Source organism: Pseudomonas sp. KH_027 (genome assembly GCF_057838565.1).
The window spans coordinates 111,992-335,879 of record NZ_CM174470.1 but is presented as its reverse complement, the minus strand read 5'-3'; the positions used below and the strand labels follow the sequence as shown (position 1 = coordinate 335,879).

Annotated in this window: 214 protein-coding genes, 1 other RNA gene and 3 pseudogenes (3 of these 218 running past the window's edge); 102 read left to right on the top strand and 116 right to left on the bottom strand. The window is 63.1% G+C overall.

All coding sequences use genetic code 11. The annotated features are described in order from the left end of the window. The 3 genes from AC3IYG_RS01635 to AC3IYG_RS01625 all read right to left on the bottom strand — a co-directional run. A protein-coding gene (locus tag AC3IYG_RS01635) for an ABC transporter ATP-binding protein (protein ID WP_489311981.1) crosses the window boundary here: on the bottom strand, nt 1–872 show its 5' portion. Its footprint begins 346 nt before the window's first position; the window shows 872 of its 1,218 coding nt (coding positions 1–872); the start codon lies at nt 870–872; its stop codon lies off the left edge, out of view. Further along, a complete protein-coding gene (locus AC3IYG_RS01630; RefSeq protein ID WP_489311980.1) occupies nt 869–1,663 on the bottom strand; it encodes an ABC transporter permease in 795 nt (264 codons plus the stop codon). Before AC3IYG_RS01630 ends, AC3IYG_RS01635 begins: the two co-directional genes overlap by 4 nt. Nucleotides 1,664–1,751: 88 nt before the next feature. Continuing rightward, nucleotides 1,752–3,197 carry a mannose-1-phosphate guanylyltransferase/mannose-6-phosphate isomerase gene (locus tag AC3IYG_RS01625; RefSeq protein WP_489311979.1) on the bottom strand — a complete coding sequence of 482 codons (1,446 nt, stop codon included), beginning with the start codon at nt 3,195–3,197 and terminating at the stop codon, nt 1,752–1,754. Between the two features lie 781 nt (nt 3,198–3,978). Between AC3IYG_RS01625 and rfbB the strand changes: the two genes are divergently transcribed. From rfbB to AC3IYG_RS01595, 6 genes are read left to right on the top strand one after another with little or no spacing between them, the layout of a single operon-like run. Then, complete coding sequence (rfbB, locus tag AC3IYG_RS01620) at nt 3,979–5,043, top strand: dTDP-glucose 4,6-dehydratase (protein WP_489311978.1); 1,065 nt, start codon at nt 3,979–3,981, stop codon at nt 5,041–5,043. Continuing rightward, nucleotides 5,040–5,912: a glucose-1-phosphate thymidylyltransferase RfbA gene (gene rfbA / locus AC3IYG_RS01615; protein WP_489311977.1), complete on the top strand. Its 873-nt coding sequence runs from the start codon at nt 5,040–5,042 to the stop codon at nt 5,910–5,912. The genes rfbB and rfbA overlap by 4 nt, the downstream gene beginning before the upstream one ends. Next, nucleotides 5,909–6,454 carry a dTDP-4-dehydrorhamnose 3,5-epimerase gene (rfbC, locus tag AC3IYG_RS01610; protein ID WP_489311976.1) on the top strand — a complete coding sequence of 182 codons (546 nt, stop codon included), beginning with the start codon at nt 5,909–5,911 and terminating at the stop codon, nt 6,452–6,454. Before rfbA ends, rfbC begins: the two co-directional genes overlap by 4 nt. Then, on the top strand, nt 6,451–7,317 hold the full coding sequence (rfbD, locus tag AC3IYG_RS01605) for a dTDP-4-dehydrorhamnose reductase (RefSeq protein WP_489311975.1): 867 nt from the start codon (nt 6,451–6,453) through the stop codon (nt 7,315–7,317). Before rfbC ends, rfbD begins: the two co-directional genes overlap by 4 nt. A 47-nt stretch (nt 7,318–7,364) precedes the next feature. Beyond that, nucleotides 7,365–9,176, top strand: coding sequence for a sensor histidine kinase (locus AC3IYG_RS01600; RefSeq protein ID WP_489311974.1), 1,812 nt, complete (start codon nt 7,365–7,367; stop codon nt 9,174–9,176). Further along, nucleotides 9,173–10,582, top strand: coding sequence for a sigma-54-dependent transcriptional regulator (locus AC3IYG_RS01595; RefSeq protein WP_489311973.1), 1,410 nt, complete (start codon nt 9,173–9,175; stop codon nt 10,580–10,582). The genes AC3IYG_RS01600 and AC3IYG_RS01595 overlap by 4 nt, the downstream gene beginning before the upstream one ends. Nucleotides 10,583–10,666: 84 nt before the next feature. Here AC3IYG_RS01595 and AC3IYG_RS01590 read toward each other — a convergent pair whose 3' ends face one another. Continuing rightward, on the bottom strand, nt 10,667–11,074 hold the full coding sequence (locus AC3IYG_RS01590) for a DUF5064 family protein (RefSeq protein WP_489311972.1): 408 nt from the start codon (nt 11,072–11,074) through the stop codon (nt 10,667–10,669). Between the two features lie 362 nt (nt 11,075–11,436). On the opposite strand from AC3IYG_RS01590, the gene arcD reads away from it, so the two are divergent. The 4 genes from arcD to arcC all read left to right on the top strand — a co-directional run bounded on the left by arcD (nt 11,437) and on the right by arcC (nt 16,249). Then, nucleotides 11,437–12,864, top strand: a complete 1,428-nt coding sequence (gene arcD / locus AC3IYG_RS01585) for an arginine-ornithine antiporter (RefSeq protein WP_489311971.1) — start codon at nt 11,437–11,439, stop codon at nt 12,862–12,864. Nucleotides 12,865–12,884: 20 nt separating this feature from the next. Then, nucleotides 12,885–14,141, top strand: coding sequence for an arginine deiminase (gene arcA / locus AC3IYG_RS01580; RefSeq protein WP_489311970.1), 1,257 nt, complete (start codon nt 12,885–12,887; stop codon nt 14,139–14,141). A gap of 68 nt (nt 14,142–14,209) precedes the next feature. After that, nucleotides 14,210–15,220 (top strand): ornithine carbamoyltransferase, encoded by a 1,011-nt coding sequence (locus AC3IYG_RS01575; protein WP_489311969.1) that lies wholly within the window; start codon nt 14,210–14,212, stop codon nt 15,218–15,220. A gap of 99 nt (nt 15,221–15,319) precedes the next feature. Continuing rightward, nucleotides 15,320–16,249 carry a carbamate kinase gene (gene arcC / locus AC3IYG_RS01570; RefSeq protein ID WP_489311968.1) on the top strand — a complete coding sequence of 310 codons (930 nt, stop codon included), beginning with the start codon at nt 15,320–15,322 and terminating at the stop codon, nt 16,247–16,249. A 106-nt stretch (nt 16,250–16,355) separates the two neighbouring features. Here the strand turns inward: arcC and argA are convergent, their stop codons facing one another. Together argA and argE (AC3IYG_RS01560) are read right to left on the bottom strand one after the other, a co-directional pair. Continuing rightward, the gene (gene argA / locus AC3IYG_RS01565) at nt 16,356–17,654 is read right to left on the bottom strand and encodes an amino-acid N-acetyltransferase (RefSeq protein ID WP_489311967.1); all 1,299 of its coding nucleotides are present in this window, start codon (nt 17,652–17,654) and stop codon (nt 16,356–16,358) included. Between the two features lie 183 nt (nt 17,655–17,837). Further along, nucleotides 17,838–18,989, bottom strand: coding sequence for an acetylornithine deacetylase (gene argE / locus AC3IYG_RS01560; RefSeq protein ID WP_489311966.1), 1,152 nt, complete (start codon nt 18,987–18,989; stop codon nt 17,838–17,840). 176 nt (nt 18,990–19,165) lie between these two features. On the opposite strand from argE (AC3IYG_RS01560), the gene AC3IYG_RS01555 reads away from it, so the two are divergent. From AC3IYG_RS01555 to AC3IYG_RS01530, 6 genes are all read left to right on the top strand, one after another. Continuing rightward, entirely contained in the window at nt 19,166–20,533 is a 1,368-nt protein-coding gene (locus AC3IYG_RS01555; RefSeq protein WP_489313818.1) for a CYTH domain-containing protein, read from the top strand. Between the two features lie 156 nt (nt 20,534–20,689). Then, nucleotides 20,690–22,474, top strand: a complete 1,785-nt coding sequence (gene tfpB, locus AC3IYG_RS01550) for a type IV pilus assembly ATPase TfpB (RefSeq protein WP_489311965.1) — start codon at nt 20,690–20,692, stop codon at nt 22,472–22,474. A 153-nt stretch (nt 22,475–22,627) separates the two neighbouring features. Further along, nucleotides 22,628–23,548 (top strand): SPFH domain-containing protein, encoded by a 921-nt coding sequence (locus AC3IYG_RS01545; protein WP_489311964.1) that lies wholly within the window; start codon nt 22,628–22,630, stop codon nt 23,546–23,548. 12 nt (nt 23,549–23,560) lie between these two features. After that, a complete protein-coding gene (locus tag AC3IYG_RS01540; RefSeq protein WP_489311963.1) occupies nt 23,561–24,010 on the top strand; it encodes an NfeD family protein in 450 nt (149 codons plus the stop codon). Nucleotides 24,011–24,082: 72 nt separating this feature from the next. Next, complete coding sequence (locus AC3IYG_RS01535) at nt 24,083–24,388, top strand: DUF2388 domain-containing protein (protein WP_489311962.1); 306 nt, start codon at nt 24,083–24,085, stop codon at nt 24,386–24,388. A 221-nt stretch (nt 24,389–24,609) separates the two neighbouring features. After that, complete coding sequence (locus tag AC3IYG_RS01530) at nt 24,610–24,834, top strand: hypothetical protein (protein WP_489311961.1); 225 nt, start codon at nt 24,610–24,612, stop codon at nt 24,832–24,834. A 126-nt stretch (nt 24,835–24,960) separates the two neighbouring features. Here the strand turns inward: AC3IYG_RS01530 and gcvP are convergent, their stop codons facing one another. The 10 genes from gcvP to AC3IYG_RS01480 form a co-directional block, all read right to left on the bottom strand. Further along, nucleotides 24,961–27,837 carry an aminomethyl-transferring glycine dehydrogenase gene (gene gcvP / locus AC3IYG_RS01525; protein WP_489311960.1) on the bottom strand — a complete coding sequence of 959 codons (2,877 nt, stop codon included), beginning with the start codon at nt 27,835–27,837 and terminating at the stop codon, nt 24,961–24,963. 75 nt (nt 27,838–27,912) lie between these two features. Next, a complete protein-coding gene (gene gcvH, locus AC3IYG_RS01520; protein WP_489311959.1) occupies nt 27,913–28,302 on the bottom strand; it encodes a glycine cleavage system protein GcvH in 390 nt (129 codons plus the stop codon). A 150-nt stretch (nt 28,303–28,452) separates the two neighbouring features. Next, nucleotides 28,453–29,535 (bottom strand): glycine cleavage system aminomethyltransferase GcvT, encoded by a 1,083-nt coding sequence (gcvT, locus tag AC3IYG_RS01515; RefSeq protein WP_489311958.1) that lies wholly within the window; start codon nt 29,533–29,535, stop codon nt 28,453–28,455. Between the two features lie 182 nt (nt 29,536–29,717). After that, nucleotides 29,718–31,337, bottom strand: a complete 1,620-nt coding sequence (locus AC3IYG_RS01510; protein ID WP_489311957.1) for an ABC transporter permease — start codon at nt 31,335–31,337, stop codon at nt 29,718–29,720. A gap of 94 nt (nt 31,338–31,431) precedes the next feature. Further along, a complete protein-coding gene (locus AC3IYG_RS01505; RefSeq protein ID WP_489311956.1) occupies nt 31,432–32,430 on the bottom strand; it encodes an extracellular solute-binding protein in 999 nt (332 codons plus the stop codon). Nucleotides 32,431–32,625: 195 nt separating this feature from the next. Further along, nucleotides 32,626–33,849, bottom strand: coding sequence for a 2-octaprenyl-3-methyl-6-methoxy-1,4-benzoquinol hydroxylase (locus AC3IYG_RS01500; protein ID WP_489311955.1), 1,224 nt, complete (start codon nt 33,847–33,849; stop codon nt 32,626–32,628). Between the two features lie 10 nt (nt 33,850–33,859). After that, nucleotides 33,860–34,342: a DUF4442 domain-containing protein gene (locus AC3IYG_RS01495; RefSeq protein WP_489311954.1), complete on the bottom strand. Its 483-nt coding sequence runs from the start codon at nt 34,340–34,342 to the stop codon at nt 33,860–33,862. Between the two features lie 9 nt (nt 34,343–34,351). Then, complete coding sequence (ubiH, locus tag AC3IYG_RS01490; protein ID WP_489311953.1) at nt 34,352–35,536, bottom strand: 2-octaprenyl-6-methoxyphenyl hydroxylase; 1,185 nt, start codon at nt 35,534–35,536, stop codon at nt 34,352–34,354. A gap of 4 nt (nt 35,537–35,540) precedes the next feature. Beyond that, nucleotides 35,541–36,875, bottom strand: coding sequence for a Xaa-Pro aminopeptidase (gene pepP, locus AC3IYG_RS01485; protein WP_489311952.1), 1,335 nt, complete (start codon nt 36,873–36,875; stop codon nt 35,541–35,543). A gap of 23 nt (nt 36,876–36,898) precedes the next feature. Continuing rightward, nucleotides 36,899–37,456: a YecA/YgfB family protein gene (locus AC3IYG_RS01480; protein WP_489311951.1), complete on the bottom strand. Its 558-nt coding sequence runs from the start codon at nt 37,454–37,456 to the stop codon at nt 36,899–36,901. Nucleotides 37,457–37,613: 157 nt separating this feature from the next. Between AC3IYG_RS01480 and AC3IYG_RS01475 the strand changes: the two genes are divergently transcribed. The 4 genes from AC3IYG_RS01475 to AC3IYG_RS01460 all read left to right on the top strand — a co-directional run bounded on the left by AC3IYG_RS01475 (nt 37,614) and on the right by AC3IYG_RS01460 (nt 39,094). Further along, a complete protein-coding gene (locus AC3IYG_RS01475; RefSeq protein WP_489311950.1) occupies nt 37,614–37,820 on the top strand; it encodes a TIGR02449 family protein in 207 nt (68 codons plus the stop codon). Beyond that, nucleotides 37,820–38,131, top strand: a complete 312-nt coding sequence (locus AC3IYG_RS01470; RefSeq protein ID WP_489311949.1) for a cell division protein ZapA — start codon at nt 37,820–37,822, stop codon at nt 38,129–38,131. Before AC3IYG_RS01475 ends, AC3IYG_RS01470 begins: the two co-directional genes overlap by 1 nt. A gap of 33 nt (nt 38,132–38,164) precedes the next feature. Beyond that, nucleotides 38,165–38,343, top strand: a non-coding RNA gene (gene ssrS, locus AC3IYG_RS01465) — 6S RNA. 94 nt (nt 38,344–38,437) lie between these two features. Continuing rightward, nucleotides 38,438–39,094, top strand: a complete 657-nt coding sequence (locus AC3IYG_RS01460; protein WP_489311948.1) for a 5-formyltetrahydrofolate cyclo-ligase — start codon at nt 38,438–38,440, stop codon at nt 39,092–39,094. Here AC3IYG_RS01460 and AC3IYG_RS01455 read toward each other — a convergent pair. Next, the gene (locus AC3IYG_RS01455) at nt 39,091–39,222 is read right to left on the bottom strand and encodes a hypothetical protein (RefSeq protein WP_256657860.1); all 132 of its coding nucleotides are present in this window, start codon (nt 39,220–39,222) and stop codon (nt 39,091–39,093) included. The genes AC3IYG_RS01460 and AC3IYG_RS01455 overlap by 4 nt on opposite strands. A 201-nt stretch (nt 39,223–39,423) precedes the next feature. On the opposite strand from AC3IYG_RS01455, the gene AC3IYG_RS01450 reads away from it, so the two are divergent. Beyond that, nucleotides 39,424–39,873, top strand: a complete 450-nt coding sequence (locus AC3IYG_RS01450; protein ID WP_489311947.1) for an EVE domain-containing protein — start codon at nt 39,424–39,426, stop codon at nt 39,871–39,873. Nucleotides 39,874–40,171: 298 nt separating this feature from the next. Here AC3IYG_RS01450 and AC3IYG_RS01445 read toward each other — a convergent pair whose 3' ends face one another. Beyond that, nucleotides 40,172–40,579 carry a flagellar basal body-associated protein FliL gene (locus AC3IYG_RS01445; RefSeq protein WP_489311946.1) on the bottom strand — a complete coding sequence of 136 codons (408 nt, stop codon included), beginning with the start codon at nt 40,577–40,579 and terminating at the stop codon, nt 40,172–40,174. A gap of 160 nt (nt 40,580–40,739) precedes the next feature. On the opposite strand from AC3IYG_RS01445, the gene AC3IYG_RS01440 reads away from it, so the two are divergent. Beyond that, entirely contained in the window at nt 40,740–41,717 is a 978-nt protein-coding gene (locus AC3IYG_RS01440; protein WP_489311945.1) for an NADPH:quinone oxidoreductase family protein, read from the top strand. Nucleotides 41,718–41,858: 141 nt separating this feature from the next. On the opposite strand, the gene AC3IYG_RS01435 is transcribed toward AC3IYG_RS01440, so the two are convergent. The 5 genes from AC3IYG_RS01435 to AC3IYG_RS01415 all read right to left on the bottom strand — a co-directional run bounded on the left by AC3IYG_RS01435 (nt 41,859) and on the right by AC3IYG_RS01415 (nt 47,098). Further along, nucleotides 41,859–42,827: a CDP-6-deoxy-delta-3,4-glucoseen reductase gene (locus tag AC3IYG_RS01435; RefSeq protein WP_489311944.1), complete on the bottom strand. Its 969-nt coding sequence runs from the start codon at nt 42,825–42,827 to the stop codon at nt 41,859–41,861. After that, nucleotides 42,827–44,293 (bottom strand): 4-hydroxy-3-polyprenylbenzoate decarboxylase, encoded by a 1,467-nt coding sequence (gene ubiD / locus AC3IYG_RS01430; protein WP_489311943.1) that lies wholly within the window; start codon nt 44,291–44,293, stop codon nt 42,827–42,829. Before ubiD ends, AC3IYG_RS01435 begins: the two co-directional genes overlap by 1 nt. A gap of 132 nt (nt 44,294–44,425) precedes the next feature. Then, the gene (gene rho, locus AC3IYG_RS01425) at nt 44,426–45,685 is read right to left on the bottom strand and encodes a transcription termination factor Rho (protein WP_489311942.1); all 1,260 of its coding nucleotides are present in this window, start codon (nt 45,683–45,685) and stop codon (nt 44,426–44,428) included. Nucleotides 45,686–45,949: 264 nt separating this feature from the next. After that, nucleotides 45,950–46,276, bottom strand: a complete 327-nt coding sequence (gene trxA, locus AC3IYG_RS01420; protein WP_489311941.1) for a thioredoxin TrxA — start codon at nt 46,274–46,276, stop codon at nt 45,950–45,952. 117 nt (nt 46,277–46,393) lie between these two features. Next, on the bottom strand, nt 46,394–47,098 hold the full coding sequence (locus AC3IYG_RS01415) for a FadR/GntR family transcriptional regulator (RefSeq protein ID WP_489311940.1): 705 nt from the start codon (nt 47,096–47,098) through the stop codon (nt 46,394–46,396). A gap of 285 nt (nt 47,099–47,383) precedes the next feature. Here AC3IYG_RS01415 and AC3IYG_RS01410 point away from each other — a divergent pair, with 285 nt between their 5' ends. From AC3IYG_RS01410 to ppx, 6 genes are all read left to right on the top strand, one after another. After that, on the top strand, nt 47,384–48,169 hold the full coding sequence (locus AC3IYG_RS01410) for a transporter substrate-binding domain-containing protein (RefSeq protein ID WP_489311939.1): 786 nt from the start codon (nt 47,384–47,386) through the stop codon (nt 48,167–48,169). Nucleotides 48,170–48,196: 27 nt separating this feature from the next. Next, nucleotides 48,197–48,865: an amino acid ABC transporter permease gene (locus AC3IYG_RS01405; RefSeq protein ID WP_489311938.1), complete on the top strand. Its 669-nt coding sequence runs from the start codon at nt 48,197–48,199 to the stop codon at nt 48,863–48,865. Continuing rightward, nucleotides 48,862–49,512 (top strand): amino acid ABC transporter permease, encoded by a 651-nt coding sequence (locus tag AC3IYG_RS01400; RefSeq protein WP_489313997.1) that lies wholly within the window; start codon nt 48,862–48,864, stop codon nt 49,510–49,512. The genes AC3IYG_RS01405 and AC3IYG_RS01400 overlap by 4 nt, the downstream gene beginning before the upstream one ends. Next, nucleotides 49,499–50,230: an amino acid ABC transporter ATP-binding protein gene (locus AC3IYG_RS01395; protein WP_489311937.1), complete on the top strand. Its 732-nt coding sequence runs from the start codon at nt 49,499–49,501 to the stop codon at nt 50,228–50,230. The genes AC3IYG_RS01400 and AC3IYG_RS01395 overlap by 14 nt, the downstream gene beginning before the upstream one ends. Nucleotides 50,231–50,256: 26 nt before the next feature. Continuing rightward, complete coding sequence (locus AC3IYG_RS01390; RefSeq protein WP_489311936.1) at nt 50,257–50,742, top strand: ureidoglycolate lyase; 486 nt, start codon at nt 50,257–50,259, stop codon at nt 50,740–50,742. A gap of 92 nt (nt 50,743–50,834) precedes the next feature. Then, nucleotides 50,835–52,337, top strand: coding sequence for an exopolyphosphatase (gene ppx, locus AC3IYG_RS01385; protein ID WP_489311935.1), 1,503 nt, complete (start codon nt 50,835–50,837; stop codon nt 52,335–52,337). Here ppx and ppk1 read toward each other — a convergent pair. Then, nucleotides 52,324–54,552, bottom strand: a complete 2,229-nt coding sequence (gene ppk1 / locus AC3IYG_RS01380) for a polyphosphate kinase 1 (protein WP_489311934.1) — start codon at nt 54,550–54,552, stop codon at nt 52,324–52,326. The genes ppx and ppk1 overlap by 14 nt on opposite strands. Nucleotides 54,553–54,571: 19 nt before the next feature. Beyond that, nucleotides 54,572–55,585, bottom strand: a complete 1,014-nt coding sequence (hemB, locus tag AC3IYG_RS01375) for a porphobilinogen synthase (RefSeq protein WP_489311933.1) — start codon at nt 55,583–55,585, stop codon at nt 54,572–54,574. Nucleotides 55,586–55,964: 379 nt separating this feature from the next. On the opposite strand from hemB, the gene AC3IYG_RS01370 reads away from it, so the two are divergent. Next, nucleotides 55,965–56,519, top strand: coding sequence for a DedA family protein (locus AC3IYG_RS01370; RefSeq protein ID WP_489311932.1), 555 nt, complete (start codon nt 55,965–55,967; stop codon nt 56,517–56,519). On the opposite strand, the gene AC3IYG_RS01365 is transcribed toward AC3IYG_RS01370, so the two are convergent. Continuing rightward, nucleotides 56,520–57,758, bottom strand: a complete 1,239-nt coding sequence (locus AC3IYG_RS01365; RefSeq protein WP_489311931.1) for a sterol desaturase family protein — start codon at nt 57,756–57,758, stop codon at nt 56,520–56,522. It abuts the gene before it with no gap. 282 nt (nt 57,759–58,040) lie between these two features. On the opposite strand from AC3IYG_RS01365, the gene elbB reads away from it, so the two are divergent. Both elbB and AC3IYG_RS01355 read left to right on the top strand, forming a co-directional pair. After that, complete coding sequence (elbB, locus tag AC3IYG_RS01360; protein ID WP_489311930.1) at nt 58,041–58,706, top strand: isoprenoid biosynthesis glyoxalase ElbB; 666 nt, start codon at nt 58,041–58,043, stop codon at nt 58,704–58,706. A gap of 158 nt (nt 58,707–58,864) precedes the next feature. Beyond that, a complete protein-coding gene (locus AC3IYG_RS01355) occupies nt 58,865–59,335 on the top strand; it encodes a thioesterase family protein (RefSeq protein ID WP_489311929.1) in 471 nt (156 codons plus the stop codon). A gap of 98 nt (nt 59,336–59,433) precedes the next feature. Here the strand turns inward: AC3IYG_RS01355 and AC3IYG_RS01350 are convergent, their stop codons facing one another. From AC3IYG_RS01350 to AC3IYG_RS01330, 5 genes are all read right to left on the bottom strand, one after another. Next, nucleotides 59,434–59,883 carry a YaiI/YqxD family protein gene (locus tag AC3IYG_RS01350; RefSeq protein WP_489311928.1) on the bottom strand — a complete coding sequence of 150 codons (450 nt, stop codon included), beginning with the start codon at nt 59,881–59,883 and terminating at the stop codon, nt 59,434–59,436. A gap of 66 nt (nt 59,884–59,949) precedes the next feature. Further along, nucleotides 59,950–61,842, bottom strand: coding sequence for an FTR1 family protein (locus AC3IYG_RS01345; RefSeq protein ID WP_489311927.1), 1,893 nt, complete (start codon nt 61,840–61,842; stop codon nt 59,950–59,952). Between the two features lie 290 nt (nt 61,843–62,132). After that, a complete protein-coding gene (locus AC3IYG_RS01340; RefSeq protein ID WP_489311926.1) occupies nt 62,133–62,765 on the bottom strand; it encodes a LysE family transporter in 633 nt (210 codons plus the stop codon). Nucleotides 62,766–62,848: 83 nt separating this feature from the next. Beyond that, nucleotides 62,849–63,601: a TerC family protein gene (locus AC3IYG_RS01335; protein WP_489311925.1), complete on the bottom strand. Its 753-nt coding sequence runs from the start codon at nt 63,599–63,601 to the stop codon at nt 62,849–62,851. Between the two features lie 83 nt (nt 63,602–63,684). Continuing rightward, nucleotides 63,685–65,595: an ATP-binding cassette domain-containing protein gene (locus AC3IYG_RS01330; protein WP_489311924.1), complete on the bottom strand. Its 1,911-nt coding sequence runs from the start codon at nt 65,593–65,595 to the stop codon at nt 63,685–63,687. Between the two features lie 50 nt (nt 65,596–65,645). Here AC3IYG_RS01330 and AC3IYG_RS01325 point away from each other — a divergent pair, with 50 nt between their 5' ends. Beyond that, complete coding sequence (locus tag AC3IYG_RS01325) at nt 65,646–66,110, top strand: TIGR02444 family protein (protein WP_489311923.1); 465 nt, start codon at nt 65,646–65,648, stop codon at nt 66,108–66,110. Here the strand turns inward: AC3IYG_RS01325 and AC3IYG_RS01320 are convergent. Further along, complete coding sequence (locus AC3IYG_RS01320) at nt 66,107–67,168, bottom strand: AlgP family protein (RefSeq protein ID WP_489311922.1); 1,062 nt, start codon at nt 67,166–67,168, stop codon at nt 66,107–66,109. The genes AC3IYG_RS01325 and AC3IYG_RS01320 overlap by 4 nt on opposite strands. Nucleotides 67,169–67,294: 126 nt before the next feature. Here AC3IYG_RS01320 and AC3IYG_RS01315 point away from each other — a divergent pair, with 126 nt between their 5' ends. Next, nucleotides 67,295–67,942 carry an FKBP-type peptidyl-prolyl cis-trans isomerase gene (locus tag AC3IYG_RS01315; protein WP_489311921.1) on the top strand — a complete coding sequence of 216 codons (648 nt, stop codon included), beginning with the start codon at nt 67,295–67,297 and terminating at the stop codon, nt 67,940–67,942. Between the two features lie 22 nt (nt 67,943–67,964). On the opposite strand, the gene rsd is transcribed toward AC3IYG_RS01315, so the two are convergent. The 8 genes from rsd to AC3IYG_RS01275 form a co-directional block, all read right to left on the bottom strand. After that, nucleotides 67,965–68,438, bottom strand: coding sequence for a sigma D regulator (rsd, locus tag AC3IYG_RS01310; protein ID WP_489311920.1), 474 nt, complete (start codon nt 68,436–68,438; stop codon nt 67,965–67,967). A gap of 297 nt (nt 68,439–68,735) precedes the next feature. Continuing rightward, the gene (locus AC3IYG_RS01305) at nt 68,736–69,227 is read right to left on the bottom strand and encodes a disulfide bond formation protein B (protein ID WP_489311919.1); all 492 of its coding nucleotides are present in this window, start codon (nt 69,225–69,227) and stop codon (nt 68,736–68,738) included. Between the two features lie 238 nt (nt 69,228–69,465). Next, nucleotides 69,466–70,707 (bottom strand): heme biosynthesis HemY N-terminal domain-containing protein, encoded by a 1,242-nt coding sequence (locus AC3IYG_RS01300; RefSeq protein ID WP_489311918.1) that lies wholly within the window; start codon nt 70,705–70,707, stop codon nt 69,466–69,468. Beyond that, nucleotides 70,704–71,825, bottom strand: a complete 1,122-nt coding sequence (locus AC3IYG_RS01295; protein ID WP_489311917.1) for a uroporphyrinogen-III C-methyltransferase — start codon at nt 71,823–71,825, stop codon at nt 70,704–70,706. The genes AC3IYG_RS01300 and AC3IYG_RS01295 overlap by 4 nt, the downstream gene beginning before the upstream one ends. A 16-nt stretch (nt 71,826–71,841) precedes the next feature. After that, the gene (locus AC3IYG_RS01290) at nt 71,842–72,606 is read right to left on the bottom strand and encodes a uroporphyrinogen-III synthase (protein WP_489311916.1); all 765 of its coding nucleotides are present in this window, start codon (nt 72,604–72,606) and stop codon (nt 71,842–71,844) included. Further along, complete coding sequence (gene hemC, locus AC3IYG_RS01285; protein WP_489311915.1) at nt 72,603–73,544, bottom strand: hydroxymethylbilane synthase; 942 nt, start codon at nt 73,542–73,544, stop codon at nt 72,603–72,605. Before hemC ends, AC3IYG_RS01290 begins: the two co-directional genes overlap by 4 nt. 107 nt (nt 73,545–73,651) lie before the next feature. After that, entirely contained in the window at nt 73,652–74,398 is a 747-nt protein-coding gene (locus tag AC3IYG_RS01280; protein WP_489311914.1) for a LytR/AlgR family response regulator transcription factor, read from the bottom strand. Beyond that, on the bottom strand, nt 74,395–75,477 hold the full coding sequence (locus AC3IYG_RS01275; protein WP_489311913.1) for a sensor histidine kinase: 1,083 nt from the start codon (nt 75,475–75,477) through the stop codon (nt 74,395–74,397). The genes AC3IYG_RS01280 and AC3IYG_RS01275 overlap by 4 nt, the downstream gene beginning before the upstream one ends. Before the next feature lie 254 nt (nt 75,478–75,731). Here AC3IYG_RS01275 and argH point away from each other — a divergent pair, with 254 nt between their 5' ends. After that, entirely contained in the window at nt 75,732–77,126 is a 1,395-nt protein-coding gene (argH, locus tag AC3IYG_RS01270; RefSeq protein WP_489311912.1) for an argininosuccinate lyase, read from the top strand. 57 nt (nt 77,127–77,183) lie between these two features. Here the strand turns inward: argH and AC3IYG_RS01265 are convergent, their stop codons facing one another. Continuing rightward, nucleotides 77,184–77,843 carry a glutathione S-transferase family protein gene (locus AC3IYG_RS01265; protein ID WP_489311911.1) on the bottom strand — a complete coding sequence of 220 codons (660 nt, stop codon included), beginning with the start codon at nt 77,841–77,843 and terminating at the stop codon, nt 77,184–77,186. Between the two features lie 150 nt (nt 77,844–77,993). On the opposite strand from AC3IYG_RS01265, the gene AC3IYG_RS01260 reads away from it, so the two are divergent. From AC3IYG_RS01260 to AC3IYG_RS01245, 4 genes are all read left to right on the top strand, one after another. Further along, a complete protein-coding gene (locus AC3IYG_RS01260; protein WP_489311910.1) occupies nt 77,994–78,266 on the top strand; it encodes a hypothetical protein in 273 nt (90 codons plus the stop codon). A 59-nt stretch (nt 78,267–78,325) separates the two neighbouring features. After that, nucleotides 78,326–79,150 (top strand): substrate-binding periplasmic protein, encoded by an 825-nt coding sequence (locus AC3IYG_RS01255; RefSeq protein ID WP_489311909.1) that lies wholly within the window; start codon nt 78,326–78,328, stop codon nt 79,148–79,150. A gap of 108 nt (nt 79,151–79,258) precedes the next feature. Next, entirely contained in the window at nt 79,259–79,504 is a 246-nt protein-coding gene (locus AC3IYG_RS01250) for a TIGR02647 family protein (protein WP_489311908.1), read from the top strand. Between the two features lie 164 nt (nt 79,505–79,668). Next, a complete protein-coding gene (locus AC3IYG_RS01245; protein ID WP_489311907.1) occupies nt 79,669–82,518 on the top strand; it encodes a class I adenylate cyclase in 2,850 nt (949 codons plus the stop codon). Nucleotides 82,519–82,544: 26 nt separating this feature from the next. On the opposite strand, the gene rnk is transcribed toward AC3IYG_RS01245, so the two are convergent. The 4 genes from rnk to AC3IYG_RS01225 form a co-directional block, all read right to left on the bottom strand. Then, the gene (gene rnk / locus AC3IYG_RS01240) at nt 82,545–82,949 is read right to left on the bottom strand and encodes a nucleoside diphosphate kinase regulator (RefSeq protein ID WP_489311906.1); all 405 of its coding nucleotides are present in this window, start codon (nt 82,947–82,949) and stop codon (nt 82,545–82,547) included. A 134-nt stretch (nt 82,950–83,083) separates the two neighbouring features. Then, the gene (locus AC3IYG_RS01235) at nt 83,084–83,290 is read right to left on the bottom strand and encodes a DUF1289 domain-containing protein (protein ID WP_489313996.1); all 207 of its coding nucleotides are present in this window, start codon (nt 83,288–83,290) and stop codon (nt 83,084–83,086) included. Between the two features lie 16 nt (nt 83,291–83,306). Then, nucleotides 83,307–83,639 carry an iron donor protein CyaY gene (gene cyaY / locus AC3IYG_RS01230; protein WP_489311905.1) on the bottom strand — a complete coding sequence of 111 codons (333 nt, stop codon included), beginning with the start codon at nt 83,637–83,639 and terminating at the stop codon, nt 83,307–83,309. A 74-nt stretch (nt 83,640–83,713) separates the two neighbouring features. Further along, a complete protein-coding gene (locus AC3IYG_RS01225; RefSeq protein WP_489311904.1) occupies nt 83,714–84,745 on the bottom strand; it encodes an AraC family transcriptional regulator in 1,032 nt (343 codons plus the stop codon). Between the two features lie 265 nt (nt 84,746–85,010). Between AC3IYG_RS01225 and lptM the strand changes: the two genes are divergently transcribed. The 6 genes from lptM (at nt 85,011) to AC3IYG_RS01195 (ending at nt 89,638) form a co-directional block, all read left to right on the top strand. Then, nucleotides 85,011–85,136 (top strand): LPS translocon maturation chaperone LptM, encoded by a 126-nt coding sequence (gene lptM, locus AC3IYG_RS01220; RefSeq protein WP_489311903.1) that lies wholly within the window; start codon nt 85,011–85,013, stop codon nt 85,134–85,136. A gap of 9 nt (nt 85,137–85,145) precedes the next feature. After that, a complete protein-coding gene (gene lysA / locus AC3IYG_RS01215) occupies nt 85,146–86,393 on the top strand; it encodes a diaminopimelate decarboxylase (RefSeq protein WP_489311902.1) in 1,248 nt (415 codons plus the stop codon). A 5-nt stretch (nt 86,394–86,398) separates the two neighbouring features. Next, nucleotides 86,399–87,229 carry a diaminopimelate epimerase gene (dapF, locus tag AC3IYG_RS01210; protein ID WP_489311901.1) on the top strand — a complete coding sequence of 277 codons (831 nt, stop codon included), beginning with the start codon at nt 86,399–86,401 and terminating at the stop codon, nt 87,227–87,229. After that, a complete protein-coding gene (locus AC3IYG_RS01205; protein ID WP_489311900.1) occupies nt 87,226–87,927 on the top strand; it encodes a DUF484 family protein in 702 nt (233 codons plus the stop codon). Before dapF ends, AC3IYG_RS01205 begins: the two co-directional genes overlap by 4 nt. Nucleotides 87,928–88,049: 122 nt before the next feature. Further along, complete coding sequence (gene xerC / locus AC3IYG_RS01200) at nt 88,050–88,946, top strand: tyrosine recombinase XerC (RefSeq protein WP_489311899.1); 897 nt, start codon at nt 88,050–88,052, stop codon at nt 88,944–88,946. Continuing rightward, nucleotides 88,943–89,638: an HAD family hydrolase gene (locus AC3IYG_RS01195; protein WP_489311898.1), complete on the top strand. Its 696-nt coding sequence runs from the start codon at nt 88,943–88,945 to the stop codon at nt 89,636–89,638. Before xerC ends, AC3IYG_RS01195 begins: the two co-directional genes overlap by 4 nt. Nucleotides 89,639–89,898: 260 nt before the next feature. On the opposite strand, the gene sutA is transcribed toward AC3IYG_RS01195, so the two are convergent. The 4 genes from sutA to glnK all read right to left on the bottom strand — a co-directional run bounded on the left by sutA (nt 89,899) and on the right by glnK (nt 92,600). After that, entirely contained in the window at nt 89,899–90,222 is a 324-nt protein-coding gene (sutA, locus tag AC3IYG_RS01190; RefSeq protein WP_489311897.1) for a transcriptional regulator SutA, read from the bottom strand. A 77-nt stretch (nt 90,223–90,299) separates the two neighbouring features. Continuing rightward, a complete protein-coding gene (locus AC3IYG_RS01185) occupies nt 90,300–90,725 on the bottom strand; it encodes a secondary thiamine-phosphate synthase enzyme YjbQ (RefSeq protein WP_489311896.1) in 426 nt (141 codons plus the stop codon). 183 nt (nt 90,726–90,908) lie between these two features. Then, the gene (locus AC3IYG_RS01180; RefSeq protein ID WP_489311895.1) at nt 90,909–92,228 is read right to left on the bottom strand and encodes an ammonium transporter; all 1,320 of its coding nucleotides are present in this window, start codon (nt 92,226–92,228) and stop codon (nt 90,909–90,911) included. 33 nt (nt 92,229–92,261) lie between these two features. Then, the gene (glnK, locus tag AC3IYG_RS01175; protein ID WP_003457590.1) at nt 92,262–92,600 is read right to left on the bottom strand and encodes a P-II family nitrogen regulator; all 339 of its coding nucleotides are present in this window, start codon (nt 92,598–92,600) and stop codon (nt 92,262–92,264) included. 408 nt (nt 92,601–93,008) lie between these two features. On the opposite strand from glnK, the gene AC3IYG_RS01170 reads away from it, so the two are divergent. The 6 genes and pseudogenes from AC3IYG_RS01170 (at nt 93,009) to AC3IYG_RS01145 (ending at nt 99,097) form a co-directional block, all read left to right on the top strand. Further along, nucleotides 93,009–93,269 (top strand): accessory factor UbiK family protein, encoded by a 261-nt coding sequence (locus AC3IYG_RS01170; RefSeq protein ID WP_489313995.1) that lies wholly within the window; start codon nt 93,009–93,011, stop codon nt 93,267–93,269. A 39-nt stretch (nt 93,270–93,308) separates the two neighbouring features. Further along, nucleotides 93,309–94,247: pseudogene (locus AC3IYG_RS01165) on the top strand (YifB family Mg chelatase-like AAA ATPase); the annotation flags it as partial. Between the two features lie 124 nt (nt 94,248–94,371). Then, nucleotides 94,372–95,496 (top strand): nucleoid-associated protein, encoded by a 1,125-nt coding sequence (locus AC3IYG_RS01160; RefSeq protein ID WP_489311894.1) that lies wholly within the window; start codon nt 94,372–94,374, stop codon nt 95,494–95,496. Continuing rightward, nucleotides 95,474–97,003 carry a hypothetical protein gene (locus AC3IYG_RS01155; protein WP_489311893.1) on the top strand — a complete coding sequence of 510 codons (1,530 nt, stop codon included), beginning with the start codon at nt 95,474–95,476 and terminating at the stop codon, nt 97,001–97,003. Before AC3IYG_RS01160 ends, AC3IYG_RS01155 begins: the two co-directional genes overlap by 23 nt. 417 nt (nt 97,004–97,420) lie before the next feature. Further along, on the top strand, nt 97,421–98,383 hold the full coding sequence (locus AC3IYG_RS01150) for an IS30-like element ISPsme1 family transposase (RefSeq protein ID WP_017846754.1): 963 nt from the start codon (nt 97,421–97,423) through the stop codon (nt 98,381–98,383). Nucleotides 98,384–98,473: 90 nt separating this feature from the next. Next, a complete protein-coding gene (locus AC3IYG_RS01145) occupies nt 98,474–99,097 on the top strand; it encodes a YagK/YfjJ domain-containing protein (RefSeq protein ID WP_489311892.1) in 624 nt (207 codons plus the stop codon). Between the two features lie 32 nt (nt 99,098–99,129). On the opposite strand, the gene AC3IYG_RS01140 is transcribed toward AC3IYG_RS01145, so the two are convergent. Next, on the bottom strand, nt 99,130–99,603 hold the full coding sequence (locus tag AC3IYG_RS01140; protein ID WP_489311891.1) for a hypothetical protein: 474 nt from the start codon (nt 99,601–99,603) through the stop codon (nt 99,130–99,132). Then, complete coding sequence (locus AC3IYG_RS01135; protein ID WP_489311890.1) at nt 99,600–99,842, bottom strand: hypothetical protein; 243 nt, start codon at nt 99,840–99,842, stop codon at nt 99,600–99,602. The genes AC3IYG_RS01140 and AC3IYG_RS01135 overlap by 4 nt, the downstream gene beginning before the upstream one ends. A 133-nt stretch (nt 99,843–99,975) precedes the next feature. Here AC3IYG_RS01135 and AC3IYG_RS01130 point away from each other — a divergent pair, with 133 nt between their 5' ends. After that, on the top strand, nt 99,976–100,305 hold the full coding sequence (locus tag AC3IYG_RS01130) for a helix-turn-helix transcriptional regulator (RefSeq protein WP_489311889.1): 330 nt from the start codon (nt 99,976–99,978) through the stop codon (nt 100,303–100,305). Between the two features lie 10 nt (nt 100,306–100,315). Here the strand turns inward: AC3IYG_RS01130 and AC3IYG_RS01125 are convergent, their stop codons facing one another. Genes AC3IYG_RS01125 through AC3IYG_RS01115 form a run of 3 tightly spaced genes read right to left on the bottom strand, consistent with a single transcriptional unit; the run spans nt 100,316 to nt 102,170 of the window. Next, nucleotides 100,316–100,804: a hypothetical protein gene (locus AC3IYG_RS01125; protein WP_489311888.1), complete on the bottom strand. Its 489-nt coding sequence runs from the start codon at nt 100,802–100,804 to the stop codon at nt 100,316–100,318. Nucleotides 100,805–100,863: 59 nt separating this feature from the next. Further along, nucleotides 100,864–101,469 carry a hypothetical protein gene (locus tag AC3IYG_RS01120; RefSeq protein WP_489311887.1) on the bottom strand — a complete coding sequence of 202 codons (606 nt, stop codon included), beginning with the start codon at nt 101,467–101,469 and terminating at the stop codon, nt 100,864–100,866. 8 nt (nt 101,470–101,477) lie between these two features. After that, nucleotides 101,478–102,170, bottom strand: coding sequence for a DUF2971 domain-containing protein (locus AC3IYG_RS01115; RefSeq protein ID WP_489311886.1), 693 nt, complete (start codon nt 102,168–102,170; stop codon nt 101,478–101,480). A gap of 475 nt (nt 102,171–102,645) precedes the next feature. Between AC3IYG_RS01115 and AC3IYG_RS01110 the strand changes: the two genes are divergently transcribed. Next, nucleotides 102,646–103,209, top strand: coding sequence for a recombinase family protein (locus AC3IYG_RS01110; protein WP_489311885.1), 564 nt, complete (start codon nt 102,646–102,648; stop codon nt 103,207–103,209). Between the two features lie 267 nt (nt 103,210–103,476). On the opposite strand, the gene AC3IYG_RS01105 is transcribed toward AC3IYG_RS01110, so the two are convergent. Further along, nucleotides 103,477–105,222: a recombinase family protein gene (locus AC3IYG_RS01105; RefSeq protein WP_489332149.1), complete on the bottom strand. Its 1,746-nt coding sequence runs from the start codon at nt 105,220–105,222 to the stop codon at nt 103,477–103,479. A 43-nt stretch (nt 105,223–105,265) separates the two neighbouring features. On the opposite strand from AC3IYG_RS01105, the pseudogene AC3IYG_RS01100 reads away from it, so the two are divergent. After that, nucleotides 105,266–105,814, top strand: a pseudogene (locus AC3IYG_RS01100) (ATP-binding protein); the annotation flags it as partial. Between the two features lie 25 nt (nt 105,815–105,839). On the opposite strand, the gene AC3IYG_RS01095 reads toward AC3IYG_RS01100, so the two are convergent. Continuing rightward, entirely contained in the window at nt 105,840–106,760 is a 921-nt protein-coding gene (locus AC3IYG_RS01095; RefSeq protein WP_489311883.1) for a LysR substrate-binding domain-containing protein, read from the bottom strand. A 142-nt stretch (nt 106,761–106,902) separates the two neighbouring features. Between AC3IYG_RS01095 and AC3IYG_RS01090 the strand changes: the two genes are divergently transcribed. Beyond that, the gene (locus tag AC3IYG_RS01090) at nt 106,903–108,303 is read left to right on the top strand and encodes a NorM family multidrug efflux MATE transporter (RefSeq protein WP_489311882.1); all 1,401 of its coding nucleotides are present in this window, start codon (nt 106,903–106,905) and stop codon (nt 108,301–108,303) included. Nucleotides 108,304–108,310: 7 nt separating this feature from the next. On the opposite strand, the gene AC3IYG_RS01085 is transcribed toward AC3IYG_RS01090, so the two are convergent. Further along, nucleotides 108,311–109,987: a putative bifunctional diguanylate cyclase/phosphodiesterase gene (locus AC3IYG_RS01085; RefSeq protein ID WP_489311881.1), complete on the bottom strand. Its 1,677-nt coding sequence runs from the start codon at nt 109,985–109,987 to the stop codon at nt 108,311–108,313. Between the two features lie 276 nt (nt 109,988–110,263). Here AC3IYG_RS01085 and rep point away from each other — a divergent pair, with 276 nt between their 5' ends. Together rep and AC3IYG_RS01075 are read left to right on the top strand one after the other, a co-directional pair. Further along, the gene (gene rep, locus AC3IYG_RS01080) at nt 110,264–112,276 is read left to right on the top strand and encodes a DNA helicase Rep (RefSeq protein WP_489311880.1); all 2,013 of its coding nucleotides are present in this window, start codon (nt 110,264–110,266) and stop codon (nt 112,274–112,276) included. A 72-nt stretch (nt 112,277–112,348) separates the two neighbouring features. Then, nucleotides 112,349–112,921 (top strand): xanthine phosphoribosyltransferase, encoded by a 573-nt coding sequence (locus tag AC3IYG_RS01075; RefSeq protein ID WP_489311879.1) that lies wholly within the window; start codon nt 112,349–112,351, stop codon nt 112,919–112,921. Between the two features lie 119 nt (nt 112,922–113,040). Here AC3IYG_RS01075 and AC3IYG_RS01070 read toward each other — a convergent pair. The 6 genes and pseudogenes from AC3IYG_RS01070 to dadA form a co-directional block, all read right to left on the bottom strand. Continuing rightward, nucleotides 113,041–113,226: pseudogene (locus AC3IYG_RS01070) on the bottom strand (hypothetical protein); the annotation flags it as partial. Between the two features lie 68 nt (nt 113,227–113,294). Next, the gene (locus AC3IYG_RS01065) at nt 113,295–113,720 is read right to left on the bottom strand and encodes a c-type cytochrome (protein WP_489311878.1); all 426 of its coding nucleotides are present in this window, start codon (nt 113,718–113,720) and stop codon (nt 113,295–113,297) included. A gap of 150 nt (nt 113,721–113,870) precedes the next feature. Continuing rightward, nucleotides 113,871–114,419 (bottom strand): cupin domain-containing protein, encoded by a 549-nt coding sequence (locus AC3IYG_RS01060; protein ID WP_489311877.1) that lies wholly within the window; start codon nt 114,417–114,419, stop codon nt 113,871–113,873. Between the two features lie 100 nt (nt 114,420–114,519). Further along, nucleotides 114,520–115,593 carry an alanine racemase gene (gene alr, locus AC3IYG_RS01055; RefSeq protein WP_489311876.1) on the bottom strand — a complete coding sequence of 358 codons (1,074 nt, stop codon included), beginning with the start codon at nt 115,591–115,593 and terminating at the stop codon, nt 114,520–114,522. A gap of 84 nt (nt 115,594–115,677) precedes the next feature. Beyond that, entirely contained in the window at nt 115,678–116,031 is a 354-nt protein-coding gene (locus AC3IYG_RS01050; protein ID WP_489311875.1) for a RidA family protein, read from the bottom strand. Beyond that, complete coding sequence (dadA, locus tag AC3IYG_RS01045; RefSeq protein ID WP_489311874.1) at nt 116,006–117,304, bottom strand: D-amino acid dehydrogenase; 1,299 nt, start codon at nt 117,302–117,304, stop codon at nt 116,006–116,008. Before dadA ends, AC3IYG_RS01050 begins: the two co-directional genes overlap by 26 nt. 158 nt (nt 117,305–117,462) lie before the next feature. On the opposite strand from dadA, the gene AC3IYG_RS01040 reads away from it, so the two are divergent. After that, complete coding sequence (locus AC3IYG_RS01040) at nt 117,463–117,951, top strand: Lrp/AsnC ligand binding domain-containing protein (RefSeq protein WP_489311873.1); 489 nt, start codon at nt 117,463–117,465, stop codon at nt 117,949–117,951. Between the two features lie 45 nt (nt 117,952–117,996). Here AC3IYG_RS01040 and AC3IYG_RS01035 read toward each other — a convergent pair whose 3' ends face one another. Then, entirely contained in the window at nt 117,997–118,350 is a 354-nt protein-coding gene (locus AC3IYG_RS01035; protein WP_489311872.1) for a YkgJ family cysteine cluster protein, read from the bottom strand. A gap of 237 nt (nt 118,351–118,587) precedes the next feature. On the opposite strand from AC3IYG_RS01035, the gene AC3IYG_RS01030 reads away from it, so the two are divergent. After that, nucleotides 118,588–119,907: an NAD(P)/FAD-dependent oxidoreductase gene (locus tag AC3IYG_RS01030; RefSeq protein ID WP_489311871.1), complete on the top strand. Its 1,320-nt coding sequence runs from the start codon at nt 118,588–118,590 to the stop codon at nt 119,905–119,907. A 164-nt stretch (nt 119,908–120,071) separates the two neighbouring features. Here AC3IYG_RS01030 and AC3IYG_RS01025 read toward each other — a convergent pair whose 3' ends face one another. Next, a complete protein-coding gene (locus AC3IYG_RS01025; protein WP_489313994.1) occupies nt 120,072–121,226 on the bottom strand; it encodes an MFS transporter in 1,155 nt (384 codons plus the stop codon). Nucleotides 121,227–121,386: 160 nt separating this feature from the next. Continuing rightward, on the bottom strand, nt 121,387–122,880 hold the full coding sequence (locus AC3IYG_RS01020) for an aldehyde dehydrogenase (RefSeq protein ID WP_489311870.1): 1,494 nt from the start codon (nt 122,878–122,880) through the stop codon (nt 121,387–121,389). A 231-nt stretch (nt 122,881–123,111) separates the two neighbouring features. Between AC3IYG_RS01020 and aptA the strand changes: the two genes are divergently transcribed. Then, nucleotides 123,112–124,455, top strand: a complete 1,344-nt coding sequence (gene aptA, locus AC3IYG_RS01015; protein WP_489311869.1) for an omega-aminotransferase AptA — start codon at nt 123,112–123,114, stop codon at nt 124,453–124,455. Nucleotides 124,456–124,477: 22 nt separating this feature from the next. Beyond that, nucleotides 124,478–124,843, top strand: coding sequence for a cupin domain-containing protein (locus AC3IYG_RS01010; RefSeq protein ID WP_489311868.1), 366 nt, complete (start codon nt 124,478–124,480; stop codon nt 124,841–124,843). 285 nt (nt 124,844–125,128) lie between these two features. Here AC3IYG_RS01010 and rpmG read toward each other — a convergent pair whose 3' ends face one another. Then, a complete protein-coding gene (rpmG, locus tag AC3IYG_RS01005) occupies nt 125,129–125,284 on the bottom strand; it encodes a 50S ribosomal protein L33 (protein WP_108095062.1) in 156 nt (51 codons plus the stop codon). Nucleotides 125,285–125,295: 11 nt separating this feature from the next. Further along, nucleotides 125,296–125,532 (bottom strand): 50S ribosomal protein L28, encoded by a 237-nt coding sequence (rpmB, locus tag AC3IYG_RS01000; protein ID WP_084303647.1) that lies wholly within the window; start codon nt 125,530–125,532, stop codon nt 125,296–125,298. A 361-nt stretch (nt 125,533–125,893) separates the two neighbouring features. On the opposite strand from rpmB, the gene AC3IYG_RS00995 reads away from it, so the two are divergent. Next, nucleotides 125,894–127,480, top strand: a complete 1,587-nt coding sequence (locus tag AC3IYG_RS00995) for an ABC transporter substrate-binding protein (RefSeq protein ID WP_489311867.1) — start codon at nt 125,894–125,896, stop codon at nt 127,478–127,480. Nucleotides 127,481–127,550: 70 nt separating this feature from the next. Here the strand turns inward: AC3IYG_RS00995 and radC are convergent, their stop codons facing one another. Next, nucleotides 127,551–128,225 carry a RadC family protein gene (gene radC, locus AC3IYG_RS00990; RefSeq protein WP_489311866.1) on the bottom strand — a complete coding sequence of 225 codons (675 nt, stop codon included), beginning with the start codon at nt 128,223–128,225 and terminating at the stop codon, nt 127,551–127,553. 133 nt (nt 128,226–128,358) lie between these two features. Between radC and coaBC the strand changes: the two genes are divergently transcribed. From coaBC to argB, 4 genes are all read left to right on the top strand, one after another. Then, entirely contained in the window at nt 128,359–129,567 is a 1,209-nt protein-coding gene (gene coaBC / locus AC3IYG_RS00985; RefSeq protein ID WP_489311865.1) for a bifunctional phosphopantothenoylcysteine decarboxylase/phosphopantothenate--cysteine ligase CoaBC, read from the top strand. Between the two features lie 31 nt (nt 129,568–129,598). Next, on the top strand, nt 129,599–130,054 hold the full coding sequence (gene dut / locus AC3IYG_RS00980; protein ID WP_489311864.1) for a dUTP diphosphatase: 456 nt from the start codon (nt 129,599–129,601) through the stop codon (nt 130,052–130,054). 1,257 nt (nt 130,055–131,311) lie between these two features. Then, entirely contained in the window at nt 131,312–132,709 is a 1,398-nt protein-coding gene (gene algC, locus AC3IYG_RS00975) for a phosphomannomutase/phosphoglucomutase (protein WP_489313993.1), read from the top strand. A gap of 52 nt (nt 132,710–132,761) precedes the next feature. Then, nucleotides 132,762–133,670: an acetylglutamate kinase gene (gene argB, locus AC3IYG_RS00970; protein ID WP_489311863.1), complete on the top strand. Its 909-nt coding sequence runs from the start codon at nt 132,762–132,764 to the stop codon at nt 133,668–133,670. Nucleotides 133,671–133,728: 58 nt separating this feature from the next. Here argB and AC3IYG_RS00965 read toward each other — a convergent pair whose 3' ends face one another. After that, nucleotides 133,729–134,322, bottom strand: coding sequence for a DUF4124 domain-containing protein (locus tag AC3IYG_RS00965; RefSeq protein ID WP_489311862.1), 594 nt, complete (start codon nt 134,320–134,322; stop codon nt 133,729–133,731). 34 nt (nt 134,323–134,356) lie between these two features. Continuing rightward, the gene (pyrE, locus tag AC3IYG_RS00960) at nt 134,357–134,998 is read right to left on the bottom strand and encodes an orotate phosphoribosyltransferase (protein ID WP_489311861.1); all 642 of its coding nucleotides are present in this window, start codon (nt 134,996–134,998) and stop codon (nt 134,357–134,359) included. A 93-nt stretch (nt 134,999–135,091) separates the two neighbouring features. Here pyrE and crc point away from each other — a divergent pair, with 93 nt between their 5' ends. After that, nucleotides 135,092–135,871, top strand: coding sequence for a catabolite repression control protein Crc (gene crc / locus AC3IYG_RS00955; protein WP_489311860.1), 780 nt, complete (start codon nt 135,092–135,094; stop codon nt 135,869–135,871). A gap of 58 nt (nt 135,872–135,929) precedes the next feature. Here crc and AC3IYG_RS00950 read toward each other — a convergent pair whose 3' ends face one another. Continuing rightward, a complete protein-coding gene (locus tag AC3IYG_RS00950; RefSeq protein ID WP_489311859.1) occupies nt 135,930–136,298 on the bottom strand; it encodes a DUF4870 domain-containing protein in 369 nt (122 codons plus the stop codon). Nucleotides 136,299–136,323: 25 nt separating this feature from the next. Then, on the bottom strand, nt 136,324–137,046 hold the full coding sequence (gene rph / locus AC3IYG_RS00945; protein WP_489311858.1) for a ribonuclease PH: 723 nt from the start codon (nt 137,044–137,046) through the stop codon (nt 136,324–136,326). 142 nt (nt 137,047–137,188) lie between these two features. Between rph and AC3IYG_RS00940 the strand changes: the two genes are divergently transcribed. From AC3IYG_RS00940 to AC3IYG_RS00915, 6 genes are all read left to right on the top strand, one after another. Further along, nucleotides 137,189–138,052: a YicC/YloC family endoribonuclease gene (locus tag AC3IYG_RS00940; protein WP_489311857.1), complete on the top strand. Its 864-nt coding sequence runs from the start codon at nt 137,189–137,191 to the stop codon at nt 138,050–138,052. A gap of 12 nt (nt 138,053–138,064) precedes the next feature. Beyond that, a complete protein-coding gene (gmk, locus tag AC3IYG_RS00935; protein ID WP_489311856.1) occupies nt 138,065–138,685 on the top strand; it encodes a guanylate kinase in 621 nt (206 codons plus the stop codon). A gap of 122 nt (nt 138,686–138,807) precedes the next feature. Further along, nucleotides 138,808–139,071, top strand: a complete 264-nt coding sequence (gene rpoZ, locus AC3IYG_RS00930; protein ID WP_489311855.1) for a DNA-directed RNA polymerase subunit omega — start codon at nt 138,808–138,810, stop codon at nt 139,069–139,071. A 57-nt stretch (nt 139,072–139,128) separates the two neighbouring features. Beyond that, nucleotides 139,129–141,237, top strand: coding sequence for a bifunctional GTP diphosphokinase/guanosine-3',5'-bis pyrophosphate 3'-pyrophosphohydrolase (gene spoT, locus AC3IYG_RS00925; RefSeq protein ID WP_489311854.1), 2,109 nt, complete (start codon nt 139,129–139,131; stop codon nt 141,235–141,237). Nucleotides 141,238–141,295: 58 nt separating this feature from the next. Beyond that, nucleotides 141,296–141,676 carry a RidA family protein gene (locus AC3IYG_RS00920; RefSeq protein ID WP_119953193.1) on the top strand — a complete coding sequence of 127 codons (381 nt, stop codon included), beginning with the start codon at nt 141,296–141,298 and terminating at the stop codon, nt 141,674–141,676. 62 nt (nt 141,677–141,738) lie between these two features. Continuing rightward, on the top strand, nt 141,739–142,476 hold the full coding sequence (locus AC3IYG_RS00915) for a hypothetical protein (protein ID WP_489311853.1): 738 nt from the start codon (nt 141,739–141,741) through the stop codon (nt 142,474–142,476). Nucleotides 142,477–142,673: 197 nt separating this feature from the next. Here the strand turns inward: AC3IYG_RS00915 and AC3IYG_RS00910 are convergent, their stop codons facing one another. Further along, the gene (locus tag AC3IYG_RS00910; RefSeq protein WP_489311852.1) at nt 142,674–143,537 is read right to left on the bottom strand and encodes an NAD-dependent epimerase/dehydratase family protein; all 864 of its coding nucleotides are present in this window, start codon (nt 143,535–143,537) and stop codon (nt 142,674–142,676) included. Nucleotides 143,538–143,733: 196 nt separating this feature from the next. On the opposite strand from AC3IYG_RS00910, the gene exbB reads away from it, so the two are divergent. The 6 genes from exbB (at nt 143,734) to AC3IYG_RS00880 (ending at nt 150,476) form a co-directional block, all read left to right on the top strand. Then, complete coding sequence (exbB, locus tag AC3IYG_RS00905) at nt 143,734–144,723, top strand: tonB-system energizer ExbB (RefSeq protein WP_489311851.1); 990 nt, start codon at nt 143,734–143,736, stop codon at nt 144,721–144,723. Between the two features lies 1 nt (nt 144,724). Beyond that, nucleotides 144,725–145,150, top strand: coding sequence for a TonB system transport protein ExbD (gene exbD, locus AC3IYG_RS00900; RefSeq protein WP_489311850.1), 426 nt, complete (start codon nt 144,725–144,727; stop codon nt 145,148–145,150). Continuing rightward, entirely contained in the window at nt 145,147–145,875 is a 729-nt protein-coding gene (locus AC3IYG_RS00895) for an energy transducer TonB (protein ID WP_489311849.1), read from the top strand. The genes exbD and AC3IYG_RS00895 overlap by 4 nt, the downstream gene beginning before the upstream one ends. 89 nt (nt 145,876–145,964) lie before the next feature. After that, nucleotides 145,965–146,891, top strand: a complete 927-nt coding sequence (locus AC3IYG_RS00890; RefSeq protein ID WP_489311848.1) for a hydrogen peroxide-inducible genes activator — start codon at nt 145,965–145,967, stop codon at nt 146,889–146,891. Nucleotides 146,892–146,903: 12 nt separating this feature from the next. Next, the gene (gene recG / locus AC3IYG_RS00885; RefSeq protein ID WP_489311847.1) at nt 146,904–148,979 is read left to right on the top strand and encodes an ATP-dependent DNA helicase RecG; all 2,076 of its coding nucleotides are present in this window, start codon (nt 146,904–146,906) and stop codon (nt 148,977–148,979) included. A gap of 90 nt (nt 148,980–149,069) precedes the next feature. Continuing rightward, nucleotides 149,070–150,476: an aminoacyl-tRNA deacylase and HDOD domain-containing protein gene (locus tag AC3IYG_RS00880; RefSeq protein ID WP_489311846.1), complete on the top strand. Its 1,407-nt coding sequence runs from the start codon at nt 149,070–149,072 to the stop codon at nt 150,474–150,476. A 60-nt stretch (nt 150,477–150,536) separates the two neighbouring features. Here AC3IYG_RS00880 and AC3IYG_RS00875 read toward each other — a convergent pair whose 3' ends face one another. The 6 genes from AC3IYG_RS00875 to AC3IYG_RS00850 form a co-directional block, all read right to left on the bottom strand. Continuing rightward, the gene (locus tag AC3IYG_RS00875; RefSeq protein WP_489311845.1) at nt 150,537–151,277 is read right to left on the bottom strand and encodes a hypothetical protein; all 741 of its coding nucleotides are present in this window, start codon (nt 151,275–151,277) and stop codon (nt 150,537–150,539) included. Nucleotides 151,278–151,358: 81 nt separating this feature from the next. After that, the gene (locus tag AC3IYG_RS00870) at nt 151,359–151,751 is read right to left on the bottom strand and encodes a helicase (RefSeq protein WP_489311844.1); all 393 of its coding nucleotides are present in this window, start codon (nt 151,749–151,751) and stop codon (nt 151,359–151,361) included. A 134-nt stretch (nt 151,752–151,885) separates the two neighbouring features. Next, a complete protein-coding gene (locus AC3IYG_RS00865) occupies nt 151,886–152,158 on the bottom strand; it encodes an HU family DNA-binding protein (protein WP_137819069.1) in 273 nt (90 codons plus the stop codon). A gap of 189 nt (nt 152,159–152,347) precedes the next feature. Then, entirely contained in the window at nt 152,348–153,496 is a 1,149-nt protein-coding gene (locus tag AC3IYG_RS00860) for an NAD(P)/FAD-dependent oxidoreductase (RefSeq protein WP_489311843.1), read from the bottom strand. A 181-nt stretch (nt 153,497–153,677) separates the two neighbouring features. Beyond that, nucleotides 153,678–153,845, bottom strand: a complete 168-nt coding sequence (locus AC3IYG_RS00855; protein WP_137819071.1) for a rubredoxin — start codon at nt 153,843–153,845, stop codon at nt 153,678–153,680. Between the two features lie 201 nt (nt 153,846–154,046). Then, nucleotides 154,047–154,214, bottom strand: coding sequence for a rubredoxin (locus tag AC3IYG_RS00850; RefSeq protein ID WP_489311842.1), 168 nt, complete (start codon nt 154,212–154,214; stop codon nt 154,047–154,049). A 198-nt stretch (nt 154,215–154,412) separates the two neighbouring features. Here AC3IYG_RS00850 and AC3IYG_RS00845 point away from each other — a divergent pair, with 198 nt between their 5' ends. Beyond that, nucleotides 154,413–154,967, top strand: a complete 555-nt coding sequence (locus AC3IYG_RS00845) for a chorismate--pyruvate lyase family protein (protein ID WP_489313992.1) — start codon at nt 154,413–154,415, stop codon at nt 154,965–154,967. 28 nt (nt 154,968–154,995) lie between these two features. Beyond that, a complete protein-coding gene (gene ubiA / locus AC3IYG_RS00840) occupies nt 154,996–155,886 on the top strand; it encodes a 4-hydroxybenzoate octaprenyltransferase (RefSeq protein WP_489311841.1) in 891 nt (296 codons plus the stop codon). 50 nt (nt 155,887–155,936) lie between these two features. Here the strand turns inward: ubiA and AC3IYG_RS00835 are convergent, their stop codons facing one another. Further along, entirely contained in the window at nt 155,937–156,311 is a 375-nt protein-coding gene (locus AC3IYG_RS00835) for a COG4315 family predicted lipoprotein (RefSeq protein ID WP_489311840.1), read from the bottom strand. Between the two features lie 270 nt (nt 156,312–156,581). Here AC3IYG_RS00835 and phoB point away from each other — a divergent pair, with 270 nt between their 5' ends. The 3 genes from phoB to AC3IYG_RS00820 all read left to right on the top strand — a co-directional run bounded on the left by phoB (nt 156,582) and on the right by AC3IYG_RS00820 (nt 160,046). Then, nucleotides 156,582–157,271: a phosphate regulon transcriptional regulator PhoB gene (gene phoB / locus AC3IYG_RS00830; RefSeq protein WP_489311839.1), complete on the top strand. Its 690-nt coding sequence runs from the start codon at nt 156,582–156,584 to the stop codon at nt 157,269–157,271. 18 nt (nt 157,272–157,289) lie between these two features. Beyond that, on the top strand, nt 157,290–158,591 hold the full coding sequence (gene phoR, locus AC3IYG_RS00825) for a phosphate regulon sensor histidine kinase PhoR (RefSeq protein WP_489311838.1): 1,302 nt from the start codon (nt 157,290–157,292) through the stop codon (nt 158,589–158,591). A 114-nt stretch (nt 158,592–158,705) separates the two neighbouring features. Further along, nucleotides 158,706–160,046, top strand: coding sequence for a hemolysin family protein (locus tag AC3IYG_RS00820; RefSeq protein ID WP_489311837.1), 1,341 nt, complete (start codon nt 158,706–158,708; stop codon nt 160,044–160,046). On the opposite strand, the gene AC3IYG_RS00815 is transcribed toward AC3IYG_RS00820, so the two are convergent. After that, nucleotides 160,033–160,842, bottom strand: a complete 810-nt coding sequence (locus tag AC3IYG_RS00815) for a helix-turn-helix transcriptional regulator (RefSeq protein WP_489311836.1) — start codon at nt 160,840–160,842, stop codon at nt 160,033–160,035. The two genes, AC3IYG_RS00820 and AC3IYG_RS00815, sit on opposite strands and share 14 nt — an antisense overlap. A gap of 111 nt (nt 160,843–160,953) precedes the next feature. On the opposite strand from AC3IYG_RS00815, the gene AC3IYG_RS00810 reads away from it, so the two are divergent. Genes AC3IYG_RS00810 through AC3IYG_RS00800 form a run of 3 tightly spaced genes read left to right on the top strand, consistent with a single transcriptional unit; the run spans nt 160,954 to nt 164,102 of the window. Continuing rightward, a complete protein-coding gene (locus AC3IYG_RS00810; RefSeq protein ID WP_489311835.1) occupies nt 160,954–162,057 on the top strand; it encodes a polyamine ABC transporter substrate-binding protein in 1,104 nt (367 codons plus the stop codon). Between the two features lie 45 nt (nt 162,058–162,102). After that, nucleotides 162,103–163,236, top strand: coding sequence for a DmpA family aminopeptidase (locus tag AC3IYG_RS00805; RefSeq protein ID WP_489311834.1), 1,134 nt, complete (start codon nt 162,103–162,105; stop codon nt 163,234–163,236). 5 nt (nt 163,237–163,241) lie between these two features. Further along, nucleotides 163,242–164,102: a carbon-nitrogen hydrolase family protein gene (locus AC3IYG_RS00800; RefSeq protein WP_489311833.1), complete on the top strand. Its 861-nt coding sequence runs from the start codon at nt 163,242–163,244 to the stop codon at nt 164,100–164,102. Nucleotides 164,103–164,179: 77 nt separating this feature from the next. Here AC3IYG_RS00800 and AC3IYG_RS00795 read toward each other — a convergent pair whose 3' ends face one another. The 5 genes from AC3IYG_RS00795 to AC3IYG_RS00775 all read right to left on the bottom strand — a co-directional run bounded on the left by AC3IYG_RS00795 (nt 164,180) and on the right by AC3IYG_RS00775 (nt 169,913). Beyond that, nucleotides 164,180–165,016, bottom strand: a complete 837-nt coding sequence (locus AC3IYG_RS00795) for an ABC transporter ATP-binding protein (protein WP_489311832.1) — start codon at nt 165,014–165,016, stop codon at nt 164,180–164,182. Further along, the gene (locus AC3IYG_RS00790) at nt 165,004–165,807 is read right to left on the bottom strand and encodes an ABC transporter permease (protein ID WP_489311831.1); all 804 of its coding nucleotides are present in this window, start codon (nt 165,805–165,807) and stop codon (nt 165,004–165,006) included. The genes AC3IYG_RS00795 and AC3IYG_RS00790 overlap by 13 nt, the downstream gene beginning before the upstream one ends. Nucleotides 165,808–165,818: 11 nt before the next feature. Next, nucleotides 165,819–166,802: an ABC transporter substrate-binding protein gene (locus AC3IYG_RS00785; RefSeq protein ID WP_489311830.1), complete on the bottom strand. Its 984-nt coding sequence runs from the start codon at nt 166,800–166,802 to the stop codon at nt 165,819–165,821. Between the two features lie 136 nt (nt 166,803–166,938). Continuing rightward, nucleotides 166,939–168,321 carry an aspartate aminotransferase family protein gene (locus AC3IYG_RS00780; protein ID WP_489311829.1) on the bottom strand — a complete coding sequence of 461 codons (1,383 nt, stop codon included), beginning with the start codon at nt 168,319–168,321 and terminating at the stop codon, nt 166,939–166,941. A 101-nt stretch (nt 168,322–168,422) separates the two neighbouring features. After that, nucleotides 168,423–169,913 carry an aldehyde dehydrogenase gene (locus AC3IYG_RS00775; protein ID WP_489311828.1) on the bottom strand — a complete coding sequence of 497 codons (1,491 nt, stop codon included), beginning with the start codon at nt 169,911–169,913 and terminating at the stop codon, nt 168,423–168,425. 395 nt (nt 169,914–170,308) lie between these two features. Here AC3IYG_RS00775 and AC3IYG_RS00770 point away from each other — a divergent pair, with 395 nt between their 5' ends. Next, complete coding sequence (locus tag AC3IYG_RS00770; protein ID WP_489311827.1) at nt 170,309–171,226, top strand: LysR family transcriptional regulator; 918 nt, start codon at nt 170,309–170,311, stop codon at nt 171,224–171,226. Nucleotides 171,227–171,418: 192 nt separating this feature from the next. Continuing rightward, a complete protein-coding gene (locus tag AC3IYG_RS00765) occupies nt 171,419–171,712 on the top strand; it encodes a GIY-YIG nuclease family protein (protein WP_489311826.1) in 294 nt (97 codons plus the stop codon). Nucleotides 171,713–172,268: 556 nt separating this feature from the next. Here the strand turns inward: AC3IYG_RS00765 and argE (AC3IYG_RS00760) are convergent. The 14 genes from argE (AC3IYG_RS00760) to recC all read right to left on the bottom strand — a co-directional run bounded on the left by argE (AC3IYG_RS00760) (nt 172,269) and on the right by recC (nt 194,614). Next, nucleotides 172,269–173,426 carry an acetylornithine deacetylase gene (gene argE, locus AC3IYG_RS00760; RefSeq protein ID WP_489311825.1) on the bottom strand — a complete coding sequence of 386 codons (1,158 nt, stop codon included), beginning with the start codon at nt 173,424–173,426 and terminating at the stop codon, nt 172,269–172,271. Between the two features lie 72 nt (nt 173,427–173,498). After that, the gene (locus AC3IYG_RS00755; RefSeq protein WP_489311824.1) at nt 173,499–174,176 is read right to left on the bottom strand and encodes a DUF1028 domain-containing protein; all 678 of its coding nucleotides are present in this window, start codon (nt 174,174–174,176) and stop codon (nt 173,499–173,501) included. Beyond that, a complete protein-coding gene (locus AC3IYG_RS00750; RefSeq protein ID WP_489311823.1) occupies nt 174,173–174,592 on the bottom strand; it encodes a RidA family protein in 420 nt (139 codons plus the stop codon). Before AC3IYG_RS00750 ends, AC3IYG_RS00755 begins: the two co-directional genes overlap by 4 nt. Then, nucleotides 174,592–175,983 (bottom strand): flavin-containing monooxygenase, encoded by a 1,392-nt coding sequence (locus tag AC3IYG_RS00745; protein WP_489311822.1) that lies wholly within the window; start codon nt 175,981–175,983, stop codon nt 174,592–174,594. Before AC3IYG_RS00745 ends, AC3IYG_RS00750 begins: the two co-directional genes overlap by 1 nt. A 287-nt stretch (nt 175,984–176,270) precedes the next feature. Continuing rightward, nucleotides 176,271–177,167, bottom strand: a complete 897-nt coding sequence (locus tag AC3IYG_RS00740; protein WP_489311821.1) for a peptidoglycan DD-metalloendopeptidase family protein — start codon at nt 177,165–177,167, stop codon at nt 176,271–176,273. Between the two features lie 177 nt (nt 177,168–177,344). Beyond that, on the bottom strand, nt 177,345–178,247 hold the full coding sequence (locus AC3IYG_RS00735) for a response regulator (protein WP_489311820.1): 903 nt from the start codon (nt 178,245–178,247) through the stop codon (nt 177,345–177,347). Nucleotides 178,248–178,409: 162 nt separating this feature from the next. Then, entirely contained in the window at nt 178,410–179,150 is a 741-nt protein-coding gene (gene phoU / locus AC3IYG_RS00730) for a phosphate signaling complex protein PhoU (protein ID WP_489311819.1), read from the bottom strand. A gap of 127 nt (nt 179,151–179,277) precedes the next feature. Further along, entirely contained in the window at nt 179,278–180,111 is an 834-nt protein-coding gene (gene pstB, locus AC3IYG_RS00725) for a phosphate ABC transporter ATP-binding protein PstB (protein ID WP_489311818.1), read from the bottom strand. Nucleotides 180,112–180,226: 115 nt separating this feature from the next. Next, the gene (pstA, locus tag AC3IYG_RS00720) at nt 180,227–181,897 is read right to left on the bottom strand and encodes a phosphate ABC transporter permease PstA (protein ID WP_489311817.1); all 1,671 of its coding nucleotides are present in this window, start codon (nt 181,895–181,897) and stop codon (nt 180,227–180,229) included. Between the two features lie 161 nt (nt 181,898–182,058). Continuing rightward, complete coding sequence (locus AC3IYG_RS00715; RefSeq protein WP_489311816.1) at nt 182,059–184,344, bottom strand: ABC transporter permease subunit; 2,286 nt, start codon at nt 184,342–184,344, stop codon at nt 182,059–182,061. Between the two features lie 173 nt (nt 184,345–184,517). Beyond that, entirely contained in the window at nt 184,518–185,483 is a 966-nt protein-coding gene (locus tag AC3IYG_RS00710) for a phosphate ABC transporter substrate-binding protein PstS family protein (protein WP_489311815.1), read from the bottom strand. 145 nt (nt 185,484–185,628) lie between these two features. Continuing rightward, nucleotides 185,629–187,488: an exodeoxyribonuclease V subunit alpha gene (recD, locus tag AC3IYG_RS00705; protein WP_489311814.1), complete on the bottom strand. Its 1,860-nt coding sequence runs from the start codon at nt 187,486–187,488 to the stop codon at nt 185,629–185,631. Further along, nucleotides 187,488–191,240 (bottom strand): UvrD-helicase domain-containing protein, encoded by a 3,753-nt coding sequence (locus tag AC3IYG_RS00700; RefSeq protein WP_489311813.1) that lies wholly within the window; start codon nt 191,238–191,240, stop codon nt 187,488–187,490. The genes recD and AC3IYG_RS00700 overlap by 1 nt, the downstream gene beginning before the upstream one ends. Further along, complete coding sequence (gene recC / locus AC3IYG_RS00695) at nt 191,237–194,614, bottom strand: exodeoxyribonuclease V subunit gamma (RefSeq protein WP_489311812.1); 3,378 nt, start codon at nt 194,612–194,614, stop codon at nt 191,237–191,239. Before recC ends, AC3IYG_RS00700 begins: the two co-directional genes overlap by 4 nt. A gap of 276 nt (nt 194,615–194,890) precedes the next feature. On the opposite strand from recC, the gene AC3IYG_RS00690 reads away from it, so the two are divergent. Together AC3IYG_RS00690 and AC3IYG_RS00685 are read left to right on the top strand one after the other, a co-directional pair. Next, a complete protein-coding gene (locus AC3IYG_RS00690; protein ID WP_489311811.1) occupies nt 194,891–196,549 on the top strand; it encodes a Na/Pi cotransporter family protein in 1,659 nt (552 codons plus the stop codon). 66 nt (nt 196,550–196,615) lie between these two features. Continuing rightward, complete coding sequence (locus tag AC3IYG_RS00685) at nt 196,616–197,650, top strand: AraC family transcriptional regulator (protein ID WP_489311810.1); 1,035 nt, start codon at nt 196,616–196,618, stop codon at nt 197,648–197,650. Between the two features lie 37 nt (nt 197,651–197,687). Here the strand turns inward: AC3IYG_RS00685 and AC3IYG_RS00680 are convergent, their stop codons facing one another. Together AC3IYG_RS00680 and AC3IYG_RS00675 are read right to left on the bottom strand one after the other, a co-directional pair. After that, a complete protein-coding gene (locus tag AC3IYG_RS00680; RefSeq protein WP_489311809.1) occupies nt 197,688–198,635 on the bottom strand; it encodes an SDR family oxidoreductase in 948 nt (315 codons plus the stop codon). Then, a complete protein-coding gene (locus tag AC3IYG_RS00675) occupies nt 198,623–199,549 on the bottom strand; it encodes a bile acid:sodium symporter family protein (RefSeq protein ID WP_489311808.1) in 927 nt (308 codons plus the stop codon). Before AC3IYG_RS00675 ends, AC3IYG_RS00680 begins: the two co-directional genes overlap by 13 nt. A gap of 234 nt (nt 199,550–199,783) precedes the next feature. Here AC3IYG_RS00675 and AC3IYG_RS00670 point away from each other — a divergent pair, with 234 nt between their 5' ends. Next, nucleotides 199,784–200,134: a VOC family protein gene (locus AC3IYG_RS00670; RefSeq protein ID WP_489313991.1), complete on the top strand. Its 351-nt coding sequence runs from the start codon at nt 199,784–199,786 to the stop codon at nt 200,132–200,134. A 103-nt stretch (nt 200,135–200,237) separates the two neighbouring features. Next, complete coding sequence (locus tag AC3IYG_RS00665; RefSeq protein WP_489311807.1) at nt 200,238–201,251, top strand: DUF5924 family protein; 1,014 nt, start codon at nt 200,238–200,240, stop codon at nt 201,249–201,251. A 40-nt stretch (nt 201,252–201,291) separates the two neighbouring features. Here the strand turns inward: AC3IYG_RS00665 and AC3IYG_RS00660 are convergent, their stop codons facing one another. Further along, nucleotides 201,292–202,518: a nucleoside recognition domain-containing protein gene (locus AC3IYG_RS00660; RefSeq protein ID WP_489311806.1), complete on the bottom strand. Its 1,227-nt coding sequence runs from the start codon at nt 202,516–202,518 to the stop codon at nt 201,292–201,294. Nucleotides 202,519–202,819: 301 nt separating this feature from the next. Here AC3IYG_RS00660 and AC3IYG_RS00655 point away from each other — a divergent pair, with 301 nt between their 5' ends. Beyond that, the gene (locus tag AC3IYG_RS00655; RefSeq protein WP_489311805.1) at nt 202,820–203,476 is read left to right on the top strand and encodes a DUF3313 domain-containing protein; all 657 of its coding nucleotides are present in this window, start codon (nt 202,820–202,822) and stop codon (nt 203,474–203,476) included. Between the two features lie 92 nt (nt 203,477–203,568). Here the strand turns inward: AC3IYG_RS00655 and AC3IYG_RS00650 are convergent, their stop codons facing one another. The 3 genes from AC3IYG_RS00650 to AC3IYG_RS00640 form a co-directional block, all read right to left on the bottom strand. Then, on the bottom strand, nt 203,569–203,733 hold the full coding sequence (locus AC3IYG_RS00650; protein WP_489311804.1) for a DUF1328 domain-containing protein: 165 nt from the start codon (nt 203,731–203,733) through the stop codon (nt 203,569–203,571). Nucleotides 203,734–203,869: 136 nt separating this feature from the next. Continuing rightward, a complete protein-coding gene (locus AC3IYG_RS00645) occupies nt 203,870–204,304 on the bottom strand; it encodes a PA2169 family four-helix-bundle protein (RefSeq protein ID WP_489311803.1) in 435 nt (144 codons plus the stop codon). Between the two features lie 72 nt (nt 204,305–204,376). Further along, nucleotides 204,377–205,201 (bottom strand): BON domain-containing protein, encoded by an 825-nt coding sequence (locus AC3IYG_RS00640; protein ID WP_489311802.1) that lies wholly within the window; start codon nt 205,199–205,201, stop codon nt 204,377–204,379. Between the two features lie 231 nt (nt 205,202–205,432). On the opposite strand from AC3IYG_RS00640, the gene algB reads away from it, so the two are divergent. Both algB and AC3IYG_RS00630 read left to right on the top strand, forming a co-directional pair. After that, nucleotides 205,433–206,779: a sigma-54-dependent response regulator transcription factor AlgB gene (gene algB / locus AC3IYG_RS00635; RefSeq protein WP_489311801.1), complete on the top strand. Its 1,347-nt coding sequence runs from the start codon at nt 205,433–205,435 to the stop codon at nt 206,777–206,779. Further along, the gene (locus tag AC3IYG_RS00630) at nt 206,776–208,560 is read left to right on the top strand and encodes a KinB sensor domain-containing domain (RefSeq protein ID WP_489311800.1); all 1,785 of its coding nucleotides are present in this window, start codon (nt 206,776–206,778) and stop codon (nt 208,558–208,560) included. The genes algB and AC3IYG_RS00630 overlap by 4 nt, the downstream gene beginning before the upstream one ends. 25 nt (nt 208,561–208,585) lie before the next feature. Here AC3IYG_RS00630 and AC3IYG_RS00625 read toward each other — a convergent pair whose 3' ends face one another. Together AC3IYG_RS00625 and AC3IYG_RS00620 are read right to left on the bottom strand one after the other, a co-directional pair. Next, a complete protein-coding gene (locus AC3IYG_RS00625; RefSeq protein WP_489311799.1) occupies nt 208,586–208,837 on the bottom strand; it encodes a hypothetical protein in 252 nt (83 codons plus the stop codon). Between the two features lie 234 nt (nt 208,838–209,071). Beyond that, on the bottom strand, nt 209,072–209,857 hold the full coding sequence (locus AC3IYG_RS00620) for an N-acetylmuramoyl-L-alanine amidase (RefSeq protein WP_489311798.1): 786 nt from the start codon (nt 209,855–209,857) through the stop codon (nt 209,072–209,074). A gap of 260 nt (nt 209,858–210,117) precedes the next feature. Here AC3IYG_RS00620 and AC3IYG_RS00615 point away from each other — a divergent pair, with 260 nt between their 5' ends. Beyond that, nucleotides 210,118–211,539: a DASH family cryptochrome gene (locus AC3IYG_RS00615; protein ID WP_489311797.1), complete on the top strand. Its 1,422-nt coding sequence runs from the start codon at nt 210,118–210,120 to the stop codon at nt 211,537–211,539. Nucleotides 211,540–211,576: 37 nt separating this feature from the next. On the opposite strand, the gene AC3IYG_RS00610 is transcribed toward AC3IYG_RS00615, so the two are convergent. The 5 genes from AC3IYG_RS00610 to AC3IYG_RS00590 form a co-directional block, all read right to left on the bottom strand. Beyond that, on the bottom strand, nt 211,577–213,535 hold the full coding sequence (locus AC3IYG_RS00610) for a GGDEF domain-containing protein (protein WP_489311796.1): 1,959 nt from the start codon (nt 213,533–213,535) through the stop codon (nt 211,577–211,579). Then, on the bottom strand, nt 213,528–214,409 hold the full coding sequence (locus AC3IYG_RS00605; RefSeq protein ID WP_489311795.1) for an endonuclease/exonuclease/phosphatase family protein: 882 nt from the start codon (nt 214,407–214,409) through the stop codon (nt 213,528–213,530). Before AC3IYG_RS00605 ends, AC3IYG_RS00610 begins: the two co-directional genes overlap by 8 nt. Nucleotides 214,410–214,415: 6 nt before the next feature. Beyond that, nucleotides 214,416–215,048: a thiol:disulfide interchange protein DsbA/DsbL gene (locus AC3IYG_RS00600; RefSeq protein WP_489311794.1), complete on the bottom strand. Its 633-nt coding sequence runs from the start codon at nt 215,046–215,048 to the stop codon at nt 214,416–214,418. A 174-nt stretch (nt 215,049–215,222) separates the two neighbouring features. Further along, complete coding sequence (locus AC3IYG_RS00595; protein WP_489311793.1) at nt 215,223–215,828, bottom strand: c-type cytochrome; 606 nt, start codon at nt 215,826–215,828, stop codon at nt 215,223–215,225. Between the two features lie 44 nt (nt 215,829–215,872). After that, on the bottom strand, nt 215,873–216,163 hold the full coding sequence (locus AC3IYG_RS00590) for a c-type cytochrome (protein ID WP_489311792.1): 291 nt from the start codon (nt 216,161–216,163) through the stop codon (nt 215,873–215,875). A 195-nt stretch (nt 216,164–216,358) separates the two neighbouring features. On the opposite strand from AC3IYG_RS00590, the gene yihA reads away from it, so the two are divergent. Beyond that, on the top strand, nt 216,359–217,003 hold the full coding sequence (yihA, locus tag AC3IYG_RS00585) for a ribosome biogenesis GTP-binding protein YihA/YsxC (protein WP_489311791.1): 645 nt from the start codon (nt 216,359–216,361) through the stop codon (nt 217,001–217,003). 279 nt (nt 217,004–217,282) lie between these two features. Here yihA and polA read toward each other — a convergent pair whose 3' ends face one another. Next, complete coding sequence (polA, locus tag AC3IYG_RS00580) at nt 217,283–220,135, bottom strand: DNA polymerase I (RefSeq protein ID WP_489311790.1); 2,853 nt, start codon at nt 220,133–220,135, stop codon at nt 217,283–217,285. 74 nt (nt 220,136–220,209) lie between these two features. Here polA and AC3IYG_RS00575 point away from each other — a divergent pair, with 74 nt between their 5' ends. Together AC3IYG_RS00575 and AC3IYG_RS00570 are read left to right on the top strand one after the other, a co-directional pair. After that, entirely contained in the window at nt 220,210–220,494 is a 285-nt protein-coding gene (locus tag AC3IYG_RS00575) for a DUF2782 domain-containing protein (RefSeq protein ID WP_489311789.1), read from the top strand. A 31-nt stretch (nt 220,495–220,525) separates the two neighbouring features. After that, the gene (locus tag AC3IYG_RS00570; protein WP_489311788.1) at nt 220,526–221,476 is read left to right on the top strand and encodes a homoserine kinase; all 951 of its coding nucleotides are present in this window, start codon (nt 220,526–220,528) and stop codon (nt 221,474–221,476) included. A 136-nt stretch (nt 221,477–221,612) separates the two neighbouring features. Here AC3IYG_RS00570 and AC3IYG_RS00565 read toward each other — a convergent pair whose 3' ends face one another. Further along, nucleotides 221,613–222,536, bottom strand: a complete 924-nt coding sequence (locus tag AC3IYG_RS00565) for a zinc ABC transporter substrate-binding protein (protein WP_489311787.1) — start codon at nt 222,534–222,536, stop codon at nt 221,613–221,615. 63 nt (nt 222,537–222,599) lie between these two features. On the opposite strand from AC3IYG_RS00565, the gene zur reads away from it, so the two are divergent. Continuing rightward, nucleotides 222,600–223,085, top strand: coding sequence for a zinc uptake transcriptional repressor Zur (zur, locus tag AC3IYG_RS00560; protein WP_489311786.1), 486 nt, complete (start codon nt 222,600–222,602; stop codon nt 223,083–223,085). Beyond that, a protein-coding gene (gene znuC / locus AC3IYG_RS00555) for a zinc ABC transporter ATP-binding protein ZnuC (protein ID WP_489311785.1) crosses the window boundary here: on the top strand, nt 223,082–223,888 show its 5' portion. 3 nt of this gene lie beyond the right edge of the window; 807 of the gene's 810 nt are visible here — the first part of the coding sequence; the start codon lies at nt 223,082–223,084; its stop codon lies beyond the right edge, outside the window. Before zur ends, znuC begins: the two co-directional genes overlap by 4 nt. Next, a protein-coding gene (znuB, locus tag AC3IYG_RS00550) for a zinc ABC transporter permease subunit ZnuB (RefSeq protein ID WP_489311784.1) crosses the window boundary here: on the top strand, nt 223,884–223,888 show its beginning. The gene runs 784 nt beyond the window's last position; only the first 5 of its 789 coding nucleotides appear in the window; the start codon lies at nt 223,884–223,886; its stop codon lies beyond the right edge, outside the window. The genes znuC and znuB overlap by 8 nt, the downstream gene beginning before the upstream one ends.

The following is a 223,888-nucleotide window of genomic DNA, read 5'->3' as shown; positions in this document are numbered from 1 at the left end:
GTGACCTGCTCACCCACCGACACATATTCGATTGGCTCCCCGCTCACATTGTGCAAGCTGACCGACTCGATGTTCGCCTCACCACTACCGGAGCGGGTCTGCACACTGCCATCTTCAAGTTGCCGGACCTCGACGGTGGCATTTTCCTTTTCAGCGATAATGGCGTTGTAGAAGTCCATGACCTCTTCAGGCCTACCGTCCTTGATGACAGTGCCCTGCTCCAGCAGGATGACGCGCTCGCATAAGGACTGAATCGATGCCCGGTCGTGGGACACGATCAACAACGTGGTGCCCTGGCGCTGAAATTCACGAATACGCTCAAAGCTTTTGTGCTGAAAGTAAACATCACCTACCGAGAGCGCTTCGTCGACAATCAGGATTTCCGGACGGAAAGCCGTAGCGACGGAGAACGCCACGCGCATCTGCATGCCACTGGAATAGGTGCGTACAGGCTCATCGAAGTATTCGCCGATTTCAGCGAAGGTTTCGATGTCACCCATGGCTTGCCCGATTTGCTCGGCACCGAAGCCCATCAACCCGGCGGCGTGATAGACGTTCTGCCGGCCGGTCAATTCCGGATTGAAGCCCATGCCCAGTTCGAGGATCGCGGCGATGCGGCCATTGACCTGCACGCTGCCTTCACTGGGCTGCAAAGTACCGGTGATCATCTTCAACAGGGTGGATTTGCCGGCACCGTTCTGCCCGACGATCCCAATGGCCTCGCCGGGCTGGATCGAGAAGCTGATGTGCTTGAGTACCCAGTGCTCTTCTTTGGGCTTGATCGGCAAGCCAAACCAGCGCCCAACGCGCTGCCACTCCGAGGCGTAGGTACGGTAGGCCTTGCCCAGGTTGTTGACGCTGAGCAGGCTCATAGGGCATCCACCATTTCTGGCGCCGCACGGCGGAATATGAATAGGCCGAGCAGCATCAAGCCAAGCGCTACAGCAGTGATGATGGTCACCTGCTGCAAGTCGGGCGCACGCCCGTAGACCAGGATATCGTGGTAGGCGCTGACGATGGGATACATCGGATTGGCCTCCAAGAGGCCTCTGAGTTCTTCAGGCACGATTCGGATCGGGTAGACGATGGGCGTGAACCAGAACCATACCTGCAAGACGATGGGCACCACCTGGCCAATATCGCGCACGAAGACATTGAGCACGCCGAGGATCAGGCCTATGCCGACCGCCAACGCGACCACCGCCAAGGTGAGCGGGACGAGCCATAACATGTGCAGGTTGGGCGCCTGCCCGAGGAGTGCGAAAACAGCCAGTACAGCGGCAAGCAGCAGGAGGTTATTCAGCAGGCTGGAGCCCACCACGATCGCCGGCAAAGTGATGCGCGGAAAGCGCATTTTCTTCATCAGATTGCCCTGCTCGATGAACAGGGTCAGGCAGCGGCTGATGATCTCGGCAAACAGGCTCCACGCCAGCATGCCGGCCATCATATAGAGTGCGTACGCGTACTTGTTTTCGATGCCTGGCAGTTTGGCCGCCAGTACATTGGAGAGGATCAACGCATAGATAGCCACCTGCGCCAGCGGGTGAATGACCATCCACAAACCGCCAAGGCGACTGCGAGCGAAGCGGGCGATGAATTCATTACGGATGGACGAAACAACAAAGCCCCGGTAACTCCAGAGGCTTTTCAATAATGAATACATGTTAATTCCTGGATCAGACACCAGCGCACAACGGTGAGCTTACTGAAATGACCGGTCTATTTGATATTAGGTTGTATTTTTACCGACGCTACTGACCGACCCGGCCATAAACATCTTCAAAACGTACGATGTCGTCTTCACCCAGATAGTCACCGCACTGCACCTCGATAAGCACCAAGTCGATCACGCCCGGGTTTTCCAGGCGATGCTTGTGCCCAGCCGAGATGAAGGTGGACTCGTTGGTGTTGAGCATGATGCTGCGGGTATCGTTGACGACCCGCGCCATACCGCTGACAACTATCCAGTGCTCGCTACGATGGTGGTGCATCTGCAAGGACAGCGAGGCCTGCGGCTTGACCACAATGCGCTTGATCTTGAAGCGCTCGCCTTCTTCCAAGGTGGTGTAGGTGCCCCATGGCCGATGCACGGTGCGATGAGCCAGGTGGGCGTCATGGCCAGTCTTTTTAAGCTGACTGACGATATGTTTGACGTCCTGTGCGTGATCCTTGTGCGCGACCAGGATGGCATCGGGCGTATCCACCACAATCAGGTTTTCCACCCCGACCAATGCGGTGAGGCGCTCATTGCTTTGAACGTAGTTATTGCTCGCCTGGTACAGCTGCACGTCACCCAGGCAGCGGTTGCCATCGGCATCAGCGCCGGTCAGTTCGCTCACGGCATTCCAGGAGCCGATGTCACTCCAGCAAATATTGCAGGGCACCGTCGCCACTTTTCGTGAGCGCTCCATGAGCGCGTAATCGATGGAAATATCGGGCACCTTGGCGAAGGTAGCCGCATCCAGATTGAGGCAGCGCTGCGTTGCGTTGTCCATCAGATTGCCAATCGCCAGGCAGGCCTCCACGGCCTCGACCACTTCAGGCGCATAGCGCTTCATTTCGTCAATCAGCGTGCCGACCTGGAAACAGAACATGCCCGAGTTCCACAGGTAGTCGCCCGAGGCCAGGTAACCCTGCGCCGTTTCAAGATCGGGTTTTTCGACAAAACCCTTCACGGCAAAACCGCCGCCCAGATTGGCGGCCTGGTCGATCTGGATATAACCAAAGCCCGTTTCCGGAGCCTCTGGCTGTATACCAAAGGTCACCAGCCAACCGTCTGCCGCCAAACGCTGGGCCTGCTCAACGGCGGCGGCAAAAGCCTGTGGTTTTTCAATGAGGTGGTCTGCCGGCAATACCAGCATCAGCGCTTCGTTTCCATGAGTGGCGGCAATTTCCAGGGCCGCAGCGGCGACCGCAGCGGCGGTATTGCGACCGAACGGTTCAAGCACGAAGCTCAGCTTGGGACTTGAGGCCTTGAAACGGTTGTACTCATCGAGGGTTTTGAAAAACAGCTCTCGGTTCGTGACCGTCAAAATCTCGACAACACCTTGCAGATTCAGGGCCCGTTCAAAGGTTTTCTGAATCAGGTTGCCGCCGCCAGGCAGCGCCATGAAGGGTTTCGGGTGGGCCAGGCGAGAAACAGGCCACAAACGACTGCCAGAGCCACCACAGACGATGACCGGAATTGTCTTTAACACTGATGTACTCCATTACGTATGGACTGCGCCGCAAGAGGCGCACTCCAAAAAATCTTCCCAAAATTCATTTTATCGTCAGGCAAGCAACTGCTGTCGTTTTTCAGACGAACAAGCTGCCTTTGTAAATAGACTTGGTGTTCAACAAAGCGTTTAAACCTGGCGCTAGCCGCTAGTGTCATAAGCCCACACACCCCGAGCACATGGTATTTCGAGACGCTGTGGAAAAGCCGTTGGTTGAAGCACTGCAAAATAATTGCCAGATTGGCCTCCGGTGCATCGACTAGGCGTGAGCCCTTGAGTGAGCGTCGCCCTTATTCAACGCCCTGAAGCTCTTCGCCATCACATTTACGTTACATGGCACGGCGCATTAGCGAATCAAACAGGGTGTAAAAAGGCAGAAATGCCAAGCAGATCACCCTTTTTAATGCTACAGCCTGACTATCCCCCGCTCAAGCACCGCACATCCCCCAGCTCGCGGAGCGAGGTGACTAACAGCGCCTACATCACATTCTGGAAGGGGCAAAAAGCAATACCGAGAGCGCCCTGCGACCAGCCATCCGACGCCTGGATGTTTTAGATATCCGCCCGATAGCCTGGGCCACCTGGGCCAGTCGTTGCGCCCTGGTGAGGGGCATTGACATCACCCCCACTTCTGCAGGCTCAACCCTGTGTCGGACAAGACTGCACCACTAAGGTTCACCAACTTGCTTCTACCCCCCACCTTCCGACAAGCTACGCACCTGCGACTGCGTATCCAAACGATGAAAGAAGACCAATCTGCATGCGAATTCTGATAACCGGCGGTGCGGGCTTTATCGGCTCGGCCTTGATCCGCCACCTGCTGCAAAACACCGAGCACAATGTCCTCAATCTGGACAAACTGACTTACGCCGGCAATCTGGAGTCACTGGCGACTGTAGCCGGCAACCCGCGCTACGAGTTCCTCCAGGCCGACATTGCCGATAGCGAGACCGTCGGCGCTGCCCTGCTGCGCTTTCAGCCCGAGGCCATCATGCACCTGGCTGCCGAGTCCCATGTCGATCGCTCCATCGACGGACCGGCCGAGTTTATCCAGACCAACATCGTCGGCACCTACAGCCTGCTGGAAAGCACGCGCAGTTACTGGCAGGGCCTCGACGAACCGCGCAAGGCCGCCTTCCGTTTCCATCACATTTCCACCGACGAGGTGTATGGCGACCTGCACGGTGTCGATGACTTGTTCACCGAAACCACGCCCTACGCACCCAGCTCGCCCTACTCCGCCAGCAAGGCCGCGTCCGACCACCTGGTCCGGGCCTGGCAGCGCACCTATGGCCTGCCGGTGCTGCTGACCAACTGCTCGAACAACTACGGCCCCTACCACTTCCCCGAGAAGTTGATCCCGCTGGTGATCCTCAACGCCCTCGATGGCAAGCCACTGCCGGTCTACGGCGATGGCCTGCAAGTCCGTGACTGGCTGTTCGTCGAGGATCACGCGCGCGCGCTGGTGGAAGTCGTCAGCCGTGGCGTGGTCGGCGAGACCTACAACATCGGCGGTCATAACGAACAGAAGAACATCGACGTGGTGCGCGGCATCTGTGCCCTGCTGGAAGAGTTGGCGCCCGCGAAACCGGCCGGCATCGCACGCTTCGACGAACTGATCAGCTTCGTCAAGGATCGCCCGGGGCACGACCTGCGCTACGCTATCGACGCCAGCAAGATCGAGCGCGAGCTCGGCTGGACCCCGCAAGAAACTTTCGACACCGGCCTGCGCAAGACCGTGCAGTGGTACCTCGACAACCTCGAATGGTGCCGCCGCGTGCAGGATGGCAGCTATCAACGCGAACGACTGGGAGCTTCACTATGAAAGGGATTATCCTCGCCGGCGGCTCCGGCACCCGACTGCATCCGATCACGCTCGGTGTGTCCAAGCAGTTGCTGCCGATCTACGACAAGCCGATGGCCTATTACCCGATCTCAGTGCTGATGCTCGCTGGCATTCGTGAAATCCTGGTGATCTCCACGCCCCATGACCTGCCGCAGTACCGCAACCTGCTGGGCGATGGCAGCCAGTTCGGCGTTGAGTTCAGCTATGCCGAGCAACCCTCTCCGGACGGCCTGGCCCAGGCCTTCCTGATCGGCGAGGAATTCATCGGCAAGGACCCGGTCTGTCTGATCCTCGGCGACAACATCTTCCATGGCCAACACTTCACCGAGATGCTCAAGCGCGCCGGCAACAAGCAGCCCGGTGCGACGGTGTTCGGTTACTGGGTGAACGATCCCGAGCGTTTCGGCGTGATCGAGTTCGATGCGCAGGGCCGCGCCATCTCCATCGAAGAGAAGCCCAAACAGCCAAAATCCAGCTATGCGGTCACCGGTCTGTATTTCTACGACAACGACGTGATCGAGATCGCCAAGGCGGTGAAACCCTCCCCCCGTGGCGAGCTGGAAATCACCGACATCAACAACGCCTACCTGCAACGTGGCGACCTGCGTGTCGAACGCCTGGGCCGCGGCTTCGCCTGGCTGGATACCGGTACCCACGACAGCCTGCTGGAAGCCTCGCAATACGTGCAGACCATCGAGCATCGCCAGGGCCTGAAGGTCGCCTGCCTGGAAGAAATCGCCTTCCAGAACGGCTGGATCGACAAGGCGCAATTGCTCGATCGCGCCCAGGCCTTCGGCAAGACCGGCTATGGCCAGTATCTGTTCAAACTCGCAGGGGAACATGCGTGAAGGTCATCGCCACCGAGCTACCGGAAGTCTTGATCCTCGAACCCAAAGTCTTCGGCGATGAGCGCGGCTTCTTCCTCGAAAGCTTCAACGCCCACACCTTCGCAGAAGCGACCGGGCTCAAGCGTGAATTCGTCCAGGACAACCACTCGCGTTCGCAACGCGGGGTCTTGCGCGGCCTGCATTATCAGCTGCAGCAACCCCAAGGCAAGCTGGTGCGCGTGACGGCCGGCGAAGTGTTCGACGTGGCCGTCGACGTACGCCGCAGTTCGCCGAACTTCGGCCGCTGGGTCGGCGTACACCTGTCCGCCGAGAATAAACGCCAGCTCTGGGTGCCCGAGGGCTTTGCCCACGGTTTCGTGGTACTCAGCGAGTTCGCCGAGTTTCTCTACAAGACCACCGACTACTACGCGCCGGCCCACGAGCGCTGCATCCGCTGGGATGACCCGAGCCTGGCGATCGACTGGCAGCTCGGCGAGCCGCCGCAACTGTCGGCCAAGGACCAGGCTGGCCTGAGCCTCGAACAGGCGGACGTATTCCCGTGAAAATCCTGATTACCGGTCGCAGCGGCCAGGTCGCCCGCGAGCTGCAACTGAGCCTGGCGGGCAGCGCCGACGTGGTTGCGCTTGGCCGCGACCAACTCGACCTGGCCGACCCGGCCCAGATTCGCCAGCAAGTCCGTGCCTTGGCGCCGGACCTGATCATCAATGCCGCCGCCCATACCGCCGTGGACCAGGCGGAAAGCGAGCCCGAGCTGGCTTTCGCGATCAACGCCACCGCACCCGGCGTGCTCGCCGAAGAGGCCGCGGCGCTGAATGTGCCGCTGATCCACTACTCCACCGACTACGTGTTCGATGGCAGCAAGCCGAGCCCGTACAGCGAGGAGGACCAGCCCAACCCGCTCGGCGTCTATGGCCGCAGCAAACTGGCCGGCGAGCAGGCCATCCAGGCGGTCGGCGGCGCGCACCTGATCCTGCGTACCAGCTGGGTCTACTCCCAGCATGGCCGCAACTTCCTGCTGACCATGCAACGCCTGTTGCAGGAGCGCGAGCACCTGCGCGTGGTCGCTGACCAGATCGGCGCCCCGACCTGGGCCGGCAGCATCGCCGCAGCCACCGCCGAGCTTATTCAGCAGTGGCAGAGCGGCACCCGTAACTGGGGTATCTACCACTTCAGCGCCCAGGGCGAGACTTCCTGGTTCGGTTTCACCAACGCCATCGCCGAACGGCTCAAGGCCGAGGGCAAGGCCTGTGCGACGCTGGAGCCGATACCCTCCAGCGCCTACCCGACCCCGGCCCAGCGCCCGCTCAACTCGCGGCTGCACGGCAGCAAACTGTTGCAGGACTGGAAGGTCGCCCTGCCGGACTGGCGCAATGGGCTGGATGACTGCCTGAAACACCCCCGCTGAGCTGACGAGTGCCATAATGCGCCCATCAACAGGCGCATCGGGACACCATGACAGCATCCGCCACCCCCTATCGCCCGCGCTGGCGCAGCCTGGCCCTGCTCGCTTTAGTGCTGGCGCCACTGCTCTGGCCGGTGCAGCGCCTCGCCGAGCGTTACTACACCCAGGCACTGCTGGAGCAGAACCGACAGACACTCGACCTCTATGTCGCCAACCTGCTCGGCACCCTGCGGCGCTTTGAAGTGTTGCCGCCGATCCTCGCCGACCTGCCGCCCTTGCGCGCGCAACTGGCCGAACCGCGCGACCCGGCGCGACTGGTCGCGGCCAACCTGCTACTGGAAAAGGTCCGCGAAGAAACCGGTGCCGACGTCATCTACCTGATGAACCCGCAGGGCATCACCCTCAGCTCGTCCAACTGGAACCAGGCCGACAGCTTCGTCGGCCGTGACTTCACCTTTCGCCCCTACTACCGGGAGGCCCTGCAGGGTCGGCAGGGGCGCTTCTTCGGCCTCGGCACCACCTCCGGCAAACGTGGCTACTTCTACGCCAGCCCGGTGCGCGAGGGCGGCAGGGTAATCGGCATCCTAGTGGTCAAGGTCGATCTGGACGACGCCGAAACGCTCTGGGGCAATACGCCCGAACAGCTGCTGGTCACCGACTCCAATGGCGTGGCCATCATCACCTCGCGCCCCGAGTGGCGCTTCCGTGCCACCCGCCCGCTGGACAACGCCGAACGCGCAGCCATTGCCGCCAATCAGCCCTACCCGACCCAGTCCCCCGACCCCATGCGGCTCGACCAGGGCATCTGGATCACCCAAAGCCGCGAACTGCAGGAAATCGGCTGGACCGTCAGCATCCTCGCCCCGCGCGTCCTGGTCGACCGCCAGGTGCGCACCACCGCCGCCATCGCCGGCGCCACCCTGCTGGTGCTGATCCTGCTGCTCGGCCTGATGATGCAGCGCCGGCGCCATTACCTCGAGCGCATCGCTCTGGATGCCCGTGCCCGGCGCGAACTGGAGATCCGTGTGCTGGACCGCACCCGCGACCTGGAAGCGCTGAACAGCCGTCTGAAGGATGAGGTGCTGGAGCGCGAACATGCCCAGCAGGAACTGCTGCGGGCCCAGGACGAACTGGTGCAGGCCGGCAAGCTGTCCGCCCTCGGCACCATGTCGGCGAGCATCAGCCATGAGCTGAATCAGCCACTGGCGGCCATCCGCAGCTACGCGGAAAACGCCGGGGTGCTGCTCGATCACCAGCGCACCGACGAGGTACGCGGCAACCTCAAACTGATCAGCGAACTGACCGCGCGCATGGCCTCGATCATCGCGCACTTGCGCGCCTTCGCCCGTCGCGATCGGCATGCGCCGGAAAGCGTGGCCCTGCAACCGGCCCTGGACGATGCCCTGGCACTGCTGGCAAAGCGCCGGCGGGCGATGGAGGTGGAGCTGATCCGCGACCTGCCGGATGCCACGCTGTGGGTGCAGGCCGGCGAAACGCGGCTGCGCCAGGTGCTTGGCAATCTGCTGGCGAACGCCCTCGATGCACTCGGCGAAAAAGCCCCGCCGCGGCGCATCTGGCTGAGTGCCGCGCAGACCGCCGACGGCATCCAGCTGAGCCTGCGCGACAACGGCCCGGGCTTCTCCACCGAAGCCTTGAACCGTGCCCGCGAACCGTTTTTCACCACCAAGACCAGTGCCCAAGGCCTCGGCCTGGGCCTGGCGATTTGCGATACCCTGATGCGCGCCCTCGGCGGTGAACTGCTGCTGGCCAACCACCCCGAGGGCGGCGCATTGCTGACCCTGCGCCTGCGTGCCGCCGCACCAGGCGTCAACCTCCAACCCCCCGAGGATCACTCCGCATGAGTACGGACAACGCCATCGACAGCCGCATCCAGGTTCTGCTGATCGACGACGACCCGCACCTGCGCCAGGCGCTCAGCCAGACCCTCGACCTGGCGGGCCTCAAGGTGCTGGCCCTGGGCGATGCACAAGGGCTGGCCAAGCGCATCGGCCACGACTGGCCGGGGGTGGTGGTCAGCGATATCCGCATGCCGGGGCTCGATGGCCTGCAACTGCTGGAACAACTGCACGGGCAAGACGCCGAGTTGCCCGTGCTGCTGATCACCGGCCACGGCGACGTGCCCCTGGCCGTGCAGGCGATGCGCAGCGGGGCTTATGACTTTCTGGAAAAACCCTTTCCCAGCGACGACCTGCTTGATAGCGTGCGCCGCGCCCTGGCGCTGCGCCGCCTGGTACTGGACAACCGCAGCCTGCGCCTGGCCCTCGCCGACCGCCAGGCGTTGAGCGTCCGGCTGCTCGGCCAGTCGCCGGCGATCCTGCGCTTGCGCGAGCAGATCGGCGCCCTCGCGGCGATCAACACCGACGTGCTAATCCTCGGCGAAACCGGTGCCGGCAAGGAAGTGGTCGCCCGTGCGCTGCATGACCTGTCCAACCGCCGCACCGGTCCCTTCGTCGCCATCAACGCCGGCGCGCTGGCCGAGTCGGTGGTGGAAAGCGAGCTGTTCGGCCATGAGCCCGGCGCTTTCACCGGTGCGCAGAAGCGCCGTATCGGCAAGTTCGAATTCGCCAATGGCGGCACGCTGTTCCTCGACGAAATCGAGAGCATGAGCCTGGAGGTGCAGGTCAAGCTGTTGCGCCTGCTGCAGGAGCGGGTGGTCGAGCGCCTCGGCGGCAACCAGCTGATTCCCCTGGATATCCGCGTGATCGCCGCAAGCAAGGAGGATCTGCGTCAAGCGGCCGATCAAGGGCGCTTCCGCGCCGACCTGTATTACCGGTTGAACGTCGCGCCGTTGCGCATCCCACCGCTGCGCGAGCGCGCCGAGGACGCTTTGCTGCTGTTCCAGTACTTCGCCGACGCCGCCAGCGCCCGCCACGGCCTGCCCGCCCACACACTGCAGCCGGGGCAGCATGCCCTGCTGTTGCGCCACAACTGGCCGGGCAATGTGCGCGAGTTGCAGAACACCGCCGAACGTTTCGCACTTGGCCTGGACTTGGGCATCGAGCTGGGTCTGGAGCAGGCACCCGGCCGTCAGCAGACCGATCTGGCGGCCAGCAGCGGCGGTCTGAGCGAACAGGTCGAAGCCTTCGAGCGGGCCTTGATCGCCGCCGAACTGACCCGTCCCCACAACTCGCTGCGCAGCCTGGCCGAAGCGCTGGGCATACCACGCAAAACCCTGCACGACAAACTGCGCAAGCACGGCCTGAACTTCGCCGACGTGGGTGGCAGTGTCACCGATGAGCCGGACTGAGCCCGCCACTCGCGCCGCCAGCCCAGTTCACTGCCACTGCAACCTGCTGGGCAAAAATCGTCAGCAGGCTCTGACCGGCAGCGCTCAAGCGGCGCCCAACGCCGTGTAAAGCGCTTTGTCGGCCTCCGGCATCGGCTCGCCGCACAGGAAACGCTGCAAATTCACCGGCTCGCCAGACCTGGCGCCGAGCTGGGCCCGCAGGTCAGCGAACAGCCGATCGTAATCGCCATGAAAGGTAAAGAGTGGCGCCTGTCGCGGCACCAGTCCGTACTTGCGCAGGCAGCGCCCGGCCTCCTGCAGGAAGTTGTAAGCCACATCGCGATGCAGGCTGAACGTCTCGCGCACCACCCGCCCCGCCACCTCGCCGCCTAACTGGAAATCCACATAAGTCCCGGCTTCGCTGTGGCGCACGCGGTAGTCGAGGCTCAGGCGATAGCCAGGAAAAGCCCCTAGCGGGGCGCGTGTTACTTCGGCATGGCCGGGGGTGAACATGTTGGCCTCCTCTCCGGCGGCTCTAGGCAGAAGGAGCAGATCAACTTCCGCCTAGAGCAAACCAAAATTACCGATAAAGCGTTTATGCCATAAAACCAAAGTGGCCTTTAGCCCTCCAGCCTGAATAAAAACCATTGTCCTGCAGACTCGAGAAACCCACCCAGCAGCTCCAAGATGGTGCAGCCAAGCGCTTTAGGCTGCCCGTTTCGGGCCGCCATCAAGCTATCACGAGGAATGCGTTATCTGGCTCGGGAGTATTTTGAACATGAAAAGTTAGCCGGCTATTGATCCAGGTCATGACTTCCCCCCCAATTAGCCGCGCTTAATGGCTACCACTTCTTCTCCTAGCCTGGAGGCACACAATGTCCGAGCCCGCCAACAAACTCCGCCTCGGTGCGCTGGTCGCGCTGGTGGTCGGTTCAATGATCGGCGGGGGGATTTTCTCCCTGCCGCAAAACATGGCCGCCAGTGCCGATGTCGGCGCCGTGCTGATCGGGTGGGTAATCACCGGTTTCGGGATGCTGACCCTGGCATTCGTGTTCCAAACCCTGGCCAACCGCAAACCCGACCTCGACGGCGGGGTCTACGCCTATGCCAAGGCCGGCTTCGGCGACTACTTGGGTTTTTCCTCGGCCTGGGGTTACTGGATCAGCGCCTGGCTCGGTAACGTCGGCTACTTCGTGCTGTTGTTCAGCACCCTCGGCTACTTCTTCCCCATCTTCGGCGAAGGCAACACCCCGGCCGCCATCATCGGCGCCTCCGTGCTGCTCTGGGCCGTGCACTTCCTGGTGCTGCGCGGCATCAAGGAAGCCGCCTTCATCAACCTGGTGACCACCGTCGCCAAAGTCGTGCCGTTGCTGCTGTTCGTGCTGATCGCGTTCTTCGCCTTCAAGCTGGACATCTTCACCGCAGACATCTGGGGCCTGAAAAACCCCGATCTGGGCAGCGTAATGAACCAGGTGCGCAACATGATGCTGGTCACCGTCTGGGTGTTCATCGGCATCGAAGGCGCGAGCATCTTTTCGGCCCGCGCGGAAAAACGCTCGGACGTCGGCAAGGCGACCATCATCGGCTTCATCACCGTGCTGCTGTTTCTGGTGCTGGTGAATGTGCTGTCGCTGGGCATCATGACCCAGCCCGAATTGGCCAAGCTGCAGAACCCGTCCATGGCCGCCGTGCTGGAGCATGTCGTCGGTCACTGGGGCGCGGTACTGATCAGTGTCGGCCTGATCATTTCCCTGCTCGGTGCACTGCTGTCGTGGGTGCTGCTGTGTGCGGAGATCATGTTCGCCGCCGCCAGCGACCACACCATGCCGGCCTTCCTGCGCAAGGAAAACGCTAACCACGTGCCGGCCAACGCGCTGTGGCTGACCAACGCGATGGTGCAGATCTTCCTGGTCATCACCCTGTTCTCCGCCAGTACCTACCTGTCGCTGATCTACCTCGCCACCTCGATGATTCTGGTGCCCTACCTCTGGTCGGCGGCTTATGCGCTGCTGCTCAGCGTGCGCGGCGAGACCTACGAACAAGCCGCGGGCGAGCGCAACAAGGACCTGATCATCGCCGCCATCGCCGTGATCTATGCCGTCTGGCTGCTGTATGCCGGCGGCGTGAAATACCTGCTGCTGTCCGCGCTGCTCTATGCCCCGGGCGTGATTCTTTTCGCCAAGGCCAAGCGGGAAGTCGGCCAACCGATCTTTACCCAAATCGAGAAAGTGATCTTCGTCGCCGTCGTCATCGGCGCGCTGGTGGCCGCCTACGGCCTCTACGACGGCTTCCTGACACTCTAACTTTTTGAAGGAGAACCGCCATGTCCAACGACAACGTCAAACTCGGGGTCCACTCGGAAGCCGGGAAGCTGCGCAAAGTGATGGTCTGTTCACCGGGCCTGGCCCACCAGCGCCTGACGCCGAGCAATTGTGACGAACTGCTGTTCGACGATGTGATCTGGGTCAGCCAGGCCAAACGCGACCACTTCGACTTCGTCACCAAAATGCGTGAGCGCGGCGTCGAAGTCGTCGAAATGCACAACCTGCTGGCCGAAACCGTACAGAACGCCGACGCCCTGAAGTGGATTCTCGATCGCAAGATCACCGCCGACCAAGTGGGCCTGGGCCTGACCAATGAAGTCCGCTCCTGGCTGGAAAGCCTCGAACCCCGCGCCCAGGCCGAGTTCCTGATCGGTGGCGTAGCGGGTTCCGACCTGCCGGACAGTTTCGGCGGCAAAGCCATCGAAATGTTCCGCAGCTATCTCGGCAGCTCCAGCTTCATCCTGCCGCCACTGCCGAACACCCAGTTCACCCGCGACAACACCTGCTGGATCTACGGCGGCGTGAGCCTCAACCCGATGTACTGGCCGGCTCGCCGCCAGGAAACCCTGCTGGTCAGTGCCATCTACAAATTCCACCCGGACTTCGTCAATGCCGACTTCAAGGTCTGGTATGGCGACCCGGACAAGGACCACGGCGCCGCGTCGCTCGAAGGCGGTGACGTGATGCCCATCGGTAACGGTGTGGTGCTGGTCGGCATGGGCGAGCGCACCTCGCACCAGGCGGTCGGCCAACTGGCGCAATCGCTGTTCGCCAACAACGCGGCGCAACGGGTAGTCGTCGCCGGGCTGCCGAAATCCCGCGCGGCCATGCACCTGGATACCGTATTCAGCTTTTGCGACCGCGATCTGGTGACGGTGTTCGCCGAAGCGGTCGATGCCATCACCCCTTTCAGCATCCGCCCGGACGGCAACCGGCCCGGCGGCCTGGACGTGCGCCGCGAGGAAAAACCCTTCCTCGATGTGGTCGCCGAATCCCTCAAACTGAAAAAACTGCGCGTGGTGCCCACCGGTGGCAACAGCTTCGAGGCCGAACGCGAGCAGTGGGATGACGGCAACAACGTGGTCGCTATCGAGCCCGGCGTAGTGGTCGGTTACGACCGCAACACCTACACCAACACCTTGCTGCGCAAAGCCGGGGTGGAAGTCATCACCATCAGCGCCGGCGAACTCGGTCGCGGCCGTGGCGGCGGTCATTGCATGACCTGCCCGATCATCCGCGACCCGATCGATTACTGATTGATATTTAGCCCACCAATTACCAGGCCCTGTGAAGCCGTAGCGAGCGCCTGGCAAGGAGATTGATCATGGCTTTCAACATGCACAACCGTCACCTGCTCAGCCTGATGCACCACACCACCCGTGAGCTTCACTACCTGCTGGACCTCTCGCGCGACCTGAAGCGCGCCAAGTACACCGGCACCGAGCAGCAACACCTGAAACGCAAGAACATCGCGCTGATCTTCGAAAAAACCTCGACCCGCACCCGCTGCGCCTTCGAAGTCGCCGCCTATGACCAGGGCGCCAGCGTCACCTACATCGACCCGAGCTCCTCGCAGATCGGCCACAAAGAGAGCATGAAAGACACCGCCCGCGTGCTCGGCCGCATGTTCGACGCCATCGAGTACCGCGGCTACGGCCAGGAGATCGTCGAAGAGCTGGCCAAGTTCGCCGGCGTGCCGGTGTTCAACGGCCTGACCGCCGAATTCCACCCGACCCAGATGATTGCCGACGTGTTGACCATGCGTGAACACAGCGACAAGCCGATTCACGACATCAGCTACGCCTACCTCGGCGATGCCCGTTACAACATGGGCAATTCGCTGCTGATGATCGGCGCCAAGCTCGGCATGGACGTGCGCATCGGCGCGCCCAAGGCGCTCTGGCCGACCGAGGAGTTCATTGCCCAGTGCCAAGGTTTCGCCGAGGAAAGCGGCGCGCGCATCACCCTCACCGAAGACCCGCAGGCCGCGGTCAAGGGCGTCGATTTCATCCACACCGACGTCTGGGTGTCCATGGGCGAGCCGGTCGAAGCCTGGGACGAGCGCATCGCCCAACTGCTGCCGTACCAGGTCAATACGCAGATGATGAAAGCCTCCGGCAACCCTCGGGTGAAGTTCATGCATTGCCTGCCGGCGTTCCATAACAGCGAAACCAAGGTCGGCAAGGACATCGCCGAGCGCTACCCGCACCTGGCCAACGGCGTTGAAGTCACCGAGGACGTGTTCGAGTCGCCGGCCAATATCGCCTTCGAGCAAGCGGAAAACCGCATGCACACGATCAAGGCGATCCTGGTCTCGGCGCTCGCGGACATCTGACGGAGCGCGCGTTCCCATGCCCCCGCGTGGGAACACATCCCGTGACGCTCTGCGTCACTGCCATGGACGCCTCTTGCCCCTTAACCAAGGAGAATTGCTATGCGTATCGTCGTCGCATTGGGCGGCAACGCCCTGCTGCGTCGTGGTGAGCCCATGACTGCGGACAACCAACGCGAAAACGTGCGAATCGCCACCGAACAGATCGCCAAGATCGCCGCCGGCAACGAATTGGTGATCGCTCACGGCAACGGCCCGCAAGTCGGCCTGCTGGCCCTGCAGGCCGCGGCCTATACCTCGGTCAACCCCTACCCGCTGGATGTGCTCGGCGCCGAGACCGAAGGCATGATCGGCTACATGATCGAACAGGAGCTGGGCAACCTGCTGCCGTTCGAGGTGCCCTTCGCCACCCTGCTGACCCAGGTGGAGGTGGACAGCAACGACCCGGCCTTCCAGAACCCGACCAAGCCCATCGGCCCGGTGTACTCGAAAGCCGACGCCGAGCGCCTGGCAGCGGAAAAAGGCTGGAGCATCGCCCCCGACGGCGACAAGTTTCGCCGCGTGGTCGCCAGCCCAAGACCCAAGCGCATCTTCGAAATCCGCCCGGTCAAATGGCTGTTGGAGCATGGCACCATCGTCATCTGCGCCGGTGGTGGCGGCATCCCGACACGCTACAACGCCGAGGGTACGCTCGAAGGTGTCGAGGCCGTGATCGACAAGGACCTGTGCTCGGCCTTGCTGGCCGAACAACTGGAGAGCGATTTGCTGGTCATCGCCACCGATGTCAACGCGGCCTTTATCGACTGGGGCAAGCCCAGCCAGAAAGCCATCGCCCAAGCCCACCCGGACGAACTGGAGCGGCTCGGTTTCGCCGCCGGCTCCATGGGCCCGAAAGTCCAGGCGGCCTGCGAGTTCGCGCGTAATACCGGCAAGGTCGCGGTGATCGGTTCGCTGGCGGATATCGAGGCCATCGTCCAGGGCAAGGCCGGCACCCGCATCAGCACCGCCAAACCCGGCCTGAGCTACCGCTAAAACCCAGGGCGTACTCGCGCGGCTGTCCGCCCTCCAGCGGCGGACTGCTCGCTGCGCGCCTGGGCCGCCCTGCGGTCAGCGCCTCACCGGCCACCGAGATCGGGGTTTAAAGCGCCTTCTCGAAGATCTGCGAGTTGCGCTGGTAGTTGTACAGCGAGGCCCGCGCCGCCGGCAGGCGCTCGACGCCGCTGGGCTCGAAGCCGCGCTCGCGGAACCAGTGGGCGGTGCGGGTGGTGAGCACGAACAAGGTCTTCAAGCCCTGCGCCCGCGCGCGTTCCTCGATGCGCTCCAGCAGCTCGTCGCCACGGCCACCATGGCGATAATCCGGATTGACCGCCAGGCAGGCCAGCTCGCCGGAATCCGAGTCGGCGATCTGATAGAGCGCCGCGCAGGCGATGATCAGCCCGTCGCGTTCGACGATGCTGAACTGCTCGATCTCGCGCTCCAGCACTTCCCGCGAGCGGCGCACCAGGATGCCCTGCTCTTCCAGCGGACTGATCAGGTCGATCAGGCCGCCGACATCCTCGATGCTCGCCTCGCGCAATTGCTCGAACTGCTCCTGGTCGACCAGGGTGCCGCCGCCGTCGCGGGTGAACAGCTCGGTGAGTAGCGAACCGTCTTCGCCATAGCTGACGATATGGCTGCGCTTGACCCCGCCACGGCAGGCCTGGGCGGCGGCATCCAGCAATTCCGCCTGGTAACTGTTGCCGAGCCGTTGCAGGTGGTTGGGCACCTGCTGCGGGCGCAGTTCACGCACCAGCTTGCCGCGCTCATCCAGCAGCCCGCGCTCAGCGCCGAACAGGATCAGCTTGTCGGCGCCCAGATCGATCGCCGCGCGCATGGCCACGTCTTCACAGGCGATGTTGAAGATTTCCCCGGTGGGCGAGTAGCCCAGCGGCGAGAGCAGCACAATCGAGCGCTCGTCGAGCAGCCGGCCGATGCCCTTGCGGTCGACCCGGCGGACTTCGCCGGTGTGGTGATAGTCGACACCTTCAAGCACGCCGATCGGCCGCGCGGTGACGAAGTTGCCGCTCGCCACGCGCAGGCGCGAGCCCTGCATCGGCGAGGCGGCCATGTCCATCGACAGGCGTGCTTCGATGGCGATCCGCAGTTGGCCGACGGCGTCGATCACGCACTCCAGGGTCGGCCCGTCGGTGATCCGCAGGTCGCGGTGATAATGCGGCGTCAGCCCACGGGCGGCCAGCCGTGCCTCGATCTGCGGGCGCGAGCCATGGACCAGCACCAGGCGCACGCCGAGGCTGTGCAGCAGCACCAGGTCATGGACGATGTTGCCGAAATTCGGATGCACCACGCCGTCGCCGGGCAGCATGACGACGAAGGTGCAATCGCGGTGGGCATTGATATAGGGCGAAGCGTGGCGCAGCCAATTGACGTATTCCGGCATAGCGTAATGAGCCTTTGATTCGTGAAGAGAAAGCTGGAGCGAGCAACCGCATCTGCGCGCGGCGCAGGTGAAACGTCGGCTTTATCGTCGAAGTTGGGGCTGCAACACGCGCGCTCTCCTTAACGTTCAATCGGTGATCAATCGGCAACGCCGCCCTGGCTGGCGTTGCCGGCATTCGCTTCGCTAGGCCATGGGGCTCAGGCAGTAGTGCTGAATCAACTCACGCAACAGACGTACTGTCGGCTGTAAACGTGACATTTCCAGGAACTCCCCGGGCTGATGGGCGCAGCTGATATCGCCGGGGCCGAGAATCAGAGTCTCGCACCCCAGTTGCTGAAGATAAGGCGCTTCGGTGCCGAATGCCACTGCCTCGGCGCGGTGCCCGGTCAGCCGTTCGGCCACGCGCACCAGTTCGGCGTCGGCGGCCTGTTCGAACGGCGGCACACTGGGAAACAGCGGCGCGAAGTCGATGCTGACCTGATGCTGCGCGGCCAACGGCTGCAACTTCTGGCGGATCGCCGCACGGAGCATTTCCGGGTCCATGCCCGGCAAGGGCCGCAGGTCGAATTCCAGCGAACACTGGCCGCAGATTCGGTTGGGATTGTCGCCACCGTGGATGCAGCCGAAATTCAGCGTCGGTTGCGGCACCGTGAACTGGGCATTGCGGTATTCCTGCTGCCACTGCCGACGCAACTGCATCAGCTCGGCCATCGCCCCGTGCATCGCCTCCAGAGCGCTGTGACCGAGGCTCGGGTCGGAGGAGTGGCCACTCTGACCGAGAATATCGATGCGTTCCATCATCACGCCCTTGTGCAGGCGGATCGGCCGCAAGCCGGTCGGCTCGCCGATCACCGCCGCCCGCCCCAAGGGCCGGCCCGCCGCCGCCAGCGCCCGGGCGCCGGCCATCGAGCTTTCTTCATCGCAGGTGGCGAGAATCAGCAGCGGCTGGCGGAACGGCTGGTCGAGCAGCGGCAGCAGCGCTTCGATCACCAGGGCGAAGAAGCCTTTCATGTCGCAGGCACCAAGGCCGACCCAGCGGCCGTCGACTTCGGTCAACTTGAGCGGGTCGGTCTGCCACAGGGCGCCATCGAAGGGCACGGTGTCGCTGTGCCCGGCCAATACCAGGCCGCCAGGACCGCTGCCGAAGCTGGCGAGCAGGTTGAACTTGCCCGGTTCGACCTCTTGCAGCTCGCAGGCGAAGCCCAGGTCGCCGAGCCAGGTGCAGAGCAAATCGATCACCCCGCGGTTGGACTGATCCAGGCTCGGCTGGGTGCAACTCACCGACGGCGTGGCGATCAACGCGGCGAATTGCTCTTTGAGGGAAGGTAGGCGCATTCCGGGTCTCCACAAGCGAGCCCCATCATAGAGCCATCGCCACTCAGGAATAAACCGCCAAAGGCCGGCGCTGGGGCGGCGCACCGGCTTGTCCTGTACACTCCATGGCTTCAGCAGCCCACGCCTCCGGCACTTGGTGGCTGCGCATCCGTTATCAGCGTTTGGATTCCCCGGCCATGCAGAAAGAAACCGAAATCAAACTCCGCGTCAGCCGCGAAACCCTCGCCGCACTGCGTGAGCACCCGTTGCTGAAAAAGCGCAACAAGGCTGGCTGGGAGCGTCGCGAACTGTTCAATCAGTATTTCGATACACCGGAACGGGACCTGGCCAAAGCCCGGATCGCGCTGCGCATCCGACGTGACGGCGAGGCGCTCATCCAGACCCTGAAGACCCGTGGCCAGAGCGTCGCCGGTTTGTCCGAGCGCAACGAGTACGACTGGGCATTGAGCAAGGCCAAGCTGGACCTGAAAAAGCTGAATGACGCGTGCTGGCCAGAAGCCTTGGCCGAGCTGGACAAAAAACAGCTGCAGGTGATTTTCACCACCGACTTCGTCCGTGAGCGCGCGGAAATCGCCTGGGGCCGTGGCAAGAGCAAAGTGCTGATCGAAGCCGCCCTCGACCTCGGCAAAGTGGTCGCCGCCGGCCAGGAAGAGGAAATCTGCGAGCTGGAGCTGGAGCTGCGCCAAGGCGAACCACAGGCGCTGCTGGAACTGGCCGCGGAGCTGGCGACGGATCTGGCGCTGATGCCCTGCGACATCAGCAAGGCCGAACGCGGTTATCGCCTGTTCGACGCCAGCAGCTATTCGCTGAGCCTGCCGCTGCCGGAGCTCAACCCCGAACTGGCGCTCGACCAGGCCTTCGCCGCGCTGGCCTGGCACCTGCTCGGCAGCAGCCAGCGCCTGGCCGAGCAATACCGCTTCAACGGTCACTGGCGCCTGCTGGTCGACTGGGTCGAGCAGCTTGTGGAACTGCGGGCGTTGGTCGGCAGCCTTGGCCAGGCCGCGCCACGGGCCAGCAGCCACGAACTGCGGCTGAGCCTCGACGCGCTGCTCAGCGAGTGGCGCCCACGGGTACAGGCCGGGCAGCACGACGAAACCGTGCGCCAAGCCGCGCCCGCGCAGTTCGCCGCCGAGCTGCAAGGCACGCGCTGGGGCCTGTTCTCGCTGAACACCTCGCGCTGGCTGCTGGCGAACGCCTGGACGGCCGAGCGCAACAACCGCGGCAACCGCCAGGGCGCGGCGGTGCTCGGCAACTGGCTACCGCACCTGCTGGCCGAAGAAGCCGTGGCCTTGCAACTGGGTCGCTATCAGCAGCAACCGGAAGACCTCAGCGAACAACTGCCGCGCATCGAGCGCCTGCAAGTCTGGCTGCGCCTGGCCCGCCAGGTGTTGGACGTGCCGGAAGTCGACCGCCTGTATGGCGAGCTGAACAAGCTGCGCGAACTGGCCAACCGCGCGCTCGATGAGGAATGCCTGGCGGCGCGCGTGCAGCAGGCGCAAACCGTGCTGACCAGCAAAGCCTGGAAAGTCCTGCTGCGCCTGTAAGCCCGCCGCCGCGAGTGCGAGCCCGAGCACAAGTGCAGGCTCGCAGCATCGCGCCGGGCGGCGCAATCGGGCATGCTTAGGGCTATTCTTTGCAAGCCCAGCAGCCGTAGGGTGTGCTCGACGCTGCGCAGCAGAACCGCCTGACAAGGAGTTCGCATGTCCGCCTTCGCTTCACCGGCCCAGGATCGCACGCTGGATCTCAACGACCTGCTGCGCGAATTGGTCGCCCAGGGCCGCCTGGCGCAGGAAACCGCCGAGCAATGCCTGGCGATCCGCCGCAGTTCGGCCAACCCGCAACTGCATCCACTGGAGTTTCTCGCCGCACAGCAGGTCGACGACCTCAGCCGGCCGGGCAAGAAGCTCGACCTGGAAAGCCTGACGGTCTGGCTGGCGCAGCATGCCGGCCAGCCTTACCTGCGCATCGACCCGCTGAAGATCAACGTCGCCGCGGTCACGCCCCTGATGTCCTACGCCTTCGCCCAGCGCCACAAGATCCTCGCCGTGGCGGTGGACAGCGAAGCGGTGACCATCGCCAGCGCGCAACCCTTCGTCAGCAGCTGGGAAGCCAACCTGACCCATGTGCTGAAACGCCCGATCAAGCGCGTGGTGGCCAACCCGGCGGATATCCAGCGTTTCGCCGTGGAGTTCTTCCGCCTGGCCAAATCGGTCAGCGGCGCCAGCGCCGTCGACACCAGGAACAGCAACCTCGGCAACTTCGAGCAACTGCTCAACCTCGGCGCCAGCGACCAGGAGCCGGACGCCAACGACGCGCACATCGTCAACATCGTCGACTGGCTGTTCCAGTACGCCTTCCAGCAGCGCGCCAGCGATATCCACATCGAGCCGCGCCGCGAGCAGGGCACCGTGCGCTTTCGCATCGACGGCGTGCTGCACAACGTCTACCAATTCCCGCCACAAGTGACCATGGCCATCGTCAGCCGCCTGAAAAGCCTGGGGCGGATGAACGTCGCCGAGAAGCGCAAACCGCAGGATGGCCGGGTGAAGACCAAGATCCCGGGCGGCGGCGAGGTCGAGTTGCGCCTGTCGACCCTGCCCACCGCCTTCGGCGAAAAGATGGTGATGCGGATCTTCGACCCGGAAGTGCTGCTGAAGAACTTCGACCAGCTAGGCTTTTCCCCCGACGACCTGCGCCGCTGGCTGGACATGACCAGCCAGCCGAACGGCATCATCCTGGTCACCGGCCCGACCGGTTCGGGCAAGACCACCACGCTCTACACCACGCTGAAGAAGCTGGCGACCTCGGAGGTCAACCTCTGCACCATCGAGGACCCGATCGAGATGGTCGAGCCGGCCTTCAACCAGATGCAGGTCCAGCACAACATCGACCTGACCTTCGCCAGCGGCGTGCGTGCGCTGATGCGGCAGGACCCGGACATCATCATGGTCGGCGAAATCCGCGACCTGGAAACCGCGGAAATGGCGATCCAGGCCGCGCTCACCGGCCACCTGGTACTGTCCACCCTGCACACCAACGACGCCCCCAGCGCCATCACTCGCCTGCTCGAACTGGGCGTACCTTATTACCTGCTGCGGGCCACCCTGCTCGGGGTCATGGCCCAGCGCCTGGTGCGCACACTCTGCCCGCATTGCAAAGCGCCGGAGCAGATCAGCGCAGAGGACTGGCAAAGCCTGACCAAACCCTGGAGCGCACCGCTGCCCGGCGGCGCACACATCGCCGTCGGCTGCCTGGAGTGCCGCGATACTGGCTACCGCGGCCGCGCCGGGGTGTACGAAATCATGCAACTGACGGACAGCGTCAAACCCCTGATCACCGCCGACACTGACCTGCTGGCCCTGCGCCGCCAGGCATTCAAGGAGGGCATGCGCAGCCTGCGCCTGTCCGGCGCGCAGAAGGTCGCCGCCGGCCTGACCACAATCGAGGAAGTGCTCAGAGTCACCCCGCAAAGCGAACAAAAATGAATCGTAGGGTCGGTTAGGCCGCAGGCCGTAACCCACCAACCGCTCAACTGGTCGGTGAGTGTCGGTGCCTGGCGGCACCGTTGGCGGGTTACGCCGCCATGCGGCTAACCCGCCCTACGAATGACCAACCCACCCTAGGGAAAAGGAGTTTTTATGGAAATCGGCAGTGTGATTTTTCTTTTCGTCGGCCTCGCTCTGGCCATGGTCTTCATGGGGTTCAAGGTCGTACCGCAGGGTTATGAGTGGACCGTGGAGCGCTTCGGCCGCTACACCAACACCCTGAAACCGGGGCTGAACATCATCGTTCCGGTAATGGACCGCATCGGCCGCAAGCTCAACGTGATGGAAAGCGTGCTGGATATCCCACCGCAGGAAGTCATCACCGCCGATAACGCCACGGTGCAGATCGACGCGGTGTGCTTCTACCAGGTGATCAACACGGCCCAGGCGGCGTACGAGGTCAACAACCTCGAACACGCGATCCGCAACCTGCTGCAAACCAACATCCGCACCGTGCTCGGCTCGATGGAGCTGGATGCCATGCTCAGCCAGCGCGACGGGATCAACGAAAAACTCCTGCGTACCGTCGACGAAGCCACGGCGCCCTGGGGTATCAAGATCACCCGTATCGAGATCAAGGACATCAGCCCGCCCGCTGACCTGATGGCCGCCATGTCCGGGCAGATGAAAGCCGAACGGGTCAAGCGCGCGCAAATCCTCGAAGCCGAAGGCCTGCGGGCGGCAGCGATCCTCACCGCCGAAGGCAAGAAGCAGGCGCAGATCCTCGAAGCCGAGGGCGAGCGCCAAGCCGCCTTCCTCGAATCCGAAGCGCGCGAGCGCCAGGCCGAAGCCGAAGCCCGCGCGACCCAGGTGGTCTCCGAAGCGATTGCCAGCGGCAACGTGCAGGCGATCAATTACTTCGTCGCACAGAAATACATCGACGCCCTGGGCAAGCTGGCCTCGGCGAACAACAGCAAAGTCATCCTCATGCCGCTGGAAGCCAGCCAGGTGATAGGCGCAGTGGGCGGCATCGGCGAGATCGTGCGCGCCACCTTCGACAACAAAAAAGTCTAGGGAAGACGGAACATGTGGGACTACTTGCAACACCTTTCATTCTGGGACTGGCTGGCTCTCGGCACCCTGCTGCTGATCCTCGAAGTGTTCGGCGCCGGCGGCTATCTGTTGTGGATGGGCGTGGCTGCCGCCGCGGTCGGGGTGATCAGCTACGTGTTTCCGGCACTGCCCTGGACCTGGCAGTTCCTGCTGTTCGGCCTGTTGTCGGTGCTCACCGCGGTACTCTGGTGGCAACGCCAGCGCCACGCCGCCAAACCCTCCGACCAACCGGGGCTGAACCAGCGCGGCCAGGAATTCATCGGTCGTACCTTCCAGTTGCACGAGGCGATTGTCGACGGGCGCGGCAAGATCAAGGCCGGCGACAGCCTCTGGCTGGTCAGTGGCCCGGACCTGCCAGCCGGCACCGCGATCAAGGTGATCGGCCAGGATGGCGTACTGCTCAAGGTCGCTGCAGCCAGCTGAGCACCCTGCTACGACTGAACTCCCAACCTGTGCCGGTAGTCCTATTGGGCACTACCCACAGGAGTTCTGTTCATGTGTATCAAACTGGCCATCGTCCCGCTCTTGCTCGTACTGCCCGTCGGTTCGGCACTGGCCGACAGCACGGTACGCGACATCCTCTCTTCCGGCGCGACCACCGCCTCGACCTACCTGACGTTCCGCAAACATGACGACAAGCTGATCGTTGCCGCCCAGGATGACGCCAGCGCCTATATCGCCAGTGCCGGCAGCATACGCGGCCCCTACCTGGAAGCGGCGATGCAGAAAGTGCGCACCGACAACCCGGGCCTGCAGGCCAGCGACCAGGACCTGGCCCGCGCCATTCTGGTTGCGCAGTGACGTCGAGATCAGCAGGAAGTGCCACACTCGAGCGGCGCGACACATGCACAGGCATGGCGAGCAGCTACATGCTGACTACCCGGTAGAGGCTGGCCAGGCCCGCATCGAGCGATGTTATTGCTGACCCCATCGCGAAATTGCACACGGCCTGCCACACCTCGGCCAGGGCCGTGAGACTATCAGGCGCTTGCTGCAACCCCCGATAACAAGGACCGTTACCCATGGGCAACCCCATTCCCACGCTGAAAGTCGTACTGATCCTGATGATTGCGATCAACCTCATCTGGTTCAGTGATCGCCTGTTCTCCCTCGTCGACATCGATGTTTTCGCGCTGGTGCCGTCCTCGGCGATCCAGCTTATCGGTCTGCTCGGCAGCCTGCTGCTCATCGTCTTCAACGTGCTGTTGCTCGGCCTGCTGCCGCGCCTGCAACTCAAGCCCGAATAGCGCTACGCGAGCGCGGGGACCCAAAAAGGCAGCAATCAGCGCTTCCCGAGAACCCCTGGACTCCCGCGACGGTGTGGCCTGTGACGATGTCTAGCGCCCATCCACCAAGCACTGCACGTGTGGCGATTACTCGCGGTAATCGTCCACCGGCACACAAGCGCAGAACAGGTTGCGGTCGCCGTAGACGTTGTCCACGCGATTCACCGTCGGCCAGTACTTGTGGGCTCGGCTGTGGGCGGACGGGGTGACCGCCTGCTCGATGCTGTAGGGACGTTCCCAGATACCGATGACATCCGCCAGGGTGTGCGGCGCACGCTTGAGCGGGTTGTCCTCGGCCGGCCACTCGCCGCTCTGCACTTTGTCGATCTCCGCGCGGATGCTCAGCATCGCCTCGATAAAGCGATCGAGCTCGTGCTTGGATTCGCTTTCAGTCGGCTCGATCATCAGCGTGCCCGGCACCGGGAACGACATGGTCGGGGCATGGAAGCCGTAGTCCATCAGACGCTTGGCGACGTCCTCCTCGCTGATCCCGGTCAGTGCCTTGAGCGGGCGCAGATCGAGGATGCATTCATGGGCCACCCGCCCGTTGCGGCCACTGAAGAGGACCGGGAAGGCGCCACCCAGCTGGTTCGCCAGGTAGTTGGCTCCGAGGATCGCCACTTCGGTGGCATCGGCCAGTTGCGGGCCCATCATGGCGATGTACATCCAGCTGATCGGCAGGATGCTGGCACTGCCCCAAGGCGCCGCGCTGACTGCACCATTCTCGGGGTTCGGGCCTTCCAGCTGAATCACCGGGTGGTTGGCGACGAACGGCGCCAAGTGTGCGCGCACACCGATCGGGCCCATACCCGGGCCGCCACCGCCGTGCGGGATGCAGAAGGTCTTGTGCAGGTTCATGTGCGACACGTCGGCGCCGATGTCCGCCGGACGCGCCAGGCCGACCTGGGCGTTGAGGTTGGCACCGTCCATGTAGACCTGGCCACCGTGGACGTGGATCACCTCGCAAATTTCACGGATGCCTTCCTCGTACACGCCGTGGGTCGAGGGGTAGGTCGCCATCAGGCAGGCCAGTTGCTCACCGGCTTCGGCGGCCTTGCGCTTGAGGTCTTCCAGATCGACGTTGCCCTCGTTGTCACACTCGACGATCACCACGCGCATGCTCGCCATCTGCGCCGAGGCCGGGTTGGTGCCGTGCGCCGAAGCCGGGATCAGACAGATATTGCGATGCCCTTCGTTGCGGCTCTCGTGGTATTTGCGGATCGCCAGCAGGCCGGCATATTCACCCTGGGCGCCGGAGTTGGGCTGCATGCAGATCGCGTCGAAGCCGGTGATGGCGCGCAGCCAGGCCTCCAGTTCGTCGATCATCAGCGTGTAACCGCTGGCCTGTTCCAACGGCACGAAAGGGTGCAGGTTGGCGAACTGCGGCCAGGTGATCGGGATCATCTCGCTGGTGGCATTCAGCTTCATGGTGCAGGAGCCGAGCGGGATCATCGACTGGTTCAGCGCCAGGTCCTTGTTCTCCAGCTGCTTGAGGTAACGCAGCATCTCGGTTTCGCTGTGGTGGGTATTGAACACCGGGTGGCTGAGGTAGCTCGAGCTGCGTTGCAGCGCCTGAGGAATGCCGCAAGGCACCTCACCGGCGTCCAGCTCGGCGACGTCGAGGCCGTGATCGGCACCGAGGAACACGTCGAACAAGCGCGCCACGGTCTCGGCGCCGCAGGTCTCGTCCAGGCTCAGGCCGAGCTGGCCACGGCCCAGGATGCGCAGGTTGATCTGCGCGGCCTGGGCCGATTCGATGATCGCCGTCTGGCTGCCGCCGACGTCGAGGGTCAGGGTGTCGAAGAACTGCCGATTGAGGCGCTGGATGCCTTTGCGCTCAAGGCCGACGGCCAGAATCGAGGTCAGCCGGTGCACGCGCTGGGCGATCTGCTTCAGGCCCTGCGGCCCGTGGTAGACCGCGTAGAAGCTGGCGATATTGGCCAGCAGCACCTGCGCGGTGCAGATGTTCGAGTTGGCCTTCTCGCGGCGGATATGTTGTTCGCGGGTTTGCAGGGCCATGCGCAGGGCGACGTTGCCGCGCGCGTCTTTCGACACGCCGATGATGCGTCCGGGAATCGCCCGCTTGAATTCGTCGCGGGTCGCAAAGTAGGCCGCGTGCGGGCCGCCATAGCCCATCGGCACGCCAAAGCGCTGCGCCGAACCGAACACCACATCGGCCCCCAGCTCACCGGGCGGGGTCAGCAGCAGCAGGCTCAGCAGGTCGGCGGAAACACAGGCCAGGGCCTGTTGCGCGTGCAGTTGCTCGATCAACGGGCGCAGGTCGCGGATTTCGCCGTGGGTGTCCGGGTACTGCAACAGGCCACCAAACACCTGGTGCTCGCCAAGGGTTTCGACGGCCGCCACCACCAGGTCGAAGCCAAAGGCTTCGGCGCGGGTGCGGACCACGGAAATGATCTGCGGGTGGCAGTTCTGGTCGACGAAGAACAGGTTGCTCTTGCTCTTGGCCACGCGCTTGGCCAACGCCATGGCTTCGGCGGCGGCAGTCGCCTCATCCAGCAAGGAGGCGCTGGCCAGATCCAGGCCGGTGAGGTCGATGGTCAACTGCTGGAAGTTCAACAGCGCTTCCAGGCGTCCCTGGGCGATTTCCGGTTGATACGGCGTGTAGGCGGTGTACCAACCCGGGTTTTCCAGCACGTTGCGCAGGATCACCGCCGGCGTCAGCGTGCCGTGGTAACCCATGCCGATCAAGCTGGTCCAGACCTGATTCTGCTCGGCGTAGCCGCGCAACTTGGCCAGCGCCGCCTCTTCATCCAGCGCCGCCGGTAGCTCCAACGGACGATTCAGGCGAATCGCCGGTGGTACCGTCTGCTCGATCAGTTCGGCGCGACTGCCCAGGCCGAGAGCCTCGAGCATGGCCTGCTGTTCATCGGCATCAGGCCCCAGGTGGCGACGCAGAAAGGCGTCGGACTGCTGGAGCTGCACAAGGCTGGGCGTTTGGGACATGGTCGGGCTCTCGGAAAAAGACAAAGCCTCGATTCGCAGGCCTGCGAATCGAGGCTTTTTAAGGATAGCTAGTTATTAAGCGTCGGCGTCGCAGGCAGCTTGGTAACCGGCGGCATCCAGCAGCTTGTCCAATTCTGCGGCGTTGCTCGGCTGCAGCTTGTAGAACCAGCTGCCATAGGGGTCGCTGTTGACGTTTTCCGGCGAGTCGGTCAACGCGTCGTTGACGGCGATGACTTCACCGCTGATCGGTGAATAGATGTCCGAGGCGGCTTTCACCGACTCCACCACGCCCGCTTCCTGACCGGCCGCCAGTTGCTTGCCAAGCTCCGGCAACTCGACGAACACCACATCACCCAGGGCTTCCTGAGCATGGTCGGAAATGCCCACCGTCACGCTGCCATCGGCTTCCAGGCGAGCCCATTCGTGGCTGGCGGCGTAACGCAGTTCGCTGGGGATATTGCTCATATCGGTGTCCTCAAAGACTGGGAGGCGGATGGCCCGCCTAGAAAATTTAGCAGGTTGTTAGAACCGGCCCGAAAATTACTGCGCCGCTCGGCGGCGATGCCAACCACAGGGCCGCGGCCCTTGCAGTCCGCCCGCCAGGAGCCACGCGGTTCAGATCAATGCCTTGCCGTGGCGGACGAACGTCGGCCGAACCACGCGCACGGGGTACCATTTGCCACGGATTTCCACCTCGGCGCGCTCGCCGGTCGCCGCCGGTACGCGGGCCAGGGCAATCGACTTGCCGAGGGTTGGGGAAAAGCTGCCGCTGGTGATTTCACCCTCGCCCACCCCTTCGACCCGCACCACCTGGTGCGCGCGCAATACGCCGCGCTCTTCCAGCACCAGACCGACCAGTTTCGGCTGGTTGCCGGCCGCGTATTGCGCTTCCAGCACCTTGCGGCCGACGAAGCCACGCGCCGGCGGCTCCCAGGCGATGGTCCAGGCCATGTTGGCGGCCAGCGGCGAGACGTCTTCGCTCATGTCCTGGCCGTAGAGGTTCATGCCCGCTTCCAGGCGCAGGGTATCGCGCGCGCCCAGGCCGATCGGGGCGATGCCGGCACCGACCAGTTCATTGAAGAAGCTCGGCGCCTGCTCGGCCGGCAGCATGATTTCCAGGCCGTCTTCGCCGGTGTAGCCGGTCCGCGCGATAAACCAGTCGCCCTCGGCAAAGCCCTGGAACGGCTTGAGCACGCCAATCAACTCAGCACGTGCGCCGGACACCAGTTCGGCGGCCCGCGCCCGCGCCTGCGGGCCCTGGATGGCGAGCATCGCCAGTTCGGCGCGCTCGTGCAGTTCGACGGCGAAACCGGCGGTCTGCGCCTGCATCCAGGCCAGGTCCTTGTCGCGGGTGGCGGCGTTGACCACCACGCGGTAGCCCTCGGCGGTGAGGTAGACGATCAGGTCGTCGATCACCCCGCCCTGCTCATTCAGCATGCCGCTGTAGAGGGCCTTGCCCAGCGCCTGCAAACGTTCGATGTCATTGGCCAGCAAATGCTGGAGATAGGCCTTGGCCTGCGCGCCGGCAACATCGACCACCGTCATGTGCGACACATCGAAGACCCCGCAATCGCGGCGCACCTGGTGGTGCTCCTCGACTTGCGAGCCGTAGTGCAGCGGCATATCCCAACCGCCGAAATCGACCATCTTGGCACCCAGGGCAAGGTGCTGATCATAGAGGGGCGTGCGCTGTCCCATGGGTTTCTCCTTCCGGGCTTGGCGAAGATGCGGGCAGGCACTGAAACGCGGCTGAGCTTGTACGAACAAGGCACTGGCGACGACGTATCAGCTGCCCGGTCTGAATGACGGGCCGCATCGAATGGCGCGCATTGTAGCCGCAAGAATGACGGCTGGACACATTCAACCTGGGGGCTGCGCGGTCAGTGCCCGTGGCGCCGGGCCGAGCGGCGAATCAGGCCGATCACCGGCAACAACCCGACCAACACCAGGGTCAGCGCCGGCAGCGCGGCACGCGCCCACTCGCCCTCGCTGGTCATCTCGAATACCCGCACCGCCAGGGTGTCCCAGCCGAACGGACGCATCAGCAGGGTCGCCGGCATTTCCTTCAGCACATCGACGAACACCAACAGGGCCGCACTCAAGGCCCCAGGCAGCAGCAGCGGCAGGTAAACCCGGAAGAACAACCGGGGGCCGCCGACACCAAGGCTGCGCGAGGCCTCCGGCAGCGACGGCCGAATCCGCCCCAGACCGTGCTCCAGCGGGCCGTAAGCCACCGCGATAAAACGGATCAGGTAGGCCAGCAGCAACGCCGCCAGGCTGCCCAGCAGCAGCGGCTTGCCAGCACCGCCGAACCAGTTCGACAGCGGGATCATCAGCTCGCGGTCAAGGTAGCTGAACGCCAGCATGATCGACACCGCGAGCACCGAGCCGGGCAAAGCGTAACCGAGGTTGGCCAGGCTGACCGCCGAGTGGATCGGCCGGGTCGGTGCCAGGCGGCGGGCAAAGGCCAGCAGCAGTGCGACCGCGACGGTGATCGCCGCCGCCAGCGCACCGAGGTAGAGGGTGTGCAGGATCAAACCGGCATAGCGTTCATCCAGGTCGAAACGGCCACGCTGCCAGAACCACACCAGCAATTGCAGCACCGGGATGAGAAAGGCGCAGGCGAACACCAGCCCGCACCAGGCGCTGGCGGCCAAGGCCCGCGCGCCACGCAGGCGATACAGCGCCTTACCTCGCGGACGCTCGCTGGAAGGCCGGTTGACGCCGCGCGCGCGACGCTCGCCATACAGCACCAGCATCACCGCCAACAACAGCAGGCTGGCCAACTGGGTCGCGGTGGACAGGCTGTAGAAGCCGTACCAGGTCTTGTAGATGGCGGTGGTGAAAGTATCGAAATTGAACACCGAAACCGCGCCGAAATCGGCCAGGGTTTCCATGATCGCCAAGGCCACGCCGGCACCGATCGCCGGGCGCGCCATCGGCAACGCCACACGCCAGAACGCCTGCCAGGGCGACTGCCCAAGCACCCGTGCGGCCTCCATCAGGCCCTTGCCCTGAGCCAGGAAGGCCGTGCGCGCCAGCAGGTAGACGTAGGGATAGAACACCAGCACCAAAACGATGATCACCCCGCCGGTGGAGCGCACCCGCGGCAGCCGCAGGCCCGTGCCGAACCACTCGCGCAGCAGGCTTTGCAGCGGCCCGGCGAAATCCAGCAGGCCGACGAAGACGAAGGCCAGCACGTAGGCGGGAATGGCGAAGGGCAGCATCAAGGCCCAGTCGAGCCAGCGCCGCCCAGGGAATTCGCAAAGGCTGGTGAGCCACGCCAGGCTGACGCCGAGCAGCGTCACCCCGACACCGACGCCGAACACCAGCGTCAGGGTATTGCCGAGCAGGCGCGGCATCTGCGTCTGCCACAGGTGCGACCAGATCTGCAGATCCAGCGCCTGCCAGGACAGCGCCATGACACTGAGCGGCAGCAGCACCAGCGCGGCAAGCGCAAAGGCAATCGGGTACCAGCGACGCTGGGCGGGATGGGCCACAAAATCCTCATCAGGCAGAAAACACAACGCCCCGGGTTTCAACCGGGGCGCCGAGTATAACCGCGACTAGCCGTGCATGGACGTGTCGCGGCGGTCAGTTCCAGCCAGCGCGATCCATCAACTTGATCGCTTCGGCCTGGCGCTTGCCGGCTACTTCGACCGGAATGCTGTCGGCCTTGAACGTGCCCCAACTGGCCACTTCGGCCGACGGCGGCACGCTCGGGTTGGCCGGGTATTCCTGGTTGACCCCGGCGAACAGGGCTTGCGCCTGCGACCCGGTCATCCACTCCACCAAGGCCTTGGCCGCTTCCGGGTGCGGCGCGTGCTGGGTCAGGCCGATGCCCGAGAGATTCACATGCACGCCGCGATCCTGCTGGTTGGGCCAGAACAGCTTCACCGCCAGGCCCGGCTCCTGCTTGTGCAGGCGCCCGTAGTAGTAGGTGTTGACGATGCCGACATCGCACTGTCCGGCATTGATCGCCTGGAGCACGGCGATGTCATCGGAGAACACATCGGTGGACAGGTTGTTGACCCAACCCTTGAGGACTTCCTCGGTTTTCTCTGCGCCATGGGTTTCGATCAAGGTGGCGGTCAGCGACTGGTTGTAGACCTTCTTCGCCGTGCGCAGACAGAGCCGGCCCTCCCACTCCTTGCCGGCCAGCGCCTCGTAGGTCGAGAGTTCCTGCGGCTGCACCCGGTCGGTGGAATAGGCAATCGTCCGCGCGCGCAGCGACAGGCCGGTCCAGCTGTCGGTCGAGGAGCGGTATTGCGGCGGGATGTTGGCGTCGATGACCGCCGACTTGAACGGCTGCAGAATACCCATCTGCTCTGCCTGCCAGAGGTTGCCGGCGTCCACGGTGAGCAGGAGGTCGGCCGTGGCGTTCTCGCCTTCGGCCTTGATCCGCTGCATCAGCGGCGCTTCCTTGTCGGTGATGAACTTCACCGTCACCCCGGTTTTCGCGGTGTAGGCATCGAATACCGGCTTGATCAACTCATCGATCCGCGAGGAGTAGACCACCACTTCGTCGGCAGCCTGAACGGAGGTCGCGGCCATCAGTACCAGCAGCGAGAGGAAAGAACGACGGAGCGGCATGGGCAAGCCCTCGGAATAGCCAGAAAGGTGCAAATGATAGTAAAACTCACTTGCACTCTGCATGCAGTTTTTATATCGGGGTGTGTCTCGGCCCGGAAAGACGGCCGGGCGCGGCGCGATGACCACATAGGGCGGACTCAGGCGCGCAGCGAACAGTCCGCCACCTGCAACGGCGTACTGCTTCGCGTGTACGTCCTACGCCCGCGCCAGCTCCGGCAGGTCGCCGGACAGGCCCAGTGCCTGGCGCACGAACAGCGCCTTGGCTTCGGGCAAGCCGTCGACCCAGTTGAGGCCACTGTTGCGCAGCCAGCGCAGCGGCAGCGGGTCGGCCTGGAACAGCCGCTCGAAGCCCTCCATCGCCGCCATCATCGCCAAGTTATGCGGCATCCGCCGACGTTCGTAGCGGCCGAGCACTCGCTCATCGGCCAGGTTTTCGCCACGCTCGAGCGCATGCAGCAGCACCTCGGCCAGCACGGCGGCATCGAGAAAGCCGAGGTTGACCCCCTGCCCGGCCAACGGGTGAATGCTGTGGGCCGCATCGCCGATCAGCGCCAGCCCCGGCTCCACATAGCGCTTGGCATGCCGCTGGCGCAGCGGGATGCACAGGCGCGGGTCGGCTTCCAGCACCTCGCCCAGGCGCCATTCGAAGGCCTTGCCCAGCGCCTGACAGAACGCCGCGTCGTCCAGCGCCATCACGCGCTCGGCCTCAGCCGGGGTGATCGACCAGACGATCGAGCACCAGCCCTGCGCGTCCTCCCCCTCTTGTGCCAGCGGCAGAAAGGCCAGCGGGCCATCGTCGGTAAAGCGCTGCCAGGCGGTGCGCAGATGCGGCTTGCTGCAGCGCACGCTGGTGACGATGGCGTGGTGCAGGTAATCCCATTCGCGGGTGGCGAAACCGGCCAGGCGGCGAACCGCCGAGTTGCCGCCATCCGCCGCGATCACCAGCGGCGCGCGCACTTCGCGGCCATCGCTCAGACTCAGCAGCCAGTCATCGCCGGAGCGGCGCAATTGTTCCAGGCGGGCATTGGGCAACAAGCCCAGCGTGCTGTCGTGCAGCCGCTCGAGCAGGGCGTCCTGAACCACACGGTTCTCGACGATATGGCCGAGCACCTCGGCATGCACGCTGGCCGCGGAGAAATGGATCTGCCCCGTTCCCGAACCGTCCCACACCTGCATTTCGGCATAGGGGCTGGTGCGCCGGGCGACTACCCCGGGCCACACGTCGAGGCGCTCCAATACGCGCTGGCTGGCCGCCGACAAGGCGCTGACGCGCGGCTCGAAGGCGCCGGCACGGTCGAAGGGTTTGACGCTGAGCGGGCCACCGTCCAGCAGCAGAATGTCCAGGCCACTGTTCTGCAAGGCCAGCGCCAGCGCGCTGCCCACCATGCCCGCACCTACGATTACCAGATCCGCACGCATCTTCCGTTCCTTATGCAGCCTGCCGCGCACGCGGCTTGAGGCGGACGTAGAGGGTCTTGCGCACCTTGGCCACCAGCGTGCCCTCGGCGTCATGAATGTCGACCTGCAGCTCGGGCAGGTACTTGTCGCCGTCGGCGGTACGCGTGCGCACCTCGGCGAGCAGCCTGTCGTCTATGTGGAAATCGGCATACACCGCGCCCTTGCCCGGGCTGATGAAGTCGATATTGGCCGCCTTGTCCCAGACGATGTAGTCGCGGCCCAGCAAGTTCATCAACATCAGCATGTAGAACGGGTCGGTCATGCTGTACAGCGAACCGCCGAACTGGGTGCGTACATAGTTGCGGTTGAACCAGTGCAAGCCCATTTTCACCTGCACCCGGCGAAAGTCCGCACCGATGTACTGAACCCGGATGCCGGCACCGAGATAAGCCGGATAGAGGTTCAGGCCGAGACGCAGCAAGCGCGCACGGCGGGCCAGTTTAAGGTCACTCATGTGCATTTCTCATTCGGAACGGGTGCCCAGGCCCATGGCCTGGCGAGCGAACCAGCGCTTGGCCGGAGGCAGCAGGTCGAGCCCGAGCAGGCCGAGGGTACGTCCGGTGGCAAGCAAGGGCTCGGCGCTGGTGAACAACCGGGTAACGCGATCGGAAAAACCGACGGTGAGGTGCTGGTCCAGCCGCTGACGCGCGTAATAGCGCTGCAACGTGGCGAACTCGCCCGGCGCCTCCGGGCTGGCCAGCAGCACTTCGGCCAACGCCTGGGCATCGCGCAGCGACAGGTTGTAGCCCTGCCCGGCAATCGGATGCAGGCTGTGCGCCGCATTACCGAGCACCACCAGGTTGGGCCGCACCTGCTCCTGCGCCTCGATCAACGCCAGCGGATAGACATTGCGCGCACCGACCTGGCGCAAAGCCCCCAGGCGATAACCGAAGGCCTGCTGCAATTCGGCCAGGAAGCTGCGCTCATCCAGCCGGGCCAGACGCTCGGCATCCGCGCCAGAACGGGTCCAGACCAGCGCGCAGCGGTTGTCCGCCAGCGGCAGCAAGGCCATTGGCCCCTCGTCGGTGAAGCGCTCGAAGGCTTGACCGGCATGCGCCTCGCGCGGGGAGATGTTGGCGATCAGCGCACTCTGCTGGTAGGGCGTGTGCTTCACGCCGATGCCGAGTTGCTCGCGCAGGCCGGAACGGCCGCCGTCGGCCAGCACGGCCAGATCGCAATCGATGATCGATTCATCGCTCAAGGTCAACCGATAACCATCGTCCAGCGCCTGCATGGCGCTGACTTCCGCCGGGCAGCGCCAGCTGACCACGTCATGATCCAGCGCCTGCCACAGGCAGTGACCGAGCCAGGCATTCTCAGCCACATAACCGAGCGCCGGCACGCCTTCTTCCTCGGCGCTCAACCGGGCCGCACCGAAACGCCCACGGTCGGAGACGTGAATCTGCAGAATCGGCTCGGCCCGCGGCGCGATGCGCGACCACAGGCCCAGGCGCTGATAAATCTGCTGACTGCCGAACGACAGGGCTGTCGAGCGCGCGTCATAGCTGGGCTGGTAGCCGTCGCCCGGGGCGAACGGCTCGATCAGCACGATCTTCCAGCCACGCGCCTTGGCCCCGGCCTGCAAGGCCAGCGCCAGGCTGGCGCCGACCAGGCCGCCGCCAATGATCGCCAGGTTCGCCCGACTCACTGCCTCAGGCTGCCTGGATTCGTGCGGCAGCCATCAAGGCCTCGATCTCCGCCACGGTTTTCGGCGCGTGGGCGGTCAGAATCTCGCAGCCGGTCTTGGTCACCACCACGTCGTCTTCGATGCGCACGCCGATGCCGCGCCATTTCTTCGCCACGTTCTGATTGTCCACGGCGATGTAGATGCCCGGCTCGACGGTCAGCGCCATGCCCACTTCCAGCACGCGCCATTCGCCGCCGACCTTGTAGTCGCCGACATCATGCACGTCCATGCCCAGCCAGTGCCCGGCGCGGTGCATGTAGAAGGCCTTGTAGGCCTCGCTGGCAATCAGCTCTTCGACATTGCCTTCGAGCAGGCCCAGCTCAACCAACCCAGCAGTGATGACCTGCACGGTGGCTTCGTGGGCTTCGTTCCAGTGCTTGTCCGGGCCGATGGCCGCGAATGCCGCTTCCTGGGATTTCAGCACCAACTCGTAAATGGCCTTCTGTTCCGGGGAAAACTTGCCATTGACCGGGAAGGTGCGGGTGATGTCGCTGGCGTAGCAGTCGATCTCGCAACCGGCGTCGATCAGCACCAAATCGCCGTCCTTCAACGGCGCGTCGTTTTCGCGGTAATGCAGGATGCAGGCATTGCGGCCGGTGGCGACGATCGAGCCATAGGCCGGCATCTTCGCCCCGCCCTTGCGGAACTCGTAATCCAGTTCGGCTTCCAGGTGGTACTCGCTCAACCCGACACGGCTGGCCTGCATGGCACGGATGTGCGCACGGGAAGAAATCTGCGCGGCTTCGCGCATCACCTTCACTTCATTGGCCGACTTGTACAGGCGCATGTCGTGCAGCAGGTGATCGAGGGCGACGAACTCGTTGGGCGGCTGCGCGCCCTGACGGGCCTTGGAGCGGATCACGTTGATCCACTCCATCAGGTGGCGGTCGAACTCCTGGTTGGTGCCCATGGCGTAATAAACCCGCTCGCGGCCTTCGATCAACCCCGGGAGGATGTCATCGATATCACCGATGGGGAATGCATCGTCGGCGCCGAAGGTGCTGATGGCGCCATCCTGGCCGGCACGCAGGCCGTCCCAGAGCTCGCGCTCGGGATCGCGCTCGCGACAGAACAGCACGTACTCGCCGTGCTCACGTCCCGGAATCAGCGCGATCACCGCTTCCGGTTCGGGGAAGCCGCTGAGGTACTGGAAGTCGCTGTCCTGACGGTAGACGTGCTCGACGTCGCGGTTGCGGATATACACCGGCGCCGCTGGCAGGATGGCAATGCTGTTGGGCTCCATCTGCGCCATCAGCGCCTTGCGCCGACGGGCGTATTCCGACTTGGGGATGCTGATCATGGGCGGACTCGACCTCGGGAAAATCAGTGCAGGGAAGGCTTCGCGGCGACGGCTGCCGGCGCTTTGGCGCACTCGGTGAACAGCAGCAAGGGCGCGACACGCAGGTATTCCATCACTTCCATATAGTCGCTTTCGCCGTCCTCGGACTCGTCCAGCGCGCTCTGCACCTGGGCGATGGCCGCCAGGTCCTGCAACACCTCGACGGCTTCGCCGCTCAAGGCCTTGTCGCGGGCGGTCAGACCGAAACCGCCGAGGAAGCCCTGGCACCACTGACCCAGCGCAATGGCGCGCTCGGCCAGCGGCGCGTCGTCGGACGGCAGCAGCAGCACGACGGTCATGTCGTCGCCGGTCAATTCGCCCTTGACCATCTCCTGCAGGCCGATCAGGGCCTGCCGTATGTTGTCTTGCGGCGCGCCGCCGAGCAGTTCGGTGGCATCCACCAGCCAGGGTTCGACCTCGAAGCCGGCACCGGCACAACTGCGGCCCAGTAACAGGCCATGCAACTCGGCGGGAGAAACGGGTTGGCCACTGCTGGCGAGCAGGGCGGCGAAAGCACTATACGGGGAATTTTGAGTGGGCATCGGCAACTAGGCGCCAGAGGGCGCAATGACTAGAATGAAGGCCTCGTATCCTAGCACCGGCAGGCGCGCCAAGACCATCGAAGGCCGCCGACAGGTTTGCACCTTTAGCGGACTGATCCTATATAGTTCCGGTCATTCAACGCATTAGTGAGAACCCATGGAAGACGCCGATCTGCACGCGCTCACCACCAAGCTGGAGCTGCTCATTCAGCGCGTCGAGCAGCTTAAAGCCGACAACCGAGTCTTGCGTGCGCATGAAAAGGCCTGGCGCGAGGAGCGCGCCCATCTGGTTGAAAAGAACGAAATAGCCCGGCACAAGGTCGAATCAATGATTTCGCGCCTGAGAGCCCTGGAGCAGGACTAATGACCTCGAATACCGTAACCGTCCACATCCTCGATAAAGACTATTGCATCGCCTGCCCAGCGGATGAGCGCGCCAACCTGGAAAGCGCCGCGCGCTATCTGGATGGCAAGATGCGTGAAATCCGCAGTGGCGGCAAAGTCATAGGTGCCGACCGGGTCGCCGTGATGGCGGCCCTGAACATCACCCACGACCTGCTGCACAAACACCAGCGCCTGGATCAGGACAGCAGCTCGACCCGCGAGCAGGTGCGCGACCTGCTGGAGCGTGTCGACCACGCCCTGGCCACCGATCAGGATGCCGGCCATAGCTGATTGCAGCGCGGCGGATTCGGGTATACTGGCCCCCGCTCCCTGGAGTGTGCGCCAGTTGGTGATGTCCCTGAGCCGATACGCACAAACCCGGGGGTTGCAAGTTGGAGCCGGTGTGCATGTCCGCCTGACGGAAAGCCTTAACGCTCCCTGCAACCTCCACCTTGAACTTTCGGGTTCAAGGGCTAAGCCGACAGCGGCACGTCGGGGGGTCTTATTCTTACCGTCACTGCCAAGCCTCTGGGCTGGCAGTGACGCGCTCGACTGCACTGCGCCGCGGTCGCCCGCGCCTGAAGCCGCCAACTGCCGATGACACCTTCAGCCGCTCTGTCCCGACCGCAATTGCGCCGCTTGCTGCGCCAGGCCCGCCGTGCGCTCAGCCCGCCGGAGCAACGCCAGGCTGCCCAACGCCTGTATCGCCAACTTGCACAGCATCCACGCTTTCGCCGCGCCCGGCATATCGCCCTGTATTTGCCGACCGATGGCGAGATCGACCCGCGCCTGCTGCTGCGCGCCGCCCAGCGCCGTGGCAAAGCCACCTACCTGCCGGTACTGAGCGCCTGGCCGCGAACCAAAATGGTGTTCCAACGTATCCACCCATACGAGCGGCTGCTACCCAACCGCTTCCGCATCCAGGAACCGCGCGCCAACCGCAAACAGCAGCGCAAAGTCTGGGCGTTGGACCTGGTCTTGCTGCCACTGGTGGGGTTCGACAGCGGCGGCGGCCGGCTCGGCATGGGCGGCGGCTTTTATGATCGCAGCCTGGCCTACCTGCGCCGGCGCAAAAATTGGCACAAACCGACTTTGTTGGGCGTCGCGCACGAATGCCAGAAGGTCGACCAACTGACGCTGGCCACTTGGGATGTACCGCTGCATGGGACAGTCACGGATCGGGCCTGGTACCCCGGAGCCGATGGCGGCACCGCGATCCCTGCCGTGCCGAACAGTCTCAGCGAACAGCCTTAAGGCTGTTGCGACAGGTTGACCGGAGCATCGCTTTGACGCTCCCACAAGCTCTGGGTGTAACCCGTCGTGACAACACCCAGGCCGAACAGAATGACCAATACCCACAATAGATCTGGTTTACGTTTCATCGATTGCCTCCCCCTTGAAGGCAAACCTCGCACAATGACCGGCGGCGGTTGTTGTTATTTGGCCGTACGGCGGCGCTACATTTAAAACCACGGCATTCTCCAGCATGGTGCACGCTTGCGCAATTTCTGGCGCCAACCGGCTGTCGTATGCCTGTAGGATAATGAGCCCATTTGACTGGCTGACAACTCAGAGCAAAGTTCATGCCTCATTGGTTGATGAAGTCCGAACCCGAAGAATTATCCATCCACAGCCTACAACGCCTCGGCCGCACACGCTGGGACGGCGTACGCAACTATCAGGCACGCAATTTCCTGCGCAGCATGACCGTCGGCGACCTGTTCTTTTTTTATCATTCGAGCTGCCCCGAGCCGGGCATCGCCGGAATCGGCCGGATCATTGCTGCGAATTACCCTGATCCAACGGCGCTTGACCCGCACAGCCCTTATTACGACGCCAAAGCCAGCAGCGAGAAAAACCCCTGGAGCGCCCTCGACGTGGAGTTCGTCGAAGCCTTCCCGCGAGTGATCCCGCTGGCGCGCCTGAAGGCTGAAGCAGCGCTGGCCGAACTACCCTTGGTACAGAAAGGCAGTCGCCTCTCGGTGATGCCCGTCAGTGCCAGCGAATGGACGACAGTCTGCGCCATGCGTTGAGCAATACGGCAATGAGTAATGGGCGACGGGAACAGAAACGTTGCACGACACGCAACCGCCATTCGCCCGCTCCGCCAACTGGAAAGCAGCCTCAAGACCCAGGTTGAAGACCTGTACCGCAGCGCCCGGCGCTGAAACCATCATGCTCGCCTCTCTCGCGAAGACTGGGAGCTGGAGGCACGCTTCTCCTTACAGCACTTCAGCGGCTATCAAGCCATCCAGCGGCACAATTGCACCTGCATCCGGGGTCGCAGTTGAGTGATGACGGGGCGCTAACAGCCGCCGCAGCCTGCGCCCGTTACTGAACGATCAGGTTGTTGAACAGCAGGTCCTCCACCAGCGGCTTGCCCTCCTCCTGAGTCAGCACCTGCTGCACCTGCTTCAGCGCTTCCTGGCGCAGCTTCTCCTTGGCCTCGACATTGCCCAGGGTGTCTTCGGTTTGCTGCGAGAACAACATGACCAATTGATTGCGAATCAGCGGCTCATGGTGCTCGACCCGCTCCTCGGCTTCACTGCCGGTGACCCGCAAGGCGATATCGGCCTTGAACACCTTCAACTTCGGGCCGACACCATAATTACCCACCAGCGCCGGCACCAGGCTGACATAGGCCGCCTTGGGCGCCTTGTCCTCTTCGCTTTTTTCTTCCTGGGCCAAGGCTGAAAATGGCAGGGATAGAGCCAACAACAATAGGATCCAGGCTTTCACAGGGACACATCCTCGACAAAGTATGCCGCCTAGCATAGCCATAGCGGAGCGCCGACCCAAGCCCAACGCTTATACACCCCTATCAAGCCAGACCATGCTCGTTGACCGGCCGACCCACGCACCTACACTGCTTGGCCATAACTCTGCGAGGAATGCCCCGATGAAAGCCGTGTTGTGCAAAGCCTTCGGCCCTGCCGAAACGCTGGTACTGGAAGAAGTCGCCAGCCCCGAAGCGAAGAAGAACGAGATTCTGCTCGATGTGCATGTCGCCGCAGTCAACTTCCCGGACACCCTGATCATCGAGGGCAAGTACCAGTTCAAGCCACCCTTCCCGTTCTCCCCGGGCGGCGAAGCAGCGGGCATAGTCGCGGCGGTTGGCGAGAAAGTCAGCCACGTCAAACCCGGTGATCGGGTCATGGCGCTGACCGGCTGGGGCAGCTTTGCCGAACAGGTCGCCGTACCCGGCTACAACGTAATGCCAATCCCAGCCGACATGGACTTCGCCAACGCCGCCGCCTTCGGCATGACCTACGGCACCTCGATGCACGCCCTCAAGCAACGCGCCAACCTGCAAGCGGGTGAAACCCTGCTGGTGCTCGGCGCCTCCGGTGGCGTCGGCCTGGCCGCGGTGGAAATCGGCAAGGCCATGGGCGCCCGAGTCATCGCCGCCGCCAGCAGCGCCGAGAAACTCGCGGTGGCCAAGGCCGCCGGCGCCGATGAGCTGATCAACTACAGCGAAGTCAGCCTGAAAGACAAGGTCAAGGAGCTGACCGGCGGCCAAGGCGCGGACGTGATCTACGACCCGGTCGGCGGCGACCTGTTCGACCAGGCCGTTCGCTCCATCGCCTGGAATGGCCGCCTGCTGGTCGTCGGCTTCGCCAGCGGACGCATCCCCGAGTTGCCAATCAACCTGACGCTACTCAAAGGCGCGGCGGTGGTCGGCGTATTCTGGGGCGCTTTCGCTCAACGCCAACCACTGGATAATGCCGCCAACTTCGAGCAGCTGTTCCAATGGTACGCCGCCGGCAAGGTCAAGCCCCTGGTCTCGCAGACCTTCCCGCTGACCCGGGCCGCCGACGCGATCAACGCCCTCGGCCAACGCAAAGCGGTGGGCAAAGTGGTGGTACGGGTGCGCTAGGTTGGCGTTGAGCGTGCGAAGCCCGGCGTCGACGGCATCCCGCCGGGCTTCGCACGCTCAACCGAGGTATTCACCAACCCTATAAATGGGTGAGGGGAAACCGAAAAGCCGCCCGCAGGCGGCTTTTTCATGGCACCGGGGTCAGCCCCTTGGCGCGTAGGCGAACACATCCGCGCGCATCTGATGGGCATCCATCCCGGCCGCAATCAGCGCATCCAGCGTGGCGTAAACCATGGTCGGCGAGCCACTGGCGTAGACGTGCAACGGTTTCAGGTCGCCGAAATCTTCACGCACCGCCTCATGCAAAAGGCCGCAGCGCCCCTCCCAGCCACAGACGTCGCTGACGACTTTATGCAGGTGTAGATCGGGCAATTGCAGCCAGTCGCTCCAGTGCGGCAACTGGTAGAAATCCTCGGGTCGCCGCGCACCCCAGTAGAGGTGTACCGGATGCTTGAACCGCGTGGCACGGCAATGCTCGATCAAACTGTGCATCTGCGCCATGCCGGTGCCGGCGGCGATCAGGATCAGCGGCCCATCCGGCAACTCCGCCAGGTGTGCATCGCCGAACGGCAGCTGCACTTCGACCAGCGGTGTGCGTCGCAGCTGGTCGAGCACGGTCAAGGCACTCGCCTCGCGGCCGAGAATATGCAACTCCAGGTCTCGCCCCTCGGAAGGTGCCGAAGCCAGGGAAAACGCCGATTGCTCGCCATCTTCGCGCTGCAACAGCAGGTATTGCCCGGCGTGATAACGCGGCAACTTACCCGCAGGCGCACGCAGACGCACGCGCCAGACATCGCCGCCCACCTCCACGCACTCGCTGACCTGACAGCTGAGCTTGCGCAGCGGCAACTCGCCCGGCGCCAGCACCCCATCCCAATACAGCACGCAATCTTCCAGCGGCTCGGCCAGACAGGTGAACAGCTCGCCCTGGTCACGCACATCGCCATTCTGGCGCACACAGCCCTCGACCAGCAGCGCCGCGCAGATATGACAATTGCCATTGCGACAGCTCTGCGGGCAGTCGTAACCGAGCCGGCGCGCGGCATCCAGAATGCGCTCACCGGAGTGCATCTCGAGCACGGCACCTGAGGGTTGCAGGGTGACTTTCATCAATCTATTCCAAGGTCCTTCCACAACTCATCGACCCGGCGCTTGACGGCCTCGTCCTGAACAATCACCCGACCCCATTCGCGCGTAGTCTCGCCCGGCCACTTGTGGGTGGCGTCCAGGCCCATCTTCGAGCCGAGGCCGGAGACGGGCGAGGCGAAGTCCAGGTAGTCGATCGGCGTATTGTCGATCAATACCGTGTCGCGCGAGGGGTCCATGCGCGTGGTGACGGCCCAGATCACGTCATTCCAATCGCGGGCATTCACATCGTCGTCGGTGACGATAACGAACTTGGTGTACATGAACTGTCGCAAAAACGACCAGACCCCGAGCATGACGCGCTTGGCGTGGCCCGGGTACTGTTTCTTGATGGTGACCACCGCCATGCGGTAGGAACAGCCTTCCGGCGGCAGGTAGAAATCGGTGATCTCCGGGAACTGCTTCTGCAGGATCGGCACGAACACCTCATTCAGCGCCACCCCGAGAATCGCCGGCTCATCCGGCGGCCGCCCGGTGTAGGTGCTGTGGTAAATCGGCTTGATGCGATGAGTGATGCGCTCGACGGTAAATACCGGGAAGCGGTCGACCTCGTTGTAATAGCCGGTATGGTCGCCGTAGGGACCTTCGTCAGCCATCTCGCCGGGGTGGATCACCCCCTCGAGGACGATCTCGGCGCTGGCCGGCACCTGCAGCTCATTGCCGCGGCACTTGATCAGCTCGGTGCGGTTGCCGCGCAGCAGGCCGGCGAAAGCGTATTCGGAAAGGCTGTCCGGCACCGGGGTGACCGCGCCGAGGATGGTCGCCGGGTCGGCGCCTAGGGCTACGCTCACCGGGAACGGCTGACCCGGATATTTTTCGCACCACTCGCGATAATCCAACGCGCCGCCACGGTGGCTGAGCCAGCGCATGATCACCTTGTTGCGACCGATCACCTGCTGACGATAGATGCCGAGGTTCTGCCGCTCCTTGTTCGGCCCCTTGGTGATGGTCAAGCCCCAGGTGATCAGCGGGCCGACGTCACCGGGCCAGCAGGTCTGCACCGGCAGTTTGCCGAGGTCGACGTCGTCACCCTCTTCGATCACTTCCTGGCACGGCGCGTCCTTGAGCACCTTGGGCGCCATGGCGATGATCTTCTTGAAGATCGGCAGCTTCGACCAAGCATCCTTCAGCCCTTTGGGCGGCTCGGGCTCTTTCAGAAAAGCCAGCAGTTTGCCGATTTCGCGCAACTCGCTGACCGCTTCGGCACCCATGCCCAGCGCCACGCGCTGCGGGGTGCCGAACAGATTGCCGAGCACCGGCATGTCGAAACCGGTCGGGTTCTCGAACAACAGGGCCGGTCCCGCACGCCGCAGGGTACGGTCGCAGATCTCAGTCATTTCCAGGACGGGCGAAACCGGGGCGTTGATGCGTTTCAGCTCGCCGCGCTGTTCCAGGCCACGGATAAAGTCGCGCAGGTCGCGATACTGCATGCTTGAGCCTCATAGCGGCGTGCGAGTCGGGCACAAAGTTTAGCGCCGAACCCGGTCACTCAGAAGGGTGTATCTGCGATATGCAGGTAGCAAAAAGCCGGGTTGCCCCGGCTTTCGCAAGACTTCCAGCGCTTACTTGCGCTTCATCGACTGGAAGAATTCATCGTTGGTCTTGGTCGCTTTCAGGCGATCGAGCAAGAACTCGATAGCGGCGATCTCGTCCATCGGGTGCAGCAATTTACGCAGAATCCACATGCGCTGCAGCTCGTCCTCGGCAGTCAGCAACTCTTCGCGGCGGGTGCCGGAGCGGTTGATGTTGATGGCCGGGAACACCCGCTTCTCAGCGATGCGACGGTCCAGGGGCAGCTCCATGTTGCCGGTACCCTTGAACTCTTCGTAGATCACTTCGTCCATCTTCGAGCCGGTTTCCACCAACGCGGTAGCGATGATGGTCAGCGAACCGCCTTCTTCGATGTTCCGTGCCGCGCCGAAGAAACGTTTCGGTTTCTCCAGGGCGTGGGCGTCGACACCACCGGTGAGGACCTTGCCGGAGCTCGGGATCACGGTGTTGTAGGCACGCGCCAGACGGGTGATGGAGTCGAGCAGGATGACCACGTCCTTCTTGTGCTCGACCAGGCGCTTGGCCTTCTCGATCACCATCTCGGCGACCTGCACGTGGCGGGTCGGCGGTTCGTCGAAGGTCGAAGCGACCACTTCGCCGCGCACGGTGCGCTGCATCTCGGTCACTTCTTCCGGGCGCTCATCGATCAGCAGGACGATCAGGTGGCACTCGGGGTTGTTACGGGTGATGTTGGCCGCGATGTTCTGCAGCATGATGGTCTTACCGGCTTTCGGCGGTGCGACGATCAAGCCACGCTGACCCTTGCCGATTGGCGCGCAGAGGTCGATGACACGGCCGGTCAGGTCTTCGGTGGAGCCGTTACCGGCCTCCATGACCAGACGCTTGGTGGGGAACAACGGCGTCAGGTTTTCGAACAGAATCTTGTTCTTGGCGTTCTCGGGACGGTCGTAGTTGATCGTGTCGACCTTGAGCAACGCGAAGTAACGCTCGCCTTCTTTCGGCGGGCGGATCTTACCGACGATGGTGTCGCCGGTGCGCAGATTGAAGCGACGGATCTGGCTCGGCGAGACGTAGATATCGTCCGGGCCGGCCAGGTACGAGGCGTCCGCGGAGCGGAGGAAGCCGAAGCCGTCCTGGAGGATCTCCAGCACGCCATCACCGGAAATTTCCTCGCCGCTTTTCGCGTGCTTTTTCAATAGAGAGAAAATCACATCCTGCTTGCGCGAACGGGCCATATTTTCTATGCCCATCTGTTCGGCCATTTCGAGCAGTTCGGTAATCGGCTTTTGCTTGAGTTCAGTCAGATTCATATAGGAATGACGTAATCGTGAAGGAGGGGGAAATAAGCATTTAGCTTATGAGGCCGCGCCGCAGAGAGGCGACAGGATCGCCTGCTTGTTTATCGAAAGTATTCGAGTAGGAATGCGTCGGCGACGGCTTGCAGAGAGCAACGGAGGAACCGTTGCGAGGCCGAATGTACCACCGGCTTGACGGAGCGTCTAGTCTCGCACCATGAAAAAAGCCCCGCAATGTGCGGGGCCTTTCAAGCAAGGCGCAGATTTCCTGACAATCGCTTAGATGTTGCTGTCGAGGAAGGCGGCCAGTTGCGATTTGGACAGCGCGCCGACCTTGGTCGCCTCGACGTTGCCGTTCTTGAACAGCATCAGGGTCGGGATGCCACGCACGCCATACTTCGGCGGCGTGTCCTGGTTTTCGTCGATGTTCAGCTTGCAGACTTTCAGTTTGCCTTGATAGGTCTGGGCGATTTCGTCCAGGACCGGGGCAATCATCTTGCATGGGCCGCACCACTCAGCCCAATAATCGACCAGCACCGGGCCGTCTGCCTGGAGCACATCCTGATCGAAGCTGGCGTCGCTGACGTGGATGATGAGTTCGCTCATGGAAAGTCTCCGTGTTCGGAAGCAAAAAAGTGACTGCCATCATAGCCCGGCTTTTCTGACACAGGAAGGCAAGCGCAATTGAGCTTATCTATCGGTCAGCACAAAATTATCTGCAACTCAGTCGCCCAGCGTGACGAAAGCGATGCCCGTGCGCAAGGCCGCCGCACGAATATGCTGGCGCATGGCCTTCTGCGCCGAACCCGCCGCATGCCGGCCGAGCGCCAACAAAATCTTGCGATGCTCCTGCCAGGTTTCCATCGCTCGCTCCGGGCGAATGAAGGGCAACTTCTGGCTCTCCAGAAAAATATCCGCGCTGGAGGTGACGATACCCAGCATCGCCTGGTTGCCACTGGCCTGCAGAATGCGCCGATGGAAATCGAAATCGAGCCGCGATGCATGGTCGAAATCACTGGCGCGCAAGGCCAGACGCATCTGCTCGACATTGTCCTGCAAGGCATCCAATTCTTCAGCAGTCAGCGTCGCGGCAGCCAGGCCACAGGCAAAACCCTCCAGGGCAAACCGCAACTGGAAGGTATCAGCCGCTGACACCTGCTCGGCGAACGGCCAGGCAAACCCGCCAGGTGTCGGCGAGGCAGGCGGCTCCTGAACGAATACCCCCTTGCCCGCCTGCACACTGACCAACCCCAGAGCACTGAGCGACGACAAGGCTTCGCGTAGCGAGGCCCGGCTGACACCCAGGCGCTCGGCCAGGTCGCGCTGCGAGGGCAGCGCATCGCCGGGGCGATAGCCTTCCTCGTCAATCAGCCTGCGAATCGCTTGCAGGGCGTATTCGGGTACGGCACGTGGAACGGAAGCTTGCATCACTGTTCAGGCCAGTCAGTCCAGTAAAAGCAGCCTTTGTACGGCGAGAACGGCCTACCAGGCAAGCGACGCCCCGTTTTCAACCACGCCTCGACACCACCGCACCTAGATGGAGCGAGCCGTCTACTGACCAATCAGTCAGCTTATTAACTGTTCAGACCAGTAAGACCTTGTTTTACAAAAGCAATAATCGTAAGTGCATGAATCAAATGATATTGGCATAGCTGATGCAGTTACCACTCCATCGAAATCGTTAGAATTTCATCGCTAAACCGGAAGACAATCATGACTAAAGCTCACCGCAACCTACTCGGCATCCTGTTCGCCAGCCTGACGTTCAGCATGGCCACGGCATCTGCCGACGGCCTCAGCGACATCACTGAACGCGGCGTACTCAAGGTCGCCGTGCCCCAGGACTTCCCGCCCTTTGGCTCGATCGGCCCGGACATGCAACCGCGCGGCCTGGACATCGACACCGCCCAACTGCTGGCCGACAAACTGGCGGTCAAGCTGGAACTGACCCCGGTCAACAGCACCAACCGCATTCCCTTCCTGACCACCGGCAAGGTCGACCTGGTGATTTCCAGCCTCGGCAAGAACCCCGAACGCGAACTGGTCATCGATTTCTCCAGCGCCTACGCACCGTTCTACCTGGGCGTGTTCGGCCCCGATGAGCTGGCACTGACCAGCCTCGACGAACTCAACGGCAAGACCGTCAGCGTGACCCGCGGCGCCATCGAAGACATCGAGCTGAGCAAGGTCGCACCCAAGGGCTCGACCATCAAACGCTTCGAAGACAACAACTCAACCATCGCGGCCTACCTTTCCGGTCAGGTCGACCTGATCGCCAGCGGCAACGTGGTAATGGTCGCGATCAGCGAACGCAACCCGAAACGCATTCCAGCGATGAAGGTGAAGCTCAAGGATTCGCCGGTCTATGTCGGCGTGAACAAGCAGCAGCCGGAACTGCTGGCCAAGGTCAACGCCATTCTCGCCACAGCGAAAATCGATGGCAGCCTGAATGCAATCAGCGAGAAATGGCTGAAGCAACCCCTGCCAGCCGGTCTGTAAGCACACTGTGTAGCCAGGAGGCCTGATATGGCGTACCAGTTCGACTTCATTCCCGTGCTGCAAAATGCCGATCTATTGCTAGAAGGCGCACTTTTTACGCTGGGCCTGACCGCTGTTGGCACCCTGCTCGGGGTCGGGCTGGGCACGCTTGGCGCGGTGCTGCGCGCCTGGCAGATCAAGCCATTCAATCGGCTGTTCGGGCTCTATGTGGAGCTGATCCGCAACACGCCTTTTATCGTCCAGTTGTTTTTCATTTTCTTCGGCCTGCCCGCGCTGGGCCTGCGCATGAATGAGTGGGAAGCGGCGGTGCTGGCGATGGTGATCAACCTCGGCGCCTACTCCACCGAGATCATCCGTGCCGGTATCCAGGCCATTCCCCACGGCCAGTTGGAGGCGGCATCGGCATTGGCCATGAGCCGCTTCGAGATTTTTCGCCATGTGGTGCTACGCCCGGCGCTGGCCAAGGTCTGGCCGGCGCTGTCGAGCCAAATCATCATCGTCATGCTCGGCTCGGCGGTGTGCTCGCAGATTTCCACGGAAGAACTCAGCTTCGCCGCCAACTTCATCCAGTCGCGCAATTTCCGCGCCTTCGAGACCTACCTGATCACCACCCTGCTGTACCTGGGCATGGCCATCCTGATCCGCCAGCTGCTGGCCTGGATCGGCCGCCGTTTCATTATCGGAGGCCGCGTCTGATGGACTTCACGCTCTGGGACATCCTGCGCAACCTGCTGCTCGGCCTGCAATGGACACTGCTGCTGTCGCTGGTCGCCTTTGTCTGTGGCGGCCTGACCGGCCTGCTGATCCTGTTGGCCCGCATCGCTCACCGGCAGGCGCCGCGCCTGCTGGCCCGCGGTTACATCGAACTGTTCCAGGGCACGCCGTTGCTGATGCAGTTGTTCATGGTGTTCTTCGGCGCCTCGCTGCTCGGCTTCGATGTGTCGCCCTGGCTGGCTGCTGCCACCGCGCTGACGCTGTTCACCAGTGCCTACCTCGCGGAAATCTGGCGCGGCTGCGTCGAATCGATTTCCCGCGGTCAATGGGAGGCTTCTGAAAGCCTGGCCATGACCCGCCTGGAAGTACTGCGCCACGTGATTCTGCCGCAAGCCCTGCGCGTCGCCATCGCCCCGACCGTGGGTTTCTCGGTGCAGGTGGTGAAAGGCACGGCGGTGACCTCGATCATCGGCTTTACCGAACTGACCAAAACCGGCGGCATGCTGGCCAACGCCACCTTTGAGCCGTTCATGATTTACGGCCTGGTGGCGCTCGGCTACTTCCTCCTCTGCTACCCCCTGTCGTTTGCCGCACACCGCCTGGAAAGGAGGCTGAATGTCACTGCTTAACGTCACCGCCCTGCACAAATACTACGGCGACAACCACGTGCTAAAAGGCATCGACCTTGACGTCGAGGAAGGCCAGGTGGTCGCCATTATCGGCCGCAGCGGCTCGGGCAAGAGCACCTTGCTGCGCACCCTGAACGGCCTGGAGTCGATCAACGATGGGGTGATCGAGGTCGATGGCGACTATATCGACGCCGCCCGCGCCGACCTGCGCAGCCTGCGACAAAAAGTCGGCATGGTGTTCCAGCAGTTCAACCTGTTCCCGCACCTCTCGGTGGGCGAGAACATCATGCTCGCGCCGCAGGTGGTGAAGAAGGTATCGCGCAGCGACGCCGCAGAGCTGGCACGGCAGATGCTCGAGCGGGTCGGCCTGGGCGAAAAGTTCGACGCCTACCCCGAGCGCCTCTCCGGCGGCCAGCAGCAGCGTGTGGCCATCGCCCGCGCCCTGGCGATGTCGCCCAAGGTCCTGCTGTGCGACGAGATCACCTCGGCGCTCGACCCCGAACTGGTCAACGAGGTGCTGGCGGTGGTCAAGCAGTTGGCCAGCGAGGGGATGACCCTGATCATGGTCACCCACGAAATGCGCTTCGCTCGCGAGGTCGGCGACAAGCTGGTGTTCATGCACCAGGGCAAGGTGCATGAGGTGGGTGACCCGAAGGCGCTGTTCGCCAACCCGCAAACGCCCGAGCTGGCCAGCTTCATCAGCTCCGTCAACCTGTGAGTGCCGCACGGCCACCCGCAGTTGCCGTGCCACTGCAGGTAGAACCCTTGAGCCGCGAGGCCTTCGCCGCCTTCGGCGAGGTGCTGGAGGCCGAAGGCGCGACGCAGTTCCCGATCAATGCCGGCACCACCACGCGCTACCACGACCTGGCCCGCATCGAGGCCAGCGGTACGGATGCGCGCGTGCTGCTCAACCTGTTCGAAGGCCAGGCCTGGCACTCGCCAGTACAGATCCGCCTGCTCGAACGCCATCCGCTGGGCAGCCAGGCGTTCTACCCGGTCGATGGCGCCCGCATGCTGATCGTCGTGGCGCCGGCCGGAGAACTCGACGAACGGGCGATCCGCGCCTTTATCAGCACCACTGGCCAGGGTATCAACTACGCTACCGGCACCTGGCATCACCCACTGCTGTGCCTGGAGCGGGCGGGGCGCTTCGTGGTGGTGGATCGCGGCGGCAATGGCCATAACTGCGACGAACGCTGGCTGCAGATACCCTTGGAGGTCAGTTTCTAGTCCCCGCACCAGGGCCTGCGACATCAGTATGCGTTGGCGCGCCCGGCCTATCGTGGCAGGATAACGCGCTCAAGCATCGAGACCTTCAGACCATGCCGCTAACGCCTGCCAAGCACTTCTCCATGATCGCCGCCATCGACCTCGGCTCGAACAGCTTCCATATCGTTCTGGCTAAAGCCGACCACGGTGAAATCCGCATTCTTGAGCGGCTCGGTGAGAAGGTGCAACTGGCGGCCGGGATCGATGAACAGCGCGAGCTCAACGAAGAGTCGATGCAGCGCGGCCTCGATTGCCTGCGGCGCTTTGCGCAGCTGATCAATGGTCTGCCGCCGGGCGCCGTGCGCGTGGTCGGCACCAATGCCCTGCGCGAAGCGCGCAACCGCAATACCTTCATTCGCCGCGCGGAAGAAATTCTCGGCCACCCGGTAGAAGTCATCTCAGGCCGCGAAGAGGCCCGACTGATTTACCTGGGCGTCTCGCACACCCTGGCCGACACCCCGGGCAAACGCCTGGTGGCGGATATCGGCGGCGGCAGCACCGAGTTCATCATCGGCCAGCGCTTCGAGCCGTTGCTGCGCGAAAGCCTGCAGATGGGCTGCGTCAGCTACACCCAGCGCTATTTCCGCGACGGCAAGATCACCCCGGCGCGCTATGCCCAGGCCTACACCGCCGCACGCCTGGAGTTGATGGGCATCGAGCACGGCCTGCACCGCCTGACCTGGCAGGAGTCGGTGGGCGCCTCGGGCACCATCCGCGCCGTCGGCCTGGCGATCAAAGCCGGCGGCCATGGCAGCGGCGAAGTAAACGCCGAGGGCCTGGCCTGGCTCAAGCGCCGAGTGCTCAAGCTCGGCGAAGTGGACAAGCTGGACATGGACGGGATCAAACCGGACCGCCGCGCCATCTTCCCGGCCGGCCTGGCGATTCTCGAAGCGATCTTCGATGCCCTGGACCTGCAACGCATGCACCACTCCGAAGGAGCGCTGCGCGAAGGCGTGCTCTATGACCTGCTCGGCCGCCATCACCATGAGGACGTCCGCGAGCGCACCCTCAGCGCGATGATGGAGCGCTACCACGTCGACCTGGAGCAGGCACTGCGGGTCGAGCTCAAGGCGCTGCAGGCGTTGGATGACGTGGCCACGGCCTGGGAACTGGACGATGACTGGCACCGCGAACTGCTGAGCTGGGCGAGCAAGGTGCATGAGGTCGGCCTGGACATCGCCCACTACCAGTACCACAAGCACGGCGCCTACCTGATCGAACACTCGGACCTGGGCGGCTTCTCCCGCGAAGACCAGCAAATGCTGGCGCTGCTGGTGCGTGGCCACCGGCGCAACATACCCAAGGACAAGTTCGCCGAGTTCGGCGATGAAGGCATCAAACTGATGCGCTTATGCGTACTGCTGCGCTTCGCCATCCTCTTCCACCACATCCGCGGCACTCAGGAAATGCCACGGGTGCAGCTGAAGGCCGGGGCACAGAGCCTGGAGCTGCTGTTCCCCGAAGGCTGGCTGGCCGCCAACCCGCTGACTCAGGCCGACTTCGAGCAGGAGGCCGAATGGCTCAAGCGCATCGGTCTGAGCCTCAGCGTACGCTGAGGGGCAGGTTGGTCAGTTTGTCCAGCAGGCCGGCCTGGGCATTGCGCGGGTTCTGATTGCCGGTCGGACTCGACCGCAGGTAGCGCCCATCCGGCTGCAACACCCAGCTCTGGGTGTTGTCGGTGAGGTAGGACTCCAACTCCTTCTTGACCCGCAGAATCAGCTTCTTGCCTTCCACCGGGAAGCAGGTCTCGACCCGTTTATCCAGGTTGCGCTCCATCCAGTCGGCACTGGAGAGGTAGATCTTCTCGTCGCCGTCATTCAGGAAGTAGAAAACCCGCGTGTGTTCGAGGAAGCGGCCGATGATCGAGCGCACGTGGATGTTGTGCGACACCCCCGGAATACCTGGCCGCAGGCAGCACATGCCACGCACCACCAGATCGATCCGCACGCCGGACTGGCTGGCCTTGTACAGCGCGCGAATGATCTTCGGGTCGGTCAAGGAGTTGAACTTGGCCATGATGTGCGCGGGCTTGCCCTCGCTGGCCAGCAGCGTTTCCCGCGCGATCATGTCGAGCAAGGATTTCTTCAGGGTGAAAGGCGCGTGCAGCAGCTTCTTCATGCGTAACGTCTTACCCATGCCGATCAGTTGGCTGAACAACTTGGAGACGTCTTCGCAGAGCGCGTCATCCGAGGTGATCAGGCTGTAGTCGGTGTACAGGCGCGCGTTGCCGGCGTGGTAGTTGCCGGTGCCAAGGTGGGCGTAACGGACGATCTCGCCGCTCTCGCGGCGCAGGATCAGCATCATCTTGGCGTGGGTCTTGAAGCCGACCACACCATAGATCACCACCGCGCCCGCCGCTTGCAGGCGGCTGGCCAGTTGCAGGTTGGACTCTTCGTCGAAACGCGCACGCAACTCGATCACCGCAGTGACTTCCTTGCCGTTACGCGCGGCGTCCACCAGGGCGTCGACGATCTCGGAGTTGGCGCCGCTGCGGTACAGCGTCTGCTTGACCGCCAGCACCTGCGGGTCTTTCGCCGCTTGGCGCAGCAGGTCGACCACCGGGGTGAAGGACTCGAAGGGGTGCAGCAGAAGGATGTCCTGCTTGCTGACCACGCTGAACAGGTTGTCGCTGTTCTGCAGCAGCTTGGGGATCACCGGGGTGAACGGCGTGTATTGCAGCTCCGGGTGGCTGGCCAGGCCGGTGATGCTGAACAACCGCGTCAGGTTGACCGGGCCGTTGACCCGGTACAGCTCGGTTTCGCTCAGGTTGAACTGCTTGAGCAGGTAATCGGACAGGTGCTTCGGACAGGTGTCGGCCACCTCCAAACGCACCGCGTCGCCATAACGGCGCGAGAACAGCTCGCCACGCAGGGCGCGGGCCAGGTCTTCGACATCCTCGGTATCCACCGACAGGTCGGCGTTACGGGTCAGACGGAACTGGTAGCAGCCCTTGACCTTCATGCCCTGGAACAGATCGTCGGCATGGGCGTGGATCATCGAGGACAGGAACACGTGGTTATCGCCCGCGCCACAGACCTCTTCGGGGACCTTGATCACCCGCGGCAGCAGACGCGGCGCCGGAATGATCGCCAGACCGGAGTCGCGACCGAACGCATCCACCCCTTCGAGCTCGACGATGAAGTTCAGGCTCTTGTTCACCAGCAGCGGGAACGGGTGGGTGGGGTCGAGGCCGATCGGCGTGATGATCGGTGCGATCTCATCGCGGAAATAACGCCGCACCCAGGCCTTGAGCTTGGCCGTCCAGTGGCGGCGGCGGATGAAGCTGATGTGGTGCTTGGCCAGCGCCGGAAACAGCACGTCGTTGAGAATGGCGTACTGGCGGCCGACCTGCTCGTGCACCAGGTCGCTGATCCGCGCCAGCACCTGGTGCGGCTGCATGCCATCGGCACCGGCCTGCTCGCGGGCGAAGGTGATCTGCTTCTTCAGGCCGGCGACGCGGATTTCGAAGAACTCATCCAGGTTGCTGGAAAAGATCAGCAGAAACTTCAGCCGCTCCAGCAACGGATAGGACTCATCCAGCGCCTGTTCCAGCACGCGGATGTTGAACTGCAGTTGCGACAGCTCGCGGTGGATGTACAGGTTGCTGTCATCCAGGCTCGGCACACTGATCAAGGCGGGCGCGTGGCTCAGCTCCGGTAACGGCTCCACGGGCGACAGCAGCGGCAGCAGCGCCACCGGCTCTTCTTCAGCCGGCGCCACCACAGGTTGTGCTTCAAGCAATTCAGTACTGCTGAGTCCTTCGGTATTCATCGCATCTTCCCAGGGGGGCTTACTGCCCCCGTTTTAACAGTTCTGCCGCACGGATGGCGAAATAGGTAAGGATGCCATCGGCGCCAGCACGTTTGAAGGCGGTGAGGGATTCCAGAATCACCGCCTCGCTCAGCCAGCCGTTTTCGATCGCCGCCATGTGCATGGCGTACTCGCCACTCACTTGGTAGACAAAGGTGGGCACGCGGAATTCCTCTTTGACCCGCCAGAGGATGTCCAGATAGGGCATACCCGGCTTGACCATGACCATGTCCGCGCCCTCGGCCAGGTCGGCGGCGACTTCATGCAAGGCCTCGTTGCCGTTGGCCGGGTCCATCTGGTAGGTGGCCTTGTTGCCTTTGCCGAGGTTGGCGGCCGAGCCCACCGCATCGCGGAACGGGCCGTAATAGGCGCTGGCGTACTTGGCCGAATAGGCCATGATCCGCACGTTGGTATGGTCCGCCAGCTCCAGCGCTTCGCGGATGGCCTGGATGCGCCCGTCCATCATGTCCGATGGCGCGACCACCTGCGCACCCGCGGCGGCATGGGAGAGCGCCTGCCGGACCAGCGCATCGACGGTGATGTCGTTCTGCACGTAGCCGTCTTCGTCGAGGATACCGTCCTGGCCATGGGTGGTGAACGGGTCGAGCGCCACGTCGCTGATCACCCCCAGTTCCGGGAAGCGCTCACGCAACGCACGGATGGCGCGCTGGGCAATGCCCTCCGGGTTCCAGGCCTCGCGGCCATCCAGGGATTTCTTCTCCAGCGGCGTCACCGGGAATAGCGCCAGCGCCGGAATGCCCAAGGCGACCCAGGCCTCGGCCTCTTGCAGCAGCAGATCGATGGACAGGCGTTCGACGCCCGGCATGGAAGGAATCGCTTCGCGGCGGTTTTCACCGTCCAGCACGAATACCGGCAGGATCAGATCGTCGACCGTCAGCACATTCTCCCGCACCAGGCGGCGGGAAAAGTCGTCACGGCGGTTGCGCCGCAGGCGGGTAGCGGGGAACAGACGATTGGCGGGGGTAAAGCTCACGACAGACTCCAGGGCCCGCACAGACGGGCGAGTGTGACAGTTATAGGCCGCCATTATGACCAAAGAATGACAGCTGGCGCGCCCGTGCGACGGCACGCCGCAGATATTTTCCAGCACCGCCCGGATCAGTCGCGAACCCTCGACACGCTTTCCCCTGACGCTCAGGCGGGTTAGGCTGCGCGTTCATTTCGCCACTCACATAGGCTCTGTTGACATCTAATGACGAACCGCGCTGTCGCCCGAAGGGCCGGGCCTGCAGTTGCGCAGAGCGGTGTTACTCGTCGTTTATTTGGAACAACCAAACCGCACTCCTCGCGCCTTGCCCTGCGCAACTGCAGGCTCCGGCGCGGCCGTCATTGAATGTCAACAGAGCCTAACGATGCTCCAACAATTCCTGCAGGATTTCGGCTATTTCGCCTTGTTTCTCGGCACCTTCTTCGAAGGCGAAACCATCCTGGTTCTGGCCGGCTTCCTCGCGTTCCGCGGTTACATGGATATCAACGTGGTGGTTGCCACGGCCTTTTTTGGCAGCTATGCCGGTGACCAACTCTGGTACTTCCTGGGGCGCAAACACGGGCGCAAATTTCTCGCCCGCAAACCACGCCTGCAGAAAATGGGCGTCAAAGCCCTGAGCTACATTCAGCGCCACCCGGATATCTGGGTGTTGAGCTTTCGCTTCGTCTACGGCATGCGCACCGTGATGCCGATCGCCATCGGCCTGTCCGGTTATCCGCCGCTGCGCTATCTGGTATTGAACGGCATCGGCGCGATCGTCTGGGCGACCGCGCTGGGCTTCGCGGCCTTCCACTTCGGCTCAGTGCTGGAGGGCATGCTCGGCAATATCAAACGCTATGAGCTGTGGGTGCTCGGCGGCCTGATCCTGCTTGGCGCCATCCTCTGGCTGCGCCGGCGGCTGAAGACACCCAAGATCTGATCAGGCCGGCACCGCTCTCGAGCCCTGGCGCGTCAGGTACAGCAGCGCCAGGGCGCTGAACAGGCTGTAGCCGGCCAGCAGCGGCCAGGCCAAGCCACTGACCGGCAACAAACCCGCCTGCTGCGCCAACCACAAGGCCGGCAGGTTCAAGCCCAGGCGCAGGACCTCCAGCCAAACCGCCTGCGGGCGGCTCTCCAGCCAGACGCCCAGCACATACAAACCGAACGCCATCCAGCCCCAACCGAGCAGCAGCACTGGCAGCGTCTGGCTCTCGCCCAGCGCCAGCAGGTAGCTACCGGCACCGACATAGAGCGCGAACTGCAGCACCGCGTAGAGCTTCTGCGCGCCGCCCAGCGGTATGTCGAACTTACTGAACTGCGCCAGATCCGGCTTGCTATGCGGGTATTTCGCCGCGACATCGGCCGGCCGCCAGCCGGTGCGCATGAACCAGATGCGCAACTTGTCCCACCCCGATTCGGCGCGTACGGCATCCTGCCAAAGCTGGACATAAAACTGCAGGTTGGCCCACAACGGGTTCCAACTGGCCAGCGGCGTGGTCACGCCGAAAATCACCGGCTCTTCGTCCAACTCCTCTTGAAAGGTGGCGAACAGCCGATCCCAGACGATGAACACGCCACCATAATTACGATCCATGTACACGGCGTTCTGCGCGTGGTGCACGCGGTGGTTGGAGGGTGTGATCAACAGCCATTCCAGCCAGCCCAGCTTGGGCACATGGCGGGTATGCACCCAGAATTGATAGAGCAGATTCAGCGCGGCGACGGTGAGAAACACCAGCGGCGGCACCCCGAGCAGTGCCATCGGCAGATAGAAGATCCAGCCGAAAAGAAAGCCACTGCTGGTCTGGCGCAGCGCGGTGGAGAGGTTGTACTCCTCGCTCTGGTGGTGCACCGAATGCGCCGCCCAGAGCACATTGCGCTCATGGCCTAGACGGTGGTTCCAGTAGTAGCAGAAGTCATAGAAGACGAAGGCGAACAACCACACCCAGAGGCTTTGCGCCGACAGCTCGAATAACCCCCAGTGCTGCCAGGCGAAACTGTAGGCGAGCAGGCCGAAGCCCTTGGTCAGCAGGCCGCTGGTGGTCGACAGTACGCCGGCGCTGAGGCTGTTGATCGAGTCGGCGAGACGGTAGGTGCTGACCCCGCGCCAGCGATCGGCAAGCAGCTCCAGGGCGATCAGCAGGAAGAAAAAGGGCACGGCGTAAAGCACGTAATTCATGGCTCACCCATATCGTTATGCCTGGCCGGAGGCTAGGATTGTCTTAGCGTCATGCTAGTCCAACTACCTGCCCGCCCTGCGGGCGCGACGTGACAACCTGAGCGGCATTTGGCGACAGCCCAGCGGGTTACGCAGACGGACACAGGCATCGCGGCACAACTACTCCACCGCGGCGGCGGTCCAAGGTTTTAGCAACCCCAGCTTTCAGTTACGGCTCAGGCATTTCCAGAGGCAACCCTGGTCAGGCACTGCGGCCACCCCATCGAGTGACGAGGAGTCGCTATGCATAAGAAAGTTGCTGTAATCCTCTCCGGCTGCGGTGTCTATGATGGCGCCGAAGTCTACGAAAGTGTGATCACCCTGCTGCGCCTCGACCAACGCGGCGCCCAGGTGCAGTGCTTTGCACCGAACATCGCCCAGCTGCATGTGATCGACCACCTCACGGGCGAGGAAATGCCCGAGTCACGCAACGTACTGGTGGAAGCGGCGCGCATCGTCCGCGGCCAGATCAAGGACCTGCGCGAAGCCAACGCCGAGGATTTCGATGCGCTGATCCTGCCCGGCGGCTTTGGCGCGGCCAAGAACCTCTCCGACTTTGCCAGCGCGGGTGCGGCCTGCAGCGTGCAACCCGAAGTGCTGGCGCTGGCCCAAGCCTTCGCCGCCGCGAAAAAACCGCTGGGGCTGATCTGCATCGCCCCGGCGCTGGCGGCGAAAATCTATGGTCGCGGCGTGATCTGTACCATCGGCACCGATACCGAGACCGCCGCGACCCTGAGCGAGATGGGCGCACAACCGCAAGACTGCAGCGTCGACGAGATAGTCGAAGACCCTCAGTACAAACTGGTCTGCACCCCGGCCTATATGCTCGCGCAGTCGATCAGCGAAGCCGCTTCCGGTATCAACAAACTGGTCGACCGCGTGCTCGAGCTGGCCGTTCCAGAACACTGAACCCGGGCCGGGTCAACCGCCCAGCGGTGAAACCCGGTGCACACCCGCCGCGCAACAGGCCAATCCCGCCAATCGCCGCGACACTCGCGCCGCGCCTCTGTTCAAGCCGGCGCACTTGCTGCAGCGTGCTAAGCCTACCCCTCAGCGGCAGAGCCAGCATGCCCGAACAACCCTTCGAACTCAGCGCAGAACTGCAGCAGGCGGTGAGCAGTTTTTTCCAGCGCATCCCCTTCAACCAGGTGCTCGGCATCCAACTGGGCGAGTTGTCGGCCGAGCGGGTGGTGATGTATCTGCCGATGAAAGCCGAGCTGATCGGCAACTTCGTCCACGGCATTCTGCACGGCGGCGTAATCGCTTCGCTGCTGGATGTAGCCGGCGGGGCCATGGCCTTGATCGGTGCCTTCGAGCGTCACCAACATCTGGCCAGCGCCGAACGCATGGCGCGGCTGTCCAAGCTCGGCACCATCGACTTGCGCATCGATTACCTGCGCCCGGGCCGCGGCCAGCACTTCACCGCACAGGCCGTGCTGCTACGTTCCGGCAATAAGGTCGCGGTGGTGCGCAGCGAGCTGCATGCCGACGACGGCACTCTGGTGGCGGTCGGCACCGGCACCTACCTATGCGGATGATAGCCAGGTGATCCGCGGCTTACTCGCGGAGCGCTGCGCCAGTTGCGGCTGGACCCCGCCTGCGCGGGGATGACGAAACGCCCTAGACAGAATCAGGCCTAGCGCAGCAACCGCGTAAGAATACGATCCAGGGCATTGGCGAAGGCTTGTTTCTCGCGCTCACCGTAGGGTCCCTGCCCCCCACCGACCTGGCCTTGCTCACGCAAATCGGTGAACAGGTTGCGCACCGCCAGGCGCTCACCCATGTTCCCCGCATCGAACTCACGCCCGCGTGGATCGAGTGCCGCCACGCCTTTCTTGATCAACCGATCGGCCAACGGCACATCGCTGCAGATCACCAACTCGCCGGGCTGCGCATGCTCGACCAGGTAATCATCGGCCGCATCCGGGCCGCTCGGCACCACGATCAGCCGCACACAGGCGAACGCCGGCTTGATCTGGCTCTGCCCAGCCACCAGCAACACCTCGAACTTGCGCTTCAGGGCGAACTTGGTCAATTGCTCCTTGGCCGCCTTCGGGCAGGCGTCCGCGTCGATCCAGACTCGCATCGGGGAATTTCCTCGACAAGGTTACGAAAACGGGCGAGCAGTATCGCACTGCTCGCCCGCGCGGCTTCAGTTGGTGCCGAGTCGACGGTTTGCGGCCAGGCGGCTGCGGCCGTAGAGCACGGCAATCGCCGTCAGCGCGATGCCCTGCGCCAGCAACGAGTAGGCATCGGCGTGGATGCCCAGCCAGTCGAAGTCGAAGAACGGCACCGGGTGAATGCCGAACACACCGGCCTCCTGCAGGGCTTTCACGCCATGTCCGGCGAAGACCACGGAGAGCGCGCACAACAGCGCGGCGTTGATGCCGAAGAACAGCCCCAGCGGCAAGCGCGCCGAACCGCGCAGGATCACCCAGGCCAGACCGATCAGCAGCACGCTCGCCGTGGCGGCACCGGCCAGCACCGCGCCATGGCCGGCAGGACCGGCCTGCAGCCAGAGGGTTTCGTAGAACAGGATGACTTCGAACAACTCGCGATAGACCGAGAAGAACGCCAGCACCGCAAAGCCGAAACGGCCACCGCCACCGACCAGGCTGTTCTTGATGTAATCCTGCCAGGCCGCGGCGTGCCGCCGGTCGTGCATCCACACCCCGAGCCACAACACCATGACGCTGGCGAACAGCGCCGTGGCGCCCTCCAACAGTTCGCGCTGCGCGCCGCTGACGTCGAACAGATAGGCCGCCACAGCCCAGGTCAGCACGCCAGCGACCAGCGCCAGGCCCCAACCGATATGCACGCTGCGCAGCGCCGATTGCTGCCCGGTGTTGCGCAAAAAGGCCAGCACCGCCGCCAGCACCAGAATCGCTTCCAGGCCTTCGCGCAGCAGAATCAACAAGGCCGAAACATAGCTCAGCGACTGGCTCAGGCCATCGCTGCCGAGCAATTTCGCCGCCGCCTGCAATTTGCTCTTGGCCAGTTCCAGCCGCTGCGCCGCCTGCGCCACCGGCAAGCCATCCTGCAGCGCCTGACGGTAAGCCATCAGGGCTTTTTCGCTGTCTTTACGCACCGTCGCGTCGACATTGTCCAGCGAGCTTTCCACCAGCTCGAAACCTTCCAGGTAGGCCGCCACCGACAAGTCATAGGCCTGGTCGCGGTCGCCATCGCGGTAAGCCGCCAGGCTCTTGTCCAATGTCGCGCCGGTGTAGTCGAGCAATTGCTGCGGCCCGCGTTGCACCTGCGGCGGCTGCGCGCGCTGGGCGCGGAAGACCGCCGCAGCGGCCTCGCCTTGCGCACTGCCGACCTCGGCCGGAGTCTGGCGCGCCAACTGCGCCAGGTCGAAACCCTGCCCCTTGGCCGCCGCGCCATCCGCGCTGAACCCGGCGATATAGACCGCCAGATCCCAGCGCTGGCGCTCGTCCAGCTGATCGGCGAAGGCCGGCATATCGGTGCCCTCGATGCCCAGCCCGAGGGTATTGAACAGGTCGTAGAGGCTCAGGCGATCAAGCCGCGTGGCATCGCGCAGATTCGCCGGTGGCGGCTCCAGGCCAATCCCGGCCGGGCCGTCGCCAGCGCCGCTGTCGCCGTGACAGACCGCGCAATGCTGGGCATAGAGCGGCGCCCCGCGCGTGGGGTCCGGGGTGATCAGCGGTGCCTGGCTGACCTCATAGGCCGCCGCCAGTTGTGCACCGATCTGCCGAGCCTGACGCGCCACATCCGCGCCGTCCTGGCGCTGGGCGATGGCCTCGCGCAGGCTGACCACACCCTGCTCCAGCGCTCCACGCTCGGCACGGGCCGGCAGGGCCACGACCAGCCCTTGCAGCACGCCAAGGAATTCCAGCTGCTCGCGGTATTCCGCCTCGTCGATCACCTGGCCGGCATTCACCGTTGCCGGGTAGTCCGCGCTGATGTAATCGAGCAGGTGCAGCGCCTGGGCCGCGCACTCCACCGGACCGGCCAGTGCATTGAGGCTGAACAAGGCCAGCAGCGGTAACAGCCAGAACAACAGGCGGGGAGATGCGAACATAATTCAATCCCGAATAAGAATGGGTGGCATTGTTACCTCCCTAACGATCTCACTCAAGTCTTGATCCGCGGCGTTCTACCAGCAACGGGCGCCCGAACTCAGGCCACAGCCGGCCAAACTGACACCGGCAAAGGCCCACGGACGAGCCTGACCAGCACGGGCCAAGCCACGTAAGGTGCGGACTAGAGAAGGAAAATGCAGCGCGGCACAGGCCGCAAGGAACAGCGCGAGCAGCCGAGTCCAGGCGCCGCCAAGGTGCGACGCGAGGACGCAGGCAACCTAACGAGGACTCAGGTTGTCGCCCGGCGCACAGTGGCCAGCAATGCCGCGGCACCGACGAACAAAGTGGCGAACGTCCGATTCATCAGGCGCTGCTGACGCGGCGTGCGCAGCAAACGCAGGACCCGCGCGGCCAGCCCGGTGTAACCGGCCATCACGATCAGATCGACCGTGATCATGGTCGCGCCCATGGTCAGGTACTGCGCCAGCAGCGGCGCCTGCGGATCGATGAATTGCGGCAACACCGCCAGCATGAACACCACGGCTTTCGGGTTGCTGACGTTGACCAGAAAGCCCCGCAGCACCAATGTCAGCGGCCGGCCGATTGGGCGGTCGGCTGAATCACTGGCCAGATCGCTGGGTAGCGCCTGCCATTGCTTCACCGCCAGGTAGACCAGATAGCCGACGCCGAACCACTTGATCAGGCTGAAGGCCAGTGCCGAAGTGGCGAGAATCGCACCGACCCCGGCAGCGACGATGGCGATCTGCAAGGCCAGCCCCAGTTGCAGGCCGAGGGCATTCCAGTAGCCGCGCCAGAAACCGTACTGCAGCCCGCAGGACATCGACGCAATGGCGCCGGCACCCGGCGACAGGCTGATCACCCAACAGGCGACGAAAAAGGCGAGCCAGGTCTCAAGCAGCATGGCGCTGACCTCAGGAAATAGGAACGGGCAACAACCTTACGCCGCCCCGCTCCGGCTGCCTAGAGCCGGAGCGGGCGTGCGGATCAGTCCGGGCTGTTCTTGCGCAGGTGCACAGGCTCTTCCTGCTTGGCTTTGCCGGTGCGCATGCGGATGTTGATCATCTCCACCGCCAACGAGAACGCCATGGCGAAGTAGACGTAACCCTTGGGCACGTGCACCTCGAACGCTTCGGCGATCAACACCGTACCGACCACGATGAGGAACGACAGGGCGAGCATCTTCAGCGACGGGTGCTTGTCGATATAGGCGCTGATGGTACCGGCGGCCAGCATCATCACACCGACCGAAATAACGATCGCGGCGACCATCACCGGCACGTTCTGCACCAGGCCGACGGCGGTGATCACCGAGTCGAGGGAGAAGATGATATCGATGATGGCGATCTGCGTGATGATCCCCATGAAGCCATAGACCTTACCGCCGGCCTTCTGCTCTTCCTCGGCGCCTTCCAGGCCGTGGTAAATCTCAGCGGTGCTCTTGAACAGCAGGAACAGGCCGCCGAAGAACAGGATCAGGTCGCGCCCGGAAATCCCCTGTTCCATCACCGTGAACAAATCATTGGTCAGACGCATGACCCAGGTGATCGACAGCAGCAGCAGGATCCGCGTACCCATCGCCAAGGCCAGGCCAAAGAACCGCGCCTTGGGTTGCTGATGCACCGGCAGCCGGCTGACCAGAATCGAAATGAAGATGATGTTGTCGATGCCGAGGACGATTTCCAACGCCGTCAGGGTCAGAAAGGCGACCCAGATCTCCGGACTCATTAGCCATTCCATGCAAATACCTCAATTCAAAGGGGAGTGAGTAAAACCCTGCTCACCGGCGTCGCGAACGCAACCGACAGTGAACAGCTTAAGGGTTAATCGACCTGGGCCAACTGTTGTTCCAGGCTTTCCAAGTGTTCCAGTGCCGTCATCCAGGCCTCTTCCAGTTCACCTTCGTGGACTTTCAGCTTGGCCTGCTCGGCGAGCAGATCACGTAGTTCATCTTTGCGCGCAGCTTCGTAGACGGCCGCATCGCCGAGGCGGGCTTCCAGAGCGGCGAGCCGCTCATGCAGCGCCCCGAGCTCCTTCTCCAGCTTATCGGCCTCGCGCTTGTGCGGCGCCAGCTGCTGACGCAGCGCTGCCGCGGCCTGACGCTGGGCGCGCTTATCGGTCTTGTCCGCGGCCGGGGTTGTCGGGCTGACCGGCGCCTGCCGCGCGCGGTAGTCGACCAGCCAGCGCGCGTAGTCTTCGAGGTCGCCCTCGAACTCCTGGATGCGCCCTTCGGCGACCAGCAGGAACTCGTCGGTGGTGCTTTTCAACAGGTGACGGTCGTGGGAAACCACCAGCACCGCACCGGCGAAATCCTGTAGGGCCATGGTCAGCGCCAGGCGCATTTCCAGGTCGAGGTGGTTGGTCGGCTCATCCAGCAGCAACAGGTTGGGCTTGCCCCAGGCGATCAGCGCCAGGGCCAGCCGGGCCTTTTCGCCGCCGGAAAAATTCAGCACCGGCTCATCGCAACGCGGGCCACGGAAATCGAAACCGCCGAGGAAATCTCGCAACGTCTGCTCGCGCTCGTTCGGCGCCAGACGTTGCAGGTGCAGCAACGGGCTGGCCTTGTCGTCGAGCGAGTCCAATTGGTGCTGGGCGAAATAGCCGACCACCAGGTTCTCGCCGCGCACCAGTCGACCAGCGAGCGGTTCCAACTCGCCGGCCAGGGTTTTGATCAGGGTCGACTTACCCGCGCCATTGGGCCCGAGCAAACCGATCCGCGCACCGGGCGCCAGACCCAGCTTGACCTTCTCCAGCACCGTTTTTTCGCCATAACCGAGGCGGCCTTCGCTCAGGTCGAGCAGCGGGCTGGAAATCTTGTCCGCCTCGCGGAAGGTGAAATCGAACGGTGAGTCGACATGGGCGGCGGACAACTCTTCCATCCGCTCCAACGCCTTGATCCGGCTTTGTGCCTGGCGGGCCTTGGTCGCCTGCGCCTTGAAGCGCGCGATGAATTTCTCCATGTGCGCGCGCTGCGCCTGTTGCTTCTCGTAGGCCTGCTGCTGTTGGGCCAGACGCTCGGCGCGAGCGCGCTCGAAAGCCGAGTAACCGCCGCGATAGAGCGTCAGCTTGCGCTGTTCGACATGGGCGATGTGATCGACCACGGCATCGAGAAAATCCCGGTCATGGGAGATCAGTAGCAACGTACCGGGGTAGCTTTTCAGCCAATCTTCCAGCCAGAGGATCGCATCGAGATCCAAGTGGTTGGTCGGCTCGTCCAGCAACAGCAAGTCCGACGGGCACATCAGCGCTTGCGCCAGGTTCAGGCGCATCCGCCAGCCACCGGAGAAGCTGCCGACCTGACGGTCCATCTGCTCGTTGCTGAAACCCAGGCCGGCGAGCAATTTGCGCGCCCGCGCATCGGCGGTGTAACCGTCGGCGCTGTCCAGCTCGGCATGCAGGCGCGCCTGCGCGGCACCGTCATGGGCGGCTTCGGCGGCAGCCAAATCGGCTTGCACCTGACGCAGGCGAATGTCGCCATCGAGCACGTAGTCCACCGCCACCCGGTCGAGGACATCGACCTCCTGGCGCATGTGGGCGATCCGCCAGTCGGCAGGCAAGCGGCAGTCGCCGGAATCCGGGCTCAACTCGCCGCGCAGCAGGGCGAACAGGCTGGACTTGCCGGCACCGTTGGCACCAATCAGGCCGGCTTTCTGACCGGGGTGCAGCGTCAACTCGGCGTCTTCTAACAAACGCTGCGGGCCACGCTGTAAAGTGAGGTTTTCTAGTCGAATCATAATGGCGGCGGAGTCTACCAGCTTCGTCCACGCACCGCCCGGAAAGCACCATGTCCTCTGACCTGTGGAGTTTTACCATTCATGTCTACGCCCGCCCCGGCGTCGAACGAGCCTGCCTGCAATTGCAGCAGGCGGGCGCGAATGTCTGCCTGCTGCTCTGCGCGGTCTGGCTCGGCCAACGCGAAGTGCGTTGCAACGCTGAACGCCTGCAACAGCTGACGGCGCTGGCCCAACCCTGGCAAAGCACGGTGATTATGCCCCTGCGGCAACTGCGCCAAAGCTGGCGCCCGGCAGCCACCGCCGATAGCGCGCTGGCCCGATTACGCGAACAGGTGAAGGCGCTGGAATTGGACGCCGAACAACAGTTGCTGTTGAGGCTCGAGGCCGTGGCGCTGAATTGGCCGACAGCAGAAGCCAAAGACCTGTCGGCCTGGCTGGATGGGCTTGCGGCGCAAGCTGGGGAGCAAGACCGCGACGCGCTGCAGGTGCTACGCGTCGCGATCAATCAGGCTTAGGACGCGCTGCCCGGCACGCTGGCAGCATTGCTGGCTGGCGTGGTCGCCGTGGTCGGCGCGGCTGGAGCAGCTGACGTAGCAGGCGCACTGGCTGCCGGCGTGACTACGGCGGGCTTGGCCGCTGCAGGTTTGGCCACAGCCGGCTTAGCTACAGCCGGTTTAACCGCAGGCTTGGCCGGGGCCTTTGCCGCAGCTGGCTTAACTGCTGGTTTTGCCGCGGGTTTTGCCACAGTTTTTACGGCCGGCTTGCTGGCCGTCTTGACCGGCGCCTTTGCCGCTGCCGGCTTAGCCGCGGCGGGTTTGGCGGCGCTGGCGACCACGGGCTTTTTCGCCGCAGGCTTGGCCACAGCTTTTGTCGGTGCTTTAGCAGCTGGCTTGGCAGCCGGCTTAACCGCCGCCTTGCTTGCAGCTTTCACCGGAACCTTGGCGGCAGCCGGTTTGGCGGCAGGCTTGGCGCTACTGGCGGCGACTGGCGTTTTCGCCACTGCCTTGACAGCTGGCTTGGCCGCAGGTTTTGCCGCAGTTTTAGCCACGGGCTTGGCTGCAGGCTTGCTTGCGACCTTGGCCGGGGCTTTTGTCGCTGCCACTTTGGCCGGGGCTTTGCTCGCCACTGGCTTGCTCGCGGGCTTGGCACTGGCAACCGGTTTTGGCGCGACGGCACGGCTGCTGAGTACCTTGCCCACGGCCTCCTTGACCTTGCCGACACCCTGAGCCAGTTTCAGGCTTTCCTGGGCATCGCGCTTGAGCTGGACGATATAGCTGCGGGTCTCGGTCTGGCTGGTCTTGAGGCTGTCGAGCAACTGCTCCAGCTCGGCGACCGCATCCTTGGCTTTGGCTTGTGCCTTGGCTTTACCGGCAGCCGCGGCATTCTGCAATTTGCTGCGGGCGTCATGTAGTTTTTCTTGCGCTTTGCCGCGCTGTTTTTCCAGCTTGGCCAGCAGTTTTTCTGCATCGACCAACGCCTGGGAACACGCACTTTCGAGATGCTCGAGCAAGCTGTGGGAAAGCTGCTGCAGCAGATGCAAGGGAGTAGTAACTGACTTCTTATTGGCCGACATAATGTGCCTCCTAGCGTACATAGGTGCGGCCCATACTAGCCCCCTGATTCGTCCCTCGCCAGTTCCTGCACTCCGCAGCTGCGGATGGCTGGCATAATCACCGACCTGTCCGCCCGGAAAGCACCCATGCCGCGCTACCTAGTACTGCTGTTTTGCCTGTTCGCCCCACTCGCTCATGCCAGCGAAAATCAACAGGAACTGGCCTACAGTCTGGGCGTGCGCTTGGGTGAACGGCTGCGTGCAGAGGTGCCGGATTTACAGCTCCAGGCACTGCTCGACGGATTGCGCCAGGCCTATCGCGGCGAGCCACTGCAACTGGAAGCCAGACGCATCGAGCAGTTGCTCGCCGAGCACGAAGCGCAACTGGTCGACCCAGCGGCCAGCGCCGAATCGGCGATCGCCGCACAGAAACGTTTTCTCGCCAACGAAAAAGCCAAGGCCGGCGTACTCGAATTGCCTGGCGGCGTGCTGCGCACCGAACTGCAGCGCGGAGCCGACAACCAGCCGAGGGCAACCACTGGCAAAGTACAGGTGCGCTATGTCGCCCGCCTGGCCGACGGCACGGTGTTCGATGAGAGTGCAGACCCGCTGTGGTTCCGCCTGGACAGCGTGATCAGCGGCTGGCGCACGGCCTTGCAGGAGATGCCGATCGGCGCGAAGTGGCGCCTGGTGATTCCATCGGCCCAGGCCTACGGCGCAGAAGGCGCTGGCGATCTGATCCCGCCCTACGCGCCGCTGGTATTCGACGTGGAATTGCTCGGAACCGCCGACTGAGCAGCGGCTCCGTCAATGGCACTCAGACGGCTGGAGCAGTCTGCTGTTGATGCGCGTTGTGCAGGACTTCGATCAGGCAATCTTCCAGTTCGAAACGCTCGTGCAACAGCTGCCCGAGACGTTTTAGCTCGGTCCCCAAGGACACGCTGTCGCGGCAATCGCCGTTATCGCAACGGTCGTTGAACGACAGCGCCACTTCGGTGATGGCTTCGATTCGCGGGTAAATCTGCTTGGCCAACTCGAGCCCACGCTCATCGCCGAAGGCCTTCGCTTCGCTGGTGAGTTGCTCGTAGACCTCGAAGTGGCCAGCCGACACATAGTCGACCAACACTTCACAGAACCGCTGCAGAGCTTGCGCATTGGCGGCAGGCGGCTGCGGGCTGTCGTTGAGTACATCGAAGCTGCGCACCAGCTCATGGCGCTCTTGCAGCCAACGGTCGATTAGCAGGTGAACCCCACCCCAGCGTTCTTGGGCGTTCTGACAGCTCTCGAGCATGATGACCTCACTTCCCTTATCGATAATGCTGTTATACGTCTGCTCCGAGACGGTTTTTTGTCAATCGGTGCTTGGTCGTGGGAAGGCCGCGCCGAAACGGCAATTTTCCGGCGGCACATGCAGGCCAGATTATGCTCGCCAGACATCGCCTTCAAGGCACCCTCGGAGAAAATTTCATACGAGCGTTTGATCGCAACCCCGCACGCGGCTTGGCTTGCAGAATCTCCTGCGAGCCTCCCCAAACCCAACCATCCGGTACAGCAGAGCGTCGGTTCGAGGATAACCCGCGCACACGCCCTAAGCACGCCGCAATAACTGGAACAGCGCGAACACCAACATGCCGACGAAGGCCAGCAAGCTCCACTCTGGAATGCTCATGCCAAACAAGGTCCAGCTGACCTCGGCGCAATCGGCGGTGCCATGCAGCACCAGGCGCACGATGTCTTGAAACGGCAGGGCTTCCATCATGTAATCCAGGCTTGGCAGACACGCCGGCAGCTCTTCGGCCGGGATGCTCTGCAACCATATCTGGCGCCCGGCGGTCGCCGCACCTGCCAGCGCGCTGAGCAGCGCCAAGATCGAATAAGTCCGCACCCCGGTCCGGCCAGGCGCATGCAATGCCGCGACCAGGCAGATCACTCCGAAAGCAATCACGCAGACCCGCTGCACGATGCACAGCGGGCAAGGCTCCAGCCCCAGCGCATGCTCCAGGTACAGCGCCCCGCCCATCAGGGCGACGCAAGCAAGAAAGGCGAGAAGAAACAACGAACGCGGACTGGCCAGCGACATGACGACTCCATAGGAGGCTGGGAAAGGCGGTTACGGTAGTGGAAAGCGCCCAGCGCTTACAAGCAAAGCCGCGCGACTGGGGCGGGCAGCCATCCGGCGAACACCACCATGCGTCAGTTGCTGATATCACCCGGCCTCACCCACAGAGCGCGGCGGCTCTGGCGTTGCCTGTGCCCGGCACACGCACCAGCACTGCGGCAATGCAGCGCAGGCACCCGGCAACGCCCCATCGGTACAATCAGACCCGCAGCGGCTCCGGCAATGGCAAGCGCGGAACACGCTGATCGAGCAGACCGAGACCTTCCTGAAACAGCTGGTTGCTGCGCTCCAGCTCACCCTGCTGGGCCAGCAACCGCGCCAGCTCGGCACAGGCTTGTGGGGCGCGGGCGAAGCTCAGGCTGCTCTCGAAGTATTCCTTGGCCTTGCCCCACAACTGGTTCTGCAGGCACAGGCGACCGAGGCACAGCAGCAGGCTGGCATCACTGGGCTGCTGCGACAGCCAAGCTTCGGCCGTTTGCAGCTGACGCGCCGGGTCACGCCCCCGCACCAGACCATAGAGGCTCACCAAGTGGCTGTCGTAGCTGCGCTGCAACGCCGTGCGCAACACCTCTTCAGCCTCTTCCTGGGCACCCAGGGCTCGCAGTTGCTCGGCATACACGGCGACCAGTTGCGGCTCAGCGCGCTGCGCCTTGGACAGCTGCTGCCAAGCCTGCGTCAGTGGCTGCAGGGCGGTCTCGCCGCCGCTCAAGCCTTCCTGTCCGGCGGTCAGCAGCCGGGCGCTCCAGGCTTGGCGCTCGAGCGCGGCCAATTCGGCATCCCCCAGTGCCTTGTCCTTGCGCAACTCCGGCAGCAGGGCGATCAGTGCCGACCAGTCGCCGCGCTGCCGGTGAAGCTGCTGCAGCTGGCGCAGTACCTGGCGATGATGCGGATGACGCTCACGCATGACCTGCAAGGTTTCCAGCGCCGCATCGGCCTGCCCGCGGGCCAACTGCAGCTCGGCGTGCGCCAGGGCAATAGCCAGTTCAGCCTGCGGCTGGCGCTCCAACGCCCGCTCCAACAACCCGTCACTGTCCTCGTACTGGCCCAATTCATTGGCTGCGCGGGCCGCGCCGAGGTAGTAGACCAGCGGCTGCCGCTCACCTTCCGCGGCCCGTTGCAAGTGCCGCAGCGCCCGCGCCCAGCGCCCCTCGGCGAGATCCAGCAGGCCCTGTTCCACCGCCAGTTGTACGCGACGATTGCGGTTACGACGCGACCAGGGATTGACCACGCCACCGGAGACGAAGACCAGGCTGAGCAGCGCGCGCACGGCATAGACCAGCAGCCAGAGCAGCGCCACCACCGCCACAGCGGCCCAGAGGCTCGACTCGTAGCGAAAGCCCTTGTAGGCGATCAGCACATAGCCGGCGTGTTCGGCGATGACCAGGCCCAGCAGTGCGGCGGCGGCGATCAGGACGAGGACGATCAGCAACAAGCGCTTCATGGGCTGACTTCCTCCACCGCACCGGCCCCCGGCTGCTGCGCGGCTTTAGCCGGCGCCTGGCGCTGCTGCACATAGGCTTGCACCGCCGCCAGCGCCGGCGCCAGGTCCGGCATCTCGGCGGCCACCGGCTGGCGGCTCAACTCGTCGATGCGCGCCAGCAGGGCCTGGCTGTCCGGGTTGTCCTGATTGAAATGGCTCTCCAGCACGCTGCGCGCCTGCTTGAGCGCCTGCTGATAGACCTCGGGCTGGGCGTTCAATGCGGCCCACTGCGCCTGCTCCAGCGCCAGTGTCAGCGCCAGGCGGACCTGGGTCAGGCCCTGGCCGGCCAGCAACGGGCGGATAGTGCGGTCGGCGTTGAAGTCGATGCGGATGTAGCGCGAAAGCTTTTCCCACCATTGCGCCCAAAGGCTGCTGCCATCGCCTTCGGCCGCCAACCCCAACTGCTCGCCCGCGCTGGAAAACTCCGGCACCAACGCGCTCAGTTGCGCGGCCTGGGCACGCAATGCGCCGAGCTGCAAGAACAAGCCGGTGCGGTCCAGCTCCGTCAGGCTGCGCAAGGCGGCCAGGCTTTGTGCCAGCTGCTCGCGGGCCGCGAAGGTGGCGGGATCGTCCTGGTCGCGAAGGATGTCATCGGCGCCCTGCACCAGCACGGTGGCGCTGTTGCTGTCCTGCAGCGCCGACAGCCGCAGGCTGGCCAGCCGCAGCAGGTGCTCGGCTTCGGCCAGGCGCCAGTTCTGACGGCTGGCGCCGAGCACGCTTTCGAGGCGCTCGCTCAATTTTTGTTGATCGCCCTGCAACTGGGCCAACAGCCGCCGACGGGCTTCCAATTCATCGGCCAATGGTAGCTCGGCCAGACGCGCCGCCAGACCCTGCTCGCGCTGGCTCAACACTTGGGTCTGGCTGCGGGCCTCTTCCAGCTGCGCGAGTTGCTGCTGGTCATGGGCCTGCAAGCTGCGCACCTGCCACAGCCCCCAACCGCCAGTGGCCACGCCCGCGGCACCGAGGAGCAGGGCCAGCGCGGCCAGGCCATTACCGCGCCGCGCCGGTGCGGCGGCCGTTGCAGTGGGCGCATCGAGTGCGGGCTGGATCTCGTCTTTCGGGGAGGTTGCTTCGCTCACGTATCCGTCCTGTGAATTAGACAGCGGGATGATCCCGCAAGGCTGCCAGCAACGCCGCGGCGCTTGCGCCACGACAGTCCACAACCGTTCGAGCGCCGGCGGCATGCGCCAATTCGGCAACCCGCGGGCTCGGTACAAACAAGGGTAGCCGGGCCAACTCGGGCCAGGCATCGGCAGCCAATTGGCGCAGGTGTGCAAACCCTTCCCCACTGCTGACCACCAGACCATTCAAGCGTTCCGCAGCGACCCGCTCCGGCAGGGCCGCCGCCGGGTAGCCCGGCAGGCGACGCCGATAGAGTTGCAGATAATCGACTGTCACACCTTGGCCGCGCAAGCGCTCGGCAAGGGCTTCTCGGCCACCCTCGCCGCGCAGGATCAAGACCCGCGGCGTATGCGCGGCCAGGGCGGCGTGCAACTGCGGCAACGCGAGCAGGGCCTCGCTGTCGTCGCCACTCGCCGGGCAGGTCACGGACAAGCCGTAGGCATCGAGAATCTGCGCCGTAGCGGCACCGACGCTGAACCAGGGCTGGTCCGCCAGGGGCTGCGGCCAGTAGCGGTCAAGCAGCTCCAGCCCCAGACGTGCGGCGGGCTTGCTGACCACGATCACCGCGCAGTAGCGATCCAGGTCGAGGATGGTCGCCCGCTGTTGTGGCGTTTCCGCCAGCGGCTCGATTTCCAGTAACGGCAGGCTGCTGCTGAAAATTCCTTGCTCGGCCAGACTGGCCGCCAGAGCCTCGCACTCATCCGCCGGGCGAGTGAGCAGCAGGCGCCAAGCCGTCACTCGGGCTCAGCCTCGCCGTAAACCGCTTGCAGAATGGCTGCCGCGCCCTGTGCCAGGAGGTCTTCGGCGACCCGCACACCCAGCTCTTGCGGCTCGGCGAGCGAGCCGTGGGCTTCGGCACGCAGCAACAGGCCACCGTCCGGCTGACCAACCAGACCACGCAGCCATAGTTGGTCGCCCTGCAGCTCGGCGTAGCAGGCGATCGGCACCTGACAGCCGCCATTGAGGCGTTTGTTCAGCGCGCGCTCGGCGCTCACTCGCAGGGCGGTGTCGCGGTGGTGCAAGGGCGCCAGCAGGGCATGGATCTCGCTGTCGGCGCTACGGCATTCGATGCCGACCGCACCCTGGCCGCCCGCCGGGAGGCTGTCGAGCACGCTGATGCTGGAGCGGATACGCGCGGCAAAACCCAGACGAATCAGGCCTGCCGCGGCGAGGATGATGGCCTCGTACTCGCCGGCATCGAGCTTGGCCAGCCGGGTGTTGACGTTGCCGCGCAGAAAGCGGATCTGCAGGTCCGGGCGCAACGCCAGCAACTGCGTCTGACGGCGCAAGCTGGAGGTGCCGACCACGCTGCCGATCGGCAGGGCCGCCAGGCTCTCATAGCGGTTGGAGACGAATGCATCGCGCGGGTCTTCGCGCTCGCAGATGCAATACAGGCCCAGACCCTCGGGGAAATCCATCGGCACGTCTTTCATCGAGTGCACGGCGATGTCCGCTTCATGTTCCAGCAGCGCGGTTTCCAGCTCTTTGACGAACAGGCCTTTGCCGCCGATTTTCGACAACGGCGAGTCGAGCAGCTTGTCGCCACGGCTGACCATCGGCACCAGGCTGACGCTCAGCCCCGGATGAAATTCTTCCAGACGCGCTTTGACGTACTCGGCCTGCCAGAGGGCCAGAGCACTTTTGCGGGTGGCAATGCGGATTTCGCGCAACGGCATAGTGACTCTCGAACATGGGGAAACCCACATATCTTAAGTCAGCCCGGCGGGCGACGCACCCGCCGAAGGCTATTTCCCGCGCTGGAAGCAGCGCAGAACAGCACCGATCAGAGGTTGTTCATCATCTTGCGCACGCCGGCCACATGCCGACGGCTGACAATCAGCGCATCGCCGTTGAGGCCTTTGAGAAACAGCTGGAAATGCCCGAGCGGCGTGCGCTGCAGGCGTTCGATGCGCTCGCGGGCGACCAGGGCATTGCGGTGGATGCGCACGAAGCGATCGCCGAATTCGTCTTCCAGGGCCTTGAGCGGCTCATCCAGCAGGACTTCGCCGCCTTCATGGCGCAGGGTCACGTACTTGTGGTCGGCGATGAAGAAGATCACCTGCGCCAAGGGAATCAGCTCGATGCCTTTGCGGGTCCGCGCGCTGATGTGGCTGCGCGGGCCGCTGCCGCTTTCCGCCGCTGGCCGGGTCAAGGCCACGAGCTGCACGCGATTGGGCCGCTCGGCCTTCTTCAGGGCTTCGGCCAGACTCTCCGGCCGCACCGGTTTGACCAGGTAGCCGACGGCACTGACCTGAAACGCCTCGATCGCGAACTCGTCATGGGCGGTGCAGAAAATCACCGCCGGCGGCGCCTCGCGCTCGCAGAGCTTGGCCGCCACCTGCAAGCCATCCAGCCCCGGCATGCGGATATCCAGCAACACCACATCGGGCTTCAGGCTGTCGATCAGCGTCAACGCCTCTTCGCCATTGCTGGCGCTGGGTTCAAGGACACGATAACCATCGAGCTCACTGACCATTCGGCTCAGGCGCTCTCGGGCAAGGGGTTCATCATCGACGATCAGGACATTCATATTGCTCTGGCTTCCTGCGTGAGTCTCGCACAAGGATAGCGTAGACAGGTGAAGTGGCGCCCGTCACGGCGATCCACGCTGAGACTCGCCCGCGAGCCAAAAAGTGCCGCGAGACGCGCATCTATATTCACCAGTGCCTGATGAGTACCACGCGAGGGTTTCTGCTCGATACCCTCGTCATAGGGGCTGCTGACGCGCAGCTGGAACACCCCTGCGTTGTAGTCGGCCTCGATCCGCACCAGACCACCTTCGATGCGCGGCTGAATGCCATAAATCAAAGCGTTCTCCAACAACGGCTGCAAGGTCAGTTGCGGAATCGGCAAATCGTCCGGCACGCCCGCCACCAGCCACTCCAACTGTAGACGCTCGCCCAGGCGATAATGCTCGATCGACAGATAACGCTTGCTCAGCTCCAATTCCTCACTCCAAGACACCAGGCTGCCGGGCTTGGCCAGGCTGGCGCGAAACAGATCGGACAAATCCAGCACCGCCTGCTCGGCCTTGTAAGGGTCGATCACCACCAAGCTGGCAATGCTGTTCAAGCTGTTGAACAGGAAATGTGGGCGGATCCGCGCTTGCAATGACTCGATGCGCGCCTTGAGCTCCGCCTGTTGCTGCCGACGCCATTGGCTCTGCAGATAGAAATAGCGTAGCAGCAGCGCCGACATGATCAGGCTGATCAATGCATGACGCAGGTACAGGTTGACCTCGCCACTGCGCGGCAGAGGCCCGCCCAGCTCGTAATAATCGGCGACCGCCGTGCAGCTCAGCGCCAGCCCGACCACGATCAGGCAGCACAGGATGCCCGCGGCGGCGGCCGGCAACCGCGCCAGCAGCGGCCGCAGACGACAGAGCAAGGCGGCCGAGAGCAGCACGTTCCATTGCACGAACAGAGAGGTCAGGGCCAGGCGCACCCAGTTGAAACCCGGCTGCATCGGCTCGGCCAGCACCAGCACCAGCACCAGCAACTCGGCGAGCAGCACCAGCACCAGCAACGCTTCGGGCAGGCACAGCTCGGGCAGGAAGAATTCGCCATTGGCAGCCGTGTCGTTTTTACTTTTGAACCAGTCGATATGCATCGGCACAGTTTCCGTGGGAGCCGGCATGGCGGCAAGCGAGCGCGTGCTGCACGAGCTAAATAAAGCACTGAAATACCCGAAAGCACTAAAAACTGTGACCCGCGCAACACTGCCGGGCCAGCCAGCCGCCACGCAAGACGACAAAGCGCCACGGCGAATTTGCCCTTTACCCTGTTATTATCGGCACACTTTGTCCGCCATGCAGGCTGCCTCTCGCGGCCCGCCCGTTTTTGCGCATCAGCCGAGCGAATCCCATGAGCACCGAGAAGACCAACCAATCCTGGGGCGGCCGCTTCAGCGAACCCGTCGACGCCTTCGTCGCCCGCTTCACCGCGTCCGTCAACTTCGACCAGCGCCTCTACCGCCACGACATCATGGGCTCTATCGCCCACGCCACGATGCTGGCCAAGGTCGGCGTGCTGACCGACGCCGAGCGCGACAGCATCATCGTCGGCCTGCAAGGCATCCAGAGTGAAATCGAAGCCGGCAGTTTCGACTGGCGTGTCGACCTGGAAGACGTGCACATGAACATCGAGGCGCGCCTGACCGACCGTATCGGCGTCACCGGCAAGAAACTGCACACCGGCCGCAGCCGCAACGACCAGGTCGCCACCGACATCCGCCTGTGGCTGCGCGACGAGATCGACCTGATCCTCGGCGAGATCACCCGCCTGCAGCAGGGGCTGCTGGAACAGGCCGAGCGCGAAGCGGCCACCATCATGCCCGGCTTCACCCACCTGCAAACCGCCCAGCCCGTGACCTTCGGCCACCATCTGCTGGCCTGGTTCGAGATGCTCTCGCGTGACTACGAGCGCCTGGTCGATTGCCGCAAACGCACCAACCGCATGCCGCTCGGCTCCGCCGCCCTGGCCGGCACCACCTACCCGATCCAGCGCGAGATCACCGCTGAACTGCTCGGTTTCGAAGCCGTTGGCGGCAACTCCCTGGATGGCGTTTCCGATCGCGACTTCGCCATCGAGTTCTGCGCCGCCGCCAGCCTGGCGATGATGCACCTGTCGCGCTTCTCCGAAGAACTGGTGCTCTGGACCAGCGCGCAGTTCCAGTTCATCGACCTGCCGGATCGTTTCTGCACCGGCAGCTCGATCATGCCGCAAAAGAAAAACCCCGACGTGCCGGAGTTGGTGCGCGGCAAGTCCGGGCGCGTGTTCGGCGCGCTGATGGGCCTGCTGACCCTGATGAAGGGCCAGCCTCTGGCCTACAACAAGGACAACCAGGAAGACAAGGAACCGCTGTTCGACGCCGCCGACACCCTGCGCGACAGCCTGCGCGCCTTCGCCGACATGATCCCGGCGATCAAGCCGAAAACCGCGATCATGCGTGAAGCGGCGCTGCGCGGCTTCTCCACCGCCACCGACCTCGCCGACTACCTGGTGCGCAAGGGCCTGCCCTTCCGCGACTGCCATGAAATCGTCGGCCATGCGGTGAAGTACGGCGTGGAGTCCGGCAAGGACCTGGCCGAGATGAGCCTGGAAGAACTGCGCACATTCAGCGACCAGATCGACCAGGACGTGTTCGCCGTGCTGACCCTGGAGGGCTCGGTGAATGCCCGCGACCATATCGGCGGTACCGCGCCGACCCAGGTACGCGCGGCGGTGGTCCGTGGCCAGGCGCTGCTCGCCAGCCGCTGATCGAGAGCAGCCTGCAGCGCCCGATCCGGCGCTGCATGAGCTACCAATACACCCCGCCTATTTACGCCCCCGCGCCATCGCCAGGAAACTAGCCATTTCCGCATTCTTGTCGGCTTCCACCCGCTGCACATGCGGGTTCTGGTTGAGCAGCGCGAACAGCGCTTGGGCGGCTGGAAAGGCGGCCAGCAGATCGAGTTCAAACATCTTCTTCGCCACCGTGCAGGCCAGGTCGACGCTGTAGAGGAAGTAGATATCCGCCAGGCTGAACTGCGCGCCGGCCACATAGGGGCCGAACTTGCCGTGGCGCTTGAGGGTAGCGATCCCCGCCAGCAAGTCGCCTTTGGCTTTGGCCTTGATCGCCTCATCGACCCGCCCGCCGAAGAACACTTCGAGGTAGCAGGCGCGCGCCGGCAGCTCGATATACAACTCGATCTCGCGCATCAGCGAGCGCACATAGGCCCGCGCATAAGGATCAGCCGGCAACAGGGCCTGGCCGGCCTGGGTATCTTCCAGGTAATCGAGGATCACGCAGGTTTCGTTGATAAAGCCCTGTTCGGTCTCCAGCACCGGCACCTTGCCGCGCGGACTGATGGCGAGGAACTCGGCGCTCTGGCTACCATGGATGTCGACCACCTCGAAGGGCACGCCCTTCTCCAGCAGCGCCAGTTTGACCATGTTGAAATAGTTGCTGACCGCAAAACCGTAGAGCTTGAGCATGGAATCCTCCGATCCGTATGGGCTGGGCCTGGGTTGTTATAAACCGCCACCACGGCTACGCCCAGCAGCATCAGGGCCGTGAATGCTCGCGCCGCAGCATCCGGCCTGCAGCCGTGGCACACTGCCGGTTCATTTCCCAGGAGGCCGCCCATGAGCGAGCACGATGAGAGCGAAGAAGCCTTCGCCGAAGCCACGTTGACCCAGGCCATCGAAAACCAGATCGAGACCGATAACCCGCCCGCGGCCAAAGCCACCTTCAACAAACTGACCCTGGTCGGCTACCCGCGCGAAGAAATTCTGCAATTGATGGCCCTGGTGCTGGCCCACGAGATCGACGCCATGCTGGATGAGGATCGCCCCTTCGACAGCGCCTGGTACGAGCAGGCCCTGCGTGCATTGCCGGAACTGCCGCAAGAGTCCTGAACCTGGCGCTTGCTCGTATCCGGGCCTGCAGCTTAGCCTCTGGCATCCAGCATGCTTCCGTGACCCGCCGCCCGAGCCCGGGTGGCCGCCGAGCCTTGACCCCGACGATGCGTCGCGCCGGTTCCGCCCGCTTGCCAAGCCTCTGTGCGACTGTCGTCTATGTCGCACTGGCCGGCCTGCCCGCGCGGGGCGAGACCTTCCAGATCGGCGCCGAAGACGATTGGTATCCCTTCACCGCCTACCGCGACGGCAAGGTTCAGGGCATGTCGGTGGATAGCGTCAAGGCGGCGTTCGCCGCCAGCGATACCTCGATCGAGCTGCAACCCTACCCTTATGTGCGCTGCATGCAGCTGACGCTCAAGGGCCAGCTCGCGGCCTGCTTCAATACCTCGCCGAATGCCGAGATCGCCGCCAGTTACCGGCTGCCGCAGACGCCGCTGTTCAGCGATGACATCCTGCTGTGGGCGCGTGCCGGCCAGGCACAGCCACTCTACGACCTGAATCAGCTGGCGGGCAAAACGGTCGCGGTAACCAACGGCTACGAGTATGGCGCCGCCTTCGATAACCAGCGGCCGGTGTCGCGCGTCATGGTGCGCAAGGACCTCAATGGCTTCCTCATGCTGCAACGCGCCCGGGTCGATTACATGCTGGCCTTTCGCGGCACCGCCCAGCAACTGTTCCAGGAACACCCGCCATTGCGCGGGCAGTTCACGCCCGTGATGACGGTGCACCAGCCACAGTTGCACCTGAGCTTTTCCCGCCATCATCCGCAGGTAGAGCAACTGCTGGAGCGCTTCGACCGCGGTATGCGGCTTATCCAGAACGATGGCCACTATCGGAAAATTGTTGAAACCTGGCAACAGGCGCAAAAACCAACACTCTGAGCGACTCCTCGCTCTACACTGGCAAAACCCCCTGCCCAATGTTGAAGGGGCTACTCCAGCCGGACATCGCGAATGACCGGCGTACCACTACAAGAATCTGGAGCAAACATGTCCTTTACCCCTGAGCTGATTGCCGAACTGGAAATTCTTGCGCTGTTCAACCTGGCCAACACCCTGGAGGGTCTCAAGGTTCATCACATCGCCTCACCCAAAGCGATTGCCGCCGCGCAACGGCTGCACGCAAAGGGCCTGATCACCCAAGTCGATGGCGGCTACCTGACCAGCCTCGGCCTGGAGGCCGCCCAGCATACGCAAGGACTGCTGACCATTCTGGCAATCGCAGAGCCCGCCTAAACCTTGCCCGCCTCCCGCGTCGCGTCATCAGGTTGCCGCCGACGCGGGCGCTTCCGGGAATCTGTCGGGCCTGGAGCCGTTCCGTGCGCATTTGCGGCCTCCCGACTCTGCCACCAGCCTGCGCGGGCTGATAACCTTGGGTCACCACCCGGCATGAGTTGGCTATGACGCGCACCCAGGAAATCCGCCCAGAGATCGACGAGGGTATCGACCGCAAGGTGCTGACCCAGTTGCGCGCGCGCTTTCTCAAGGTCAACGGTGGGCGCCTGGATCGGGCCATGCAGGGGTTGTCGACGCGCCAGCAACTGGTGCTCAAGCTCTTGCCGCTGCTGTTTCATGTCAATCATCCACTGCTGCCGGGCTATGTCTCCAGCAACACGCCGGCCGGCCTGTCCGGTTTCGAGCCGGACGACGAGTTACTCGCCGAAGCCCAGCGCCTGACCCGCTCCTTCGTCTACAAAGCGCGCCGTGGCCAGCCGCCGCTGCCGATCCACGGCCTGTTCCTGATGGGCAGCCTGGGCACGCTGGCGCAGGCCGAGCAAAGCGACATGGATGTCTGGGTCTGCCACGCGCCGAACCTGTCCACCCAGGAACTGCAGGAGCTGCGCAAGAAGTGCGAGCTGCTCGAAGCCTGGGCCGCGACCCAGGGCGCCGAGGCGCACTTTTTCCTGATCGACCCGGCACGCTTCACCGTCGGCGATCGTGAAGCGCAGCTGACGTCCGACGACTGCGGCACCACCCAGCACTACCTGCTGCTCGACGAGTTCTACCGCACGGCGATCTGGTTGGCCGGGCGCACGCCGCTCTGGTGGCTGGTGCCGGTGTATGAGGAGCAGCGCTACGCCGAGTACATCCACCTACTGCTGTCCAAGCGCTTCATCCGCGCCGAAGAGGTGCTCGACCTCGGCCACCTGGCGCGCATCCCGCCCGGCGAGTTCATCGGCGCCGGCATGTGGCAGCTGTTCAAGGGTATCGAGTCGCCGTACAAATCCGTGCTCAAGCTGCTGCTCACCGAAGTCTACGCCAGCGAGCACCCGCAGGTGGAATGCCTGAGCCTGCGTTTCAAGCAGGCGGTGTACCGCAACCAGCTCGACCTCGATGAGCTCGACCCTTACATCGTGGTCTATCGGCGTCTGGAGGAATACCTGGTCAGGCGCGGTGAAAGCGAACGCCTGGAGCTGATCCGCCGCTGCCTGTACCTGAAGGTCAACAAGAAACTCAGCAACCCGCCGCGCAACCGCCGCAAGAGCTGGCAACGGCTGCTGCTCGAACGCCTGACCGCCGACTGGCACTGGAATACCCGGCAACTGGCGATGCTCGACAGCCGCAGCCAGTGGAAAGTCCGCCAGGTCAGCGCCGAGCGCCGGGTGCTGGTCAACGAGCTGACCTACAGTTACCGCTTTCTCTCGCAGTTCGCCCGCACCCAGCAGGTCGCCAGCTCGCTGAACAGCCGCGACCTCGGCATCCTCGGCCGGCGCCTGTACGCGGCCTTCGAGCGCAAAGCCGGCAAGGTCGAATTCATCAACCCCGGGATCGCCCCGGACCTGGCCGAAGACAACCTGACCCTGGTCCACAGCCCGAGCCCGGAGGCGCCCAACGAAAGCCAGTGGGCGCTGTTCAACGGCAACCTGAATGCCCAGGAGTGGCGGGACTTCGCGCCGCTCAAGCGGGCCCGCGAGCTGATCGAGTTGCTCGCCTGGTGCCACCGCAACGGTGTGATCGATAACAGCACCCGCCTCTCGCTGCATGCCGGCAGCAGCGATTTGAGCGAATTCGAACTGGCCAACCTGCTCGCCAGCCTGCAACAAGCGGTGCCACTGCCGCTGTCGGCAGTGAACGAGCAGGCCCTGCTGCAGGCCAGCACGCCGAGCGAAGTGTTGCTGCTGATCAACGTCGGCCTCGACCCGCTCAAGCAACACAGCCAGTTGAATGTGCACATGACCAGCGGGCGCACTGACTCGCTGGGCTATTCCGGGGTGCGCGAAAACCTGGTGCTGACCCTCGACCAGGTCAGCCTGAACAGCTGGAACGAGCTGCTGATCAGCCGCTATGACGGCCCGCACGGGCTGCTCGACTGCCTGCGTGACTTCCTCAACAGCCTGCCGGCCAGCGGTGAACGGCCGACCTTGCGGGTGCGCTGCTTCTGCCGCAACCGCGCCCAGGCCATCGCCGAGCGGGTGGAAGAACTGTTTCGCGACATCCTCTCGCACTTTGCCGGTGAACGCGGCCAGCGCTACCTGCTGCAGATCCAGCAGCAATATCACGTGCTGCAACTGAGCCCCGGCCAGGTCAGCCATGTCGCCCTCAACAGCCTTCCGGCGCTGCTCGAACAGCTTGGCGGGGAACTGACCGATTACAGCCCGCTGCACCTCGACCGGCATGCACTGGAAGGCGAAGACCTGGCGCTGATCCTGCCGCTCGGTCGGCCCGACTGCATCCAGGTGTTCTACCGCGTACACGAAGACCAGGCCGAACTGAGCGTGCTCGACGAACACAACGCCCTGTGGCGCCAGCGCCTGCCATTTCGCGACGAGCAGAGCCTGCTGACGCCCCTGCAGCGCTTCCTGCAATCGGTGCTGTACCGGCGCAACGCGCAACTGCCGCTGGATGACCCGGCACCGGCGATGGCGCTGGAAATCCTCTACTACCACGTGCTGCCCGCCGCGCCGCAACGGGCGCAATTCCTGGAGCGCCGCCCGGCGCCGCAATCGGCGGTCAGCCACCCGTTCTACGATGTGCAGGCGATAGTCGAGCCGGCGGACCCGCAACGCGTCCACGTCAGCCTGTACTGCAATCACCGCGAATTTTCCGAACTGGAATACGGCGCCGAGTTGTTCAGCGCGGTGGCCCGGCATATCCTCGCCCAGCGCAGCGCACACGAGCGCTACCCCTGCTACATCACCGACCTCGACCTTTCCCGCGTGCGCGGCGAAGGGCAGACGCAAACCATCCACTACCTGCGCTACAAGACCAAGCTGGAAGCGGCGCTGAACAGCGCCCTGCAACGGGCCTGAGGCTTACGCCGCGGCGCCAGGTGCGCTCAGCGGCTGTACTCACCGGCGGCTTCCGGCTGGTATTCGACCGCCAGCAGGGTCAGCTTGATCAGTTTGCCGGCCGGTGTCGGCCAATCGATATGCTGACCGACCGTGAGCCCCAGCAACGCGCTACCGACGGGCGCGAGGATCGACACCGTACCTTCGGCGCCAGCGTCCTGCGGGTAGACCAGGGTCAGGTGATACTCCTTGCCGTTGCCTTCGTCGCGGCAGAACACCCGCGAATTCATCGTCACCACCCCGGCCGGCACCTCGTCGTGACCGACCACTTGGGCGCGCGCCAACTCAGCTTCCAGGGCTTTGGCGCCAGGGCCGAAATCCTCCAGGCTTTCAAGCACGCGCTCCAGGCGTTGCAGGTCCAGACGGGTAATGGTGATCGACGGTGTACTCATGATGAAGGCGACGCTCCTGACAACGGACGCAGAAAAAGCAAAACCCCGATCGAAGGCGGGGTTTTGACGAACCTCAACGTGGCGAGGCGTAGGCCGACCGTACCACAGCCGAACAAATAAACAAGGCGGGTGGCCTAGTGCCCACTCAGCAGCGACGGGCGCACACGGGTCTGCGCGGCCCGGCAGATTTCTCGCCGACGGCTACTGTCGGCGGCCTTCCATTCGCGAATTTCGGCGAGCAGGCGACCGCAGCCGAGGCAGATATCCTGGTCGTCCAGGCAGCACTCGCGACGGCAAGGCGAAGCCACCACCTCTTCGGTCACTGGCTCGCTGACGGTCATCACGGTCATGGAGGAATCAGAGTTCTTCAAACTCGAGCGCCTCGCCCGCCTGTTCCTGGGCAATGCGCGCCAGCATTTCGCCCAGCAGCTCATCGCTGGTATCGCAGATCCAACGTTCGCTGGCCTGGTCGTAGTCGAAGTGGAAACCGCCCGAGCGCGCCGCCACCCATAACTGCCGGATCGGCGCCTGGCGGCTGAGGATCAGTTGGGTGCCGTTGGCAAAACGCACGGTGAGAATCCCCGCCGAGTTCTCCAGGTCGAGATCCAGGCCGCTGTCATCGAATATGTCTTCCACGGCCTGCTGTGTGGTATCGACCAGATCATGGAAGCGGGCTTCGGTCAAACTCATTACGCGGTACCTCGGGAAAAGGGTTGGCAGCCGTCGCGACCGGCAGGTTTGCTGCGGTGGCCACGGCATGTGGATCACAAATGACGACGGTATTCGGCGGGACTTTGCCCGGTCCAGCGGCGGAACGCGCGGGCCAGCGAGCCGGACTCACTGAAGCCGACGAAGAAGGCGATATCCGCCAGCTCCAACGTCGGGTCACGCAGGTAGTTCAGCACCAATTGTTGGCGCGTTTCATCGACGAGCTGGCTGAATGATAACCCGGCCTCGCGCAGACGGCGCTGCAAGGTGCGCGGGCTCAAGCCCAAAACCTGTGCCAAGCCCTCTAAGTCGGGCCCTTGCGCAGCCAACTGATGGGCCAGCTCGACGCGCGCGCGGTCGAGCACCTGCTGGCCCTGCTTGAGTTCGCCGAGCAAGCGCTCGGCGTAGCCATCGAACATCTGCCGCACCTGCGCATCGGCCTGCCCGAGCGGCGCCTGCAGCAGGCGCGCGGGGAACACCAAGGCATTGTCGGCCTGCTCGAAGAGCACCGGGCAGCGGAAAATACGCCGGTGCTCCGAGCTGTCCGCAGGCGCCGGATGCTGGAAGCGCACTTCGGTCGGTGGCAGGTCCAAGCCGCTGATCCAGTGGCCGAAGGTGGTCCAGCCGGCCAGGGTTTCCTCGCTGAGCTGGCGCTGCTGGTGCGCCACCAAGGGCTGCCAACTGAGGGCTACCTGCGGCTCAAGACCCGGACGCGGCGGCTCATCGGCCAGATCGACGCAACCCAGGTTGCCCACCAACGCGGCATAGCGCGCCTGACGGTGCAAGGCATCGCCCAGGGTCGCGCAGCTCATGAGCAGGTAACCGAGCACACCGTAGTAACCCGGCCGCACCGCTTCACCCAGGTGCAGACCAAGGTTCGGGTCGCCACTCAGCTCCACGCCCCGCCCCAGCAGCTCGAGGTAAAGCCTCGCCGCCACACGCTGATCGCGCTGGGCGAGAAGCTTCGGGGCCAGCTGCACCTGGGCCTGCAGGGTCTCGGGCGCGACACCGTGCTGCCCCAGGTAATCCAGCAGGCCTTGCAGGTAGGCGACCGAAACCGAGCTGACGAGCGCGGCGCGATTCTCCATCGATGCTCCTTTTTTGGTCGGTTATCTTAGCGGCCCGCGCGCTTGCTTCGCTATTCCAAACGTTGATACCGGAGCCGGGCAGGCGAAGCGCGAGCCTCCCGTCATGGCCACTCGCCCTCAAGCCTTGCAGCGAGTTCGGGCAACCAAACCAGCGGGGGCGAGCCGGCTGCCGCAAGCCCCGTCAGACGGGAGCCCTGGCGCATAGGCAAGCCGCCGGGGGGCCGGTATACTCCGGCGCAATCACTGCTTTTACAAGGAATCCGCCATGAAGCGGCTACTGACTGCCCTTATCGCGCTCGTCGCCATTTCTTCGTTGCTCGCCGGCTGTGGCCAGAAAGGCCCGCTGTACCTGCCAGACGAAGATAAACCTGCTGCTGAACACACCCACTAAGGAGGCGGTATGCACGCCTTCAATTACCGCGCAGGGCAGCTGTTCGCGGAGGGTGTGGCGCTGTCCGCCATCGCCGAGCGCTTTGGCACGCCAACCTATGTCTATTCGCGCGCCCACATCACCGCGCAGTACCGCGCCTATGCCGACGCGCTGGACGGCGTCGCGCACCTGGTCTGCTATGCGGTAAAAGCCAACTCCAACCTCGCTGTGCTGAATCTGCTGGCGCGCCTCGGCGCAGGGTTCGACATCGTCTCCCGTGGCGAGTTGGAGCGCGTACTGGCCGCCGGTGGCGAGCCGGGCAAGATCGTCTTTTCCGGCGTCGGCAAGACCCGCGACGACATGCGCCGCGCCCTGCAGGTCGGCGTGCACTGCTTCAACGTCGAGTCCACCGACGAGCTGGAACGCCTGCAACTGGTCGCCGCCGAGCTGGGCGTGCAGGCCCCGGTGTCGCTGCGGGTCAACCCGGATGTCGATGCCGGCACCCACCCGTACATTTCCACCGGCCTGAAAGAAAACAAATTCGGCATCGCCATCGCCGATGCCGAGGCCGTGTACGCCCGCGCCAACGAGCTGGCGAACTTGCAAGTGATCGGCGTCGATTGCCATATCGGCTCGCAACTGACCAGCCTGCCGCCATTCCTCGACGCCCTGGATCGCCTGCTGGCACTGATCGACCGTCTGGCTGAACGCGGCATCCGCATTCGCCACCTGGATCTCGGTGGCGGTGTCGGCGTGCGCTACAAGGATGAAACGCCGCCACTGGTCAGCGACTACATCCAGGCCGCGCGCGCGCGTACCGCCGGGCGCGATCTGGCCCTGGTGTTCGAACCGGGCCGCTACATCGTCGCCAATGCCGGGGTGCTGCTGACCCAGGTCGAGTACCTCAAGCACACCGAACACAAGGACTTCGCCATCGTCGATGCGGCCATGAACGACCTGATCCGCCCGGCGCTCTATCAAGCCTGGATGGACGTGGTCGCGGTACAGCCACGCGACGGCCAGACCCGCCCTTACGATATTGTCGGGCCGATCTGCGAGACCGGCGATTTCCTCGCCAAAGGGCGCGAGCTGGCGCTGGCCGAAGGCGATCTGCTGGCCGTGTGTTCGGCCGGCGCCTATGGTTTCGCCATGAGCTCCAACTACAACACCCGCGGCCGCTGCGCCGAGGTGCTGGTGGATGGCGAACAGGCTTTCGAAGTGCGGCGCCGCGAGACCGTGCAAGAACTCTATGCCGGCGAAAGCCTGCTGCCGGAGTGACGGTCATGTTGCTGCGTTTCACCAAAATGCACGGCCTCGGCAACGACTTCATGGTCCTCGACCTGATCAGCCAGCACGCGCACATCCAGCCCAAGCATGCCAAGCAATGGGGCGACCGCCATACCGGGATCGGCTTCGACCAGTTGCTGCTGGTCGAGCCGCCGAGCAACCCGGATGTGGATTTCCGCTACCGCATCTTCAACTCCGACGGCTCGGAAGTGGAGCAGTGCGGTAACGGCGCACGTTGCTTCGCCCGCTTCGTGCTGGACAAGCGCCTGACGATGAAGCGGCAAATCCGCGTCGAAACCTCGGCCGGGATCATCGAGCTGGATGTGCGCCCGGACGGGCAGATCAGCGTCAACATGGGCGCCCCGCGCCTGGCACCGGCGCAGATCCCGTTCCAGGCCGACGAGCAAGCCTTGAGCTACCCGGTCGAAGTCGACGGCCAACGCGTCGAACTGGCCGCCGTGTCCATGGGCAACCCGCATGCGGTGTTGCGCGTGGACAATGTGGCCAGCGCGCCGGTTCACAGCCTGGGGCCGAAGCTCGAACACCATCCGCGCTTCCCGCAGCGGGTCAACGTCGGCTTCCTCGAAGTGCTCGACCGCCAGCATGCGAAATTACGCGTATGGGAACGTGGCGCCGGCGAGACGCAAGCCTGTGGCACCGGCGCCTGCGCCGCGGCGGTCGCGGCCATCAGCCAGGGCTGGATGGACTCGCCGCTGCAAATCGAGCTACCCGGCGGCCGCCTCTCCCTGGAATGGGCAGGGCCAGGGCAGCCGGTTATGATGACCGGACCCGCCGTCCGGGTTTACGAAGGACAGGTTCGTCTATGACCGACAAGCGCCAGGACCCGCCGCAACCCCTCGACGCCGAGGCGGTTGCCGCTTTTCTCCGTGCCCATCCGGAGTTCTTCGTCGACCACGACGAACTGCTTCCCGAGCTGCGCATCCCGCATCAACGCGGTGAGGCGATCTCGCTGGTCGAGCGTCAGGTCAAACTGCTGCGCGAGCGCAACATCGAGATGCGCCACCGCCTGTCACAGCTGATGGATGTGGCGCGCGACAACGACCGGCTGTTCGACAAGACTCGCCGCCTGGTGCTCGACCTGCTCGACGCGGTGAGCCTGGAAGAAGTGGTCAGCGCGGTGGAAGACAGCCTGCGCCATGAATTCCAGGTGCCTTTCGTCAGCCTGATCCTGTTCAATGAAACGCCGCTGGCGGTCGGTCGCTGGGTCAGCAGCGCCGAAGCCCACCAGGCCATCGGCGGGCTGCTGGCCGGCGGCAAGACCATCTGCGGCGTGCTACGCAGCCATGAGCTGGCCTTCCTGTTCGGCGAAGAAGAACGCGAGAACGTCGGCTCCGCCGCCGTGGTCGCCCTGACCTATCAAGGCCTGCATGGCGTGCTGGCGATCGGCAGCCCAGATCCGCAGCACTACAAAAGCTCCCTCGGCACGCTGTTCCTCGGCTACATTGCCGAAGTCCTCGCCCGCGTCCTGCCGCGCTTCGCCACGCCACTGCGCTCGGTGCGCTGAAACAAGGCCGCACGTCATGCACAGAGTGGCCCACCCTCCGGCCACTTTCAGGCAGGGTGAACATGCCGCATAACGCGCGAAGCCGGTAGTGGTTTTCACCCGGCACGATCACAGGAGCCTTGATGCAAACTGCCCTGGATGCCTACCTGGAACACCTGCGCAGCGAGCGGCAGATGGCGCCGAACACCCTTGCGGCCTACCGCCGTGACCTGCTCAAGCTGGTCGAGCTCTGCATCAAGCAGGGCATCGACGAGTGGGCCGGGCTCGATGTGCGCAGCCTGCGCAGCTTCATCTCGCGCCTGCACCAACAGGGCCTCTCGGCCCGCAGCCTGGCGCGGCTGCTCTCGGCCACCCGCGGCCTCTACCAGTTCCTCAACGGCCAGGGCGCTTGCCAGCACGATCCCGCCAGCGGCGTGACCCCACCCAAGCGCGAACGCCGCCTGCCACGCACGCTGGATGCCGACCGGGCCCTGCAATTGCTCGATGGCGCGGTGGAGGACGACTTCATCGCCCGCCGCGACCAGGCCATCCTCGAACTGTTTTATTCCTCGGGCCTGCGCCTGTCCGAGCTGACCGGCCTGGATCTGCCGCAGCTCGACCTGGCCGACGGCCTGGTGCAGGTACTCGGCAAAGGCGGCAAGAGCCGCGTGCTGCCGGTCGGGCGCATGGCCCGCGAGGCGTTGGAGCACTGGCTGCCGCTGCGGGCCCTGGCCAAACCGGCGGATGACGCCGTGTTCATCAGCCAGCAGGGCCGGCGCCTGGGCCCGCGAGCGATCCAGCTACGGGTCCGGCAAGCCGGGGTTCGCGAGCTCGGTCAGCACTTGCATCCGCACATGCTGCGGCACTCGTTCGCCAGCCACATGCTCGAGTCGTCGCAGGATCTGCGTGCCGTGCAGGAGCTGCTCGGACATGCCGATATCGCCACCACGCAAATCTACACCCACCTGGACTTCCAGCACCTGGCCACGGTCTATGACAGCGCCCACCCACGGGCCAAACGGAAAAGCAGCGATCCATGAGCATTCGACTGATCACCTTCGACCTCGACGACACATTCTGGGATGTCGCCCCGATCATGCACAGTGCCGAGAGCGAGCTGCGCACCTGGCTGGCGTTGGAAGCGCCACGCCTGGGACCGGTTCCGGTCGAACACCTGTGGGCGGTGCGCAAGCGCCTGCTAGACGCCGAACCGGCCCTGGCCCACCGCCTGAGCGAGCTGCGCCGGCGCATTCTGTTCCATGCGCTGGAAGATGCGGGTTATGCCCACGGCGAAGCGCTGGAGCTGGCCGAGGCCGGCTTTCAGGTGTTCCTCAGCGCCCGACACAAGATCGAGCTATTCCCCGAGGTCCATCCAACCCTGGAAACCCTCGCCAGCCGCTATATCCTCGGCGTGCTCACCAACGGCAATGCCGATGTCCGTCGCCTGGGCCTCGCCGACTACTTCCAGTTCGCCCTCTGCGCCGAGGAGCTGGGCGTTGGCAAACCCGACCCGCACCCGTTTCGCGAAGCGTTGAAACGCGCCGATGTGGCAGCCGAGCACGCCGTGCATATCGGCGATCATCCGCTCGACGACATCCAGGGCGCACACCTGGCCGGCATGCGCTCGATCTGGTTCAACCCCAAGGGCAAGCCCTGGACCGACGCCATCAATCCGGATGCCGAAATCCGCAACCTGGCTGAGTTGCCCGCGCTATTGCAGGGCTGGAGGTAGGTCCGGCAGGCGGTATCGGCGCGCAGCGACAGACCAGCCACCCGCAAAATAGGGGCCCAGGGAAGAACAGCGTTATTTCGGGCACCAGCGCGCCCCTCAACACCGTCATTCCCGCGCCGGCGGGAATCCGGAGTCGCCCAGGAAACGGGGCCGGCTACCCTTTCTGGACCCCCGTATTCGCGAGGAAGATGGGCGAGCATGCGTTATCCCAGGCAAAAAAAGCCCGCCGGATGGCGGGCTTTTTTCTGGCAAGCGGGCCCTCAAATAGGCCGGCTGCCGTACTTGCTGTCTGGCTTCTTGGGCGGGTCGGCCACCACGTTCGGCTCGACTTCCTGCACCTTGCCCCCACGCGAGAGAAACTCCTGCATGGCGCGCTCCAGAGCGTCGCGCTCCTTCTGCTTGGCTTCGATACTGGGCAGCTCTTCGATGTCGATTGCCGCCTTGGCTTTCTTGCTCGACTTTACCGACGGCTCGCCGTCGCCATCACCGTCATCGGCATCACCGTCATCCGCGGCAGCCAGCTCCTCGCCTTCGTCCTCGGCGCCACCTTCCAGCTCGTCTTGTTCCAGATCTTCGTCGCTCATGTTTAACCTCATGACTTGCGAAAAGCAGGTTAGTTATAGCCCAGCCACGCCCGCTTTCGAACGTTGCCGGAAAAAATTCAAAGAGCCTCGCCCTGCAAAGTAGCGAGCACTCGACGCGAACCCGCATGATCGCGGTGTTCGCCAAGGTAAATCCCTTGCCAGTGGCCCAGTGCCAAACGCCCATCCGCCACCGGCAGACTCAGCTGACAGCCGAGCAGGCTGGCCTTGAAGTGCGCGGGCAGATCATCCGGACCTTCATCCTCGTGCTCGTAGCCGCTAGCGCCTTGCGGCACCAGGCGATTGAAGAACCGTTCGAAGTCGCGGCGCACCGCCGGGTCGACATTTTCGTTAATGGTCAACGAGGCCGAGGTGTGCTGCAACCAGAGATGCAGCAGACCTATCCGACACGTGCGCAGTTCCGGCAATGCCGCCTGCATTTCATCGGTCACCAGATGAAAGCCGCGCGGCCGCGCACGCAAGCTGATCACAGTTTGCTGCCACATACGGATCTCCGCAGTTTCGGCGCGCATTCTAGCGCGCTGCGAGAAAAAGCAAAGGGTGCTTATCAGAGGTGTTGCTCATATTAGCGGAGCCCAGCCAGGGCTCGGCGCGAAAGTGACCCGCGGGCTTACCGCGAAAAGCAAAATGCCCGGCAATTGCCGGGCATTTTTTGCAACGTCTTAGGCTTACAGGTTGTAGCCACGCTCATTGTGCTGAGCCAGGTCGAGACCGACAGTCTCTTCCTCTTCGCTGATGCGCAGGCCCATCACCAGGTCGATCACTTTGAGGATCACGAAGGTGACGATCGCGGTGTAGACCACGGTGAAGCCAACACCTTTGAACTGGATCCAGACTTGTGCGCCGATGTCTTCGACAGTGCCGAAGCCACCCAGTGCCGGTGCGGCGAACACACCCGTCAGCAGTGCGCCGACGATACCGCCGATGCCGTGCACGCCGAAGGCGTCCAGGGAGTCGTCATAGCCGAGCTTGCGCTTCAGGGTAGTGGCGCAGAAGAAGCAGATCACGCCAGCAGCCAGACCGATGACCAGGGCGCCCATCGGGCCCACTGTACCGGCAGCCGGAGTGATGCCGACCAAGCCTGCAACCACACCGGAAGCGATGCCCAGGGCGCTCGGCTTACCGTGCGTGATCCACTCGGCGAACATCCAGCCCAGGGCGGCGGCGGCAGTGGCGATCTGGGTGACCAGCATGGCCATACCGGCGGTGCCGTTGGCGGCAACGGCGGAACCGGCGTTGAAGCCGAACCAGCCGATCCACAGCATCGCGGCACCGACCAGGGTATAGCCGAGGTTGTGCGGTGCCATCGGCGTAGTTGGGTAGCCTTTGCGCTTGCCCAGCACGATGCAGGCGACCAGGCCAGCAATACCGGCGTTGATGTGCACCACGGTGCCACCAGCGAAGTCCAGCACGCCCCAGTCCCACATCAGGCCGCCGTTACCGCTCCAGACCATGTGCGCGATCGGCGCATAGACCAGGGTGAACCAGACAGCCATGAAGATCAGCATGGCCGAGAACTTCATGCGCTCGGCGAAAGCGCCGACGATCAGCGCCGGGGTAATGATCGCGAAGGTCATCTGGAAGATGATGAACACACTTTCCGGAATCGCATACGTCAAGCTGGCTGGCGTGACGCCGGCGAGGAAGGCCTTGGACAGACCGCCGATGAAGGAACTGAAGTTGACCACCCCCTGTTCCATACCGGTGGTGTCGAACGCGATGCTGTAGCCGTAAACGACCCACAGAATGCTGATCAGGCCGGTGATGGCAAAACATTGCATCATCACCGAAAGGACGTTCTTGGAGCGAACCATGCCGCCGTAGAACAGCGCCAGACCGGGGATGGTCATGAACAGCACGAGTGCGGTAGCGGTGAGCATCCACGCGGTATCGCCGGCGTTCAATACAACCTCGTCAGCGGCCATTGCCAGGCCGGGGGTAACGAGGGACAAAAGGGCTCCTAGCCCTGCGAGCTTACGCAGAGTCATATTGTTTTCTCCTGGGGCGTTGGGTTCGGCGGCTTAGATTGCGTCGGTGCCGGTTTCGCCGGTACGGATGCGAATGGCCTGTTCCAGATTGACCACGAAGATCTTGCCGTCACCGATCTTGCCGGTGTTGGCGGCCTTGGTGATGGCTTCGATAACGCGATCCAACTGGTCATCAGCGATGGCCACGTCGATCTTCACCTTGGGCAAGAAGTCGACCACGTATTCGGCGCCGCGATACAGCTCGGTGTGGCCTTTCTGCCGCCCGAAGCCTTTGACTTCAGTAACGGTGATGCCTTGCACGCCGATCTCCGACAGCGACTCGCGCACATCGTCCAGCTTGAACGGTTTGATGATGGCAGTGACTAACTTCATGAAACTCTCTCCCGTATTGGTGGACTTGTCCCAGGAAAAACGAACCCGGCTCAAGTCTAAGCGCAGTGTCTGGCTTTGTAACGCATCGGGTGTCCTCGCTGGGGCCACTCCGACAACAACCAATCGCTTTTGGCGAAGCAACTCCCCGCTTCGCCCTACGCAACCGAACTGCATCGGTGCATGCGTCATAGGCCACTAAGCAGAAAGCTTGCCAGCTCAATGAAAAGCATAGATTTCAGCCATTTACCGCAGACAAGCAGCGGCGTTAGTGGATTGTGGCAACGGGCCGCGCACAACAACGGTGCGACCGTCGCCCTTACAGTGCGCGATAACCGTGCAGAACCCCGCGCCAATTCAGCCTCGATGCTGCGTGTTACACTGCTGGCCGTACTTGTCTGGAACATCACCATGCTGCCGCCCAAAGCCTTGCTCGATGCCCTCGGCTCCCACGCCTCCCGCCTATTCAACGGTGACAGCCCGCTGCCGCGTAGCGAGTTCGAAACCCAGTTCAAAGCCCTGCTGCAAAGTGGCTTCAGCAAACTGGACCTGGTCAGCCGGGAAGAATTCGACAGCCAGATGGCCGTGCTGGCGCGCACGCGCGTACGCCTGGAAGCCCTGGAAGCTAAAGTCACCGAACTGGAAGCCAAACTGTCGCCGCCCACCGAGTAACGCACTCGGCGTGAGCGGCATGTGATCAAGGAGTGATCCATGTCTCTGGCCATCGTCCATAGCCGCGCGCAAGTCGGCGTCGAAGCCCCGGCGGTCACTGTCGAAGCTCACCTGGCCAATGGCCTGCCCTCGCTGGCCTTGGTCGGTTTGCCGGAAGCGGCCGTCAAGGAGAGCAAGGATCGGGTGCGCAGCGCCATCCTCAATTCCGGTTTCGACTTCCCGCCGCGACGTATCACCTTGAATCTGGCACCGGCCGACCTACCCAAGGATGGCGGGCGCTTCGACCTGGCCATCGCCCTCGGCATCCTCGCTGCCAGCGGCCAACTGCCCGCCGCCGCCCTGCTCGAAGTCGAATGCCTGGGCGAGCTGGCGCTGTCCGGGGCGCTACGCCCGATTCAGGGCGCACTGCCCGCCGCGCTGGCCGCCCGCGCCGCCGGGCGCGCCTTAGTGGTGCCGCGCGCCAATGCCGAAGAAGCCAGCCTGGCCTCAGGCCTTACGGTGATTGCCGCCGACCATCTGCTGGAACTGACCGCACATTTCGGCGGCCAAACCCCGATTGCGCCCTACCCGGACCTGGCGGATGTTCAGGGTCAGGTCGCGGCCAAGCGCGCGCTGCTGGTGGCGGCCGCCGGCTCGCACAATCTGCTATTCAGCGGGCCACCGGGCACTGGCAAAACCCTGCTGGCCAGCCGCCTGCCCGGGCTGCTGCCACCGTTGAGCGAGCAGGAAGCCCTGGAAGTCGCCGCCATCCAGTCAGTGGCCAGCCATACTCCGCTGAACGCCTGGCCACAGCGCCCGTTCCGCAACCCGCACCACAGTGCCTCGGGCCCGGCGCTGGTGGGCGGCGGCAGTCGACCGCAGCCGGGGGAAATCACCCTGGCGCACCACGGAGTGCTGTTCCTCGATGAGCTGCCGGAATTCGATCGCAAGGTTCTGGAAGTCTTGCGAGAACCGCTGGAGAATGGAAGTGTGTTTCTCACATTTGTAGGCAAAGAAACATTGCTGTATATATGAACAGTATAAAAGTACGCGATGAACTGATGAAAATTGCACCAACGGCGATAAACTAGCTTTTTGCCATCATCGCAGGGAGTGCAGTCGAATGAATGATCAAAGTACAACACCAGATACCACAGAACTTATCGATGGAATCGAAGGGGTCGGTACGGACGGAGCTACATCAGAGCCCTTGACGATTTTCAATGCAGTGGTACAAAAAGTTGACTGCAAGGGTCAAGTATTAGGGTCACCCTTCTACCGCACAAATGAAAAAGACATTAAAACTTATTTAACTGGTGTAATCAGAAGTGTGGTGAACATACCTCGCAGCCAACGGTTTCAGTTCTGCGCGGATGGTTATGATTCAAAGACGGCGATAGAAGCATTAGCGACTACGGCTTTCAAAACAGAAGCACTCGCCCTGACACAACGATTGCTGCAATGCGAAATTGCAACCCAAAAGAAAATTTCAGGTTTAAATGAACTTCGAGAAGGCAGCCTTCTTTGCGCACACTTCCAACTTGGCGAGGAAGAACATGTAATCTTGGTCAAAATTGACCATGCAGGATATTTGGACGAAGTAACACTTCAACGAACTTCTGGTTTGCCCGAGAAACAAAGAGCACAAAAATGCGCAACTTTTGCAATATCTGCTGGCATAGTTGACCCAACGATTGTTATCAGCGACAGCAACAACTCACTTACGGAATACTGGTGGGGTGGATTTCTCAACCTCGCATCGCTTTCCAACCCACAGCAAAACACATTAAGGGCTTTCAAAGCCATTGAAGGCCTACTTAAAACAAAGGTTGAGAAAAAGTCACCAAGCGATTATTGGACATTACGTAATGCGTTTGTAAGTTATTTCACAACTCGACCGGACTGCGTTTTTGACCAAATGATTGATGACATCATGGGAAGCTATCCTGCCCATGATCCAGATTTAGATATGTCAAAACTTGTTGCTGAAGCTAAAGAGTTACCAAAAAAGAAAGACTTCGACTCGCACTTTTCTATTGCCCCGGATGTAATCAGCAACAAAATTAAACGACAGATCCCACTCGGCCCAAACCTAGACCTCAGAATTACCGGCGAAATTTCAGACTTCGATACGACTTTTGCCACCGGCGATGATGACGGACGCAAATATCTGAAAATTTACTCAAATGAAGGATATGCCGCATTCAATAAAGGTGACAGCAAAGATGATATTCATAAAGATAGCTGAATCACTGGCATGTTCCAGAATACATATTAGCTCAGAAGAAACCAATACCACCGTTGTGGAAAAATTTCGCGTCGGCGAGTTACAGGTTGACCAAAGCGCTTTATCAAATGCTCTAACACAAATATATCAGCGAGACAGCTTTTCAATTTCTTTCGCATATGCTGACAGCGACGTAATTGACAGTTTGTCCACCAATAACGACACAGATATCCGGGTTTTTTGCGAGCGTCTAAAACTTCAAGCCGAAGAAGATGAAGCTATTACTGGCTTAATAACCATAACGATAACAAAGGGATTTTCAGGACGAACATTCTCAATCTACTCGCTAAATTTAATTGAGAAATACTGGAGATTAGGTGGCATTGCACAGGCCGCCACGAAACTATGTGCTTTAGCCGGGCGGGCTTACATTATTGAGTCATCTGAGGTTTTGTGTGAGTTTCGATCAGGCCTGTTTGTTTTTCGCCCTTCAGGACAGAACATCACCAACATCACCAACCCAGAGATACCAAACAAACAAAAACTGCTGGCCGCCCGCGACAAATGTTGCTTGTTCTATGAAAGCAAGAGTTACCCTGCAATACCGCAAGACTTTGATCTAAGTCCAGGATTTAGCCACCCAGGAATTCTCGATCTGTTCAACACGCTAAAACTTGTATTTTCCATCATATTTCTAGCCGACATCAGCTCCTTAGATGGAAATAATTTCACAGCAACCGTAAAGGGCTACAAGCATATAACATCTACAATCCAATTTGATGGATCAAAAGACGGCGAGACAGCCAACTCGTACTATGAAATATATCAATGGGCATATACTGACGGCAGCGTTACAGACAAGCTCGGAATAGCAAAGAACTTATTATCGATACATATCGAAAACAGTTCATTTAGAACATTGAGCGACGGCGTTATGCCCGCAATAATCTCAAACTACAGCATATACCTCAAAGAGAATGTAAAACAGTATATCGACATCAAGAACAAACTCTCAGATCAAATACAGAAACAATCTGAAAAAGCTGCCGACATGGTCAAATCAATTGGCACTTACCTTAGAACATCAATTTTCTCAGTATACTCTTTTGTGATTACGGCGTTTATTATCCGATCAATGTCAAAAACATCAACAGAAGGAATGTTCAGCAACGAACTGTATGCCATCTTTTTAATGTTCATCTTACTTTCAATCGGCACATTAATTTACGCGTACAAAGAAGCAGAAGCAGAGCTAAAAAGATTTGAGGCAATTTACGATTCATTCAAGTCCCGATTCGATGATTTGATTTCGAAAAGCGACAAGGAAAGAATTCTGCAAAATGATAAGGAATATAATCGCGATGTAAGATATGTAAAAGAATCACGTAAAAGAGCCGTTCTGCTTTGGATCGCATGCCTGGTGGTTCTGTTTGTTTTTGTCTCAGGAGTCAAATTCCTAAACAATACTGCCACCCCATCGGAACAGGCAGGCAGTACAGAAGTTTCTGCTTATCAACACAGTGGGTAAATTTGGGCTACGTTTGTTACAGCCACTTTACCAGTTGCACGCTCCAACCTTCCCTGCACGCATTTAATCAAACTCTAACTAGTGCCCCAATCCTAGTACAGATACACATTTCTAATTTGATTATTTAAAAAATCAAATCCTGAATTATCCGAAGTTTTTTTATGCGATTTTGTTTAATCTCTTCACCTGCCCTGATAACGTGGATACACATACAAACCCGCTGCCATCTGGCCTCAATAATTGTTCGACACCCAAAATGACCTGCAACCCTCGCCTTCCGTAGCCCACAAGGGTGGCTATTACATGCATGTGGTAATATCTCCTGAATTCATAGAATAAGTGCAACGTTTGAAACGATAGGCAGAGAGTCAGCCACCGGTAGAATCCAGGCTCTCACACCGAAGGATTCAAGCGCAGATGACTACGCATTACCGGCAGCTAACTCAGGGCCAACGTTACCAGATTGAGGCCGGTCTGAGCGCCGGAAAAAGCCAGGCAAGCATCGCGAAACAGGTTGGCGTACATCCCTCGACGATAAGTCGTGAGGTTCGCCGCAACAGCTCCCAGAAGACCTACAAAGCGGTTGCTGCGACCCATGAAAGTGATGCCCGTCGAGCGCAGGCGCGCAAGCACTGCAAGCCATTAACGTGGTTCAGCCATTATCTGCCGCTCTGGCTAAAACACGGTATGAGCCCGGAGCAGATTGCTCAGCGCCTGAAGCAAGAGCAGCCGGAGCGCGCGGTCAGTCACGAGTGGATTTATCGGTTTATCGCCACCGACAAACACGCAGGTGGCGAGTTATACAAGTATTTGCGGCACCGCAGGAAGCTGTACCGAAAACGCTACGGAAGCCACGACCGGCGCGGACAGTTGCGTAATCGCGTATCGATAACCGAGCGCCCTGCTGAGGTCGAAGCCCGCGAGCGTCTAGGTGATTGGGAGGGTGACACGGTGCATGGCGTAGGCGGCAATCTGGTCACGCTGGTTGATCGTAAAAGCGGCTACCTGAGCGCCTATCCGGTCAAGCGCAGGACGCGCCGGCAGGTAACGCGGGCGATCAATCTGTTGCTCAAGGGGCATGCTGTTCACACGCTGACGCTGGATAACGGGAAGGAGTTTGCCGGGCATGAACGCATTGCGCATCGGAGCCAGTGCCAAGTCTTTTTTGCAGAACCCTATTCATCCTGGCAGCGAGGCACTAATGAAAATACCAACGGCCTGCTCCGGCAGTATTTTCCCAAGGGCGGCGACTTCAGCAAGCTGACCGTCGAGGCGGTCAGTCGCGTGGTAACGAAGATCAATTTACGCCCGCGAAAACGCCTGGGCTGGAAGACGCCGTACGAAGTTTATGCAGGGGTGAGCGTTGCACTTATGTGTTGAATTCAGGTCTAATTAAAGATTGGAATCTTACGTCCAGCTTATCGTCGATCCAAGTTGAACCAGAAGGAGATAGTACCGAAAGGATATTTTTTGGAAGCAACATACAGCCCGACCTTCAAAGGTCACCCGATTAACACCAACCAGCTGAATGGCTGGGGATGCTATGTCGGAATCCTCGATGGAATCCACCGTCAGTTAGTGAATCTTCAATCGCACGACAGTCGGATTCAAGTTATCCGATTTGAAATCCGCCTACCATCAAAGACAAACTACGACCCCAAAGAAGAGAACCGACAACTTCGCGTATTCTTCAAAAACGTCAAGGCAAATCTGGCACTCAAACGCTGGGGTATACGTAAACGTGTAGTTCATGGCTGGGTACGTGAAGTTGGAAAGACGAAACATGGGCACTACCATGTTTTTATGGCCTTTAAACGGCTTACAGTGCGTTTTGGCACATTTTCTCGCGAAAGATATACCGGACTATGGGAAATGCTTCAGCGCTGCTCTAAAAGCATTATAGGAGCAAGTTTGAGATTCTGCCCTGTCGTTCATATTTTGGAACGTGATGATACAACAGCTTTTGACAATTGTTTTTATCATCTGAGCTACCTTGCGAAGCTGAAAGATAAAAAGTTTAAAACAGGTAGTGGACAAAAAGGCTTTGATTTTTCTCGAATTCAACACAAATCAAGTCCAAAAACTCTTATCTAATAAAAACCCCGCACATTTCGCGGGGTTTTTGTTTACTGCATTAGCGGGGCATTATTTCTTTGGTTTTCCAATGACACCGCCTTGATGATGTCGAATCCAGTCTGCTGAAGGGTCACTGGGGTGATGTATCCACCACGTCCCGCAACAACGACTCTGGCCACAACATATTTCGATGGAGGTGTGCCATCCGCACGTTTCACCATCGCCGTCCTGACACCAATCAGGTAGGCACTGGATGTCGGCACAACCCAGCATTCCCCGGTCTTCTTGTAGGGGTTGAAGAATTCATGGAAGAACTTTGTCACATCCGTGTCGAGAGCTGGTCGCTGCTCAAACATCCGAAAGAAGACATCAGCATCTGAGCACATCACGTTTTCGCCCGTAATGTCAGCAGCAGGCCCGACATCAAGGTCACCTGTTTTGCCATAAATCTCGGCCTGCGCATGGCCGGCTGCCAGGGTTAGAAAGAGCCCTGCCGTCAGTAAACCCCGTGCATATCCAATCATTCTTTGCCCACCCAGCCTTCGCCATTCGAAACCGGCTTCGCACGTGTTTCGCCCTTCGCAGCCAGACCACTCATAAATACGAAGAACGCTAGGCCAAGCAGCACAACGGCAACGAATGTGAACATATCCATAGCCCCAGGAATGCCACTACGCAGATTTCTGAAAGCATAAAAAGCAGCTGCCAGTGATGCTGGTGCGGCTGATGCAGCGATGAAAATCCCGGTGAACATCAGTTTCATAGGTGTGGTCCATCTCTTATTCGGAAAAATGACTATACCGTCTGAGTATATGTTTTAGCCATTTTTCTATACGGCAACCGATCTTCTTCGCGCGCAGACCCAATGCAAGTATTTGATTTTGCTTGGAGTCCGCATGGAAGAGTCAGCCGCAAGCGCCCTTGGGAAGCGAATCAAAGCAATGCGAGTTGCCCGAGGCTTGACCCAAGAACAGCTGGGCGAGTTGGCGGGATACGAGCCAATGACGATCAGTCGATTCGAAACGGCCAATTACGCCCCAGGGCTTGACGCCCTAGAAGTGTTGGCCCGCGCACTAAATGTCGAGCTAAGTGCATTTTTCCAGTTCGACGCACCGCCAATTTCCGCTGCTGAACTGCGGCATCGCATCTGTGATGAGGTGTACAGCACCGATGACACATCAGCGCTAGCCGCAATGTTGAAGGCTATCCGAAAACTGAAATCCTGATCGATGCGGACTACAGCTGATCACCGACCAAAACAGCCCGGCCCTTGTCAGCGTCTGCTTCGCAGCCGGTCGAAGGTGCCCAGTTCAGGGCTGCCGTTTGTTCTTTCAGCGAAACCACCAAACGCCGATCCAAGCATTCCGCCATCGCCTTTTTCGCAACGGCTTCCAGACTGTCGTTATCCCAACGCACAACCCGATAGCTAAATACTTGCGATTCTAGGTCTTCACCGGTTGTATGGTGGAAGATCGTCGCGACTGCCTCGATGCAGAAATTACGGTCACGACTGCAACGAATTTCGACGGCATTGAATCCTGGCGTTTGGTAACCCTCAACTGTCTTCCACCCGCCCCATATGGTCAGTTCGCCTTGATCTTGCTTGAAGATCAGCGGTGGAATGGTCGTGCTTTCGAGGGGTGATGGCTTGGTTAGCCATAGAACGAAATGCGTAGCAACCAAAGCTGATGCCAAAGCGATCAACAGATAATTGATGTAACGCATACCAGAGTCCTTTCTGAAATGGCCATCCTGGCCGGGCTATGGAACGGTAGAGCAAGCTTCTAAGAAGGCAAGCCAGAAGGGTGTATTGCCACACTAAACTTTTCCAACTCCCCCCAATCATATGCGGCCTCATCTACAACCCAGAACGCCCCACCAAAATAGAAAAGCATCATAATGAACTTGTGATACTTTCTATAAAAATCCGTCAAGGTACTATGTGGACTAAGTCTTTTGTCCAAAGCATGCGCCGTCCGATTCCTTACCAACCTAAAATCCTGACCAAAATTAGCAGGAACCTTTACCTTATAATAAGAAATATCATTATCGCTTGACCGTCGAACACCCCCTTCGATTCGACGCACGGTATTATCTAAATATTTTTGTGCTTCCAGGTTTAATAGTGCATCCGCATCCTTCCAGTCTATCTTCGATGTATTCTTTCGGTCACGCTGCATGGCAGATATGAAGAACTCATACAAATGATGAATGAACGCAGAATAAGAACTATACAGCCTAACTTTTTCAGCCCTCGAAAGACCATCCAAGATTTCTTTTGCAGCCAGATCACCAAAAAGCAAAAAGCTCTGTTGGCACAAATAGAACTCGTGAACCATAGTGCCTACAAGTCGTTTGTCCGTGTCATCACCAGCATTAAATTTGGCCATTATGAATCCTACGCACGATAAGGAATATCGGATTTGATAACAGGCAAAGGCTCTAAGTTGTTCGAAATAATCAATGCCTGCAACGATCTTTCCGCAATATCCTGATCCGCCACTGGCCCTATGTGAATTGCGGTTATCGCACGCCGATCAACCAATTTTCGGAGGTATGGAACCAAATACGCCCCCTTGGATCGAAATTCAACAGAGCCAGATGTCAACGCTTCCGCCTGAACAATTCTGACCTCAGACTCCTCAGAGAAGTGTTCATTCTTAAAACAGGCTGCTGTCGAAACCAATCTTGTGAACTCCCCCAGGCCGTCTGGCCCTATTCCTTCATCGCTGATTTCATCAGCCAACCTTGAAACCACTTCTTCAACCGTTTGCTTCACCAGCCTGTCTTTCTCACTTTTTTTGTAAACACAGTCCAGCAAATCAAAATCCTGCTCCAAAATTTCTCTGGAAAATTCGATAGCAAAATAACCGTAGGCACGCCATTGACTAAGTAGGTTTTCCTTGCGACTAAATGAACAACTGAAAAGTGGTCTTCGCTGATATCCAAATTGAGCATGGTTCTTGAAGCTTGCATCTACAAACTCCAAGGCTCTATTTTTAGCCTTCTCTTTATATCCCACTAGGTCCATCAACTCTAAGTGATAACGAATTTCATTTATTCCTGCAACCAACTCCATCTTGTCATTCATGAATTCCAAATGTGATAGCCAAAGCTCCCCCCTAGACACAATGGAACACACAGCAGCAAGGTCTGTGTAATGAAACAGCGAGTCATTCTTCAAAATCACTTCCACCCCAGTTCGTGTCCATTAAAGCTCAGCATATCCAGTAATGCAGCATAGCTCGCTAATCGTATCGCCCTGATAGGCAGCTACGCATAGCTACGACAGTCTTCTCTTGGGTACACCCCAAAGAACGCAGCAACCTGATCACAGCCACACCTCGGCCCCGTATCAATTCGGACTAGCTCCCGACACTGAACACAGGCGCGAACGAAAACCTGAAACCAAATGCAAACAAGCATGGAATTGGCGGCGACCAAAAACGTCCGTTAATGACACCAGCCCCGGCAATGCCAAACCGCAGCCCTTAAATTAGGGGTTGCAGTTTTGGCACCACCAATCATAATGACACCACGTTAAAGAGCCTTACGAGAGTGTCGCCATGTCCCGCACCTTTGCCTACTGTCGTGTTAGTACCGCTGGCCAAACCACTGAAAACCAAATTCAGGAAATCAAAGCAGCTGGGTTCGATCTGCAACCACAACGGGCAATCGAGGAAACGATCAGCGGCAGTATCAGCACCAGCCAACGCACAGGTTTTAACAAGTTGCTAGAACGTATGGAATCCGGTGACGTATTGGTTGTAACCAAGCTAGATAGACTTGGACGAAACGCCATTGATGTTCAATCCACGGTTGAGCTGCTGGAAGGCAAAGGGATCAGGGTTCATTGCTTGGCTTTGGGTGGTGTCGATCTGACCAGCGCAGCCGGCAAGATGACCATGGGTGTTCTGGCCGCTGTTGCACAATTTGAGCGAGATCTGTTGATCGAACGTACGCAAGCAGGGTTACAACGGACAAAAGCAGCAGGGACGAAACTAGGCCGTCCAATGGCTGCATCTGTTGAAGATGTACGAAATCTGAAAACGGAGGGGTTGTCGCAATCTGCCGTAGCAGCACGGCTCAATGTGAGTCTGTCGACGGTGAAACGGCTTTGGACGAAATAACCCGCTGTAACCTTCTACAAGGCCCCTGATGGGGCTTTTTGTGTTTCTGAAGGTATGCACCAGCCACCACATGAATAATTTGATGCAATGCACTACAGACGGCGCACGGGACACTTGAGTGCGGGCAATCAAAAAACATAGCTTGAAGTCATGTGTGCCCCATACGGGGGGGAGGTGAACCAGTATGGAACCTTACACCCAACTAGTTGCAAACGAATCCAGCAGGCTAGACTTTAATATTATGCCTTCACGCACCAAATTTACAAACTAATCAGTGTTCAAACAAAATTTCGCCAAATTTGGAAGCCCATACATTTCAAGTGGACTGTGTAGTGAGAATTTTTGCACTTGAGTTAACAGTTCAAGCCCATCTCTTGACACAACCATTTTCAAGGAACGACTTGCAGAGTCAAATTGAAATTCAAATTTGATTTTCTTCGCAGTAAAGAATCTATTAAGTTCCAAACGTCCGAATTTAGTTTTAAACTTTTCAACTACATCGTTAACGCTATGCAACGGAAGAGTCACCTTGCTGGCGCTGACCTGCTTATTGAGCCTATCAACTTCCGCCCCTTTTTCGTAAATATACCTTTCAAGATTAGCGATTTTCTTCATGATCAAATCAGGTATTTCACCTCCATATTGATCTATGGATAATCCGAATCTTTCATACTCTCCTTGGGCCGCCAGCAGATCACCTTGCGCCTTCACCAAGTCTTCACGAACTTTCTCATCGCCCGGCGTTAGATCAGTGAACAACAATGCTAAATCGTTTTTGGTTCCGGCAACAGCCTCCAAATAACTTTCTTTGTATTCACGATCAATCTTAATATGACCTTGATTGTACTGACGCCCCCCAGCTTCTCTCGAAATATCGAGAGGCTTGTCAAGCTTCAAATACCCGAAACCAACAGGCTGATCGCTTTTAATTGTAAACTTTATGAATAACAGTGCCATCCCGAATGCAAGATCAAACCTGAACCGCTGATCGCAAACACCCTTTAATTCTTTCCGGGTATAACAATTAAAATAGAAGTACATTACACCTTTTGGGTTTTTCTGCTTTTCAAACACCAGACTAGCGCCACACTTTCCACACTTAACAACATTACGGAATATGTTTATCTCATCAGTTGATGTATTCCCATAATCTTTTCTATCTCGACGACTTTGCATTGCCGCGACAGCATCATTGAATACATCCTGATTAACAATCCCAGGATAATACCCTTCTATATATTCCAAAAATTCTTTTTTGCCTTTATCAGTTCTTTTCTGCGACCTCAGTACACCTAGTGGGTATTGGCTTTTTATCATGTGCGCAACATGACGATTTGCCCATTTTCGCTTCGAATTTAAATTAACTTCCCTTATGGCATTTGAAACACCCATATACTTCAGAAGCTCAAATATCTTCCGTATCTCATCAGCTTCAACTTCATTTATTACAAATTTTGCTTCAGCATGATCATAGACCAACCCATATGGGGCATTGGATTTATTGATTTTTGCAACACCAGTCATTGCAAGCGACTTCGCCTTCGTCCATGCAGATTTCCGGCGAAATGATTTTGTCTCAGACTCTTCATTGGCCCGCTTTGCTATCAAAGAGATCATCATCAATGTATTAAAATCTTCTGACGGATCATCATATGAATAACATTTTGAGTCCGATGTTGTGTAAATCTTAATTCCTTTCTTGAGTATGCCTTGAAGCAACTCCACACCATCCAGAACCCGCTGCCGCGTTATGCGATCAATCGACTCAACAACAATGTAATCCCCAGCTCTTATAATTTTCTTATCAATTCTATCTAGTATTTCCTTGAACTTTCCCTTGTTGACGTTATTTCCCCTATAAGAAGAAACACCCTCGTCAATAATTGTTTCCTTTACTTCGACACCTGTCGTTTTTGTAAAAGCATTCAGGGGATTAGCTTGACGCTCGACAGACTCACCCACAGCTTGAGCCATCGTGGAATATCGTATGTAGGCGTAGCCGACAGGTAACATTTGTGTGTGATCCTCAAATTATTATGTGTGAGAATACACTACACCCTTTGAAAGCGGGCAGATCGTGATTGCCCGGGCGCGGGATAAGGTGCGCTTTCCCGCCCGCTTCCAGTTGGTAGCGGCGATGAACCCCTGCCCGTGCGGCTACCTGGGTGACCCGAGTGGCCGCTGCCGTTGCAGCACCGAGCAGATCCAGCGCTACCGCGGCAAACTCTCCGGGCCTCTGCTCGACCGGATCGACCTGCACCTGACCGTCGCCCGCGAAAGCACTTCGCTCAACCCGCCGCGGCAAACCGGGGATGACACGGCCAGCGGCGCCGCCATAGTTGCCGCCGCCCGCGCCTGCCAGGAGCACCGACAGGGCTGCGCCAATGCCTTTCTGGACCTGGCCGGCCTGCAGCAGAATTGTCGCCTGTCCACGACCGACCAGGACTGGCTGGAGACCGCCTGCGAACGCCTGGGCCTGTCGCTACGGGCCGCCCACCGCGTGCTGAAAGTGGCCAGAACCCTGGCCGATATGGAACAGGCACCGAGCATTCAGCGCGGACATGTGGCCGAAGCCCTGCAATATCGGCCGGCGGCGCAAGGCTGAAGCCGGCGATTGCAGCGCCCCGCCTTTACTCCAGCAACTCGACCGGCGGCAGTTGCATGGCCTGCACCTCGGCCAGCAGAAAGTCGCTCAAGCGCCGCAAGCGTTCGCCGCCGGCGCGGGCCCTGGGCCAGACCAGGTAATAGCTGCAACCGCTGGCCACCGCGCTCGGCCAGGGCAGGGCCAGCCGTCCCTGCTCGACATCCTCGGCGACCATCACCAGGTCGCCGATGGACACCCCGTAACCGCGGGCGGCGGCGACCATACCCAGCTCCAGGGTATCGAATGCCTGTCCGCCCTTGAGCGACACCTGTGCGCTCAAGCCCATGCGCTCAAGCCATTGCCGCCAATCGCGGCGGTCCGGGGTCGGGTGCAGCAGCTCGGCGCTGGCCAGGCGCGCGGCATCCCACGGCCCCTCCTGGACCAGCGTCGGCGGCCCCACCGGAATCAACCACTCGCGAAACAACAGGGTGCTTTCCCATTCCCCCGGGAAGTGCCCGTCGCCGAGCAGCACGGCGCAGTCGAATGGCTCATTGAGAAAATCCACCTTGTCCACGTCCATCCAGGCGCTGGTCAGCTGCACTTCATTGTCCGCCTGCAAATGCCGGAAACGGCTCAGCCGTGCCAGCAACCAACGCATGGTCAGGGTCGAGGGCGCCTTCAGCCGCAGCGTATCGTCTTCCGCACGCAAGGTATTGCAGGCCCGCTCCAATGCCGCAAAACCCTCACGCACGCCCGGCAGCAGCAACCGCGCCGCCTCGGTCAATTGCAGGGTGCGACCCTGGCGCTGGAACAGCCGACAGGCGAAGTGTTCCTCAAGAGTACGGATATGCCGGCTCACGGCACTCTGGGTGATGGTCAGCTCCTCCGCCGCCCGGGTGAAGGAAGCGTGCCGGGCGGCGGCCTCGAAGGCGCGCAGGGCATAGAGCCCGGGAAGACGTTGCGACACAGCGACCTACCTACTATGAGTTTTAATCATGCACAGCATCGTTTTTATCCTTTTGTGCCAAGCCGTGCAACTCCCGAGAATAGCCATGTTCTTCACCGGTGCAGGAAAGCCCGGGCAGCCACTTTATTGAGCCTGACTCATCATGCCACGCACCACTCGCAACGAACTATGGGCCATCTTGCGCCTCGCCGGACCGCTGATTGCCGCGCAGTTGGCGCATGTCCTGATGGTCTTCACCGACACCGTGATGATGGGGATGATCGGCCCCGACGCCCTGGCCGGTGGCGGCCTGGGGGCGGCCAGCTATTCCTTTGTCTCGATCTTCTGCGTCGGGGTGATCGCCGCCGTCGGCAACCTGGTCGCCATTCGCCATGGCGCCGGCGATAACCTCGGTGCCGCGCGCCTGACCCAGAGCGGCCTCTGGCTCGGCTGGGGGTTGGCACTGGGCGCCGGGCTGTTGCTGTGGAACCTCGGCCCGCTGCTGTTGCGCTTCAACCAGGCCCCGGACAGCGTGGTCGCGGCCAGCACCTTCCTCTCCACCCTGGTGTTCGCCCTGCCCGGCTACATGAGTTTCATGGCGCTGCGCGGCTTCACCAGCGCCATCGGCCGCGCCGGCCCGGTGATGGCGATCAGCATCGGCGGGGCACTGGCCAACTTCGTCCTCAACTATGTGCTGATTCACGGCCTGTTCGGCCTGCCACGCATGGGCCTGGCCGGGATCGGCCTGGTCACCGCAGTGGTGATGAACCTCATGGCGCTGATTCTCGCGCTGCATGTGATCCGTCACCCGGCCTATGCCGCCTACCCATTGCTGCCGGGCCTGCTGCGCCCTTCGCGGGTGGCGCTGGGCGAGCTGCTGCGCCTGGGCCTGCCGATTGGCGGAACCTACGCGGTGGAGTCCGGCCTGTTCGCCTTCGCCGCGCTGTGCATGGGCGCACTGGGCAGCACGCAGCTGGCGGCGCACCAGATCGCCCTGCAGTCGGTGTACGTGGCGTTTATGGTGCCGGTGGGCATTTCCTATGCCGTGACCTTCCGCATCGGCCAGCATTTCGGCGCCGGCCGCCTGGCCGATGCGCGCCGCGCCGGGCGCCTCGGGATCGCCGTAGGTGCCGGCTGCATGCTCGGCTTCGCCCTGCTGTTCTGGCTGGCACCCGGCTGGGTGGTTGGCTTGTTCCTCGAGCACGATGACCCGGCCTATGCCGAGGTGATCGCGCTGGCTGTCAGCCTGCTGGCCATTGCCGCCTGGTTCGAGTTGTTCGACGGCATCCAGACCATCGCCATGGGCGCGATCCGCGGCTTGAAAGATGCCAAGACCACCTTTCTGGTGGGCCTGGCCTGCTACTGGCTGGTAGGCGCGCCGGCGGCCTGGTGGCTGACCTTCCAGCTCGGCTGGGGCGCCGCGGGTGTCTGGTGGGGGTTGGCGCTCGGGCTGGCCTGTGCGGCGCTCGGGTTGACCCTGGGTTTCGAATGGAAGACCGCCCGGCTGCTACGGGCAGAGGATTGCAACGCGCCGGGGTTACCGGGTGCACGGGTAAACCCGTAGAAGCACGTTAAGATTCAGGTTGCCCCGCCAGCAGCGCCTGGCGGCTGCCGAACACCAGGAAGCGCGCCAACTCGGCCAGCGGCAAGGGCTTGCTGATCAGATAGCCCTGCACCTGATCGCAGCCGAACTGGCGCAGCAGGGCCAGTTGCTCGGCGGTTTCCACGCCTTCGGCCACCACTTCCAGGTCGAGGTTGTGCGCCAGGTTGATCATCGCCCGCACCAATTGACGATTCTCCGGGCGCATATCCATGCCGCCGACGAAGCTCTTGTCGATCTTCAGCAGGGTGATCGGCAAGCTGTTGAGGTGCACGAAAGAGGAAAACCCGGTGCCGAAATCGTCCAGCGAGAAGCGCACGCCGAGTCGTCCGAGCGCTTGCATGGTCAGCTGCACCTGATCGCTGCGGCGCATCACGGCGGTTTCGGTCAGCTCGAATTCGAGCCACTGCGCGTCCACTCCGCGCTCGCTGATCAGGCGGCTCAGGGTCGACAACAACTGGCTGTCCTGGAACTGGCGGAAGGATAGATTGACCGCCATATGCAACGCCGGCAGGCCACGCCCGCGCAACCACTGCATGTCGCGCAGGGCTCGGGATATCACCCAATAGCCGAGCGGCACGATCAGCCCGCTTTCCTCGGCCAGCGGCACGAACTCATCCGGCCCCAGTAGGCCACGCTCGCGGTGTCGCCAGCGCACCAGTGCTTCCAGGCCGAGAATCCGCCCGCTCTGCAGGCACAATCGCGGCTGGTAATGCAGCTCCAGTTCGTCGCGGCGCAGGGCACGCCGCAGCTCAGCCTCAAGGTCGGCGAGGCTGCGCGCATTGCGGTTGAGCCGCTCGTCATAGACATGAAACGTACAGCCCTGGACGTTCTTGGCCTGCTGCATGGCGATGTGCGCATGCCACATCAACGGGTCGGCGCCTGAACCGGCGCGAGCATGAACCAGCCCCAGGCTGCAGCCGATCAGCAGGCTCTCGCCGTCCACCCGGTAAGGCTCGGAGAGCGCCTCGACGATCCGCTCGGCAATCCGCTCGCCCCGCGCCGGGTCGCGGCGAATATCCAGCAGCAGGGCGAATTCGTCGCTACCCAGGCGCGCCAGCTGGTCGCCGGCCGCCAGTTGCGCCTTCAAGCGCGCGACCACCTGCAGAATCAGGCGGTCACCGGCCTGGTGGCCGAGGGCATCGTTGGCGTGGCGAAAGTTGTCCAGATCGAGATGGCCGAGGGCCAGGCCACGGCCCTGGAACTCGGCCAGGCGCGCGGCGAGCAGGGTCTGGAAACCCTGGCGGTTGGCGATGCCGGTCAGCGGGTCCTGTTCGGCCAGGCGGAGCAGGGTTTCTTTCAGGTGGCCCTGCTCGCGCACATAGCGCAGGCAGCGGCGCAGTACATCGGCGCTGAGGCCGTCGCGCACCAGCCAATCACTGACCCCGAGCGGCGGCTCGTCCGGCTCCCGCTCCAGCAGCAGCACAGTCGGCAGCGAACAATGGCCAGTGACGGGCTGCAAGCCCGGGGTGGTCAGCAGCAGACCATTGCCGCTCTCATCGAACAGGCCGCTGGCGGCCGCCCAGGACGGCGCGGTAATCAACGCCGACATGTTGCCCAACGCAGCCAGATGCTCACGCAGTAACACTGCCCATTCCGGCGCCTCGGCCAGCAGGACTATACGTAAGGGTTCGACAAACGCGGACAAGCGACCTCCCCAGGTCAAAAGAACGTTGGTGGTTCTCCACCACTGCGCACCGTTATCGGCGTCTCTTTGCACACGTCCTGTGCGGTGTTTCCCTGCCTCCTGCAGGCTCGCCTCGGTATCCACCGACTGCTTCAACCTGCACTAGCGTACTGCATTGCGCGAAATAACCAAGGCTGGCGCGTTGCCAGTACGGGTTGTATCACAGTATTCCAGACGGTTACGGCATAAGCGGTCAGGCCTGCTAAAATGCGCGCCCATTCCCTCTGATACTCGACGATGTCCCGACTCAATCCCCGGCAGCAAGAAGCCGTGAACTACGTCGGCGGCCCACTTTTGGTGCTCGCTGGCGCCGGCTCCGGCAAGACCAGCGTGATCACCCGCAAGATTGCCCATCTGGTGCAGCAGTGTGGCATCCGCGCGCAGCACATCGTTGCGATGACCTTCACAAACAAAGCCGCGCGCGAGATGAAAGAACGGGTCGGCAGCCTGCTCAAAGGCGCCGAGGGTCGCGGCCTGACCGTGTCGACCTTCCACAACCTGGGCATGAACATCATCCGCAAGGAATATGCGCGCCTGGGCTACAAGCCCGGCTTCTCGATTTTCGATGAAGGCGATATCAAAGCGCTGCTCAGCGACATCATGCAGAAGGAATACTCCGGCGACGATGGCATCGATGAGATCAAGAACTACATCGGCTCCTGGAAAAACGACCTGGTGCTGCCGCCAGAAGCCCTGGAAGGCGCCCGCAACCCCAAGGAACAGACCGCGGCCATCGTCTACCTGCATTACCAGCGCACGCTCAAGGCCTACAACGCGGTAGACTTCGACGACCTGATTCTGCTGCCGGTGAAGCTGTTCCAGGAGCACGCCGACATCCTCGAGAAATGGCAGAACAAGGTGCGTTACCTGCTGGTCGATGAATACCAGGACACCAACGCCAGCCAATACCTGCTGGTGAAGTTGCTGGTCGGCCAGCGCAACCAGTTCACCGTGGTCGGCGACGATGACCAGTCGATCTACGCCTGGCGCGGCGCCCGCCCGGAAAACCTGATGCTGTTGAAGGAGGATTACCCGTCGCTGAAGGTGGTGATGCTCGAGCAGAACTACCGCTCCACCAGCCGCATCCTCAAATGTGCCAACGTGCTGATCGCCAACAACCCACACGCTTTCGAGAAGCAGTTGTGGAGTGAGATGGGTCACGGCGACGAGATCCGCGTGATCCGCTGCAAGAACGAAGACGCCGAATGCGAACGCGTGGCCATGGAAATCCTCAGCCTGCACCTGCGCACCGACCGCCCCTACAGCGATTTCGCCATCCTCTATCGCGGCAACTACCAGGCCAAGCTGATGGAGCTGAAGTTGCAGCACCACCAGATTCCCTATCGGCTGTCGGGCGGCACCAGCTTCTTCGGCCGCCAGGAAGTAAAGGACCTGATGGCTTACTTCCGCCTGCTGGTGAACCCGGACGACGACAACGCCTTCCTGCGCGTGATCAACGTGCCGCGCCGTGAAATCGGCTCCACCACACTGGAAAAACTCGGCAACTACGCCACCGAACGCAAGACCTCGATGTACAACGCCGCCGATGAAATGGGCCTCGGCGAACACCTCGACAGCCGCTTCACCGAACGCCTGCAGCGCTTCAAACGCTGGATGGACAAAATCCGCCAGCAATGCGCCGAGACCGATCCGATCGCCGTGTTGCGCAGCATGGTGATGGACATCGACTACGAGAACTGGCTGCGGCAGAACGCCTCCAGCGACAAGGTCGCCGAAGCGCGGATGGGCAACGTCTGGTTCCTCATCGAGGCGTTGAAAAACACCCTCGAGCGCGACGAAGATGGCGACATGACCATCGAGGAAGCCATCGGCAAGCTGGTGCTGCGCGACATGCTGGAGCGCCAACAGGAAGAGGAAGACGGCGCCGAAGGCGTGCAGATGATGACCCTGCATGCCTCCAAGGGCCTGGAGTTCCCTTACGTGTTCATCATCGGCATGGAAGAGGAAATCCTTCCGCACCGCTCCAGCATCGAAGCCGACACCATCGAAGAAGAGCGCCGCCTGGCCTATGTCGGCATCACCCGTGCGCGGCAGACCCTGGCCTTCACCTTCGCCTCCAAGCGCAAGCAATACGGTGAAATCATCGACTGCGCGCCGAGCCGCTTCCTCGATGAGTTGCCGTCCGAGGATCTGCAGTGGGAAGGCCTGGAAGACACCCCGGTGGAGGTCAAAGCGGTGCGCGGCAACGCGGCCCTGGCTGACATCCGGGCGATGATGAAGCGTCCATAACCGCCGCGCCAATGAACGCCCGCAGACTCCGGGCCAAATACGCTCCTCTGCCATAACAACGAGGGTAACCACGTGGAAGCGCTGAAAAATAAGATTCTCGAAGAAGGCGTTGTGCTCTCCGATCAGGTGCTCAAGGTCGATGCCTTCCTCAATCACCAGATTGACCCACGCTTGATGCAGCAGATTGGCCAGGCGTTCGCCGAGCTGTTCAAGAACCAGGGCATCACCAAAATCGTCACCATCGAAGCCTCGGGCATCGCCCCATCGGTGATGGCCGGCCTGGAGTTGGGCGTACCGGTGATTTTCGCGCGCAAATATCAGTCGCTGACCCTGACCGACAACCTGCTGATCTCCAGGGTGTTCTCCTTCACCAAGCAGACCGAGAGCACCATCGCCGTGTCCGCCAAGCACCTGCTGCCCACGGACCGCGTGCTGCTGATCGACGACTTCCTCGCCAATGGCCGCGCCGCCCACGGCCTGATCGACCTGATCAAGCAGGCCGGTGCGACCATAGTCGGCATCGGCGTGGTGATCGAGAAGTCCTTCCAGAAAGGCCGTCAGGAACTCGATGAGCAAGGCTACTGGGTCGAGTCGCTGGCGCGCATCGAGTCGCTGGAAAACGGCACGGTGCGTTTTCTCGACTGAACCCCGTCGTCCTCGCGTAGGCAGGCATGACGGGGTTCCATGTGGAAACGGCTTCAGCCGCGATGCCTTTTCGCGGCTGAAGCCGCTCCCACAATCATCGCGCCCCTAGTTGCCCGTCGTCACTCACGAGCCGTAGCCTGCAACCCCGCCAATAGCAGCCGCTGATACAACTGCTCACGCAAGCCTTCAGGTTGCGCCAGCTGCATGCGCTGCAAATGCTCGGCACATGTCTCTGGTTCAGGCATATCGAACAGCGCGGCCTTGCCCAGGTCGAGGATTTCACTGAGTTTTAGCTTGCTCTTGAGCCGAGCGCGCGCCCCGCCGCAGAAACACAAAAGCCGCCCGGAGGCGGCTTTCTTGCAACAGGTGCGGCTTACTTCAGACCAGACATCTTCTGGATCGCGCCTTTCAAGTCATCATCGCTGCAATCGGCGCAGGTGCCTTTCGGCGGCATGCTGTTGACCCCGGCAATCGCCTTGGCCAGGAGACCATCAACACCACCTTCCTTGTCGGCCCGCGCTTTCCAGGCCGCACTATCGCCAATCTTCGGCGCGTCCAACACGCCAGCGGTGTGGCAAGCGCCACAGTGTTTGGCAATGATGTCGTCCGGGGTTTTCGCTCCGCCACCCGCGGCGGCGGCAACGGTTTCAATGCCTTTGCACTCTTCGCCTTGCACGCAGACTTCACCGACCGGCTTCAGGCGCGCAGCGATATCGTCGTTAGTCGCAGCCTGAGCGCTGACCGCCCACAGGGCCAGGACGGCAACATGTGCCGCCAGCATTTTCTTAATTAGGTTCACGCTTACACCCTCTATCGTGGCTAGTCACGCTCGCGGTCACGGCCTCGCGAACGGGCGTCAGTATACCGATTAGCCCGCCGCGCCGGAACAAGCCATGCTGTCGCAGGGGTTACGGGTCGGGCGGCCTTGTGCCGCACGCTTTCCTGTCGCTTAGAAGTTCGCTGGCGTGGTCGCGCTGATCAGCCGCGCCGGAGCATCGAACGGGTTACGGAAGCGGTGCGGCTTGCTGCTTTCGAAGTAGTAGCTGTCGCCGCTTTCGAGGATATAAACCTCGCTGCCGACGGTCAGCTCCAGGCGCCCGTCCACCAACACGCCGGACTCTTCGCCCTCATGGGTGAGCATCTCGTCGCCGGTATCGGAGCCCGGGGGATAGGTTTCATCGAGGAAGGCAATCGCCCGACTGGGGTGCGCTTTACCCACCAGTTTCATGCTTACCGCACCACTGGAGAGGTCGATCAGCTCACTCGCTTTGTAGACCACCTGGGTGTGGTTGTCTTGCTCCACTTCGAGGGAGAAGAACTCCACCAGCGACATGGGAATGCCCGCCAACACCTTCTTCAACGAACTGATCGAGGGACTGACACTGTTCTTCTCGATCATCGAAATGGTGCTGTTGGTGACGCCCGCGCGCTTGGCGAGTTCACGTTGCGATAGGCCTTTAAGCTTGCGAATGGATTGCAGTCGAACGCCGACGTCCAATGATGGAGCCCCCTTGGGAAGATTCGGAAAAGAGCCCGTATCATCGCAACAGCGTTCAGTATTTACAACACTTTGACTGCAATCCTGTTCGGTCTTGTGGCTAAGCCCCGGAATAGACCAGCGGCACCCGCCGCACATTGCAGAACAACTGGTAGGGAATGGTCCCGGACAAGGCGGCAATGTCGCTGGCCAACAGGTTTTTTCCCCAGAATTCGATGCGGCTGCCGAGCCCGGCGGTCGGTAAATCGGTCAGATCGACCGTCAGCATGTCCATCGACACCCGCCCGATCAGCCGGCTCGGCCGGCCATCGACCAACACCGGCGTACCGGTTGGCGCATGGCGCGGATAGCCGTCGGCATAGCCCATGGCGACCACGCCGACGCGGGTCGGCCGCTCGGTGATGAAGCGCGCGCCATAACCGATCGGCTCGCCGACCGGCAGCTCGCGCACGCAGATGACTTTCGACTCGAGGGTCATCACCGGCTGCAAACGCGCCGCCACAGCCTGCGCCTGCTCGAACGGCGTGGCGCCGTAGAGCATGATGCCGGGCCGCACCCAATCACTGGCGATGGTCGGCCAACCGAGCACGGCCGGCGAGTTGCGCAGGCTGACTTCAGCCTCCAACCCCGCCCGCGCCTGCTCGAACACCGCGACCTGCTCGGCACTGCGCGGGCAATCCAGCTCGTCGGCGCGAGCGAAGTGGCTCATCAGCACCAGCTTGCCAACCTTGCCGCTGGCCTGCAGCCGCCGATAGGCGGCCTGGTAGTCGGCCGGGTGCAGGCCGACGCGGTGCATGCCAGAGTCCAGCTTCAGCCAAATCGTCAGCGGGCGGCCGACAGGCGCCCGCTCGATCACCTCGAGCTGCCAAGTAGAATGCACCACACACCACAAGTCGTGCTGTTCGATCAGCGCCAACTCTTCGGCTTCGAAGAAACCTTCAAGCAGCAGGATTGGCTTGCCGATTCCGGCCCGGCGCAGCGCCAGCGCCTCCTCGATGCAGGCCACGGCAAACCCGTCGGCTTCGTCCTCCAGCGCCTGGGCGCAGCGCACCGCACCGTGCCCGTAGGCATCGGCCTTGACCACGGCCAGGGCCTTGGCGCCAGACACTTCACGGGCCAGTTGGTAGTTGTGACGCAGGGCGGCGAGATCGATCAGGGCACGGGCAGGGCGCATGGTTTTCACACTTCAGATGGAGGGCCGGCAATCGGGCTGCGCCTTACGCTGCAGCCGGCTGCGGAGTTGTCGCGTAGCGGGGGATCAGCGCTGTGCCGCCACCACCGTCATTTCCACCAACACGTCGGGCGTATACATCCGGGCCTCGACGCAGGCGCGGGCCGGGGCGGCGCCTGGGGCCACCCAGGTGTCCCAGACCTGATTCAGACCGGCGTAATCGCGGGCCATGTCCTTGAGGTAGATGGTCACCGAGAGAATCTGCGTCTTGTCGGTGCCGGCCTCATCGAGCATGCGGTCGATATTGGCCAGGGTTTCGCGGGTCTGCTGCACGATGTCGCCGCTGTAGTCGTCCGCCAGTTGCCCGGCCAGGTAGACCGTGCCGTTGTGGATGACGATTTCGCTGTAGCGCGTTTCAGTGCGCAGGCGCTGGACTGACATGTTTCGAGCTCTCCTTGATGCTGCCATAACGGAAGATATCCAGGCCTTCGGCGCTGATTTGCGGGCGTTTTTTCGCCATCAGATCGGCCAGCAGGCGGCCGGAGCCGCAGGCCATGGTCCAGCCCAGCGTGCCGTGACCGGTATTGAGGAACAAATTACTCATGCAGGTGGCACCGACAATCGGCGTGCCATCCGGCGTGGTCGGACGCAGTCCGGTCCAGAAGTCCGCCTTGCTCAGATCGCCACCATGCGGGTAGAGATCGCCGACGATCATCTCCAGCGTCTCGCGCCGGGGCGGGTTCAGCACCAAATCGAAGCCGGCGATTTCCGCCATGCCGCCGACCCGGATGCGTTTGTCGAAGCGGGTGATGGCGACCTTGTAGGTCTCATCGAGAATGGTCGAGGTCGGTGCCATCGCCGGATTGGTGATCGGCACGGTCAGCGAATAACCCTTCAATGGGTAAACCGGGGCCTTGATGCCCAACGGCTTGAGCAGTTGCGGCGAGTAACTGCCGAGCGCCAGCACATAGCGATCGGCGGTTTCCAGCTTGCCATCGATCCACACCCCGTTGACGCGGTCGCCGGCGAAGTCCAGACGCTCGATGTTCTGCCCGAAACGGAACTCCACGCCCAGTTGCACGGCCATCTCGGCCAGGCGGGTGGTGAAGATGTGACAGTCGCCGGTCTGGTCATTGGGCAGACGCAGGGCGCCCGCGAGGATATCGGTGACGCCGGCCAGGGCCGGCTCGACGCGGGCGATACCGGCACGGTCGAGCAGTTCGTAGGGCACGCCGGATTGTTCGAGCACGGCAATGTCTTTCGCCGCGTTATCCAGTTGCGCCTGGGTGCGGAACAATTGCGTGGTCCCGAGGCTGCGGCCTTCATAGGCGATGCCGGTTTCCGCCCGCAGTTCGTCGAGGCAGTCGCGGCTGTACTCGGACAAGCGCACCATGCGCTCCTTGTTCACCGCGTAGCGGCTGGCCGTGCAGTTGCGCAGCATCTGCATCATCCACAGGTATTGATCGGTATCGGCGGTGGCCTTGATCGCCAGCGGCGCATGCTTTTGCAGCAGCCACTTCATCGCCTTCAGCGGCACACCCGGGGCGGCCCAGGGCGAGGCGTAGCCGGGGGAAACCTGGCCGGCGTTGCCAAAGCTGGTTTCCATGGCCGGTGCTGGCTGGCGGTCGACCACGACCACCTCGAAGCCGGCACGGGCCAGATAATAGGCACTGGTGGTGCCGATCACACCACTACCAAGCACCATCACTCGCATGATTTATCTCCCTTGCCGCGACTTTACGCTGACGTTTGTTATCTTGAGCATTGATAAGGTGCAGTATAGAAAGCCACAGGCAGTGCATTTCACTATATTGAAAGCTATATTTGGCGAGAATTCTTGGCTAGAACGCTAAAAGCAGAGGCGGATTCCCCATGAGAACCCAACATCAGACGCGCCGTGAACTGGATAAGATCGACCGTAATATTTTACGCATCCTGCAAGAGGACGGTCGGCTGTCGTTTACCGAGTTGGGCGAGCGCGTGGGCCTTTCCACCACGCCCTGTACCGAACGGGTGCGACGGTTGGAGCGCGAAGGGATCATCATGGGTTACACCGCGCGCCTGAACCCGCAGCACCTGAAGGCCAATTTGCTGGTGTTCGTCGAAATCAGCCTGGACTACAAATCCGGCGACACCTTCGAGGACTTCCGCCGCGCCGTGCTCAAGCTGCCGCACGTGCTGGAATGCCATCTGGTCTCGGGCGACTTCGATTACCTGGTCAAGGCGCGGATATCGGAAATGGCCTCCTACCGCAAACTGCTCGGCGACATCCTTCTCAAGCTGCCCCATGTGCGCGAGTCGAAGAGCTACATCGTCATGGAGGAGGTGAAGGAAAGCCTCAACCTGCCGGTGCCGGACTAAGCAGGCCTTGCTCTAGGGGGGGCGGCGCAGACTGTATGGGCGCGGCTAGACCAGCACTTGCCGGGTACTTGCGATCAACTGGTGGATCTGTTTTTCGATCCCCGCCTCGATCAACTCTTCCGGCCGCCGGCCATTCGGGCAAGGCAGCGTCGCCGTGGTGCCGAACAGCCGGCAAATCAGCGGACGCTGGTCATACACCTGACAGCCGTTGGGTCCGAGGTGCACACAGTTGAGCTCGGCCAGGGCGGCATCATGCTCGGCATCGCTTTTCACCGGCAAACGCGACATTTCTTCCGAAGATGCCGTCACCGGGCCGCAGCAATCATGGCAACCGGGCACGCAGGCGAACGAGGGAATCCGCTGGCGCAGGTAGTCGATTTTACGGCTGGTGCAGCTCATGGGCTGGGTTCCTCAACGGTCGATGGCAGTTTTATCGGCCAACGAGAGCGCCAACACATCACGGCGCGCATGGTAGCAAAGCTCCCGGCAGCCGGGCTTGAGGCGTTCATGCAAAGCGCCAAACGGTGCTTATTCCTCAGCGGCACAAGGTTTTTTCCTGCTTGCCCCTTGGCGTCGGCTCGGGACCGAGCTTATCCTGCGTAAAATTTACCAAACATAAAAATCAGGATTTCGCACATGAACGCCAGCGTTCAGCTTTCAGCCCAGGGCAACCCGCACGCCCCTTCCTACTATGCCGCCAGCGCTAACCGTAACCTCAACTACCCGGCGTTGACGGGCGAGGTGCGCGCCGACGTGTGCATTGTCGGTGGCGGCTTCTCAGGGCTGAATACCGCCATCGAACTGGCTGAACGGGGCTTTTCGGTGGTTCTGCTGGAGGCCAACAAAATCGGCTGGGGCGCCAGCGGACGCAATGGCGGCCAGCTGATTCGCGGCGTCGGCCACGGTCTCGAGCAGTTCGCCGGGGTCATCGGCAACGACGGCGTACGTGAATTGAAGTTGCTCGGCCTGGAAGCGGTAGAGATCGTGCGCCGGCGCATCGAGCACCACGCCATCGACTGCGACCTGACCTGGGGCTACTGCGACCTGGCCAACAAGCCACGCGACCTGGCCGGTTTCGCCGAAGACCTCGACGAGCTGAAAAGTCTCGGCTACCGCCACGAACTGCGCCTGCTGCAAGCCGATGACATACATCAGGTGGTCGGCTCCAGCCGCTACGTCGGCGGCCTGATCGACATGGGCTCGGGCCACTTGCACCCGCTCAACCTGGCCCTCGGCGAAGCGGCGGCGGCGCAATCCCTTGGCGTGCGGTTGTTCGAGAACTCGGCCGTCAGCCGCATCGACTACGGCCGCGAAGTTTGTGTGCACACCGCCAACGGCAAAGTGCGGGCGAACAACCTGGTGCTCGGCTGCAACGCCTACCTCAACGACCTCAACCCGAGCCTGGGCGGCAAGGTACTGCCGGCGGGCAGTTACGTCATCGCCACCGAACCCTTGAGCGAAGCCCAGGCCAGAAGCCTGATCCCGCAGAACATGGCGCTCTGTGACCAGCGCGTGGCGCTCGACTACTACCGCCTGTCCGCTGACCGTCGCCTGCTGTTCGGCGGTGCCTGCCACTACTCCGGGCGCGACCCACAGGACATCGCTGCTTATATGCGGCCGAAGATGCTGGAAGTCTTCCCGCACCTGGACAAGCTGAAAATCGCCTACCAATGGGGCGGCATGATCGGCATCGGCGCCAACCGCCTGCCACAGATCGGTCGCCTAAACGATCAGAGCAATGTGTTCTACGCCCAGGCGTATTCCGGTCACGGCCTGAACGCCACCCACCTGGCCGGCAAGCTGCTCGCCGAAGCCATCGCCGGGCAGGAAAGCCGCGGCTTCGACCTGTTTGCCAAAGTCCCGCACATGACCTTCCCGGGCGGCAAGCACCTGCGCTCGCCGCTGCTGGCCCTCGGCATGCTCTGGTACCGACTCAAGGACACCCTGGGCAGCTGAACCCCGCTGTAACGCGCAGGCGCCCTGCACCCGGATGATCGTTCCCATGCCTTGCGTGGGAATGCCGCCCAAGACGCTCCGCGTCCGCTCTTAAAGGCCCTGCCGCCGCCGGGTGCAGCTCCAGGCGACGGCCGTCGCTCAGACATGCCCGCGAACACAACCCGCTATTTCGCCACCACCTCCACCGCCGCATCGCCGAAATCCGGGCGCTGCCAGGCCAGCCAGACAAAACCGGCCGCCCCCAGGGCCATCACCATCGGCAGCGCATGGCCGCTCACCCACTGGCTGGCGGCACCGGTGGTCAGCGGGCCGAGCAGGCAACCGATGCCCCAGAGCTGCGCCACATGGGCGTTGGCGCGCACCAGTTCATCATCGCGGTAACGCTCGCCGATCAGGATCAGCGAGAGGGTGAACAGCCCGCCGGCACTGGCGCCGAACAGCACCCAGAGCGGCCAGATCAGCGGCGTGTGCAGCAGCAACGGAATGCCCAGACTGGACAGCAACAGGGCCACGCCGCAGGCGCGGAACAGGGTGCGCCGCGACATGCGGTCAGCCAGCCAACCGATCGGCAGCTGCAACACCGCATCGCCGACCACCACCACGCTGGCCATCAGCAGCGCGACCTCCTGGGTGAAGCCCTGGCGCAGGCCATAGATCGGCAGCAACGTCAGCATCATCGCTTCGAAGGCGGCAAACAGGCTCACCGCCCAGGCGATTGCCGGCAGCTTGCGGCAGAACGCCGCCAGGCCGCGCCCGGATGCACTGTGGGCATCCACCGCGGGCGCGCCCGTGCGGCCGAGCAGCACCAGCGAGCCGCCGATCAGCAAGCCCGTGCCGGTCCAGAAGCCCAGGTCGGTCACCGAACCCAACAGCGTCAGCAGCAAAGGCCCGGCGAGCTGGCTGAGCGCATAGCCGGTGCCATACAGCGCCACCAGCCGACCCCGCCATTTATCCACCACCAACTGATTGATCCAGCTTTCGCCGAGGATAAACACCACGGTCAGCGCCACGCCGAGCAGCAAGCGCAGCACCACCCAGACCGCATAGCTGGGCACCAGTGCCAGCAGACCCACCGATACGGCGCTGGCCAGCAGGCACAGCTGCATCAACCCGGTGCTGCCGAAACGGGCCGCCAGACGCCCGGCCAACGAGGCACCGAGCAACACGCCGACGGCCGGTGTCGCGGCCATCACACCGATGGCGAACGAACCATAACCCCAACCTTCCAGGCGCAGGGACACCAGCGGCATGGTCACCCCGAGGGCCAGGCCGATACTGATCACCGCCGCGCAAACGGCGAAGTAAGTCCCCCAACGCATTTCCACGGCGCGTCTCCCTATGTTCGCCACTGAGAAAGCAAACGGCCGGGCTCCATAAGGAAACCCGGCCGCAGGTGTGGCTCGAACGAGCCGGCCCCGAAGGGCGGACCTAACAGACTTGAACGGGGCCAGCGCCTCTACTGGCTGACCCGGCCAACGCTTACAGCTTGATCCAGGTAGCCTTCAGTTCGGTGTATTTGTCGAAGGCGTGCAGCGATTTATCGCGACCGTTACCCGACTGCTTGAAGCCGCCAAACGGTGCGGTCATGTCGCCGCCATCGTATTGGTTGATCCACACGCTGCCGGCGCGCAGCGCCTTGGCGGTCAGGTGCGCCTTCGACAGGTTGGCGGTCCAGACCGCGGCCGCCAGGCCATAAGGCGAGTCGTTGGCGATATTGATGGCCTCTTCGGTGGTATCGAAGGTGATCACCGAGAGTACCGGGCCGAAGATCTCTTCGCGGGCGATCTTCATCGCATTGCTGACGCCGTCGAAAATGGTCGGCTCGACATAGGTGCCACCGGTTTCCTGCAGGGTGCGCTTGCCACCGGCGACCAGCTTGGCGCCATCGGCATGCCCGGCTTCGATGTAGGACAGCACATTATTCATCTGCTGGGTATCGACCAGCGCACCGACGTTGGTGTCCGGGTCCAGCGGGTTGCCCGGTTTCCAGCCCTTGAGCGCCTCGATCACCAGCGGCAGGAACTGCTCCTTGATCGAACGCTCGACCAGCAGCCGCGAACCGGCGGTGCAGACTTCGCCCTGGTTGAAGGCAATCGCGCCAGCGGCCGACTCGGCAGCGGCCTGCAGGTCCGGCGCATCGGCGAAGACGATGTTCGGGCTCTTGCCGCCAGCTTCCAGCCAGACGCGCTTCATGTTCGACTCGCCGGCGTAGACCATCAGTTGCTTGGCGATCTTGGTCGAACCGGTGAACACCAGGGTATCGACGTCCATGTGCAGCGCCAGCGCCTTGCCGACGGTGTGACCGTAACCCGGCAATACGTTGAACACACCCGCCGGAATACCGGCCTCGATGGCCAACTGGGCAATGCGAATGGCGGTCAGCGGCGACTTCTCGGACGGTTTGAGAATCACCGAGTTGCCGGTGGACAGCGCCGGGCCGAGCTTCCAGCAACTCATCAACAGCGGGAAGTTCCACGGCACGATGGCGGCGACCACACCTATCGGCTCGCGGGTCACCAGACCCAGCTCGTTGTGCGGGGTGGCGGCCACTTCGTCGTAAATCTTGTCGATCGCTTCACCGCTCCAGGACAGCGAGCGGGCCGCGCCGGGCACGTCGATGTTCAGCGAGTCGCTGATTGGCTTGCCCATGTCCAGGGTTTCCAGCAGGGCCAGCTCTTCGGCATGGGTCTCCAGCAGCGCGGCGAAGCGGATCATCACTTCCTTGCGCGCGACCGGCGCCAGACGCGACCAGACACCGGAGTTGAAGGTAGCGCGAGCATCTTGCACGGCCAACTCGGCATCGGCGGCATCACAGCTGGCAACCTGGCCCAGCAGACGGCCATCGACCGGGCTGATGCACTCGAAGGTGGCGCCGGATACGGCGGCGGTGTACTCGCCATGGATAAAGGCACGGCCTTCGATTTTCAGGTCCTGGGCGCGTTGTTCCCAGTCGGCGCGGGTCAAGGTAGTCATTCGAGCGTCCTCTTATTAGTAGAAGAGTGCGGCGTGCTCGACGCGCGCACTGTCAAAAATTCTGCAAGGCCGGGCTCCAGCCCATCATGCCGGCAACACTAAACCAGCAGGCCCCACCTTTCCAATATATTTTACATATTGGCAGCAAACACCCTTGTCATGTTCGTTTTATTAAACATAGACTGCGAACCATCGCTCTCCAGACCCCTTATCGCTCGCCAGGGTGCCCCAATGCCGATTGAAAATAAGCCGCAACCGAACAGAAAAACCAACACTCTCGACGATTTCTGGATGCCCTTCACCGCCAACCGCCAGTTCAAAGCCAAACCGCGCTTGCTGGAAAGTGCCGAAGGCATGTATTTCACCGCCAGCGACGGGCGCCAGGTGCTGGATGGCACCGCCGGGCTATGGTGCTGCAACGCCGGCCACGGTCGTCGGGAAATCACCGAGGCGGTGAGCAAGCAGATCGCCAAGCTGGATTTCGCCCCAACCTTCCAGATGGGCCACCCACTGCCCTTCGAACTGGCCGAGCGGCTGGCGGCCATCGCCCCGGCCGGCCTGAACAAAGTTTTCTTCACCAACTCCGGCTCGGAGTCAGCGGACACCGCCCTGAAAATCGCCCTGGCCTACCAGCGCGCAATCGGCCAAGGCAGCCGCACCCGCTTGATCGGCCGCGAACTGGGCTATCACGGTGTCGGCTTCGGCGGCCTCTCGGTCGGCGGTATGGTCAACAACCGCAAGGCCTTCTCGGCGGCGCTGCTGCCGGGCGTCGATCACCTGCCGCACACCCTGGACATGCAGCGCAATGCCTTCAGCCGCGGGCTGCCTGAACACGGCGTGGAAAAAGCCGACGAGCTGGAGCGCCTGGTGGCCCTGCATGGCGCAGAGAACATCGCCGCGGTGATTGTCGAGCCGATGTCCGGCTCCGCCGGCGTGGTGCTACCGCCAGTTGGCTACCTCAAACGACTGCGCGAGATCACCCGCAAGCACGGCATCCTGTTGATCTTCGACGAAGTCATCACCGGCTTCGGCCGCGTCGGCGAAGCCTTCGCCGCCCAGCGCTGGGGCGTCACCCCGGACATTCTCACGACCGCCAAGGGGCTGACCAACGGCGCAATCCCGATGGGTGCGGTGTTCGTTCATGAAAACCTCTACGAGGCCTTTATGTCCGGCCCGGACAGCGCCATCGAGTTCTTCCACGGCTACACCTATTCCGGCCACCCGGTGGCCTGCGCCGCCGCCCTGGCGACCCTCGACATCTACCAGCGCGACAACCTGTTCCAGCAAGCCATCGAGCTGGAAGGCTACTGGCAAGACGCGCTGTTCAGCTTGCGCGACCTGCCGGGCGTGATCGACATCCGCGCCGTCGGCCTGGTCGGCGGCGTACAGCTGGCGCCGAATGCCGAAGGCCCCGGCAAGCGCGGCTATCAGGTGTTCGAGCAGTGCTTCGAGGACGACCTGCTGGTACGCGTGACCGGCGATATCGTCGCCATGTCGCCGCCGCTGATCGTCGAAAAAACGCAGATCGACACCTTGGTCGACAAACTCGCCAGCTCGATCCGCAAAGCCAGTTAAGAACCCCGACCCTGGAAAACCCATGAACATCAATCAGATCGTCGACTTCGCAGATGCCAGCACTGCACCCGAGCACTACCGCCCGGCACCGGAAAAAGTCCTCGCGGGCGACCCCGAGCAAAGCGTGCGCAACCACTATGCCAGCCCCTGCAGCCAGTTCAACAGTGGCATCTGGGAGGGCGCGGTCGGCCGCTGGACGGTGAATTACAGCGAACACGAATACTGCGAGATCCTTCAGGGCGTCTCCGTACTGCGCGATGCCGAAGGCAACGCCAAGACGCTGCGCGCCGGCGATCGCTTCGTCATCCCGGCCGGCTTTTCCGGCACCTGGGAAGTGCTGGAGCACTGCCGCAAGGTCTATGTGATCTTCGAGCAAGCCACGCGCTGAACCAACCTGCATTCATGCGTGACCTCTTCGCCCGCTCTCCAGCGGGCTTTTTTATGGCTCTTCACGAACATCCAGGGGAGAAGAGACGCGAGGGGCTCACAACGTAGGCGCGGGTCATGCCCGCGAATCGCGATTAAAGCATCGCGGACATGGCCCGCGCCTGAAAGGGCCGTTATCCCGGCCCCACTATGGGCCCCGTCCATACAGCCGCGGGCCGCTCGGACTAAATCGCCGGCATGAAAAAGCCCGCCAAAGGGCGGGCTTTTTCGGCAAGGGCCGGATCAATTACTTGATCTTGGCTTCCTTGTAGATCACGTGCTGACGTACAACCGGATCGAATTTTTTGATTTCGATTTTGTCCGGAGTAGTACGCTTGTTCTTATCGGTGGTGTAGAAGTGGCCAGTACCGGCGCTCGACACCAAACGGATCAATTCACGCATGATTTAGCTCCTTAAACCTTTTCGCCGCGGCTGCGGATTTCAGCCAGCACAACATCAATGCCACGCTTGTCGATGATACGCATGCCTTTGGCAGTTACGCGCAGACGCACGAAGCGTTTCTCGGACTCGACCCAGAAGCGGTGATGCTGCAGGTTCGGCAGGAAACGGCGACGGGTTTTGTTGTTTGCGTGGGAAATGTTATTCCCGGTTACCGGACCCTTACCGGTAACTTGACAGACTCTCGACATACCTCAGCCCTCTAAAACCACATGCCCAACCCGGCATGGGTTGGCCGCTTAATCTCTGTTATTCGGCGCTGGGCGCCGCGTTTCGTCAGGGTCTTACCGGCTACACCTATAAGTGAAGGAACCGGGCCCCTAGAAAAGAGCGCTGCTTTATACCAGAAAGGCGCCGATGCAACAAGGATAACCGCGCGCTCGCACAACCCCGGCAGCCCGCGCCCGCGCTGCAGCCAGCAGCGCCAAGGGCAGCGCGCCGATCGACCGCTCGTCACTCCAGGTGCATTGTCCTCCTCGCCCCCATCGTCTAGGGTAGGCGTTTGCACCAATGCCCGCGGACGGGCTGCCGACCTGAACAAGGAGTACCGCCATGCGCCTCGCCGCCTTACCGCTGTTGTTCGCTCCGCTGCTAAGCCCCCTATTCGCGCAGGCCGCCACCCTCAGCGTATGCACCGAGGCCAGCCCGGAAGGCTTCGACGTGGTGCAGTATAACTCGCTGACCACCACCAACGCCTCCGCCGACGTGGTGATGAATCGCCTGGTGGAGTTCGACGCCGCCAGCGGTAAATTGCTGCCGAGCCTGGCGCAAAGCTGGCAGGTATCCGCCGACGGACTGACCTACGACTTCCAGCTGCGCCAGGGCGTGAAGTTCCACCACACCGCCTATTTCAGCCCCAGCCGCGAACTGAATGCCGAGGACGCACTGTTCAGCTTTCAGCGCATGCTCGACCCGGGCAACCCCTGGCACAAGGTCGCGCAGAGCGGCTTCCCCCACGCGCAATCCATGCAGCTGCCGAGCCTGATCAAAAGCGTCGAGGCACCCGCCCCGCAGCACCTGCGCTTTACCCTGTCGCACCCCGAGGCCACCTTCCTGGCGACCCTGAGCATGGGCTTCGCCTCGATCTATTCCGCCGAGTACGCCGCGCAACTGCTCAAGGCCGGCACCCCGGAGCAGCTCAACGCCCAGCCAATTGGCAGCGGCCCGTTCAGCTTCAAGCGCTTCCAGAAGGATGCAGTGGTGCGCTATGTCGCCAACCCGGAGTACTTCGCCGGCAAACCCGCGGTCGATGAACTGGTGTTCGCCATCACCCCGGACGCCAATGTGCGCCTGCAGAAGCTGCGCCGTGGCGAATGCCAGATCACCCTCTCGCCCAAGCCGCTGGATGTGCGCGCCGCCGCCAATGACCCAACCCTCAACGCCGTCACCACCCCGGCCTTCATGACCGCCTTCGTCGCGCTCAACAGCCAGCACCCGCCGCTGGACAAACCCGAAGTGCGCCAGGCGATCAACCTCGCCTTCGACAAGGCCAGCTACCTCAAGGTCGTTTTCGAGGACAGTGCCAGCGCCGCCAACGGCCCGTACCCACCCAACACCTGGAGCTATGCCGACGAACTGCCCGGCTACGCCCATGACCCGGCCCAGGCCCGCACGCTGCTGGCCAAGGCCGGGCTCAAGGACGGCTTCGAAACCACCATCTGGACCCGCCCCTCCAGCAGCCTGCTCAACCCCAACCCGAGCCTCGGGGCGCAACTGTTGCAGGCCGACCTCGCGGAAGTTGGCATCCGCGCGCAGATCCGCGTGATCGAATGGGGCGAACTGATCCGCCGCGCCAAGGCTGGCGAGCATGACCTGCTGTTCATGGGCTGGGCCGGCGACAACGGCGACCCGGACAACTTCCTCACCCCGCAGTTTTCCTGCGCTGCGGTGAAGTCGGGGACCAACTTCGCCCGTTTTTGCGATAAAAGCCTCGACCAACTGATCGATGCCGGCAAAGCCACCAGCGACCTGGCCGAACGCACCCGGCTGTACACGCAGGCCCAGCAACTGATCCAGCAACAGGCACTGTGGCTGCCGCTGGCGCACCCCACCGCCGCCGCACTGACCAGCAAGGCCGTGCAGGGTTATCAGGTCAGCCCGTTCGGGCGGCAGGACTTCTCCCGAGTCAGCCTAAAGTAGGGCGGATGACGCTTTTGTCAGCCGCCGCTTGAGATGGACCGAATGGTGGATGAAATGAGCGTCATCCACCCTACAACCAGCCATACTCGGCCATCGACAGCGGCTCGCCATCGCCGACGATAAAGTGGTCGAGCACCCGCACATCCACCAGACCCAGCGCTTCCTTGAGGCGCCGGGTCAGCACGCGGTCGGCCTGGCTTGGCTCGGCGACGCCCGAGGGATGGTTGTGGCAGAGGATCAGCGCCGCGGCGTTATGCGCCAGGGCGCGCTTGACCACCTGCCGCGGGTAGACGCTGGCGCTGTCGATCGAGCCATGGAACAGCGCCTCGAACGCCAGCACCCGGTGCTTGGAGTCGAGGAACAGGCAGCCGAACACCTCGTGGGGCTCATGCCGCAACAGCGCTTTCAGGTAATCGCGCACCGCCTGCGGGCTCTCCAGGGCGGAATCGCGGCTCAGGCGCTCGGCCAGGTGCCGACGGGCCATCTCCAATACCGCCTGCAGTTGGGCGAATTTGGCCGGCCCCAGCCCGAGGTGCCGGCTGAAACTCTGCTGGTCGGCCTCCAGCAGCGGCCGCAAGCCACCGAAGCACCCCAGCAAGTGGCGGGCGAGATCCACCGCACTCTTGCCGGTGACCCCGGTACGCAGAAAAATGGCCAGCAGTTCGGCGTCCGTCAGGCTCGCCGCACCGAGGTCAAGAAGTCTCTCCCGCGGGCGTTCCGCCGCGGGCCAATCGCGAATGCTCATAGTACCTCCATGTCGAGCGGGGCCCGCTGTTCCGGTGCGGGCGCTGTGCTATCTTAGCCCAACTTTTTGCGCGGCGACCGGCCTGGGGAGGCGTCGTCGCCGTAGCGCACTCCATTCTATATAAGGCAGGCCTATGCAGCGGCTGTATCGGAAACGCATCGTCCTTGGCGTGGGTGGCGGCATCGCTGCATACAAGAGTGCCGAACTGGTTCGCCGCCTGCGCGACCAGGGTGCGGAAGTGCGCGTGGTGATGACCCAGGGCGGGCGTGAATTCATTACCCCGCTGACCTTGCAGGCACTCTCCGGCCATCCGGTCCACCTCGACCTGCTCGACCCGGCCGCCGAAGCCGCCATGGGCCATATCGAACTGGCCAAGTGGGCCGACCTGATCCTGATCGCCCCCGCCACTGCCGACCTGATGGCCCGCCTGGCGCAAGGCATCGCCAATGACCTGCTGACCACCCTGGTCCTGGCCACCGACGCGCCGGTCGCCCTGGCGCCGGCGATGAACCAGGCGATGTGGCGCGACCCCGCGACCCAGGCCAACAGCACGCTGCTCACCGAACGCGGCCTGCTGCTGTTCGGCCCGGCCTCCGGCAGCCAGGCCTGTGGCGATGTGGGCCTGGGCCGTATGCTCGAAGCCGACGAGCTGGCGCAGTGCGCCGCCGACTGCTTCAAACGCAGCAGCCTGACCGGCCGGCATGTGCTGATCACCGCCGGTCCGACCCAGGAAAACATCGACCCGGTGCGCTACATCACCAACCACAGCTCCGGCAAAATGGGCTTCGCCCTGGCCGAGGCCGCCGTCGAAGCGGGTGCCAAGGTGACGCTGATCACCGGTCCCGTGCACCTGCCGACGCCCGAGCGGGTCAACCGCATCGACGTGGTCAGCGCCCGCGACATGCTGGCCGCCTGCGAAGCCGCGATGCCCTGCGACCTGCTGATCGCCGCCGCCGCGGTGGCCGACTACCGCCCGGAAGTGGTGGCCCAGCACAAACTGAAGAAGGACCCGACCAGCGGCGACGGCTTGCTCCTGCAGATGGTTCGCAACCCGGACATCCTGGCGACCCTCGCGCAGCGCGCCGACCGCCCGTTCAGCGTCGGCTTCGCCGCCGAGACCGAGAAACTGCTCGACTATGCGGCGCGCAAGCTGAAAGACAAGAACCTCGACCTGATAGTCGCCAACGATGTCGCCAACCCGAGCATCGGCTTCAATAGCGAAGAGAACGCGATCACCATCATCGATCGCGAACTGCAGCAAAATAGCCTCGCCCAGACCAGCAAGGGCAAGATTGCCCGGCAACTGATCGCCTTTATCGCCGAACGCCTGGACCGGGCCTGAAGCCAACACATGATTTCTGACAGAGCCTGACATGCACGCACTGCAAGCCAAGATCCTCGACCCCCGCATCGGCCGCGACTTTCCGCTGCCCGCCTACGCCACCCCGGGCTCCGCCGGCCTCGACCTGCGCGCCATGCTGCCCCAGGACAGTGTGCTCGAGCCTGGTCAAACCCTGTTGATCCCCACCGGCCTGTCGATCTATATCGGCGACCCGAGCCTCGCCGCTTTGATCCTGCCACGCTCGGGCCTCGGCCATAAGCATGGCATCGTGCTCGGCAACCTGGTCGGCCTGATCGACTCGGACTATCAGGGCGAACTGATGGTGTCCTGCTGGAATCGCGGGCAGACGCCCTTCACCATTGCCGTCGGCGAACGCATCGCACAGCTGATTCTGGTGCCGGTGGTCCAGGCGCACTTCGAGCTGGTCGAGCAATTCGATGAAAGCCAACGCGGTGCCGGCGGCTTTGGCCACTCCGGCAGCCACTGATACTCCGTTGTATTTCAGGATGAATCGCCGAGGAGACGCCCAGTGAAACTCTTCAAGCGCACCGCCAAGGACGCCGACGGCCTACCTCAGCTCAGCGCAGCACCCACGGCCAGCGTTCCCCCGCAGCACGGTCTTGCGGCGCTGCTGCCAGGCCTTGGCGCCGCACTGCTCGGCCTGGTTGCGGCCGCCGCCGTGCTGTGGTTTGCGCTGCTCAGTAACGCCCAGCAGCAGACCCAGGCGCAGCTCAGCCAGGCCTGGGGCGGCAGCCAGGCCGCCGCCTTGCAGCAAGCGCTGCGCCAGTTGGGCGCCGACACCCAGGCCGCCGCGCGCAATCCGCAACTGCTGCAAGCGCTGCTGAGCCAGGACGGTGAGCAGTTGCGTACCGCCGAGCGCAGCCTCAGTTACTGGGACGGGGTGGTCGACGCACACCTCAACCTGCCCGGCCAGGCCACGCAGAATGCCAGCCGCACCGCGCCGATGAACTTTGCCGCCCTGGACCTGCTGCGGCGGGTCGAAAGCGGCCAGCCCCCGGCACCGGAAGCCTATAAAGTCGGCCAACGCTGGCTGGTCTACAGTGCCGCACCGCTGCGCCTGGCGGACAGCGAACCGCCGCAGGGCACCCTGTTGCTGGTGATCGACCTGCAGCGCCTGCTCGCCGCGCTGCCGCCCTTGCCCGAAGGCGTGGGCCAACTGCAACTGGCGCAACAATTCGGCAACAACCCGGCGCAACTGCTGGCACAGCTTGGCCAGGGCACGGGAGGCACAGCGCTGGCATTCAGCAGCGGCAACTCCAACTGGAAACTCGACTTCACCCCAGGCCCGGCCCTGACGCAGTCCGCACAGTCGGTACTGCCGCTGGCCTTGGCCGCGTTACTGGCTCTGAGCGGCGCACTGCTCGGCCTGCTGCTGCTGCACAACAAGGTGCAGCGCAGCTTGCGCGCCGATGCCGAGCAACTCGGTCAACTGGTTCGAGAACTCTCAGCCGGAAAAGCCGTCAAAGCTTTCAGCTTGCGCTTGCCCGCACTGAATGCGCTGGCGCAGAGCCTCGCCCGCCTGCCACGCCGACAAAGTCTGTCAGCGCCTGACAATGGTGACAGTCAAGCCAGCACAACCGCTATCGACGCTGAAACTCGCCCAACCCAACGCGCGAATAAACCGGCAGACCTGAGCGATTCACTGTTTCAAGACACCGATATTCTCGATATCGACATCCTCGACGAAGACCAGGACCTCCTGGGATTGGAGCAAGCACCCGTTATGAGCAGCACCCCGCACACCGCACCCAACTTGCCCGCCAGCATTTTCCGCGCCTATGACATCCGCGGCGTGGTTGGCGATACCCTGACCACGGAAACCGCCTACTGGGTTGGTCGCGCCGTTGGCTCCGAGAGCATCGCGTGCGGCGAGCCGAATGTTTCCGTCGGTCGCGATGGTCGCCTGTCCGGCCCCGAACTGGTGCAGTCGCTGATCCAGGGGCTGGTCGAATCCGGCTGCCAGGTCAGCGACATCGGCATGGTGCCGACCCCGGCGCTGTATTACGCGGCCAACGTACTGGCCGGCAAATCCGGCGTAATGCTCACCGGCAGCCACAACCCACCGGACTACAACGGCTTCAAGATCGTGATAGCCGGCGACACCCTGGCCAACGAACAGATCCAGGCCCTGCGCCAGCGCATCGAAACCAATGACCTGGTCAGCGGCTACGGCAGCGTCGAGCAAGTCGAAATCCTCGAGCGCTACTTCAAGCAGATCCGCGACGACATCGCCCTGGCCAAGCCGCTGAAAGTGGTGGTCGACTGTGGCAACGGCGCGGCCGGCGTGATCGCCCCGCAACTGATCGAAGCCCTGGGCTGCACCGTGATTCCGCTGTTCTGCGATGTCGACGGCAACTTCCCCAACCACCACCCGGACCCGGGCAAGCCGGAAAACCTGGTCGACCTGATCGCCAAGGTCAAGGAAGTGAACGCCGACCTCGGCCTGGCTTTCGACGGTGACGGCGACCGCGTCGGCGTGGTGACCAACACCGGCACCATCGTCTACCCCGACCGCCTGATGATGCTGTTCGCCAAGGACGTTGTGTCGCGCAACCCTGGCGCCGACGTGATCTTCGACGTCAAATGCACCCGTCGCCTCGGCGCGCTGATCAGCGGCTACGGCGGCCGCCCGGTCATGTGGAAAACCGGCCACTCGCTGATCAAGAAAAAAATGAAGGAAACCGGCGCCCTGCTGGCCGGCGAGATGAGCGGGCATATCTTCTTCAAGGAGCGCTGGTTCGGCTTCGACGACGGCATCTACAGCGCTGCCCGCTTGCTGGAAATCCTCAGCCAGGACAAACGCGACGCCGAGCACGTGTTCTCCGCCTTCCCCTGCGACATTTCCACCCCGGAAATCAACATCACGGTGACCGAGGAGAGCAAGTTCAGCATCATCAGCGCACTGCAGCGCGATGGCCATTGGGGCGAAGGCAGCATCACCACCCTCGACGGCGTACGCGTCGACTACCCCAAAGGCTGGGGCCTGGTTCGCGCCTCCAACACCACGCCGGTGCTGGTGCTGCGCTTTGAAGCCGACAGTGCCGAGGAGCTCGAGCGCATCCAGGAAGTGTTCCGCGCCCAGCTCTACACCGCTGCCCCCGCCCTCAACCTACCCTTCTGAATCTGCTTGGCCGGTCCGCTCGACCGGCCATTGCGCTTTACTGGAGCCCCGCATGACCCTCAACCGTGATGCCGCCACCAACATTGCCAAGGTGCTGTCCGAGGCGCTGCCCTACATCCGTCGCTTCGTCGGCAAAACCCTGGTAATCAAGTACGGCGGCAACGCCATGGAAAGCGACGAGCTGAAGACCGGCTTCGCCCGCGACATCGTGCTGATGAAGGCGGTCGGCATCAACCCGGTGGTGGTACACGGCGGCGGCCCGCAGATCGGTGACCTGCTCAAGCGCCTGAGCATCGAGAGCCACTTCATCGACGGCATGCGCGTCACCGACGCGCAGACCATGGATGTGGTGGAAATGGTCCTCGGCGGCCAGGTCAACAAGGACATCGTCAATCTGATCAACCGCCATGGCGGCAGCGCCATCGGCCTGACCGGCAAGGACGCCGAGCTGATCCGCGCGAAGAAGCTCACCGTGACCCGCCAGACACCGGAGATGACCCAGCCGGAAATCATCGACATCGGCCATGTCGGCGAAGTCGTCGGGGTCAATACCGACCTGCTGAACATGCTGGTCAAGGGTGACTTCATTCCGGTCATCGCACCGATCGGCGTCGGCGCCAATGGCGAGTCCTACAACATCAACGCCGACCTGGTCGCCGGCAAGGTCGCCGAAGCGCTGAAAGCCGAGAAGCTGATGCTGCTGACCAACATCGCCGGCTTGATGGACAAGGAAGGCAAGGTGCTCACCGGCCTGTCGACCAGCCAGGTCGATGCGCTGATCGCCGATGGCACTATCTATGGCGGCATGCTGCCGAAGATCCGCTGTGCCCTGGAGGCCGTGCAAGGTGGCGTGACCAGCGCGCACATCATCGACGGGCGCGTGCCGAATGCGGTGTTGCTGGAGATTTTTACCGACAGCGGCGTCGGCACCCTGATCTGCAACCGCAAGCACCACTACTGAGTAAAACCAGCGGCGCGCTGACCCCTGGCAAGGTCAGTGCGCGCTCGGGGTGCCCGACCTAACGGCGATCGCCGAGCAGCTCGCGCAAGCGCGCCTGGTCCGCCGCAAAGCTGGCTTCGGCCTGCTTGCGACCCTCCTGGTAACGCAAGATGTCCTTCTGCACACCCAATTGCTCGGCTTTCAGGTTGTCGATCTGCGCGACCAGATGCTCGGGCACCTGACGCCCGGCCCGCTCCTGATCGGCCGCCTGGCTCTGCAAATTCGCCTGCTGCGTGCGCAACGCCTGCAAGTTGCTGCGCGCCACGCCAATCACGCCATCCAGCTCGGCAAGCTTGCGCGCCTTGGCTCGCTCGACGTCATCCTCCGTGGAGTACAGGCGCAACAACTGGGCATCCGAGCTGGCCCGTGCCTTATCCGCCAACAGGCGCTGCATTTCCTCGACGCTCGGCGCCGGCGGAACCACCTTGATCACCCGCCCCTGATCGTTGAGCACCTCGTAGCCCTTGCTGATGTACTCCGGCGGCACACCCAGGCGATCGAGCACCGTGACGCCCTTGGCGTCTATGTAACGGTACAGCTCCGCTGCCCCGGCCAGCACTGGCAGCAGCAAGCTGAACAACAGCGTAAAGCGAATTGCGCCCGGCTTGACCATGCAGACAACACCCTGTGCGGATTAGGACTTGTTGTTAGATTCCATACTGCGCGCGGTAGGCTTGCACCGCCGGCAGATGCTGCTGCAGTTCAGCATCATCGGCCAGGTATTCCAAGACCTGTTCGAGCGACACAATGCTCACTACCGGCATGCCGAAGTCGCGCTCGACCTCCTGGATCGCCGACAGCTCGGCCTGGCCGCGCTCCTGACGATTCAGCGCGATCAACACGCCGGCCGCCTGGGCACCTTGCGCATGAATGATTTGCATCACTTCGCGGATCGCCGTACCGGCAGTGATCACATCATCGATAATCAGCACCCGCCCGGCCAACGGTGCGCCTACCAGGCTGCCACCTTCGCCATGGGCCTTGGCTTCCTTACGGTTGAAGCACCAGGGCAGATCGCGCTGGTGCTGCTCGGCCAGGGCCACGGCGGTGGTCGCGGCCAACGGGATGCCTTTGTAGGCGGGGCCGAACAGCACATCGAAGGCAATTCCGCTCTCCTGCAGCGCCGCCGCATAGAAACGCCCCAGCCGGGCCAAGGCCAAACCGCTGTTGAACAAGCCCGCATTGAAGAAGTACGGACTGGTACGGCCCGACTTGAGGGTGAACTCACCGAAGCGCAGCACGCCGCGCTCGATGGCAAAACGAATGAACTCGCGCTGGTACGCCTGCATAAAAAAGCCCCGAACGGCACGGATTTAGCTGTGGGTTTAGCTAATAAGGATGAGCTCGGGTATCATACACGCACGTGTTTTTGGGGGCCATTTATGCGGATCATCAGTGTGAACGTGAATGGTATTCAAGCTGCAGTCGAGCGCGGGTTGCTCAGTTGGCTGCAAGCTCAGAATGCCGACGTCATCTGCCTGCAGGACACCCGTGCCTCCGCCTTTGAACTGGACGACCCAGCCCTCCAATTGGATGGCTATTTCCTCTATGCCAGCGACGCTGAAGTGCCCGACCAAGGTGGTGTGGCACTCTACTCGCGGTTGCAACCCAAGGCGGTGATCAGCGGGCTCGGTTTCGAGACCGCCGATCGCTACGGGCGCTACCTGCAGGCCGATTTCGACAAAGTGAGTATCGCCACCCTGCTGCTGCCTTCGGGACAGAGCGGTGACGAGAACCTGAACCAGAAATTCAAGTTCATGGACGACTTCGCCCATTACCTGGACAAGCAACGCCGCAAGCGCCGCGAGTACATCTACTGCGGCTCGCTCTACGTCGCCCACCAGAAACTGGATGTGAAGAACTGGCGCGACTGCCAGCAGGAGCCAGGCTTTCTCGCGCCGGAACGGGCGTGGATGGACGAAGTGGTCGGCACCATGGGCTACGTCGATGCGCTGCGCGAAGTGAACCGCGAAGGCGACCAGTTCAGCTGGTGGCCGAACAGCGAGCAAGCGGAAATGCTCAACCTCGGCTACCGCTTCGACTACCAGCTGCTGACGCCCGGCCTGCGTCGCTTCGTGCGCGGCGCCCGGTTGCCGCGTCAGCCGCGCTTCTCCCAGCATGCGCCGCTGATTGTCGACTACGACTGGACGCTGAGCGTCTAAACCCGTACGCAGCAACAAAAAAGCCGGCGCAATGCCGGCTTTTTCATGTTTGCTCGACTTATTTCAACGGCCGCCAGCAGAACGGATAGCGGTAGGCCTGACCTTCGTTGGCCTTGATCCCGGCGATGATGGTCAGCACCAGCGCACCGATGCTGAGCAAACCCAGCAAGGCGAAGCCGATCACCACCAGCATCAGCAGAATACAGACCAAGGCCGCCAGCGCCACGGTGATCTGGAAATTCAGCGCTTCCTTGCCCTGGGCATCGACGAACGGATCGAGATCCTTCTTGATCTGCCAGACAATCAGCGGACCGATCAGGTTGCCGAAGGGAAACACCAACCCGAGAAAAGCCGCGAAGTGGCAGAACATCGCCCACTGCCGCGCCTCCTGGCTGGGTGTCGACACGGGCGTCTGGTTCTCGTTCATGCGGCAGCTCCTGGGTATTGGGGAATTAGTCGGCCAGCGCCGCGCGCTGCAACTCGAACAGTTCGGTCACGCCTTTCTGTGCCAATGCCAGCATGGCATTCAGCTCGGCCGGCTGGAACGGCGCGCCTTCGGCGGTGCCCTGCACCTCGATGAAACCACCCTCGCTGGTCATCACCACGTTCAAGTCGGTTTCCGCCGCGGAGTCTTCCAGGTAGTCCAGGTCCAGCACCGGCTCACCCTGATACATACCGACCGAGACCGCCGCAATCATCTGCTTGAGCGGATCGCCGCCTTTCAAACCACCCCGCTTCTTGATCACTTTCAGCGCATCGATCACCGCCACCATGGCGCCGGTGATGGACGCCGTACGCGTACCACCGTCCGCCTGGATCACGTCGCAGTCGACATACAACGTGTTTTCGCCAAGCTTGGACATGTCCAGCGCGGCACGCAGCGAACGGCCGATCAGACGCTGGATCTCCAGGGTCCGCCCGCCTTGCTTGCCACGACTGGCTTCACGCTGGTTACGCTCGCCGGTGGCGCGCGGCAGCATGCCGTACTCGGCGGTCAACCAACCCTGGCCCTGGCCCTTGAGGAAGCGCGGCACTCCCGACTCGACGCTGACCGTACAGATCACCTTGGTGTCGCCGAACTCCACCAGCACCGAGCCCTCGGCGTGTTTGGTGTAGTTGCGGGTGATGCGGATCGGGCGCAGCTGGTCGGCGGCACGGCCACTCGGACGTTTCATTTGGGAATACCTATTCGGGACGGAAATCTGCTCGGCATTATAGGGCCGCACAGCCTGGGCGACACACCAAATTGGGAGCCGTCGACGCACTGCGCTACAATTCCGCGCCTTCTATATCGTCTTTTTTTGCGAGGTCTCCCCCATGGTGCACAGCATGACCGCCTTCGCTCATGTCGAGCAGGCCAGTGCCAACGGCACGCTGAGCTGGGAACTGCGCTCGGTCAACCACCGCTACCTGGAGCCGCACCTGCGCCTGCCGGAATCCTTCCGCGACCTCGAAGGCGCGGTCCGCGAAGCCCTGCGCCAGAGTCTGTCGCGCGGCAAAGTGGAATGCACCCTGCGCTTTACCGAAGAAACCGCCGGAAAACCGCTGCAAGTCGATCGCGAGCGCGCGGCCCAACTGGTTGCCGCCGCAGAGATCGTCGCCGGCTTGATCAAGCAACCGGCGCCCCTCAATCCGCTGGAAGTCCTGGCCTGGCCGGGTGTATTGGTCGCCGATGCCGCCGACCCGCAGGCCCTCAACAGTGCTGCGTTGGCCTTATTCACCCAAGCCCTGAATGAGCTGAAGAATGGCCGCGCACGCGAAGGCGCCGAGCTGGCCAAGCTGCTGAATGAGCGCCTGGACGCTATCGGCGAGGAAGTCGTCGCCCTACGCGAACTGATCCCACAGATGCTCGCCGGGCAACGGCAGAAGATTCTCGACCGTTGCGCCGAGATGCAGGCCGAGCTGGACCCTCAGCGCCTGGAGCAGGAGCTGGTGCTGCTGGCGCAGAAAAGCGATGTCGCCGAAGAGCTGGACCGCCTGAGCACCCACGTCACCGAAGTACGCCGCGTACTGAAAGCCGGCGGCGCAGCAGGCCGGCGCCTGGATTTCCTCATGCAGGAACTCAACCGCGAAGCCAACACCCTCGGCTCCAAGGCCTTCGATACACGCAGCACGCAAGCGGCGGTCAACCTCAAGGTGCTGATCGAACAAATGCGCGAACAAGTACAGAACATCGAGTAAGGCGAACCCGACATGCACGCCACCACCGGCACTCTCTATATCGTTTCCGCGCCCTCCGGCGCCGGCAAGACCAGCCTGGTCAATGCCCTGATCGACGCCCAGACGCAGATCCGCGTCTCGGTGTCGCACACCACCCGCGGCATGCGGCCGGGTGAAACGGACGGGCTCAACTACCACTTCGTCAGCCGCGAAAGCTTTTTGCAGATGCTCGAGCACGACGAATTCCTCGAACACGCGGAAGTCTTCGGCAACCTTTACGGCACCTCCCAGCGCTGGCTGGAAAAGACCCTCGCCGAAGGCTTCGACCTGATTCTGGAAATCGACTGGCAGGGCGCGCAGCAAGTGCGCAAGTTGATGCCGCAAGCCAAATCGATCTTCATCCTGCCGCCCAGCCAGGAAGCCCTGCGCCAGCGCCTGAATAACCGTGGCCAGGACAGCGATGCGATCATCGAGCAGCGCATGCGTGAAGCGGTCAGCGAAATGAGCCACTATGTCGAGTATGACTACCTGGTGATCAATGACGACTTCGCCACGGCGCTGGACGACCTGAAGGCGATTTTCCGCGCCAATCAGCTGCACCAAAGCCTGCAACAGCAACGCTTCAGCGACCTGCTCAGCCAGTTGCTGGCCTAGCCCGGATCAAGCGCCGAGAAATCTGCGCTTCCCTAAAGGCTGGTTATTTTTTAGACTATCCAGTCCGCTCGCCCATCTGGGCACCGTTTTTCGCTCTTATATACGTCGCTACGAGGAATACCATGGCTCGCGTTACCGTTGAAGATTGCCTGGACAACGTCGATAACCGCTTCGAGCTGGTCATGCTCGCCACCAAGCGTTCCCGCCAACTGGCCACCGGCGGCAAAGAGCCGAAGGTAGCCTGGGAAAACGACAAGCCGACCGTGGTCGCCCTGCGCGAAATCGCGGCAGGCCTGATCGATTACAACGTAATCGCCCAGGAAGAAATCGTCGATGACGAGCCGCTGTTCGGCTCTTTCGAGGACGAGGCCAACGAGGCCCTGTAAACCTATGCCTGATCGAAGTCTCACGGCGCGGGAATCCTCTCGGCAAGGAGCTAAGCCTTGCCGAGCATAGACGCCCTCGCCGATCGACTTTCGAGCTACCTGGGCGCCGAACAGGTCAACCTGGTTCGGCGCGCCTACTTCTACGCCGAACAAGCCCACGACGGCCAACGCCGCCGCAGCGGCGAAGCCTACGTCACCCATCCCCTGGCGGTGGCGAATATCCTTGCCGGCATGCACATGGATCATCAGAGCCTGATGGCCGCGATGCTGCATGACGTGATCGAAGACACCGGCATCGCCAAGGAAGCGCTGACTGCGCAATTTGGTGAAACCGTCGCCGAACTGGTCGACGGGGTCAGCAAGCTGACCCAGATGAACTTCGAGACCAAGGCCGAGGCGCAAGCGGAAAACTTCCAGAAGATGGCCATGGCCATGGCCCGCGATATCCGCGTGATCCTGGTCAAGCTGGCCGACCGCCTGCACAACATGCGCACCCTGGAAGTGCTGGCCGGCGAAAAACGCCGACGCATCGCCAAGGAAACCCTGGAAATCTACGCGCCGATCGCCAACCGGCTGGGCATGCACAGCATGCGCGTGGAATTCGAGGAACTGGGCTTCAAGGCCATGCACCCGATGCGTTCCGAGCGCATCCGCCAAGCGGTCAAACGCGCTCGCGGCAATCGCAAGGAAATCGTCAACAAGATCGAAGAGTCGCTGACCCACTGCCTGGCCCGCGAGGGCATGGAAGGCGAGGTGCTGGGCCGCGAGAAACACCTGTACGGCATCTACCAGAAGATGCGCGGCAAGCGCCGGGCGTTCAACGAGATCATGGACGTCTACGCCTTCCGCATCATTGTCGACAAGGTCGATACCTGCTACCGCGTGCTCGGCGCCGTGCACAACCTGTATAAGCCCTTGCCCGGGCGCTTCAAGGATTACATCGCGATCCCCAAGGCCAACGGCTACCAGTCGCTGCATACCACGCTGTTCGGCATGCACGGCGTGCCCATCGAGATCCAGATCCGCACCCGCGAGATGGAAGAGATGGCCAACAACGGCATCGCCGCCCACTGGCTGTACAAGTCCAACGAAGAAGACCAACCCAAAGGCACCCACGCCCGCGCCCGCCAGTGGGTCAAGGGCGTGCTGGAAATGCAGCAACGCGCCGGCAATTCGCTGGAGTTCATCGAGAGCGTGAAGATCGACCTATTCCCGGACGAGGTCTATGTCTTCACGCCCAAGGGCCGGATCATGGAGATGCCGAAAGGCTCGACCGCGGTCGACTTCGCCTACGCCGTGCACACCGACGTCGGCAACTCCTGCATCGCCTGCCGCATCAATCGGCGCCTGGCGCCCTTGTCGGAGCCGCTGCAAAGCGGCGCCACGGTGGAAATCGTTACCGCGCCAGGCGCACGGCCGAACCCGGCGTGGCTGAACTTCGTGGTCACCGGCAAGGCCCGCACGCACATCCGCCATGCACTGAAACTGCAGCGCCGCTCGGAGTCGATCAGCCTCGGCGAGCGCCTGCTGAACAAGGTGCTGGCCGGCTTCAACAGCCACCTGGACAAACTGGTGGCGGAGCAGGTGCAAGCGGTGCTCGGCGAATACCGCCTGGAGCTTATCGAAGACCTGCTGGAAGACATCGGCCTGGGCAACCGCATGGCCTATGTAGTGGCCCGCCGCCTGCTCGCCGGCGAAGGCGAGCAACTGCCGAGCGCCGAAGGTCCGCTGGCGATTCGCGGCACTGAAGGCCTGGTGCTGAGCTACGCCAAATGCTGCACACCGATCCCCGGCGACCCGATTGTCGGCCACCTGTCCGCGGGCAAGGGCATGGTGGTGCACCTGGACAACTGCAAGAACATCAGTGAAATCCGCCACAACCCGGAAAAATGCATCCAACTGTCCTGGGCCAAGGATGTGGTCGGCGAATTCAACGTCGAACTGCGCATCGAACTGGAGCACCAGCGCGGTCTGATCGCCCTGCTGGCCAGCAGCGTCAACGCCGCCGACGGCAATATCGAAAAAATCAGCATGGATGAACGCGACGGGCGCATCAGCGTGGTGCAACTGGTCGTCAGCGTGCACGACCGCGTCCACCTAGCCCGCGTGATCAAGAAGCTGCGCGCCCTGAAAGGCGTGGTGCACATCTCCCGCGTGCGTGCCTGACCCCCATTCAACGACGGCTCGCGCCTCTGGCGGCGGGCAAATCCTCAAGGAGTTTTTTATGAGCAAGAGCGTTATCACCTCCGAGCAGGCACCTGCCGCTATCGGTACTTACTCCCAGGCCATCAAGGCTGGCAACACGGTCTACATGTCCGGGCAGATTCCGCTCGACCCGAAGACCATGGAGCTGGTTGAAGGCTTCGAAGCGCAGACCGTGCAGGTGTTCGAGAACCTCAAGGCCGTGGCTGAAGCCGCCGGCGGCTCGTTCAAGGACATCGTCAAACTGAACATCTTCCTCACCGATCTCTCGCACTTCGCCAAGGTCAACGAGGTCATGGGCCGCTACTTCCAGCAACCCTACCCGGCCCGCGCCGCCATCGGCGTAGCCGCGTTGCCGCGTGGCGCCCAGGTGGAAATGGACGCGATTCTCGTCATCGAGTAAGCCGCTTAAGGGGCGCCCACCCAGGTGGCGCCCCGCTCTCCCGCATCAGGAAGGAATCTGTCATGCGCAACGCGCTCGCCCTGTTACTGCTGGCAACCTGGTTGGGCGGTTGCGCCAGTCAAGCCAACCGCGACCCGAACGGGATCTGGATCAACCAAGCGGCGATCGATGCCGCAGCACAGGGTGGCAACCTGCGCGAAGCCCTGTTGGCCTACGGCCCCAATCTGGAATGGCACATCGACGGGCCACGCCAATTGGCGACCTTCAGCAACGGTTTCGAGCTGGGTGAAGGCCAATTGATCGCCGAGCCGGACGCCCGCTGGCGGGTGGATTTCTACGGCGATTACCATGAGCAACTGCGCTTGAACGGCGATCAGTTGCTGCAGGAAGAAAGCGAATCGGGCCCCGAGCAACGCTTCGTCCGCCCATCCAGCAAAGCGGCAGCGCACGCCCCACCGGGCAGCAGCTTCGAACAGGCTCTCTACACCGCCTACCTGGGCGGCACCTGGAAGATCAAAAGCGGTCTTGGCGAAGGTGGCCTGGTGCTGTTCCACCCGGATGGCAAGGTCGAAGGCCTTCCCGGCGCGGAACGTTACGCACTGTGCCTGGCCGGCGACTGCGCGGCCATGAGCGGCGAGCACGACAGCCTCTGGCTGCAACGCGGCGAACAGGGCAACAGCTGGATCTTCAAGCGCGACGGCGAGCGAATCGAAATCTTCGAAGCCCTCAACCGCGCACAATTCGACGAAATGCCGGACTACGCCCCCGGCCAATCCCGCTGGGTGCTGGAGCGCGACTGAGCATCGCTTGTGGACCGGCGCAGTGGAGTCGGTTGAGTCGAGGCACGAAGCCCAACGCCAGGCAAAATTCCCAGGCCCCCTAATTTCGAACTGTACAGCCCGAGATTGGCGTATTAGGCCGATGTATTCGCCCGATATCAGCGTTTGCGCCGATACCGGGAATCGTCGGGCTTCGTCGCTTCGCTCCCCAACCCAACCTACGGTTCATTTGCGGCCAACACCGCCGCATAGCCTTCACGGTAGCTGGGATAGTTCGGCGTCCAACCCAGCGCGCGGGCACGGGCATTGCTGCAACGCTTGCTGCCGGCACGCCGCACCGTCGCTTCTGCCGACCACTCGGTGACGCCCAGGTACTCGCGCAACCAGGCCACCACCTCAGCCAGGGGCGCCGGCGCATCGTCGACACCCAGGTAACAATCCTGCAGCGCCACTCCGCGCGCATCGGCCTGCAGCAGGAAGGCCAACAGCCCAGCGGCATCGTCGACATGGATGCGATTGCCGTACAGCGGCGGCTCGATCGTCACCCGGTAGCCTTGCCGCACCTGCGTCAACAGCCACTGGCGGCCCGGGCCATAGAGGCCGGTCAGGCGAACCAGGCTCGCCGCGAGGCCACTGTGCAGCGCCAGCTGTTCGGCCTCGCGCATCACCCGCCCGGAGAAGCTCGCCGCCTCGGCCGGCGAGTCCTCGTCGATCCACTCGCCCTGCTGCTGGCCGTAAACGCCGCTGCTGGAGACGAACAGCAGGCGCTTGGGCCTTTGCCCGTGTTGCGCCAGCCAGCCCAACACATGCCGCAGTCCCTCGACGTAGGCCGCACGGTAACCGGGCTCATCGGACTGGCTGGCCGCGGCGCTGTAGACCAGGTAATCCAGGCCGCCGGTCGGCCAGGCCGCCGGCGCCTCGCTGCGCTCCAGATCACCCGCCACCGGCCGCACACCCACTGGCAAGGCCGCCACGTTGCGGCGCAGGCCATGAACCGTCCAGCCGCCCGCCAGCAGGCGCGAAGCGAGACGGCCACCCACATCGCCGCAACCGGCAATCAACACAGAGGGTGCATCAGTCATCTTGCAACTCCATACAAAGCGCGCAGCGTAGCGCCGCCAGAACCACGGGCAAAGCGTTTACCCGCGAAAGAAGACACGAAAGAGACGGTATTACTTTTGTTAACAAGAATTACTTGCAATAATGCATCCCCGCTTTGGATGCCTTGCACACGCATCCATGGACAAGCCGATTTTCTTTCTATCAGGTCCGGCCAGCATGAATCCTACCCCATCCAGCACGCAGCCAACCCGTCGTCCCAACCTGTCAGGTGCCTGGCGCAGTCTCGCCACAGTGCTATTCAGCCTGCTGCTGGCTCCCAACATGGCCGTGGCCGAAGAGCCCGGCGCCGCCCCCGCCGCCCAGGCTGTCACGCCCATCAGCACGCCAGCCCCAGCGCAAAGCGCTAACCCGACGCAGCCCCAGCTCAACCCGCAAGCTCCCGCGCCCGAAGGGGCTGTCGACCCGCTCGCGACCGAACAGGCTCTCGAAGAAGCCGAAGAAGGCTTCGCCAACGACCTGTCGCCCTGGGGCATGTACCAGAACGCCGATATTATCGTGAAAATCGTGATGATCGGCCTGGCCCTGGCATCGGTCATTACCTGGACCATCTGGATCGCCAAGGGCTTCGAGCTGCTCGGCGCCAAACGCCGCCTGCGTACCGAGCTCGCCGCGCTGAAACAAAGCCGCTCGCTGAAAGACGCCGCGGAAACGACCGGCAAGGTCGGCAGCCTGTCGCACCTGCTGGTCCAGGATGCGCTCGAGGAAATGCGCCTGTCGGCCAACACCCGCGAGAAGGAAGGCATCAAAGAACGCGTCAGCTTCCGCCTCGAGCGCCTGGTCGCCGCCTGCGGCCGGCAGATGAGCCAAGGCACCGGGGTGCTCGCCACCATCGGCTCGACCGCGCCATTCGTCGGCCTGTTCGGCACCGTCTGGGGCATCATGAACAGCTTCATCGGCATCGCCAAGTCGCAGACCACCAACCTCGCCGTGGTCGCCCCCGGCATCGCCGAAGCCCTGCTGGCCACGGCGCTGGGCCTGGTCGCGGCAATTCCGGCGGTGGTCATCTACAACGTCTTCGCCCGCTCCATCGCCGGCTACAAAGCACAGGTCGCCGACGCGTCGGCGCAGGTCCTGCTGCTGGTCAGCCGCGATCTCGACCACCTGCCGGCTGAACGCAGCCAGCCGCACGCGGTGAAAGTAGTCTGATATGGGACTTCATCTGAACGATGGCGGCGATGATCTGGTTGAATCCCACGAGATCAACGTAACGCCCTTTATCGACGTCATGCTGGTGCTGCTGATTATCTTCATGGTCGCCGCCCCCCTGGCCACCGTCGACATCAAGGTCGACCTGCCGGCCTCCAGCGCCGAGCCGCAACCACGACCGGACAAGCCGGTGTACCTGACGGTCAAGGAAGACCAGAGCCTGTTCCTCGGCGACAAGCCGGTCAACCGCGAACAGCTCGCACAGGCGCTGGACCAACAGACCGCGGCGAAGAAAGACACCACCATCTTCTTCCGCGCTGACAAGGGCGTGGATTACACCGACCTGATGGACGTGATGAACGCCTTGCGCGCGGCCGGTTACCTGAAAGTCGGCCTGGTCGGGCTCGAGGCGGTCGGGCCGAAATGACCCAGACGCGCCACAAACTGTCGAGTTGGAGCTTCAGCCTGCTAGTGGTGCTGGGCTTGCACATTGGCCTGGGACTCTGGGCACTGCACTGGCACGTCGAAGCCATGCCGGTCGAGTTGCCGCCACCGGCGATGCTGATCGAGCTGCCGCCGCTGCCAGAAGTCGCGCCACCGCCACCCGCGCCAGCGCAAATCGTACAGCCCGAGCCAGAGCCGCAGCCCGAAGTGGTCGAAGCACCAAAGCCCAAGCTCGTCATCGAAAAACCCAAGCCGAAACCCAAGCCCAAGCCGCCGAAAAAACCGGTCGAGCCGCCCAAGCCGCAAGAAAAGCCGGCTGAACGGCCGACACCCGAGGAGCGCCCGGCGCCAGCCGCCGCCCCCTCCGCGCCAGCAGCACCGCAGCCGAGCACCACCCGTGCGCCTTCGCAGGCCAAGGTGACCTGGCAGAGCAAACTGCTCAGCCATCTGGCCCGCTACAAACGTTACCCCGATGACGCCCGTCGGCGCGGCTTCGAAGGCACCAGTCGGGTCCGTTTCGACGTCGATCGCGACGGCAAGGTACTCAGTGTCTCGCTGGCGGGCACCTCCGGCAGCGCCTCGCTGGATCGCGCCACGCTGGCGATGATCCGCCGCGCCCAACCACTGCCGAAACCACCGGATGAGTTGCTCAACGGCAACAGCGTCGAGGTCGTGGCGCCCTTCGTCTATTCCCTGGATCGCCGCTGACCGGCCGCACCCGTGATATAGCGCGCGGGCCGGGTTGGTTCCATTGAGTGCAGCCGCTATGCTTGGCCGCACTTCAATGGAAAAACACTATGACCCTCACCGAACTGCGCTACATCGTCACCCTGGCACAAGAGCAGCATTTCGGTCGTGCGGCCGAGCGTTGCCATGTCAGCCAACCGACCCTCTCGGTTGGCGTGAAGAAGCTCGAAGACGAGCTCGGCGTGCTGATCTTCGAGCGCAGCAAGAGCGCGGTGCGCCTGACCCCGGTCGGTGAAGGCATCGTCACCCAGGCGCAGAAGGTGCTGGAGCAAGCGCAGGGCATCCGCGAACTGGCGCAGGCGGGCAAGAACCAGCTGGCCGCGCCGCTCAAGGTCGGCGCCATCTACACCGTCGGCCCTTACCTGTTTCCCCATCTGATCCCACAGCTGCACCGCGTAGCGCCACAGATGCCGCTGTACATCGAAGAAAACTTCACCCACGTCCTGCGCGACAAACTGCGTAACGGCGAGCTGGACGCGATCATCATCGCCCTGCCGTTCCAGGAAGCCGATGTGCTGACCAAAGTGCTGTATGACGAACCGTTCTATGTCCTGCTGCCCAATGGCCACTCCTGGACGACGAAGAAAACCATCGACGCCGAGCTGCTCAACGATAAAAGTCTGCTGCTGCTGGGCGAGGGCCATTGCTTCCGCGACCAAGTGCTGGAAGCCTGCCCGACCCTGCGCAAGGGCGGCGAAGACCACGCCAAACACACCACGGTCGAGTCCAGCTCGCTGGAAACCATCCGGCACATGGTCGCCTCCGGCATGGGCATCTCGATCCTGCCGTTCTCCGCGGTCGACAGCCATCACTACGCCCCCGGCGTATTCGAAGTGCGCCCGCTGACTCCGCCGGTACCGTTTCGCACCGTGGCCATCGCCTGGCGCGCCAGTTTCCCGCGACCGCGGGCGATCGAGGTGCTGGCCGACTCGATCCGCCTGTGCTCAGTGGCTCAGCCGCTGGTCAAAAGCGCTTAAGGCACAACAACCATGACAGAACTGGCGGCGGTTTCCGTCACTGCCCTGAAAGGCGTGGGTGCCGCGCTGCAAGAGAAGCTCGCCCGCGTCGGCCTGGAAAACCTGCAGGACCTGCTGTTCCACCTGCCGCTGCGCTATCAGGATCGCACCCGTATCATCCCTATCGGCGCCTTGCGCCCTGGGCAGGATGCGGTGATCGAAGGCGTGGTGGCCGGCGCCGATGTGCTGATGGGCAAGCGCCGCAGCCTGCTGGTACGCCTGCAGGACGGCACGGGCACCCTGAGCCTGCGCTTCTACCACTTCAGCCAGGCGCAGAAAGACGGCCTCAAGCGCGGCACCCCGTTGCGCTGCTACGGCGAGGCGCGGCCGGGCGCCTCGGGACTGGAGATCTATCACCCGGAATACCGCGCGCTGAACGGCGCCGAACCGATCCCGGTGGAGCAGACGCTGACCCCGATCTACCCGACCACCGAGGGCCTGACCCAACAACGCCTGCGCCAGCTCAGCGAACAGGCGCTGGCGCGGCTCGGCCCCCACAGCCTGCCGGACTGGCTACCCGCCGAACTGGCGCGCGACTATCAGCTCGGCCCGCTGGACGAAGCGCTGCGCTACCTGCACCGGCCACCGGCCGACGCCAACCTCGAAGAATTGGCCGAGGGCCGGCACTGGGCCCAACACCGCCTGGCATTCGAAGAGCTGCTGACCCACCAGCTTTCCCTACAACGCCTGCGCGAAAGCCTGCGCGCCCAGGAAGCCCCGCAACTGCCCAAGCCCCGCCGGCTACCGGCGCAGTTCCTGGCCAACCTGGGTTTTCAACCGACCGGCGCGCAGCAACGGGTCGGTGCCGAAATCGCCTACGACCTCAGCCAACCCGAACCCATGTTGCGCCTGGTGCAGGGCGACGTCGGCGCCGGCAAGACGGTGGTCGCCGCCCTCGCCGCGCTGCAAGCGCTGGAGGCCGGCTATCAGGTCGCGCTGATGGCGCCGACCGAGATTCTCGCCGAGCAGCACTTCATCAACTTCCAGCGCTGGCTGGCGCCGCTCGGCCTCGACGTCGCCTGGCTGGCCGGCAAGCTCAAGGGCAAGGCCCGCGCCAGCGCGCTGGCGCAGATCGCCACGGGCACGCCGATGGTGGTCGGCACCCACGCCCTGTTTCAGGATGAGGTGCAATTCAAGCGCCTGGCCCTGGTGGTGATCGACGAACAGCACCGCTTCGGCGTGCAGCAGCGCCTGGCCCTGCGCAAGAAAGGCGTCGACGGGCGCCTGTGCCCACACCAGTTGATCATGACCGCCACGCCAATTCCGCGCACCCTGGCGATGAGCGCCTACGCCGATCTGGATACCTCGATCCTCGACGAACTGCCACCCGGGCGCACCCCGGTCAACACCGTGCTGGTGGCCGACAGCCGACGCTTCGAGGTGATCGAACGCGTGCGTTCGGCCTGCCACGAGGGGCGCCAGGCTTATTGGGTCTGCACCCTGATCGAGGAATCCGAGGAGCTGACCTGCCAGGCCGCCGAAACCACCTTCGAGGACCTCGGCGCGGCCCTCGGCGGCCTGCATGTCGGGCTGATCCACGGGCGCATGAAGCCAGCGGAAAAAGCCGCCGTGATGGCCCGGTTCAAACAGGGCCAACTGCAACTGCTGGTGGCGACCACGGTGATCGAGGTCGGCGTCGACGTGCCGAATGCCAGCCTGATGATCATCGAGAATCCCGAGCGCCTCGGTCTGGCCCAGCTGCACCAGCTGCGCGGGCGGGTTGGCCGTGGCAGCGCTGCCAGCCACTGCGTGCTGCTCTACCATCCACCGCTGTCGCAGCTGGGCCGCGAACGCCTGGGCATCATGCGCGAGACCTGCGATGGCTTTCTGATCGCCGAGAAAGACCTGGAACTGCGCGGCCCCGGCGAGATGCTCGGCACCCGGCAGACCGGTTTGCTGCAGTTCAAGGTCGCCGACCTGATGCGCGATGCGGATCTGCTACCAGCGGTTCGCGATGCCGCGCAAGCCCTACTGGCGCGCTGGCCGCAGCATGTCAGCCCGCTGCTGGAACGCTGGTTGCGACACGGCCAGCAATACGGCCAAGTGTGACGTGTCGCACAGACGCCGGTCGGTTGACCGGTCGGTCAGCTCAGCCACTGGTTATACTCGGGTAGAAAGCCCTGCCACCGGATCCAGCTTATGACTGAAGTAGCCTTCGCCACCGACACCTCGCCGCAACCGCCGGCGGTGATTCTTCAGCTGCTGGAAAAACTCGGCATTCCTTATCGGGCATGCAACGAACAGCCCGGGCTGGTGCCGGCGCAACGGGTGCAGGCGGTGTTGCTCGACGATGCCGTCGGCGCGCTGCTGGTGCTCTACCCGCAAAGCCAACTGCTTGACCTCAACCGACTGGCGGAACTGACCGGGCGCAAACTCGCCGCGGTCAAACCCGAGCGGCAGGAACGCATGCTGGCCAAGCACAATCTCGGCGTATTGCCAGCGTTACCGCCACTGACCAGCTCACCCTGCCTGTATGACGAACAGCTGCTGCAAGAACCCAAGCTGCTGATCGAATCCGGTCAGCCCGGCGTGCTGCTGGAAATTCCCCGCGAAGCCTTCAAAAGCCTGCTGAGCAAGGCCAGCGCGGCACGCTTCGGCGAGTCGCTGAGCGGCATTCGACCCAACCTCGACCGCCCGGACGACGACCGCGCGGAAATCACCCAGGCAGTACAGGCCTTCACCGCACGGCGGATTCAGCAGCGCCTCGAGGAAACCATCGAGATCCCGCCGCTGCCGGAAACCGCGCAAAAGATCATCAAACTGCGCGTCGACCCGGACGCCACCGTCGATGACATCACCGGCGTGGTGGAAACCGACCCGGCGCTGGCCGCGCAAGTCGTCAGTTGGGCCGCGTCACCCTATTACGCGGCGCCAGGCAAGATTCGCTCGGTGGAAGACGCCATCGTCCGCGTACTCGGCTTCGACCTGGTGATCAACCTCGCCCTCGGCCTGGCGCTGGGCAAAACCCTGAGCCTGCCGAAAGACCAGCCGCAACACGCCACGCCCTACTGGCAACAGGCGATCTACACTGCGGCGGTGATCGAAGGCCTGACCCGCGCCATGCCGCGCGCGCAACGCCCGGAAGCCGGCCTGACCTACCTTGCCGGCCTGCTGCACAACTTCGGTTACCTGGTGCTGGCGCATGTCTTCCCACCGCACTTCTCGCTGATCTGCCGGCACCTGGAGGTCAACCCACACCTCGGCCACAGCTATATCGAGCAGCACCTGCTGGGCATCAGCCGGGAACAGATCGGTGCCTGGCTGATGCGCTTCTGGGACATGCCGGATGAACTGGCCAGCGCACTGCGCTTCCAGCACGATCCGGAGTACCAGGGCGCGCATGCCGCTTACCCGAACCTGGTCTGCCTGGCCGTCAACCTGCTGCGCAACCGTGGTATCGGCTCCGGCCCGCAGAACGTGATCCCGCAAGCACTGTTCGAGCGCCTGGGGCTGACGCGCGAAAAAGCCGAGGAGGCGGTAAACAAGGTGCTGGCCGCCGAAGTCGCGTTGCGCGAACTGGCCCTGCAATTCCACCCGCTGCCCTGATTGCGCAGCCGCGTAACGAGCGAGGGGCCTATCGGGCCCCTCGCTCGTTCATGCATCTGGCTATTTCAACGCCGCTCGCCGCGCCGCAAAGACTTCCGGCAAGGCCTGCAGGCTGGCCTGGAGCAAGAGGCTGACCGGCGCCTGCTCGTAGAGCACCGCGTAATCGGCCAGTTGTTCGCTGGGCATCTGCCGGTAGGCGTAGAGCATGAATGACTCTACCGCCTGCGCGCTGGAAACCCGCAGTGGCTCGACCTGGGCGGCGGTCTGACTGCTCAGCTCCTGCTCACTCAGGCTCTGCCCACGGGCCTTGAGCGCCAGCAGCGCCTGACTTTTGCCCACCTCGTAACGCAGCAAGGCGGCCAACTCGGTGGTATGCGCCGCGCCGTCGAGGCGCCGGACCAGGGCGACCCGCGTAGGCCTTGGCGGTTGCGTGGCCAGTTGTGCGCGGTAGCTCGCCAGCCCTGCTGCACCGTCGCCTTCCCCGACCGCGCGCTCGGCAGCGGTAAAGCGCTGGGCCACCGGACTGTCGAGCAGCGCTTCGGCTTGCCTCAGTTGGCTGGCATCCAGCTTCGGCGCAATCCGCGTGGCCAACTCGGAGCACAGCAGATCGGCCGCAAACGCCTTTTCCACCTGGCTTTGCTGCGCCTTTGGCAAACCGCGCTGGATCAGCGGCGCGCTCTGCTCGCAGAGCAGGCGGATACCGGCCAGATCGAAAACATGACCGAAAGCGGCAGGGTTGGCAGGTTCGGCGCGCACCAGGGTGGCGGCCAGGGCGAGGGTGAGAAGAATCAGCACGCGCATGACGGGGATTTCCAGAATGACTCTATCCAGCTTAGGCGCTGTTGCTGTGGGCGAACCAGCAGCAACGCGGCCAAGCGTGAATCAGGCGGCTTTTTTCGCGGCGGACTTCTTCTTCGGCATCAAGTATTTGGTCAGTCCCTGGAACCAAATCACCAGCGCCGGGTTGCCCTGGATCTGGATCTCTTTGTTCTGGATACCCTGCATGAAGGCCAACTGCTTGTTCTTGGCGCTCATGGTCGCAAAACCATAGGCGGCATCCTTGAAGCCGAGGGCGAAATCCGGCTGGGCCACGCTGCCACGCTGGCTGACCACGCGCAGATTCTTGACGATGAAATGGCGAGCGATCTTGCCGTCCAGGGTATGCAGTTGGAACACCAGATCGCGATCCTGAAGTTGCTGCTGGAAGGCGGGGTTGTCGCGACTGGCCTTGGCCATCAGGCGGCCCAGCATCCAGAGGAGAAAGCGGAATTTCATGCGCACGGCCTCGCGGGGAATGGAAACGGCGGCGCATTGTAGCGGTTTGTCGCGAGGACTACAGCCAGCCTTTCGCTAGGTCAGCGAGGGTTGCCGAGCGCGCCCGGAGCCAGTTCGCTCCGGGCGTCCAAGACTCAGTTCACAGCGTCTTTCAGGGATTTACCCGGCTTGAAGGCGACCGTGTTGCTGGCTTTGATTTTCACCGGCTCGCCGGTTTGTGGGTTTTTGCCCGTACGTGCGCCACGGTGGCGCTGCACAAAAGTACCAAAACCGACCAGGGTCACGCTGTCTTTACGGTTCAGCGCCCCAGTGATTTCTTCGAGCACAGCATTGAGTACACGATTGGCCTGATCTTTAGTGAGATCGGCATGTTCCGCGATAGCCGCGGCAAGTTCCGGTTTACGCATAAATTGCCCCTTTGACGGTTTGTTGTTGTTGTGTCCGTGCTGCCCTTCCAGAGCAGCGCCCAAGGCGCCGCAACAGCTCTGCGCTGCGGCAGACCCGAGGGAGGATGGCACGCCGTCGGGGCCTGCGCCAGTCGCGCCAGAAAAATTTCAGCGGCAATTTTGCGGCTTAACCGACAGAACAGAAGACATTTACGCCAAAAGCGCTGGAAGCTCCTTATTCAAGGCCAACTTTTCCTGCACGGCAGTACCGGTCAACGCATAACCGAGCAAGCGACCCGTCGCATCGCGGCACAGCGCTTTGATATCCGCACCGCTGCCCTCGACCGTCCATTCGCCATTCGAACCACGCGGTGGCGGGGAGACCACCAACGGGCAGGCCGGGGTTTTCACCAGCACCGGCATGGGCCCGTAGCTGACCGCGGTGGGCTTGCCCGCCAGGGTTTGCGCCAGGGCGCGGGCGCAGTTCATCAAGGGCATGACATAAAGCAGGTTGAGGCCCTCGACCTCGGCACAATCGCCCAGCGCGAAGATATTCGCGTGGGAGCTTTGCAGTTGGCGATCCACCACTACCCCGCGATTGACCGCCAGCCCGGCCGCGGCCGCCAGGTCGATGCGCGGGCGCAGGCCGACGGCCGAGACCACCACGTCGCACTGCAACCGCGTGCCATCGGACAGATGGGCATCGAGGCCATTTGCCGTGCGCTGCAGGCTGGCCAGCACCGGGCCGAGGTGAAAGCGCGCGCCGAGCCCCTCCAGGCCGGCCTGTACCGCGGCGGCCGCAGCCGGGTGCAGCAAGCCCGGCATCACCTGCTCGCAAGGCGCCACCAGTTCCACCTCGTAGCCGCCAAGGCTAAGGTCGTTGGCAAACTCGCAACCGATCAGACCGGCACCGAGCAGCAACACCCGCTGCTTGCCCGCGGCTGCCGCACGAAAGCGCGCGTAGTCCTCCAGGTCGTTGATCGGGAAAATCGCGTCCTGGGCATCGCCCTCCACCGGTACACGAATGGTTTCCGCGCCCCAGGCCAGCACCAGATCGCGATAGGCCACGGCCTCTTCACCAATCCACAGGCGTTTGTGGCCGGGGTCGATGCCGGTAATACGGGTATGGGTGCGGATCTCAGCCTTGAGCTGCTCGGCCATGGCGCCCGGCTCGGCCATGCTCAGGCCGTCGGCGTCCTTGTTCTTGCCGAAGCCGGTGGACAGCATCGGTTTGGAGTAGAAGCGTCCGTCATCGGCGGTAATCAGCAGCAGCGGTGTTTCACCATCGAGCTTGCGAAATTCCTTGGCCAGGTTGTAACCGGCCAAGCCGGTGCCGACGATCACCACAGGTGCACTCATTACTCACTCCTAAGACTGCAACGACGCGACGGCTCTGTGGCCAGCGCGGAGAAATAAAATCGACAACAGGCGGGTCGAGGCGGCGTACGCCCGAGGTGCGGCCTGATGGGAATACCGAGGTAATGCAATTCGCCACCAACCAGGCGTCAGGCAACGCCGCGCCCGGCCGCGTACGCGCCGGTCAGCTGATTTCGATCATTTCGAAATCGATCTTGCCGACACCACAGTCCGGGCACTGCCAGTCCGGCGGGATATCTTCCCAGCGTGTCCCCGGGGCTATGCCTTCTTCCGGCAGCCCTTCGGCTTCATCGTAAATAAAGCCGCACACCACACATTGCCACTTGCGCATCGCTCGCCTCCGCCATGCGGAACCTCGGTTTTGACCCTAACGCAATTGCCTGCTGACGCCAATGCCCAGGAGCCGCGGCCAGACCGAGGATAGGGTGTGGCGACGAGCGCGTTGAGCCCATTGGTTGTAGCCAGAAATGCCAACGGCGGCCAGAGGCCGCCGTTGCAGAGGGGATTTCCAGCCCGCGGGCCGGAGGCTCGATCAAGCGATTTCGATCATCTCGAAATCCAGCTTGCCGACGCCGCAGTCCGGACACAGCCAATCTTCCGGAACATCCTGCCAGGGAGTTCCGGCGACTATGCCTTCATCCGGCCAACCCATGCTTTCATCGTAAACCAGGCCACAGACCACACACTGCCACTTCTTCATCGGTTACTACCTCAACTCTTCAGGCGTTCTTGGCGCGGCGGTCGATGGTGGAAATGCCGTCCGGCTCTGCGCGCTTTGTACTGAGGCACGGCCCAGTACGCAAGTGCCATCGGGCAGTTCCGACCTTTGGCTGGGGCGCGGTTGGGCGCGGCAAACATGCTAAGCTCGCCGCCCCGACTGCCGCAGATACCTGTTCCAGTGCCGCACGCCGCCCTCGCCCACCCGCCCCGCTGGCTGACCGCCACCCAGTTGCACCCCGTGCCCGCTGCCGGGTTGCGCGAGTGGCTGTTCGACCAGGGCTCGCTGACCCGACGGCTGATTGCCCTTTCCACCGGCGCCTTCAGCGTCACCCCGCTGGTGGAAGGCTGGCAGACCCTGCGCAACGACGAATGCGCCGCCCTACAAGTACCGACCGGCAGCCAGGGCTGGGTGCGCGAAGTCTATCTGCGCGGCCACGGCCAGCCCTGGGTCTTCGCCCGCAGCGTGGCGGCACGCAGCTGCCTGGAGGGCTCCGGGCTGTCATTGCGCGAACTGGGCAGCCGCTCCCTCGGCGAACTGCTGTTCAGCGACCGCGCCTTCACCCGTGGCGCCATCGAAGTCAGCCGCTATCCCGCCGCCTGGCTGCCTGCCGCCGTCCGCGCCGAACGTCTGTGGGCGCGGCGCTCGAACTTCAGTCGGGGCGGGCTGGCGGTGCTGGTGGCGGAAGTCTTTCTGCCGAGCCTGTGGCAACAGGCACAGATCCACACCGTATAATCCGCGCAGTCTGCCCGGAGAGCCGTCGATGTACGTCAACCTGCTGAAATCGCTCAATCGCCTGCATCCCCGTGCCTGGGACTTCATCCAGCTGATGCGCATGGAAAAACCCATCGGCATCTACCTGCTGCTGTGGCCAACCCTCTGGGCGCTCTGGGTGGCGGCCAAGGGTGTGCCGTCACTGGGCAATCTGCTGATCTTCGTGTTGGGTGTGATCCTGATGCGTGCCGCCGGCTGCGTGATCAACGACTACGCCGACCGCAACTTCGACGGCCACGTCACACGCACCCGCGAACGTCCGCTGGCCAGCGGCAGGATCACACCCCGCGAAGCCCTGGTGCTGTTCGCCCTGCTGCTGGTGCTGAGCTTCGCGCTGGTGCTCTGCACCAATGCCACAACGGTCTGGCTGTCCTTCGGCGGCCTGGCGCTGGCCGCCTGTTACCCCTTCATGAAGCGCTACACCTTCTACCCGCAAGTGGTGCTCGGCGCCGCGTTTTCCTGGGGCATGCCGATGGCTTTTACCGCCGAAACCGGCGCGCTGCCGGCCGCCGCCTGGCTGCTGTATCTGGGCAACCTGCTGTGGACGGTGGCCTATGACACCTACTACGCGATGGCCGACCGTGACGACGATGTGAAAATCGGGGTCAAATCCACCGCCATTCTGTTCGGCGACGCCGACCGCCTGATCATCGCCACTCTGCAGGGGCTGGCGCTGCTCTGCCTGCTGCTGGCCGGGGCGCGTTTCGAGCTGGGCGCTTATTACCACCTCGGGCTGGGGGCGGCGGCGCTGTGCTTCGCCTGGCAGTTCTACAGCACCCGCACGCGTGAGCCGCAGGCTTGCCTGGCGGCCTTTCTGCACAATCACTGGGCCGGGCTGGCGATTTTCCTCGGCATCGTCGCCGACTACGCCTGGCGCTAAGAATCGCCCCATCTGCCGTGCCAGGGCGCGGCAGATGGGGCGATCGATGCTTACTCTGGTTTGGCCACGTGCCAGACGCCCCCCTTGCCATCACCCGTCATATCACCGCCCTTCTTGTCATCGACATAGGTGTACAGCGGCTTGCCGTAATAGGCCCACTGCATCGAGCCATCGTCGCGCTTGATCACGCTCCAGTCGTCATCGTCCTTCGCACCAGCGGCCGCCATCAGCGGTGGCCAGTGCGCCGCGCATGAGTCGTTGCAGTTGGACTTGTTCGCGGCGTCCTTGTCATAGGTGTAAAGCGTCATGCCTTGGCTGTCGACCAATATGCCGTCCTTCTCCATCGCCGTGTGATCCGCGTAGGCAAGGCCCGACAACGCCAGTGCGGCGCCCGCGAACAGCGCCATCAAGGTGGTTCTCATCATGTATCTCCTCTGAGTGGGCTGAGACGACCAGGTAGCCAATTGTGGCCACGGCCGGACAGCCTCGACAAACAAGCAGGTAGAGCCATGAAAGCCCTGTGCGCTCCGGGTTTTCTACGCCAGGCTCCAAGCGCCCGGGCGAACGCCAGGCGTATCCTTGAGCATAGCCGAGCCAGGCACGGGCAAAGACGCTAACATCGACCTGTCACACGGCTGCAATAATTCCGTTATCTAATGCGGCGCATGACAGTTGAACGACCCGAGGCTTGACCCATGGTTGGCAAGAACATCCTGATCGTTGACGACGAAGCACCGATCCGCGAAATGATCGCGGTGGCGCTGGAAATGGCCGGCTATGAATGCCTGGAAGCAGAAAACACCCAGCAGGCCCACGCTATCATCGTCGACCGCAAACCCGACCTGATCCTGCTCGACTGGATGCTGCCCGGCACCTCGGGCATCGAGCTGGCGCGGCGCCTCAAGCGTGACGAGCTGACCGGCGGCATCCCGATCATCATGCTCACCGCCAAGGGTGAAGAAGACAACAAGATCCAGGGCCTGGAAGTCGGCGCCGACGACTACATCACCAAGCCATTCTCGCCGCGCGAACTGGTCGCCCGCCTCAAGGCCGTGCTGCGCCGTGCCGGCCCCAGCGATGGCGAAGCGCCGATCGAAGTCGGCGGCCTGCTGCTCGACCCGATCAGCCACCGCGTGACCATCGATGGCAAGCCGGCCGAAATGGGCCCCACCGAATATCGCCTGCTGCAATTCTTCATGACCCACCAGGAGCGGGCCTACACCCGCGGCCAATTGCTCGATCAGGTCTGGGGCGGCAACGTCTATGTCGAGGAGCGCACGGTCGACGTGCATATCCGCCGGCTGCGCAAGGCGCTGGGCGAGGTGTATGAGGATTTGGTACAAACCGTACGCGGCACCGGTTATCGTTTCTCCACCAAAAGCTAGCGCCAGGACGGCTGCAACGTGAATCAAGACTGGCGTGGCGCCGTTATCCGCCGCCTGTTACTGCTGCTGGCCGGCTGCCTGCTGGTCGGTCTGATCAGCGGCGAATATGCCTGGAGCCTGGTGGTCGGCCTCGCCGCCTACCTCGGCTGGACCCTGGCCCAATTGCTGCGCCTGCACACCTGGCTCAAGCACCATCAGGCGGATCAGCCGCCACCGGATGGCTACGGCCTGTGGGGCGAGGTCTTCGACAGCATCTATCACCTGCAACGCCGCGACCAACGCGTGCGCGGGCGCTTGCAAGCGGTGATCGACCGCGTGCAGGAATCCACCGCGGCGCTGACCGATGCAGTGATCATGCTCGACAGCGACGGCAATCTGGAGTGGTGGAACCGCGCCGCGGAAACCCTGCTCGGCCTGAAAACCCCGCAAGACAGCGGCCAGCCGGTGACCAACCTGGTGCGCCATCCGGGCTTCAAGGACTACTTCGAGCAGGACAACCACAGCGAGCCGCTGGAACTGCCATCGCCGATCAACGACCGGGTGCGCCTGGAGTTCCACATCACCCAGTACGGCAACCGCGAACACCTGATGCTGGTGCGCGATATCACTCGTCTGCACCAGCTGGAGCAGATGCGCAAAGACTTCATCGCCAACGTGTCCCATGAGCTGCGTACACCGCTGACGGTGATCGCCGGCTATCTGGAAACCCTGCTGGACAACGTCGAGGACGTCAATCCGCGCTGGCGCCGCGCCTTGCAGCAAATGCAGCAACAAGGCGCGCGAATGCAGAGCCTGCTCAATGACCTGCTTTTGTTAGCGAAGCTGGAAGCCACCGATTACCCCTCGGACAACCAGCCGGTGGCCGTCGACTTGCTGCTGCTGTCGATCAAAAGCGATGCGCAGGCGTTGTCGAACCAGAGCAATCACCGCATCAGCCTGGAAGCCGACGCCGGCCTCAAGCTCAAAGGCAGCGAGGTGGAGCTGCGCAGCGCCTTCTCCAACCTGATCTTCAATGCAGTGAAATACACTCCGGCCGAGGGCGAAATCCGCATCCGCTGGTGGGGCGACGAGCAGGGCGCGCACCTCAGTGTGCAGGACAATGGCCCGGGCATCGAAGCCAAGCACCTGCCGCGCCTGACCGAGCGCTTCTACCGGGTCGACTCCAGCCGCGCCTCGAATACTGGCGGTACTGGGCTCGGACTGGCCATCGTCAAACACGTGCTATTGCGCCATCGCGCCCAGCTGGATATCAGCAGCGTGCAAGGCAAAGGCAGCACCTTCACCTGCCACTTCACCCCGCCGCAAGTGGTCAAACGCTGATGCCGCCGAGCGCAAGAGGGCTGGGCAAGTCGGTCGCCAACCGCTAGGCTGCTCGACTGACGCCCACTTTCGCGGCGCCCTCACCTGATAATACGGACACTTCGAAACACCCTTATGGACCCTTCCCCTAGTTACACCGCCGCCACCTATTTCGCCGACTTTGGCCTCATCCTTTTCGCCCTGCTGCTGGTGCTGCTCAACGGCTTCTTCGTTGCCGCCGAGTTCGCCATCGTCAAGCTGCGCGCCACCAAAGTCGAGGCCATCGCCAAGAAGAACGGCTGGCGCGGGCACATCCTGCGTACCGTACACAACCAGTTGGATGCCTACCTGTCGGCCTGCCAGCTGGGCATCACCCTGGCCTCGCTGGGCCTGGGCTGGGTCGGCGAACCGGCCTTCGCCCACCTGCTGCAACCGCTGTTCGAAAGCCTCGGCGTAGACTCGCCGAAGTTGGTGCATGGCTTGGCCTTCTTCAGCGCCTTCTTCATCATTTCCTACCTGCACATCGTGGTCGGCGAGCTGGCCCCCAAGTCCTGGGCGATCCGCCAGCCCGAGCTGCTCTCGCTGTGGACGGCCGCACCGCTGTACCTGTTCTACTGGGCCATGTACCCGGCGATCTGGATTCTCAACGCCAGCGCCAATGCCGTGCTGCGCATCGCCGGCCAGGGCGAGCCAGGGCCACACCATGAGCACCATTACAGCCGCGATGAGCTCAAGCTGATCCTGCACTCCAGCCGCGCCAGCGACCCCAGCGATCAAGACATGCGCGTACTCGCTTCCGCTGTGGAGATGGGCGAGCTGGAAGTGGTCGACTGGGCCAACTCCCGTGAAGACCTGGTCTACCTGGAACTGAACGCGACACTGGATCAGGTCTTCAGCCTGTTCCGCCGGCACAAATACAGCCGCTACCCGGTGTACGACGAGGCCAGCGGCGACTTTGTCGGCGTCCTGCATATCAAGGATCTGCTGCTGCACCTGTCACTGCTGGAAATGCTGCCCTCGGCACTCAAGCTCGGCGAGCTGATGCACCCGCTGGAGCGGGTGAGCCGGCACATGCCGTTGTCCAGCCTGCTCGAGCAATTCCGCCAGGGTGGCGCGCACTTCGCCCTGGTCGAAGAGGCCGACGGCAAAGTGATCGGCTACCTGACCATGGAAGACGTGCTGGAAGCACTCGTCGGCGACATCCAGGATGAACACCGCAAGGCCGAACGCGGCATCCTGGCCTACCAGCCGGGCAAGTTGCTGGTGCGCGGCGACACGCCGCTGTTCAAGATCGAGCGCCTGCTCGGCATCGACCTCGACCATATCGAGGCAGAAACCCTTGCCGGGCTGATCTACGAAACCCTCAAGCGGGTGCCGGAAGAGGAAGATGTGCTGGAAGTCGAAGGCCTGCGCATCATCGTCAAGAAGATGAAAGGTCCGAAGATCGTGCTGGCCAAGGTGCTCAAGCTGGATTGAGCTTGACCGCCCTGGCCGACGCGCTGCCCTGCTGCAAAAACAACGCGAACAGCTCGGCGTGACTGCCGACCCCAAGCTTGTGGTAAAGGTTGCGCCGGTGCACCTTCACGGTCTCCGGCGAAATGCCCAGCCGTTGGGCGATGGCCTTGCTGGAAAACCCCTGGAGGATCAGCCGCGCCGTTTCGCTCTCGCGTTCGGAGAGCCGCGCGGCGAGCTGGCCAAAGGCCGCGATGAAGTCGGCTGGTGCCGCGGCCGCTAGCGGCGCCTCGATACGGGCCAGCGCGAGGTGCTTGCGCATGGCCGCCAGCACCCAGTCGCGCACGCACAGCAGGGCGCCGACCTGCTCGTTGCGAAAGGCCGTATGGCTGCCCAGCGACAATCCCAGCACCACACCGTCGCCGAGGTTGAGCATGAATTGCAACTCATCGCGGCCCACCACCTGCCGGAAATAGCTCAGGTAATACTCGCTCTGGCGGAACTGGTCGGGCGCCAGCGTCTCCAGGCGATAGAGGTCATCGGCGATGCCGCTGCTGGCGGCCAGGTAGAAGGGGTCGAGCAGGTACATGCCGGCGCAGTAATCGGCGAACCGGTCGGCCTCGCCCAGGCGAGTGAATTCGAAGACCTCCAACACTTGCGGTGGCCGTTCGCGCGGCATCAGCGCCAGCAGCGCGTTGTCCAGCGGTACCAGCAGACGCAGGGTATCCACCAGGCAGCGCCAGAATCCGTCCTGGCCCAGGGCGCCGAACACCCGCGCCAGGCCCTGGTGTATGGGTAACTCTTTCAACAAGGCTTCCACTCACTACCCCTTTCGCGTAACCCGTGATGGGAATAGGCGCCGACGATCCGCGTCACTAACCTGAAGCCTCCCGACCATCACGGGCCTGTAGCAGGCCAGGAGTGCCGCATCATGCGTCGTCACCGTTCGTATCTCAACACCGGAATTGGCGCCTGTCTGTCGGCCTGGATAGCGGCCGCCGCCGCCGATGGCCCCAGCGTGCATGTGTACAACTGGTACGACTATATCGGCCCCACAACCCTGAAAGACTTCAAGCGTGACACGGGCATCATGCCCATCTACGACACCTTCGACAGCGCCGAAATCCTGGAGAGCAAGCTGCTCACCGGCGGTAGCGGTTACGACGTGGTGGTGGCCAGCAACTTCAGCCTGCCGACGCTGATCAAGGCCGGCGTCCTCGAGCCCCTGGACCCCGCCAAGCTGCCGAACCTCAAGCACATGGACCCTGAACTGCTGGCCAAGCTGGCCAGCAACGATCCGGGCAACCGCTATGCCGTGCCTTATCTGTGGGGCACCAACGGTATCGGCTACAACGTCGACAAGGTCCGCGCCGCCCTCGGCGAGCAGGCCCCGGTGGACTCCTGGGACCTGCTGTTCAAGGAGGAAAACCTGGCCAAGCTCAGCCAGTGCGGCGTGGCCTTTCTCGACTCGCCGTCCGAGATGCTGCCGGTGGCCCTGCATTACCTGGGCCTACCGCCCAACAGCACCAACCCCGACGACTACCAGAAGGTCGAGGCGCTGCTGCTCAAGCTGCGCCCGCATATCCGCTACTTCAATTCGTCCAAGTTCATCAGCGACCTGGCCAACGGCGATATCTGCGTGGCGGTGGGCTGGTCCGGCGCGATGCTGGAGGCCAAGACCAATGCCGCGCAAGCCGGCAATGGCGTGAAGATCGAATACAGCCTGCCGCAGGAAGGTGCCCCGGTCTGGTTCGACACCCTGGTGCTGCTCAAGCAGGCGCCCCATCCCGCCCAGGGCCTGGCCTTCATCGACTACCTGATGCGCCCGGAGGTCATAGCCCCGACCACCGATCACCTGGCCTATCCCAATGGCAACCGCAGTGCGACACCGCTGGTTGCCGAGGCCACCCGCAATAACCCGGCCGTCTACCCGCCGGCCGAGGCCATGGCCCGGCTGTTCACCCTGCAGCCGCTGCCGAAGAAGATCGAGCGCATCCGCACCCGCGTCTGGAGCAAAGTAAAAAGCGGTCAGTGAGCCTAACCCCAACCCTTTCTGTATCCACCTGCCATGAGACAAACCATGAAACCACGTGCCCGCGACCTCGGACTCCAATTCGGCCAACTGCAGCCCGGTCCCCTCAATGCCATCACCGATGTAGCCGGCGTACGGGTCGGCCATAGCGAAGTGCGTGGACGAACGGCTGATGGCCGCGACATCCATACCGGCGTCACGGTGATAGAGCCGCGCTCGGGTTCCACCAGCCAGCAACCCTGCTTCGCCGGCGTCCACATCCTCAATGGCAACGGCGACGCCACCGGTCTGGAGTGGATTCGCGAGGCTGGCCTGCTGACCAGCCCGGTAGCCTTCACCAACACCCACAGCATAGGCGTGGTGCGCGATGCGCTGATCGCCCTGGAGCGCCAGGATCAGCCCGCTGGCGGGCGGCTGTACTGGAACATGCCGGTGGTGCTGGAGACCTTCGACGGTCTGCTCAGTGACATCAACGGCTTCCACGTGCGCCCCGAACATGTGGCCCAGGCCCTCGACGCGGCGGTGGGCGGCCCGGTGGTCGAAGGCGCCGTCGGCGGCGGCAGCGGCATGATCTGCCACGAGTTCAAGGGCGGCATCGGCACTGCTTCGCGCCGCCTGAGCGCCGAACAGGGCGGCTGGACCGTGGGGGCCATCGTCCAGGCCAACCACGGCACCCGTCCTGAACTGCGGGTCGATGGTTATCCGGTGGGCCGCTATATGGAACAGGTCGACTCGCCCTTCCTCAAGGCTAGCCTGCCGCACCCGGGCATGGGCTCAATCGTCGTCTGCCTGGCCACCGATGCCCCGCTGCTGCCGCACCAGTGCACGCGCCTGGCTCAGCGCGCCAGCATCGGCATCGCCCGCACCGGCGGCGGCACCGAAGACCACAGCGGCGACATCTTCGTGGCCTTCTCCACCGCCAATCACCTGCCGGCCGCCTCCTACGAATTCAAGGGCGCGCCTACCTGCGACAACCTGAGCATGGTCAACAACGACCACATCAGCGAACTCTTCCTCGCCACCGCCGAGGCCGTGGAAGAGGCCATAGTCAACGCACTGCTGGCCTCCCCCACCACCGAAGGCAATGGCCACACGGCTCACGGCCTAAGCGCCGAAAGCCTGCTCGCCGCCCTGCGACAGGCCGGCTGGCAGCCGCGCGGCCACGACTTGACCAAGGAGTAAGGAGCATGCGTAACCTGCATATCGCCGCCCTGCAAACCGCGTCGGTCAGCCATGACGTCGACGCCAGCTGGGCACGTTTCGCCAGCCAGGCCCACCAGGTGCGACAGCTGTTCCCCCAGGTCCAGCTGCTGATGCTGCCGGAGCTGGTGTTGAGCGGCAGCGCCCCGCTGCTGCAGGCTGAGGCGGGTTGGATGGAACACGTCGCCGAACCGCTGGATGGCCCGCAGGTCCAGCGCCTGTGCGGCCTGGCCCGTGAGCTGGGGTTGTGGCTGCAACCGGGCAGCCTGTTCGAGCGCGCGGACGATGGGCGGATCTACAACACCGCCCTGCTGATCTCGCCAGCAGGCGAGGTTGCCGCGCGCTACCGCAAGATTTTCCCCTGGCAGCCGTACGAAACCAGCACCCCGGGCGACCAATTCGTGGTCTGCGACTTGCCCGGCATCGGCCGGGTCGGATTGGCCATCTGCTATGACAACAGCTTCCCCGAAGTGGCGCGGCAACTGGCCTGGCTCGGTGCCGAGGTGATCCTGGCACCGACGCTGACTGGCACCCGTGACCGCGAGATGGAGTGCGTCTGCGCCCGCGCCAATGCCTTCTGCAATCAGCTCTATGTGGTCAACCTGAATGCCGCCAGCCCCCTGGGTGTCGGCGAAAGCCTGATCGTCGACCCAGAAGGCCTGGTGCGGCAGCAGGCCGGTGCCGGCGAGGAGATCCTCGTCGATTGCCTCGATCTTGAGCAGGTCGCGCGCGTCCGCCAGCACGGCAGCGCCGGGGTCAGCCGGCCCTGGCAGCAGCTGCAACGCGATGCCGGGCGACTGGCGTTGCCGATGTATGGCGGGCACCTGCAGGCCATGCCTGACGCTTGAGTGCGGCAGGCCGGCGAGCAACGCCCCCTGGCTCCCCTGCCTGCGCGGGGAGAACCAGGAAGGCGCTGAGCACCCTGTCAGTGCGCCTCTTCCAACTCGTCGTGCAACAGGCCGAAGATCTCGCGTTTCATCTCGATGAACGAACGCTCCATGACCATATCCAGCGTACGCGGACGCTCGATCGGCACGTCGAGGATCTTCTTGATCCGCCCCGGGCGGGCGCCCATCACATACACGCGGTCACCGAGCAAAATCGCCTCGTCGATGTCGTGGGTGACGAACAGCACGGTCTTCTTGCTGTTGCCCCAAACCCGCAGCAGCAGTTGCTGCATCTGCAGACGCGTCTGGCTGTCCAGCGCGCCGAAAGGTTCATCCATCAGCAGAATCTGCGGGTCGTTGGCCAGTGCGCGGGCGATCGCCACGCGCTGCATCATGCCGCCGGAAAGCTGCTTGGGATAGTTGTCGGCGAACTGCGCCAGGCCGACTTCGTTGAGGTAGAAGTCGACTATCTCGGCACGCTGCCTGGCCGGCATGCCGCGACGCTTGAGACCGAACTCGATGTTCTGCCGCACCGTCAGCCAGGGAAACAGCGTGTAGCTCTGGAACACCATGCCGCGGTCGACGCCCGGTCCCTCGACTTGCTGGCCGCCGACATAGATCTTGCCCGCGCTCGGTTCCGCCAGGCCGGCGGTGAGATACAGCAGGCTCGACTTGCCACAACCGGAGGGGCCGACCAGCACCGCGAACTGCTGATCCGGCACCTCGAAGGAGACCTTGTCCAACGCGGTGAAGGTCGAGCCACTCGGGGTCTGGTACTGCAGGCTGACCGCTTCGACGCGCAAGCGCGCCGCAGCCACCGTTTGCGCGGCTAACGAAACCGCATTATCACGTTGCACCGCTGCTACTGCGCCCATGAGGCCACCTTGAGTCGAAGGAATCGGAACAGTTGATCGGTCATCAGGCCCAGCAGACCGATGATGGCGATAGCGAGGAAAATCACATCGACCTGGAAGCCGCGCATGGCCTTCAAGCTGATGTAACCGAGGCCGCTGGAAGCCGCGACCAGTTCAGCCACGACCAGGTAGGTCCAGGCCCAACCCATGGTCACCCGCAGGGTATCCAGCACGCCCGGCAACGACGCCGGGCCGAGCACGTGGAAGAGCACATCGCGGCGATTCGAGCCGAGGGTGTAGGAAGCGTTGATCAGGTCTTTGGAGACGCCTTTGGAGACGTCGGCGATCATCACCAGTTGCTGGAAGAACACGCCGAAGATGATCACCGTCACCCGCTGCTCCAGACCGATACCGATCCAGAGGATGAACAGCGGCACGAAGGAGGTCACCGGCAGGTAGCGGATGAAGTTCACCAGCGGTTCGAGGAACGCCTGGACAATGCGGAAGCTGCCCATCAGCAGCCCCAGCGGCACCGCCACCAGGGAGGAAACGATAAAGCCGATCATCACCACCTCGACGCTGGCCCAGACATGCTGCGCTAGGCTGCCGTCGCGGGTGAGGCGCAGCGCCGTCTCCAGCACCGCCCCCGGGGTCGGCAGGAACATCGTCGGCACCACGCCGCCGTAGGAGAGACCGGCCCACAGGCCGACCAGCAGCAGCCAGGCGAGTGCGCTGGCACTCCAGACCAGCCTGGTCGGCAGTTCGACCTTAGGCGTCAGACAACGGCTGAGCCATGATTTGTGCTTGAGCATGTGACCTCCGATTATGGGCTGACGAATGCGGTATCGACCAGGTCGTCGTAACTGACGGCGAAGGGCTTGCCTTGCAGCGTGCTCCAGGTCTCGTTGGCCAGCTCGATCAGCGCGGCGATGTCACCTGGCTTGCCTGGGGTGCCGAGCAGCTTCTCGCTCATGGCCTGGTCATAGAAGCGCACGCCCTTGGCGGCATTGGCCATTTCCACTGGGTCCGCGAGATAGCCGCCGACGCCCTTGGCCATGATGGCGTAGGCCTCCTGCGGATGCTCCTTGGTGTACTGCACAGCCCTGTACAGGCCGTTGACCAGCGCCTTGACGTCCTCCGGCTGCTTCTCGACCACGTCGCAGTTGAGCGCGACCACATCGACGATGATCCCGGGCGTCTTGGTGCTGTCGATCAGCACCTTGCCCTGACCTTTCTGGCGCACCAACGACAGGTGCGGCTCCCAGGTCACCGCGGCCGGAATACGGCCAGCGATGAAGGCGGTGGCGGCGTCGTCGGCGGTCATGTTCTGCACCTCCAGATCGCTCATGGACATGCCGTTCTGCTTGAGCAGATAGGACAGCCAGAACTGCGAGACCGAACCCTCGTTAACCGCGACCGACTGGCCTTTGAGCTCCTTCAGGCTGTTGACCTCCTTGCCCACCAGCACGCCGTCGCCACCGAAGCTGTCATCCAGCGCGGCCACTGCTTTAAAGCAAAACTGCGGGCGGTACTTGAGGATTTCATCGATGGTTGAGGCCGAGCCCGAGAGCTTGTCGGAAGCCTGCGCGGCCATGTACAGCGAGGACTCCTCCATGGTGGTCAGTTGCAGGTCGAGGCCCTGCTCCTTGAAGTAGCCCAGATCGCGGGCCAGATACAGGGTGCCGTAACCGACCCAGGTGGTATGGCCGATGGACAGGGTGCCGGCCTGGGCGCCAGTGGCGACGCCTACGGCCAGCGCGGTGGATGCAAGGGACAACGAGGAACGCTTGAGCAAGGACTTGAACATGGAACACTCCCACAGCCTATTGGCTTAGTTGTTGGATTGCGGGGCAGCATTGGCCGAAGGCCAAAAGGGTTCCGTCGCGCCGGCCGCTACGGGCCGGCGTGATAGGTAGTACAGGGAATGGAATGCCGGGGTTGGCTTACAGCCGTCCCAGTTCCTGCGCGGTGCGGTCCACCGCGCGCTTGGTCTTCTCGATCAATTCATCGAGTTCGCTGCGGCCGGCCACCAGGGCCGGCGCCATGATCATCCGGCCAAGGGTGGCGCGGATGATCAGGCCTTCTTCGAAGCCATGGGTACGGCAGCGCCAGGTAATGTCCGCCTCGTTGGCGAAGCGTTTGCGCGTGGCCTTGTCCTCGGCGAACTGCAGGGCGGCGACCATTCCGGCGCCCTGGATTTCGCCGACCAAGGGGTGATGGGTGAACACCTCGCGCAGGCAGCTTTGCAGATAGGGGCCGGTCTCGCTCTTCACCCGCGTGACCACACCCTCGTCGCGCAGCGCCTTGAGGTTGGCGGTGGCCACCGCCGCGGCCACCGGGTGACCGGAGTAGGTCAGGCCGTGGGCGAACACGCCGCCCTGTTCGACCAGCACCTCGGCCATGCGTTTGGACAGAATCAGCCCGCCCATCGGGATGTACCCGGAGGTCAGGCCCTTGGCGATGGACAGGGTGTCCGGCTCAAAACCGAAATACTCGTGGGCGAACCATTCACCGGTGCGGCCGAAACCACCGATCACCTCATCGGCGCACAGCAGCACGTCGTACTGGCGGCAGATGCGTTGGATTTCCGGCCAGTAGCTCTCCGGCGGGAAAATCATGCCGCCGGCGCCCTGGAACGGCTCGGCGATAAAACCGGCGACATTTTCGGCGCCCAGCTGGAGGATTTTCTCTTCCAGCTGACGGGCCGCCCGCAGGCCAAATTCGGCGGGCGTCAGGTCACCTTCGTGGCCGTACCAGTAAGGTTCGTCGATGTGCTCGACATCCGGGATCATGCCCCCCATCTCGTGCATGAATTTCATCCCGCCCAGGGCCGTCGCGGCCAGGGTCGAGCCGTGGTAACCGTTCCAGCGGCCGATCATGATCTTCTTCTGCGGCTTGCCGAGGATCTGCCAGTAGCGACGCACGGTGCGGATCAGCGCCTCGTTGGCTTCGGAGCCGGAGTTGGTGTAGATCGCGTGGCTGTAGTGGCTGGGCAGCAGGCTGAAGAGCAGCTCGGAGAGCTCCACCACCGCCGGGTGAGTGGTGTGGAAGAACATGTTGTAGTACGGCAGCTGCTCGAGTTGGCGGGCGGCGGCGGCATTCAGGTCCTTGCGGCCGTAACCGAGGTTGGTGCACCACAGGCCGGACATGCCATCCAGGTAACGCTGGCCGTCGTTGTCCCACAGGTACAGCCCCTCACCTTTGACCATCACCCGCGGGCCTTCGGCGTTCAGTGCCTTCTGATCGAGAAACGCGTGGATGTGGTGGGCGGCGTCCAACGCCTGGTACTCACTGGTTTCACGCTTTCCTTTGATCTGGGTATTCATCACAGCTCTCCTCCCCTCAGGGGGTATCAACAGTACGTCTGAATGTGCAGCCTTCAGACTTGGCCTGGGTTCAGCGTCTCTTGGTAAGGGGTTCCAGCCGCTCAGCGCAGCTGGAACCAGGTGGTCTTCAGTTGGGTGTACTTGTCGAAGGAATGCAGCGACAGATCGCGGCCGAAACCGGACTGCTTGCCACCACCGAAGGGCACCGTCACATCCAGAGCGTCCACCGTATTGACCGAAACCGTGCCAGCGTTCAGGCGCCGGGCCACGCGATGGGCGCGGTTGAGGTCGTCGCTCCACAGCGAGGCGGCCAGGCCGTAGACACTGTCGTTGGCCAGGCGCACGGCCTGCTCTTCGTCGTCGAAAGCGCTCACCGCCAGCACCGGGCCGAACACCTCTTCACGGGCCAGGGGCATGTCCGCCGCCACGCCGGTGAAGATGGTCGGCTCGATAAAGTTGTTCGAACCGTTGAAGCTCAGGCGCTGGCCACCGCAAACCAAGGTCGCAGCACTGGAGCGGGCGCGGTCGATAAAGCCCATCACGCTATCGGCCTGCCGCGTGTCGACCATGGCACCGGCGCGGCTTTGTGGATTCAGTGGATCGCCCGGCTGCCACTGGCGGGCCTTGTCGATCAGGCGCTCGACGAACTCGTCGTGGATCGAGCGTTGGACCAGCAGCCGCGAGTTGGCCGAGCAGACTTCGCCCTGATTGAAGAAGATCGCGAAAGCGGCCTTTTCCGCCGCCAGATCGAGGTTCTGGCAGTCGTCGAAGATCAGGCTCGGGCTCTTGCCGCCGCACTCCAGCCAGACCTGCTTGAGGTTCGACTGCGCCGAGTACTGCATGAAGTATTTGCCCACCTGGGTCGAGCCGGTGAACACCAGGCAATCGACATCCGGGTGCAGGCCGAGCGCCTTGCCGGCACTCTCGCCGAGGCCCGGCACCACGCTCAGCACGCCCTCCGGCAGCCCGGCCTCCAGCGCCAGTTCGGCCAGACGCAGGGCGGAAAACGGCGACTGCTCGGCCGGCTTGAGGACCACCGAGTTGCCAGCGGCCAAGGCCGGGGCGAGCTTCCAGGCCGCCATATCCAGCGGAAAATTCCACGGCACCACTGCCGCGACCACCCCGAGCGGCACGCGGGTGATGGTGGCCAGGACGTTTGGCGCGCTGGGGGCGACCTGGTCGTAGAGTTTGTCGAGGCTTTCCGCATACCAGGCAAACACCCCGGCGGCGCCCGGCACGTCGATGGTGTAAGCATCCATCACCGGCTTGCCCATGTTCAGCGAGTCGAGCAGGGCCAGCTCCTCGCGGTTGGCCAGGATCAACTCGGCCAGGCGCAGCAGCACGCGCTTGCGCTCCCCCGGCGCCATCCGCGCCCAGGGGCCGCTGTCGAAAGCCTGACGCGCGACCCGCACGGCGGAGTCGACCTCAACGGCGCCGCAGGCGGCGACATTCGCCAGCAGTTGGTTGGTGGCCGGGTTAATCGCCGCGAAGGTCGCACCAGACTCGGCGGCGACCTGCCGGCCGCCGATCAGGGCCCGGTCGATGAAGCGCTGAGTACACGCACGCTGTTGCCAATCATTGAGTTCGAACACTACCGAGCTCCCTAGCCTGCGACCGGTTATGGCCGGTCATGGTGGTTTTGGATGCGATTGATGGTGGCCGAAGACGCGCCTTAGGAAAATTATTAAATATGTGTTCGGGGTATACGAAAAAGCTAGTTAGCCCCGCCCCAACAAAGTGCGCCGTGCTGGGTTATTGTGCAGTACGTACAGGCCCGGCAGGCGCTGCTCGGGAAAGCTGGCGGCGGTTCGCCGAATGCCGTTCGCGCATGCACCGTCAGAGCAGGAAAACAGTGGATTTGTGTCAGCGCTCGAGATCCTGGGGCGCGCAAATTGCTAAGCCTGCAACCGTACGGATCGGCACATTAGCGACCATAAGATGCCCCCATTCCGACTCACCGGCATGCGAGCAGAAAACGAGGTTTGGTGTGGCTTCCTATTCCCTGCGACAACTGAAGTATTTCGTCACCACGGTAGAGTGCGGCAGCGTGGCCGAGGCCTCGCGCAAGCTGTATATCGCCCAGCCGTCAATCTCCACCGCGATCAAGGGCCTGGAAGAGAGTTTCGGCCTGCAGTTGCTCATCCGCCACCATGCCCAGGGCGTATCGCTGACCCCGGGTGGCGCGCGCTTTTATCGCAAGGCCCAGGAACTGCTGCGCATGGCCAAGGAGTTCGAGCAGAACGCCCTGGCCGACCTCGATGTGATCGCCGGACAGATCGACATCGGTTGCTTCGAGACGGTCGCGCCGCTGTACTTGCCGCGGCTGATCGCCGGCTTCAACGCGCTCTATCCGGGAGTGGAAATCCGCCTGCGCGATGGGGAGCAGCAGGAGTTGGTACAGGGCCTGACCGCCGGGCGTTTCGACCTGGCGATCCTCTACCAGCACGACCTCGACTCGACCATCGAAACCGAACCGCTGATGCCGCCACAACGCCCCTACGCGCTGTTGCCGGCTGGCCACCGTTTCAGCCTCCAGGCGCAGGTGTCGCTGCGCGACCTGGCGCTGGAGCCGCTGATCCTGCTCGACGTGCAACCGAGCCGCACCTACTTCGTCAGCCTGTTCGAAGAGTTCGGCCTGAGCCCGCATATCGCCTTCAGCTCGCCATCGATCGAGATGGTGCGCGGCATGGTCGGCCAAGGCTTCGGCTTCTCGGTGCTGGTCACCCGCCCGCACTCGGAGTGCACCTACGACGGGCAGAAGGTGGTGATGCTGGAGATTGAAGAGCCGGTAACCACCTCCGGGCTGGTGGCCGCCTGGCTGAAACGCGCACCGCTGACCAAGCCGGCGCAACTGTTCGTCGACTACTGCAAGGAGCAGTTGGCGCCGGCGGTGCTGGCGGAATGAGGTTGGGTCAGTAGAGGGCCTGACTAGGAATACACCTCTGTGCACTTCCTACTGGATTCCCGCCTGCGCGGGAATGACGGGGTTGGGATTGAGGATATGGTTGCACCTGAAATATCGTCATATCCGCAAAGGCGGGAATCCAGCCCCCTTGTATGCAATGGAATACTTAACGCCAGTCCAGGAAGGACTCCAATGCTCAGGCAACCTGCCGTCTACATTCTCGCCAGCCAGCGCAATGGCACACTCTATACCGGCGTTACCTCCGACCTGACCAAACGGATCTGGGAACATCGCAATGACTGCGTGGCGGGCTTCACCCTCAACTATGGGGTGCACATGTTGGTTTATTACGAGCTGCATGGGTCGATGCTGGCTGCCATCGAGCGAGAAAAACAGTTGAAGAAGTGGCGCCGGGAATGGAAGTTGAAACTGATCGAGTCAGTGAATCCCAGCTGGGAAGATCTGTGGGAAGGGATTCTGGGTTAGATCTGTAGTTGCTTCGGGTGCGGTTTATTGGATCCCCGCCTTCGCGGGGATGACGGTGATAAGGGGTCTACCTCCGTCATTCCCGCGCAGGCGGGAATCCAGTAGATAGCGAATTCAAATAGCCGGACTTAGTGGGCCAACATCCTGGCGAGCGGAGGTGGGGCACTGGATCCCCGCCTTCGCGGGGATGACGGTGATAAGGGGTCTACCTCCGTCATTCCCGCGCACGCGGGAGTCCAGTGGATAGTGAATTCAAATAGCCGGACTTAGTGGGCCAACATCCTGGCGAGAGGAGGTGGATCACTGGATCCCCGCCTTCGCGGGGATGACGGCGATAAGGGGTCTACCTCCGTCACTCCCGCGCAGGCGGGAGTCCAGTAGATGGTGAATTCAAATAGCCAGACTCAGTGGCCAACATCCTGGCGAGCGGAGGTGGGGCACTGGGTCCCCGCCTTCGCGGGGATGACGGTGATAAGGGGTCCACCTCCGTCATTCCCGCGCAGGCGGGAATCCAGAGATGTCCGGAATGATGAAGGTAGGGATCAGGCGCGCTCGCTTAAGCGTCTAACCGCAGCCATTGCGCAAGCCGCTCCATCAGCTCATCACAGGCCCGCATCTGCGCGACGCTGACAAACTCATCCGGCTTGTGCCCCTGGTCCATGCTGCCAGGGCCGCAGACCACGGTGGGGATTCCGGCCTGAGCGAACAGCCCGCCTTCGGTACCGAAGGCCACGGTGCCGAACTCGCGTGAGCCGCTGAGCAGCGCAATCAATTCAGCCGCCTCACTCTGCGGGTCGGTCGCCAGGCCCGGATAAGCGCTCAGCGGCTGAAAACGGATCGTCGTGTCGGCCTGGACCGCCTGCATCTGCGGCAGCAGTTCGGTCGTGGCGTAAGCCTGCAGTTGCTCGGCGACCTGTTGCGCATCGAAGCCAGGCAGGGCACGCACTTCGAAGTCGAACTGGCACTCGGCGGGGACTATGTTCAGCGCCCGGCCGCCGCTGATCATGCCGGTCTGCACCGTCGAATGGGGCGGATCGAAGCGCGCGTCATGCTGGTCGGACGCGGCCAGTCGCTGGCCGATCTGACCCAGCTTGCCGATCAGCCGGGCGGCGTACTCGATGGCATTCACCCCCTGCGGTGCATAGGCCGAATGGCAGGCCGCGCCCTGCACACAGCAGCGCATGGCCAGCTTGCCCTTGTGCCCGAGCACCGGGCGCATCTCGGTCGGTTCACCGATGATGCAGGCGATCGGTTTGTGCTCGCGCCGTTCCAATGCCTCCAGCAATGAGCGTACGCCGAGGCAGCCGACTTCCTCATCATAGGAAAACGCCAGGTGCACCGGCAGGCGCAACGGCTGGGCGAGGAAGCGCGGCACCGCCGCCAGCACGCAGGCCAGGTAGCCCTTCATGTCCGCCGTGCCGCGGCCATAGAGCCTACCGTTCTGCTCGCTCAAATTGAACGGGGCGACCGTCCAGGCCTGGCCGTCCACCGGCACCACATCGGTATGCCCGGACAACGCTACGCCGCCGCGATCGGTCGGCCCAATCGTGGCGTACAGGTTGGCCTTGGTCCGCTCGGCGTTGAACAACAGCTCGCACTCGACCCCGAAGCCAGCCAGGTAGTCGCGGATGAATTCGATCAGCGCCAGATTGGATTCGCGGCTGACGGTGTTAAAGGCGATCAACCGGGCCAGCAGTTCACGGCTTTTCGACATGGGGTGCCCCTTGATTGCGGAAAACAAAGGCTGGGCTCATTGCGCGGCAACCAGCCCAGCCTAAGAGCCTGTTCACTCGTCGCCAGGCACGCCATAGCTTGGCGCCTTGGTCGGGTCCAGCGCACGGATCACATAGTCCTGCATCTGCGGCCGGTAAGCCTCCCAGAGCTGCCCGAGCTGACCGACTGGATCTTCCTCGACCCAATCCACCCGCAGGTCGACGATTGGCCAGAGCAGGTCGCCGACTACCGACAGCGCCGCCGAATGCACCGGCCCGGCTTCGCCACCGGCCGCCATTGCCGCCTGCATGGCACTGAGCAGCCGATCGGCCAAGGCTTCGCCCGCGCTGCCCTCGAAGGCCGTCACCATCGCCGCGATCACGGCTTGGTTGGCCAACAGGTTGCCGGCGGCCACGCACTGCTCACCGGCCACGGCGTTATTCACCCCGAGCGCTTCGCTGCCGGTGAACAGCGCCGTGACGCCGTGCTGATCGATCACCGCAACCTGCCGAAACTGGCTGAAGCCGTGCCGCGTCAGCGCTTTATCCAGCGCTGCGCCGGCGCTCTCGCCGGCCTCCAGCAAGTCGAGAATTTCCGGGCCGAGGGCCGGCAGGGTAATGTTCTGCGTCGCCACTGCACCCGCACCGGCACGCACCCAAGGGCAGCGGGCGCCGACGGCAATGCTCGAGGAGCTGATGGCGATGCCGAGCTGACCGGTCTCGGCGCAACGGCCCACGATGGAAAAGGTCATGCGTCCTCCTCGGGGATCACCGCAATCACGTCGATCTCCATCAGCCACTGCGGCTGGCCCAAGGCGGAGACCACCAGACCGGTGGAGATCGGGAACACGCCCTTGAGCCACTTGCCGACCTCCTGGTAGACCGGTTCGCGGTAGCGCGGGTCGATCAGGTAGGTGGTGGTCTTGACGATGTGGCTGAGGTCGCTACCGGCCTCTTCCAGCAGTTGCTTGACGTTCTTCATCGCCTGTTCGGCCTGGGCACGCGGGTCGCCGAGGCCGACCAGCCTGCCGTCGAAATCGGTGCCGACCTGGCCACGGACATAGACGGTATTGCCGGCGCGCACGGCCTGGCACAGGTCGTTGTCGAGAGACTGGTTGGGGTACGTCTCTTTAGTATTGAACATGCGGATGCGGGTATGAGTAGGCATCAACTTACTCCCATAAGGCTGGCTTTTTGAACGTGCGAATCGGGGTATGCGCCATCGGGCCTTTCCTTTCGGTCAGTCTCTGCTTGGCGTTGCGAGGCATCACGATAGGCGAGATAGTTGCGCTGCTTGCCGATATGGTCGGCAATATGCCGGGCATCGTGCCAGACGCCCCAGATGAAAGCGGAGCCACGACGCGACAGCCACGGCAGGCCCAAGAAATAGACGCCAGGCTCGGTCGAAACGCCGCGCTGATGCTGCGGTTTGCCCTTGGCGTCGAAGGCGTTGACATTCAGCCAGCTGTAATCAACTGCATAGCCGGTTGCCCAGACGATCGAGGTAACGCCGACCTCGGCCAGATCGAGCGCAAGAATGGGATGGGCCACACATTCCGGATCCGGGAGCATAGTGCGGGCTTCAGGTTCTTCCGGAAGGTCGAGGCCATTGCGGGCAATATAGGCGTCAGCTGCATTGAGCAGCGACAGATAGTTCTCATCGCCGCGAGCCAGGTTGTCTGCAAGATTCGCTTCGAAGGTCACCACACCGTCGTTGAACGATTTCGTCAGACCAACGAGCGTCATCCCCTGATGGGCAAGCCGCCGGAAGTCAACCGTATGGCCGCCACGAGCACCGCTTACGGCAATGGTGACATGTTCCTTGCCCGGCTGGACGCCCTCCGCATCCCATTCGCCGAGAACACCCAACCACCAGCAGAAGTCACGGTTGCGATAGGCGCGTGGAGGACGATCGTGGGCGCCAACCGAGAGGTAAACCTGCTTACCGGCACGCTGCAGCTCATCCGCGATCTGCACCCCCGACGACCCGGCACCCACCACCAGGACAGCACCCTCGGGCAGCTGCGCAGGATTGCGATACGCGGCAGAGTGGATCTGCGTGAGTTTCTCATCCTCAGGAGCGATCGGCGGGATAACAGGCCGCTGGAAAGGTCCGGTTGCGACAACCACGTGGTTGGCCTCGATCACGCCCTCGGAGGTTTCAACAGTGAAGCCCGGCCGGTCAGCATTGCGTTCCACCTTCTTCACCTCCACGCCGGTGCGGATGGGGGCGTTGAACGTCCTGGCATAGGCTTCGAAGTAATCAGCAACCTGCTCTTTCGGAGCAAAGGCGTCGGGGTCGAGACTGTCGAACTCCAGACCCGGGAAGCGGTCGTGCCAGGCCGGACCATTGGCGACCAGCGAATCCCAGCGTCCCGTGCGCCAGGCTTCGGCGATACGATTGCGCTCCAGGACGAGGTGGGGCACCCCGAGTTTGCTCAGGTGTTCACTCATGGCCACGCCGGCCTGACCGGCGCCAACGACAAGCGTATCTATTTCCATTTTTTCAGCTGTCATGTTTGTGCACTTCTGAAAGGCGGTTTGATTCAGGTCGGTCATGGCTTGCCTCCTCTGATTCTGATCATTGGGGTGTTGGCCGCATTCTGTTCAGAACCAGGGATTCGCGAAATTATGATTTTTGTAGTCGCTGGCTAGGAAAAAGCTGCCCGCACGGGAAGCGCAGAGCCCGCATGGCAGAAGGCTTTGGCTATAGGTTTTTTAGCTGCAGGCGCGACAAATTAGATAATGCCGCGAACCCCACGGCGCTCGCCTAACGGAGTCAGCTCACGCAAGCAGCACGGCTGAGCGCTCGAAGCTGATCGGCTCTCGGAGCGACGCCCGCTGCCTCAGTCGCCGCCGACGGCGAAGTTCGGCAGGCTGTTGACCGGCTGGGCGAAGTCGAAGGGAATCGACTCCAGTGCCAGGCCGACGTTGCGCTGCACCACGAAGTGCAGGTGCGGGCCGCTGCTGTTGCCGGTATTGCCGGAGCGCGCCAGTGGCGTGCCGAGGTCGATGCGCTGGCCTTCGCTGACCAGCACCGAGCTGCGCATCAGGTGCAGGTAGACGCCCATGGTGCCGTCGTCATGCAGGATGCGCACATAGTTGCCGGACGGGTTGTTGCCACGCCCGCTCTGGCCATTTTCGGTTTTCACCACCACACCGCTGCGCGCCGAGACGATCAGCGTGCCTTCCGGCATGGCGATGTCGATGGCGTAACGGCCTTTCGGGGTGAAGTGGCTGTATTTGCCATTCGCCCCCTGGGTCATGCGGAACGGCCCGCCCCGCCAGGGCAGCGGATAATCGTAGAGCAGCGGTTGCAGGCGCGGGTCACCGAGGGCGGTGCGCAGTTTCGGTGTGTAGCGCAGCGGCTTGTTCGGGTCCTTGGGAGCGAGGGTCGCCAGGCGGATCTTGCTGCGCGCTGGCAGCACCCAGCGGATCGGCTCGTCCGGCGCGCCCAGGGCGTTGTCCACCCCGGTAAAACTCAGCTGCACCTCGACCGGCGCATACAGGTCATTGCGCACCAGCAGCGTTTCGCCGGCGTCGTGTTTCTTGGTTTCCAGCTTCACCTGTAGATCCAGGCGCTCGACCATGCGGTCGCGGAAAACGAACACCTGCGCGCCTGCCGCGGCCTTGTCGGTGTAGGTCACCACACCATTGGCGTCGGTGTACTTGTAGATGGTCAGGGCCGCAGCCGGACCGGCGGCGGCGAGCAGACCACAGAGTAGGAAAAAGCGCCCTAGCATAACTGCACAATTCTTATGGTTATGGGTATCCGAGTGGGTAAGACTAGCAGCGCGCCTGACCGCAAGCGAGATACCGGCGGTCAGGCTGTGACGAAGCTCGCAGCCCACCAAATGCCGGGGAAAGCGCCGGCCCTGCGGGCCAGTTGGTGGGTTACGCCGCTGCGCGGCTGACCCGCCCTACGCGCCGGGCACGAAGTGTTTCTGCACGGTGCCGCGCGCGATCAGGCGCGACAGGTAATCGAGCTTCTGCGGATCGCGATCGACGAAGCGGAAATTCAGTTGCAGCCACTCGCTGTCGGGCTTGGGCTCGAACGCGGCGACGGAATGCAGGTAGCCGTTCAGGCGCGCCACTTCGCCGCCGTCACCCTGCTCAAGATCGAGTACCGCGCTTTCCAGCACTTGCGGCAGCGGTTCCGCCCGCTTCACCAGCAGCAAGGCCTCCTTCAGGCTCAGGGCCTTGATCACGCACGCCAGGTTACCGCTGGGTAGACGCAACTGCCCCTGGCCACGGCCGCCGGGCGCCTGGGCGGCGGATTTGGCCGAGGCGACCGGGGCCGCCAGCGGTGACTGGCTGCCGGCCGGCGCCGGGCTGGGCTTGATGACATCGGCCTTGCCGCCGGTGAGGGCCGACAGCGAATCGTTGGCGAACGCCGAGCTCATCGGCTTGGCCGGCGCGTTGGCGATCAATGCCTCCAGCTTGCCGGCACGGGTCAGGGCTTTCTTGACCTTGGTGATCAGCTGCTCGTTGCTGAACGGTTTACCGATAAAGTCGGAAACCCCGGCCTGGATCGCCTGCACCACGTTTTCCTTGTCGCCACGGCTGGTGACCATGATGAACGGCACGCTTTTCAGACTGTCCTGCTCGCGGCACCAGCTGAGCAGTTCCAAGCCGGACAGCTCGGGCATTTCCCAATCGCAGAGAATCAGGTCGAAGCTTTGCCGCACGAGCAGTTGCTGGGCCTTGCGGCCGTTAACCGCCTCTTCGATCTGAATGCCTGGAAAAAAGTTGCGCAGGCCCTTCTTCACCAGGTCACGGATAAACGGCGCGTCGTCCACCACCAACACACTGACTTTGCTCATCGGCCACTCCATTCCACGAATGGTGCTAAGCATAGCCCTGGCCGCTGGCCAATAGCCAAGCTGGATTGCCGAAGCGCGACATTTGCCGCCGCTGCGTACGTCAGCGACGGGCTGAAAGCATGACGCCCGGCACAGGGCCGGGCGTCGTCGCAACGCGTGAACTCAGTTGTCTTTGGTTCTATCGGCGCTGCCGAGCACTTCCTCTTCCATCCGCGCCAGGCCGAGGTGCTTCACGTCGGTGCCGCGTACCAGGTAGATCACCAACTCGGCGATGTTGCGCGCGTGATCGCCGATGCGTTCCAGCGAACGCAGCACCCAGATGATGCTCAGCACCCGCGTGATCGAACGCGGGTCTTCCATCATGTAGGTCACCAGCTCGCGCAATGCGGTCTTGTATTCGCGGTCGATGGTCTTGTCGTACTTGGCCACCGACAGCGCCAGATCGGCGTCGAAACGAGCGAAGGCATCCAGCGCCTCCTGGACCATTTTGCGCACCTGGTCGCCGATATGCCGCACCTCGACGTAGCCGCGTGGCGCTTCGCCTTCTTCGCAGAGCTGGATGGCACGCTTGGCGATCTTGGTGGCTTCGTCGCCGATACGCTCAAGGTCGATCACCGACTTGGAGATGCTGATGATCAGGCGCAGGTCGGAAGCGGCCGGCTGGCGGCGGGCGAGGATGCGGATGCACTCCTCGTCGATGTTGCGCTCCATCTGGTTGATCTGGTCATCGATCTCGCGCACCTGCTGAGCCAGCCCAGAGTCGGCGTCGATCAGCGCGGTCACCGCGTCGTTGACCTGCTTCTCGACCAGGCCACCCATGGCCAGGAGGTGACTGCGCACTTCTTCCAGCTCGGCGTTGAACTGCTGGGAAATGTGATGAGTAAGGCTGTCTTTGCTGATCATCTCGGAGAATCCTGTAGTGGCCGCTTTTGCGCCCTCTCCCTTCAGGGAGAGGGCTGGGGAAAGGGTATTGGCCCCTGTCCCCGCTCCCTAACCCACGCCCCAAGGGGAGTGGGAACTACTGCCTGATCTAGCCGTAGCGACCGGTGATGTAATCTTCGGTCTGCTTCTTGGCCGGGTTGGTGAACAGGGTATCGGTATCGCCGAACTCGATCAGTTTGCCCATGTACATGAACGCCGTGTAATCGGAAACCCGCGCCGCCTGCTGCATGTTGTGGGTCACGATGACGATGGTGTACTTGGATTTCAACTCGTAGATCAGCTCTTCGACTTTCAGGGTCGAGATCGGGTCGAGTGCCGAGCAGGGTTCGTCGAGCAGCAGCACTTCCGGCGAAACGGCGATGGTCCGGGCGATCACCAGACGTTGCTGCTGACCACCGGAGAGGCCGAGCGCCGACTCATGCAGACGGTCCTTGACCTCGTCCCACAACGCGCCGCCCTTGAGCGCCCACTCGACTGCTTCATCGAGCACGCGTTTCTGGTTGATGCCCTGGATACGCAGGCCGTAGGCGACGTTCTCGTAGATGCTCTTGGGGAACGGGTTGGGCTTCTGGAACACCATGCCGACGCGGCGACGCAACTCGGCCACATCTTCGCCTTTGCGATAGATGTTGTTGCCGTCCAGGTTGATCTCGCCTTCCACTCGGCAACCGTCGACCAGGTCGTTCATGCGGTTGAAGCAACGCAGCAGGGTCGACTTGCCGCAACCGGACGGACCGATGAAGGCGGTGACGCGCTGCTTGGGGATATTCAGTTTGACGTCGTAGAGCGCCTGCTTCTCGCCGTAGAACAGGCTCAGGCCAGGCACTTCGAGGGTCACGGCTTCTTCAGCCAGTTGCAGATTCTGTTTTTCACGGCCAAGGGCAGAGATGTTGATGCCGTGTGGCTGGGCTTCATGCTGCATGGAGGAACCTCAATGCTTCGTTTGCGTTGGGTGGACAGAGCGCACCAGCGTTTTGTCCACCGATCAGTCGTTGCCAGCGCTGGATAACAACAGCGTTATCCAGCCTAAAAATCACTCAATGATCCAGCGCCTTGTACTTCTCGCGCAGGTGGTTACGGATGGCCACGGCGGACAAGTTCAGCCCGGCGATCACCAGCACCAGCAGCAAGGCGGTGGCATACACCAGCGGCCGTGCCGCCTCGACGTTGGGGCTCTGGAAGCCGACGTCATAGATATGGAAGCCCAGGTGCATGATCTTCTGATCCAGGTGCAGGTACGGGTAGTTGCCATCCACCGGCAGCGACGGCGCCAGTTTCACCACACCCACCAGCATCAGCGGCGCCACTTCACCGGCGGCACGCGCCACGGCGAGGATCATGCCGGTCATCATCGCCGGGCTGGCCATTGGCAGCACCACTTTCCACAGCGTTTCGGCCTTGGTTGCACCGAGTGCCAGGGAGCCTTCGCGTACGGCCCGCGGAATCCGCGCCAGGCCTTCTTCGGTGGCCACGATCACCACCGGCACGGCGAGGATCGCCAGGGTCAGCGAGGCCCACAGCAGCCCCGGCGTACCAAAGGTCGGCGCCGGCAAGGCTTCGGGGAAGAACAGCTGGTCGATCGAGCCGCCCAGCACATAGACGAAGAAGCCCAGGCCGAACACGCCGTAAACGATCGCCGGAACCCCGGCGAGGTTGTTCACCGCGATGCGGATCACCCGGGTCAGCGGGCCCTGGCGCGCATATTCACGCAGGTAGACGGCCGCCAGCACGCCGAACGGGGTGACGATGATGGCCATGATCAGGGTCATCATCACGGTACCGAAAATCGCCGGGAAGATGCCGCCTTCAGTGTTGGCTTCACGCGGGTCGTCGCTGAGGAATTCCCACAGCTTGCTGAAGTACATGCCGATCTTGGTGAACACACCCATGGCATTCGGCTGGTAGGCGTGGACGATCTTGCCCAGGCTGATTTCCAGTTCTTTGCCATCGGCCTCGCGGACCACGATGCTGTCGCGATCGACCGCCTGGTGCAGCTCGAGCAGCCTGCCTTCCAGCGCCTTGTATTGCGCATCGAACTCGGCGCGCTCGGCGTCGATATCGGCCTGCGCGGCCGCGTCCAACTGGCCGCTCAGCTCCAGCTCGCGCGTTTTCAGCCGCAGACGTTCGAGCTCATGGTTGATCGCGCCAATGTCTTTCTTCTCGAGCGTGCTCAGCTGCTTGGCCAGGCCGACGACGCGGGCAATTCGCTCCTGCAGCGTCGGCCAGCCGGCCTCGCCTTCGGCAATCACCTTGCCCTGCTCCTTGACGCTGACCAGATAGCCGTAGAAGTTGCCCCACTCGCGGCGCTCCAGGGTCATCAGCTCAGCCGGCTTGCTGTGCCCAACCAGCCATTCGCCGACCACCCAGGTGAAGTCGCTGCCGTACACGTCACGGTTGCCGACCTTGATCAGCTCGCGGGTCATGAACTCCGGGCCCTGCTCCGGCACTGGCAAGCCGGCCCCTTTGAGGCGGGCGCGCGGCACTTCTTCGGCCTGCACCACTTCGCCGATGAGGGTGTGTACCGCGTTTCCCGGCACTTCATAGCGCGCTTGCAGCAGGTCCGCCGGCCAGAAATGGCCGAGGCCGCGCACGGCGATCACCAGCAACAGACCCAGGGTCATGATCACCGAGATCGACACCGCACCACCGCTCAGCCAGATACCCGGCGAACCACTCTTGAACCAGCTTTTTAGAGAATTCTGTTTCACGACAGTTCTACCTTGGTTGCAGTTCTCCCCCCTCGTTTCACGGAGAGGGGCTGGGGGAGAGGGTGCCCATGCAAGCCGAGGCAACCCTATCCCGACCCTACGGGCCACCCTCTCCCCGAGGGGCGAGGGCCATCAAATGGGCCTCCTGTGGAGGCCGTGTTTTATAGCGCCGCGTATTTCTTGCGCAGGCGCTGACGGATCAATTCGGCCATGGTGTTCATCACGAAGGTGAACATCAGCAACACCAGCGCGGAGAGGAACAACACGCGGTAATGGCTGCCGCCGACTTCGGACTCGGGCATTTCCACCGCCACGTTGGCGGCCAGGGTGCGCATGCCTTCGAACAGGTTCATTTCCATGACCGGGGTGTTGCCGGTGGCCATCAGCACGATCATGGTCTCGCCGACAGCACGGCCCATGCCGATCATCAGCGCCGAGAAGATCCCTGGGCTGGCGGTCAGGATCACCACCCGCGTCATGGTCTGCCACGTCGTCGCGCCGAGCGCCAGGGAGCCCAGGGTCAGGCTGCGCGGCACGCTGAACACGGCGTCTTCGGCAATCGAGTAGATGTTCGGGATCACCGCAAAGCCCATCGCCAGGCCGACGATCAAGGCGTTGCGCTGGTCGTAGGTGATGCCCAGGTCATTGGAAATCCACAAGCGCATATCGCCGTTGAAGAACCAGTTTTCCAGGTGTGGGCTCATACCCAGCGCCAGCGCGCCGACCAACAGCACCACCGGGATCAGGGTCAGGGCTTCCCAACCTTCCGGTACCCGCAGGCGGATCGACTCCGGCAACCGGCTCCACAACCAGCCAGCCAGCAGGATGCCGATCGGGGTCAGGATCAACAGGCTGAAAATCCCCGGCAGGTGCCCTTCGACATACGGCGCCAGGAACAGGCCGGCGAAGAAACCGAGAATCACCGTCGGCATCGCCTCCATCAACTCGATCACCGGCTTGACCTTGCGGCGCATGCGCGGGGCCATGAAGTAGGCGGTGTAGATCGCCGCGGCAATCGCCAGCGGTGCCGCCAGCAACATGGCGTAGAAGGCGGCTTTCAGCGTGCCGTAAGTCAGTGGCGCGAGGCTCAGTTTGGGCTCGAACTCGGTGTTGGCGGCTGTCGATTGCCAGATGTGCTTGGGCTCGTCGTAACTCTCGTACCAGACCTTGCCCCACAGCGCGCTGAAGGAGACTTCCGGGTGCGGGTTGCGCAAGGTCAGCGGTTGCAAGGTGTTGTCGGACTCGACCAGCAAGCGGTTGGCGCGTGGCGACAGGGCCAGCATGCCCGCGCCCTCGACCACCGGTTCAATCAGCAGGGTGCGATGCGCGGTGCTATGGAACACCCCCAGCTTGCCGCTGGCATCCAGCGCGACGAAGCCCTTGCGGCGCTCTTCCGGATTGATCTGGATGACCGGCGCAGTACCCAGCTGGAAGTCGCGAATGTGCTTCAGGCGTGGCTGACCATCCGGGTCGCGGGCCATGAACCACTGGGCGATGCCGCCTTTGTTGTTACCGATGAGCAACGAAATGCCACCGAGCAACTGGGTGCTGGCGGTGAGTTCGGTGTCGGCATCTTCAAACAGTTTGTAGCGACCATTCAGCGAGCGCTCGCGCAGGCTGTAGACATCCGCCTGGGCCCGGCCGTTGAGCACATACAACCATTGCTGACGCGGGTCGATATACAGCGCCTTGATCGGTTCGGCGATCTGCGGCAGAGCGATGCGCTCCTCCGTCAGCGTGACCTCGCCGGTCATCATGTTCTCTTCTTGCGCCATCGACAGCAGGTGCAGTTCCTTGCCGCTGGAGGCACCGAGCAACAGGGTTCCGGAATTCAGGCTGAGGCTGATGTGTTCAAGCGCGCGACCCTGCGGATCGACGCTCAACGGCGCCTGTCCATAGGGGTAATCGATCTGCGGACTGATGGTTTTTTTGTTGTCCGGGTAGGTCACTTTGTAAACGTGCTTGAAGACCAAGGCCTGACCATTCGACAAGCCCAGCACGACCAAATTGGTCCCGGGCTGCTCCTGGCTGAGCGAGGTGACTTCAGCACCGGCCGGCAGCGGCAAGCTGACGCGCTTGAGCTCTGCACCGTTTTTCGCGGCAAAGAACATCACCTCGCCCTTGGCGGAAACGCGCATGGCGACCTGGTTCTGCTCTTCGATGGTGATCAGCAGCGGCTTGCCGATATCCTGCAACCAGGCTGGGCTCTGCACTTTCCTGGCAGTCAGCTCGGCACCCTGGAACAGTGGCATCACCACATACGCGAGGTAGAAGAAAATCAGCGTGATCGCGGCCAGCACAGCGAGACCGCCAACCAGCACGTACCATCGGGTCAGCCGGTCTTTGAGCGCACGCATGCGGCGCTTGCGCTTGAGTTCGGGCGTATTGAAATCAATCCGCACCGGAGGGGAATTTGCAGTCATGGTGGAGTTTGCCAAATCGTTCATGCGCACACCCTAGCGGCTCTTTATTACAGAAACATGACAAAGCGGAGACGCAAAAAACCCGCCGACCAGTAACACCAGTAGCGGGCCTGCGAAATGCGCGACCAGGGATCACCCAGCCGCGCTTGAGCATTCATGCCGAGGCAGCCAATCCGGCCGCCTCAGCCCCGAGCCTGTTACAGGCCCAGCTCTTTCAGCGTCTTCTCAGCCACTTTGGCTGGAACCGGGATGTAGCCGTCTTTGACCACAACTTGCTGACCGGCTTGCGACAGCACCAACTTCACGAACTCGGCTTCCAGCGGAGCCAGCGGCTTGTTCGGTGCCTTGTTGACGTAAACGAACAGGAAGCGCGACAGCGGGTACTTGCCGCTCAGGGCGTTCTCTTCGGTGGCATCAAAGGCTTCGCCGCCTTTTTTCGACAGCGCGACAGCCTTGACGCTGGCGGTCTTGTAGCCGATGCCGGAGTAACCGATGCCGTTCAGCGACTGGCTGATCGACTGCACCACCGAGGCGGAACCCGGCTGCTCGTTGACGTTGCCCTTGAAGTCGCCTTTGCACAGGGCTTCTTCCTTGAAGTAGCCATAGGTGCCGGATACCGAGTTACGACCGAACAGCTGGATCGGCTTTTCCGCCAGGTCACCGGTCAGGCCCAGGTCACCCCAGGTCTTGGCGTTCGAACCGCCGCACAGGCGAGTGGCGGAGAACACGCCATCCACTTGCTCGATGGACAGGCTCTTGATCGGGTTGTCTTTATGCACGAATACAGCCAGGGCATCGACCGCTACCGGCACGGCAGTTGGCTTGTAGCCGTACTTCTCTTCGAACGCCTGCAGCTCGACGTCCTTCATCTTGCGGCTCATCGGGCCCAGGTTGGCGGTGCCTTCGGTCAGCGCGGGTGGTGCAGTGGAGGAGCCGGCAGCCTGGATCTGGATGTTGACGTTCGGGTACTGACGCTTGTACTCCTCGGCCCACAGGGTCATCAGGTTAGCCAAGGTGTCAGAACCGACGCTGGACAGGTTGCCGGAAACGCCTGTGATCTTGGTGTAAGCCGGAATAGCCGGGTCAACAGCGGCAACCGCGCTTGCGGTGGCGACGCCAGCGGCGACAAAAGTCAGGGCCGCCATCAAACGCTTCAGTTTCATGCCTTGCTCCTAGCAGGATAGGGTTGTGATGGATCGGGCCCAAGTATCTGCAGGCCGTATGAACACTCTATGAACCGAATATGACAATTAGATTAAAGGCCAGCATAAAAATTGTGCCCGCGATTGGCGCCCATGCCGACCCGGATCAAAACAAGCTGAGCTGGTCGCAGCCCTGCGCCACAGCCGCCGAGCCGGACGACTCGGCCGGCGCCGGGCTCGACGCCAAGCGCTCGGCCAGGCCGGCCGCTCGCTCGGCGCGGGTACTGACCGCCTCGGCGAGGCGGGCCGGCAAGGCCCAGAGCTCGACCTTGCGCTTGGCGCGGGTGATACCGGTGTAGAGCAGCGAGCGGGTCAGCAGTGGGCTTGAGCTCTCCGGCAGGGCCAGCAGCACTTCGCTGAATTCCGAACCCTGGCTTTTATGCACGGTCATGGCGAAGGCGCTATCGTGGCTGGGCAGGCGGGCGGGCGAGAAGGGCCGGAAACCGTGCTCGACCTCGCCGGCGCTCTCGAAATAGACCCGCAGGCCCTGCTCGCCGGCCAGGCAGATACCGATATCGCCATTGAACAGGCCAAGGGCGTAATCGTTCTGACGCACCATCACCGCCCGGCCGGGGTACCAGCGCTCGCGGCTGGGCAGGCTGAAACGGCGCTTGATCCGCGCCTCCAGCGCTTCGTTGATCCCGGCCACGCCCCAAGGCCCCTGCCGCTGGGCGGTGAGGGCGCGAAAAGCGTTGAAGGCCTCGAAGGCCGTTGCCGGATCGCCACCGCGGGCGGCGGCCAGATAGGGTGCATAACCCTGCTCGAGACGCTCGAGCAGGGCTGCCGGGGCGGGCTCGGATTGCCAGGCCAGATCGGCGCGCCCTTCCTTGAGCAGATTCAGGGTTCCGGCCACGTCGCCACTGTTGATGCGCTGCGCCAACTGGCCGATGCCGCTGTCGCCGGCGAAGCGGTGACTGTGGGTCAGCAACACCACGGCATCGCCGAGCCTGGAACGCGGCGGCTGCACCGCCACCTGCTGCCCGGTCAGGCGCTGCAAGGCGGCGGCGGTTTGCCGATCGAAACCGCTGCCCTCGCATAACTCGGCGAAGACCGCGCCAGCCTCGACGGCGGACAGCTGGTCCTTGTCGCCGAGCAGGATCAGCCGCGCGTGGGTGGGCAGGGCATCGACCAGCTTGGCCATCAGCGCCAGGTCGACCATTGAGGCCTCGTCCACCACCAGCACATCCAGCGGCAGCGGGCTGGCGGCGTGGTGCCGTACCCGCGGGCTGTCGCCACGGCTGCCGAGCAGACGGTGCAGGGTGCGCGCCTCGTCCGGCAGCGCCGCCTTGATCGCGTCACTGACCGGCAGCTCGGCCTTGGCCGTACGAATCGCCTCGGCCATGCGCGCCGCGGCTTTGCCGGTGGGCGCGGCGAGGCCGATGGCCAGGCGCTCGCCACCCGGCTGCTCGAGCAGCGCGGCGAGCAGGCGCACCACGGTACTGGTCTTGCCGGTACCGGGGCCGCCGGAGATCACCGCCAGGTTGCGACGGACCGCCTGGGCCGCGGCGAGGCGCTGCCAATCCGGCCCGGCCTGGCCGCTGTTGCGGGCGAACAGGCGGGCCAGGCCGTCGGCCAACAGCGCCTCGTCGATCTCCGGGGTCGCCGCCCCACGAGCCAGCAGTTGCTCGGCCAACTGGGTTTCGTAGGCGTGATAGCGCGCCAGGTAGAGCCGTTCGCCATCCAGGATCAGCGGCGCAAACGCGCCGGGCAGACCGACCAGGGACGCCGCCGCGAGCTGCTCGCGCCAATCGGCCAGGGCCGGCAGGAGCAGTCCGCCGCCCACCTCCGGCCAGGCCCGTTGCCCGGCCCAACGGCGCAAGGGCAGGCAGACGTCGCCCTCGACCAGCGCCCCGCAGGTCAACGCGGCCGCCGCCAGCACGGCTTCGCCGGCCTGGGGCTCGAGGCGTTGCAGGCTATCGACGAAAGCCCGTTCCAGTGGGCCGAGGGGCAGGGCAGACAGGCTCATCAAACGCCCTCCTCAAACAGCGTGTCGAGCGCATCCAGCAACGCGTCGGCCGGGCGCGAGAAATACACCCCGGCGCTCGGCATGCCACGCAGGAACAGGTAATAGGCGCCGCCCAACTGGTCAGCGCTGAAATCCGCCAGGCGTTGGCGCAGGAAACGCCGCAACGCCACCAGATAAATCAGGTATTGCAGGTAGTAATGCTCGCCGGCCAGGGCCTGGATCAGCCGCTCACCGCCGTAATAGCTGGCGTCCGGGCCGAGCCAGTTGGATTTGTAGTCGGCGATGTACCAGCGCCCCTGGTGCTCGAAGGTCAGGTCGATAAAACCCTTGAGGAAACCCTTGAGGCCGTCGAACTCCAGCCGCGCCGCCGCGTCGCGCATCGGTGCGGCCAGGCCATGGGCCGGGTCCGCCAGGATCACCCGCAGGCGCTGCACATCCAGGTTGGCGACCGGAAAGGTAAAGCCCAGTTCCGGCAGGCGCCGGGCCGGGGCGAGGGCGGCCAGGGTCAGGCCCTGGCCATCCAGATCGCTGTCGAGCACCAACTGCAGATGCGCGGCAGCCAGCTCGGTCCAGTCGCTAGAGAGGCCGTGAGTCTGCAGCGCGTGTTCCACCAGCGGCGCCAGCTCGCCCTTGCCGCGCACCCAGTCCTCCAGCACGGCGTGCAGACAGGTCCCGGCACGGGCGCCACGGGGAAAGCCGAAGAAGCCGGCCCCCGGGTCGCTGGCATCCGGCATCACCAGGCCATCGCGATCCGGCGCCTCCATGTGCAGGCCGGCGGCCAGGCCGGAGAAGCTGCCGATGCGCCAGGCACTGTGCAAACTGCGCTCGAACAGCGCCAGCCGAGCCGGTGGCTGCGCGCGCTGTTCGCCGGCGGCGCTGGTTTCGCTGAGCAGCAGCGGCAGGCGGACGAAAGTGCCGGCACTCGACGCGACCAACTGATCCAGCTCGTCACGCAGGCTAGCGCCGCTGCGCTCGCTGAGGTGCGCGGCCAGCTCGGTGAGGGCATCCGCGCCGCCCAGCTCGCGGCCATGCAGCAGCCAGGCGAGGGCGCTGCTGTGCAGGCCCTCTTCCGGCAGCAGCCCGGTCTTTTTCACCGGCGCCGGCACCGCCACCGGCCCCCAGTGCAACCACAGGCGGTCACGGGCGCGGGTCAGGGCCACATAGGCGAGGCGCAGCTGTTCGGCGAACACTTCGCGGCGGGCGCGCTGCAGGTGCTCGTCCAGCTTGGCGCTGCCCAGGTCGAGTAGCGGCTGGCCGTGCTCGTCGTGGCAGGTGGCGCTGTCCTTGTGCTTGCCGAGCAGCTTGCCGTTCCACAGGTAAGGGCAGAACACCAGGGGGTACTCGAGCCCCTTGCTGGTGTGGATGGTGACGATCTGCACCCGCTCGGCATCGCTTTCCAGGCGCAGCAGGGCATCTTCAGCGGCGCCTTCGCTGCCGCGCTGGGCATTCAGCCAGGCCAACAGCGGTTCGAGGCCGGGGCGCTGCTGGCTTTCTTCCTGCAGCAGTTCGGCCAGGTGCAGCAGGTTGGTCAAGCGCCGCTCGCCGTCCGGCGCGGCGAGCAGGCGTTCGGCGACCTGCTCCTGATCGAGCCAGGCGCGAAAGGCGCGCATGAAGCCCTGTTGCTGCCACAACTGGTGATAGAGTTCGGCGTCCTCGCGCTCACGATCCCAGGCCCGTTCGTCGTCCTGACAGCGCGCCAGTTGCTGCGCGTCACGGCCCAGCAGGCGAGTCGACAAGGCATAACGCAGCACGCCTTCACGGCCCGGCTCGGCATAGGCGGCCAGCACCGCCGCCAGTTCGCCGGCTTCCTCGCTGTGCCAGACGCTCTGGTTGCCACGGCGCACGCTGGGTACGCCACGGGCCACCAGCTCGGCGGCGATCTCCGCGGCCTGGCGATGGTTGGCCACCAGCACGGCGATGTCGCCGCCTTTCAACGGCGTGCGTTCGGCACCGCTCAGGAAGTAGGCCTGGCCCTGGGCGCTGGCGGCCAGCAGGCCGGCGATGCGCTGGGCGCTGTCGACGGCCACCAGGCTGTCGGCGCGGCCCTTGTTCAGCTCCTCGTCACCCAGCCAGACCAACGCCAGGGGCGCCTCCCGCTCTTGGGTAGAGCACGCGCGCGGCAACACCAGTTGCGGCCGTGGTTTGACCCCGGCGCGCACCGGCGGGTAGCTCAGGCCGTGTTCGGCAAAGGGCTGCGGCCGGGCGAACAGCAGGTTGAGGGCGGCGATCAGCTCCGGTATCGAGCGGTAGTTGAAGGGCAGGTCGTAGCAGCGCTCGGCGGCATCGCGGGCCTTGAGGTAAGTCGCCAGATCGGCACCGCGAAAGGCATAGATGGCCTGCTTCGGGTCACCCACGAAACAGAGGCTCGGGCTACTGCGCGACGCGCTGCCTGCGTCAGTTTCTCGCTCAGACTTCGCTGTACTACTTGTACTGTCTCGGTCTTCGCTCGAAGCCTTGTGAAGGTCGTCCTGACCTTCACCCTGCGGGCCAGCAGAGCGGTCCAAATTCGCTCCCGGCGAATTTGTCCTTGCCAGCACGTCGCTCGCTACACCCGGACTTACTGGGTAGATGCTGTTGAAAATCTCGTACTGCACCGGGTCGGTGTCCTGGAACTCGTCGATCAGCGCCAGCGGATAACGGCTGCGCAGGGTCAGCGCCAGGTCGTCGCCAGCCGGGCCGTGCAACGCCTCGTTCAAACGATTGAGCAGGTCGTCGAAAGCGAGCATGCGCTGGGCCGCCTTGCGGGCCGGCAATTCCTGATTGAGCTGGTCAAGCAGGCGCACCTGCAAGGCGATCAGGCGTTGTTCACCGGCCGGCACAGCGGCATCCAGGACTTCGCCCAGGGCCTCGAAAGCCTCGGCTACCGGACTGTTGGGCGCGTCAAAGCCTTTTTTGCTGGCTTTGTGCAGGGCGCTGCTGGCGAGCTTCATCAAGCCGTCGGGTTTGTCGAACAGCGCGGCGGGGTCGGCGAAATAGCTGTCCAGCTCGCCGGCCCAGAGCGGCAACTTGGTCAGCTTGTGGGTGCTCTGGCTGAGACCGCCATGGGCCTGCAACTGCTCGATCCAACTGTCACCCTGGCCATGCCAGAGCTCGGCCGCGTGAGACCAGGCCTGGCTGGCGGCGGCCAGTTCATCGCCACCACCGACAGCCACGCCGGCCTCCCGCGGTTCGATCCGCAGGTAGGGCTTGCCCAGGTGCTGGCGCAAGCGCTGGCGCAACCCGCCGGGAGTGATTTTCTTCTTCGCCAGAAAGCGCGCCCAGGCCGGATCGGCGGCGGCCAGCTCGTGACGCCAGGCGTCGGTCAGCAGCGCGTCGAGCACTTCGCGGTCATCGCTGGCCAACTCGCTGTCGAAGTCGCCGCCGGCCTCGAAGGCGGCATCCTGCAAGGCGCGCTGGCAGAAACCATGAATGGTGAAAATCGCCGCCTCATCGAAACCATGCACCGCCAGCAGCAAACGCCGGCGGGCAGCATCGCCGGGGTATTGGGCATGCAGGCGGGTCAGGAAATCGTCCTGGCTCGGCGTGCCTTCGTAGACCGCCAGCAACTCCGCCAGCCGCGCGCGGATGCGCTCGCGCAATTCGGCGGTGGCGGCGGTGGTGTAAGTGACCACCAGGATCTGCCCGACGCTCAACTGCCGCTCCAGCAACAACCGCGCGTACAAGGCCGTCAGGGTCCAGGTCTTGCCGGTGCCGGCGCTGGCCTCGATCAGGGAGCGGCCGGCGAAGGAGGAAGTGTGCAGGTCGAGGCTCATTCGTCGTCCCCTTCATCCGCCGCCAGGGCTCGCAGCGCCGGCACGAACAGCGCCTCGGCCAGTTGTTCGAAACGTTCGCCGAGCGGCTCGCGGTCACGGAACGCCAGGGCATGCCAGGGGTCCTCGGACTCACCCGGGAGCGGGCTGAAATCCGCCCCCTCCCAGGCCAGCAGCGCCTTGCTGCGGGCCGCCTCGATGGGTTCCTTCTTGCCGGGCTTGAGCAGGCCTTCGGCGAAGGCATAGCTGCTTTTCAGCAGCACCGGCAACGGCTCGCACAGCGCCTCGCGGTAGGCTTGCAGCCAGGGTTCCAGCAGTTCGGCCGGGTTGGCCAGGGGGCCAAGTTGCCAGTCCCTGGGCGGTGAAATCAGCAGGCTTTCGCGGGCGATGCCGGGCGTGGCGCTGAGATTGAGCAGCAGGTGGCGCAGCCAGAATGCCGGCAGGTCCCAGGCGCTCGGCGCATTCAGGCGCCAGTCGAACAGGCCGCTGCTGGTCACACCTTCCAGCCAGCCGTGGATATGCACGCCCGCCAGCTGGATATCCACCAGCAGCGGTTGTGGTTGCTCCTCTGGGCGCGCCTCGAACAGCCGTGGGGCGAAGGCCCGCACCGGGCCGCGCAACTTGCCCCACAGGGCCTGGCCGAGCTCGCCGGGCGGCAACCAGCCGGCGGCACGGGCGACGTTACGCTCCGCGGTGGGCGACCAGTCGCGCTCGACCGCCGCCAGCGCCAGCTGGCGCAGCCCGCGCCAGGCCGGGCCTTCCAGCGCAAAGGGTTCATCGCTGGCCAGGGCCTCCTCGCGGTCCGCCAGGCGCAGGCCCAGGCGCTGCTCCAGCAGGAAGCGCGCCGGATGCCGGAAGCATTGCAGCAGTTGCGACGGCTCGATGCTCAGCCAGTCCGCATCCGGCTCGGGCAAGCGGCTGGCGAAAGGCGCCGGGCTCAGTTGCGGCGCGGCGGCCAGGCGCTGGGCGGCGCGAAACCAGGGGGCGGCGAAACCGCTGTGGGCGCCGGACGCGAAGTTACCGGGCGCAAAGGGTTGCAGCGGATGGGCGAAGATCAGCCGGGCGCTGGCTGGAACCTCTGGGAGCGGCTGCAGCCGCGATGGCGCTTGGTCGTCTGCCGCTTCGCGGCCGATGCCGCGCCTACGCTCAAGGTCGCTGTCGACATGAGCGGTCAAATCCACCGCCTCCAGCACCTCGCTGATCAATACCGAAGGCGGCAGCACGGCATTATTGCGCGGGTCGCGGCCGACGTAGCTGAGGTACAGCGCGTCGCGGGCCGAAAGCAGGATTTCCAGCAGCAGGTAACGGTCATCCAGGCGCCGGGCGCGGTCACCGCGTCGCGGCCGCTGGGTGATCAGGTCGAAACCGGCGGCCGGGGTGCGGCGTGGCAGCGCGCCGTCATCCAGGCCGAGCAGGCAGACCAGGCGGAACGGCAGGCTGCGCATCGGCACCATGGTGCAGAAGGTCACCGCACCGGTGAGGAAGCCGGAAGCACCGCTGCCCTGTTCCAGCGCCGCACTGAGTTGCTGACGCACCAGCGCCAGCTCCAATGGCCGCTCGATGCCGGCGGCCAGCGCCTGATTGCGCAGCGCCGCACAGGCCTGGCTGAGCAGGAGCAGGGTGTCGCCGGCCTCGCGCTCATCGAACAGGCTGTCGATCAACCCTTGCAGCGTGTCAGCCCAGGCCGCCAGCGGCCGTGGCCGTTGCAGGTCTTCGGCCAGGCCGGAGAGACGCTGGACGAAGCCAGCCAGGCGCCCGAGCAGTTGCGCACGGCCACCCTCCAGGGCGTCCAGCGGCCAGCTGTCGCCGAGCAGCGGGGCGGCGTTGCCCGCCAGTTGCGGCGGCGCGGCAAAGCCGAGCAGCAGGCGATCCAGGCCCTGGCGCCAGGTAAAGGCCGCATCCGCCGGCAGGCCGAGCTGCTGCCGATGGCCGGCATCCCGACCCCAGCGCACACCGGCTTCGCGCAGCCAGTCGCGCAGCAGGGGCAGGTCTTCATTTTCGATGCCGGCCCGCACGGCAATCGCCGGCTGTTCCAGCCAGGTGAGGATTTCCTCGGCGGTGAAGCGGCTTTGCTCCAGGGCCAGCAGGTTGAGGAAGGCTTCGATCAGCGGCACTTCGGCGCGCAGGCTGCGGTCGGCCAGGCTGAAGGGAATGCGTGGGGCGCCTTCGCGGCTGGCGCCGGGCTTCGAGGCGAACACCGCTTCGATATAGGGCGCGTAACGCTCGATATCCGGGGTCAGCACCACCACCTGATCGGGGCTCAGGTCGGGCTCGGCGGCGAAGCGCGCGAGCAACTGGTCATGGAGGATTTCCACTTCGCGCAGCGGCGAATGAGCGATATGCACTTCCAGCGAGCGATCGTCCGCACGCAACACCAGGCGCTCCTCGGGCCGGCGGGTACGCAGGCGCAGAATGTCGTTTTGCAGGGCCCGCAGCACGGAGCTGTCGTGCAGGTCGGCGTCTTCCGAATAGAGGCCGACCTCCTGGCTGCCCTCGGTGGCGGTCAGGGCGAACAGCGCATCGAAGAAATCGCGGCCCTGCTTGCCGAGACTGGCCAGCAGCGGGTGGCCGACATCCAGGTACCAGTCATCCGGGCTTAACTCTTGAGCGCCCGCTGCGCTTGGGGGCTGCTGGGCCAGCTCGCGGATATCGCGAATATCGCCCCAGGCCTCGCGGCACGGGTTGAGTGCACAAACCACCACCTCGACATGCCGCGCCAGGCCTTCGAGCACGCGCATATGGTGCGGCGGCAGGCTGCTGATGCCGAATACCAGCAGGCGTTCGGGCAGGCCGGCGATGGGCTGGTCGTCGTGCAGGCGCCGCAGCAGATCCTCCAGCAGCCGCGCCCGGTGCGGGTGGCCATCGGCGGTCAGCTCGCGCCAGAGCAGCGCCTGCCAGCCTTCGTCGGGGCCGAGGTCAAGCAGCGCGTTGCGCTCCCAGGCGGCCAGCCAGTCGTCACGGTACAGCAGGTACTGGTCGAATACGTCGGCGATCCGCGCGCCCAGCGACAAGCGTCGGCGCTCGTCGCCGCCATCGAGGTACTGCGCCAGCCGTGGCGCCCGGGCGAGATTGTCCGGCGCGCAGAGCCAGTCGTAGAGCCGCCAGGTCAGGGTGGTCGGCGAGAACGCCGACTGCTCCGGCAACTGGCCGAGCACCAGGCGCGACACGTCCCAGACGAATTTCGCCGGCAACTGCACCTCCAGCTGCATGGCGATGCCCTGTTTGCGCGCCAGCTCCAGGGTCAGCCAACGGCCCATGCCCTGGCTCGGCACCACCACCAGGGCCGGCGCAAACGGCTCGCGCTGCGGCTGGGCCAGCAACGTCGTGGCCAACTCGCCGAGGGTTTCCAGATCGGGGGCATGGTAGAGCGTGAGCATGGGCTGGGGTCACTTGCGGTCAGTCGGCCTAGGTTAACAGCTCGGCCGGCACGGCGGGATCAGGCGACAGGTTATGTCGCGAGCACGGCCGCCGGCAGAATAAAGCTGGCGCCAGCGGCAATCGCCAACTAAAGCTAAAGGCAGGCCGACGAGAAATAATCCAACAAGTACCCGCTCTCGCCTGCCCACTAATCATGCGGCGCCCGCCCGACCCATCGCTGCCGAGCCAGAGCGCCGCCCACGTCAATGCCGAAGGCTGCCAGGGAGGCCGCTGCGATGCTGACCCTGCTGAATTTGCTGTCTGCCGTCGCCTTGCTGATCTGGGGCACCCATATCGTCCGTACCGGCATCCTGCGGGTGTACGGTTCGCACCTGCGTAAAATCCTCAGCCACAACATGAACAAACGGCCGCTGGCTTTTGCCGCCGGCATTGGCGTCACCGCGCTGGTGCAGAGCAGCAATGCCACGGCGTTGCTGGTCACCTCGTTCGTCGCCCAGGGCTTGATGGCGCTGACCCCGGCGCTGGCGATCATGCTCGGCGCCGATGTCGGCACGGCCTTGATGGCGCGGGTGCTGACCTTCGACCTGTCGTGGCTGTCGCCACTGCTGATTTTCCTCGGGGTGATCTTCTTCCTCTCGCGCAAGCAAACCCGCGCCGGGCAGCTGGGGCGGGTGGCGATCGGCCTCGGGCTGATCATTCTGGCACTGGAGCTGATAGTCGATGCCGCCACGCCCATCACCGAGGCCAAGGGCATCAAGGTGCTGTTCGCTTCGCTGACCGGCGACCTGCTGCTGGATGCGCTGGTCGGCGCGCTGTTCGCGCTGATTTCCTATTCCAGCCTGGCGGCGGTGCTGTTGACCGCGACGCTGGCCGGTGCCGGGCTGATCAGCTTGCCGGTGGCCATCGGCCTGGTGATCGGCGCCAATATCGGCAGCGGCATCCTGGCCTTTCTCGGCAGCAGCATGCAGACCCCGGCGGGACGCCGGGTCGCCCTCGGCAGCCTGCTCTACAAGATGATCGGCCTGCTGCTGATCATGCCGCTGCTCAACCCGCTGGTGCACTGGCTGGCCAGCCTGAAGCTCAGCCCGCAGGGGTTGGTGATCGGCTTTCACCTGCTTTACAACAGCCTGCGCTGCCTGCTGCTGTTGCCCAGCGTCGGACACATGGCGCGCTTCTGCAATTGGCTGCTGCCCGAGCAGGCGCAGGACAGTGGCGTGGCCAAGCCGCGGCACCTCGACGCGACGGCACTGGAAACGCCAAGCCTGGCGCTGGCCAATGCGGTACGCGAAACCCTGCGCATCGGCGACCTGATCGAGACCATGCTGGACAACCTGCTGCAGGTGCTGCGCGGCCAGCAATCGGCGCCGAGCAAGGAGCTGCGGCGGCTGGGCGACGATGTCGAGGCGCTCTACAGTGCGGTCAAACTGTACCTCGCCCAGGTGCCCGGCGAGGCGTTGGGCGAGCATGACCGCCGGCGCTGGGCGGAAATCATCGAGCTGAGCATCAACCTGCAGCAGGCCGGCGACCTCATCGAGCGCATGCTCGGCAAGGTGCAGGATCAGAAAACCGCCCAGCGCCACGCGTTCTCCGACAGCGGTCTGGAGGAGCTGGCCAGCCTGCACCTGCAGCTGATGGCCAACCTGCGGCTGGGCCTTTCGGTGTTCCTCTCCGGCGATGCCCAAAGCGCCCGCCAGCTGTTGCGCGAAAAACGCCGTTTCCGCGCGCAGGAACGGCGCCTGGCCCACGCCCATGTCAATCGCCTGCACCGCCAGGTGGTGCAGAGCATCGAGACCAGCTCGCTGCACCTGGAGCTGATCGCCGATATGAAGCGGCTCAATTCGCTGTTCTGCGGCAGCGCCTATGCCGTGCTGGAAAGCCAGGAAATCGGCGCGCTGGCGGATACGGCGCACCACGATGAAATCCACTCGCCCTGAAGCCAGCCACCTACCGCGCTGCTTAAGACTATCGCCACCACCGTTCCTTGGGCAGAATCCCAGGCCATGCCAAACACTCTGATCGACACCGCCCACGCCTCCGTCAGCGCCAGCATCACCCAGGCGGTGCTGCATGCCGCCAGCCGCCTCGGCCTGCCGCGCGAAGAACTGCTCGCCGCCTGCGGGCTGCACGAAGCGCAACTCGCCGATCCGGACGCGCGCGTCTCTTTCGCCACCCAGGAACAGCTGTGGCAACTGCTCGGCAGCCGCCTGACGCAGGCCGAGCCGGGCCTGGCCCTGGGCGCCAACCTTTCACCGGGGCCGTTCAGCGTGCTCGGTTACCTGTTGCAGAGCAGCGCCACCCTCGGCGAAGCGCTGACGGCGGGCTTGCGCTACCAGCGCCTGGTTGGCGAGGGCGGCGAATTGCAGTTGCAGGAACGGGCCGACGAACTGCGCGTGCTCTACCGCCCGCTGCATCCACAGCTGCCGGCGACCCGCACGCGGGTGCTGGCGTTAATGGCGTTCTGGGTGCAGATGATGACGCCGCTGCTCGACGACTTCCGCCTGCTGCGGGCGGAGTTCGCCCATGCGCAGCCTGCCGACCTGACGGCCTACCAGACGCTGTTCGCCTGCCCGCTGGCGTTCGACGCGGCCGACTACGCGCTGGTGCTGCCGCTGGGCCTGCGCGACGCGGCGTTGATCCAGGCCAACCCGCCGTTGCAGAACCTGCTGCGCCAGCATGCCGAAGCACTGCTGGCGCGCCTGCCGAGCGAAGGCCTGATCGCCCGCGTGGTGACCCTGCTCGGCGCGCAACTGGCCCACGGCGAGCCGGACCGCGCCGAACTGGCGCGCACCCTGAACCTCAGTGAACGCACGCTGCAACGGCGCCTGGCCGAAGAGGGCAGCAGCTACCAGCAATTGCTCAACGACACCCGCCAGCAGCTCGCCCAACGCCATCTGGCCAGCGGCCAGCTGCCGGCGGCGGAAATCGCCCTGCTGCTCGGCTACTCCGAGCCCAGCGTGTTCTTCCGCGCCTTCCGCAATTGGACCGGGCTGACGCCCGGCGAGTACCGCGCGCAACATGGCCGCGCAAACACCTAGGGTTGGTGCGCAGGCCGGTGCGCAGCGCAGCGCCAACCTACGCTTGCGCCTCGAGGAAGGCGAGGAACGCCTCGCGGCTGGTGTAGCGCGGCCAGTAACCGAACTCTTCCTTCAGCCGGCGGTTGGCCAGCACCGGGCGATAACGCAGGAAATCCAGCTGCTCGGGCCCGTACTGGCTCAGCCCGAGCGGTTTGAGCAGGCGCAACGCCGCGCTGATCAACCCCGCCGGTAGCGGCCGGTAGGGTTTGCCGAGGATCCCGGCGATTTCCTTCAGCGTCAGCGCGCCGTCGCCGGCCAGGTTGAAAATCCCTTGCGCGCCGCTGTCCAGGCCCTGGCGGATGATACTCACCACGTCCTGATCCCAGATGAACACGAAGCGACTGTCGCTGCCTTTGATGCCCAGCACCGCACGCTTCTTGAACATGTCGGTGATCTGGTTATTCACCCGCTTGCCGAGGATGGTGCCCGGCCTCAGCACCAGTTGCTTGAGCTGCGGGTGATCACGCCGCGCATCGGCCAGCAGCAGCTCGATCTCGCGCTTGTGCCTGGCGTAGGCGAAATGTTCATGGCCGCGCAGCGGATCGTTTTCGTCGATCCATTCGACATTCTCCGGGTAGTAACCGTAGGCCGCGCCCGAACTGGTGACGATCAACTGGTCGATGCCGTTGGCCACGGCGGCGGCGATGACGGCCCGGGTGCCACCGACATCGATGGCATGCAGCTGCGCATCGCTCATGCCGCGCGGCGGCGTCACCACCGAGGCCAGGTGCACGATCGCCCGCGGTTTCCAGGCCGCCACGCAGTCGCGTACCTGGGTCGGCTGGCTGATATCGAGCAACACCGGCTCGATATTCGGCTTCAGTCCCTGCGCCGTCAGCGGACGGATATCGGCGGCGATCAGCGTCCATTGCGGGTGCTTCATCGCCAGCTCGTTGAGCAATTGCAGGCCGATGAAACCGGCCGCGCCAGTGATCAGGACGCGCATGACAGCGGCTCCTCGTGTATGGGGTGCGGCGCCAGCGGGCGATTGCGCCAGAACAGCACCAGCAGTAAACCGCTGACCAGGTGCCAGGTGCCCCACAGCGCAGCGACCAGCGCCATGTTCGGCTCGCCGCCGAACTGGGCGAAGATCAGACCCAGCGCCAGACCGGAGTTGTGCATGCTGATCTCGATCACCATCGCCCGCAGGTTGGCGCCGCGTTGGCGCGCCAGCTTGGCCATCAGCCAGCCGAGCACAATCGCGCTGAGGTTGTGCAGCACCACGATCAACAACACCAGCCCGAGGTTGGCGCTGAACATCTTCCAGTTGTTGATCAGCGCACCGAGCACGAACAAGGCAAAGGCCAGCAGGGCGAATCGCTTGAACCAGGGCATGATCCGCTCGGCGAAGCGCGGCCAGAGGTTGCCCACCAGCATGCCCAGCACCAGCGGCAAGCCGAGTAGCCAGAGCAGGTTGAAGAGGATGCTCAGGTGATCGACGTGCAGGCTCTGCAGACGCTCGGCCAGATAAGCCGAGGCTTCGGGGTTGCAGGCGCTGGTCAGGGCGAAGTTCAGCGGCAGCAAGACCAGCGCCAGCAAGCTGGAGAGCGCGGTCATGCTCATCGACAGCGCGGTGTTGCCACGCGCCAGGTGCGTCATCACATTGGACAGGTTGCCGCCGGGGCAGCAGGCCACCAGCAGCAGGCCCAGCTCGAGGCCGGGATGCAGGTCGACCAGCAGCGTCACCAGCAAGGTCAGCCAGGGTAGCAGCAGGCATTGCCCGAGCATGCCGGCGAGTACCGGCTGCGGCTGGCGCAGCACCGCGCGGAACTGTTCGAGCCGCAGCTCCAGCGACACGCCGAAGATCAGCGCCGCCAGCACCAGGCCGAGGATCAGTTGTTGGCTAGCGTCATAATTCATAAAACGGGCCTTTTAATTATTGTTTTAGCCCGCGGCAGTTTAAGGCCGTCGACGGTTGGTAACAGTGGCAGAGACCGCCAAGCGCTGTGGCCAATCGCGACAGCCGCCGGGGCCGCGGGGTGAACGGCTGGGCTAGGTTTGCAGCCTAGCCCAGCCGGCGCAACCAGCCACACCACCTCCATGGCCGGGCGCAACCCGACTGCGCCGCCTTCCAACCTCAGCGAGACCTTGAACATGAGCACCCACGAACAGGATCAGCGCATCGACTACGTCGAGTTCGCCGCCACCGACCTGGAAGCGCTCAAAGCCTTCTATCAGAGCACCTTCGGCTGGACCTTCACCGACTACGGCCCCCGCTATACCAGTTTCAACGATGGCCGCCTCAGTGGCGGTTTCAGCACCGAGGCGAAGGCCGGCAGCGGTGGCCCCTTGATCGTTATCTACGCCAGCGACCTGCAAGCCAGCTACGCGCGGGTCGTCGCCAATGGCGGGCAGATTCGCCAGAAGATCTTCAGCTTCCCCGGTGGCCGGCGCTTCCAGTTTGCCGACCCGAGCGGCAACGAGTTGGCGGTGTGGTCCGAGTAGGCGGCCTGAGCGACCGGCGGGCTTGCAACAATCCTTCTCAGCACCGAGGGTGACCAGTATCCTGCGCACCTGCCGTTTCCCCGCCCCTCGACACGAACCGCCCATGCTTATCTGGAAGACCCGCCTGCTCAGCCTCATCACCCTCCTGCAGCGCTACCCGGGGCTGGTGGCGGCGTTTGGCTTCGTCTCCGGGGTGTGCAGCTTCATCCTGGTCGACCGCCAGGCAAAATTCGCCACGGCGATTGCCCTGGTGCTGCTGGTCAGCTGGGTCTGGTTGATGCTGGAAAGCCTGTTCTCGCGGATCTTCTCCCGTATGTTCGGCCGCGAAATACCGCAACCGCTGCTGCGCTATGCGACGCAGATGATCCATCAGGAGAGCCTGTTCTTCGTCCTGCCGTTTTTTCTCATCACCACCACCTGGAACAGCGGCCAGTTGTTCTTCACCGGCTTGCTGGCCTGCGCCGCGCTGATCACCATCATCGACCCGCTGTACTACAAGTGGCTGGCGCCGCGGCGCTGGCTGTACCTGGCGCTGCATACGCTGACCCTGTTCGCCGCGCTGCTGACCGCGCTGCCGATCATCCTGCACCTGACCACCGCGCAAAGTTACAAGCTGGCCCTGGGCACTGCGGTGCTGCTGTCGTTCCCCAGCCTGCTGGTGACTTTTCCGGTGCAGCGCTGGTGGCGTGGGCTGGCCTTGATCGGCTTGACGTTGGCCCTGGGTGGCGTCGGCTGGCTGGCGCGCTCCTGGGTGCCACCGGCCACGCTGTGGCTGACCGAGGTGGCGGTGACCACGCACCTGGATGACATCAATCGTTCACCGGGCGAAAGCCTGACCGAGTTGAGCGCCGGGGAAATGCGCGCCCAGGGCCTGTATGCCTACACCGCGATCAACGCGCCACGCGGCCTGGCCGAGCGCATCTACCACGTGTGGCGCCACGACGGCGAGGAAGTGGACCGCATCGCCCTGGATATCAACGGTGGCCGCGAGGCCGGCTACCGCGCCTGGACGCACAAACAGAATTTCCCCGAACAGCTGGTCGGCGACTGGGAAGTACGGGTGCTGACCGAGGATGGCCAGGTGATCGGCGTGCTGCGCTTCGAGGTCACCGAGTAGGAACCTCGAGACTTTAAGGTCGTCGCGAGCGCAGCGGACCTCAGCCGAAGAACCAGTAGCAAACCGCAATCGAGGCCAGAATTCCCACCAGGTCGGCGAACAGCGCGCAGCCCACCGCGTGGCGGGCACGCTGGAGACCGACCGAGCCAAAATACACGGCCAACACATAGAAGGTGGTTTCCGTGCTGCCCTGCATGGTCGCCGCCACCAGCGCCGGGAAGCTGTCGACGCCCTGGGTCTGCATGGTCTCGATCAGCATGGCCCGCGCCGCGCTGCCGGAGAAGGGTTTCACCAGCCCTGTCGGCAGGGCTTCGACGAAGCGGCTATCCCAGCCCAGGCCCTCGACGCACCAGCGGATGCCGTCGAGCAACACATCCAGCGCCCCGGACGCACGCAGCACGCCGACCGCGCAGAGCATGGCCACCAGGTAGGGCAGCAGGTTCTTCGCCACCTCGAAACCTTCCTTGGCGCCTTCGACAAAGCTTTCGTAGACCGGCACCCGCTTCAGCGCGCCCATCAACACGAAGCTGAGGATCAAGCCGAACAGCGTGAGGTTGCCGAGCAGCGAGGACAAGGCCGTCAGCGCTGTCGCGGAGAGGCCGGCGAGGATCGTCATGAACCCGCCGAGCAGCAGCGCGGCGCCGCCGAACCAGGCCAGCACCACCGGATCGGAAAGCTTCAGGCGCTGCATGAAGGCCACCGCGAGCAAGGCACTGAGGCTGGAAACGGCGTTGGCCAGCAGGATCGGCAGGAATACCAGGGCCGGGTCTTCGGCGCCCGCCTGGGCGCGGTACATGAAGATCGACACCGGCAGCAGGACGAACGACGAGGCGTTCATCACCATGAACAGGATCTGCGCGTTGCTCGCCTCGGTCTTGCTCGGATTGAGCTCCTGCAGCGCCTTCATGGCTTTCAGGCCGATCGGCGTGGCGGCGTTATCCAAGCCCAGGCCATTGGCGGTGAAACTCAGGGTCACCAGCCCCAGCGCCGGATGCCCGCGCGGCACCCCGGGCATCAACCGGGCGAACAACGGGCCGAGCAACCGCGCCAGCATATCCACCAGACCGGCCTTTTCGGCAATGCGCAAAAACCCCAGCCAGAGGGTCAGGGTGCCGAACAGCAGCACCATCACCTCCACCGAGAGCTTGGCCATGGCGAACAGGCTTTCGACCATCGCGGCGAAGACGCCCGGATCGCCACCGATCCAGCGCACCAGCGCGGCCACCGCCGCTACCACGAAAAAGCCCAGCCACAAGCCGTTGAGCATGATGAATCCCCCTGATTTGCCGCGGATGATAGCGGCGCCCGCCCGCCCAGCGCCAGAAACGCCAAGATCGCGGCTAGCTGAATCCTCGACGAGGCCGCATCCGGCCCGTCTGCGATCTACGCGCAACAGTCATCTTTAGCGTCTAGGCTGAAGCGCTCACGCACCACGTACTGAAGAACTGGCTCTGGCGACACCCCAGGGTGCGCGTGTAGCAAAACTGGCCGCCCGTTTACGGCAGCCGACAACCACTGACGCACGACTCAACACAGCAAAAAACACCTCACCACCAGGAGCTTCACGGATGACTAAACAGCTGTTTATCGCCCTCGGCCTGACGGCCGGCCTGCTACTCGCCGGCTGTGCCAGCGAAACCACCCAGCCTGAGCAATACTCGGGCTTTCTCAGCGACTATTCGATGCTCAAGCCGGCCACCTCGCCGAGCGGAGCCCCGGTGATGCGCTGGGTAGCGCCAGGCCTTGAGCTGCAGCGCTACAGCTCGGTCCTGGTTGAGAAACCGCAGTTCTATCCCAGACCGCAACCAAGCGAACAGGTCAGCCAGAAGACCCTGGACGACATCGCCAATTACCTCCAACAGGCCTTGCAGCGCGAGCTGAGCGGACGCCTGCGCATCGTCACCCAGGCGGACAACGACACCCTGGTATTGCGCTCGGCAATCAGCGCCGTCAACGTCTCGCCTGAAGGCCTGAAAGTCTACGAAGTGATTCCCATCGCGCTGGTCGTGGCCGCCGCGAGTACAGCGGCCGGTACCCGTGATGAGAACAGCTCGATCTTCATCGAGATGCAGGCACTCGATGGCGGCACCGGCAAACCGGTGGCTGAAGTGGTGCGCAAGGGCAGCGGTCTGCAGCTGGAAAACAGCAGCACCCAACTGCAGTTGAAGGATATCCAGCCGGTGCTGGATGTGTGGGCCAAGGATGCACACAACTTCCAGCCTTGAGGGCGCGGGCTACCGCTTGCACAGCCTGGAGCCGCAACGCAAAACGCCCTCGATCGAGGGCGTTTTTACGCAAGGGTTTCATCGGCCGGCCATCAACCTCGACTACGGCGGCCAAAAATAAGCGAAGCCACAAACATCACCAGGAACACGATAAAGAGAATCTTCGCGATGCCGGTAGCGGTGCCCGCAATACCGCCAAAGCCCAGTACGGCCGCGGCGATGGCGATGATCAGAAAGGTAATTGCCCAGCTCAACATGGTGAACCTCCTTAGGGTTAGGAAAAGGGTCCAGCGCCGGACACTCCGGTGCTTCCCGTCCTGCTTGCTCACTACAAAATAAAAAACGTTGAACACCTCAGAAAAAAGCCGGAACGTCCGTGTTCCGGAAGAAGCCTTATTTCATCGCGCGTTTCAGGTCACGCATGCGGTCATGGCAGGCACGCACCTTGGGCATTTCCACGGCCAGCAGGGCACGAATATCCGGTTCGGCGTCCTTCATGGCGTCTTCAAAGGCATGCAGGATGCGGTCTTCGGTGTCCTCCAGCTGGGCCACATAGGTGGCGCCTTCATCGCTGGAGAGGGTCGCCTTGGTATCGGCATACACCTGACGCAACTTACCCAGCACGGTGCCGCCCTGAGCCGGCTGCTCGTGGTTGGCTGCGACCTTGATCGCCAGGGCGCGTATCACCTGGGTCTTGGCCTGGGACATGTCGTGGAACAGCACTTTCAGCTTCACATCTTTGACTGCAGCCTGGGCGTGCTCGTAGAAGCGTTGACCGTCACGGGTGATTTCGATCAGTTCGTTCAGTTGGCTCGTTTTGCTCGTCATGATAGGTCTCTCTTTTTGAGTGCCGGCGCGCCGGTCAGCGGCGCCTGAAGCAGGTGGTCGGCCAACGGCGGCTTAGCCGGCGACTTTCAGCGCATCGGCATTGACGCTGCGCACGCCACGGATGTTCTCCGCCATTTCGACGGCCAGTTCCTTCTCGGAACCGCTGGCGACCACGCCATTGAGGGTCACCAGGCCGCCTTTGGTTTCTACCGCGATGTTCAAGCCATCGAGGTTGCGGCTATACAGGTAGCTGGATTTCACCTTGCTGGTGATCCAGGCGTCGCTGATCTTGTCGGCGCTCTGCTGCGCCTTGGCTGCGGTGCCCGGCTTGCCGCTGACGCTCAGGTTATTGATCACCTCGTGCACGCCATCGGTGTTGTCAGCCAGCTTGCCGGCCAGCTCCTTGGCGGCCGAGGACTGCGCTTCACCGCTCAGGGTGACTACGCCGTTATTGGTCACGACATGGGCATCCAGGCCTTCGGTGCCGCTGTTCCACAGCAGTTTGGATTTGATGGTGGCGGTCAGCGTCGAGTCGTCGAAACGCTGGGCCAGGCTCGGCGCGGTGCCGGCCTTGGGCTCGTACTTGGCGTCGACCCGCAACTTGTTGTCGACGTTCTGGATACCTTCGATACCCAGCGCGACCTGTTCGGCCAGCTCCTTGTCCACTTCGCTTTCCACGGTGCCGGTAAGGATCGCGGTGCCGCTCTCGACATCAACACTGATGGCGAACGGGCTCAGATGCCGGTTCAAGGCATAGGCTGTCCACAGCGAGCCTTCCTGACGTGCTTCAGTGAGCTGCGCAGACAGATCGCCGGCGGCGGCTTGCGCGACCATCGGCGTCAGCCCGAGCAAGGTGGCGGTAGCGGTGGCCAGGGCAATTTTCTTCAACTGATGCATGGTGTTTCTCCTGCTGGGTATGCGTTACGGCCACTTGAGGCCATCCATGCAGGGGTTATCGCAAGTGCTGTGCCAGGTTTTTTCACCTATAAATAACAATATAAATCAAATACTTAACCATATTAGCGACACCTTCCACTCATGCACCTTGCAGGATGAGCCAGAATTGACCGTGCAACTTGCACGAACTTTCCGTGACTAATGTTCACGACTCCTGATGTGAGAACGACGATGGAACAGCCCAGTCCCAAGAGTGGCCGCATCCTCTTAGTCGATGACGAATCGGCGATCCTGCGCACCTTCCGCTATTGCCTGGAGGACGAGGGCTACAGCGTGGCCACGGCCACCAACGCGGCGCAGGCGGACGCGCTGCTGCAGCGCCAGGTGTTCGACCTGTGCCTGCTCGACCTGCGCCTGGGCGAGGACAATGGCCTGGAGGTGCTGGCTCTGATGCGCCTGCAGGCGCCCTGGATGCGCGTGGTGATTGTCACCGCTCATTCCGCCATCGATACCGCGGTGGACGCCATGCAGGCCGGCGCCGCCGATTACCTGGTCAAACCCTGCAGCCCCGATCAGCTGCGCATGGCCGCCGCCAAGCAAATGGAAATCCGCCAACTGGCCGCGCGCCTGGAGGTGCTGGAAGGCCAGGCGCACAAACCGAGCGACGACCTCGACTCCCACAGCCCGGCCATGATGACGGTGCTGGAGACGGCACGGCAGGTCGCCAACACCGATGCCAACATTCTCATTCTCGGCGAGTCGGGTACCGGCAAAGGCGAACTGGCGCGGGCCATTCATGGCTGGAGCAAACGCGCGAAAAAAGCTTCGGTGACCATCAACTGTCCCTCGCTGACCGCCGAGCTGATGGAAAGCGAACTGTTCGGCCACAGCCGCGGCGCCTTTACCGGCGCCAGCGAAAGCACCCTAGGGCGGGTCAACCAGGCCGATGGCGGCACCCTGTTTCTCGACGAAGTCGGCGACTTCCCCCTGACGCTGCAACCCAAACTGCTGCGCTTTATCCAAGACAAGGAGTACGAGCGCGTCGGCGACCCGGTCACCCGCCAGGCCGATGTGCGCATCCTCGCGGCGACCAACCTGAACCTCGACGAGATGGTGCGCGAGGGGCGCTTTCGCGAGGACCTGCTCTACCGGCTGAACGTCATCACCCTCAAGCTGCCGCCCCTGCGCGAGCGCAACGACGACGTGATGGTGCTGGCCGAAGGCTTCCTGGCCCGCTTCGTCAAGGAATATGCCCGGCCGGCTCGCCATTTCAGCGAGGCGGCGCGCAACGCGCTGCTGGACTACCGCTGGCCAGGCAACATCCGCGAACTGCGCAACGTCATCGAGCGCGCGAGCATTATCTGCCCGCAGGAACAGGTCGACGTCAGCCACCTGGGGCTCGGCGAGCAGCCGGCCGGCAACGTGCCGCGGGTTGGCGCCGACCTCAGCCTGGAAGCCCTGGAAAAGGCCCATATCGCTGCCGTACTGGCCAGCAGCGAAACCCTCGACCAGGCCGCCAAGACGCTGTGCATAGACGCCTCGACGCTGTACCGCAAGCGTAAACAGTACAACCTATGAAACTCACCATGACGCTGCGCACGCGGTTGTTCCTGAGCTTCTCGGCCCTGATCACCGTGGCGCTGCTCGGCCTGCTGCTCGGAGTGATCAGCGTCCTGCACACGGCGCAGACCCAGTCGAGCCTGATCCGGCATAACTTCGCCACGATCGAGATCAGCCAGCAACTGCGCCAGAGCCTGGGCGATCAACTGATCAACCTCCTGAGCGAACGACCGGACATAGCGGCACTGCAGAGCTCCCAGGCGCAGTTCAGCGCCCTGCTCGCGCAAGGCCTGAAAAGCCACGACAGCCAGACCCGCAAAGGCTTTGAGCAAATCGACGAGGTCTACCAGCGGTTTACCAAGGTGGTCGCCGAGCCGGCCAGCCTGCGCTGGGCCCTGCTCGACGATAACGACTTCAGTCACAGCTGGAATGCCGTCCGCAGCAAGCTGCACGAGGTGCAGCAGCAGGCCATCGACAGCGTCAGCCGGGCCGAAAGCCAGGCGCGTGAGCGGGCCAGGCTGATCGCCGGGCTACTCGGGCTACTGGGTGTCGCAGTGCTGGCGATCGGGATGATTACCGCACAGAGCATCGCCCGGAACTTCGGCGTGCCGATCGAAGTGCTGGCGAAAGCGGCCGACAAAATTGGCCAAGGCGACTTCGAAGTCATCCTGCCGGTCACCCCGGTCGCCGAGATGGCCTTGCTCAGTCGGCGCTTCGGTCTGATGGCGGAAGCCTTGAGCAACCACAAGGCGAACAATGTCGACGAGCTGCTGGCCAGCCAAAGCCGCCTGCAGGCGGTGCTCGACAGCATCGACGACGGTTTGGTGATCATCGACGCCCAGGGGCGGATCGAGCACGCCAACCCAGTGGCCACCCGCCAGTTGTTCCGCGAACACGACCCCCACGGTAAAAGCCTCGGCGAACTACTCGCCCGCCCCGAGCTGGACGAGGCCACGCATCGGGTGCTCAGGGGCAAAGTGCTGGATCAGGTACCCGAAGATCTGCTGGTCGAGACCGCCGGCGAAAGCCGCCTGCTGGCCTGGGCCCTGACCCCGGTTTGCCACCTCGATGGACGCAGCGTCGGCGCGGTGCTGGTACTGCGCGACGTCACCGAGCAACGGGCGTTCGAGCGGGTGCGCAGCGAGTTCGTGTTGCGCGCCTCGCATGAACTGCGCACACCGGTGACCGGCATGCACATGGCCTTCGGCCTGCTGCAGGAGCGCCTGCAGTTTGCCCCAGACTCGCGCGAGGCCGACCTGGTGCGCACCGTGGACGAGGAAATGCTCCGGTTGGTGCGGCTGATCAGCGATCTGCTGAATTTTTCCCGCTATCAGAACGGCCTGCAGAAAATCGAGTGCGCGCCCTGTGACCTCGATGACCTGCTGACGCAAGCCCAGCAACGTTTCGCTGGCCAAGCCAGCGAACGCGACATCACCTTGCTGACCGAGGTGGTGCCGCCCATGCCGCCGGTCAACCTCGACCGCCTGCAGATCGAACGGGTGCTGGACAACCTGCTGGCCAATGCCTTGCGCCACAGCAATAACGGCGGCGAAATCCAGATGCAGGCGCGGCGGCATGGCGAGCGGGTGATCATCAGCGTGCAGGACAACGGCGAAGGCATCGACTTCAGCCAGCAAGCGCGGATCTTCGAGCCCTTTGTGCAGGTCGGCAGGAAAAAAGGCGGCGCCGGCCTGGGCCTGGCCCTGTGCAAGGAAATCGTGCAACTGCACGGCGGGCGGATCAGCGTCTACTCACGTCTGGGCCAGGGCTCGCAGTTCTATATGGCGTTGCCACTCTGAGCCTGCGCGCAGGGCGCAGCAGTGCTTAAAACACCCAACGCTGGGTTGGCGCTGTTTGCACGGCGTTGGCGGTATCTACGAGTTGGCTTTGGTCGCTGGCGGGCATCCACTGGGCATCACGCTCGGCCTGCGACTTGGCAACACCCATCTGGCTCTGCCACATCGGCACCGACCAACCCTGGACCTGGATGGGCTCCGGGCCTGACGGGGTGCCAGAGGCAAAAACACTGCTGACAACTACGAGAGCAGCACTCAACAAGTTCGGAACAGTATTCATCGTGCGTCTCCATCGCTGATCAGATTCGTAGAGCTGAGAGAGCAGGCACCATGCCAACTGTTTATTATAAAAACATATTTAAAAATCAATGATTTATAAACAAGCTCAACACGCGATAGTTGCACATTGCACGACTGCCGTCGGCGCATGATTGCAATTTGCACGATCGACAACTTGCACCGCCCGGGCCAATTCACGCCTGATCGCCAGCACCCGGTCGCTGGAGCGCAACTCTCAGCGCGGCTTGTTCAGCCCATTCAACAGCACCAGCAGCGCCGCCGTCTGCGCATCCGGCTCGCCGTCGAAGCGCGTCGGCCGGTAGTGCATTTGAAAGGCGGCCAGCACATGGCGGGTGGCCACATCCCGCTCACCGGTCTGCGGCGTGGCATAACCCAGGGTTGCCAGTTGTTGCTGGAACCAGGTGATGCTCGGCAACCGGGCCGCGAACAGCGCCTGCTGGCGGGCCACCGCCTGGGCGTCCGGCCAGACCCCGAGCCCGGCTTCGGCCAGGCGCTGCCACGGAAACAGCGGCCCCGGATCGAGCTTGCGCAGCGGGGCAATATCGCTGTGGCCAATGATGTGCCGGGGCTCGATCCCGTAGCGCTTGACGATATCCTTGAGCAGGACGATCAGCGCCTCGATCTGCGCATCGGAATAGGGGTACCAGACCCGCCCACTCGGAGTGTCCGCATACCCCTCATTGACCAACTCGATGCCGATCGAACTGGAATTCAGCCAGGTGCGGCCATCCCACTCGCTTTCACCGGCGTGCCAGGCGCGGCGACTTTCATCGACCAGTCGGTAGATGGTCGGCGGCGCGGCGTCGATCAGGTAATGGCTGCTGACCTCGCCATGGGTCAGCAGCTGCAGCGAGCGCTCGAGCCCGGTCGAGGTGTAGTGCAGCACGACGAACTGCACCCGGCTGTCGTGGTTGGCCGAAGGGTGGCTGGTGTCGATCCGCGGGCCGCTGGCGCAACCGGCCAGCAGGGCAAACATGAGGACAAGCGAGAAGGTTTTCATCGGTTGATCGGTAAGAGACTCTGCACGTTATCCAACGACCTGTCGACCGCTCTGACGGCTGCCTAGGCAGCAACGCAAGAATGGCGCGCCAGTTTAGTGCTTTGCGCCGGGCACCGCTGCGCTCAAAGCGCTACTGCAGGTTTCCGGGCAACCGTTCGTGAAGCTATAAGTGCCGCTCCGGACTAACGGTTGTATGGGCTAACGGCAGCCGCCTATTGTTTAGCTAGCTGCCAGTCGTTGCAACGCCGAGGAAACCCTTCATGCGCCGCTCACTGCTCTGGTTCAAACAGGACTTACGCCTCGACGACAATCCGGCACTGCACGCCGCGCTGGCTGCCGAACGTCTGTTGCCGGTGTATGTCCTCGACCCGGCGCTGTTCCAGAGCGGACCACTGGCGGCCCGGCGCTTGGGCGTTCACCGCGCCCGCTTTCTGCTGGAAAGCCTGGCCGCGCTGGACGGCGCCTTGCGCCTGCGCGGCTCGCATTTGCTGGTGATGCAAGGTCAGGCCGAAACCCTGCTCGCGCAACTGGTCGAGCGCCTCGACCTGCAAGAAGTCCTGACCCAGGAAGAAATCGCCCCCGAAGAACGCGCGCAACTGGCCAGGCTGCGCGCCAACCTGGCGCCCGTGGCGCTGCGCGAGTTACCGGGCAATGGCTTGCTGCGCGCCGAGGAGTTGCCTTGCGCGGTGGACGAACTGCCGATGGTCTATCGCCCGTTCTGCGAACTGCTCGAACAGCGCCTGGTGGTCTTTCAGCCACAGCCGGCACCGGACAGCCTGCCGCCCGTGCCGGAGGCCGCCGTCGAACTGCTGACGGCATTGCCGACGCTGTCGCAACTGGGTTTGGGCGAACCCCTGAACGTCGCCGACAGTGCGTTCCCTTTCGCCGGTGGCGAGGCCGCCGCCACTGGCCGGCTGCGCGACTATCTATGGGACAGCCAGGGCGTGCGCCAGTATCAAGCCACCCGCGACGGGCTGATCGGCAGCGAATACTCGTCGAAACTCTCGCCCTGGCTGGCCAACGGCTGCCTCTCGGCGCGCCGCGTGGTCGCCGAGTTGCGCCGCCACGAGGCACAGTACGGGCGCAACGATTCCACCCTGGAGCTGTGGCGGGCGCTGCTCTGGCGCGAATTCTTCCGCTGGACGCTGCTGCGCCGTGGCGATGCCCTGTTCCAGGCCGGCGGGCTGAAAGCCACCGCGCGGGCACCGACGCAGTTGGATGAGCGCTTCACGCAATGGTGCCAGGGTCGCACCGGCATGCCGCTGGTAGACGCCAATATGCGCGAGCTGGCGGCGACCGGCTTTATTTCCAAGCGCGGTCGCCAGGTCGTCGCCCGTTACCTGGTCGGCGACCTGCAACAGGATTGGCGCCATGGCGCCGCGTGGTTCGAGGAGCATCTGCTCGATTACGAGCCGGCCAGCAACTGGGGCAATTGGGCCTACCTGACCGGGATCAGCAGCGACCCGCAGTACAGCCGCGCATTCAACGCCTTGCGCCAGGCCCGCCAGTACGACCCGGAGGCCGCCTACGTCAGTCTCTGGCTCGCGGAACTGCGGAACCTGCCGCAACACCTGCGGCATACGCCCTTCCTGCTCTCGCCGCAGCAGTTGGATGCGCTGAACTATCCGCGCCTGGAGCATATCCCCGAGAACTGGCAACCCTATCTGCCCAGCGCGGCCTAGACGGGCTCGGAGCGCCAGCGCAGCCGCTCAGGCTAACCTAACCGATGTCGATCCGGTTGCGACCGTTGCGTTTGGCCCGGTACAGCGCCTGGTCGGCGCGCTCGAAAACCAGTTCGCTGCGTTCGCCCGAGCAGAACGCCGTAAGCCCGGCGGACAAGGTGATGGTCACGCGCTCGCCCTTGAAGTGGAACGGGCAAGCCTCGATGCCGGCACGCAGGGTTTCCAGCAGCTGCTGACCACCGGCCAGCGGGGTCGACGGCAGCAGCAGGACGAATTCCTCGCCACCGAAACGCGCCATGAAATCGGTCTTGCGCAGACGGTTGCTCAGCTCGCCGGCGATGATCTTGAGCACCTTGTCGCCGGCCAGATGGCCATAGTTGTCGTTGATCCGCTTGAAAAAATCGATATCCAGCACCGCCAGCAGCAAATCGCCGCCATAACGTTGCCAGCGCGCCACTTCCAGCTCCAGGCGCTCGCTCCAGGCCGCGCGGTTGGGCAAGCCGGTGAGCGGATCGGTCAGGGCCTTCAGGCGCTGCTCCTCGAGGTGGTCGCGAAAGCCCTTGGCCTCCTGCTCCATGCTCGACACGCGCTCGACCAGGGTCTGCAAACGACCGGCGACTTGCTGTTCGCGCTCATCGCGCTGGTGCTGGTACTGCTCCATGGTGCTCAACAGACCATCCAGGCGATTCTCGACCAGGTACTTGAGGCTGCTCAGGTCGGTGGCCTCCTGCACGCTGCTGTGCAGCCCATCGACCTGCTGACGCAGTTCGGTGTCGAGCTCGCGGGCCGCCAGCATGGAGTCGGCATAACCTTCGTGGGCATCCTGCAGGCCGCCCTGGAAGGTCGCCAGACGCTCGTTCAGTTGCTTGAGGTAGCCCTCGAACTCGCGCTGGCCAATGTCAGCCACCGCCAGCATCAGCACGGCAAAGTCGTCCAGCACCGGCACCAGTTCGTACATGTTCAAGCCAGCCTGGATGCGCTGGCGCAGGGTGTCGGCCTGGGGCTGGTGCCGCTCCGGCACGGTCAACTCGTCGAGCAGACCCAGCAGCGTGGCCTCGACGTGCCCGGCAATCGCGCTGTAACTCGGCTCAGTGCTCACCGGTATGGCATAGAGCGGGTCGGACGGGGTCAGTTCCGCCAACGTGGCCACCGCGGGGATCGCCGCAGAGACCACCGAGCCCTCGGTCAACAGCGTCGCGGACATAGGCAGGCTGTCCAAGACCGTCAACGCGGGCCTCGCGGGTGCCGGGGCATCGACTGCAACCGCCAGCGCCGCATCGGAAGCGGGCAGCGGCGCGGAGGCGGGTGCGGCACTGGCGGGCGGCAACATGACGGCCGGAGCGGCCGCCACGGGTATCGGCTCCAGTACCGCCGCGGCGCTGGCTTCAGCTATCACGGCGGTTGCCGGCACGGGCGGGCTCATCGGCGCGCGCACGGCCAATGGCGCATCGCTGTCAGGCAGGCTCTCGGGCACATCGCGGCCACCGAACAGGCGCTGCAACAAACCGGGACGCGCCGCTTCCGGGTTTTCCAATATGGCCAGGGCCTGACGCTGCAAACCACTCAGTTCCGCCAGCAACGCCGGCAACTCGCGCGGCTGGCTGGCGCGCTCTTCCAACTGCTTGGTGAAGCGTTTGAGTGGCTTGCGCACTTCGCTGGGCAACGGCAAGGCCAATAACTGGCTGACCAGCCCGCCCAGCGCGCTGGTGACTTGCCCGATCCGCTCCTGCCGACGTTGCTCGGAATCCAGCGCGACCCTTTCCAGGCGCGGGATCAGCGCGGAAAGCCCGGCATCCATGTCCTCGCGGCGTACTATCTCACGCAAGTCCTGCATGCACTGGTCGACGGCCTTGTCCGTCCCTTCGGCGGCCAGCGAGCTGCGCACCAGACCGCGGCGCAACAGGTCGAGGCGGGCGTCCCAGCGGCGTTCGAGCTTCTCTTGCTGCTCGAGATTGCTCAGGTACTTCTCTTTCCAGCGCTGGGTATCGTCACTCATGTCGGTATTCCGCGAGGGGCATATTCGACCTCGGCGTATTCCCGCCGAGGCTCTCCGGCAAGCGAATCTCGACCGCCACCGGCAGATGATCGGAAATCGGTAGAGCAAGCACCCGCACGCGTTCCAAGGTCAGGCTAGAACTCAGCAGGATATGGTCAAGGCAGCGCTGCGGCCGCCAACTGGGGAACGTCGCCTCCACCTGCGGCGCCAGCAGCCCCAGGTCGCGCAATGGCGAGTGCAGCAGCAGATCCGCTGCCTGGGTGTTCATGTCGCCCATCAGGATCTGGTGGCGATAGCCGCCGATCAACTCGCGGATATAGGCCAGTTGCCGGGTGCGTGTCCGCGCCCCGAGCGACAGGTGCATCATCACCACCACCAACGCTTCGACACCCTCGCCGAAGCGCAACAGGATCGCCCCGCGTCCGGGTGGGCCGGGCAGTGGATGATCTTCCAGAAGCGTAGGCTGCAGGCGGCTGAGCACGCCGTTGCTGTGCTGGGCGAAACGCCCGAGATTGCGATTGAGCTGCTGGTACCAGTAGGGAAAGGTGCCGAGTTGGGCGAGGTGTTCGACTTGATTGACGTAGTTCGAACGCAGGCTGCCGCCATCCGCCTCCTGCAGGGCGACCAGGTCGTAGTCACCGAGCAGCGCGCCGATCCGTTGCAGATTGCCGGCGCGCCCCCGATGCGGCAACAGATGTTGCCAGCCGCGCGTCAGGTAATGCCGGTAGCGCTCGGTGCTGTTGCCCACTTGGATATTGAAGCTGAGCAACCGCAACCGACCGTCCGCGGGCAGGCCGTTGGCGGCCCCGCAGTGCGCATTGACCTGCGGGGTGCGCAAACCAGCCACACGTTCGGCACCCCAGCGGCGCAGCATGGCCGCTTACTGCGCGGCGCGTTCTTTGGCGATCAACTGGTCGGCCACATCCAGCGCTTGCTGCGGGCCACCGGCCGAGCTGATATCAAAACGGTACTTGCCGTTGACGATCATCACCGGGACGCCACTGATCTGATAGGCCATGGCCAGCTTCTTGGCTTTCTCCATCTGACCCTTCACGCCAAAGGAGTTGTAGGTCTTGAGGAATTCGTCTTTATCGATGCCTTGGGTGGCGAGGAACTCAGCCATTTCTTCCGGCGTGGCGAGTTTCTTGCCGTCCTTCTGGATGGCTTCGAAGATCGCGCCGTGAACCTTGCTCTCGACCTTCATCGATTCGAGCGTGATGAACAGCTGGCCGTGCGCATTCCACACACCGCCGAACAGAGCCGGGATGCGGATGAAGTTGACGTCTGCAGGTAGCTTCTCGATCCATGGATTGATGGTCGGCTCGAAGTTGTAGCAATGCGGGCAGCCGTACCAGAACAGCTCCACCACTTCGATCTGGCCTGGCTTGGAGACCGGCACCGGGCTGCTCAGCTCGACGTACTGCTTGCCCGCCTGGATCGGCTCGGCAGCGTTTGCAGTCATCCCGAACAAACTTGCAGTCGCGAGGACGGCACTGAAAATCAGGTTACGCATGCGTTACTCCTTGGCTGATAAAACTCGCCCGATGGTGGACTGGAATTCGACCCACGGGCCTGAAGCTGGTTCCCGCTATTGTACCGGCGGCCCCAACGAAAAAGGGTGGCCTTCGCCACCCTTTTCGTTCCGCTCATCCGTAGCGGATTAACGGTCTTGGCTCAGAGCCGGTGCTTAGTGCAGACCCTGGATATAGCTGGAGACGGCAGCCATGTCCTTGTTGCTCAGCTTGGCCGCGATGCCGCGCATGATCATGCTGTCGCCATCGTTGGTGCGGTTGCCTTCGCGGAAGTCGGTCAGTTGCTTGCTCACATAGGCCGCGTGCTGGCCGCCCAGTTGCGGGAAGCCGGCCGCCGCATTGCCGGCACCGTCAGGCGAGTGGCAACCGGTGCAGGCCGGCATGCCTTGATCGAGCTTGCCGCCGCGGAACAGCGCTTCACCACGTGCAACCAGAGCAGGATCGGCGGCGCCGACGCTCATCTTCTGGCTGGCGAAGTACGCTGCGATGTCCTGCAGATCCTGATCGCTCAAATTGGTCAGCAGCCCGGTCATTTCCAACACTTGGCGGTTGCCGGACTTGATGTCGTTCATTTGTTTGAGCAGGTAGCGCTCGCCCTGGCCCGCCAGTTTCGGGAAGTTCGGTGCAGGGCTGTTGCCATCGGCACCGTGGCAGGCACCACAGACAGCGGCTTTGCCCTGACCAGCAGCGGCGTCGCCTGCGGCGTGAGCCATACCGGAGAGGCCCAGGGTCAACAGCAGACTCACGAGTACTTTGTTCATCAGCTAATCCAATTACGGCTAAGGGGAGAGAATCAACGCGTGGCTTACTTGCTCATCCATTCGATGACGGCATGGTAATCCTCAGCGCTACAGTCGGTGCACAGGCCGCGCGGCGGCATGGCGTTCAAACCATTGGTGACGTGCTGCACCAGCGTATCCATGCCCAGGGCCAAACGCGGCTCCCAGGCAGCCTTGTCGCCTTTTTTCGGCGCCATCGGCAGTTGCCCATTATGGCAAGCCGCACAGGAACGGTTGAACACCGCTTCCGGGTCCTGAGCCGCCTGAACCTGCAAGGACAACACTAGGCTACCGGCAGCCAGCAGCAACATCTTCATCAGATCAACCTCATCAGGGAGGAAAGCGTTCTGCGTTCTTATTGCGCAGAATCTCTAAATCGTTCCCGCAAATACCCGTCCTGCTGCGGGACAAAGCGCACACAAAATCTGCGGCATTATATACTGGCGTCACTGAAACGGAAACGACACCGCATGCCGGGCCAACCGCTGGCACCGCCCTCACCGGAAAATTCGATGCAACCTAAGAACCCCATCATCGGTCTGTGCCAACAAGCCGCCTTTATGATCAGCGCCGCCAAAGTCGACCAATGCCCGGACGACGAAGGCTACGAAGTCGCTTTCGCCGGCCGTTCCAACGCCGGCAAATCCAGCGCGCTGAACACCCTGACCCACGCCAGCCTGGCGCGCACGTCGAAGACGCCGGGCCGTACCCAGTTGCTGAACTTCTTCCGCCTGGACGACGAGCGCCGCCTGGTCGACCTGCCGGGCTATGGCTACGCCAAGGTGCCGATCCCGCTCAAGCTGCACTGGCAGCGCCACCTGGAAGCCTACCTGGGCAGCCGCCGCAGCCTGTCCGGGCTGATGCTGATGATGGACATCCGCCATCCGCTGACCGAGTTCGACCTGCTGATGCTCGACTGGTCCGCGGCCAGCCAGATGCCGATGCACATCCTGCTGACCAAGGCCGACAAACTGGCCTACGGCGCGGCGAAGAACGCCTTGCTCAAGGTGCAACAGGACCTGCGCAGAGGCTGGGGCGAGGGGATCAGTATCCAACTGTTCTCGGCACCGAAGCGCCAGGGCATCGAGGAGGCGCAGGCCGTACTGGCGCGCTGGATGCACCTGGAAGACCGCATGCCAGAAGGGCTTGAGGAGTAAATCGCGGGCAAAAAAAACCCCGAGCATCGTATGGGGAGGGAGAGGCTCGGGGTTTAAGGTCTGAACCGCTAGGGCGGGGTTCAGATATCTGCCAACACTTAACACAACATAGGAGCACTGAAGGGCTTCATCAGCCGTTCATATGCTCTGACCCGAGCCTTTTGCAGAAAGTTCATGGCTTTTTCAAAACCTCTTGCGATAAGCAGATTTCGCATAATTTCCTGAGGTTTTAAAAAATCGGCAACGCTGCGACCTTATGCCGCAGCCCGATTGTGCCGATCAGTGCGCCTCATCCCAATTCGCACCCACGCCGACATCCACCAGCAACGGCACCGCCAATTGCGCGGCGCCGCTCATGCGCTGGCGAACCTGATCGCGCACCTCGTCGAGCAGGTCCTCGCGCACTTCCAGCACCAGTTCATCGTGTACCTGCAAGATGACTTTGGCATCCAGCCCGGATTCGCCGAGCCAGGTATCAACCGCAACCATCGCCCGCTTCATGATGTCCGCCGCAGTGCCTTGCATCGGCGCGTTGATCGCCGTGCGCTCGGCGCCTTTACGCAGGCCGGCGTTCTTCGAGTGGATCTCCGGCAGGTAAAGGCGACGACCGAACAGGGTCTCGACATAACCCTGCTCGCCGGCCTGCTCGCGGGTGCGCTCCATATACGCCAACACCCCGGGATAGCGGGCGAAGTAACGGTCGATATAGGCCTGTGACTGCTTGCGGTCGACGCCGATCTGCTTGGCCAGGCCAAAGGCGCTCATGCCGTAGATCAGCCCGAAGTTGATCGCCTTGGCGCTGCGGCGCTGGTCGGTCGTGACCTGATCCAGCTCGACGCCGAAGACTTCCGCCGCCGTCGCGCGGTGTACATCGAGGTTATTGCGGAAGGCGTGCAGCAGCCCTTCGTCCTGGGCCAGGTGGGCCATGATCCGCAGCTCGATCTGCGAATAGTCGGCTGCCAGCAATTTGTAGCCGATCGGGGCGATGAAGGCCTGACGAATGCGCCGCCCCTCGGCGGTGCGGATCGGGATGTTCTGCAGGTTCGGGTCACTGGAAGACAAGCGTCCGGTCGCCGTCACCGCCTGGTGGTAGGAGGTGTGGATACGCCCGGTACGCGGGTTGATCTGTTCCGGCAGGCGGTCGGTGTAGGTGCTCTTGAGCTTGCTCAGGGAGCGGTACTGCATCAGCACCTTGGGCAGCGGGAAGTCCTGTTCGGCCAGCTCGGCGAGTACCGCCTCGGCGGTCGAAGCCTGACCTTTGGCGGTCTTGCTCAACACCGGCAGGCCGAGCTTCTCGTAGAGGATCACGCCGAGTTGTTTGGGCGAACTGAGGTTGAACTCCTCACCGGCAATGGCAAAGGCTTCGCGCTCCAACTGCACCAGCTTCTCGCCCAGCTCATGGCTCTGGATGCCGAGCAGGTTGGCGTCGACCAGCGCGCCCTGGCGCTCGATCCGCGCCAGCACCGGTACCAGCGGCATTTCGATCTCGCTCAGGACCTTGGCCAGGCTCGGCACTGCACTCAGCTTGGCCCACAGGACCTGATGCAGACGCAGGGTCACGTCGGCATCCTCGGCGGCGTAGGGGCCGGCCTGTTCAAGGGCGATCTGGTCGAAGCTCAGCTGCTTGGCGCCTTTGCCGGCAATATCCTCGAAGGCGATGGTGCTGTGGTCGAGGTATTTCAGCGCCAGGCTGTCCATGTTGTGGCGGGTCGCGGTCGAGTCCAGCACATAGGATTCGAGCATGCTGTCGAAGGCCACACCCCGCACAACAATGCCGTTCTGCGGGTCGCCGCCGATGGCGCAGTTGGCCAGGATGTTGATGTCGTACTTGGCGTGCTGGCCGACCTTGGCTTTGTGCGGGTCTTCCAGCAGCGGCTTGAGCGCCTTGAGCACCGTGTCGCGATCGAGCTGCGCCGGCACGCCCATATAGGAGTGGGTCAGGGGTATATAGGCGGCTTCGTGGGCGCTGACCGCAAAGGAGAGACCGACCAGTTGCGCCTGTTGCGCGTCGAGGCCGGTGGTCTCGGTGTCGAAGGCGAACAACTCGGCCTGCTTGAGCTTGTCCAGCCAGACCTCGAAGCGCGCGCTATCGAGCACGGTTTCGTAATCAGTGACAGCGGCTGTCGGGCTGTGCCCGGCGTCCTCTGCCACACCGCCAACAGGCTGCTCGACGTCAACCGTCGTTGTTGCCACGGGTGCCGCGACCGGGTCGAACAGACCACCGGAACGAATCGATGCGACATCTGCCGCTTTTACTTCGCGCGCCAACTCATCGATCCAGCTCTTGAACTCCAGCTCGGTATACAGCGCGATCAATGCCGCACGGTCAGTGGCGCCGATGTGCAAGTCGTCGATCTGCACATCCAGCGGCACATCGAGCTTGATCGTCGCCAGCTGATAGGACAGGTAAGCCATCTCGCGGTGTTCGGCGAGCTTGGCCGGCAGCGTCTTGGCGCCGCGAATCGGCAGTTCGGGGACTTTGTCGAGGTTGGCGTAGAGCACGTCCAGGCCGCCGCCGACGCCCACCAGTAGCCCTAGCGCGGTCTTTTCGCCGACGCCGGGCACGCCGGGAATGTTGTCGACCTTGTCGCCCATCAGCGCCAGGTAGTCGATGATCAGCTCAGGACCGACACCAAATTTCGCTTTCACGCCATCCACGTCGTAGACGCTACCGGTCATGGTATTGACCAAGGTAACGTGCGGGCAGACCAGCTGCGCCATGTCCTTGTCACCGGTGGAAATCACCACGTCACGGCCGATGGCGGCACTTTGCCGGGCCAGGGTGCCGATCACATCGTCGGCCTCCACGCCCTCGACGCACAGCAGTGGAAAGCCCAGGGCACGCACGCTGGCATGCAGCGGCTCGATCTGCACCCGCATGTCATCCGGCATCGACGGGCGATTGGCCTTGTACTCGGCAAACATCTCGTCACGGAAGGTCCCGCCCTTGGCATCGAACACCACCGCGAAGGGGCTCTGTGGGTACTGTTTGCGCAGGCTCTTGAGCATGTTCAACACGCCCTTGACCGCGCCGGTTGGCAAACCCTTGGAGGTGGTCAAGGGTGGCAAGGCGTGGAAAGCGCGATACAGGTAAGACGAACCGTCCACCAGGACTAAGGGAGCTTGAGACATGCGCAGGATCAACCTTTTCGACGGGGCCGGCGTTAGAATGGCCGAACCATTGACGACAAAGGGACAAGGTTACCATGCGCACCATCAACCGCCTGTTACTGGCCAGTGTGTTAGCGCTCGGCCCGCTCGTAGCCTTCGCCGAAGAACCAGTGTCCGCCGAACCGGATGTGACCATCCGCAAGGACGGCGACAAGACCATCCAGGAATACCGGGTCAATGGCTTTCTGTACGCCATCAAGATTATCCCCAAAGGCGGCAAACCCTACTTTCTGGTGCGCGCCGACGGCAGCGACGGCAACTTCATCCGCTCGGACAACCCCGACATGCTGATCCCTTCCTGGGAAATCTTCAGCTGGTAGTCGTCCGCCCAACCAGTCGTCAGGTCTGACCATGTCTGTATTCACGCCCCTCGAACGTACCGAGCTGGAAGCCTTTCTCGCCCCTTACGGGCTCGGTCGCCTGCGCGATTTTCAAGGCATCAGCGCCGGTAGCGAGAACAGCAACTTCTTCATCAGCCTGGAGCAGGGCGAGTTCGTGCTGACCCTGGTGGAGCGCGGGCCGATCCAGGATCTGCCGTTCTTCATCGAATTGCTCGACGTGCTGCATGCCGCCGGCCTGCCGGTGCCCTATGCCCTGCGTACCCGCGAGGGCGAGGCCTTGCGCAGCCTGGCGGAAAAGCCGGCGCTGTTGCAGCCGCGCCTGCCGGGCAAGCACATCAGCCAACCCAACGCCCACCATTGCAGCGAAGTCGGCAGCCTGCTGGCACGCCTGCATCTGGCCACCCGCGAGCACGTGCTGGAGCGCAAAAGCGATCGCGGCCTGGATTGGATGCTCAACGAAGGCCCGAGCCTGGCGTTGCAGTTACCGGAACAAGAGCTGCCGCTGCTGCGCAACGCGCTGATCGAGATCGCCGCACTCAAGCCGCAGGTGCTGGCGTTGCCGCGCGCCAACCTGCATGCCGATCTGTTCCGCGACAATGTGCTGTTCGACGGCCCGCACCTGACCGGGCTGATCGACTTCTACAACGCCTGCTCCGGACCGATGCTCTACGACCTGGCGATTGCCCTGAACGACTGGTGCTCCCATGCCGACGGTCAACTCGACGGCCCGCGTGCCCGCGCCCTGCTCGGCGCCTATGCCGCGTTGCGGCCCTTCACGCCCGCCGAAGCGCAACTCTGGCCGGCACTGCTGCGCATTGCCTGCGTACGCTTCTGGCTGTCGCGCCTGATCGCCGCCGAATCCTTCGCCGGCCAGGCCGTGCTGATCCATGACCCGGCGGAATTCCAACGGCGCCTGGCCCAACGCCAGCAGATCAGCCTGCCGCTGCCGTTCGCGCTCTAACTTGCCCACCTGATGGCCAATTGGCGGGTTACGCCTACGGCTAACCCGCCCAAAGCCGACAACGTACCTTGTAGGGTGGGTTAGCCGCGCAGCCGCGTAACCCACTTGCCAGCCCTATGGCCGGCACTCACACCACCTACAAGTCTTCCAGGCAACCGGCCAGGCCACTGGCCAGGTTTTCCAGCAATGCCTCATAGCCCGTGGCCTCCACCGGCAACGCACCGCCCATGGCATCCAACTCGGCCAGCCGCACCGGCAGCCCGGCGGTCAGGGTTTCGGCCAGCCGCGGGCGCAGCGGCGGCTCGCTGAATACGCAGGTCGCGCCTACCTGCTGCAAACGCTCGCGCATTGCCGCCACATGCTGCACCCCCGGCTGCACCTCGCTGGCCACGCTGAATACCCCGGCGTGCTGCAGACCGTAGGCGGCCTCGAAATAATCGTAGGCTTCGTGGAACACGAAGTAGGGCTTGCCGGCGATACCGGCCAGACGCGCCTGCAAGCGCTGATCCAAGGCCGTCAGGCGCTCGCCGAACGCCTTGAGGTTAGCCTGGTAACGCGTGGCATTGGCCGGGTCGGCGGCAATCAGGTCGGCGGCCATGCGTGCGGCAATCACCCGCGCATTGGCCGGCAACAGCCACAGGTGCGCATCCAGAGTGCCGGGGCGGTGATCGTGGTCATGCTCGTGCTCATCCGCGGCATCGGCCGCCGCTGCATGCCCCGCCTGCGCTTCGCCAAAATGCCGCAGGCTCAGGCCCGGCAGGTTTTGCACGGCCACGCTGGGCAGGCTGCGGCCTTGCAGCACGCGCGGCAGAAAGCCTTCCATGTCCGGGCCGATCCAATACAGCAACTCGACTTCGCGCACCCGACGCACGTCCGATGGGCGCAACGCATAGTTGTGCGGCGAAGCCCCCGGCGGCAGCAGCACCGCGGGCGTACCGACGCCATCCTGCACCGCGGCGGCGATCAGTTGCAGGGGCTTGATACTGGTCAGCAGGCGTACCTCGGCCTGGGCCGAAGCCACACCGAAGGAAAAAATCAGCAAGGCAAGCAAACGCGACACAGGCGCAGACTCCGCAGCGAAAGAGTTATAGAATAACGTCTCTTTCAGCAGCCGTCGCCGCCCATGATCCTGACCCCCCTGGCTTCCCGCCCCCACGACCACTCCCATTGCGTGCACAACGCCCTGGCGGAAGCCGACGCCATCTGCACGCGCCTGGGCTTGCGCCTGACCGCCCTGCGCCGGCGCGTGCTGGAATTGGTCTGGCAGAGTCACAAGCCACTGGGCGCCTACGACATCCTCGGCGTGCTGACCGAACAAGATGGCCGTCGCGCGGCACCACCGACCGTCTATCGGGCGCTGGATTTCCTTCTGGAAAACGGCCTGGTGCATCGCATCGCATCGCTCAACGCTTTCGTCGGCTGCAACCACCCGGAGCATGCCCACCAGGGCCAGTTCCTGATCTGCCGCAACTGCCACGCGGCGATCGAGCTGGAACAGCTGGCGATCAGCCAGGCCATCATCGACAGTTCCGCCGCCGTTGGCTTCAGTGTGGAAAGCCAGACCGTCGAAGTCGTCGGCCTGTGCGCCGGCTGCCGGAAAGCCGGATGAGCGACGCCCTGATCCGCCTGCAAGGCGTTGGTGTCAGCTTCGCCGGGCAAAGTGTGCTCAAAGACGTGCAGCTCGGCGTGCAGCCGGGGCAAATCGTCACCCTGATCGGCCCCAACGGCGCCGGCAAGACCACCCTGGTGCGCGCCGTGCTCGGTCTGCTGAAAGTCGAGGTCGGCAGCGTCTGGCGCAAGCCGAAACTGCGCATCGGCTATATGCCGCAGAAGCTCCATATCGATGCCACCTTGCCGCTCTCGGTGCTGCGTTTTCTGCGCCTGGTACCAGGCGTCGACCGCCCCGCAGCCTTGGCGGCATTGGCCGAAGTCGGCGCCGAACAGGTGATCGACAGCCCGCTGCAAAGCATTTCCGGCGGCGAGTTGCAGCGCGTGCTGCTGGCCCGTGCGCTGCTGCGCAAGCCCGAGCTGCTGGTGCTCGACGAACCGGTGCAGGGCGTCGATGTGGCCGGCCAGGCCGAGCTGTACCGGCTGATCACGCGCCTGCGCGACCGCCATGGCTGTGGCGTGCTGATGGTTTCTCACGACCTGCACCTGGTGATGAGCACCACCGACCAGGTGGTCTGCCTGAACCGGCATGTCTGCTGTTCCGGTCATCCGGAACAGGTCAGCGGCGACCCGGCCTTCGTCGAGCTGTTCGGGCAGGACGCGCAAGCCCTGGCGATCTACCACCACCGCCACGACCACGCCCATGACCTGCACGGCGCGGTAGTGGCCGAACCGCCGGCCGCCGGGCTGAGCATCAAGGGCCAGGTGCAACCCCATGTTCATGGAGATGGCTGCAACCATGCC

Excerpts from the sequence above, each read along its gene's own strand:
- AC3IYG_RS01630 (WP_489311980.1), bottom strand. The coding sequence starts at position 1,663 with ATGTATTCATTATTGAAAAGCCTCTGGAGTTACCGGGGCTTTGTTGTT.
- rfbB (WP_489311978.1), top strand. The coding sequence starts at position 3,979 with ATGCGAATTCTGATAACCGGCGGTGCGGGCTTTATCGGCTCGGCCTTG.
- rfbA (WP_489311977.1), top strand. The coding sequence starts at position 5,040 with ATGAAAGGGATTATCCTCGCCGGCGGCTCCGGCACCCGACTGCATCCG.
- AC3IYG_RS01600 (WP_489311974.1), top strand. The coding sequence starts at position 7,365 with ATGACAGCATCCGCCACCCCCTATCGCCCGCGCTGGCGCAGCCTGGCC.
- AC3IYG_RS01595 (WP_489311973.1), top strand. The coding sequence starts at position 9,173 with ATGAGTACGGACAACGCCATCGACAGCCGCATCCAGGTTCTGCTGATC.
- AC3IYG_RS01590 (WP_489311972.1), bottom strand. The coding sequence starts at position 11,074 with ATGTTCACCCCCGGCCATGCCGAAGTAACACGCGCCCCGCTAGGGGCT.
- arcD (WP_489311971.1), top strand. The coding sequence starts at position 11,437 with ATGTCCGAGCCCGCCAACAAACTCCGCCTCGGTGCGCTGGTCGCGCTG.
- arcA (WP_489311970.1), top strand. The coding sequence starts at position 12,885 with ATGTCCAACGACAACGTCAAACTCGGGGTCCACTCGGAAGCCGGGAAG.
- AC3IYG_RS01575 (WP_489311969.1), top strand. The coding sequence starts at position 14,210 with ATGGCTTTCAACATGCACAACCGTCACCTGCTCAGCCTGATGCACCAC.
- arcC (WP_489311968.1), top strand. The coding sequence starts at position 15,320 with ATGCGTATCGTCGTCGCATTGGGCGGCAACGCCCTGCTGCGTCGTGGT.
- argA (WP_489311967.1), bottom strand. The coding sequence starts at position 17,654 with ATGCCGGAATACGTCAATTGGCTGCGCCACGCTTCGCCCTATATCAAT.
- argE (WP_489311966.1), bottom strand. The coding sequence starts at position 18,989 with ATGCGCCTACCTTCCCTCAAAGAGCAATTCGCCGCGTTGATCGCCACG.
- AC3IYG_RS01555 (WP_489313818.1), top strand. The coding sequence starts at position 19,166 with ATGCAGAAAGAAACCGAAATCAAACTCCGCGTCAGCCGCGAAACCCTC.
- tfpB (WP_489311965.1), top strand. The coding sequence starts at position 20,690 with ATGTCCGCCTTCGCTTCACCGGCCCAGGATCGCACGCTGGATCTCAAC.
- AC3IYG_RS01545 (WP_489311964.1), top strand. The coding sequence starts at position 22,628 with ATGGAAATCGGCAGTGTGATTTTTCTTTTCGTCGGCCTCGCTCTGGCC.
- AC3IYG_RS01540 (WP_489311963.1), top strand. The coding sequence starts at position 23,561 with ATGTGGGACTACTTGCAACACCTTTCATTCTGGGACTGGCTGGCTCTC.
- AC3IYG_RS01535 (WP_489311962.1), top strand. The coding sequence starts at position 24,083 with ATGTGTATCAAACTGGCCATCGTCCCGCTCTTGCTCGTACTGCCCGTC.
- AC3IYG_RS01530 (WP_489311961.1), top strand. The coding sequence starts at position 24,610 with ATGGGCAACCCCATTCCCACGCTGAAAGTCGTACTGATCCTGATGATT.
- gcvP (WP_489311960.1), bottom strand. The coding sequence starts at position 27,837 with ATGTCCCAAACGCCCAGCCTTGTGCAGCTCCAGCAGTCCGACGCCTTT.
- gcvH (WP_489311959.1), bottom strand. The coding sequence starts at position 28,302 with ATGAGCAATATCCCCAGCGAACTGCGTTACGCCGCCAGCCACGAATGG.
- gcvT (WP_489311958.1), bottom strand. The coding sequence starts at position 29,535 with ATGGGACAGCGCACGCCCCTCTATGATCAGCACCTTGCCCTGGGTGCC.
- AC3IYG_RS01505 (WP_489311956.1), bottom strand. The coding sequence starts at position 32,430 with ATGCCGCTCCGTCGTTCTTTCCTCTCGCTGCTGGTACTGATGGCCGCG.
- AC3IYG_RS01500 (WP_489311955.1), bottom strand. The coding sequence starts at position 33,849 with ATGCGTGCGGATCTGGTAATCGTAGGTGCGGGCATGGTGGGCAGCGCG.
- AC3IYG_RS01495 (WP_489311954.1), bottom strand. The coding sequence starts at position 34,342 with ATGAGTGACCTTAAACTGGCCCGCCGTGCGCGCTTGCTGCGTCTCGGC.
- pepP (WP_489311952.1), bottom strand. The coding sequence starts at position 36,875 with ATGATCAGCATCCCCAAGTCGGAATACGCCCGTCGGCGCAAGGCGCTG.
- AC3IYG_RS01480 (WP_489311951.1), bottom strand. The coding sequence starts at position 37,456 with ATGCCCACTCAAAATTCCCCGTATAGTGCTTTCGCCGCCCTGCTCGCC.
- AC3IYG_RS01475 (WP_489311950.1), top strand. The coding sequence starts at position 37,614 with ATGGAAGACGCCGATCTGCACGCGCTCACCACCAAGCTGGAGCTGCTC.
- AC3IYG_RS01470 (WP_489311949.1), top strand. The coding sequence starts at position 37,820 with ATGACCTCGAATACCGTAACCGTCCACATCCTCGATAAAGACTATTGC.
- AC3IYG_RS01460 (WP_489311948.1), top strand. The coding sequence starts at position 38,438 with ATGACACCTTCAGCCGCTCTGTCCCGACCGCAATTGCGCCGCTTGCTG.
- AC3IYG_RS01455 (WP_256657860.1), bottom strand. The coding sequence starts at position 39,222 with ATGAAACGTAAACCAGATCTATTGTGGGTATTGGTCATTCTGTTCGGC.
- AC3IYG_RS01450 (WP_489311947.1), top strand. The coding sequence starts at position 39,424 with ATGCCTCATTGGTTGATGAAGTCCGAACCCGAAGAATTATCCATCCAC.
- AC3IYG_RS01440 (WP_489311945.1), top strand. The coding sequence starts at position 40,740 with ATGAAAGCCGTGTTGTGCAAAGCCTTCGGCCCTGCCGAAACGCTGGTA.
- AC3IYG_RS01435 (WP_489311944.1), bottom strand. The coding sequence starts at position 42,827 with ATGAAAGTCACCCTGCAACCCTCAGGTGCCGTGCTCGAGATGCACTCC.
- ubiD (WP_489311943.1), bottom strand. The coding sequence starts at position 44,293 with ATGCAGTATCGCGACCTGCGCGACTTTATCCGTGGCCTGGAACAGCGC.
- rho (WP_489311942.1), bottom strand. The coding sequence starts at position 45,685 with ATGAATCTGACTGAACTCAAGCAAAAGCCGATTACCGAACTGCTCGAA.
- trxA (WP_489311941.1), bottom strand. The coding sequence starts at position 46,276 with ATGAGCGAACTCATCATCCACGTCAGCGACGCCAGCTTCGATCAGGAT.
- AC3IYG_RS01415 (WP_489311940.1), bottom strand. The coding sequence starts at position 47,098 with ATGCAAGCTTCCGTTCCACGTGCCGTACCCGAATACGCCCTGCAAGCG.
- AC3IYG_RS01410 (WP_489311939.1), top strand. The coding sequence starts at position 47,384 with ATGACTAAAGCTCACCGCAACCTACTCGGCATCCTGTTCGCCAGCCTG.
- AC3IYG_RS01405 (WP_489311938.1), top strand. The coding sequence starts at position 48,197 with ATGGCGTACCAGTTCGACTTCATTCCCGTGCTGCAAAATGCCGATCTA.
- AC3IYG_RS01395 (WP_489311937.1), top strand. The coding sequence starts at position 49,499 with ATGTCACTGCTTAACGTCACCGCCCTGCACAAATACTACGGCGACAAC.
- ppx (WP_489311935.1), top strand. The coding sequence starts at position 50,835 with ATGCCGCTAACGCCTGCCAAGCACTTCTCCATGATCGCCGCCATCGAC.
- ppk1 (WP_489311934.1), bottom strand. The coding sequence starts at position 54,552 with ATGAATACCGAAGGACTCAGCAGTACTGAATTGCTTGAAGCACAACCT.
- AC3IYG_RS01370 (WP_489311932.1), top strand. The coding sequence starts at position 55,965 with ATGCTCCAACAATTCCTGCAGGATTTCGGCTATTTCGCCTTGTTTCTC.
- AC3IYG_RS01365 (WP_489311931.1), bottom strand. The coding sequence starts at position 57,758 with ATGAATTACGTGCTTTACGCCGTGCCCTTTTTCTTCCTGCTGATCGCC.
- elbB (WP_489311930.1), top strand. The coding sequence starts at position 58,041 with ATGCATAAGAAAGTTGCTGTAATCCTCTCCGGCTGCGGTGTCTATGAT.
- AC3IYG_RS01355 (WP_489311929.1), top strand. The coding sequence starts at position 58,865 with ATGCCCGAACAACCCTTCGAACTCAGCGCAGAACTGCAGCAGGCGGTG.
- AC3IYG_RS01350 (WP_489311928.1), bottom strand. The coding sequence starts at position 59,883 with ATGCGAGTCTGGATCGACGCGGACGCCTGCCCGAAGGCGGCCAAGGAG.
- AC3IYG_RS01345 (WP_489311927.1), bottom strand. The coding sequence starts at position 61,842 with ATGTTCGCATCTCCCCGCCTGTTGTTCTGGCTGTTACCGCTGCTGGCC.
- AC3IYG_RS01340 (WP_489311926.1), bottom strand. The coding sequence starts at position 62,765 with ATGCTGCTTGAGACCTGGCTCGCCTTTTTCGTCGCCTGTTGGGTGATC.
- AC3IYG_RS01335 (WP_489311925.1), bottom strand. The coding sequence starts at position 63,601 with ATGGAATGGCTAATGAGTCCGGAGATCTGGGTCGCCTTTCTGACCCTG.
- AC3IYG_RS01330 (WP_489311924.1), bottom strand. The coding sequence starts at position 65,595 with ATGATTCGACTAGAAAACCTCACTTTACAGCGTGGCCCGCAGCGTTTG.
- AC3IYG_RS01325 (WP_489311923.1), top strand. The coding sequence starts at position 65,646 with ATGTCCTCTGACCTGTGGAGTTTTACCATTCATGTCTACGCCCGCCCC.
- AC3IYG_RS01320 (WP_489311922.1), bottom strand. The coding sequence starts at position 67,168 with ATGTCGGCCAATAAGAAGTCAGTTACTACTCCCTTGCATCTGCTGCAG.
- AC3IYG_RS01315 (WP_489311921.1), top strand. The coding sequence starts at position 67,295 with ATGCCGCGCTACCTAGTACTGCTGTTTTGCCTGTTCGCCCCACTCGCT.
- rsd (WP_489311920.1), bottom strand. The coding sequence starts at position 68,438 with ATGCTCGAGAGCTGTCAGAACGCCCAAGAACGCTGGGGTGGGGTTCAC.
- AC3IYG_RS01305 (WP_489311919.1), bottom strand. The coding sequence starts at position 69,227 with ATGTCGCTGGCCAGTCCGCGTTCGTTGTTTCTTCTCGCCTTTCTTGCT.
- AC3IYG_RS01300 (WP_489311918.1), bottom strand. The coding sequence starts at position 70,707 with ATGAAGCGCTTGTTGCTGATCGTCCTCGTCCTGATCGCCGCCGCCGCA.
- hemC (WP_489311915.1), bottom strand. The coding sequence starts at position 73,544 with ATGCCGTTGCGCGAAATCCGCATTGCCACCCGCAAAAGTGCTCTGGCC.
- AC3IYG_RS01280 (WP_489311914.1), bottom strand. The coding sequence starts at position 74,398 with ATGAATGTCCTGATCGTCGATGATGAACCCCTTGCCCGAGAGCGCCTG.
- AC3IYG_RS01275 (WP_489311913.1), bottom strand. The coding sequence starts at position 75,477 with ATGCATATCGACTGGTTCAAAAGTAAAAACGACACGGCTGCCAATGGC.
- argH (WP_489311912.1), top strand. The coding sequence starts at position 75,732 with ATGAGCACCGAGAAGACCAACCAATCCTGGGGCGGCCGCTTCAGCGAA.
- AC3IYG_RS01265 (WP_489311911.1), bottom strand. The coding sequence starts at position 77,843 with ATGCTCAAGCTCTACGGTTTTGCGGTCAGCAACTATTTCAACATGGTC.
- AC3IYG_RS01260 (WP_489311910.1), top strand. The coding sequence starts at position 77,994 with ATGAGCGAGCACGATGAGAGCGAAGAAGCCTTCGCCGAAGCCACGTTG.
- AC3IYG_RS01250 (WP_489311908.1), top strand. The coding sequence starts at position 79,259 with ATGTCCTTTACCCCTGAGCTGATTGCCGAACTGGAAATTCTTGCGCTG.
- AC3IYG_RS01245 (WP_489311907.1), top strand. The coding sequence starts at position 79,669 with ATGACGCGCACCCAGGAAATCCGCCCAGAGATCGACGAGGGTATCGAC.
- rnk (WP_489311906.1), bottom strand. The coding sequence starts at position 82,949 with ATGAGTACACCGTCGATCACCATTACCCGTCTGGACCTGCAACGCCTG.
- AC3IYG_RS01235 (WP_489313996.1), bottom strand. The coding sequence starts at position 83,290 with ATGACCGTCAGCGAGCCAGTGACCGAAGAGGTGGTGGCTTCGCCTTGC.
- cyaY (WP_489311905.1), bottom strand. The coding sequence starts at position 83,639 with ATGAGTTTGACCGAAGCCCGCTTCCATGATCTGGTCGATACCACACAG.
- AC3IYG_RS01225 (WP_489311904.1), bottom strand. The coding sequence starts at position 84,745 with ATGGAGAATCGCGCCGCGCTCGTCAGCTCGGTTTCGGTCGCCTACCTG.
- lptM (WP_489311903.1), top strand. The coding sequence starts at position 85,011 with ATGAAGCGGCTACTGACTGCCCTTATCGCGCTCGTCGCCATTTCTTCG.
- lysA (WP_489311902.1), top strand. The coding sequence starts at position 85,146 with ATGCACGCCTTCAATTACCGCGCAGGGCAGCTGTTCGCGGAGGGTGTG.
- dapF (WP_489311901.1), top strand. The coding sequence starts at position 86,399 with ATGTTGCTGCGTTTCACCAAAATGCACGGCCTCGGCAACGACTTCATG.
- AC3IYG_RS01205 (WP_489311900.1), top strand. The coding sequence starts at position 87,226 with ATGACCGACAAGCGCCAGGACCCGCCGCAACCCCTCGACGCCGAGGCG.
- xerC (WP_489311899.1), top strand. The coding sequence starts at position 88,050 with ATGCAAACTGCCCTGGATGCCTACCTGGAACACCTGCGCAGCGAGCGG.
- AC3IYG_RS01195 (WP_489311898.1), top strand. The coding sequence starts at position 88,943 with ATGAGCATTCGACTGATCACCTTCGACCTCGACGACACATTCTGGGAT.
- sutA (WP_489311897.1), bottom strand. The coding sequence starts at position 90,222 with ATGAGCGACGAAGATCTGGAACAAGACGAGCTGGAAGGTGGCGCCGAG.
- AC3IYG_RS01185 (WP_489311896.1), bottom strand. The coding sequence starts at position 90,725 with ATGTGGCAGCAAACTGTGATCAGCTTGCGTGCGCGGCCGCGCGGCTTT.
- AC3IYG_RS01180 (WP_489311895.1), bottom strand. The coding sequence starts at position 92,228 with ATGACTCTGCGTAAGCTCGCAGGGCTAGGAGCCCTTTTGTCCCTCGTT.
- glnK (WP_003457590.1), bottom strand. The coding sequence starts at position 92,600 with ATGAAGTTAGTCACTGCCATCATCAAACCGTTCAAGCTGGACGATGTG.
- AC3IYG_RS01170 (WP_489313995.1), top strand. The coding sequence starts at position 93,009 with ATGCTGCCGCCCAAAGCCTTGCTCGATGCCCTCGGCTCCCACGCCTCC.
- AC3IYG_RS01160 (WP_489311894.1), top strand. The coding sequence starts at position 94,372 with ATGAATGATCAAAGTACAACACCAGATACCACAGAACTTATCGATGGA.
- AC3IYG_RS01155 (WP_489311893.1), top strand. The coding sequence starts at position 95,474 with ATGATATTCATAAAGATAGCTGAATCACTGGCATGTTCCAGAATACAT.
- AC3IYG_RS01150 (WP_017846754.1), top strand. The coding sequence starts at position 97,421 with ATGACTACGCATTACCGGCAGCTAACTCAGGGCCAACGTTACCAGATT.
- AC3IYG_RS01140 (WP_489311891.1), bottom strand. The coding sequence starts at position 99,603 with ATGATTGGATATGCACGGGGTTTACTGACGGCAGGGCTCTTTCTAACC.
- AC3IYG_RS01135 (WP_489311890.1), bottom strand. The coding sequence starts at position 99,842 with ATGAAACTGATGTTCACCGGGATTTTCATCGCTGCATCAGCCGCACCA.
- AC3IYG_RS01130 (WP_489311889.1), top strand. The coding sequence starts at position 99,976 with ATGGAAGAGTCAGCCGCAAGCGCCCTTGGGAAGCGAATCAAAGCAATG.
- AC3IYG_RS01125 (WP_489311888.1), bottom strand. The coding sequence starts at position 100,804 with ATGCGTTACATCAATTATCTGTTGATCGCTTTGGCATCAGCTTTGGTT.
- AC3IYG_RS01120 (WP_489311887.1), bottom strand. The coding sequence starts at position 101,469 with ATGGCCAAATTTAATGCTGGTGATGACACGGACAAACGACTTGTAGGC.
- AC3IYG_RS01115 (WP_489311886.1), bottom strand. The coding sequence starts at position 102,170 with ATGAATGACAAGATGGAGTTGGTTGCAGGAATAAATGAAATTCGTTAT.
- AC3IYG_RS01110 (WP_489311885.1), top strand. The coding sequence starts at position 102,646 with ATGTCCCGCACCTTTGCCTACTGTCGTGTTAGTACCGCTGGCCAAACC.
- AC3IYG_RS01105 (WP_489332149.1), bottom strand. The coding sequence starts at position 105,222 with ATGTTACCTGTCGGCTACGCCTACATACGATATTCCACGATGGCTCAA.
- AC3IYG_RS01090 (WP_489311882.1), top strand. The coding sequence starts at position 106,903 with ATGCCACGCACCACTCGCAACGAACTATGGGCCATCTTGCGCCTCGCC.
- rep (WP_489311880.1), top strand. The coding sequence starts at position 110,264 with ATGTCCCGACTCAATCCCCGGCAGCAAGAAGCCGTGAACTACGTCGGC.
- alr (WP_489311876.1), bottom strand. The coding sequence starts at position 115,593 with ATGCGCCCTGCCCGTGCCCTGATCGATCTCGCCGCCCTGCGTCACAAC.
- AC3IYG_RS01050 (WP_489311875.1), bottom strand. The coding sequence starts at position 116,031 with ATGTCAGTCCAGCGCCTGCGCACTGAAACGCGCTACAGCGAAATCGTC.
- dadA (WP_489311874.1), bottom strand. The coding sequence starts at position 117,304 with ATGCGAGTGATGGTGCTTGGTAGTGGTGTGATCGGCACCACCAGTGCC.
- AC3IYG_RS01040 (WP_489311873.1), top strand. The coding sequence starts at position 117,463 with ATGAGAACCCAACATCAGACGCGCCGTGAACTGGATAAGATCGACCGT.
- AC3IYG_RS01035 (WP_489311872.1), bottom strand. The coding sequence starts at position 118,350 with ATGAGCTGCACCAGCCGTAAAATCGACTACCTGCGCCAGCGGATTCCC.
- AC3IYG_RS01030 (WP_489311871.1), top strand. The coding sequence starts at position 118,588 with ATGAACGCCAGCGTTCAGCTTTCAGCCCAGGGCAACCCGCACGCCCCT.
- AC3IYG_RS01025 (WP_489313994.1), bottom strand. The coding sequence starts at position 121,226 with ATGCGTTGGGGGACTTACTTCGCCGTTTGCGCGGCGGTGATCAGTATC.
- AC3IYG_RS01020 (WP_489311870.1), bottom strand. The coding sequence starts at position 122,880 with ATGACTACCTTGACCCGCGCCGACTGGGAACAACGCGCCCAGGACCTG.
- aptA (WP_489311869.1), top strand. The coding sequence starts at position 123,112 with ATGCCGATTGAAAATAAGCCGCAACCGAACAGAAAAACCAACACTCTC.
- AC3IYG_RS01010 (WP_489311868.1), top strand. The coding sequence starts at position 124,478 with ATGAACATCAATCAGATCGTCGACTTCGCAGATGCCAGCACTGCACCC.
- rpmG (WP_108095062.1), bottom strand. The coding sequence starts at position 125,284 with ATGCGTGAATTGATCCGTTTGGTGTCGAGCGCCGGTACTGGCCACTTC.
- rpmB (WP_084303647.1), bottom strand. The coding sequence starts at position 125,532 with ATGTCGAGAGTCTGTCAAGTTACCGGTAAGGGTCCGGTAACCGGGAAT.
- AC3IYG_RS00995 (WP_489311867.1), top strand. The coding sequence starts at position 125,894 with ATGCGCCTCGCCGCCTTACCGCTGTTGTTCGCTCCGCTGCTAAGCCCC.
- radC (WP_489311866.1), bottom strand. The coding sequence starts at position 128,225 with ATGAGCATTCGCGATTGGCCCGCGGCGGAACGCCCGCGGGAGAGACTT.
- coaBC (WP_489311865.1), top strand. The coding sequence starts at position 128,359 with ATGCAGCGGCTGTATCGGAAACGCATCGTCCTTGGCGTGGGTGGCGGC.
- dut (WP_489311864.1), top strand. The coding sequence starts at position 129,599 with ATGCACGCACTGCAAGCCAAGATCCTCGACCCCCGCATCGGCCGCGAC.
- algC (WP_489313993.1), top strand. The coding sequence starts at position 131,312 with ATGAGCAGCACCCCGCACACCGCACCCAACTTGCCCGCCAGCATTTTC.
- argB (WP_489311863.1), top strand. The coding sequence starts at position 132,762 with ATGACCCTCAACCGTGATGCCGCCACCAACATTGCCAAGGTGCTGTCC.
- AC3IYG_RS00965 (WP_489311862.1), bottom strand. The coding sequence starts at position 134,322 with ATGGTCAAGCCGGGCGCAATTCGCTTTACGCTGTTGTTCAGCTTGCTG.
- pyrE (WP_489311861.1), bottom strand. The coding sequence starts at position 134,998 with ATGCAGGCGTACCAGCGCGAGTTCATTCGTTTTGCCATCGAGCGCGGC.
- crc (WP_489311860.1), top strand. The coding sequence starts at position 135,092 with ATGCGGATCATCAGTGTGAACGTGAATGGTATTCAAGCTGCAGTCGAG.
- AC3IYG_RS00950 (WP_489311859.1), bottom strand. The coding sequence starts at position 136,298 with ATGAACGAGAACCAGACGCCCGTGTCGACACCCAGCCAGGAGGCGCGG.
- rph (WP_489311858.1), bottom strand. The coding sequence starts at position 137,046 with ATGAAACGTCCGAGTGGCCGTGCCGCCGACCAGCTGCGCCCGATCCGC.
- AC3IYG_RS00940 (WP_489311857.1), top strand. The coding sequence starts at position 137,189 with ATGGTGCACAGCATGACCGCCTTCGCTCATGTCGAGCAGGCCAGTGCC.
- gmk (WP_489311856.1), top strand. The coding sequence starts at position 138,065 with ATGCACGCCACCACCGGCACTCTCTATATCGTTTCCGCGCCCTCCGGC.
- rpoZ (WP_489311855.1), top strand. The coding sequence starts at position 138,808 with ATGGCTCGCGTTACCGTTGAAGATTGCCTGGACAACGTCGATAACCGC.
- AC3IYG_RS00920 (WP_119953193.1), top strand. The coding sequence starts at position 141,296 with ATGAGCAAGAGCGTTATCACCTCCGAGCAGGCACCTGCCGCTATCGGT.
- AC3IYG_RS00915 (WP_489311853.1), top strand. The coding sequence starts at position 141,739 with ATGCGCAACGCGCTCGCCCTGTTACTGCTGGCAACCTGGTTGGGCGGT.
- AC3IYG_RS00910 (WP_489311852.1), bottom strand. The coding sequence starts at position 143,537 with ATGACTGATGCACCCTCTGTGTTGATTGCCGGTTGCGGCGATGTGGGT.
- exbB (WP_489311851.1), top strand. The coding sequence starts at position 143,734 with ATGAATCCTACCCCATCCAGCACGCAGCCAACCCGTCGTCCCAACCTG.
- exbD (WP_489311850.1), top strand. The coding sequence starts at position 144,725 with ATGGGACTTCATCTGAACGATGGCGGCGATGATCTGGTTGAATCCCAC.
- AC3IYG_RS00895 (WP_489311849.1), top strand. The coding sequence starts at position 145,147 with ATGACCCAGACGCGCCACAAACTGTCGAGTTGGAGCTTCAGCCTGCTA.
- AC3IYG_RS00890 (WP_489311848.1), top strand. The coding sequence starts at position 145,965 with ATGACCCTCACCGAACTGCGCTACATCGTCACCCTGGCACAAGAGCAG.
- recG (WP_489311847.1), top strand. The coding sequence starts at position 146,904 with ATGACAGAACTGGCGGCGGTTTCCGTCACTGCCCTGAAAGGCGTGGGT.
- AC3IYG_RS00880 (WP_489311846.1), top strand. The coding sequence starts at position 149,070 with ATGACTGAAGTAGCCTTCGCCACCGACACCTCGCCGCAACCGCCGGCG.
- AC3IYG_RS00875 (WP_489311845.1), bottom strand. The coding sequence starts at position 151,277 with ATGCGCGTGCTGATTCTTCTCACCCTCGCCCTGGCCGCCACCCTGGTG.
- AC3IYG_RS00870 (WP_489311844.1), bottom strand. The coding sequence starts at position 151,751 with ATGAAATTCCGCTTTCTCCTCTGGATGCTGGGCCGCCTGATGGCCAAG.
- AC3IYG_RS00865 (WP_137819069.1), bottom strand. The coding sequence starts at position 152,158 with ATGCGTAAACCGGAACTTGCCGCGGCTATCGCGGAACATGCCGATCTC.
- AC3IYG_RS00860 (WP_489311843.1), bottom strand. The coding sequence starts at position 153,496 with ATGAGTGCACCTGTGGTGATCGTCGGCACCGGCTTGGCCGGTTACAAC.
- AC3IYG_RS00855 (WP_137819071.1), bottom strand. The coding sequence starts at position 153,845 with ATGCGCAAGTGGCAATGTGTGGTGTGCGGCTTTATTTACGATGAAGCC.
- AC3IYG_RS00850 (WP_489311842.1), bottom strand. The coding sequence starts at position 154,214 with ATGAAGAAGTGGCAGTGTGTGGTCTGTGGCCTGGTTTACGATGAAAGC.
- ubiA (WP_489311841.1), top strand. The coding sequence starts at position 154,996 with ATGTACGTCAACCTGCTGAAATCGCTCAATCGCCTGCATCCCCGTGCC.
- AC3IYG_RS00835 (WP_489311840.1), bottom strand. The coding sequence starts at position 156,311 with ATGATGAGAACCACCTTGATGGCGCTGTTCGCGGGCGCCGCACTGGCG.
- phoB (WP_489311839.1), top strand. The coding sequence starts at position 156,582 with ATGGTTGGCAAGAACATCCTGATCGTTGACGACGAAGCACCGATCCGC.
- AC3IYG_RS00820 (WP_489311837.1), top strand. The coding sequence starts at position 158,706 with ATGGACCCTTCCCCTAGTTACACCGCCGCCACCTATTTCGCCGACTTT.
- AC3IYG_RS00810 (WP_489311835.1), top strand. The coding sequence starts at position 160,954 with ATGCGTCGTCACCGTTCGTATCTCAACACCGGAATTGGCGCCTGTCTG.
- AC3IYG_RS00805 (WP_489311834.1), top strand. The coding sequence starts at position 162,103 with ATGAAACCACGTGCCCGCGACCTCGGACTCCAATTCGGCCAACTGCAG.
- AC3IYG_RS00800 (WP_489311833.1), top strand. The coding sequence starts at position 163,242 with ATGCGTAACCTGCATATCGCCGCCCTGCAAACCGCGTCGGTCAGCCAT.
- AC3IYG_RS00795 (WP_489311832.1), bottom strand. The coding sequence starts at position 165,016 with ATGGGCGCAGTAGCAGCGGTGCAACGTGATAATGCGGTTTCGTTAGCC.
- AC3IYG_RS00790 (WP_489311831.1), bottom strand. The coding sequence starts at position 165,807 with ATGCTCAAGCACAAATCATGGCTCAGCCGTTGTCTGACGCCTAAGGTC.
- AC3IYG_RS00785 (WP_489311830.1), bottom strand. The coding sequence starts at position 166,802 with ATGTTCAAGTCCTTGCTCAAGCGTTCCTCGTTGTCCCTTGCATCCACC.
- AC3IYG_RS00780 (WP_489311829.1), bottom strand. The coding sequence starts at position 168,321 with ATGAATACCCAGATCAAAGGAAAGCGTGAAACCAGTGAGTACCAGGCG.
- AC3IYG_RS00765 (WP_489311826.1), top strand. The coding sequence starts at position 171,419 with ATGCTCAGGCAACCTGCCGTCTACATTCTCGCCAGCCAGCGCAATGGC.
- argE (WP_489311825.1), bottom strand. The coding sequence starts at position 173,426 with ATGTCGAAAAGCCGTGAACTGCTGGCCCGGTTGATCGCCTTTAACACC.
- AC3IYG_RS00755 (WP_489311824.1), bottom strand. The coding sequence starts at position 174,176 with ATGACCTTTTCCATCGTGGGCCGTTGCGCCGAGACCGGTCAGCTCGGC.
- AC3IYG_RS00750 (WP_489311823.1), bottom strand. The coding sequence starts at position 174,592 with ATGCCTACTCATACCCGCATCCGCATGTTCAATACTAAAGAGACGTAC.
- AC3IYG_RS00745 (WP_489311822.1), bottom strand. The coding sequence starts at position 175,983 with ATGACCGACCTGAATCAAACCGCCTTTCAGAAGTGCACAAACATGACA.
- AC3IYG_RS00740 (WP_489311821.1), bottom strand. The coding sequence starts at position 177,167 with ATGCTAGGGCGCTTTTTCCTACTCTGTGGTCTGCTCGCCGCCGCCGGT.
- AC3IYG_RS00735 (WP_489311820.1), bottom strand. The coding sequence starts at position 178,247 with ATGAGCAAAGTCAGTGTGTTGGTGGTGGACGACGCGCCGTTTATCCGT.
- phoU (WP_489311819.1), bottom strand. The coding sequence starts at position 179,150 with ATGATCAGCAAAGACAGCCTTACTCATCACATTTCCCAGCAGTTCAAC.
- pstB (WP_489311818.1), bottom strand. The coding sequence starts at position 180,111 with ATGCAGCATGAAGCCCAGCCACACGGCATCAACATCTCTGCCCTTGGC.
- AC3IYG_RS00715 (WP_489311816.1), bottom strand. The coding sequence starts at position 184,344 with ATGAACGATTTGGCAAACTCCACCATGACTGCAAATTCCCCTCCGGTG.
- AC3IYG_RS00710 (WP_489311815.1), bottom strand. The coding sequence starts at position 185,483 with ATGAAACTGAAGCGTTTGATGGCGGCCCTGACTTTTGTCGCCGCTGGC.
- recD (WP_489311814.1), bottom strand. The coding sequence starts at position 187,488 with ATGAGCCTGTCTGCCCTGCCCCTCGGCCCACTGGAACGGGCTTTCGTC.
- AC3IYG_RS00700 (WP_489311813.1), bottom strand. The coding sequence starts at position 191,240 with ATGAGCCTCGACCTGCACACTTCCTCCTTCGCCGGCCGCTCCCTGATC.
- recC (WP_489311812.1), bottom strand. The coding sequence starts at position 194,614 with ATGCTCACGCTCTACCATGCCCCCGATCTGGAAACCCTCGGCGAGTTG.
- AC3IYG_RS00690 (WP_489311811.1), top strand. The coding sequence starts at position 194,891 with ATGCTGACCCTGCTGAATTTGCTGTCTGCCGTCGCCTTGCTGATCTGG.
- AC3IYG_RS00685 (WP_489311810.1), top strand. The coding sequence starts at position 196,616 with ATGCCAAACACTCTGATCGACACCGCCCACGCCTCCGTCAGCGCCAGC.
- AC3IYG_RS00680 (WP_489311809.1), bottom strand. The coding sequence starts at position 198,635 with ATGCGCGTCCTGATCACTGGCGCGGCCGGTTTCATCGGCCTGCAATTG.
- AC3IYG_RS00675 (WP_489311808.1), bottom strand. The coding sequence starts at position 199,549 with ATGAATTATGACGCTAGCCAACAACTGATCCTCGGCCTGGTGCTGGCG.
- AC3IYG_RS00670 (WP_489313991.1), top strand. The coding sequence starts at position 199,784 with ATGAGCACCCACGAACAGGATCAGCGCATCGACTACGTCGAGTTCGCC.
- AC3IYG_RS00665 (WP_489311807.1), top strand. The coding sequence starts at position 200,238 with ATGCTTATCTGGAAGACCCGCCTGCTCAGCCTCATCACCCTCCTGCAG.
- AC3IYG_RS00660 (WP_489311806.1), bottom strand. The coding sequence starts at position 202,518 with ATGCTCAACGGCTTGTGGCTGGGCTTTTTCGTGGTAGCGGCGGTGGCC.
- AC3IYG_RS00655 (WP_489311805.1), top strand. The coding sequence starts at position 202,820 with ATGACTAAACAGCTGTTTATCGCCCTCGGCCTGACGGCCGGCCTGCTA.
- AC3IYG_RS00650 (WP_489311804.1), bottom strand. The coding sequence starts at position 203,733 with ATGTTGAGCTGGGCAATTACCTTTCTGATCATCGCCATCGCCGCGGCC.
- AC3IYG_RS00645 (WP_489311803.1), bottom strand. The coding sequence starts at position 204,304 with ATGACGAGCAAAACGAGCCAACTGAACGAACTGATCGAAATCACCCGT.
- AC3IYG_RS00640 (WP_489311802.1), bottom strand. The coding sequence starts at position 205,201 with ATGCATCAGTTGAAGAAAATTGCCCTGGCCACCGCTACCGCCACCTTG.
- algB (WP_489311801.1), top strand. The coding sequence starts at position 205,433 with ATGGAACAGCCCAGTCCCAAGAGTGGCCGCATCCTCTTAGTCGATGAC.
- AC3IYG_RS00630 (WP_489311800.1), top strand. The coding sequence starts at position 206,776 with ATGAAACTCACCATGACGCTGCGCACGCGGTTGTTCCTGAGCTTCTCG.
- AC3IYG_RS00625 (WP_489311799.1), bottom strand. The coding sequence starts at position 208,837 with ATGAATACTGTTCCGAACTTGTTGAGTGCTGCTCTCGTAGTTGTCAGC.
- AC3IYG_RS00620 (WP_489311798.1), bottom strand. The coding sequence starts at position 209,857 with ATGAAAACCTTCTCGCTTGTCCTCATGTTTGCCCTGCTGGCCGGTTGC.
- AC3IYG_RS00615 (WP_489311797.1), top strand. The coding sequence starts at position 210,118 with ATGCGCCGCTCACTGCTCTGGTTCAAACAGGACTTACGCCTCGACGAC.
- AC3IYG_RS00610 (WP_489311796.1), bottom strand. The coding sequence starts at position 213,535 with ATGAGTGACGATACCCAGCGCTGGAAAGAGAAGTACCTGAGCAATCTC.
- AC3IYG_RS00605 (WP_489311795.1), bottom strand. The coding sequence starts at position 214,409 with ATGCTGCGCCGCTGGGGTGCCGAACGTGTGGCTGGTTTGCGCACCCCG.
- AC3IYG_RS00600 (WP_489311794.1), bottom strand. The coding sequence starts at position 215,048 with ATGCGTAACCTGATTTTCAGTGCCGTCCTCGCGACTGCAAGTTTGTTC.
- AC3IYG_RS00595 (WP_489311793.1), bottom strand. The coding sequence starts at position 215,828 with ATGAACAAAGTACTCGTGAGTCTGCTGTTGACCCTGGGCCTCTCCGGT.
- AC3IYG_RS00590 (WP_489311792.1), bottom strand. The coding sequence starts at position 216,163 with ATGAAGATGTTGCTGCTGGCTGCCGGTAGCCTAGTGTTGTCCTTGCAG.
- yihA (WP_489311791.1), top strand. The coding sequence starts at position 216,359 with ATGCAACCTAAGAACCCCATCATCGGTCTGTGCCAACAAGCCGCCTTT.
- polA (WP_489311790.1), bottom strand. The coding sequence starts at position 220,135 with ATGTCTCAAGCTCCCTTAGTCCTGGTGGACGGTTCGTCTTACCTGTAT.
- AC3IYG_RS00575 (WP_489311789.1), top strand. The coding sequence starts at position 220,210 with ATGCGCACCATCAACCGCCTGTTACTGGCCAGTGTGTTAGCGCTCGGC.
- AC3IYG_RS00570 (WP_489311788.1), top strand. The coding sequence starts at position 220,526 with ATGTCTGTATTCACGCCCCTCGAACGTACCGAGCTGGAAGCCTTTCTC.
- zur (WP_489311786.1), top strand. The coding sequence starts at position 222,600 with ATGATCCTGACCCCCCTGGCTTCCCGCCCCCACGACCACTCCCATTGC.